The sequence below is a fragment of the Streptomyces sp. NBC_00425 genome, from assembly GCF_036030735.1.
In the GTDB taxonomy this organism is placed as follows: Bacteria; Actinomycetota; Actinomycetes; order Streptomycetales; family Streptomycetaceae; genus Streptomyces.
Genome location: NZ_CP107928.1, coordinates 285512 through 516197, shown reverse-complemented (window position 1 = coordinate 516197; position 230686 = coordinate 285512). Strand labels below are relative to the sequence as shown.

General features: G+C 69.8%; 183 protein-coding genes, 29 pseudogenes and 2 riboswitches (1 of these 214 only partly in view). Of the genes and pseudogenes, 101 read left to right on the top strand and 111 right to left on the bottom strand.

Translation table 11 applies throughout. The features are described from left to right. Positions 1-203: 203 nt before the first annotated feature. On the top strand, positions 204-326 hold the full coding sequence (locus tag OHS82_RS02260; RefSeq protein ID WP_277922364.1) for a hypothetical protein: 123 nt from the start codon (positions 204-206) through the stop codon (positions 324-326). Between the two features lie 10 nt (positions 327-336). Further along, positions 337-468, top strand: a pseudogene (locus OHS82_RS02255) (YnfA family protein); the annotation flags it as partial. A gap of 193 nt (positions 469-661) precedes the next feature. On the opposite strand, the gene OHS82_RS02250 reads toward OHS82_RS02255, so the two are convergent. Beyond that, on the bottom strand, positions 662-1954 hold the full coding sequence (locus OHS82_RS02250; protein ID WP_328433119.1) for a helix-turn-helix domain-containing protein: 1293 nt from the start codon (positions 1952-1954) through the stop codon (positions 662-664). 188 nt (positions 1955-2142) lie between these two features. Between OHS82_RS02250 and OHS82_RS02245 the strand changes: the two genes are divergently transcribed. Together OHS82_RS02245 and OHS82_RS02240 are read left to right on the top strand one after the other, a co-directional pair. After that, positions 2143-2613 (top strand): glycine-rich domain-containing protein, encoded by a 471-nt coding sequence (locus OHS82_RS02245; protein WP_057575000.1) that lies wholly within the window; start codon positions 2143-2145, stop codon positions 2611-2613. Positions 2614-2723: 110 nt separating this feature from the next. Continuing rightward, positions 2724-3425: a methyltransferase domain-containing protein gene (locus OHS82_RS02240; RefSeq protein ID WP_057575001.1), complete on the top strand. Its 702-nt coding sequence runs from the start codon at positions 2724-2726 to the stop codon at positions 3423-3425. Between the two features lie 822 nt (positions 3426-4247). Here the strand turns inward: OHS82_RS02240 and OHS82_RS02235 are convergent. Both OHS82_RS02235 and tpg read right to left on the bottom strand, forming a co-directional pair. Further along, positions 4248-4604, bottom strand: a complete 357-nt coding sequence (locus OHS82_RS02235; RefSeq protein ID WP_328433118.1) for a hypothetical protein — start codon at positions 4602-4604, stop codon at positions 4248-4250. Positions 4605-4784: 180 nt separating this feature from the next. Further along, a pseudogene (tpg, locus tag OHS82_RS02230) lies at positions 4785-6269 on the bottom strand (telomere-protecting terminal protein Tpg); the annotation flags it as partial. Between tpg and OHS82_RS02225 the strand changes: the two are divergent. Both OHS82_RS02225 and OHS82_RS02220 read left to right on the top strand, forming a co-directional pair. Then, entirely contained in the window at positions 6232-6822 is a 591-nt protein-coding gene (locus tag OHS82_RS02225; RefSeq protein ID WP_242433000.1) for a hypothetical protein, read from the top strand. The pseudogene tpg and the gene OHS82_RS02225 sit on opposite strands and share 38 nt — an antisense overlap. Before the next feature lie 32 nt (positions 6823-6854). Continuing rightward, positions 6855-7073: pseudogene (locus OHS82_RS02220) on the top strand (GNAT family N-acetyltransferase); the annotation flags it as partial. A 189-nt stretch (positions 7074-7262) separates the two neighbouring features. On the opposite strand, the gene OHS82_RS02215 reads toward OHS82_RS02220, so the two are convergent. From OHS82_RS02215 to OHS82_RS02205, 3 genes are all read right to left on the bottom strand, one after another. Then, positions 7263-7979, bottom strand: a complete 717-nt coding sequence (locus OHS82_RS02215) for a peptidoglycan recognition protein family protein (protein WP_057575002.1) — start codon at positions 7977-7979, stop codon at positions 7263-7265. A 90-nt stretch (positions 7980-8069) separates the two neighbouring features. Continuing rightward, positions 8070-8207 (bottom strand): hypothetical protein, encoded by a 138-nt coding sequence (locus OHS82_RS02210; protein ID WP_199863680.1) that lies wholly within the window; start codon positions 8205-8207, stop codon positions 8070-8072. A 528-nt stretch (positions 8208-8735) separates the two neighbouring features. After that, positions 8736-10019, bottom strand: coding sequence for an MFS transporter (locus tag OHS82_RS02205; protein ID WP_328433117.1), 1284 nt, complete (start codon positions 10017-10019; stop codon positions 8736-8738). 611 nt (positions 10020-10630) lie between these two features. Between OHS82_RS02205 and OHS82_RS02200 the strand changes: the two genes are divergently transcribed. From OHS82_RS02200 to OHS82_RS02180, 5 genes are all read left to right on the top strand, one after another. Further along, positions 10631-11977: a flavin-containing monooxygenase gene (locus tag OHS82_RS02200; RefSeq protein WP_328433116.1), complete on the top strand. Its 1347-nt coding sequence runs from the start codon at positions 10631-10633 to the stop codon at positions 11975-11977. Beyond that, on the top strand, positions 11974-12852 hold the full coding sequence (locus tag OHS82_RS02195; RefSeq protein ID WP_328433115.1) for an SDR family NAD(P)-dependent oxidoreductase: 879 nt from the start codon (positions 11974-11976) through the stop codon (positions 12850-12852). The genes OHS82_RS02200 and OHS82_RS02195 overlap by 4 nt, the downstream gene beginning before the upstream one ends. Further along, positions 12849-14276, top strand: coding sequence for an aldehyde dehydrogenase family protein (locus OHS82_RS02190; protein ID WP_328433114.1), 1428 nt, complete (start codon positions 12849-12851; stop codon positions 14274-14276). Before OHS82_RS02195 ends, OHS82_RS02190 begins: the two co-directional genes overlap by 4 nt. Positions 14277-14337: 61 nt before the next feature. After that, entirely contained in the window at positions 14338-15456 is a 1119-nt protein-coding gene (locus OHS82_RS02185) for an AraC family transcriptional regulator (protein WP_057575006.1), read from the top strand. Positions 15457-15842: 386 nt separating this feature from the next. Beyond that, positions 15843-16589 (top strand): nucleotidyltransferase domain-containing protein, encoded by a 747-nt coding sequence (locus tag OHS82_RS02180; RefSeq protein ID WP_057575007.1) that lies wholly within the window; start codon positions 15843-15845, stop codon positions 16587-16589. 37 nt (positions 16590-16626) lie between these two features. Here OHS82_RS02180 and OHS82_RS43365 read toward each other — a convergent pair. Then, positions 16627-16722 (bottom strand): annotated as a pseudogene (locus OHS82_RS43365) (IS21-like element helper ATPase IstB); the annotation flags it as partial. On the opposite strand from OHS82_RS43365, the gene OHS82_RS02175 reads away from it, so the two are divergent. After that, positions 16697-16981 (top strand): MerR family DNA-binding protein, encoded by a 285-nt coding sequence (locus OHS82_RS02175; RefSeq protein ID WP_079040999.1) that lies wholly within the window; start codon positions 16697-16699, stop codon positions 16979-16981. The pseudogene OHS82_RS43365 and the gene OHS82_RS02175 sit on opposite strands and share 26 nt — an antisense overlap. Before the next feature lie 1073 nt (positions 16982-18054). Here the strand turns inward: OHS82_RS02175 and OHS82_RS02170 are convergent. Beyond that, positions 18055-18597, bottom strand: coding sequence for a hypothetical protein (locus OHS82_RS02170; RefSeq protein WP_057575008.1), 543 nt, complete (start codon positions 18595-18597; stop codon positions 18055-18057). Between the two features lie 338 nt (positions 18598-18935). On the opposite strand from OHS82_RS02170, the gene OHS82_RS02165 reads away from it, so the two are divergent. From OHS82_RS02165 to OHS82_RS02135, 7 genes and pseudogenes are all read left to right on the top strand, one after another. Further along, on the top strand, positions 18936-19814 hold the full coding sequence (locus OHS82_RS02165) for a tyrosine-type recombinase/integrase (RefSeq protein ID WP_328433113.1): 879 nt from the start codon (positions 18936-18938) through the stop codon (positions 19812-19814). After that, positions 19811-20139, top strand: a pseudogene (locus OHS82_RS02160) (helix-turn-helix domain-containing protein). The gene OHS82_RS02165 and the pseudogene OHS82_RS02160 overlap by 4 nt, the downstream one beginning before the upstream one ends. A 277-nt stretch (positions 20140-20416) precedes the next feature. Further along, on the top strand, positions 20417-20602 hold the full coding sequence (locus OHS82_RS02155) for a hypothetical protein (protein WP_107105102.1): 186 nt from the start codon (positions 20417-20419) through the stop codon (positions 20600-20602). Positions 20603-20725: 123 nt separating this feature from the next. Further along, entirely contained in the window at positions 20726-23164 is a 2439-nt protein-coding gene (fxsT, locus tag OHS82_RS02150; RefSeq protein ID WP_328433112.1) for an FxSxx-COOH system tetratricopeptide repeat protein, read from the top strand. A gap of 287 nt (positions 23165-23451) precedes the next feature. Next, positions 23452-23745, top strand: a complete 294-nt coding sequence (locus OHS82_RS02145; RefSeq protein ID WP_242432968.1) for a recombinase family protein — start codon at positions 23452-23454, stop codon at positions 23743-23745. Positions 23746-24057: 312 nt separating this feature from the next. Then, positions 24058-24453 carry a MerR family transcriptional regulator gene (locus OHS82_RS02140; RefSeq protein ID WP_057575011.1) on the top strand — a complete coding sequence of 132 codons (396 nt, stop codon included), beginning with the start codon at positions 24058-24060 and terminating at the stop codon, positions 24451-24453. 107 nt (positions 24454-24560) lie between these two features. Beyond that, positions 24561-25484 (top strand): NADP-dependent oxidoreductase, encoded by a 924-nt coding sequence (locus OHS82_RS02135; protein ID WP_107105103.1) that lies wholly within the window; start codon positions 24561-24563, stop codon positions 25482-25484. Positions 25485-25656: 172 nt separating this feature from the next. Here OHS82_RS02135 and OHS82_RS02130 read toward each other — a convergent pair. Then, a pseudogene (locus tag OHS82_RS02130) lies at positions 25657-25784 on the bottom strand (ADP-ribosylglycohydrolase family protein); the annotation flags it as partial. A gap of 431 nt (positions 25785-26215) precedes the next feature. On the opposite strand from OHS82_RS02130, the gene OHS82_RS02125 reads away from it, so the two are divergent. Next, on the top strand, positions 26216-27331 hold the full coding sequence (locus tag OHS82_RS02125) for an ArsR/SmtB family transcription factor (RefSeq protein ID WP_057575012.1): 1116 nt from the start codon (positions 26216-26218) through the stop codon (positions 27329-27331). Between the two features lie 52 nt (positions 27332-27383). Further along, the gene (locus OHS82_RS02120; RefSeq protein ID WP_057575013.1) at positions 27384-28631 is read left to right on the top strand and encodes an MFS transporter; all 1248 of its coding nucleotides are present in this window, start codon (positions 27384-27386) and stop codon (positions 28629-28631) included. Positions 28632-28963: 332 nt separating this feature from the next. Here OHS82_RS02120 and OHS82_RS02115 read toward each other — a convergent pair whose 3' ends face one another. Next, positions 28964-29659: an SDR family NAD(P)-dependent oxidoreductase gene (locus tag OHS82_RS02115; protein WP_057575014.1), complete on the bottom strand. Its 696-nt coding sequence runs from the start codon at positions 29657-29659 to the stop codon at positions 28964-28966. A 102-nt stretch (positions 29660-29761) separates the two neighbouring features. On the opposite strand from OHS82_RS02115, the gene OHS82_RS02110 reads away from it, so the two are divergent. Beyond that, entirely contained in the window at positions 29762-30640 is an 879-nt protein-coding gene (locus tag OHS82_RS02110) for a helix-turn-helix transcriptional regulator (RefSeq protein WP_057575015.1), read from the top strand. Between the two features lie 155 nt (positions 30641-30795). On the opposite strand, the gene OHS82_RS02105 is transcribed toward OHS82_RS02110, so the two are convergent. From OHS82_RS02105 to OHS82_RS02065, 9 genes and pseudogenes are all read right to left on the bottom strand, one after another. Then, a complete protein-coding gene (locus OHS82_RS02105) occupies positions 30796-31449 on the bottom strand; it encodes a hypothetical protein (protein ID WP_242432969.1) in 654 nt (217 codons plus the stop codon). Beyond that, positions 31446-32831 (bottom strand): hypothetical protein, encoded by a 1386-nt coding sequence (locus tag OHS82_RS02100; protein WP_057575016.1) that lies wholly within the window; start codon positions 32829-32831, stop codon positions 31446-31448. The genes OHS82_RS02105 and OHS82_RS02100 overlap by 4 nt, the downstream gene beginning before the upstream one ends. Then, positions 32828-33670, bottom strand: coding sequence for an ABC transporter ATP-binding protein (locus tag OHS82_RS02095; protein WP_057575017.1), 843 nt, complete (start codon positions 33668-33670; stop codon positions 32828-32830). Before OHS82_RS02095 ends, OHS82_RS02100 begins: the two co-directional genes overlap by 4 nt. Then, the gene (locus OHS82_RS02090; RefSeq protein WP_057575018.1) at positions 33667-34491 is read right to left on the bottom strand and encodes a hypothetical protein; all 825 of its coding nucleotides are present in this window, start codon (positions 34489-34491) and stop codon (positions 33667-33669) included. Before OHS82_RS02090 ends, OHS82_RS02095 begins: the two co-directional genes overlap by 4 nt. Beyond that, positions 34488-35048 (bottom strand): RNA polymerase sigma factor, encoded by a 561-nt coding sequence (locus tag OHS82_RS02085; RefSeq protein WP_057575019.1) that lies wholly within the window; start codon positions 35046-35048, stop codon positions 34488-34490. Before OHS82_RS02085 ends, OHS82_RS02090 begins: the two co-directional genes overlap by 4 nt. A gap of 218 nt (positions 35049-35266) precedes the next feature. Continuing rightward, a pseudogene (locus OHS82_RS02080) lies at positions 35267-35407 on the bottom strand (SAM-dependent methyltransferase); the annotation flags it as partial. A 190-nt stretch (positions 35408-35597) separates the two neighbouring features. Continuing rightward, positions 35598-35840 carry a DUF6411 family protein gene (locus OHS82_RS02075; protein WP_079040977.1) on the bottom strand — a complete coding sequence of 81 codons (243 nt, stop codon included), beginning with the start codon at positions 35838-35840 and terminating at the stop codon, positions 35598-35600. A gap of 380 nt (positions 35841-36220) precedes the next feature. Next, entirely contained in the window at positions 36221-36982 is a 762-nt protein-coding gene (locus OHS82_RS02070) for an isocitrate lyase/PEP mutase family protein (RefSeq protein WP_057575020.1), read from the bottom strand. Between the two features lie 497 nt (positions 36983-37479). Beyond that, positions 37480-38658, bottom strand: a complete 1179-nt coding sequence (locus tag OHS82_RS02065; protein ID WP_057575021.1) for a cytochrome P450 family protein — start codon at positions 38656-38658, stop codon at positions 37480-37482. A gap of 539 nt (positions 38659-39197) precedes the next feature. Between OHS82_RS02065 and OHS82_RS02060 the strand changes: the two genes are divergently transcribed. Both OHS82_RS02060 and OHS82_RS02055 read left to right on the top strand, forming a co-directional pair. After that, entirely contained in the window at positions 39198-39689 is a 492-nt protein-coding gene (locus tag OHS82_RS02060) for a GNAT family N-acetyltransferase (RefSeq protein WP_079040978.1), read from the top strand. A gap of 528 nt (positions 39690-40217) precedes the next feature. Continuing rightward, complete coding sequence (locus OHS82_RS02055) at positions 40218-40787, top strand: hypothetical protein (protein ID WP_057575022.1); 570 nt, start codon at positions 40218-40220, stop codon at positions 40785-40787. 887 nt (positions 40788-41674) lie between these two features. Here OHS82_RS02055 and OHS82_RS02050 read toward each other — a convergent pair. Then, entirely contained in the window at positions 41675-42526 is an 852-nt protein-coding gene (locus OHS82_RS02050) for a hypothetical protein (protein ID WP_242432970.1), read from the bottom strand. A gap of 781 nt (positions 42527-43307) precedes the next feature. Between OHS82_RS02050 and OHS82_RS02045 the strand changes: the two genes are divergently transcribed. Beyond that, positions 43308-45773: a SpoIIE family protein phosphatase gene (locus tag OHS82_RS02045; protein WP_057575024.1), complete on the top strand. Its 2466-nt coding sequence runs from the start codon at positions 43308-43310 to the stop codon at positions 45771-45773. A 343-nt stretch (positions 45774-46116) separates the two neighbouring features. On the opposite strand, the gene OHS82_RS02040 is transcribed toward OHS82_RS02045, so the two are convergent. The 4 genes and pseudogenes from OHS82_RS02040 to OHS82_RS02025 all read right to left on the bottom strand — a co-directional run bounded on the left by OHS82_RS02040 (position 46117) and on the right by OHS82_RS02025 (position 48917). Further along, positions 46117-46503, bottom strand: coding sequence for a hypothetical protein (locus tag OHS82_RS02040; protein ID WP_057575025.1), 387 nt, complete (start codon positions 46501-46503; stop codon positions 46117-46119). Positions 46504-46973: 470 nt separating this feature from the next. Then, positions 46974-47195, bottom strand: a pseudogene (locus OHS82_RS02035) (IS982 family transposase); the annotation flags it as partial. A gap of 79 nt (positions 47196-47274) precedes the next feature. Next, positions 47275-48213 carry a helix-turn-helix domain-containing protein gene (locus OHS82_RS02030; RefSeq protein WP_057575027.1) on the bottom strand — a complete coding sequence of 313 codons (939 nt, stop codon included), beginning with the start codon at positions 48211-48213 and terminating at the stop codon, positions 47275-47277. A gap of 284 nt (positions 48214-48497) precedes the next feature. Further along, entirely contained in the window at positions 48498-48917 is a 420-nt protein-coding gene (locus OHS82_RS02025; RefSeq protein WP_328433111.1) for an ester cyclase, read from the bottom strand. 89 nt (positions 48918-49006) lie between these two features. Between OHS82_RS02025 and OHS82_RS02020 the strand changes: the two genes are divergently transcribed. Beyond that, positions 49007-49567: a PadR family transcriptional regulator gene (locus OHS82_RS02020; protein ID WP_057575029.1), complete on the top strand. Its 561-nt coding sequence runs from the start codon at positions 49007-49009 to the stop codon at positions 49565-49567. Positions 49568-49587: 20 nt separating this feature from the next. Then, a complete protein-coding gene (locus OHS82_RS02015) occupies positions 49588-50568 on the top strand; it encodes an NADPH:quinone reductase (protein ID WP_057575242.1) in 981 nt (326 codons plus the stop codon). Between the two features lie 127 nt (positions 50569-50695). Here OHS82_RS02015 and OHS82_RS02010 read toward each other — a convergent pair whose 3' ends face one another. Then, a complete protein-coding gene (locus OHS82_RS02010) occupies positions 50696-52465 on the bottom strand; it encodes a helix-turn-helix domain-containing protein (protein ID WP_328433110.1) in 1770 nt (589 codons plus the stop codon). 545 nt (positions 52466-53010) lie between these two features. Between OHS82_RS02010 and dnaK the strand changes: the two genes are divergently transcribed. The 10 genes from dnaK to uvrA all read left to right on the top strand — a co-directional run bounded on the left by dnaK (position 53011) and on the right by uvrA (position 66318). Next, the gene (dnaK, locus tag OHS82_RS02005; RefSeq protein WP_057575032.1) at positions 53011-54915 is read left to right on the top strand and encodes a molecular chaperone DnaK; all 1905 of its coding nucleotides are present in this window, start codon (positions 53011-53013) and stop codon (positions 54913-54915) included. An 8-nt stretch (positions 54916-54923) separates the two neighbouring features. Then, the gene (locus tag OHS82_RS02000) at positions 54924-55535 is read left to right on the top strand and encodes a nucleotide exchange factor GrpE (RefSeq protein ID WP_057575033.1); all 612 of its coding nucleotides are present in this window, start codon (positions 54924-54926) and stop codon (positions 55533-55535) included. Positions 55536-55541: 6 nt separating this feature from the next. Further along, the gene (locus OHS82_RS01995) at positions 55542-56507 is read left to right on the top strand and encodes a J domain-containing protein (protein WP_328433109.1); all 966 of its coding nucleotides are present in this window, start codon (positions 55542-55544) and stop codon (positions 56505-56507) included. Further along, positions 56504-56911 carry a chaperone modulator CbpM gene (locus tag OHS82_RS01990; RefSeq protein ID WP_057575035.1) on the top strand — a complete coding sequence of 136 codons (408 nt, stop codon included), beginning with the start codon at positions 56504-56506 and terminating at the stop codon, positions 56909-56911. Before OHS82_RS01995 ends, OHS82_RS01990 begins: the two co-directional genes overlap by 4 nt. Next, positions 56902-59541: an ATP-dependent chaperone ClpB gene (gene clpB, locus OHS82_RS01985; protein WP_328433108.1), complete on the top strand. Its 2640-nt coding sequence runs from the start codon at positions 56902-56904 to the stop codon at positions 59539-59541. Before OHS82_RS01990 ends, clpB begins: the two co-directional genes overlap by 10 nt. Then, positions 59538-59996: a thioredoxin gene (trxA, locus tag OHS82_RS01980; RefSeq protein WP_057575037.1), complete on the top strand. Its 459-nt coding sequence runs from the start codon at positions 59538-59540 to the stop codon at positions 59994-59996. Before clpB ends, trxA begins: the two co-directional genes overlap by 4 nt. A 118-nt stretch (positions 59997-60114) precedes the next feature. Continuing rightward, on the top strand, positions 60115-60378 hold the full coding sequence (locus OHS82_RS01975; protein WP_057575038.1) for a UBP-type zinc finger domain-containing protein: 264 nt from the start codon (positions 60115-60117) through the stop codon (positions 60376-60378). After that, on the top strand, positions 60378-62132 hold the full coding sequence (locus tag OHS82_RS01970) for an FAD-dependent oxidoreductase (protein ID WP_328433107.1): 1755 nt from the start codon (positions 60378-60380) through the stop codon (positions 62130-62132). The genes OHS82_RS01975 and OHS82_RS01970 overlap by 1 nt, the downstream gene beginning before the upstream one ends. Before the next feature lie 366 nt (positions 62133-62498). Next, positions 62499-63443, top strand: coding sequence for a hypothetical protein (locus tag OHS82_RS01965; RefSeq protein WP_328433106.1), 945 nt, complete (start codon positions 62499-62501; stop codon positions 63441-63443). Between the two features lie 406 nt (positions 63444-63849). After that, positions 63850-66318, top strand: a complete 2469-nt coding sequence (gene uvrA, locus OHS82_RS01960; protein WP_057575041.1) for an excinuclease ABC subunit UvrA — start codon at positions 63850-63852, stop codon at positions 66316-66318. A gap of 18 nt (positions 66319-66336) precedes the next feature. Here the strand turns inward: uvrA and OHS82_RS01955 are convergent. From OHS82_RS01955 to OHS82_RS01905, 11 genes and pseudogenes are all read right to left on the bottom strand, one after another. Continuing rightward, a pseudogene (locus OHS82_RS01955) lies at positions 66337-66585 on the bottom strand (ISAzo13-like element transposase-related protein); the annotation flags it as partial. Positions 66586-66922: 337 nt separating this feature from the next. Then, a complete protein-coding gene (locus OHS82_RS01950) occupies positions 66923-67993 on the bottom strand; it encodes an LLM class flavin-dependent oxidoreductase (RefSeq protein ID WP_057575043.1) in 1071 nt (356 codons plus the stop codon). A 13-nt stretch (positions 67994-68006) separates the two neighbouring features. Then, entirely contained in the window at positions 68007-69653 is a 1647-nt protein-coding gene (locus tag OHS82_RS01945; RefSeq protein ID WP_328433105.1) for an ABC transporter ATP-binding protein, read from the bottom strand. Between the two features lie 26 nt (positions 69654-69679). Continuing rightward, positions 69680-70603 (bottom strand): ABC transporter permease, encoded by a 924-nt coding sequence (locus tag OHS82_RS01940; protein ID WP_057575044.1) that lies wholly within the window; start codon positions 70601-70603, stop codon positions 69680-69682. Continuing rightward, entirely contained in the window at positions 70600-71559 is a 960-nt protein-coding gene (locus OHS82_RS01935) for an ABC transporter permease (protein WP_057575045.1), read from the bottom strand. The genes OHS82_RS01940 and OHS82_RS01935 overlap by 4 nt, the downstream gene beginning before the upstream one ends. Positions 71560-71562: 3 nt before the next feature. Further along, positions 71563-73182, bottom strand: a complete 1620-nt coding sequence (locus OHS82_RS01930; RefSeq protein ID WP_328433104.1) for an ABC transporter substrate-binding protein — start codon at positions 73180-73182, stop codon at positions 71563-71565. A gap of 301 nt (positions 73183-73483) precedes the next feature. Next, positions 73484-73600: a putative leader peptide gene (locus tag OHS82_RS01925; protein WP_328433103.1), complete on the bottom strand. Its 117-nt coding sequence runs from the start codon at positions 73598-73600 to the stop codon at positions 73484-73486. A 35-nt stretch (positions 73601-73635) separates the two neighbouring features. Next, positions 73636-73750: riboswitch (SAM riboswitch) on the bottom strand. 88 nt (positions 73751-73838) lie between these two features. Continuing rightward, entirely contained in the window at positions 73839-74663 is an 825-nt protein-coding gene (locus OHS82_RS01920; protein ID WP_057575047.1) for a DUF1684 domain-containing protein, read from the bottom strand. Positions 74664-74732: 69 nt separating this feature from the next. After that, positions 74733-75653 (bottom strand): LLM class F420-dependent oxidoreductase, encoded by a 921-nt coding sequence (locus OHS82_RS01915; protein WP_328433102.1) that lies wholly within the window; start codon positions 75651-75653, stop codon positions 74733-74735. Between the two features lie 104 nt (positions 75654-75757). Further along, positions 75758-77158, bottom strand: a complete 1401-nt coding sequence (locus OHS82_RS01910; RefSeq protein ID WP_057575048.1) for an NtaA/DmoA family FMN-dependent monooxygenase — start codon at positions 77156-77158, stop codon at positions 75758-75760. Then, entirely contained in the window at positions 77155-78267 is a 1113-nt protein-coding gene (locus OHS82_RS01905) for an LLM class flavin-dependent oxidoreductase (protein ID WP_057575049.1), read from the bottom strand. The genes OHS82_RS01910 and OHS82_RS01905 overlap by 4 nt, the downstream gene beginning before the upstream one ends. Positions 78268-79573: 1306 nt before the next feature. Between OHS82_RS01905 and OHS82_RS01900 the strand changes: the two genes are divergently transcribed. From OHS82_RS01900 to OHS82_RS43355, 16 genes and pseudogenes are all read left to right on the top strand, one after another. Next, the gene (locus OHS82_RS01900; RefSeq protein WP_057575051.1) at positions 79574-80470 is read left to right on the top strand and encodes a TauD/TfdA dioxygenase family protein; all 897 of its coding nucleotides are present in this window, start codon (positions 79574-79576) and stop codon (positions 80468-80470) included. Further along, complete coding sequence (locus OHS82_RS01895) at positions 80467-81360, top strand: ABC transporter permease (RefSeq protein ID WP_057575052.1); 894 nt, start codon at positions 80467-80469, stop codon at positions 81358-81360. The genes OHS82_RS01900 and OHS82_RS01895 overlap by 4 nt, the downstream gene beginning before the upstream one ends. Beyond that, positions 81357-82088, top strand: a complete 732-nt coding sequence (locus OHS82_RS01890) for an ABC transporter ATP-binding protein (protein WP_057575053.1) — start codon at positions 81357-81359, stop codon at positions 82086-82088. Before OHS82_RS01895 ends, OHS82_RS01890 begins: the two co-directional genes overlap by 4 nt. A gap of 48 nt (positions 82089-82136) precedes the next feature. Further along, entirely contained in the window at positions 82137-83195 is a 1059-nt protein-coding gene (locus OHS82_RS01885) for an aliphatic sulfonate ABC transporter substrate-binding protein (RefSeq protein WP_328433101.1), read from the top strand. Further along, positions 83192-84517 (top strand): LLM class flavin-dependent oxidoreductase, encoded by a 1326-nt coding sequence (locus OHS82_RS01880; protein WP_328433100.1) that lies wholly within the window; start codon positions 83192-83194, stop codon positions 84515-84517. The genes OHS82_RS01885 and OHS82_RS01880 overlap by 4 nt, the downstream gene beginning before the upstream one ends. Positions 84518-84989: 472 nt before the next feature. Continuing rightward, positions 84990-85098, top strand: a riboswitch (SAM riboswitch). A 335-nt stretch (positions 85099-85433) separates the two neighbouring features. After that, entirely contained in the window at positions 85434-86414 is a 981-nt protein-coding gene (locus tag OHS82_RS01875) for an amino acid ABC transporter permease (protein WP_328433099.1), read from the top strand. Then, positions 86411-87247 (top strand): amino acid ABC transporter ATP-binding protein, encoded by an 837-nt coding sequence (locus OHS82_RS01870; RefSeq protein ID WP_057575057.1) that lies wholly within the window; start codon positions 86411-86413, stop codon positions 87245-87247. The genes OHS82_RS01875 and OHS82_RS01870 overlap by 4 nt, the downstream gene beginning before the upstream one ends. A gap of 63 nt (positions 87248-87310) precedes the next feature. Further along, positions 87311-88336, top strand: coding sequence for a transporter substrate-binding domain-containing protein (locus OHS82_RS01865; RefSeq protein ID WP_328433098.1), 1026 nt, complete (start codon positions 87311-87313; stop codon positions 88334-88336). Between the two features lie 89 nt (positions 88337-88425). After that, positions 88426-89151 (top strand): GNAT family N-acetyltransferase, encoded by a 726-nt coding sequence (locus OHS82_RS01860; protein ID WP_328433097.1) that lies wholly within the window; start codon positions 88426-88428, stop codon positions 89149-89151. A 31-nt stretch (positions 89152-89182) separates the two neighbouring features. Continuing rightward, the gene (locus tag OHS82_RS43360) at positions 89183-89284 is read left to right on the top strand and encodes a putative leader peptide (RefSeq protein ID WP_443061764.1); all 102 of its coding nucleotides are present in this window, start codon (positions 89183-89185) and stop codon (positions 89282-89284) included. Positions 89285-89391: 107 nt separating this feature from the next. Beyond that, positions 89392-90603: an LLM class flavin-dependent oxidoreductase gene (locus OHS82_RS01855; RefSeq protein ID WP_328433096.1), complete on the top strand. Its 1212-nt coding sequence runs from the start codon at positions 89392-89394 to the stop codon at positions 90601-90603. Positions 90604-90623: 20 nt separating this feature from the next. Then, positions 90624-92000 (top strand): NtaA/DmoA family FMN-dependent monooxygenase, encoded by a 1377-nt coding sequence (locus OHS82_RS01850; protein ID WP_328433095.1) that lies wholly within the window; start codon positions 90624-90626, stop codon positions 91998-92000. Next, positions 91997-93088: an LLM class flavin-dependent oxidoreductase gene (locus OHS82_RS01845; protein ID WP_057575061.1), complete on the top strand. Its 1092-nt coding sequence runs from the start codon at positions 91997-91999 to the stop codon at positions 93086-93088. The genes OHS82_RS01850 and OHS82_RS01845 overlap by 4 nt, the downstream gene beginning before the upstream one ends. After that, complete coding sequence (locus tag OHS82_RS01840; protein WP_057575062.1) at positions 93081-94229, top strand: LLM class flavin-dependent oxidoreductase; 1149 nt, start codon at positions 93081-93083, stop codon at positions 94227-94229. Before OHS82_RS01845 ends, OHS82_RS01840 begins: the two co-directional genes overlap by 8 nt. A gap of 193 nt (positions 94230-94422) precedes the next feature. Next, positions 94423-94980 carry an NADPH-dependent FMN reductase gene (ssuE, locus tag OHS82_RS01835; RefSeq protein WP_057575063.1) on the top strand — a complete coding sequence of 186 codons (558 nt, stop codon included), beginning with the start codon at positions 94423-94425 and terminating at the stop codon, positions 94978-94980. Positions 94981-95040: 60 nt separating this feature from the next. Next, positions 95041-95662: pseudogene (locus tag OHS82_RS43355) on the top strand (hypothetical protein); the annotation flags it as partial. Between the two features lie 17 nt (positions 95663-95679). On the opposite strand, the gene OHS82_RS01825 reads toward OHS82_RS43355, so the two are convergent. Genes OHS82_RS01825 through OHS82_RS01815 form a run of 3 tightly spaced genes read right to left on the bottom strand, consistent with a single transcriptional unit; the run spans position 95680 to position 99449 of the window. Beyond that, entirely contained in the window at positions 95680-97794 is a 2115-nt protein-coding gene (locus OHS82_RS01825) for a xanthine dehydrogenase family protein molybdopterin-binding subunit (protein WP_328433094.1), read from the bottom strand. Further along, entirely contained in the window at positions 97791-98837 is a 1047-nt protein-coding gene (locus tag OHS82_RS01820; RefSeq protein WP_328433093.1) for an FAD binding domain-containing protein, read from the bottom strand. Before OHS82_RS01820 ends, OHS82_RS01825 begins: the two co-directional genes overlap by 4 nt. Positions 98838-98888: 51 nt before the next feature. Continuing rightward, complete coding sequence (locus tag OHS82_RS01815; RefSeq protein WP_057575065.1) at positions 98889-99449, bottom strand: (2Fe-2S)-binding protein; 561 nt, start codon at positions 99447-99449, stop codon at positions 98889-98891. 265 nt (positions 99450-99714) lie between these two features. Here OHS82_RS01815 and OHS82_RS01810 point away from each other — a divergent pair, with 265 nt between their 5' ends. Continuing rightward, positions 99715-99996, top strand: a complete 282-nt coding sequence (locus OHS82_RS01810; protein WP_157876274.1) for a hypothetical protein — start codon at positions 99715-99717, stop codon at positions 99994-99996. Between the two features lie 57 nt (positions 99997-100053). On the opposite strand, the gene OHS82_RS01805 is transcribed toward OHS82_RS01810, so the two are convergent. Next, on the bottom strand, positions 100054-100626 hold the full coding sequence (locus OHS82_RS01805) for a dihydrofolate reductase family protein (protein ID WP_328433092.1): 573 nt from the start codon (positions 100624-100626) through the stop codon (positions 100054-100056). A 370-nt stretch (positions 100627-100996) separates the two neighbouring features. Here OHS82_RS01805 and OHS82_RS01800 point away from each other — a divergent pair. After that, positions 100997-101392 (top strand): annotated as a pseudogene (locus OHS82_RS01800) (transposase); the annotation flags it as partial. Here the strand turns inward: OHS82_RS01800 and OHS82_RS01795 are convergent. Beyond that, positions 101389-102243, bottom strand: a complete 855-nt coding sequence (locus OHS82_RS01795) for an alpha/beta hydrolase (protein WP_328433091.1) — start codon at positions 102241-102243, stop codon at positions 101389-101391. The pseudogene OHS82_RS01800 and the gene OHS82_RS01795 overlap by 4 nt on opposite strands. A 157-nt stretch (positions 102244-102400) precedes the next feature. After that, entirely contained in the window at positions 102401-103684 is a 1284-nt protein-coding gene (locus OHS82_RS01790) for an MFS transporter (RefSeq protein WP_328433090.1), read from the bottom strand. Positions 103685-103740: 56 nt separating this feature from the next. On the opposite strand from OHS82_RS01790, the gene OHS82_RS01785 reads away from it, so the two are divergent. Then, a complete protein-coding gene (locus OHS82_RS01785; protein ID WP_328433089.1) occupies positions 103741-104838 on the top strand; it encodes an ArsR/SmtB family transcription factor in 1098 nt (365 codons plus the stop codon). 1275 nt (positions 104839-106113) lie between these two features. Here OHS82_RS01785 and OHS82_RS01780 read toward each other — a convergent pair. The 3 genes and pseudogenes from OHS82_RS01780 to OHS82_RS01770 form a co-directional block, all read right to left on the bottom strand. Continuing rightward, positions 106114-106305, bottom strand: a pseudogene (locus OHS82_RS01780) (MerR family transcriptional regulator); the annotation flags it as partial. A 476-nt stretch (positions 106306-106781) separates the two neighbouring features. Beyond that, positions 106782-107381: a tellurite resistance TerB family protein gene (locus OHS82_RS01775; RefSeq protein ID WP_328433088.1), complete on the bottom strand. Its 600-nt coding sequence runs from the start codon at positions 107379-107381 to the stop codon at positions 106782-106784. 1157 nt (positions 107382-108538) lie between these two features. Further along, positions 108539-109024 (bottom strand): MarR family winged helix-turn-helix transcriptional regulator, encoded by a 486-nt coding sequence (locus OHS82_RS01770; protein WP_328433087.1) that lies wholly within the window; start codon positions 109022-109024, stop codon positions 108539-108541. Positions 109025-109100: 76 nt separating this feature from the next. Here OHS82_RS01770 and OHS82_RS01765 point away from each other — a divergent pair, with 76 nt between their 5' ends. The 4 genes from OHS82_RS01765 to OHS82_RS01750 all read left to right on the top strand — a co-directional run bounded on the left by OHS82_RS01765 (position 109101) and on the right by OHS82_RS01750 (position 113746). Continuing rightward, a complete protein-coding gene (locus OHS82_RS01765; protein WP_328433086.1) occupies positions 109101-110294 on the top strand; it encodes an FAD-dependent oxidoreductase in 1194 nt (397 codons plus the stop codon). Beyond that, the gene (locus tag OHS82_RS01760) at positions 110294-111814 is read left to right on the top strand and encodes a multicopper oxidase family protein (RefSeq protein ID WP_328433085.1); all 1521 of its coding nucleotides are present in this window, start codon (positions 110294-110296) and stop codon (positions 111812-111814) included. The genes OHS82_RS01765 and OHS82_RS01760 overlap by 1 nt, the downstream gene beginning before the upstream one ends. 216 nt (positions 111815-112030) lie before the next feature. Continuing rightward, positions 112031-112486 (top strand): hypothetical protein, encoded by a 456-nt coding sequence (locus OHS82_RS01755; protein ID WP_328433084.1) that lies wholly within the window; start codon positions 112031-112033, stop codon positions 112484-112486. Positions 112487-112759: 273 nt separating this feature from the next. Beyond that, the gene (locus OHS82_RS01750) at positions 112760-113746 is read left to right on the top strand and encodes a trypsin-like serine peptidase (RefSeq protein WP_057575075.1); all 987 of its coding nucleotides are present in this window, start codon (positions 112760-112762) and stop codon (positions 113744-113746) included. Between the two features lie 902 nt (positions 113747-114648). Here OHS82_RS01750 and OHS82_RS01745 read toward each other — a convergent pair. The 3 genes and pseudogenes from OHS82_RS01745 to OHS82_RS01730 all read right to left on the bottom strand — a co-directional run bounded on the left by OHS82_RS01745 (position 114649) and on the right by OHS82_RS01730 (position 117972). Further along, on the bottom strand, positions 114649-115137 hold the full coding sequence (locus OHS82_RS01745; protein ID WP_328433083.1) for a GNAT family N-acetyltransferase: 489 nt from the start codon (positions 115135-115137) through the stop codon (positions 114649-114651). Between the two features lie 112 nt (positions 115138-115249). Beyond that, positions 115250-115806 (bottom strand): annotated as a pseudogene (locus OHS82_RS01735) (IS701 family transposase); the annotation flags it as partial. Between the two features lie 144 nt (positions 115807-115950). Then, positions 115951-117972 (bottom strand): flavin monoamine oxidase family protein, encoded by a 2022-nt coding sequence (locus OHS82_RS01730; protein ID WP_328433081.1) that lies wholly within the window; start codon positions 117970-117972, stop codon positions 115951-115953. A 233-nt stretch (positions 117973-118205) separates the two neighbouring features. Here OHS82_RS01730 and OHS82_RS01725 point away from each other — a divergent pair, with 233 nt between their 5' ends. The 3 genes and pseudogenes from OHS82_RS01725 to OHS82_RS01715 all read left to right on the top strand — a co-directional run bounded on the left by OHS82_RS01725 (position 118206) and on the right by OHS82_RS01715 (position 121386). Next, entirely contained in the window at positions 118206-120251 is a 2046-nt protein-coding gene (locus OHS82_RS01725; RefSeq protein ID WP_328433080.1) for a CASTOR/POLLUX-related putative ion channel, read from the top strand. A 452-nt stretch (positions 120252-120703) separates the two neighbouring features. Continuing rightward, positions 120704-121117: pseudogene (locus tag OHS82_RS01720) on the top strand (substrate-binding domain-containing protein); the annotation flags it as partial. Between the two features lie 2 nt (positions 121118-121119). Then, on the top strand, positions 121120-121386 hold the full coding sequence (locus OHS82_RS01715; protein WP_057575077.1) for a DUF6400 family protein: 267 nt from the start codon (positions 121120-121122) through the stop codon (positions 121384-121386). A gap of 87 nt (positions 121387-121473) precedes the next feature. On the opposite strand, the gene OHS82_RS01710 is transcribed toward OHS82_RS01715, so the two are convergent. The 11 genes from OHS82_RS01710 to OHS82_RS01660 form a co-directional block, all read right to left on the bottom strand. Continuing rightward, positions 121474-124572, bottom strand: a complete 3099-nt coding sequence (locus tag OHS82_RS01710; RefSeq protein WP_328433079.1) for an RICIN domain-containing protein — start codon at positions 124570-124572, stop codon at positions 121474-121476. Between the two features lie 178 nt (positions 124573-124750). Continuing rightward, positions 124751-125752: an aldo/keto reductase gene (locus OHS82_RS01705; protein WP_057575079.1), complete on the bottom strand. Its 1002-nt coding sequence runs from the start codon at positions 125750-125752 to the stop codon at positions 124751-124753. 35 nt (positions 125753-125787) lie between these two features. Continuing rightward, on the bottom strand, positions 125788-126699 hold the full coding sequence (locus OHS82_RS01700) for a PfkB family carbohydrate kinase (protein WP_328433078.1): 912 nt from the start codon (positions 126697-126699) through the stop codon (positions 125788-125790). After that, positions 126696-127457: an SDR family oxidoreductase gene (locus OHS82_RS01695; RefSeq protein ID WP_057575080.1), complete on the bottom strand. Its 762-nt coding sequence runs from the start codon at positions 127455-127457 to the stop codon at positions 126696-126698. Before OHS82_RS01695 ends, OHS82_RS01700 begins: the two co-directional genes overlap by 4 nt. Then, positions 127454-128497 carry a zinc-dependent alcohol dehydrogenase gene (locus tag OHS82_RS01690; RefSeq protein ID WP_057575081.1) on the bottom strand — a complete coding sequence of 348 codons (1044 nt, stop codon included), beginning with the start codon at positions 128495-128497 and terminating at the stop codon, positions 127454-127456. The genes OHS82_RS01695 and OHS82_RS01690 overlap by 4 nt, the downstream gene beginning before the upstream one ends. 114 nt (positions 128498-128611) lie before the next feature. Next, complete coding sequence (locus tag OHS82_RS01685) at positions 128612-129526, bottom strand: amidohydrolase family protein (RefSeq protein ID WP_057575082.1); 915 nt, start codon at positions 129524-129526, stop codon at positions 128612-128614. Positions 129527-129564: 38 nt separating this feature from the next. Then, positions 129565-129912 (bottom strand): L-rhamnose mutarotase, encoded by a 348-nt coding sequence (locus OHS82_RS01680; protein WP_328433077.1) that lies wholly within the window; start codon positions 129910-129912, stop codon positions 129565-129567. Beyond that, entirely contained in the window at positions 129909-131936 is a 2028-nt protein-coding gene (locus OHS82_RS01675) for a hypothetical protein (RefSeq protein ID WP_057575084.1), read from the bottom strand. Before OHS82_RS01675 ends, OHS82_RS01680 begins: the two co-directional genes overlap by 4 nt. A gap of 8 nt (positions 131937-131944) precedes the next feature. Further along, a complete protein-coding gene (locus tag OHS82_RS01670; RefSeq protein WP_242432974.1) occupies positions 131945-132853 on the bottom strand; it encodes a carbohydrate ABC transporter permease in 909 nt (302 codons plus the stop codon). A 55-nt stretch (positions 132854-132908) separates the two neighbouring features. Continuing rightward, positions 132909-133823: a carbohydrate ABC transporter permease gene (locus OHS82_RS01665; protein WP_328433076.1), complete on the bottom strand. Its 915-nt coding sequence runs from the start codon at positions 133821-133823 to the stop codon at positions 132909-132911. Further along, positions 133820-135184: an ABC transporter substrate-binding protein gene (locus tag OHS82_RS01660; RefSeq protein WP_328433075.1), complete on the bottom strand. Its 1365-nt coding sequence runs from the start codon at positions 135182-135184 to the stop codon at positions 133820-133822. The genes OHS82_RS01665 and OHS82_RS01660 overlap by 4 nt, the downstream gene beginning before the upstream one ends. A 301-nt stretch (positions 135185-135485) precedes the next feature. Here OHS82_RS01660 and OHS82_RS01655 point away from each other — a divergent pair, with 301 nt between their 5' ends. After that, entirely contained in the window at positions 135486-136244 is a 759-nt protein-coding gene (locus OHS82_RS01655) for a FadR/GntR family transcriptional regulator (RefSeq protein WP_057575086.1), read from the top strand. Between the two features lie 445 nt (positions 136245-136689). On the opposite strand, the gene OHS82_RS01650 is transcribed toward OHS82_RS01655, so the two are convergent. Next, positions 136690-137361, bottom strand: a complete 672-nt coding sequence (locus OHS82_RS01650; RefSeq protein WP_328433074.1) for a FadR/GntR family transcriptional regulator — start codon at positions 137359-137361, stop codon at positions 136690-136692. A 271-nt stretch (positions 137362-137632) separates the two neighbouring features. Between OHS82_RS01650 and OHS82_RS01645 the strand changes: the two genes are divergently transcribed. Together OHS82_RS01645 and OHS82_RS01640 are read left to right on the top strand one after the other, a co-directional pair. Then, the gene (locus tag OHS82_RS01645) at positions 137633-140797 is read left to right on the top strand and encodes a right-handed parallel beta-helix repeat-containing protein (RefSeq protein ID WP_328433073.1); all 3165 of its coding nucleotides are present in this window, start codon (positions 137633-137635) and stop codon (positions 140795-140797) included. A gap of 173 nt (positions 140798-140970) precedes the next feature. Next, positions 140971-141069: pseudogene (locus OHS82_RS01640) on the top strand (IS5-like element IS4811 family transposase); the annotation flags it as partial. A 32-nt stretch (positions 141070-141101) separates the two neighbouring features. Here OHS82_RS01640 and OHS82_RS01635 read toward each other — a convergent pair. Beyond that, complete coding sequence (locus OHS82_RS01635) at positions 141102-144653, bottom strand: SpoIIE family protein phosphatase (protein WP_328433072.1); 3552 nt, start codon at positions 144651-144653, stop codon at positions 141102-141104. A gap of 870 nt (positions 144654-145523) precedes the next feature. Here OHS82_RS01635 and OHS82_RS01630 point away from each other — a divergent pair. Then, positions 145524-146423 (top strand): GNAT family N-acetyltransferase, encoded by a 900-nt coding sequence (locus tag OHS82_RS01630; RefSeq protein ID WP_057575089.1) that lies wholly within the window; start codon positions 145524-145526, stop codon positions 146421-146423. Positions 146424-146617: 194 nt separating this feature from the next. Here the strand turns inward: OHS82_RS01630 and OHS82_RS01625 are convergent, their stop codons facing one another. Next, on the bottom strand, positions 146618-146833 hold the full coding sequence (locus tag OHS82_RS01625; RefSeq protein ID WP_057575090.1) for a hypothetical protein: 216 nt from the start codon (positions 146831-146833) through the stop codon (positions 146618-146620). A 29-nt stretch (positions 146834-146862) separates the two neighbouring features. Between OHS82_RS01625 and OHS82_RS01620 the strand changes: the two genes are divergently transcribed. Together OHS82_RS01620 and OHS82_RS01615 are read left to right on the top strand one after the other, a co-directional pair. Beyond that, a complete protein-coding gene (locus OHS82_RS01620; RefSeq protein ID WP_328433071.1) occupies positions 146863-147246 on the top strand; it encodes a hypothetical protein in 384 nt (127 codons plus the stop codon). A gap of 633 nt (positions 147247-147879) precedes the next feature. Continuing rightward, positions 147880-149298, top strand: a complete 1419-nt coding sequence (locus OHS82_RS01615) for a non-reducing end alpha-L-arabinofuranosidase family hydrolase (RefSeq protein WP_328433070.1) — start codon at positions 147880-147882, stop codon at positions 149296-149298. Between the two features lie 865 nt (positions 149299-150163). Here OHS82_RS01615 and OHS82_RS01610 read toward each other — a convergent pair. Next, complete coding sequence (locus OHS82_RS01610; protein WP_328433069.1) at positions 150164-150865, bottom strand: hypothetical protein; 702 nt, start codon at positions 150863-150865, stop codon at positions 150164-150166. Positions 150866-150918: 53 nt separating this feature from the next. On the opposite strand from OHS82_RS01610, the pseudogene OHS82_RS01605 reads away from it, so the two are divergent. Next, positions 150919-151017: pseudogene (locus OHS82_RS01605) on the top strand (Ku protein); the annotation flags it as partial. A 45-nt stretch (positions 151018-151062) separates the two neighbouring features. Here OHS82_RS01605 and OHS82_RS01600 read toward each other — a convergent pair. Together OHS82_RS01600 and OHS82_RS01595 are read right to left on the bottom strand one after the other, a co-directional pair. Beyond that, on the bottom strand, positions 151063-151374 hold the full coding sequence (locus OHS82_RS01600; protein WP_057575093.1) for a hypothetical protein: 312 nt from the start codon (positions 151372-151374) through the stop codon (positions 151063-151065). Between the two features lie 29 nt (positions 151375-151403). Beyond that, a pseudogene (locus OHS82_RS01595) lies at positions 151404-152055 on the bottom strand (transposase); the annotation flags it as partial. Between the two features lie 322 nt (positions 152056-152377). Between OHS82_RS01595 and OHS82_RS01590 the strand changes: the two are divergent. Continuing rightward, a complete protein-coding gene (locus OHS82_RS01590; RefSeq protein ID WP_328433068.1) occupies positions 152378-152848 on the top strand; it encodes a VOC family protein in 471 nt (156 codons plus the stop codon). 384 nt (positions 152849-153232) lie between these two features. Here the strand turns inward: OHS82_RS01590 and eutC are convergent, their stop codons facing one another. Further along, the gene (gene eutC, locus OHS82_RS01585) at positions 153233-154060 is read right to left on the bottom strand and encodes an ethanolamine ammonia-lyase subunit EutC (RefSeq protein WP_242432979.1); all 828 of its coding nucleotides are present in this window, start codon (positions 154058-154060) and stop codon (positions 153233-153235) included. After that, entirely contained in the window at positions 154057-155490 is a 1434-nt protein-coding gene (locus OHS82_RS01580) for an ethanolamine ammonia-lyase subunit EutB (protein ID WP_057575095.1), read from the bottom strand. The genes eutC and OHS82_RS01580 overlap by 4 nt, the downstream gene beginning before the upstream one ends. 149 nt (positions 155491-155639) lie before the next feature. Between OHS82_RS01580 and OHS82_RS01575 the strand changes: the two genes are divergently transcribed. Then, positions 155640-157160 (top strand): APC family permease, encoded by a 1521-nt coding sequence (locus OHS82_RS01575; protein WP_328433067.1) that lies wholly within the window; start codon positions 155640-155642, stop codon positions 157158-157160. 9 nt (positions 157161-157169) lie between these two features. On the opposite strand, the pseudogene OHS82_RS01570 reads toward OHS82_RS01575, so the two are convergent. Continuing rightward, positions 157170-157376, bottom strand: a pseudogene (locus OHS82_RS01570) (transposase); the annotation flags it as partial. A gap of 150 nt (positions 157377-157526) precedes the next feature. Between OHS82_RS01570 and OHS82_RS01565 the strand changes: the two are divergent. Further along, positions 157527-158141 (top strand): YdeI/OmpD-associated family protein, encoded by a 615-nt coding sequence (locus OHS82_RS01565; RefSeq protein ID WP_057575097.1) that lies wholly within the window; start codon positions 157527-157529, stop codon positions 158139-158141. 310 nt (positions 158142-158451) lie between these two features. After that, a pseudogene (locus OHS82_RS01560) lies at positions 158452-159158 on the top strand (IS256 family transposase); the annotation flags it as partial. A 200-nt stretch (positions 159159-159358) separates the two neighbouring features. Here OHS82_RS01560 and OHS82_RS01555 read toward each other — a convergent pair. Both OHS82_RS01555 and OHS82_RS01550 read right to left on the bottom strand, forming a co-directional pair. Further along, positions 159359-159757: a DUF4440 domain-containing protein gene (locus OHS82_RS01555; RefSeq protein ID WP_328433066.1), complete on the bottom strand. Its 399-nt coding sequence runs from the start codon at positions 159755-159757 to the stop codon at positions 159359-159361. 598 nt (positions 159758-160355) lie between these two features. Beyond that, complete coding sequence (locus OHS82_RS01550; protein WP_057575099.1) at positions 160356-160550, bottom strand: hypothetical protein; 195 nt, start codon at positions 160548-160550, stop codon at positions 160356-160358. 159 nt (positions 160551-160709) lie between these two features. Between OHS82_RS01550 and OHS82_RS01545 the strand changes: the two are divergent. Continuing rightward, positions 160710-161606, top strand: a pseudogene (locus OHS82_RS01545) (EamA family transporter); the annotation flags it as partial. A gap of 223 nt (positions 161607-161829) precedes the next feature. Here OHS82_RS01545 and OHS82_RS01540 read toward each other — a convergent pair. The 3 genes from OHS82_RS01540 to OHS82_RS01530 are packed head-to-tail and all read right to left on the bottom strand — an operon-like array spanning position 161830 to position 163835. Next, positions 161830-162702, bottom strand: coding sequence for a haloalkane dehalogenase (locus OHS82_RS01540; protein ID WP_328433065.1), 873 nt, complete (start codon positions 162700-162702; stop codon positions 161830-161832). Between the two features lie 36 nt (positions 162703-162738). Next, positions 162739-163143, bottom strand: a complete 405-nt coding sequence (locus OHS82_RS01535; RefSeq protein ID WP_057575102.1) for a pyridoxamine 5'-phosphate oxidase family protein — start codon at positions 163141-163143, stop codon at positions 162739-162741. After that, positions 163140-163835, bottom strand: coding sequence for an NAD(P)-dependent oxidoreductase (locus OHS82_RS01530; protein WP_328433064.1), 696 nt, complete (start codon positions 163833-163835; stop codon positions 163140-163142). Before OHS82_RS01530 ends, OHS82_RS01535 begins: the two co-directional genes overlap by 4 nt. A 76-nt stretch (positions 163836-163911) precedes the next feature. Between OHS82_RS01530 and OHS82_RS01525 the strand changes: the two genes are divergently transcribed. Continuing rightward, complete coding sequence (locus tag OHS82_RS01525; RefSeq protein WP_328433063.1) at positions 163912-164550, top strand: TetR family transcriptional regulator; 639 nt, start codon at positions 163912-163914, stop codon at positions 164548-164550. On the opposite strand, the gene OHS82_RS01520 is transcribed toward OHS82_RS01525, so the two are convergent. From OHS82_RS01520 to OHS82_RS01450, 14 genes are all read right to left on the bottom strand, one after another. Further along, a complete protein-coding gene (locus OHS82_RS01520; protein ID WP_328436009.1) occupies positions 164533-164682 on the bottom strand; it encodes a hypothetical protein in 150 nt (49 codons plus the stop codon). The two genes, OHS82_RS01525 and OHS82_RS01520, sit on opposite strands and share 18 nt — an antisense overlap. Positions 164683-164897: 215 nt before the next feature. Beyond that, the gene (locus tag OHS82_RS01510) at positions 164898-165329 is read right to left on the bottom strand and encodes an SUKH-4 family immunity protein (protein WP_328433062.1); all 432 of its coding nucleotides are present in this window, start codon (positions 165327-165329) and stop codon (positions 164898-164900) included. A 482-nt stretch (positions 165330-165811) separates the two neighbouring features. Next, the gene (locus OHS82_RS01505; protein WP_057575106.1) at positions 165812-166144 is read right to left on the bottom strand and encodes a MazG nucleotide pyrophosphohydrolase domain-containing protein; all 333 of its coding nucleotides are present in this window, start codon (positions 166142-166144) and stop codon (positions 165812-165814) included. Then, complete coding sequence (locus tag OHS82_RS01500; RefSeq protein WP_328433061.1) at positions 166131-167669, bottom strand: ARMT1-like domain-containing protein; 1539 nt, start codon at positions 167667-167669, stop codon at positions 166131-166133. The genes OHS82_RS01505 and OHS82_RS01500 overlap by 14 nt, the downstream gene beginning before the upstream one ends. After that, a complete protein-coding gene (locus OHS82_RS01495; RefSeq protein ID WP_057575108.1) occupies positions 167663-169690 on the bottom strand; it encodes a PEP/pyruvate-binding domain-containing protein in 2028 nt (675 codons plus the stop codon). Before OHS82_RS01495 ends, OHS82_RS01500 begins: the two co-directional genes overlap by 7 nt. 47 nt (positions 169691-169737) lie before the next feature. Then, positions 169738-170676, bottom strand: coding sequence for a hypothetical protein (locus OHS82_RS01490; RefSeq protein ID WP_057575109.1), 939 nt, complete (start codon positions 170674-170676; stop codon positions 169738-169740). A gap of 13 nt (positions 170677-170689) precedes the next feature. Then, on the bottom strand, positions 170690-171301 hold the full coding sequence (locus OHS82_RS01485) for a histidine phosphatase family protein (RefSeq protein ID WP_057575110.1): 612 nt from the start codon (positions 171299-171301) through the stop codon (positions 170690-170692). Next, complete coding sequence (locus tag OHS82_RS01480; protein ID WP_057575111.1) at positions 171292-172011, bottom strand: hypothetical protein; 720 nt, start codon at positions 172009-172011, stop codon at positions 171292-171294. Before OHS82_RS01480 ends, OHS82_RS01485 begins: the two co-directional genes overlap by 10 nt. A gap of 86 nt (positions 172012-172097) precedes the next feature. Next, entirely contained in the window at positions 172098-172889 is a 792-nt protein-coding gene (locus OHS82_RS01475; protein ID WP_057575113.1) for an ABC transporter permease, read from the bottom strand. Then, positions 172882-173637 (bottom strand): ABC transporter permease, encoded by a 756-nt coding sequence (locus tag OHS82_RS01470; RefSeq protein ID WP_057575115.1) that lies wholly within the window; start codon positions 173635-173637, stop codon positions 172882-172884. Before OHS82_RS01470 ends, OHS82_RS01475 begins: the two co-directional genes overlap by 8 nt. Further along, positions 173637-174581, bottom strand: a complete 945-nt coding sequence (locus OHS82_RS01465; RefSeq protein WP_057575118.1) for an ABC transporter ATP-binding protein — start codon at positions 174579-174581, stop codon at positions 173637-173639. Before OHS82_RS01465 ends, OHS82_RS01470 begins: the two co-directional genes overlap by 1 nt. Then, positions 174578-175720 (bottom strand): hypothetical protein, encoded by a 1143-nt coding sequence (locus OHS82_RS01460; protein ID WP_057575120.1) that lies wholly within the window; start codon positions 175718-175720, stop codon positions 174578-174580. The genes OHS82_RS01465 and OHS82_RS01460 overlap by 4 nt, the downstream gene beginning before the upstream one ends. A 17-nt stretch (positions 175721-175737) precedes the next feature. Continuing rightward, positions 175738-176574 (bottom strand): hypothetical protein, encoded by an 837-nt coding sequence (locus OHS82_RS01455; protein WP_328433060.1) that lies wholly within the window; start codon positions 176572-176574, stop codon positions 175738-175740. Continuing rightward, positions 176571-177788: a M16 family metallopeptidase gene (locus tag OHS82_RS01450; RefSeq protein WP_057575126.1), complete on the bottom strand. Its 1218-nt coding sequence runs from the start codon at positions 177786-177788 to the stop codon at positions 176571-176573. Before OHS82_RS01450 ends, OHS82_RS01455 begins: the two co-directional genes overlap by 4 nt. A 410-nt stretch (positions 177789-178198) precedes the next feature. Here OHS82_RS01450 and OHS82_RS01445 point away from each other — a divergent pair, with 410 nt between their 5' ends. Then, entirely contained in the window at positions 178199-178498 is a 300-nt protein-coding gene (locus OHS82_RS01445) for a LuxR C-terminal-related transcriptional regulator (protein WP_079041001.1), read from the top strand. A 391-nt stretch (positions 178499-178889) separates the two neighbouring features. On the opposite strand, the gene OHS82_RS01440 is transcribed toward OHS82_RS01445, so the two are convergent. The 3 genes from OHS82_RS01440 to OHS82_RS01430 all read right to left on the bottom strand — a co-directional run bounded on the left by OHS82_RS01440 (position 178890) and on the right by OHS82_RS01430 (position 183538). Then, positions 178890-179630 (bottom strand): ISAs1 family transposase, encoded by a 741-nt coding sequence (locus OHS82_RS01440; protein WP_242432997.1) that lies wholly within the window; start codon positions 179628-179630, stop codon positions 178890-178892. 516 nt (positions 179631-180146) lie between these two features. Beyond that, positions 180147-180404, bottom strand: a complete 258-nt coding sequence (locus OHS82_RS01435; protein ID WP_057575132.1) for a hypothetical protein — start codon at positions 180402-180404, stop codon at positions 180147-180149. 113 nt (positions 180405-180517) lie between these two features. Beyond that, positions 180518-183538, bottom strand: a complete 3021-nt coding sequence (locus OHS82_RS01430) for an AfsR/SARP family transcriptional regulator (RefSeq protein ID WP_328433059.1) — start codon at positions 183536-183538, stop codon at positions 180518-180520. 380 nt (positions 183539-183918) lie between these two features. Here OHS82_RS01430 and OHS82_RS01425 point away from each other — a divergent pair, with 380 nt between their 5' ends. After that, positions 183919-184416 (top strand): transposase, encoded by a 498-nt coding sequence (locus OHS82_RS01425; RefSeq protein ID WP_328433058.1) that lies wholly within the window; start codon positions 183919-183921, stop codon positions 184414-184416. Positions 184417-184543: 127 nt separating this feature from the next. Here the strand turns inward: OHS82_RS01425 and OHS82_RS01420 are convergent, their stop codons facing one another. From OHS82_RS01420 to OHS82_RS01400, 5 genes and pseudogenes are all read right to left on the bottom strand, one after another. Further along, the gene (locus OHS82_RS01420) at positions 184544-185071 is read right to left on the bottom strand and encodes a hypothetical protein (RefSeq protein WP_328433057.1); all 528 of its coding nucleotides are present in this window, start codon (positions 185069-185071) and stop codon (positions 184544-184546) included. A 183-nt stretch (positions 185072-185254) separates the two neighbouring features. Further along, positions 185255-185692 (bottom strand): glutaredoxin domain-containing protein, encoded by a 438-nt coding sequence (locus tag OHS82_RS01415; RefSeq protein WP_328433056.1) that lies wholly within the window; start codon positions 185690-185692, stop codon positions 185255-185257. Between the two features lie 52 nt (positions 185693-185744). Continuing rightward, positions 185745-186604, bottom strand: a protein-coding gene (locus OHS82_RS01410) for an IS5 family transposase (RefSeq protein ID WP_443061826.1) whose coding sequence is annotated in 2 segments (ribosomal slippage) — positions 185745-186238 and positions 186238-186604 — 861 coding nt in all. Because the reading frame shifts where the segments join, the coding sequence is not laid out codon by codon here. A gap of 44 nt (positions 186605-186648) precedes the next feature. After that, the gene (locus OHS82_RS01405; protein WP_328433054.1) at positions 186649-186981 is read right to left on the bottom strand and encodes a hypothetical protein; all 333 of its coding nucleotides are present in this window, start codon (positions 186979-186981) and stop codon (positions 186649-186651) included. A 61-nt stretch (positions 186982-187042) separates the two neighbouring features. Next, positions 187043-187432: pseudogene (locus tag OHS82_RS01400) on the bottom strand (winged helix-turn-helix domain-containing protein); the annotation flags it as partial. Positions 187433-188033: 601 nt separating this feature from the next. Between OHS82_RS01400 and OHS82_RS01395 the strand changes: the two are divergent. The 6 genes from OHS82_RS01395 to OHS82_RS01370 all read left to right on the top strand — a co-directional run bounded on the left by OHS82_RS01395 (position 188034) and on the right by OHS82_RS01370 (position 203759). Further along, entirely contained in the window at positions 188034-189317 is a 1284-nt protein-coding gene (locus OHS82_RS01395; protein WP_328433052.1) for a glycosyltransferase, read from the top strand. Positions 189318-189330: 13 nt separating this feature from the next. Continuing rightward, entirely contained in the window at positions 189331-190308 is a 978-nt protein-coding gene (locus tag OHS82_RS01390) for a UDP-glucuronic acid decarboxylase family protein (RefSeq protein WP_328433051.1), read from the top strand. A 330-nt stretch (positions 190309-190638) separates the two neighbouring features. Then, positions 190639-192372: an ABC transporter ATP-binding protein gene (locus OHS82_RS01385; RefSeq protein WP_328433050.1), complete on the top strand. Its 1734-nt coding sequence runs from the start codon at positions 190639-190641 to the stop codon at positions 192370-192372. A gap of 155 nt (positions 192373-192527) precedes the next feature. Beyond that, a complete protein-coding gene (locus tag OHS82_RS01380) occupies positions 192528-194780 on the top strand; it encodes an MMPL family transporter (RefSeq protein WP_328433049.1) in 2253 nt (750 codons plus the stop codon). 163 nt (positions 194781-194943) lie between these two features. Next, a complete protein-coding gene (locus OHS82_RS01375) occupies positions 194944-196170 on the top strand; it encodes an SDR family oxidoreductase (protein ID WP_328433048.1) in 1227 nt (408 codons plus the stop codon). 68 nt (positions 196171-196238) lie between these two features. Then, the gene (locus OHS82_RS01370) at positions 196239-203759 is read left to right on the top strand and encodes an SDR family NAD(P)-dependent oxidoreductase (RefSeq protein WP_328433047.1); all 7521 of its coding nucleotides are present in this window, start codon (positions 196239-196241) and stop codon (positions 203757-203759) included. Positions 203760-204291: 532 nt separating this feature from the next. Here OHS82_RS01370 and OHS82_RS01365 read toward each other — a convergent pair. Beyond that, positions 204292-204840 carry a transposase gene (locus OHS82_RS01365; protein ID WP_328433046.1) on the bottom strand — a complete coding sequence of 183 codons (549 nt, stop codon included), beginning with the start codon at positions 204838-204840 and terminating at the stop codon, positions 204292-204294. Between the two features lie 80 nt (positions 204841-204920). On the opposite strand from OHS82_RS01365, the gene OHS82_RS01360 reads away from it, so the two are divergent. From OHS82_RS01360 to OHS82_RS01350, 3 genes are all read left to right on the top strand, one after another. Then, positions 204921-205118: a hypothetical protein gene (locus OHS82_RS01360; protein WP_328433045.1), complete on the top strand. Its 198-nt coding sequence runs from the start codon at positions 204921-204923 to the stop codon at positions 205116-205118. Positions 205119-205207: 89 nt separating this feature from the next. After that, positions 205208-205879 (top strand): tetratricopeptide repeat protein, encoded by a 672-nt coding sequence (locus OHS82_RS01355; protein ID WP_328433044.1) that lies wholly within the window; start codon positions 205208-205210, stop codon positions 205877-205879. Between the two features lie 123 nt (positions 205880-206002). Beyond that, positions 206003-206386: a hypothetical protein gene (locus OHS82_RS01350; RefSeq protein ID WP_057575143.1), complete on the top strand. Its 384-nt coding sequence runs from the start codon at positions 206003-206005 to the stop codon at positions 206384-206386. A 27-nt stretch (positions 206387-206413) separates the two neighbouring features. Here the strand turns inward: OHS82_RS01350 and OHS82_RS01345 are convergent, their stop codons facing one another. Further along, positions 206414-206707, bottom strand: a complete 294-nt coding sequence (locus OHS82_RS01345) for a hypothetical protein (protein WP_057575145.1) — start codon at positions 206705-206707, stop codon at positions 206414-206416. Between the two features lie 54 nt (positions 206708-206761). Between OHS82_RS01345 and OHS82_RS01340 the strand changes: the two genes are divergently transcribed. The 3 genes from OHS82_RS01340 (at position 206762) to OHS82_RS01330 (ending at position 208020) form a co-directional block, all read left to right on the top strand. Continuing rightward, positions 206762-207085, top strand: a complete 324-nt coding sequence (locus OHS82_RS01340; RefSeq protein ID WP_199863684.1) for a hypothetical protein — start codon at positions 206762-206764, stop codon at positions 207083-207085. A 51-nt stretch (positions 207086-207136) separates the two neighbouring features. After that, the gene (locus OHS82_RS01335) at positions 207137-207358 is read left to right on the top strand and encodes a hypothetical protein (protein WP_199863685.1); all 222 of its coding nucleotides are present in this window, start codon (positions 207137-207139) and stop codon (positions 207356-207358) included. 92 nt (positions 207359-207450) lie between these two features. Continuing rightward, positions 207451-208020 (top strand): peptide deformylase, encoded by a 570-nt coding sequence (locus tag OHS82_RS01330; protein ID WP_328433043.1) that lies wholly within the window; start codon positions 207451-207453, stop codon positions 208018-208020. Between the two features lie 360 nt (positions 208021-208380). Here the strand turns inward: OHS82_RS01330 and OHS82_RS01325 are convergent, their stop codons facing one another. After that, positions 208381-208884 (bottom strand): hypothetical protein, encoded by a 504-nt coding sequence (locus tag OHS82_RS01325; protein ID WP_328433042.1) that lies wholly within the window; start codon positions 208882-208884, stop codon positions 208381-208383. Further along, positions 208881-209126, bottom strand: coding sequence for a helix-turn-helix transcriptional regulator (locus OHS82_RS01320; protein WP_057575148.1), 246 nt, complete (start codon positions 209124-209126; stop codon positions 208881-208883). Before OHS82_RS01320 ends, OHS82_RS01325 begins: the two co-directional genes overlap by 4 nt. 592 nt (positions 209127-209718) lie before the next feature. Here OHS82_RS01320 and OHS82_RS01315 point away from each other — a divergent pair. From OHS82_RS01315 to OHS82_RS01305, 3 genes are read left to right on the top strand one after another with little or no spacing between them, the layout of a single operon-like run. Further along, positions 209719-212667: a CHAT domain-containing protein gene (locus OHS82_RS01315; RefSeq protein ID WP_328433041.1), complete on the top strand. Its 2949-nt coding sequence runs from the start codon at positions 209719-209721 to the stop codon at positions 212665-212667. A gap of 19 nt (positions 212668-212686) precedes the next feature. Continuing rightward, a complete protein-coding gene (locus OHS82_RS01310) occupies positions 212687-213058 on the top strand; it encodes a hypothetical protein (protein WP_057575151.1) in 372 nt (123 codons plus the stop codon). A gap of 4 nt (positions 213059-213062) precedes the next feature. Further along, complete coding sequence (locus OHS82_RS01305; protein WP_328433040.1) at positions 213063-213974, top strand: hypothetical protein; 912 nt, start codon at positions 213063-213065, stop codon at positions 213972-213974. A 244-nt stretch (positions 213975-214218) separates the two neighbouring features. On the opposite strand, the gene OHS82_RS01300 is transcribed toward OHS82_RS01305, so the two are convergent. The 3 genes and pseudogenes from OHS82_RS01300 to OHS82_RS01290 form a co-directional block, all read right to left on the bottom strand. Next, positions 214219-214620, bottom strand: coding sequence for an SUKH-4 family immunity protein (locus OHS82_RS01300; RefSeq protein ID WP_328433039.1), 402 nt, complete (start codon positions 214618-214620; stop codon positions 214219-214221). Then, a pseudogene (locus tag OHS82_RS01295) lies at positions 214617-215492 on the bottom strand (Tn3 family transposase); the annotation flags it as partial. The pseudogene OHS82_RS01295 and the gene OHS82_RS01300, both read right to left, overlap by 4 nt. A gap of 751 nt (positions 215493-216243) precedes the next feature. Continuing rightward, a complete protein-coding gene (locus OHS82_RS01290; protein WP_328433038.1) occupies positions 216244-219270 on the bottom strand; it encodes an MGH1-like glycoside hydrolase domain-containing protein in 3027 nt (1008 codons plus the stop codon). Between the two features lie 580 nt (positions 219271-219850). Between OHS82_RS01290 and OHS82_RS01285 the strand changes: the two are divergent. Beyond that, positions 219851-220348, top strand: a pseudogene (locus OHS82_RS01285) (IS5 family transposase); the annotation flags it as partial. 2 nt (positions 220349-220350) lie between these two features. Here the strand turns inward: OHS82_RS01285 and OHS82_RS01280 are convergent. Both OHS82_RS01280 and OHS82_RS01275 read right to left on the bottom strand, forming a co-directional pair. Next, positions 220351-220470 (bottom strand): annotated as a pseudogene (locus tag OHS82_RS01280) (IS5/IS1182 family transposase); the annotation flags it as partial. Positions 220471-220488: 18 nt separating this feature from the next. Continuing rightward, positions 220489-220965, bottom strand: coding sequence for a hypothetical protein (locus OHS82_RS01275; protein WP_199863689.1), 477 nt, complete (start codon positions 220963-220965; stop codon positions 220489-220491). Between the two features lie 45 nt (positions 220966-221010). Between OHS82_RS01275 and OHS82_RS01270 the strand changes: the two genes are divergently transcribed. The 3 genes and pseudogenes from OHS82_RS01270 to OHS82_RS01260 form a co-directional block, all read left to right on the top strand. Then, positions 221011-221133 carry a hypothetical protein gene (locus OHS82_RS01270; protein ID WP_328433037.1) on the top strand — a complete coding sequence of 41 codons (123 nt, stop codon included), beginning with the start codon at positions 221011-221013 and terminating at the stop codon, positions 221131-221133. Further along, positions 221130-221342: a hypothetical protein gene (locus OHS82_RS01265; RefSeq protein WP_328433036.1), complete on the top strand. Its 213-nt coding sequence runs from the start codon at positions 221130-221132 to the stop codon at positions 221340-221342. Before OHS82_RS01270 ends, OHS82_RS01265 begins: the two co-directional genes overlap by 4 nt. Before the next feature lie 724 nt (positions 221343-222066). Beyond that, positions 222067-222512: pseudogene (locus OHS82_RS01260) on the top strand (transposase); the annotation flags it as partial. Positions 222513-222569: 57 nt separating this feature from the next. Here OHS82_RS01260 and OHS82_RS01255 read toward each other — a convergent pair. Continuing rightward, positions 222570-222792 (bottom strand): annotated as a pseudogene (locus OHS82_RS01255) (IS5/IS1182 family transposase); the annotation flags it as partial. Positions 222793-223387: 595 nt separating this feature from the next. Here OHS82_RS01255 and OHS82_RS01250 point away from each other — a divergent pair. Next, positions 223388-224110 (top strand): hypothetical protein, encoded by a 723-nt coding sequence (locus OHS82_RS01250; protein WP_242432987.1) that lies wholly within the window; start codon positions 223388-223390, stop codon positions 224108-224110. A 674-nt stretch (positions 224111-224784) separates the two neighbouring features. Beyond that, positions 224785-224955 (top strand): annotated as a pseudogene (locus tag OHS82_RS01245) (helix-turn-helix domain-containing protein); the annotation flags it as partial. On the opposite strand, the pseudogene OHS82_RS01240 reads toward OHS82_RS01245, so the two are convergent. The 5 genes and pseudogenes from OHS82_RS01240 to OHS82_RS01220 form a co-directional block, all read right to left on the bottom strand. Continuing rightward, positions 224920-225696, bottom strand: a pseudogene (locus tag OHS82_RS01240) (transposase family protein); the annotation flags it as partial. The pseudogenes OHS82_RS01245 and OHS82_RS01240 overlap by 36 nt on opposite strands. A 92-nt stretch (positions 225697-225788) precedes the next feature. After that, positions 225789-226101, bottom strand: a pseudogene (locus OHS82_RS01235) (transposase family protein); the annotation flags it as partial. Then, positions 225990-226664 carry an IS6 family transposase gene (locus OHS82_RS01230; RefSeq protein ID WP_443061763.1) on the bottom strand — a complete coding sequence of 225 codons (675 nt, stop codon included), beginning with the start codon at positions 226662-226664 and terminating at the stop codon, positions 225990-225992. The pseudogene OHS82_RS01235 and the gene OHS82_RS01230, both read right to left, overlap by 112 nt. A 276-nt stretch (positions 226665-226940) precedes the next feature. Continuing rightward, on the bottom strand, positions 226941-227825 hold the full coding sequence (locus OHS82_RS01225; RefSeq protein ID WP_328433035.1) for a hypothetical protein: 885 nt from the start codon (positions 227823-227825) through the stop codon (positions 226941-226943). A 148-nt stretch (positions 227826-227973) separates the two neighbouring features. Then, a complete protein-coding gene (locus OHS82_RS01220) occupies positions 227974-228717 on the bottom strand; it encodes a 2OG-Fe(II) oxygenase (RefSeq protein ID WP_328436008.1) in 744 nt (247 codons plus the stop codon). A gap of 473 nt (positions 228718-229190) precedes the next feature. On the opposite strand from OHS82_RS01220, the gene OHS82_RS01215 reads away from it, so the two are divergent. Both OHS82_RS01215 and OHS82_RS01210 read left to right on the top strand, forming a co-directional pair. Further along, the gene (locus tag OHS82_RS01215) at positions 229191-229523 is read left to right on the top strand and encodes a hypothetical protein (RefSeq protein ID WP_057575186.1); all 333 of its coding nucleotides are present in this window, start codon (positions 229191-229193) and stop codon (positions 229521-229523) included. A 413-nt stretch (positions 229524-229936) separates the two neighbouring features. Next, positions 229937-230317 carry a hypothetical protein gene (locus OHS82_RS01210; protein ID WP_328433034.1) on the top strand — a complete coding sequence of 127 codons (381 nt, stop codon included), beginning with the start codon at positions 229937-229939 and terminating at the stop codon, positions 230315-230317. A 186-nt stretch (positions 230318-230503) separates the two neighbouring features. On the opposite strand, the gene OHS82_RS01205 is transcribed toward OHS82_RS01210, so the two are convergent. Then, a protein-coding gene (locus OHS82_RS01205; RefSeq protein WP_057575190.1) for a WapI family immunity protein crosses the window boundary here: on the bottom strand, positions 230504-230686 show its 3' end. Its footprint extends 303 nt past the window's final position; 183 of the gene's 486 nt are visible here — the last part of the coding sequence; its start codon lies beyond the right edge, outside the window; the stop codon is at positions 230504-230506.

The window sequence follows — 230686 nt, the reverse complement described above, 5'->3', positions numbered from 1 at the left end:
CGTATGATCGTCGCCACTGTCTGCGCGTCCCACACCTGCTGCCCCATCCCCTTTGACGACCTCGCCGAGGAGAACCGCCATGCCGGACTCTGCCGCTGCCCCCGCCCTGGGCGCGCGCCCCGAAGACGCTCGGGAGCCTGGTTGGCGTGCTGCGCGCTGTCGGTTCTGATCACGGCGGGTGTCGTGGGGCCGGAGCTGGGGCGATGGTGGGCTGGCTGCCCGCCCTCGCCGTCGTCCTGGCCGTGCTTGCCGCCGGCCCTTGGTGGCTTGGCCGGCGCCGCCGCTCCAAGGACCTGCTGAAGATCACCGAGACGGCCGGCTTGTAGGTCACCCGATATGGCCGTCGCTCGCTGTGTTGCCCTGTTCGTTGTCGCCGCCCTGTTCGAGATCGGCGGGGCCTGGCTGGTGTGGCAGGGCATCCGCGAGGACAAAGGCGGGCTCTGGATCGTCGGCAGCACGCTGCGCCTGCTCAAAGCGAGCGCGCTGTGATTCGGGCTGTCCGTCGGCTGTGAGCCCGCGGCCGAATATGCCCGCACTGCCGCGCGGCACCAAGTGGGACCGCGCCTGCTGGAGGAAGTGGCAGCACTGCCGCAGGCAGAAGGCGCTCAAGCGCAGCGTCCCGGACCCTGTGGGGCTGGGCGCCCGTGCCGCCGCATGGGCGTCAGATGGTCCGTGTCACTGCGGCGTGCAGTTCGCGTACGCCGCTGGTCCGGGGGTGTCGCTCGGTGAGCTCGGTGACGATGCGGCGGATCGCGGGGCGGTCACGGACTTCGCCGGGGCTGGCCCGGTAGGCGTCCAGCAGTGCGCGGGCGGCCTGCTCCGGCCGCTGCCAGGCCCACCAGGCGCGCGCCATGTCGGTACCCAGGCGGGCCTTGCGCTCGGCGGTCGGGAACTGCTCGGGCCGAAGGTTCTTCCCGGCGTTCAGGGCGGCGCCGGCGTCGCCGAGTGCCCAGTGCACGCCGACCGCATACAGGTCGACAGCGGCCGGGCTGATGGCGAACAGCCGGCCGGGTGGAGCGGCCTGGGGCAGTCGGCAGGCGGCGCGGCGGGCCTCCTCGGCCATCGCCAGGGCCTCGGTGCGCTGCCCGGCCCGGGCGGCGGTGTAGGCCAGGGTGCACAGCATCTGTGCGTAGGCGGCGGCAGTGGCGTCGGTGCGCAGCCCGCTCGTCTCGAGGTCGTCGGTCACCGAGGTCATCAGGCGCTGCGCGGCGCCGTGCTGGTCCTGGTGGCGCAGCACGATGGCCAATTCCCGTGCCGCGGCCGCAGCTGCGAGCGGGGAGCCGGAGATCTCGGCCCAGGTACGGGCACGGTCCGCGGTGAGCCGGGCGCGGTCGTAGGAGCCGAGCTTGATGAGCACGGCGGAGGCGAGGCTGTACACGGCGGACAGCCGGGCCTGGTCGAGACTGCGGCGGGAGACGGCGCCTTGATGCGCGTCGGCGATGAGGGCGGGCAGTGCGGCCAGGAGCCGTGCGTGCGCGCCCCGGTCATACAGAGCGCGGGCGCCCGTCAGACGGCCGTTCAGCGGCCCTGCATCAGACGGGGCGGGGGTGTCGGCCAGAGCGTCGTCCAGGCCCATCAACAGGGCGGCGGGGCCTGCGGCCGCCGTGGCGGCGAGCAGCGTACGGCGGCGCATGGGGTCCTCCTCGGCGTCACGCTGACTGGCCGTCACTCTAGTGGCCGTCGTTGCCATAGCGGGCGGTGGCGCGAGGGATGTCATGAGGACATGTCTGGGCACGCCTACTTCCCGAGCGGCACGATGCACCAAGGCCAGGTCGGCGATCTGGGTGCGGCGCTCCAAACGGGACACGGTAGCGGGCGAGCAGCCGATCCGGTCAGCGAGCACGGCCAGCGTCCAGCAGTGGTGCTGGCGTCCGAGCCGAATGAGCGCGCCGGGGCGTCGCTGCGCGGCTAATTGCCGGGCTGTCGTGCTGTTCCAGAGCGGGTCAACGGGCACGCGTCCCTCCCACACCGCACAGACAGGGGGTCCTCCACGCTACGGGCAGCGGCCGGGCTCGTCGAGGCCGCTTGCGCAACATGCAAACACCTTGCACAGATGAAGACTTGAGTGCCGCACAGCCGCGCGGCGCGGTGTGCTGGGGTCACCGCCCCGCGCCGCGGGGCACCGTCCATCGGAGGCACACCATGGCAGACACTGCCGCTGTAGCATCCCCTCCGGCCGCCGACCCGACGACCGGTCCGGTCCGCTGCGCGCGCGATGCTGTGCCGGCCGACCTGTGGGACAAGCAGGTCGGGCTCCTCATGCGGGACTACCCCTACGACTCGGTCATGGCCGCTCGGGTCCTCGGCCAGGGCTACGCCTACCTGCTGACTGCGATGAACCACCGGGGCGAGGGGCTGGGGCTTGCGCCCAGCAAGCTCGTCGATATCGGCGTTCACGCGGTCATCCTGGACACCGTCGCGTACGCCGAGCTGTGCGAGAAGTTCAACGACGGCGAGTTCTTGCACCACGTGCCCAAGGTGGACATGAAGAACGACGGCTCCGTTGTGAAGACGGCCCACATCGTCGCCGCCGACGGCTGGGAGGTCGACCTGCCGTTGTGGACGGACGCCGCCGACTGCGGCCCGTGCCACCCCGGCAACGACTCGCACTGACCGCGCCGCAACGGCGAGCTCCTTGGGCGCCGGCCATACGGCGGGGGCCTGAGAGCACGCCCGGGTGAGATTTCAGCGAACCGGTCCGCGGCGCGGCCGCGGCCGCCAGGATGGGCTGGGTGACCACCAGCACCGCAGACCTCTGGCACCACTACGGTCGCGCCCGCGCCACCACTGACCGAGCCGTTCCCGACGCCTTCTACTGGAGTTGGGGCCAGGACGCCGGGCCCGGCCCTGAGGCCCTCGGTGACCTGACCGGCCGATGTGTGGGCGACCTCGGCGCCGGCGCAGCCCGGCACGCAGCACACCTGGCAGTTCACCATCAGCCGGCCCGGGTCGTCGCCGTCGACGCCTCGCCCGCCCAGCATGACGTGGCAACCGACCTCTACGCTCACCTCGCTCCTCGCCTGTGCATCGTGCAGTCTGGCGCGGTGCCCCACCTGGAGGGGATGACCGGCTCGTACGACGTGCTGTACAGCGTCTTCGGCGCAGTGGACTTCACCGACCCGCGCGAGCTGCTGCCCGCGGCGGCAGCCGCCCTCAGGCCGGGGGGACGACTGGTGTTCGCAACCCTCGCCCACTACTTGAGCGGGGCACCTGCCCAGCCCGATGCTGTGGCTGCCTACATCCCGGCGAAGACACCGGACGGTGAAACCACCACAATGCGCCGCTGGGTCCTTCAAGAGCACGTGTGGACCAAACTGCTCGACGAGGCCGGATTCACCAACATCACTGCCGACGTGCTGCCCGCGACCACCGGCGGGCCTCGCACCGCCGACACTCTGCTGGTGAGCGCCTACCACTCTTCCTAGAACAGGGCCCAGCTCCACCTGCGGAAGCGCGTGCGGCGAGGCGAGAGGTTCACGTCCTGAAGGCGCTGAACAGGGCGTATTCGAGCAAGTCGGTCCACTTATCCTCACCGACAGGAATCCTTGTCCGGGCTGCGCCTCCAAGTCGAATGCGCGCGGTGCGGAGGGCTGCGAGTCCTGCCACGGGACGGGCGAGGTCTTCGCAGAGACAACCCACCGGATCCGTTTTCCACCAGGACTTCGGGCCGGACAGCGGCTGCAGCTCGACGACAGCGACCTCTACGACGACGTCCGCCCGGCCCTGTCCGCTCAGCGCGTTGGCCCGGTTCAGCATAGCCCGCGCGGCGTGGTATACGAGCGGCCGAAACGGCTGACGCAACGTCCACCACAGCGCCTCGTTCCCACCCCTGGGAACGCCGGCCCGCCATGCTTCGTGCTGGTACAGCAGTAGCACCCAAACGCGTAGGGCAACGAGGGCAGTTGCTGGAAGGCTGCGGTTCCCTTGCGGATTACTCCGAGGAGTTGCTCGCCGGGTAACGGATCGCGTTGCCGACTGGTCAGCAGCTCGCTGGCCCTCGCCCCGTTCGAGACCCAGAAGGCCAGCAGTGCGCGATCCCGGTCGTGGCGCAGCGCGGCGAAGATGTCGTTGAAGCGGCCGTCGGGAATCCGCCGCGGGAGACGATGGGGGACCGAGGGCCGGTAGCGGCCGCCGGATGACTGCCGGGCCGACCGGCCGGCTGCCGTCGGCAACCGACGCCGCTCCCGCGGGGCGGAAAGCAAGACGGTCCGCCGAATAGATCGGCGGACCGTCGCGAAGGATCGATGTTAGGGGATCGGGTCCTCTGTCGTAATCGCGTCGCGCGTCACTTCGAAGGAGGATTCTGCTTCCGGGTCACGTTCCATCATGCGTTCCCAGAAATCTCCTGAGATCCATTCTTTCGGTCCAAGACTCAGGCCGGCTTGCTGGCTGATCTCGATACTCCACTGGGAAGGGATGATGTCAGATACCTGCTCGAAGTACTTTCCGCTGTATAGGCCTGCCAGGTCCTCTGGTGAGTGTTCGATCCGCAGGGAAGAAGAACCGTCGCTGCGTACGTTGAGTTCGAGTACGACGTATTCTCGCCCAACGGTGAGGTGGTATCTTCCGTCTATTGGTTTGGGGGGCGCATCTGAGGCGCCCAAATATCGCACTCTCAATTTCTCTGTCCTCCGCCGAACTTTACCTTGTAGTCGTAGTAGTAGACTTCTCCAGTCACTTCGTTCATGTAGAAGTGAATGTCGAAGGTCGTCCGTAACACCCCTGCTGCCACAACTCTCCCCGGCATCCGTTCCTGCTCTCCCGTCCCGGCGCCCCCGACCGGTCTACAGCTCGAACTCGAGGTCGACGAGATCTTTGAGTTCGACTTCGAGGCCGTGGGCGCGGCGGCCGTTGTCGCGGAAGTAGACCTCGCCCAGAACCTCGGCGGCGACCTGGAGGAGGTCGTCCTCGTCCATGCCGGCCTCGCGGGCCTCGAAAAGGCGGGCGGCGTGCCGGGGGTGCAGGGCGAGGGTGAGGTGACGCACCCGGGCCTGGTCGGTGCTGTTGCCGGCGGCGGTGTAGCCGAACCTCGCTTGTACATTGATCATGATGCCGTTCGCGGAGGCGGCGGCCTGCTTTGCCCGGGCCCTGATCTGCGGCTGCCAGCGTGCGCGGACCTCGCCCTGAAGCCGCTCGGCGAGCTCCGGCCGGGGATCACGGCTCTTGTAGCCGTCCATCGCCTCCAGGAAGTCGGCCGGGGACAGCTTCTCCGCGACGCCGAGGTCCGCCATGGCGGCGACATAGGCATCGCGCAGCCGCTTGTACCAGCCGTCCAGGAACCGGCCGCTCTCACGGCGCACCCAGGCCTCCACGGGCGCGACGTCGTAGCCGAGCTCGACGGCGTACGCCACGGTGGGCGTGGCGTACCAGGCCGCTCCCGTCGGGGGTTCGCCGGTCGGCGTGAACGGGTTGGGCATCAGCGCGGCGTCGAGGGCGCGCCACTGCTTGCCGACCTTCACCCGGGACAGGTCGACGTGGGAGAGGTCGACCAGCCAGGAGCCGGGCACCGCCGCGTCGAAGACCGGACCGGTGACGTGCACGGGCGGCGTGGCCAGGCCGACGACGGCGCCGTTGGCGGCCGCGCCGAAGGCGAGGTTCACATCCAGGCCGACCAGGTGCCGCTGCATGCACTCGGCATCGGTCAGATCCCGCGCCCAGTCGTAGGCCTCCTCGAACAGCCTCTCGCCGGGCCCGCGCACGTGGAAGCGGGGCAGGTGCGCCAGGACGGGGTGTCCGTCGGTCGCCTCGCACGGCGCGGGGTCCATCGGCTCCGTTCCCAGCGAGCCGGGCCGGTGCTCGCGGTGCCGTCTGCCGTTCTCGTCCGGTTCGCTCGCGCGGGTCGGCGGATTGAGTGTGGTCATCAGCTGCAGTCCCGTCACCGCGGTGGGGCCGACCGGCGTCATCACCCGGGCCGCGTACACCCCCAGCACCCGGGCGAGTTCTGCGGGCTCCAGCTGGGCGGCGTGTCCCCAGGCGCGATCGTCGAGGGCGCGCCAGGAGGGGATGCACAGCTGCACGCACTGCCGGCGGCCGCCTACGGCGGGGCGGTAGATCCGCGCCCACGGCCCCAGCCCCCGCTTGGTCAGCTGCCGATCCGCGCGCTCAAGCTGCCTGATGACCTTGTGCCCCTCCGGCAGCCGCCCGGCGAGGCGCTCGGACTCCGACAGTGCGGCGGGCAGGCCGTAGCGCTCGCACGCGGCTTCGGTGAGGACCAGCAGCGGGTCGGCGTCCTTGCCCGAGCCGTGCAGCTTCTCCGCCCCAACCGGCGCAAAGGGCACGATCCGGGCGCTTACCACCGCCACCGACGCGCACGTCCGTCCTGCCGCCGTCGCCGCGCTGTGGGCCCTCGACGGCGGCCTGGCCGAGCTCCTACCTCTTTTGCTCCCCCTCCTCGACGACCGCATCACCTTCCGGATCAGTGATGCGGCTGATCTGCTCGGCGAGATCGGCCCGTCCGCCTCCATCGCACTGCCGCGCCTGCGTAACCTCCTGACGCAGGAATACGAATGGGTCCGGGTGCATTGCGCGGCCGCGCTCTGGGAGGTCGGCGGCAAGGCCGAGGCGCCGGCCGTCCTGGACACCCTGCTGTTGGCCATGGCCCAGAACTCGGCGACGGCCAATCACGTCGTGGCCTGTCTGGACCGCATGGGCCCACTCGCGGCACCGGCCCTGCCCCTGCTCCGCGAGCAACTGGCCCAGCCCCGACGCGGTGGCAGGTTCCAGAGCATCGACCACGACGAGGAACTCCAGCGGGTCTGCCGTACCCTCATCGCACGGCTCGACCCTCCAGCCCCGGGAGCCCCCGCCCCGCGAACGGCCTGAGGCTGAGCCAGCCCTCCGGCGTCGACCGGTACCAGGCCACGTTCGCCTGGCTGTGCGACGTCTACATCGCTCGCGGCAGCCGGGGGAAGGGCCTGGGGCACGCTCTGGTCGCCGCCGTCTGCGAGTATCTCGCGCCCTATGGGCTGCGACGCGTGCTGCTGGCCACCGCGGACGCGCACGCGATCTACGCGAAGTCGGGCTTCGCAACCCTGGAGAAGCCCGAGAAGTGGATGACGCTCGGCGCACAGTAAAGGCCGTAACCGGTGAGCCTGGCGGGCGCCGCCCACAGCGCAGGCGGCCCGGCGGGTGGGCAGGGCGCCCAAGAGGCAGCGCTGCCTTGTCAAGCGGGCAGCACGCCTGCTCGCCGCAGACGCCGACTTCTGGTCCGGGAACTACCTGGGACAGATGGACTCGGCGGACCTTGGATTCGTCCCGGCTGGTCAGTGTCGGCGTTCGACCGGTACCGGCTCGGCATCCGGCCGGAGGGTGGGGTGTGTGTCCTTGAAGTGGTCGTACGCCGCCTGCGCCGCAGCCAGGACCTCGTCGTAGATCCGGTCCATGTACGGGCCGGCGCAGACGGTCGAGGACCAGTGGTGGTGGTAGAAGAGGTTGCTCCTGCTGGGGCGCTCGCCGATCACCTCGGCGAAAAGCCAGCCGGCGAGACGTGCCGCGTTCTTCCAGGTGACATCGTCGACCGTCCAGTTGGGCGCGAGCGTTGCGTTCGCCATTTCGATGCTGATCGAGGTCTGGTTGCCGGCCATGTTGCCGACGGCCCAGGCGTACTCGTGCACCTTGACGTACTGAGCGACGGCGCCGGCGGCGTCGACGTCGAAGTGGGCCGAAGCCGGACGTACCGTCCAGACGTCGAGCACACCCTGGTGCGAAAGCCGGCCGGCGTTGTGGTGCAGCGTGACCGACGTCTTCTTGTACGACGTGTGGGTGACGTGGCCCGTCGCGCTGAGCTGGTCGATGAAGTTCGCGACGGGGCAGTCGTAGGGGATGGTGGCGGTCGCTTGCTGGCCGGGAGCCGCGTCGTCCTCGCCGACGAAGTCGCTCTCCGGAAGGTCGTCAAGGTTGTCGGTGCCGGGTCCATCGCCGGTGTCGGTCCTCTCGATGGCCGCCTTCACGTCCTCGTCGCCGACGTTCTTCTCGGGCATGACGCCGTCCTTTCAGTTGCACAACTTCGCGTCACAGATGGTCCAGGGGCCCGACGAGGAGGAGATGCGGCGCGATGGCCACGAGTCGGGTCAGGTACGGCCCATCAGGCGTCGGCCCGCGCGCGCCGTGTCCGCGAACTGGCCCACGGGGACGACGCTGTACGAACCGTTGGCGGAGGCGTGGTCGATGAGCGTGAGGTCGGGGCGGTAGACGCCGACCTTGATCATGGAAATCGGCTAGTCCCCGCTGATGGTTCGCACACGCCCGTGCACGCGAGTCTCCTCTCGGGCGCGGCCGGAGTCGACGAACGCAAATCTGGGTGCAATGCAGATTTCTGAGAGGCCGTTCAGCGTTCAGGCCGTCTGATTCCAGGTTCGCCCCGTGTGCAAACCCTGTCAATTTCGGTCGGCGCGCGTCCGCGCTGCGCAGCGCCTCCGGCCTCACACCACCCGCTTCAGAGGGTCCGATGGCGGCCGCCCTGGCCATCTCGACCAGGTCCGGCCTGCTCGCCCCACTTGTGTGCGGCTTGACGGAGTACTGGGCCTTGCCCGCTTCGGCGGGGTGCATCGTCCGCTGAGAGCCTTCGTCGTCGGTGTTCTGCCGGGGCGTGAGGCGGTGTCCGCGGAGGGCGGCGGTCAGCTGAGCCATGGTCTTGCCGCATCAGCAGTCGCATGACGATCACGGCACCGTCGATCGACAGAACCGAGTCGGGGCGCGGAGTGTCCGGGGACGGCCGGCCGGGCGGGGAAACGCGGTCAGGGCCTACGACCTCTGTCCACGGCCACGGGGACGACGTGGGCCGAGCCCGGGCGGCGGGTTGTCCACGCATGCGGCGGCCCGGGCGCGGTCGGGCGGAAGAAGCGCGCCATGGCCACCAGGGCCACGGCGAGGGCGGCGGGTATCGCGTAGGCGATGCGGAAGTGGCCCGTAGCCCCCAGACCCCCGCTCGCACCGGCTCCGACGAGCACGCCGACGTAGTTGAAGACGTTGAGCCGGGCCAGCACCGTCTCGGGGGCACCGGGTCGCAGCCGGCCGGCCGCGGCGACGCACAACGGTGTCAGGGCGCAGACTCCGAGGCCCGCGCAGCATGCCGCGACGACCGCGTACGGCCAGCTCGGGGCCACCGCCAGACCGGCCAGGGCGACGGCCGCGAGCAGGGCCGCGGCGCGGACCACCGCCACCGGCCCGACCCGGCGCACCATCAGGTCGGCGCCCACCCTGCCGGTCACCGTGCCCGCCTGGTAGGCCGCGTACGCGAGCGGCGCAGCGGCCAGGGACGCGGCGAGCGTCTGGTGAAGGTAGGCCGTCGACCAGGCCGAGACCGTGGAGTCGACGACGTAGGCGACGAGCAGAACGACACCGAAGGGGACGAGCCGCGCCCACACCCGCGGCCCCGGGATCGTGTCGTCCGGCGCCGGGCGGTCGCTGGACGAGGAGGGCACGGGCGTGAGGGCGTGGGGCCGGGCGGTCAACGCCAGGAGGGCCACGAGTACGGCGTGCGCGGTCAGGACGTGCTGGACAGGCCAGCCCAGCCCGGAGAGGCCCGCCGTCAGCAGCGCGGCTGCCACGCCCGCGGCACTCCATGCGGCGTAGAAGGAGGAGAGGATGCTGCGCCCGTAGTGGCGTTCGACGGTGGCCGCGCGGGTGTTGACGGACACATCGATGGCGCCCAGCGCCAGCCCGAAGAGGACGTAGGCCGCCGAGGCGGCGGCTCGGCCGGGTGCCCACGCCACGGCCAACAGGGTCGCGGCCGCGGTCAGAACCGCCGCGCGCATGACGGCGACGGGACCCGAGCGGCGTACGGCGGCCAGACCCGCGAAGCTGCCGGCGCCCGCAGCCAGGGTCAGGGCGATCGTGAGGGCGGTCATCGTCAGGGACGACAGCCCCAGACGGCTCTCCACGGCGGGCACGGTGGTGGACACGGCGGCCACCGCCACGCCCTGGGCGGCGAACACGGTGGCCGCGACCCGACGGGCTCCCGCGAGCGGGCCGCCGCCCGCGGACCGGGGCGGAGCCGTCGCTCCGACGGATGCGGTCATGGGGGACCCTCTTCCTGTCACGGACCGTGGACGGGCCGGCGTGTGCGAATTGGAGCAACCGTAGAAATCCGGACCGACCCACCGGAGGACACCGTCGGCCACACGGGGGACCCTGGCGGCCGACGGCGGACGGCCCGGGGCCGAAAGCCGATGACTTCGGGGTCAAGAGCTCACGGCGGCTGGTGCCGTGGAGCCGACGGTTCGGGTGGCTGGGAGCTGATGGCTCGGGCGGCAGGAAGCCGACAGCCCAGGAGCCAGGAGCGAAGGGTCCGGACCGAGGAACCGACGGCCCGGGCGACCAGGAGCCAACAGCCCGACAGTCAAGAGCGACAGGCCCAGGGGCAGGGGCAGGGGGTGCGCGTGGCCGGAAGGGGACGGCCGGGGGCAGGGAGTCAACAGTCCGGCCGTCGGAAGACGGACGGGCTGGGGGTGTCTCGCGGGGCAGGTTCGCCGTCGGCCGGGTGGCAGGGGCATCGGTCTGTGGCACGCCGGGGCGGTCAGTGGGCTGGCCGCTGCAGTCCCCTTTGTGGCCGCACGGGCCAGTCCGCCGGTGCTTGCGCGCTGCCTAAGTTTCTCCCACGCCGACAGTGGCGACGAGAGGAGGTGGACTCGTGAAGGAGTCCGAAATCGACACATGTGTCATCGGTGCCGGTCCCGCTGGGCTGGCAGTGGCACGGGCGCTCGGTGAGCGACGGCTTCCCTACACGCACATCGAGCGGCACACCGGTCCGGGTGGCCTGTGGGACATCGACAACCCGGGCAGCCCGATGTACGAGTCGGCCCATTTCGTCTCCAGCAAGACCGTCTCGGGCTTCGGAGGCTGGCCGATGCCCGACCACTTCGCCGACTACCCGCCGCAGCGGCAGATCCTGTCGTATCTGACGTCGTTCGCCGACGCGTACGGGCTCTCGGAACGCATCGAGTTCGGCACCGCGGTGCGCGACATAGCGAAGAACGCGGACGGCACCTGGACGGTCACCCGTGCCGACGGGCGCCCCAGTCGGCACGCGCAGGTGGTGGTCTGCACCGGCTCGCAGTGGCACCCCAACATCCCCGAGATCCCGGGTGACTTCAGCGGCGAGATCCGGCACACGCTCGGCTACCGCAGCAGCGACGAACTGCGCGGCAAGCGGGTCCTGGTGGTCGGCGCGGGCAACTCGGGCTGCGACATCGGCTGCGACGCGGCCCGTGCCGCCGACCACGCGGAGATCAGCATGCGCCGCGGTTACTGGTTCATCCCCAAGCACCTGTTCGGCAGGCCCGTGGACACCCTCGAAGGTGTCGGGCCCCGGATGCCGAAGTGGCTGGAGCAGAGGCTGTTCGGCACGCTCCTGCGGATCGTCAACGGCGATCCGACCCGCCTCGGCCTGCAGAAGCCGGACCACAAGCTCTTCGAGGCCCACCCCACGGTCAACTCGATGCTCCTGCACCACCTGCAGCACGGCGACATCACCGCGCGGCCGGGCGTCCTGCGCGCCGAGGGCCGCACCGTCCACTTCACCGACGGCAGCAGGAACGACTTCGACCTGATCCTGCTGGCGACCGGCTATGTGCACAAAGTGCCCGTCGCGCAAACCTACTTCGGCGACGAGCAGCACCCCGACCTGTACCTGTCGTCGTTCTCCCGCGAGCACGAGGGGCTGTTCGGCGTCGGCTTCATCGAGACCAACTCCGGCGCCTACCAACTCTTCGACGCCCAGGCGCAGCTGATCGCCGGCTTCGTCCAGGACACCCGCCGGGGCCTGCCGAACGCCGCACGGTTCGCCCGCATGATTCGCAGCGACCGCCCGGACCTGACCGGCGGTCTGCGGTTCGTGGACTCCCCGCGCCACACCGGCTACGTCGACAGCGCCGCGTACACCAAGTACCTCACCAAGACCGCCGCCGCCATGGGCTGGCCCACCGAGGGACGACCTCCGGCCATGCGGGCCGACCGCAGCAAGGAGACGGTGGCATGAGCGGCTACGACTACACCGGCAAGGTGATGCTGGTGACCGGCGGCGCGGGTGGCATCGGCAGCGCGCTGTGCCGGCGGTTCGCGATCGGCGGCGCGGTGTGCGTCGTCGTCGACATCGCCGGTGAGCGCGCGCGGCGGGTCGCAGAATCCCTGCCCGGCGCCGGTCACCTGGGCCTCGGCTGCGACCTGCTGGACCGGGCCGGGGTCGCGGACCTCTTCGAACAGGTCGCCGCCGCCTTCGGCCGCCTCGATGTGCTGGTCAACAACGTCGGTATGACCAGCACCGAGCGGTTCGACGTGCGCACGGTGGAGAGCATCGAGAGGGAGATCGACCTCAACATGATCTCCCCGCTGGTGGCCACCCGGCTGGCCGTTCCCCTGCTGATGGCCTCCGCCGATCCCCGCGTCGTCACCACCGTGTCCCTCGCCGGCATCTTCCCCCAGGGGGAGACTCCGATCTACGCGGCGTCGAAGTTCGGGCTGCGCGGCGCGATGCTGTCCATCGCCCTCGACCTGGGCACCAAGGGCATTCGCGTCGGCTCGGTGCTGCCGTCGGCCACCGACACCCCGATGCTGCGCCGGGAGGCCGTCGACGGCGGCAACTCCCTGCAGTTCCAGGACCCGCCGCAGCAGCCGTCCGGCGTCGTCGCCGCGGTGGTGAGCCTGCTCGACCGGCCGCGGCTCGAGGCGTATCCACGCGTCGGCGAATCGGTCATGGTCCGCTTCTCCATGCTCATGCCGAACCTTCTGCCACGGCTTCTGCCGCTCTTCCGCAAACGCGGCGAGCGTGGCCTGGCCCGGTATCTGGAGGATCTGCGCCGCAGAGGACTGGCCCGGCAGGTCGACGGCCGCTGGGAACTGGTGCAGGAGGCATGACCGTGGCCACGCATACGAACGACCGCCTGCTCACCGTCATCAACCCGGCCACCGGGGAGACCCTCGACACCCTGCCCGCCGCCACCGCGGGCGAGGTGGACACGGCCGTGGACCAGGCGCAGCGCGCCTTCGACAGCGGGGTGTGGGCGGCTCGGCCGCCCCGGGAGCGGGCCGCGGTCCTGCTGCGCCTCGCCGAGCTGATGGAACGCGACGCCGAGATCCTGGCCCGCCTGGACTGCGAGGACGCGGGCAAACCCATCACGGAGTGCCGTACCGGCGATGTGCCAGGCGCGATCGAGTCGATCCGCTGGTTCGCGGAGGTGGCCGACAAGGTCTTCGGCCGCACCGCCCCCACCAGCCATGACCACCTGGGTCTGATGAGCCGGGAACCCGTCGGAGCGGTCGCCGCCGTCCTCCCCTGGAACTACCCGCTCGCCATGGCCGCCTGGAAGATCGGGCCCGCCCTCGCCGCGGGCAACAGCCTGCTGCTCAAGCCTGCCGAGGCGACCCCGCGCTCGGCCCTCCACGTGGCCCGGCTGGCGACGGAGGCGGGGCTGCCGGACGGCACCCTCGCCGTGCTGCCCGGCTACGGCGCGGAAGCCGGCCGGGCGCTCGCCCGCCACCCCGGGATCGGCGCGCTCTCGTTCACCGGCTCGACGGCGACCGGACGGCGGATCCTGGCCGACGCCGCGGAGACCAACTTCAAGCGGGTCTCCCTGGAGATGGGCGGCAAGAGCCCCCAGGTGCTCATGCCGGACGCGCTCGACTTCGACGTCGACCTCATCGACGACATGATCGAGGCCGCGTTCCTGACGATGGGACAGAACTGCACGGCCGGCTCCCGGATCCTGGTCCACGAGGACATCGCCGCCCAGGTCGTGGAACGGTTCACGGCCGCCGCCGGGGCCCTGGTCATCGGCGACCCGGCCGAGCCGGACACCCGCACGGGACCGCTGATCAGCACTGCGGCGCGAGACCGGGTCGCCGGCGCCGTGGACGAGGCGGTCGCCGCCGGAGCCGTGGCCCACACCGCCGGGTTGCCGGCGGGCCTGCACCCGCACGGGGCCTACTACCCGCCCACCGTCGTCGTCGGCGCCACCGACGGCAGCCGGGTCCTCACGGAGGAACTGTTCGGTCCCGTGGTCACCGTCCAGACCTTCGCCTCCGAGCAGGAGGCGATCCGGACGGCGAACGCCACCCCTTACGGCCTTGCCGCCTCACTGTGGACCCACGACCTCGACACCGCCTTCCGCCTCGCCCGTGGCATCCAGGCCGGAGTGGTCTCCGTCAACTCCTACAGCGAGGGCGACATCACCGCCCCCTTCGGCGGCTGGAAGCAGTCCGGATTCGGCGGGGCGGAGCGGTCCACGGACGCCTTCGCGCAGTGGACCAGGGAGAAGACCGTCTGGATCCGTACCCGCTAGCGGGGCCGAAACCGGACGCAGATGCCTAAAGTGGCCGCGAGTACGGCCCTGGAGAGAAGCCATGACCGAGGCAACCCGTCCGGAGAACGGCACCACCCGCAGCACGTCGGCGACGATCGCCCCGAACATCCTGCGCTACCTGGACCAGATCACCGAGGAGTACGGAGTCGACCTACAGCCGGAACTGGACGAGGTCGGTCTCACCGAGACCCTGATGCGCTCGGCGGCCCTGCGCGTCTCCTACCGCCAGGGCAGTGCCGTCATCCGGCGCGCTGTCGAACTCACCGGGGACGAGAACCTGGGCCTGCGGGTCGGAGCCGCACAGCACCTCACCGCCTGGGGGCTGCTGGGCTTCGCCATGCTCGCCAGTGACACCCTCAGGGTCGCCATCGAGGCGGGGGTACGCTTCCAGAACGTGTCCGGGGCCATGACGGTCTGGTCGGCGGGCCGGGAGGGCTCCGACTACGTGGTCCGAGCCGACCTCCCGGACCCCATGGTCGACCCGAACGTCGCCGTCTTCCTTGTCGAGGAGGCGTTCTCGAGCGTCGTCACCCTGGGCCGCCTCGCCGCCGACGCCGGCCTCGCACCCCAGGAGGTCCACTTCGCCTTCGCCGCCCCGCGCGACGTCCGGCCCTTCCGCGACCTCTTCCGCTGCCCCCTGCACTTCGGCGCCTCCCGCAACCGGCTGGTGGTACCGCAGGCATGGATCAACCGGCCGATGCCGGGCCGCGATCCGGTCACCTACGCCTCGACCCTCGAACTCCTCGAAGGGCAGATGGCCTCACGCCGGCGGCAGCAGGACCTGCTGGAGATCCTGGAGATCTCCGTCGCGCAGAGCCTCCCGGTCGTCCCCTCCTTCTCCGAGCAGGCCCGTAGACACGCGTCGAGCGAGCGGACGCTGCGCCGCCGCCTGGCCGACTGCGCCACCTCCTACGAGGCGATCGTCGACGGCGTCCGGCGTGAGCGCGTCGAACAGCTGCTACACCGCCCTCGCCTCACCCTCCGCGAGGTGGCCCGCCAGTCGGGCTTCTCCGACGAACGCGCCCTGCGCCGGGCTGTCCGCCGCTGGCACGGCATGGCACCGTTGCAGCTGCGCGAGGGCTTCTCTTCGCAGACGGCGGGAACAACGCCGAGTCAGGGGCGCGGGGAACTACGTGACCAGCCGCAACCGGACCCGTAGACGAATGCCGCCAGCGGGTGATGGCCATACCATTTCTTCCAGGTCGCGGTGCCGTCCTGCTTGTCTGGCTGTGTAAGCGTCAGCGGGAGGCATTTATCGCTGACTTCGGATGGCGGTTGGTGGGCTACGGACCAGTGAATGTCAGTGAGACTTGAAGTCGCTCATCCGTTCGAGGGTGTGGTACGTGATCGTCGCGTGGCTTCGCGATGGAAGCGATGGAAGCGATGGAGTGATCGATCTGCGTCGAGGCGCAGTGACGGTGGAGCTCGAAATCGGGTGGTCGGATCCGTCTTCCGTGCCTCGGATCCGTCAGGGTTTGTAGCGGTCACGCCGGTGGGTGGAAAATTCCGTCGCCTTTGATCAAAGGGTCTGGAACGCTGACCGTTATGGACGTGAACCCCGTTGACCAGGCGCGACGTGTTGCCCATGGCCGTTTCCCCGATGCGCTGAGCGTGATTCTTGCCGGGTCGACGGCCGCCGGGCGAACCACTGCCAGTAGTGACCTAGACCTTGCGATACTCATCGGGGACGGTGGCGAGACTCGCCGGGAGACGATCCGGTTCGAGGGCCGTGTCGTGGAGTTCTTCGTCCATACCCGTGCCGGTCTCGTGGACCTCTTCGCTGCGGATGTTGCTTCGCGTCGTGCGGTCCTGCAGAGCATGTATGCCACCGGTCTCGTCCTCGTCGATACAAATGGTGAGGCCGGGCGTGCCCGTGCCCTGGCCGAAGCGGACCTCCGCGAGGGTCCGCCGGCACTGGAACCGCAGACAGTCGAAACGAAGAGGTATGGGCTGACGGACGCGCTGGACGATCTCGCCGACACGAGTGACCGATTCGAGCGCCTTGCGGTGGCCGGGTTCGTTCTCAGTGCTGCGGCCGATCTGCTCTGCGACTACCACCACGCGTGGATCGGCGGAGGGAAGTGGCTACCACGGCGTCTTCTGGAGGCGGACGATCAGCGCGGGGCCGCCCTGCTTGAAGGGCACCTGCATCTGTGTGAGTCGGGAGACCCGACGCTGATGATGGACGCAGTATCGGAAATCCTCGACCTTGTCGGCGGGCCGCTTCGCGAGGGCTATCACCGGACCTGGCGGGGCGTCATTGAATCGGTTGCCGCTACTACCGGGCGTTGACAGAAGCTGAGGTCAGGACGGGGAGGGTGTCCACTGATCAGCTGGCATCGGCACGTTCGGCCTGGGCTTTGGTCTGGGCGAGGCGGTAGGAGTCGGTGCCGGTCTCGATGATGTTGCGGGTGAAGCAGATCCGGCACCTGCGCGATGCCGGTCTGTCCTCCGAGGGCATCGCGTACCTGCTGCCCTGCGCGACTGGCGAGGCCCCAGAGCTGCTCGGATGTCCCGAGTTGCTATCCGCGATGCGGTCACGGCTCCAGCCACTGGACGATCAGATGGCCACGCTCGCTCAATCCCGCGACGCCCTTGCCGACTACATTGATGCGGCCGAGCGCATGGGCAGCGAGAGCTATCCACCCTTTGACGATGCCGACCCGGAGCCCGTCCCCGCCTGAGCAGTCGGAGTGCCCGGCTTGCGGACCGTCCCGACCAGCAGCACCGCGCCAGCCTGCCAGACCACCGCCGACGCCCTGGCCTCGACACGAAGACGGCATCAGAGGAGCACGCTTCACCTTGCGAGTGACTTCTTTCCCGCGGTGGACGGAGCCCCGGACAAGCCCCGTCGTCCCAGGCCAGGAGCGCTCTCTGGTCATTTGATCTGGGTGGGTGCCTGGTCGGGGGAGTGGTCGGTTGTTCGGCAATGGTGAACTTCCGGCGTGATTCCGGTGGTCGGGCTGGAGTCTGGCCGGGTGAGCGCTGCGGATGCATCGGGTGGGGCGGGGTGGGTGGATGAGTTCAAACCGGCCCCGGCGCCTGGCCCGGGTGGGGTGCGGGTCCCGCTGTCGACGGGGAGGCGGAGAGGCTGTTCCAGGCGTGGCGGGCATCGTTGCCGCGCACGTCGTGCCGGGGTTTTCTGGTGGCGGCCAGGGAAGACGTGGCGGCGTCTTTGTGGCCGCGGGCGGGCTTGCGGATCAACGAGACGGTCCGCCTCGAGGCCGGGTGATGCGACAACGCGGCGAGGTGCCGTGCCGGGCGTCGCGAGCCGGTGCATCTTTCCGGTCGCAGCGCTAGTTTCGGCCGCCACCCGGGCCACCGCCCTCAGCCCGTCCAAGCAAGCATTCCTCCAACGCCACAACCTGACCGCACTGTTTATGCGACATCCCGTGAGTTCCCCTGACCCCTTGCTGGGGTCCAGAGTCCCTGGCCTGGGGTTTCTCCCTCGTTGGGCTGCTCGGCCAGCTTGTGACGTTACTTCGGAACTCCTGAAGAGTCCTCGTTTCGTATTCGGCCGTTGGCGGCCCCGTCCGCGCCGGAGAGGTCGGTGAGCTGGTGGATCACGTCGTTCCGAGGCTTCTGATCCGTTCGATCCCGGCCAGGGTCCGTGAAGTCCCGGTGACCTCGTGCCCAGGCGCAACCAGCATCGGGACGAGCAGACTGCCGACAGCGCCGGTGGCGCCGGCGACGAAGACACGCAATGGTGGACGGCGGGCCTCCTGCGACAAGATCTCGGAAAACCCGTCCCGTCCGTTCATTCGGTGGATTCGCGGACGGAGTGGGGAGTGAGCGTTTTCACGGTCACCTCGATGCCCGGACATCGCTGTTCCCAGCGGGCGATCAGGGGTTGCAGCCTCCCGGTGTCGATCAGGTCGTAGCGTCCGTGGTAGCCAAGCAGCTGGTCAGTGACCAAGCGCAGTTTCGCGTTGCCGAAGCTGCCACAGGACGACAACCGCCAGGTCATCCGGATCTGCCGGACTGCGGCCGGGTCGAGGTGGACGACGCGTCCGTTGACCAGGCCGAGGTGAAGTTCGTGGTCAGCGTGGTCAGCGTGGACGTCGAGGACGCGGCGCCGGTCCCAGATCCAGAGTGCGATGCCGGCCGGGACCGCCACGGCAACGCCGACGACAAGGATCCATCCCATGTCGATCAGACCACGATCCGGGTCGGCCGACGCCTTGGTCATCGGCCATCCGCAAACCCCGACCAGCACGACCCCGAACAGGGTGAGCCACCGGCGCAGCGAATAGCGCCTGCGGTCTCTGGCGGTCCACAGCACATCCCGCTCGGGGTCCATCGGACCATCGTCGCCGACAGGTTCCCGGAACGAAAGGTGCCTGCATCTGCCTGGCTGTACGACGACTGCGGCATCGATGAGGAGGGCGATCCTGCCCACGATCTCGAACCACTCGACGACTGGTGTCCGAGTAGGAACGGACCAGGAAACCGGTGTTGCTGTCAGAAGTTTTGACAGGCCGTGATCGGCCGAAGCCACCTTCGATCCGAAGGCGCCTGTGACAGCAGAACGGCGAAGGCCTTCGACGCCTCCCAGGTCGGAAGCCCGACGGCACCATCCGCGGGGACGCCGGGCACCTGGACCAGATGCGGGCCCGGTTCGGCCAGCCGCTGTGGGATATGGAGCCGGCCGATGCCGACGGGTACTTCGGGAAGGTGCTGCGGGGCTCGCCGAGCGGCACCCGGCTGGCCCGCGCGCAGGCGCTGACCACGTCCTTCCTGTTCCTGGAGCTGCGGCACAAGGTCGAGATCCACCGGATGACCGGTCGGGTCGTCGAGTGCCCGATCGACGAGATGAACCGCCCGCGGGGATCCAAGGACGCCGCCCTGCGGATCCCGCCGACCGCGCCGGAGATCAAGACACTGTTCACCGGCTGGGGCGGCGAGCTGGCAACCTGCCGCAAGTTCGCCCCCACCGCGCGGAACTACACCGCATCGAAGCTGCTGTCGCAGGTCGGACTCTGGGTGAGCGAGGCATGCGAACTCGACCTGGCCGACGTCAAGTGGGACCTGGGCCGCTTCGGCAAGCTCCATGTCCGCCACGGCAAAGGCGCCCGCGGCTCGGGCCCGCGCGAGCGGATGGTGCCGCTGATCAACGGCGCCGACCGCATGCTGCGGTGGTTCATCGAGGACGTGTGGGGCCAGTTCGACGACGACCACCCCCGCCCCGCCGCCCCTCTGCTCCCCTCCGAGCGCAAGAACACCGACAGCTCCTCGCGCCGCGTCGGCGACGACGCCTTGCGCAACGGTCTGGCCACCGCGGCGAAAGCCCATCTGCCCGGCTGGGCCGACACGCTGACTCCGCACGTCCTGCGGCACTTCTGCGCGTCCGAGCTCTACCTCGGAGGGCTTGATCTGCTCGGGATCCAAGAAGTCCTCGGACACTCATGGATCGCCACCACGATGAAGTACATCCACGTCCAGCAGACCCGGGTCGAGGACGCCTGGGTGACCGGGCAGCAGCGGGCCGCGAAGCGGCTGGAAGGACTGATGGGATGAAGTGGAACCTGCGGCTGACCGCCGCGAACAAGGGATCTGGAAGGCCTCCGAGCTCCAGCGGAGCCTGGCCGAACACGGCTTGGCGATCTCGGCCGGGAAGATGTCCGGCCTGTGGTCGGGCCAGCCGGTCTCCCTCAAGCTGGAGGACCTGGACGTGATCTGTGTCGTGCTCGGCTGCGAGATCGGCGATCTGCTGATTCCCGAGCCAGGGAAAGTCACCCGCCCAGGTCGGCAGGCTGGAGTCCAGGAGGCCACGACCGGCTCGATGGTGGCCCCGGCCGTCGTGCCCAAGCGCCGCGACGGCCGTTCCCTGCCGCCGATGTGACCTGGTCACACCATCATGGGGAAGATCATTGAGAACAAGCCGGCGGCCTGCTGCTCGGGCTGTTTCGCCTGGGGGCAGCTGCCCGGCCGGTTCTGCCGCGGCTGCTGTACGGCTGAAAGACCTTCGGTTTCCTTGAACCCACGGGGATCGAGGCCCCGGTGTCCTGTCTCTGACCCACGGTGCAAAGTAGCCGTCGGCCCTCTGCCTCTCCCCGTTGCTTCACGCCCGGCTTCTTCGTTAGGCCGAACGAGTTGTCGACGGAGGGGCGGGGACGTTCGTGCGTCAGGAGTGGTCACCCGAGGACGTGGTGGCGTGCTGGACGCCGGTAGGCCCTGACTGGGAGCTGGTCGCGAACAGGTCCGGCCCGACCCGGCTCGGGTTCGTGCTGATGCTGATCCGGCTGCTGAACCGGAACAACACCGCCGCCCGCGTCGTGACCACCCGCAACCTTCCATGGACGTGATCCAGGCGGGAGCATCCTGGTGACGGTGGACGGGGGTGGCAGACCATGGGGCGTAGCCGGGGTGCGTGGGCCGGGTCGGCGGTAGCGGGAGGGGCCGCACTGGTGGCGGCTGTGCTGGGCCCGGTGACCAACTACGCCAGTGCCGCGGTGCCTGGCTGGGCGGCGCAGGCGTGGGTGATCTGGCCGGTGTTCGCCGTGCTGGTGGTGGCCAGCATCGGGCTGTTGCTGTGGGGCCGGCATCTGGATGCCGCAGCAAGGCCCCCGGCGCGGCTGGCACCGGTGAGCCGACTGGCCCGAGGCCGGCAGGCTTCGCTACGCCCCCCGCATGTGCAGCGCGTGCGGGGGCGTGAGGGAGAACTCGCCGTGCTGGCAGGCATGCTTCGGCGGCCACAAGGCCGGTTCGCGGTGCTGTGCGCGGTCGGTGGGATGGGCAAGACAACGGTGGCCGCGCAACTGGCCACCCAGGCCGAGGCGGCGGGCTGGCGAGTGTTTTGGGTGCGCTGGCGCGACGGTGCCGAGCTGGCGCAGCAGATGGTGCAGGCGGCGCTGGCCTGCGGCCTGCCAGAGGCAGAGCTGGAGGCCGCGCGAGCGGGGCAGGCGAGCCTGCCGGATGTGGTCTGGCGACAGTTGGGCCGGGTGCGGCGGTGGCTGCTGGTCGTGGACAACGCCGACGAGCCGCACGAGATCGGCCCCGCAGGGGAGCCGGTGGCCGACTATCGCGGCTGGATCCGTCCTCACGGCCGGGGCCTGCTGGTGGTGACCAGCCGGGATGGCAGCGAGCAGACCTGGGGTCCGTGCGCACAGCTGCTGCCACTGGAGCCGCTGCCGGTGCGACCTGCGGGGCAGGTCCTGCTGGACGCTGCTCCCGTGGCCGGCACCGCCGAGCAGGCCCGGGAGCTGGCGGCGCGACTGGGCGGGCTGCCACTGGCGTTGCACGCGGCTGGCACCTATCTGGCCGGACCCACCAGCCGCTACCGCACCTTTGCCGCCTACCGCCAGGCCCTGGAACACGAACTGCGGTTCTTGTTGGGAGCGGCGCACCCGAATGCCTCCCATCCGCAGGTCGCCCGCGCCGTGGTGCGGCACACCTGGGAGGTGTCCTTGGACCAGCTCGCCGGGGAGGGCAACGCTTTGGCCCGACCCCTGTTGCGACTGCTGGCCCTGCTGGCTCAGGCCCCCGTCCCACTGTCCCTGATCACCCCGGACCTCCTATCCGTCGTCACCGGACACGACGTCACCGCGGTGGCCCTGGAGGCCGCGTTCGCCGGCCTGCACCGCTACGGTCTCCTCGGCCTGCCCCACTCTCCCGCCAGCACCGGCCCGGCGTCGGGCAGCAGTGAGGGGGCGCAGGTGGTGCTGCATCCCCTGATCCGAGAGATCAACGCTGTCGCCCTCACAGCCGAGACCTCCGAGCTCGCCGTGTGGCACCGGGCCCTTGCCGAGCGGCTGGCCACGGCCGTGCACGAGGCCGACCAGCGCGGGCGCGCTGGTTGGCCTGCAGCAGTGCTTCTCGCCCCCCACCTGCCTCTGCTGCTCGACTACGCGGACCCGCGCACCGCCACACACCACCGCACCACTCTCAACGCCCTGGCGCAGGTGCTGCGGAAGGCTGGCGCTTTCGGTGCGGCGCGCCTGCTGCATGAACGGGTCCTCGACGTCGAGACCCGCATGCTGGGCCCCGAGCACCCCGATACCTTGACCAGCCGCAACAACCTGGGCAATGCCTTGTTCGGAATGGGAGAGCCGGCCGAGGCGATACGCCTGCTGCGGCAGACCCTGGAGGGCCGCACCCGCATGCTGGGCCCCGAACACCCCGATACCTTGACCAGTCGCAATGACCTCGCATGCGCTTTGGACGGGACGGGTGAGCATGCCGAGGCGGTGGGTCTGCTGCGGCAGACCCTCAACGACCGTACCCGTGTCCTAGGCCCCGAGCATCCGCATACGCTGGCCAGCCGGGACAGCCTCGGTCTCGCCCTGGACGGGATGGGCGAGCACGCACTAGGGGTGCGCCTGCACCGGCAGACCCTGGAGGACCGCATCCGTGTCCTGGGCCCCGAGCACCACCTCACCCTGCTCAGCCGCCACAACCTCGCCAGCGCCCTGACCAGGGCAGGTGAGCAGACGGAAGCGGTACAGCTGCTGCGGCAGGCGCTCAACGACCACGCCCGCATTCTGGGCGACGAGCATCCGCATACGCTGGCCAGCCGGGACAGCCTCGGTCTCGCCCTGGACGGGATGGGCGAGCACGCACAAGCGGTGCGCCTGCACCGGCAGACCCTGGAGGACCGCACCCGCATCCTGGGCCCCGAGCACCCGGACACCCTTGCCAGTCGCCACAACCTCGCTCTCGCTTTGACCAGTGCAGGTGAGCAGGCCGAGGCGATACAGCTGCTGCGCCGAACCCTCGATGACCGCGTCCGCATCCTGGGCGACGAGCACACACATACCTTGAGCACCCGCAACGCGCTGGAGACAGTGCTTGCCATGTCCACCCAACGGCCACAGAGCCGGTGGTGGCACTGGCTGCGGCGCAGGAACGCCGCAGCCAGCGGCGGTTGAGGAGGCCCTGTATCCCCAAGCCGCCACCAAGCGTCAAGTAGCACTCTGTAATTATCGTTCCTTTGTGTGAGCGTAGCGGTGGTCGGGTCGACGGCTGCGAGGGTCGGCAAACGACCGTCTGCCGACACCGGCACCGTTGATCACGAACCCGCAGGTGGGCTGTGTCGGCAACTCGCGCCGAGAATCAACGTCGGTGAACGGTCTGACCGACAGGTTCCGGCACATGCTCATCGGCTACGCGCGGGTCTTCGACCGCCGACCAGAACCCCGATCACCAGATTGACGCCATGCTGCGGGCCGGCGTCGACCGCGACCACATCCACCTCGACACCGCGAGCGGCGCGAAGGCGTCCCGCCCGAAGCTCGACCTGGTCATGCAGCTGCTGCGTGGGGGCGACACGCTGAAGGTGACCCGGCTCGACCGGCTCTCCCGTTCCGTGCTGCACCTGGTGACCCTCGGCGCGGACCTGCGCGAGCGTGGGATCGGACTGCACGTCATCGAACAGGGCATCGACACGTCCACGATGGACCTGGTCCTGCCGCTGGTCCGTACGCCCCTACCGGCGCAACACCTGCTCTAACCCCTGCGCCCACGCCGACCACGGGTGCGAACACGAGGACCGCATTGTGCCCGCCCACATGCACATCAAGGGGCCCAGCCGACAAGCCGCTCAAGGACCCCGCGCAGTGCGGCTCGACAGTCGACCCGCGGATGGGGAGTTACGCCCACTCTCGGCCCATTCTCGCTGGCCGGGAGCGGCCCTGGGCTCTCCTGCCGCCGTCGCCGCACGAGTTCAGGAAGCCACAGGCCGATGTCCTTCGGCTCTGATGCCGCCCACCGCTGGAAAGCGGCGAAGGTGTCCGGCAGAGCACGCGAGCGTAGGCTCTCAGGAATGCGGATCGGCGAGCTGTCCACGCGCACGGGCGTGAGTCCGCGCTCATTGCGGTACTACGAAGAGCAGGGCCTGCTGACCAGCTCACGCTCCGATACCGGGCAGCGTCACTATTCCGCTGCGGCGGTCCAGCGCGTGTCGCTCATCCGGCAGCTGCTCGACGCGGGTATGTCCAGCCGGGTGATCGCGACTGTGCTGCCGTGTGTGGACGTCCCGGGCGACCTGGGCGTCGCCGAGGAGACGTTCACGGCGATGATGCGCGAGCGCGAGCGGATCGACGCCGACATCGCGCACCTGATCGAGACCAGGGCTGCGCTCGACGTGCTGATCAGGGCCAACAGCCGGCACCGGGCGGAGTTGTCCAAGTCGCCGGAGCCGACGGCACGGTTGGCCTGATGCTGTGACCTGCGTCTCAGTCGGTTGCCCCTGACATTGATGTGAGAGGTGAGGATGGCTGGCAGAGCCCGGAATCACCGGGCCGGTCACACGGGAGGCGGCAGAAGATGGGGCAGGCGTGGGGTTTCGGCAGGTATGGCGGGCCCGAGGTGCAGGAGTTCTTCGATCGTCCCGATCCCGTCCCCGGTCGCGGCGAGGTGCTGATCCGGGTCGACGTGGCCGGCGTGAATCCCCTCGACCACATGCTGCGCTCGGGTCTGGTCCCCGGGCTCGACGGCGGGCGTCCGTTTCCCCGTGTGCTTGGCATGGAGGCAGCGGGAACCGTTCTCGCCCGGGGCGAGGACGTCGACGGGCTCGAGGTGGGTGACGCGGTCTTCGGCTTCGCACTCACTGGTGGCGGCACCTACGCCGAGACGACGGTGCTGTCCGCGCCGAACACCGCGCGCATTCCAGCGGGCCTGTCCGCGACCGTGGCGGCAACGCTGCCCGTGACCGGGACGACCGCGGTGGACGTGCTCGACCAGCTCGGCCTCCCGGCCGGTGCCACGGTCCTGGTCAACGGGGTCGGGGGCGGGGTCGGCCTCGCCGTCGCCCGGCTGGCCGTCGGGCGCGAGCTGCGTGTGATCGGCACCGGGAGTACCGCCAAGCGCGAGCAGGCCGAGGCCATCGGGGTGCGGTTCGTCGACTACACCGCCGGGGACGTCGTCGACACGGCCCGCGAGCTGGTACCGGACGGCTTCGACGGGATCGTCGACCTGGTCGGAGGCGCCTCGCTGCGGACGGTCGCTCCGCTGGCCCGGGATCCCCGCAACGTCATCGCCGTGGGTGACATGTCTGTGCCCGATCTCGGTGGGCGCTTCGTCGAGCGGCGCCTGGACCGGGAGAGTTTGGAGCGGTCCGCCCGGCTGGCCCTCGACGGAGTTCTCGCACCCGTGATCACTGCGGTCCATCCGTTCTCCGACGCCCCGGCCGCCCTGGCCACCGTCGAGAACGGTCACGGTGCGGGCAAGGTTGTCATCAAGGTGGGATGAGAAGTGCTGGCCGCCCGGTGCCGTCGACCGTCTGAGCGGACTGGCGAGAGCCCGTGGTCAGCGCATCACCAACTGACCACGTTCACCTGGGCGGGGTTGAGCACGTTCAGGCGTACGCCGACATCTGCGTGTCGTCAGTTGCCTCGCCGGTGTCCCAGCCACCGCCTCCTCACATCTCGCCACCGGCACCAGGCGCGGGAACCCGCGCGGAGAACACTCCCGGTGGCCAAACTCGAAGGGGGCGCCCAGGGCCGCCGCTGCGTCGACGACCGCGCCGGCCGCTCGCTGAATCCGCTTCATTCGCGGTGGTCGTCCGCGGCGTTCTGACCGGCCGCACGGCTCTGTCGCTTCCTCGGCTCCCCGAACCCTCGGAGGTGAACGCGTCTCGTCTACGGAGGTGCACCGTATGAGACACCTTGGGTCTGAGACACCCGTACAGGTCACACAACGCCGTCCAGCGCGGTCGCGTCCGGAAGCTGCACGACCCCCGCCACGACCTCCGGAAACGAGGCCGCCGTCTCGGTGCCGCGCCTCGAGCGCGGCACCGCCTGGCCAGTGTCGACGGAGACGGGAGCCCGATGTCCGTCCCACTTCGGTTATGCGCTGTCGAGCTGTGCACGGCCTGCGATCACCGTCATGCCAATCATGGGCCGGCGGGTGCACTGCATCTGCCGAGACCTCGGCGCGTCACGGCTGCCGTCGTGGACGCCGTGCGGGAAGGATGACGGGTCATGACGATCGTGTTCCGGGTTCCGGCCGGTGGTGCGGAGCGGGTGGGGTTCGCCTACTCGCCGACGATGGAAGCCGTACTGAGTCTCCATGTGCTGGTGGAGCCCAAGCACCACCCCGTCCAGCACCGTTGGGTGCGTGCGATGCGTAAGCTGTCCCCGGCGCTGAAGCGGGAGATCGAGGCGTTCTCCTACGCGGTGCGCTCGTATTTCCCCGAGTTTCTGTTTCCGCGGCCGACCGGTGGACTGGCGGACTTCGCCGACGAACTGGCTGCCCTGCGTGGGGCGGATCCGGAGCTGGTCCGCCTGGAGTTCGCCGTCCCCCTGCTCACGCCCTGGCCGGGCGGCGGTGAGGGCAGGGATCCGCGTGTGCTGGACGAACCGGAGGTACGCGGCCTGTTGAGGGAGCGCCTCGCACGGGAAAGCGACGAAGCGATGGCCGCGATGCTCCTCGGCGACCCGCGCGCGTTGCTGGAGCGGTTCCTGAGCCTGCTGGAGCGCTACTGGCGGGAGGCGTTCGAGGAGGAATGGGCTCGGCTCGAACCCGAACTCGCCGCCGGCGTCAGCGAGGCCGGGCACCAGATCGAGCAGCGGGGCCTGTACGGGATGCTGCGCGGACTGTGGCCGGAGGTGCGCAGCGATCCGCAGGCCGAACGCTTCTGGCTGGAGCGGCCGCACGACCACGAGGTCGCCGTCGGCCAGGACGACACACTCGTGCTCGCCCCCAGCGCCTATGTGTGGCCGCACGTACGCGTCAACTGCGACGGTCCGTGGCCTCTCGGGCTCGTCTTCCCCGTCTCCTCGATCGTCCGGGAAGCCCGCCCAAGGATTCCACCCACCCAGCTCGTCGGCACACTCCGCGCACTCGCCGACGACACCCGGCTGCGCGCCCTCCGGCTGCTCGCCGAACGCCCGCGCAGCACACAGGAGTTGGCCCCGCTCGTCGGCGTCAGCGAGGCTGCCCTGTCCAAGCACCTGCGCGTGCTGGCGGACGCGGGCCTGCTGGAGCGCCGCCGCGAGGGCTACTACGTTCTGTACCGGCTCGTGTCCGGGCATGTGGCGGGCCTGACTCCCAGCTTGGAACGCTTCCTGCACGGAGACGGCGGGGGGACTGATTAGCCATCTGCCGAATAAGTGGATCAGACCCCTGACGGGGCCCGACAGTGGCGCCATGTCACTGCTGAGGGACCGCAACTTCCTGCTTCTCTTCGTCGGCCAGGGCATCTCCCGCTTCGGCGACGGCCTGTACACCGCCGCGACCGCCTGGCTGGCCTGGTCACTGACGAAGGACCCCACGGCCGTCGCCGTGGTGAGCGTCTCCGCGTTCGCGCCCGCGTTCGTGGCCACCTTCGTCGTCGCCTCGTACGCCGACCGCCGCGACCGCCGGCAACTGATGATCGCCACCGACCTGGCCCGGGTCGCCGTCGTAGCCGTGGCTCTGGTCCTGCTCTCGCTCGACCTGCTGAACCTTCCCCTGCTCGTGGCGACGACGGCGCTTCTGGCGCTGATCGGCGCCCCGTTCGCCCCGGCCCGCAACGCCATCGTCCCGCAGATCGTGCCGGACGGCCGTCTCCAGCAGGCCAACGGACTGCTGCAAGTCGCCTTCCGGGCCGCCTTCTTCGTCGGCCCGCTCATGCTCGCGCCCCTGTTGGCCTTCGGCTCGCTGCAGGCCGCGCTGGTGGTGAACGGACTGACCTTTCTCGGCTCGGCGGCCGCCGTGGCCGCCATCCGCGTGACCCGCCCCGCCCCGACCAGCGGTCAGACGGGGCTGTGGTCCGATCTCGGCGCCGGGCTCAGGGCAGTGCGGGCCGCTCCCGATGTACTCGTGGTCATCGTGACTTTCGTGCTCGCGCTCGCACTGACCAACGGCTTCCTGACCGTCGGGCTTGTCGCGGTCGTGGGACAGGGCGGTCAGTACGGCCTGCTGCTCGGCGTCGCCGGGGTCGCTGAAGTGGTGGGCGCCCTGCTCCTGGCCGGTCTGCGCATCCGCAGACTCGCACCGGCCGCGGTGCTGGCATGGGCCCTGCTCGGGGTCTTCCGGGCTCCGCTCGGAACGGTCACCTCCACGACCATGGCGGCAGTTCTTCTCACCGCTACGGGGCTGGCCTCGGCCCTCACGGACATTCCCCTGATCGCACTGGTGCAGCAGCGCATACCGAGCCATCATCTGGCGAAGGCGCTCGGCCTGTGGGAGGCCGGGGTGGCAGGAGCCCTGGCGACCTCCCCCTTTGTGGCCTCGACCGCCATCACCCTCGCCGGAGTCGAGAGCGCCTTTCTGCTCTCGGGAGCTGCTGTTGTGGTGCTGGCCGTGACCGCCACGCTCACCCTTGCATGCGTCGGCGCACGGAAGCCCGGCCAGGAGCCATTCGTCACGGCCGACGGCACGGCAAGCGTCGCGACACCGGAAGAACAGTGGTGATCACGGCCAGACCGGAGGGACTGCCCGGGCCTGCCGCGAGGGCGGCCGAGGCCGGTGCGCGGGACGGGGATGCGTTCCGGGAGGGGCGTGTGCAGATGCTGTCGTGGCGTTGGCCGGGTGTCAGCAGGATCGCGAGTGGGCGCCCGTTGCCGTACCGCTACGTCACTGGTAGCACCCTGCTGGAGCAGGGGCGCCTTCCTGTCGGACGGCCCGCCGGGCAGAAGGCCGGCGGGCCCCGCTGCCAACCGTCCTTCGCGGCTTGTGGTGACAGGAGAAGCGGTGCCCTCTGCGACGAGAGGACTACCAGTACCGGCCCCGCATCCAGGGGTGGTTCACCAGGCCATCTCACCATGACGGTCGCGGTAGGTTCCCGTCGGTCCGTCCGGCCCGATGGTGGCGAGTTCGACGATCGCGTCGGTGCCCTCGGTCACGGTCTGCGGGCCGCTGTGCCCGTTGAAATCGGTCGCTGTGTAGCCCGGGTCGGCCGCGTTCACCTTCACGTCCGGCCAGGACTTCGCGTACTGCGTGGTCAGCATGGTCACGGCAGCCTTCGACGCCGTGTAGAGCGGCGCGAGGTTCCTCGACTCGACGCGCTCTGCGTCGTGGGTGACCGCGAACGATCCCATTCCGCTGGACACATTGACGATGACCGGGCTCGCGGACTTGCGCAGCAAAGGCAGGAACGCGTGCGTCACCCGGACGATCCCGACGACATTGACCTCGAACACCTCACTGGCGTCAGCGGCCGTGATCTGGTCGGCGGGGCTGTGCGTCCCGAAGACGCCTGCGTTGTTGATCAGGACGTCGATGCCGCCCTCGCGAGCCCCGATGTCGGCGGCGGCCGCAGCCACCGACGCGTCATCCGTCACATCGATCTGGACGAAACGGGCGCCGAGTGCGTCGGCGGCCGCCCGGCCGCGCTCCGGATCACGCGCACCGACGAGGACGGTGTGGCCGGCCTCGATCAAGCGACGGGCGGTCTCATGCCCGAGGGACTTGTTGGCTCCGGTGATGAATGTTGTGGTCATGCGTCAACTCTCGGCCCGTGACGAGAGGACAACCAGTGCTCTCCGTGACGGTAGGACAGCCAGTACCAGGCACGACGAAGGTCCGGCGGACACAATGGCCGAGTGGACGAGACCCTGGGCACGGCACTGCACCGCTGGCGCGACCGCCTTTCGCCCGCCGACGTCGGACTGACCTCACGGCCCGGACGGCGCGCGGTGGGGCTGCGACGTGAGGAGCTCGCAGAACTGGCCGGGCTGTCGGTCGACTATGTGGTCCGCTTGGAACAGGGCCGTGCCAAAAGCCCATCGGCGCAGGTCGTCGCGAGCCTGACCAGGGCCCTGCAACTGCAGCCCATGGAGCGCGATCACGCCTACCGGCTGGCCGGCCTTCTGCCTCCCCAGGAAGGAACGGTATCCACGCATGTCCCGGCCGGGGTCCAACGGATGCTGGCCCGCCTCGGGGAGTTTCCCGTGGGCGTGTTCAGCGCCGACTGGACCCTGCTGTCCTGGACCCCCGCATGGGCAGTACTGATGGGCGACCCTGGCGCACGGACACACGACGAGCGCAACCTGGCACGGGCGGTCTTCGGTGCAGGGCCCAGCCGGCTCGCGTCCTGGCCCGTGCTCCATGACGACGACGTCCTGAAACCCGCCCTCGTCGCCGACCTGCGCACAGCTCTCATCGACTACCCGCGCGACCGTGGGCTGACCGACCTTGTCGAGGAACTGCGTTCCACCAGCGCGGAGTTCGCCCGTCTGTGGGGCGAGGGCACGGTCGGCCCGCACGTCTCGGCCCGCAAGACCGTCGTACACCCCGTGGTGGGCGACGTGATGTGCGACTGCGACGTGCTCACCGTCCCGGGCTGCGACATCCGCCTCGTCGTCTACACGGTGGCCGCGGGTTCCACCGACGCGGAAAAGCTGGAGTTCCTACGGGTCACCAACGGCGTCCGCGCCGACGGCCCCACAACCCCCGGGCCCGGCCTGTTCTCCACGCCGTAACGATCGGGCCGGACGGACCTCGTCCAGCAGGCTGGATATCGACCGCCTGCCACCGGTCATAGAGCTGTGTGAGCGGCTCGGTGACCGGGAGGGCGACCTCGTCGTGGGCACCCGCAGCCCGTCCGCCGTCGCCACGCTCGTCGACACCGCGCCGGTCAACTCCTACGGCGGTGATGCGCGTACCGGCCCGATCCGCGACCGCGCCGTGACACTCGCACGGCCGGCAGTGTGCGGGCTTCCGGTCCCGCGAGGGCGTAGAGCGCCGTGCCGACCACCGCGAGGCACAGTGCCGTCCAGGTCGCCGCAGGCGTGCCGGCCGGTAGCAGCATCCAGGTCGCCACCTGTAGGGGCACCGTGGTTGCCGGGGGCGGCGCGAGGAACGCGAACGCGAGCCAGGTGAAGGGGAACGCCCAGGCGTACCGCCCTCCCGCGACGGACGCACCGAGGGCGGCCAGCCCGGTCAGTCCCGCGCAGTCCCGGGCGACGAACGCGGTGGTCGCCAGGTCCTGGCCCAGCGCTTGCACGGTCAGCAGCACGGTGCCGACGATCGCGCCGCCGATCAGGACGTGCGCGGCTCTGCGGGGCGCCCAGCGGATCGCGGCACTGCGGTCCAGGTCGAGGTCCTGCCCGCCGAGTCCGGTCGAGAGGGCCATGGCGCCCGCGGTGAGGACGACCGCGGGCAGGTGGGACCCGGCCGGCGCGGTGCTGCCGTCCCGAGTGAGCGCCCACACGGCCACGGCGCTGATCAGCACCGTGGCGAGCGACGCGGGTACCTGGCGCGAGTGCGCGTACAGCATCAGCCATCTCACCGGGACGGACCGCCTTTGAGCACCTCGAACGCGTCGCCCTCGCAGGAGAGAGCGGCCGTGCGCATCGCGTTGATCCGTGCGAGCTGTTGCGCTCGTGGCAGCGCCGTGAGTTCGTCCCACACCGGGCGAACCCTGGTGACGACGGCGCGGTTGAACGCTGCCGAGCCGCTGCCGGGCAGCGGCTCGAGATCGCCCAGCACCCAGCCCACCGCGACGGTCTGCGCGAACTGGTCGCCTCCGAACGTGTTCCAGCCGACGGGACTGCAACCCGGCGCCATGCCCTGAGCGATCAGAGCCCTGGTCATCTCCTCGCCCTTCGCGGCGGCGAACATGTCGTCGGCGAAGTCGAAGAGCACGGTCGTGCGGGACCACCGCGGCGTGGCGCCGTCCGGCTGCACGGTGGTGTTCTCCCGAACCGTCACCGGTGCCCGGCCGCCCAGCGCGCCGTGCAGCAGGCGCAGGGCCTCCTTGCCGGGGCCCACCAGGCCGGCGAGTCGCGCCTGCTGCGCCCTGCTCACGCAGACGGAGCCGTCGCACACCGGCTTCGCGGCCGCCTCGTCGACGACGAACATCCGGCGCGGGTCGGCGGGCAGGACGAGCAGGGCGAGTGCCGCGCCCGCCAGGACGGGAGCCAGCGCGAGCAGTCGGGTGCGCGGGGTCGCGGTGACCAGCAGCGAGAAACCGGTCGCGGCCACGCCCAGCATCCAGATCGTCTGCCCGAGGTGCACGGAGGCGGAGAGCGTCACGAGCGCGTTCGGTACCTTTTCCACGGCCGGCGACAGCAGCACGAGCCGGTTGGGTTCCGCACCGGGGGCTCCCGGCATCGCGGTCGTCTCCGTCCGGGCCAGGACGGCCGTGAAGACGAACGCGCCCATGGCGAGCGCGGGCGGGGTGAGCACGGACGGCAGGGCCCGCGCAGCCCCCATGCCCAGCAGGGCCCCCGCGACGAGGGCGAGTGCGCCCACCAGAGAGATGGGCAGCCACCCCAGGTGGGTGTACCGGGTGTGGGCGAACACCTGGACCGCGCCCACCAGGATCAGCGACACGAACGCCGCGACCAGGGCGAACGCCGTCGTGCCGGCCGGCGCGGCCGCGCGGTGCCAGGTGGGACGCGGTGTGCTCGCCAGCAGGTCGGAGATCTTGGAACGGTGGTCGCGCAGGCCCTGCAACGCTCCCACTCCTATGGCGAGCGGCCACAGGTAGAACAGCAGGGTGCGGGTCCACAGGGCCATGGACGTCCACTGGCCCGTCCACGCCGTGGGGGTGTCGGACCACGGTTCGGAGATCAGGTACAGCAACGCCGATGCCGTCGCCAGGGCCACGACGCCGGCCCATGGGGCCAGGGAGCGCTTCAACTCGGTACGCAGGATTCGGACGTTCACCAGTTGCCCCTCGTCTGTTCGGGGTCGAGCAGCAGGGCGGAGTAGCCGCGCTCCAGCGGGCTGTCGCCCACGTGCTCGGGTCCGCCCGCCGCGGCCAGCCGGTCGGGACTGCCCTGGAAGACCAGCCGTCCTTCGGCGAAGAGCACCACGTCCGTGCAGGCGGCGGCGACGTCCTCCACCAGATGGGTGGAGACCACGACGCAGGTGTCCGTGCCCAGTTGTTGCAACAGCTCGCGGAACCGCAGCCGTTGGGCCGGGTCGAGACCGACCGTGGGCTCGTCCAGGAGAAGGATCTCCGGATCGTTGACGAGAGCCTGCGCGATGCCCACTCTGCGGACCATGCCGCCCGACAGGGCCTTCATCTTCTCGTCGGCGCGCTCCGCGAGGCCCACCCTCTCCACGGCGCGCTGTACGGCGGCGGGTATGTCCGCCTTGGGAACCTCCTTCAGCCACGCCATGTACTCGACGAACTCACGTGCGGTGAAGCGCTTGTAGTAGCCGAACTCCTGCGGCAGATAGCCGATCCGGCGGCGCAGCGCACGTTGGTCCCCCCGGCCTCGACCTCCCGCGGCGGGCTCGCCGAGCAGTTCCAGGGTGCCCCCGGTGGGGCGCAGGACTGTGGCCAGCGCGCGGATGAGGGTGGTCTTGCCGGCCCCGTTGGGTCCGAGCAGGCCGTGCACGCCGGTGCCCAGGGTGAGATCGAGCCCGTCGACGGCCATCCGTGTGCGGCCCGCCCGCACTTTCAGGCCCGAGGCCCGGACCGCCCAGGCGTGGCGTGTCGGCGCCAGGTCGGCTCCGCTCACTGCGGACATCGCGTGGTGTTCCTTCCGGTAGATCATCGATGGGCTCCCAGCACGGCGTACGCGCCCCTGCGGGCGATGACGACACCGGTGGCGAGCGTGAGGATCAGCGCCCACACGGGCATGCCGTCCCGGCCCAGGGCGACGGGGGTGCGGCTGGTGGCCAGGGCCGGGGCCAGGACCACGGCGGCCCATAGCGTGATGAGTGCGGCTGCGGCGCGGGTCACGCCGATCACGCCGCCCAGCGCCAGGGTCGTGGAGGTGAACGCCAGGCAGGGCAGCAGCCACTGCGCGGCTGTCACTCCGGTCGTCCAGCCACCCGCCAGGAGTACGGGAACGACGACGGCGAGCACGGAGGCGGTGCGCCGCAGGACCAGGGGCAGCCCGGCCCGGGGCGCGGAGGCGGTCAGTTCGTACGCCGGATCCAGGCCACGCGACCATGACGCCGCGACCCCCAGCACGGGCAGAACGGGGGCGAGCAGCAGCACGATCGGCACCGGTGCCGCGCCGGCGCCGTATCCGCCCAGGTCCAGCAGAAGGGCGAGCAGCGTCACGCTCAAGATCATGGCTAGCCAAGGTGCGGTCGTGGGCGTCGCCCACCTGGACAACCAGGCGGGCCGTCCCCGTCGGCGCGGCATCGTGGCAGTGGCGGACAGAAGGGGTTCGAGGTCGGACCGTACGGTGCGGACCAGCTCCGTGACGGCCGGCACTCCCGCGGCGACGGCGGCCGACAGCCGGTCGCGGCAGACCCGGCACGCTTCCAGGTGGGCTTCCAGGGCCCACACCTGGTCGGCGGCGATATCACCGCCGCCGCTCGCGTAGGCGTCGATGAGATGTGTCGACGCGTGTTCCACGCTCACGTCAGAGCCCTCCGCATCTCGATCCGGGCCCGGCGGGCCCGTGTTTTGACCGTGCCCTCGGGCACGCCGAGCAGGACCGAGGTCTCCCGGACCGACAGTCCGTCGAGCACCAGGGCCTGCAGTACCTGCCGGAGCTCAGGTGCGAGGCGCCGTAGCGCGTCGCCGACGTCGCCGTCGGTACTCGCCGCGAGTGCCTCCTCCTCGGCGGCCGGCGCCGCGGTCCGCGGAGCCGCCGTGAGCGGCGGGTCCGCATGGTGGGCTCTTCGCCGGAACGCGTCGACGAGGCGGCGCGCCGCAATCGTCCACAACCAGCCGACGGCCGTCCCTCCGACCGCGGCCCCGGCGAACGCACCCGCCGCCCGCCACACCGCCAGATACGTCTCCTGCATGACCTCGGCGACGATCTGCTCGTCGGCGCAGCGGCGTCGCAGGCGGACCGCCAGCCACGGCGCGGTGCGCTGGTACAACTCCTCGAAGGCCGCACGGTCGCCCTTGGCCACCAGCCGGACGAGACTCTCCTCGTCCGGCTCGTCCAGTGCTTTCCCAACTCGTCTCACACCCTCTAGACGGTCGGCGCGGTCGACAGGTTTTCCCTCCGCTGTGAGCCCCGTCACTCTGGCGTCGAAGGGTCGGGCTGAGCGCCGGCACGCCCGCGCCGATGAAGGCCCCGGTTCGACGAGACGCTGTGGTCGACCCGTCTGGCGACTGTGCCGCTGCGCGTTGTGGCCCTCGCCAGGCATGTCGTCAGGCATCCCGCAAGCCCGACGGCGCAGTTCCGGCGGACGGCTGAGATCAGTCCGCCCGGCCGCACCTCGCGCCGCGGTGGTGTCGTGATCGGGCGGCCGTAGGGGGCAGGCCGCCCGGGCAGGGTGTGGCCGTCGGCCTCCCGGCCACGCTCGACCAGCCTGCCCACCGGAAAAGTGCCCCTCCTCTTCGCGGCTGTCCGACGTGCTCCAGCGCGCAGCTGCCGCAAACGCGGGCCGCTCGGGGCAGGTGCGGGCGGACACACGTACGGCCCCGGCCGGCGAGGACGCCGGACGGGGCCGAGTTCAAGGAGTTGAGGCAGGGATCACGGTGCTCCGGGGTGCCGCACCGCCGTCGTCAGATCAGAAGGGAAGGCGGCCACGTGCCCGGCGGCCTGCGGAGCCGCTGCGACCGACGGCCCGCGAACTCGACTGGAAAGGCTTGCTCAACCAACGCCCGAGCGAGCCAGGGGCCTTGGAACCGGCACGAGAACCCCAACCCAGCGTGCGCTGGGCGCCGTTCTGGGGGTGCTTGCTCAGTCGCGGGACGACGAAAGCGAGTATCGCGAGGACAACGCAGAAGGCGATCACGCCGACGATCATCATGGAAGCTCCTGGGCCGGTCTGAAAGGGGTCAACAACCCCGTGCCATCACACGGGCTCGTCCTTTGCTACCGACCGACTGCCCGCTACAGCGCGGAACACGCCAGGCAGGCCTACGGCCGGCGCGCCAGAAGAGGCCTTCGCGGACCACTTGCGGTGGGGCGGTCACGGTGCCCAGGGACAGCTGCGAGCCACGGGCGCGGTGCGGCCACGAGTGGAGCGATCATCGGCGACCGGCCCGCGAGCGTCCTGTCGCCGATGATCGCTGCGCGAGACACGTTCCCCATCACACGCCCGTGTTCGACGATCCGTGGACGTCGCGTCCCAGCCTGACGGGAGAGCGCTTCACGGAGTCGCCCCACCGTCCGCTGTGCACCAGTTGGTCAGGGCGCCCACGGCGTGAGCATGTCCTTCATCGCGTCGGTCAAGGCGATTTGCAGCAGCGGGCCGTAGGTGATCCGGCCGACGCCGAGGCGGCGGAAGCGCTCCAGATCGTGCTTGACGGGATGCGCCGTGGAATTCACCGGAATGGCGACGGCCCCGGTCACGGCGGTCAACAGGTCGTCGTTGTCTTGAATGCCCACCGGGTAGACACTGTCGGCGCCGGCCTGCTCAAGGGCGTGCAGTCGCTCGACCGCCTCGTCGAGGACGGCGGAGGCATCCTCGGCGTGGAGGAAGAGGTCGGTGCGCCCGTTGACCCAGACCGGGATCCCGGCGTCGTCAGCCGCTGCGCGCAGGCCTGCGATGTAGTGTGCGTGTTCCTTGGTGGTGCGCACGCGTCCGCCGTCCGAGTGGACGGTGTCCTCGATGTTGAGACCGACGCCACCGGCTTCGGTGAGTCCGGCGATGAGGTCCGCGGGCTCTTGTCCGTAGCCGGCCTCCAGGTCCACGGAGACGGGGACGTCGACCGCCGCGATGATGGGCCTGACGGCCGCGAGTACCTCCTCGAAGGTCTGCCCCTCGTGGTCGTCTGCTCCACGGGAGTCGGCGAGCGGATGACTGCCGATGGTGAGCGCGGGGAATCCGGCGCCGGCTGCCGTCCGCGCGGACCAGACGTCCCAGACGGTCGGCAGTACAAGCGGCTTGTGGTCGGCATGCAGCTGCTTGAGTCGTTGAGCGCGCTCAACGGTGGTGCGAATGTCCATGCCGAGGACGCTACCGCTCCTGCGACCCTTCGACGCCGGGGACCCCAGATGCGCGCCCATCAGGCGCGGCGTCTTCTCGTCGCCGGGCGTCAGGTGCCTGCGGCGGGTCCGAACAGCCACGGCAGAGGGACCCACCCACCCTCGCCACCCCCGGGCCCGGCCCGACGTCCTGCCGCATGGCGCACGATCGTCACCCGCGAAGGTCACGCATTCGATGTGGGAACCTCCGTTCCCGTCGGAATCAACTCCACGGCCAAGGAACGCGCGACACGACACACAAGGCTCACGCCGACTCACCGGAACGCGCTTGAACGCACTTCACCGGCAACAGCTCCAACCCCTGCCGGGCTCGCCACAACTACGCGTTCACGACGCGCCGCTCGATCGCGAAGACGATCCGCGAGGCAGCAGACTTCGCCGTGGGCGCGCCTGGGGACCGCTCGGGCAGCCCCGTGCCCGCCCGACGGGAGCAGCCACGATGTGCGCGGGCCTGCCGGTCACACCAGGATGGGCAGTGAGGCCGGCCCGCGCAGGAGACGGGTGCGCTTCCACTCCAGTCGTTCCGGGGCCATGGCGAGCCGGATAGCGGGGAACCGGGTGAGGACCGCTTGCAGGGCGATCTCCGCCTCGGCCCTGGCCAGGGGCGCGCCGACGCAGCGGTGGATGCCGTGGCCGAAGCCGAGATGAGCGGCGGCGTCCCGGTCCAGGTCGAGCCGGTCCGGATGTGGGAACCGCCTCGGGTCGCGGTTGGCGGCTCCCAGCGCGACCAGTACCGGGACGCCTGCCGGGAGGTCGGTGCCGCCGAGGGTGACGGCCTGTGTGGTGAAACGGAACGTGGCGGTGCTGACGGGGGAGTCGAAGCGGAGCAGCTCGTCCAGCGCGGCCGGTACCTCGTGGGGCTCGCTGCGCAGGCGGTCGAGTGCGGCAGGGTGTCGCAGCAACGCCAGTGCGGCGTCGGCGAGGAAGTCGGTGGTGCTTTCGTGCCCTGCGACGAGCAACAGCACGGCCAGCGAGACCAGTTCGTCCTCGCTCAGCAGGCCGTCGTTCGCGTCGCGGGTGCGGATGAGCCGGTCCAGAAGACAGTCACCGGGGTCCATGCGCTTACGGGCGATGAGGTCCGTCATGTAGGCGGCGACCGCATGCGAGGCCGAGTCGATGACGTCGGGCTCTCCGGCCGCGAACAACTCTGCGGACCAGCGCCGCACGTCAGCCCGTTCGTTCTCCGGGACGCCGAGCAGCTCGCAGATCACGAGGACCGGCAAGGGCGCCGCCAGGGCGTCCACGAGGTCGAAGGGCTCGCCTACGGGCCACCGGTCCAGCAGCGTGTCGGTGGCTTGGGCGATGAACGGGCGCAGCCCCGCGACAGCCCCCCTCGTGAACGCCTTGGTCACCAGTGCGCGCAGGCGGGTGTGTTGGGGCGGGTCGCTGGCCAGCATGGTGCGCGCCACCGCGGGGTGCAGTCGTCGCCTGGATGCCTTGCCCGCGAAGAATGCGGCCGAGTCCTTCGAGAGCCGGGCGTCGGCGAGCGCCTCCTTGGCCTCCGCGTAGCCGGTGATCAGGTAACTGACCTTCCCGTCGGGCCCGGGCACGGGCTGCACCGGGCAGGTGGAACGTATGGCCGCGTAGGAGGGATAGGGGTCCTGGTGGAAGCGGGGATGGTGCATCGGGTCGGTCATGCCCTCAGCCTCCAACCGGTCACGGCCCGACGCCATCGGCGACACGCCCGACCGGGCCCGGCACGCGGCCTCGCGCACGCGGGCTTGGCCCAGGCGCTTTCCGGAGGGGGCCTGGGCCGCCCAATGCAGTTGCCTTTGCGCTGAGGAGATCGTTTCCCCGTGTCCCACCCCGTCACACGGGGGCAACGAGCCCCAGGCTCAAAGGCAATCGCAATGTCCTACGAAGGCCCCCGGCGTCCGGGGCCGGCATGACTGTCGCCCACTCCGGTCACCGGGTGCGGCCGGGCTCTTTCGGCGTACCAACGACCCAACGGCGCGGTGGGCTCCGTCCATCCGGCCATGACCCCCCAGGCCTGTGGCAGAGGGCCCTGCGCACGCCTGGCACCAGCGCGCCGCCCGGCTCCTCGACTTCGTCATGGACAGGCCCCGCGCCGGAGCGCCCAGGGTGGTTGCCCGCGGCGTCAGCCCGACGGCTCGGCAGGGAAGAGGGAGCCCTCAGTGCCCGCAGAGTGCTCATGGATCCCGTGACACCATGAGGCATGCGATCCGACGTCACGCTTCACCCTCTCGACCGTGCTCGCCTCCGGGATCTGCTGAACGCCGCGGTCGAGGACGCCGATCCGCTGGAGGTGATGCCGCCTGTGCCGGGACCTGGTGCATGGACGCCGCAGCGCCGGTCTGCGTTCGTGCGCTTCCACGAGTCGCGGTCGCTGTCGGTACACCCGGTGGAGACCACCTTCGTCATCGACGTGTCAGGGCGCGCCGTGGGAGCGGCACGGCTGTGCCCGGTGGAGGGCCAGGACGGGACGGTCGAGGCCGGGGTGTGGATCGGACGGTCTCACCGGGGCGCCGGCGTGGGCGCCGCCGTACTGGAGCTGCTGTTGGACCAAGCCCGCGCAAAGGGGTGCGACCAGGTGTACGTGAGCACGACGCCGCAGAACGGCGCGGTGCGGGCTCTGATGGACGGCATCGGGGTGGACCTCGTTCCTGACGGCGACGACCTCGTGGGGCGCGTGCGTTTCACGAGCTGACGGCCGACGGCGTGCAGGTGCTCGTCCAGGCGGGCGCATGCCCGTGCCCCGGCTGTGCCCCGGCGGAGGTCGACCGCGTCGTGCGACGGACGCCTGGCGACGGTTCAACCGGGTCCGGCAGCATGTGGGCCGCATCGTCGCACGTCGAAATACACGTCGCAGCGTGAGGCTACGCGGGCAACGGTTCTCACAGCGAGGTGAAGAGCCGTTGGGGAGAGAGCGGCCTGCCGGCTGCGGCTGCCGCAGCCAGGGAGTGCGTCAGCGACCCACCGCTGGCATGGTGCGCACGGCACCACACTGCTCAACGCGGCGGGGCGCGTCCGACAAAGCAGGGCCGTGCCCGTCGTGACCTCACCGCGCGACCTTGCAGGATTCTCGACGACATTGCGCACCTCGGGGGTTCCGGTAGGCCCGGCGCGGCGGCCTGTGAGCAGTCAGCCCAGTCGCGGTCTGGTGAGGCTTCGACGCTACCTTGCAAGCCCGTCGAATTCGCGCAAAGAATCGAAGCCTGCGTGATTCAATGCCTGCATGGTGGATGACGGTACTTCCCTGGGGCCACTGGAACGGGCCAACGGCCACTGGGTAGTTGGGAACGCGACACGAGCGAACGGCCGTTGGGTGGAATTCCGTCCGGACGGGCTCTTCCAACGCGAGCCGGACTCCGACGGACGACTGATCCCGTGGTCCAGGATCATGAGTGGCGTACGCATCACCTGGGGCAAGCACTCCTGGAACATCAACGACAAGGGCATATACACACTGAAGGGAACGGTCGCCGGGCGTAACGGCGGCTGGATGCACATGACGCTGCGTCACCCGTTTGAGGACGACCAGATGCGCTTCGACCGGCACGCGCGCCCGTATCGGGCCGTGGACGCCCTCCGGTTGGAGTACCTGCTAGGACAACTGGTCGCCGAGGGCACACCGTATCTTCTCGGCGACCCGGACTGGGTGGGCCGTGCCGTGGCGTACCTGGCCGGCGGGAAGAACCTCTGGCTCACCGCCCCTTCTCTGCGACGTGCGACAGCGGAGGCGCTCGCAGCGGCCGGCCCGGCAGCGCCTGACCGCTCTACCGCGAAGCCGCCGCCGGCTTCGTGATCGCATCCGCTATCCGCAGCGCCGTCCGCCTGGCCGGCGGCGCGGTGCGTCGGTGTCCATGAGGGTGCGGCTCGGGGGCGGTCACCAAGCAGCTGCAGTACTCGTGGGTCACGCCCTGGATACCCGAGGAATGCATGCGCTGCGGGCCGTCTTGACGCTTGCTCTGCGCTGCGGTGCCATGGCCTTGTCGAAGGAGGGGCCGTGGCACCCGAGGGGAACAGTGACGCCGGAGACCGTGCTGGTGAGGGTGTCGGTGACGGACCCGACAGCTCACCGGATCCGCACCGCCCGGTGCCTGCGGACAGTTTCTGGGTGGGGGCGCTCGTCCTGATCACGGTGGTACTCCTGTTGATCGTCCTCGTGGCCCACCTGGACTGGAGTCCCGGAGCCCCGACCAACAACATGCCGCCATACAAGTAATCCCGCTGCCGGCGTCAGCCGATCGCCCGACGGTGCCGCCGCAACTGCCGGCTGGGTAAGCGCCGCAGAGCTGGACGCGTCGTCACCCGACGGGGCGACCATCACGTGAAACCTCTGGTGGAGACGGACCTCTTGGTGACCGGGCCGTGTCGGCGTCCCGCTGGACGCGATACCGCGGATCCTCGAGTGCGCCGCCGACCAGGAGCGGACCTTGGCCTGGCTTCACCGGTTCAAGCGATTTCGGATCCGCTACGAGATTCGCGCCGGCCCCTTCTCCTATTGCTTCAACTCGCCTGCAGAATCATCTGCTTGAGACGAACCATGACCTCATCCTGAGATATCAGTGGGCACGTTTCGATGGTGTTCGAAAGGATGGCTGGTATCCAGGGGCGGTGCCTACGGTGTGTCGCAAAGAGGTCGACGGCAAGGTGCATCGGGTCGACCGAGTGGCAGGTTCTCACAGGTGTCTACGCGGCGAAGCGGTCCTTGTGCACGCCGACAGGGCTGTGCTCGTAGGTGCCATGGAACAAAGCGGTGATGGCACCCGTCAAAGGCAGACCGACGACGTCCCACAGGCCGGCGAAGAAGGCTCGCTCGCGCGACCACAAGGCGGCATCGAAAGTGTGGAAGCCATTGACCACGAGGGCGTGCCGACGGCCGTCGAGGCGAGAGGCGAGGCGGGTGTCGTATGCGTCGAAGGATCCGTCCTCGGTGGCGGGCAGCAGATCCTCCGAGACGTCCCGCTGGACCCGCTCGACCATGAACTGCACATGGGACGGCATACGACCGTCCAGGCGCGCGGACCGGCTGCCGTGGACGGCAGCACGAAACACCTCGTCTGGCGCGCGTGGTTGGCCGGCCGGCCAATGGAGCAGGTCGCCGGCCCCGGCGGTCAGCGTGGGCCCGGCCTGTGCGTCCCGAGGGGTGGCGGTGACGGTGCCGTGCAGGACCCAGGTCAGCGTGGAGTGCCGCAGTTCATGCGCGGGGCCGTCGCACTCCGTGATCCGCTCGCCGAGGACGAGTTCCGTGACGACTGGCAGGACGGGGTACCCGGCCCGCTCCCACAAGGGTGCGACCAGGGAGCGCACCTGTGCCCACAAGGCGTGGTCGAGTATGAGTGGTTGCTCCACCACGAGCAGCCGACCTCGTCCCCCCATCTGATGGTCGAGCCGCTCGCCGTACCTTTGTGCGGTGATGTCCTGCGGGCCGGGCAGCAGGTCTCCCGGTGCCCGGATCCGGCCGCCGTCGACGAGGAACCGGACGTCCGGCAGAGCCTGGAACCGGGTCCCGGCTCGGAAGGGCCGTGCGGCCTCGACCATCGCCGTGTAGGCGCGGTCGGCGTCGACGGCGCCCAGGCCGCCCGGCGCGGGTATGACCTCGGGCCTTCGCTCCCAGTGGCGAGCGGTGAAGAGATCCCACCGGGACTCGCTCAGACGCCTTGCGGCTGGCGCGGCTGCGCAAGCGGCTGGCGTAGCGGGCGAGCGGCTCCATCCTCAGGCTGCGTCGGAGTTCGTCCACCCGGTCGGGTTGCTCGATGGGACACGGCTCCAGAGCGACGGGACCGTCCCCGGTGCACCAGCGGGCCTGGTCCTCAAACCCTGGGTGGTGATGGTCCCCGGCTTCGGCGATCAGTCCGGTGTCGAAGAGGTCGAGCCGCCATGTGCAGCGTCGGCGACGGGCAACGTGGAGATCGCAGGAGGACGCCCTTCACCGGCAGGTGCGCGGGGTGGCAGCGCCCGGGGTCCGTCGCGATGCCGGTCAGATCAGGCCCATGAAACGCAGGCGCATGACCTGCAGGGCCATCGGTCCCATGCCGCTCTGCGGCAGGCTGTGTCCCACGCCCTGGACGCTGATCGCTTCGACAGGTGCGTTGGTGCCGGCGCCGCCGCTCCGGGTTCGGGTCGAAGCACTACCAGAACCTGGCCGGTGCCCACAGGGTTCGCGGAAGCCCCGGAAGCCCCGGAAGCCCCGGAAGCCCCGGAAGCCCCGGGAGCCGGTTGAGCGGGTCGTGCCGTGGCGGGATGCTGGAGGCAGCGCCCGTGCAGGGTGACCCGTCGCCCGTGCCCGGGCGACGCAGGTGGACGAGGTCGGTAGACGCCCATGTACAACGAACCCGACACCACCACAGTGGCACCCGAGGACTTCGCGGTCGTCATCGACGCCCGCGGGGTCGTCATGGTGTGGAGCGCGGGAGCCGCGAGGCTCCTCGGACACGGCCCCGAGGAGGTGGTGGGCAGGCCCGCCTACGGCCTGCTCGGCGCAACGCTGCCCTTCACGACGCGGCGCCTCCTGGCCGTCGGCGAGCAGTGGACGAGCGATCTGGTGCTGCGCAAGCGCGACGGTGACCGCGTCACCGTGCGGCTACGGGGCACTCCGCTGGTGGACGCGGACGCCGGCACGTACTGGGTCGTGACTCCGGCGTCGGTGAGCTATCCCTCCGGCCCGACGGACGTGGAGTCGGCGGAGCTGTGGGACCTCACGCTGGCGCAGCTCCCGCTGCCCGTGGCCATCTACGACAGTGAGGCGCGGTTCGTCACCTGCAACGAGGTCATGACCAAGGCCATGGGGCTGAGACCGGACGAGATGCGGGGGCGGACCCTGTGGGAGATCTACCCCGCCCCGCCCCTGGACGAGATCGATCGCCTCCAGCACCAGGTGGCGCGCACCGGCGAGATGATCTTCCGCGAGGAGCAGCCGTTCCGCGCCTCAGGCGAGGTCCGCGACCACGCGTGGTCGGTGTTCCTCTCCCCGCTGAAGGACCGCGCGGGCACGGTAATGGGTCTGTCCGCGCTGGTCATCGACATCACCGAGCAGTACTGGGCCCGGCGTCGCCTGGCCGTGCTCAACGACGCGAGCGTGCGCATCGGCAGCACCCTCGACGTCACCCGTACGGCCCAGGAACTTGCCGAGGTCGCGGTGACCGGGTTCGCCGACTTCGCCACCGTCGACCTGCTGGAATCCGTCGTCCAGGGGCATGAACCGCAACCGGTGCCGCCCGACACGCCGGTCGTGTGCCGGCGCACCGCGCAACGGTCGGTGCTCGCGGGATGCCCGGAATCCGTGGTTTCCCTGGGCGACACCGACGTCTACCCGCCCGGCGCACCCCCGGCCCTGGCCCTGATCACCGGCAGGGCGTGCCACTACAGCGCGGGCGACGCGGCGCTGCGCGCGTGGGTGACGGCCTCCCCGGCCCGAGCGGAGAGCATACGCCGTTTCAAGATCCACACGGTACTGATGGTGCCCCTGCGTGCGCGGGGGGTCACGCTAGGTGTCATGCATCTCATGCGGCACCGGACCCCGGACGCCTTCGGCCCGGACGACCTGATCCTCGCCGAGGAGATCGCCGCCAGGGCCGCCGTGAGCATCGACAACGCCCGCCGGTACACCCGTGAGCGCCGCACCGCGCTCACGCTCCAGCGCAGCCTGCTGCCCGAACGGCTGCCCGAGGTCGCGGCCGTGGACCTGGCCTACCGTTACCTGCCCGCCGGGCCCGGGGACGAGATCGGCGGAGACTGGTTCGACGTCATCGCGCTGTCGGGGGGACGGGTCGCGCTGGCCGTGGGCGACGTGGTGGGGCACGGGGTGCGAGCCTCCGCCACGATGGGGCGTCTGCGTTCGGCGGTACGGACCCTCGCCGACGCCGACTTCGCGCCCGACGAGCTGCTCACCCGCCTGGACGATCTCGTCGTCCGTCTCGACCGGGAGGAGGGCCCGGACGCGCGACGGCAGGCGGAGGAGGCCTCCGGGGAGGTCGGGGCCACCTGCCTCTACGCCGTCTACGACCCGATCGCCGGCCGGTGCGATCTGGCTCGGGCCGGACACCCGCCGCCCCTGCTGATGGACCCCGACGGCGCGGTGCGCATGCTGGACCTGCCGGCCGGGCCGCCCCTCGGCCTCGGCGGACTGCCCTTCGAGGCGGCCCGGATCGACATGGCCGAAGGCAGCGTGCTCGCCCTCTACACCGACGGTCTGATCGAGGCCCCGGGCCGTGACCTCGACGTCGGGCTGGACCTGCTGGGTGAGGCTCTGCGCCACCCAGCCGCTGGCTTGGAGGAGACGTGCGAGGAGGTGATGCGCAAGGTGCGGCCAGACCCGCCGGCCGACGACATCGTCCTGCTCCTCGCCCGGACCTCCATGCTCGGCGCTGACCAGGTACGCAGCTGGCCGCTCCCCGCCGATCCCGCCGCCGTCGCCGGCGTCCGCCGAGGGGCGAGCGAGCAGCTGGCCGCCTGGGGACTGAGCGAGCTGGAGTTCGCCACCGAGCTGATCGTCAGCGAACTGGTCACCAACGCCATCCGCTACGGCACCCCGCCCATCCAGCTACGCCTCGTCCGGGCCGACGCGCTCATCTGCGAGGTCTCCGACGGCAGCGCCACCGCCCCACATCTGCGGCGGGCCCGGACCTTCGACGAGGGCGGACGCGGACTGCTCCTCGTGGCGCAGGTGGCCGACCGCTGGGGCAGCCGCCACACATCCGCCGGCAAGACGATCTGGGCCGAGCAGTCCCTGCCGGCCGACGTGCGGGAGACCGAGCACCTCGCCGCGCCGCTCGCTCCGATCACGTAGCCGCGCCCGGTCCGGCGGTGGGCGTGTGGCGGCGGTGTCGCGGCGATCGGTGCCGCGGGCGGGGACGGTGATGCCCACTGAGCCCGTACGCCGACGGCACCAGCCGACTCCCGCCGCGTGGCGACGAGGGCCAAGACCACGACGACGAACCATCGAGGCGGGCGCATCAGCACACCGACCCCCGCGAACCCTTGAACCCCGCGCGTCAGCGGCGGATCAGCACCGCGTGCGTGACGGACGGCGAGCTGACCAGCTCGGACACCCGGTAGCCGTCGCCGCCACCAGGCCGGACTCCGCCTTGCCTCGCTGATCCTCTGGCTCCGCGAACCCGTGCCAGCAGTTCTCAGCGCCCGGGCGTCAGGACGGTGAGCACACCCGACGAGATCCCCAGCTGACCCAACCGGAACAGGAGTGCTGCTTCCTGTTCCTGCGTGACCTCAATCCACAGGGCCGTTCCCGAGTCGCTGGCGCTGAAGACCAGCCGGCCGTCCCCCCAGCCTTCGGCGTGGATTGTGTAGGGCGCCAAGTCCGACAGCACCTTGAATTGCCCGTCGTCCTGGACATCGAGGTCGATTCCCATGCCAGGATCGGAACGCCTGGACCGGGTACCGCTCACGAGCTCCTGCCGAGCCAGTGATAGCGCATGCTCATACGAGTGCAGGACTTCGGTCGGCCAGTCGTCATCGCTGTAGGCGTCGATGTGGGCTGCGTCGATGCTCGAACGCAGCACGTGAAGCGCTTCTCGATGAACACACACAACGTCCGCAGGGCGAACTCCTTCCACGAGTACGAGCTCGCGGACCCGGACGCCATCCTGACTGATCACATGCGGGACCCTCTCACGAGAAGTCGGCCGATTCCACAGAGAAGACCCGCCGCAACACGATGATCGTCAGACAGGGCCCGGCACACGAGGCGGCCGAAGCGGGAACGAAGACGAAGACGAGCCGGGGCTTGTCCGGGCCGGTACCGGGATCGCCGGGCGTGCGTCCCGGAACGCATGCATCTTCACCTCCCCGCCTGTTCGCCGACGCGCAGACAGCGCAGCGCGTGACACATCCGTACGGTCCCGCTGCGCGCACGACAGAGGCAGGGCTCCCGTTCCGTGATTCCCCCGAGCCGGGACGGGAGCCCGCCCTGGCTCTTTACCGGTCAGCCTGTCATCTGGAAGGTGGACGGTCAGGTGCGGCATGGTGGACCTCGTTCCGCGATGATCGTCTGGCCCGGGTGGCAAGCGACCACGTCCGGCGCGGTGTCGAGCATGCCGCGCAGCGTCTCGCGTTCGTCGCCTTTGGCTCCGGAGAGCGCGAACAGCACCGGCAGGCCGCCGAGCGTGCACACCATGGGCAGCCGCAGGCCCCAGACGTATCGGGAGTGCGACGCGCAGTATCCGTACTCGGCCCATCCGGCCAGGTCCGAGGGTTGGACGCCCCCGCGTGTCATGTGCGCAGGCCGCCCCGTCGACTCGTTCAGGGATTGAGGGCCGTCTCCACTGCGGTGACTATGCGTCGCGGTCATTTCGCAGGGCGGGGATGAGCCAGGGATACACCGGGATCAGGTTCGGTACTACCTGCCAGCCGTTGACGATCCACACCAGCCGCCAGTACCGGTCCACCCTGGGATCGTGTGCCTCTTCGAACTGCTGGGCCATCCAGTCCCGGAATTCCGTGTCAGGGGTGCGCGCGAACACCTCGGCGAAGCGGTGCACAAGGTCGTCGATGACGGGTACGGCCCTGTTGCCGAGAGGGTCGATGCCCGACTCCACGGCCTCGGCCACCTTCTGACGGGTGAACTTCATCAGTTCCTCGCCCGCTTCGCTCTCGATGTCGAGCGGGCGCCCGGCGGCCTGCCACATGACCATCCGGCGCATCCGGGCCCGGAAGTCTTCGTCGCCGACCAGCCCGGCAAGCTCCACCCACGCGGCGATCTGCTCGCTGGACGGATCATCGGGAAGGTCGGGAGCGGCAGCGCGAACCATGGCCACCGCAGCCGGGCCGGCATTCACTGTGTTTAAGGTGGCGTCCATGAAATCGTCGATCAAACGTCGGCGTTCCTCGCCGGACATCTGCGTGAGCCTGTGCATGAGCTTGATCTCCTCGGGATCGGATCCGCGTGCGGCCACGACTCGCAGAACACTCCGACGCAGTTGCAGCACCCGGATCTGGACGTCCATGGCGTCGGCGTGCGCCGCGGCTACTTCCGCCACCGAGAGCTCGCGGTCCAGTACCCGTTGAATCGTGGCCAGGTCCATGCCCAGCTCGCGGAGTGTGCGCAGAAGTTCCAGACGAAGCAGTGCGTCGAGGTCATAGAGCCGATATCCGGCGGGACTTCGGGTGGTCGGCGCTACCACCCCCGAATCGGAGTAGAACCGGATAGTCCTCACGGACAAGCCGGTCCGCCGGGAAAGCTCCCCGATCGAGCAGAGGGTCGTAACGTCCATGTCCCCAACTCTGCTCTCTCCAGCCGCTGGAGACTCAAGACTGTTCCCCAGATGGGCCCCGCCGAGGCGGCCTCCGATCTTCTGAGCACGCGTCACGTTGACTCCGCTGGCCGCCGGGACGACCAGCACGCCATGCACTCGCTGGGCAGCAGTGGCAGCGCCATGTGCCACCGTTCGCCGGCGGCCTACGGCTCCGAGCCCTTGGACTCATTCAACCGGCAGCTGAGGTGTACGGGGTGGGCAGCCCCCTCCTCCCGCATCGAACCATGCGCTCCTTGCCTGCTTCACGGTGCCGGTACGGCACCGATCTGCTGCATGACTCCAAGGAGGTCGGGCTGACCTCGTTCGCCGACGATCCGGCCGTCGGCCATGTAGTAGAAGTTCATGGCCTGCACCGAGACCTTGTTGCCGCTTGCGGGGATGCCGAAGAACTCACCGTCGTGCGTGCCGTGCATCGTGAACCGTGCAGCCACCGTGTCGCCTTCCCCGATCATCTCCTCCAGGGTCCACTGCACGTCCGGGAATCCACTGCGCATCATGCCGATGACCTCCATGTAGCCCTCGGGACCTCGAAGTGGCTCTGCGTGACTCGGTGCGTGGAACACCGCGTCGGGAGAGATGACCTCGCGGCCAAGATCCTCATTGGCTGTGTTGATGAACTCGACGAAGCGGTGCATCACAGACTTCACGGCTTCAAGCGGCATGTTTCTCTCCTCGCGGCGGTGATATTCCGACAAGGTAACATCGATTCGATGTATGCATCGATTCGATGTGGCTGTGGGATGGTGAGAGCATGCTGGAACTAGCGATACTGGGCTTCCTGGCCGGGGGTGCTCTGCCCGGGCACGAGCTGCGCCGGCGGGTTTCGCAGCTGACTGGGTACACGCGGCCGGTCAGCGACGGCAGTCTGTATCCGGCGATCAACCGTCTGACCAAGGCGGGCCTGCTGGAGCGGCGCGCCGACCCGGGTGCGGGCCCAGCGCGGTACGTGCTGAGCCTGACCGGCGCCGGGCGCACCGAACTGCTGAAGCGGCTGCGCGAGCCGGCCGACCATGAGATCACCGACTTCACCCGCTTCTTCACTGTTCTGGCGTTCCTCTCGCACCTGCCCGATGTGCCCGAACAGCACGCGGTGCTGCGCAGACGGCTTGAGTTCCTGGAGGAGCCGGCGAGCTTCTTCTACGACGGTGACAGGCCGTTGCGGGCCGAGGAGGTGGCCGACCCCTACCGGCGTGGCATGCTGCTCACCGCCCGTGCCATCAGCAGCGCCGAACGCGCCTGGCTGCACGCTGTTCTTGACGCTGACGAGCCCACCGAGAACACTCCGTTTCCGCTCGACGAACCCGCGAGCTGACCGGCCCTGGAGGTATGTCCATGCTTGCATCCTGGTACGACGAACAGGGCCCTGCCGCCGATGTCCTGCGCGTCGGCGAACTGCCCGACCCCACCGTCGGCCCCGGCGAGGTCCGCGTCCGCGTCACCGTTTCGGGCGTCAACCCCGGCGACACCAAGAAGCGGCGCGGCTGGCTCGGCTCCTCGATGCCCTACCCGCGGGTGATCCCGCACAGCGATGCCGCCGGAGTCATCGACGCGGTGGGCGACGGGGTCGACGCCCACCGGATGGGACAGCGGGTATGGGTGTACGGCGCCCAGTCCTACCGCCCCTTCGGCACCGCAGCCCAGTACACCGTCGTGCCTGCGGATCTGGCCGTGCCGCTCCCCGACCACCTCACCGACGAACTCGGCGCCGGCCTGGGCATCCCTGGGATCACCGCCCACCGCACCGTGTTCAGCGACGGCCCCGTCGACGGACAGCTCGTGCTCGTGCACGGGGTGCTCGGCGGCGTCGGCTCCCTGGCCGCGCAGCTCGCCCGGTGGGGCGGCGCGACGGTGATCGGGACCGTGCGCCATGGCAGCGACCTGAACCGCGTCGACCCCGCCGTCGTCTCCCACGCGGTGGCGCTCGACGAGGACGACCCCGCCGCCGCGATCCGCGCGCACGCTCCCGACGGCGTGCACCGAATCGTCGAGGTGGCCCTGTCCGATAATGCGGACCTGGACGACCTCGTCGCCGCGAACGGCGCGGTGATCGCCGCCTACGCCACCCGGGACGACCGGCCCCGACTTCCCTTTTGGCCCATGCTGTTCAACAACGTCACGCTGCGCATGCTCGGCAGCGACGACTTCGCCGAATCGGCGAAACGGCAGGCGGCCCGCGACCTCACCGCCGCAGCCGCAGTCGGCATGCTCACCGTCGCCATCGGCGACGTGTACCCGCTGGAGAAGATCGCCCAAGCCCAAGACCGTGTTGACACGGGCGGCCGAGGTCGCGTCCTGGTGACCATTCCCAACTGAACTGTGCAGGCACGAGGGCTGATCACTCGGGCCGCGGGGGTGGGGTGCCGTTCCGGCCGGCGATGTCGCTGGAAGACCAGGCACTTATGAATGGTCCGCGCCCGGCCCGGATCGTTCCAGCGGGGTGTCAGCCGGGGCCGCCGAGGACGATCTTCCACACTCGGGTCGCCACCTGGAGGTTGAGCCGGTCCTCGACGTCGGCGAGGTCGTTTCCGCTGATGTCGCGGATGCGCTGCAGCCGATAGCGCAGCGTGCTGCGGTGGATCGCGAGGGATTCGGCCGTCTCGTCGTAGTTGCCGCCGCAGTCGAAGTACCGGGACAGGGTCTCCACCATGGTCGCGTGGTGACGGGAGTCGTAGTCGATGAGCTGCCCGAGCCACTCGTCGACGAACGTCTCCAGTTCCCGGTAGTCGTTGCCGGGTCCCAGGATGCGGTAGAGGCCGAGCTCGTCGAAGAACGTCGTGCCGTAGCGCTCGCGGGAGTGGCTGCGCACGTCCAGGGCGCGCTGCGCCTCCTGGTAGCGGTGGGGGATGTCGTCCACAGACTCGGAAGGGGCGCTCACCCCTATCGTCCCCGATCGTGTCCCGGTCTCCCGGGCGAGCGCCTCGTACAGCGCGCGGGCGTGCGGCCTGTCGTCCGCGATCAGGACCACGTGGTCCGAACGTCGGGTCAACAGCGAGCGCATGCCCACCGCAGAAGCCGTCCGGCCCACGGTCTGCGCGAAGGAATCGTCCACGGTCCGGTTCGACCACCGCACCACGACGACGTAGTGAATGCGGTGCAGGTCGTGTCCGATGGCCGTGGATCGGGCGTGGGCGCTCGCCTCGTCCGTCCCTGCCAGGAGGTCGTCGACGAGCTCGCGGTTCAGCCTCAGCTCCACTTCGGCCAGGTTGCGCAGGTGTGTCAGCTCCAGGGCGAGCGACGCGGCGGCGTATTCCAGCGCGAGCACGGTGTGCTCGTCGGCCTCGTCCCGGACATCGACCAGGGCCAGCACGCCCAGGATCTCGCCGTGCCGGCGGACCAGGGTGATCAGCCGGTCCTTGATCCGCACCGGTCCGACCTCCCGGGCGACGGCGTGCAGCATCTCGTCCTGGCGCACGGGGTCCGGTTCCGGATAGGGGTCGGGGCGGCTGATGCCGGTCCAGGACCTCAACCGACCGAAGCGGTCCTCGACCAGCGCGGGGAGTCCGGTGAGTCCGTGCAGGGCCCGGGTGACGGCCTCCTCGCCGCCGCCCGAGGCAGCGACATCGGCCATGAGCGTGTGAACGCCACGCTGGTATGCCGACGCGGCCATGACGGAGATCAACTGCCGCTGGAGGGCTGTGCGTTCCTCCTTCAGGCGGCGCAGCTCCAGCGCGTCCTCCCGTCGGCGGCGGTGCGCGAAGGCGACTGACAGTGCAGCAGCGGTGTGCCGGACGAGCGTGGTGAGCAGGGATCGCTCGGCCTCGGTGGGCCGGGAGAGGGACGTCACCACGAGGTAGCCGTGGAGGCCCTCGAGTCCCCGCAGCCCCAGGGCCCGGCCCCAACGCCTGCCGGGTACGGTCACAGGGCCGTCCTTCCCGGCCAGCTCCAGCACCTTCCGGTCCACGGCCGCGGCATGGCTCTGCCCGTTCCTCGGGCTGGGAACCAGATCGCCGTTCACCTTGAGGTATCCGGCCTCAGCGCTGTACGGCCCTGCGGTGGCTATGTGATCCATGGCCAGGCCCAGGATCTGGCCTTCGTCCGGGGTGTCGAAGAGAGCGCGGGCCAGCGCGGTCAGTTCGTGGAGGGCATGGTCGGGCGCGGTCGGAACGGGTGCGCGGGACTCTCTCCGCGCGACCGTGGGGTGCCGCCCGTCGCTGCCCTGGGGAGGGCTGCCCTCCCGGTCCGAGCAGCGGTCGTACCGGCTGCCGGTCATGGGATCACTCCGTTCTCCCCGAGTCTCCAGGGAGGCGATTCGTGTTCGGGCACCCGCTCGTGAACCGGCATATCAGAGGTGTTCGGATCCTTCTCGTACCCGCGGGGCGAACGGGCCCGTGCGTTTCTGGCTCGCCAGGCGCAGGCGTGGAGCCACTCGGATTGCCACCCTGGGGGGTGTTCGAGACGCTCCGCACAGGCAGGAAGGGCTGGGTGACGGCCGAGCGGCATCGCAGGCCGGTTGCCCCGCAGGAGACGTACCGGGAAGCCGAACATGCCGGTGACCACCCCTCTGACCAAGGGTTTCCCGTGGAGAGGGTGGCGATCACCGGGCGGGACGTCTGCGGGACGTCGGCTTGCGCGAGCGGGTGATCGGCCGGATGCGCTTAGGCAGAGCCGCCCCTGCGGCGAGCGCTGCGCAGCCCGGTGTCCCGGTCGGCCGGCTGTGCGGCCTTGTGAACCGGCCCGAACCGCAGGGTCCTAACTCGAACCCGAAAAGCGTGATCCGGACAGTCGGCGGAGGCCGCCGCACGGGAAGGAGTCTTCATGGCCAAGGCAGTGGGCATCGACCTGGGCACCACCAACTCGGTTATCGCCGTGTGGGAGGGCGGCGAGCCGTCCGTCGTGCCCAACAACGAGGGCAACCGCACGACACCGTCAGTGGTGGCCTTCACCGACACCGGCGAGCGCCTGGTGGGCCAGCTGGCCCGCCGCCAGGCGATCCTCAACCCCAAGGGCACCATATATTCGGCCAAGCGGTTCATCGGCCGACACTTCGACGAGATCTCCGAGGAGGCCAGGGCGGTGGCGTACGACGTCGTCGAGGGCGACGGCGGGGCGGCCCGCTTCGAGGTGCGCGACAAGCTGTACGCGCCTGAGGAGATCAGCGCCCAGGTGCTGCGCAAACTCGCCGACGACGCCTCCAAGCAGCTGGGGGAGCGGGTCACGGAGGCCGTCATCACGGTGCCCGCCTACTTCAACGACGCCCAGCGCACCGCCACCAAGGACGCCGGGCGGATCGCGGGACTGGAGGTGCTGCGGATCATCAACGAGCCGACCGCGGCAGCCCTCGCCTACGGCATGGACAAGAAGGGACACGAGACCGTCCTCGTCTTCGACCTGGGCGGCGGCACCTTCGACGTGAGCATCCTCGACGTCGGTGACGGCGTGGTGGAGGTGCGCTCCACCGCCGGCGACAGCCACCTGGGCGGCGACGACTTCGACCGGCGTCTGGTGGACCACCTCGCGGACGACTTCCAGAAGGAGAACGGCATCGACCTGCGCAAGGACCCGCAGGCGCTGCAACGCCTTTTCGAGGCGGCGGAGAAGGCCAAGACCGAGCTCAGTTCGGTGACACAGACGCAGGTGAGCCTGCCGTTCATCACCGCCGACGCCTCGGGGCCCAAGCACCTCACCGACTCGATCATGCGGTCCACGTTCGAGCAGATCGCCGGCGACCTGGTGGAGCGGTGCCTGGGGCCGGTCCAGCAGGCCATGGCCGACGCCAAGGTCGGCGAGAGCGACATCGACGAAGTCATCCTCGTCGGCGGTTCCACCCGCATCCCAGCCGTCCAGGCTTTGGTGCGTCGGCTGACCGGCGGCAAGGAACCCAACATGAGCGTCAACCCCGACGAGGTCGTGGCACTGGGGGCCGCGATCCAGGCCGGGGTGCTCAAGGGCGAGGTCAAGGACGTCCTGCTGCTCGACGTCACGCCCCTGTCGCTGGGCGTCGAGACACGCGGTGGCGTGATGACGAAGATCATCGAGCGGAACACCACCATCCCCGTGCGACGCTCCGAGACCTTCTCCACCGCCGAGGACAACCAGCCGGCCGTCGACGTGGTGGTCCTCCAGGGCGAGCGCGAGCGGGCCGCCGACAACCGGGTGCTCGGCCGGTTCCAGCTCACCGACATCCGGTCGGCGCCGCGGGGTGAAGCGCAGATCGAGGTCACCTTCGACATCGACGCCAACGGCATTCTCAACGTCAAGGCCCGCGACCGGGACACCGGCAAGGAACAGGGCATCACCATCAGTGAGAGCTCCAACCTGGACCGCAGCGAGGTCGAACGCATGGTTCAGGAGGCCGAGCGCAACCAGGGCCAGGACCAGGCACTCCGCGAGGCCGTCGACGCCCGCAACGAGCTCGACGCCGCCGCGTACCAGGTCGAGAAGCGCCTCGCCGAACTGGGCGACGCGGCGCCCGCGCACGAGAAGGCACGCGCCGAGATGCTCGTGTCCGACGCCCGGGCGGCGGTCAAGGAAGAAGCGGGCGTGGAGCGCGTGCGGCCCCTGACCTCCGAACTCCAGCAGGTACTTGCCGGGCTGGCGGCCCAACAGGGCGCCGCCACAGGCGGTCCCGGCCAGGACGGCACCGGAGGCGGTGCGACCGGTGGCCCGAGCGGCGGTGGCGGGGACGACGACGTCATCGACGCCGAGTTCGACAAGGACTGAGGCGCGCCATGCCGAGCCGGCCCCAGGAACCCGAAACCGCCGCGGTTGATCCGGTCGAGTCGGCCGCGGAAGGCGCCGTGCGCCCTCCGCGAGAGGATCTGCCCCGACCGGACCCGCCGTCCCGACCGGAGACGGCGTACGACGAACCGGGACCCGACGCCGCCGGCCCCGCGTCCGCCGAGGACGAGTACACGGCCGCGATCCGGGAACTGGAGGACCGCTGGCGGCGCGCGCTGGCCGACCTGGACAACCTCCGCAAGCGCCACACCAGGGAGCTGGAGCGGGAGCGGACGGCGGAGCGCTCCCGTACGGCCGCCGCCTTCCTGCCCGTCCTGGACAACCTGGACCTCGCCCTGACCCATGCCGGCGCTGATCCGGGTGCGGTCGTCGAGGGCGTCCGGGCGGTCCGCGACCAGGCGGTGAACGTCCTCGAACTGCTCGGCTACCCGCGGCACGCGGAAACCGGTGTCGTCTTCGACCCGGCCCGGCACGAGGTGGTCGGCGTCGTCCAGGCCCCAGACGCCCCGCCGGGCACCGTCGTGGAGGTGCTGCGCCCCGGCTACGGGGACGGCGATCGGCAGCTCAGGCCCGCCGCCGTGACGGTCGCGAAGCGGGAGTGACCGGTCATGGCACGGGACTTCTACGAGGTGCTGGGCGTTTCCCGGACCGCGAGGCCGGACGAGATCCAGCAGGCCTATCGCAAGCTCGCCCGCAAATACCACCCCGACGTCAACAAGGACCCGGACGCGGAGGAACGCTTCAAGGACCTCAACGAGGCGTACAGCGCCCTGTCGGACCCCAAGACCCGGGCCCGTTACGACCGCTTCGGCGAGGACTTCCGCAACGTCCCCGAGGACTTCGACGAACGGGTCACGGCTGGAGCGGGCGGCGGCTTCCGCGGTCGGCGGACCGCAGGCGCGGGCGGCCCGCGTGTCCGGTACAGCACCGACTTCGGCGACGGCTTCGGCGACGGCTTCGGAGCGGAAGGCATCGACCTCGAGGACTTGTTCGGTTCCATGTTCGGAGCCGGCGCCGCCCCGGGCGGCGTCCCCGGAGCCGACCAGGAGGCCGAGCTGCCGCTCACCGTCGAGGAGGCGTACCGGGGCGGCCGTCGCACCGTCACGCTGGCCGGTCCCGCCGGGCAGCCGCGGCGGTACGAGGTCCACGTCCCGCCGGGAGTCACCGACGGACAGCGCATCCGACTGGCGGGCGAGGGCGGCCGGGGCAGCGGTGACGCCGCTGCGGGCGACCTGTACCTGCGGGTGCGCGTTCAGCCCGACCCCCGGTTCCGGCTGGACGGCCGCGACGTGTACGTCCAGGTGCCGGTCGCCCCCTGGGAGGCGGCGCTGGGCGCGACGGTGCCGGTGCCCACCCCCGGCGGCGGTACGGCCAAGGTCACGGTGCCCGCGGGCTCGTCCAGCGGTCGGCGGCTGCGGCTGCGCGGCGAGGGCATGCCGAACCCGCGCGGCGCGACCGGCGACCTGTACGCCGAACTCCGCGTCATGGTGCCGCCCACACTGGGGGACCGGGAGCGCGAACTGTTCGAGGAGCTCGCCGCCACCTCCTCGTTCGACCCCAGGAGGACGCGATGAACGACCGACCCGTGGAAGCTGCGGGCATCAGCCGAGCCGGCGTGGGCGACCGTCCGGTACGAACAGGCGCCGACGTCACCGCCTCGACGGCTGTCCGGTACGCGCTCGTGCCCGTCCCCAGGCTCTCCCTGGATGCCGTGGCCCGTCGTTCGGGCCTCCATCCCGATCTGATCCGGCGTTTCGTCGCCCTGGGCCTGGTCGACGCAGAGCGCGACGCCGCGGGGAGCCTGGTGTTCGATTTCACGGCCCCGGCGGTCCTCGCCCGCGTCCAGCGGCTGCGCTCCGGACTCTGCCTCAACTACGCATCCATCGGCCTGGTGCTCGACCTGCTCGACCGCATCAGCCTGCTCGAGGCCGCTCTGCGCGGCCGCGGCACGAGGAGTGAAACACCCCCATGGACATGAACCGTCTCACCCAGAAGTCCCAGGACGCCCTGCAGGACGCCCAGACCGCGGCCGTCCGCATGGGGCAGACCGAGGTCGACGGGGAACACCTGCTGCACGCGCTTCTCGATCAGGAGGACGGTCTGATCCCGCGCTTGGTGCAACAGGCCGGCGCCGAGCCGGAGGAACTGCGCGCGGCCGTGCGCGAGGAACTCTCCCGCCGTCCGAAGGTCACCGGCCCCGGCGCGGCACCCGGCCAGGTCTTCGTCACGCAGCGCCTCGGCCGCCTGCTCGACGCCGCCGAACGGGAGGCCAAACGCCTCAAGGACGAGTACGTGTCCGTGGAGCACCTGCTGCTCGCCCTGTCCGAGGAGGGCTCGTCCACCGCTGCCGGACGACTGCTCAACCAGGCCGGCATCACCAGGGACTCCTTCCTGGGCGCGCTCACCCAGGTCCGCGGCAACCAGCGCGTCACCTCCGCCAACCCCGAAGTGGCCTACGAGGCGCTGGAGAAGTACGGCCGCGATCTCGTCGCCGAGGCCAGGGCCGGCAGGCTCGACCCGGTCATCGGCCGGGACGCCGAGATCCGGCGGGTCACCCAGATCCTCAGCCGCAAGTCGAAGAACAACCCCGTCCTCATCGGCGACCCCGGCGTCGGCAAGACCGCCATCGTCGAGGGTCTCGCCCAGCGCATAGTCCGCGGCGACGTGCCCGAAGGACTCCGCGACAAGATCGTGTTCGCCCTCGACATGGGCTCCCTGGTCGCCGGCGCCAAGTACCGAGGTGAGTTCGAGGAACGCCTCAAGGCCGTGCTGTCCGAGGTGAAGGCCGCACAGGGGGGCATCCTGCTCTTCGTCGACGAGCTCCACACCGTGGTGGGAGCGGGTGCCGCCGAAGGGGCCATGGACGCGGGCAACATGCTCAAGCCGATGCTCGCGCGAGGCGAACTGCACATGATCGGCGCCACCACCCTTGACGAGTACCGCAAGCACATCGAGAAGGACGCCGCCCTCGAACGCCGCTTCCAGCAGGTCCTGGTCGACGAGCCGGACGTGGAGGACGCCGTCTCGATCCTGCGCGGACTGCGCGAACGCCTTGAGGTCTTCCACGGCGTGAAGATCCAGGACACCGCGCTGGTCTCCGCGGCCACCCTCAGCCACCGGTACATCACCGATCGGTTCCTGCCCGACAAGGCCATCGACCTCGTCGACGAGGCGTGCGCCCGACTGCGCACCGAGATCGACTCGATGCCCGCCGAACTCGACGAGATCACCCGCCGCGTCACCCGCCTGGAGATCGAGGAGGCGGCCCTGTCCAAGGAGGCCGACCCGGCCAGCAAGACCCGCCTGGAGGAACTGCGACGGGAACTGGCCGACCTGCGCGGCGAGGCCGACGCCAAACACGCCCAGTGGGAGGCCGAGCGGCAGGCCATCCGCCGTGTGCAGGAGCTACGCCAGGAACTGGAGCAGGTCCGCCTCGAAGCGGAGGAGGCCGAACGGGCCTACGACCTCAACCGCGCGGCCGAACTCCGCTACGGCCGCCTCCAGGAACTGGAGCGCCGACTTGCCGCGGAGGAGGACCAACTGGCAACCAAACAAGGGCAGGACCGGTTGCTGCGCGAGGTCGTCACTGAGGAGGAGATCGCCGAGATCGTCGCCGCCTGGACCGGCATCCCCGTCGCTCGCCTCCAAGAGGGCGAACGCGAGAAGCTGCTGCGCCTCGACGAGATCCTGCGCGAGCGCGTCATCGGCCAGGACGAGGCGGTCGAACTCGTCGCCGACGCCATCATCCGCGCCCGCTCCGGCATCCGCGATCCACGCCGCCCCATCGGCTCGTTCATCTTCCTCGGCCCCACCGGCGTCGGGAAGACGGAGTTGGCCAAGACTCTCGCCCGGGCTCTGTTCGACTCCGAGGAGAACATGGTGCGCCTCGACATGAGCGAGTACCAGGAGAGGCACACCGTCAGCCGGCTCATGGGCGCACCGCCCGGATACGTCGGCTACGAGGAGGGCGGCCAGCTCACCGAAGCCGTGCGCCGCAGGCCGTACTCGGTCGTGCTGTTCGACGAGATCGAGAAGGCGCACACCGACGTCTTCAACACCCTGCTGCAGATGCTCGATGACGGCCGCATCACCGATGCGCAGGGACGCACCGTCGACTTCCGCAACACCGTGATCATCATGACGTCGAACATCGGCTCCGAGCACCTTCTCGACGGCGCCACCGCCGAAGGCGAGATCAAGCCGGGCGCCCGCGCCCTGGTGATGGGCGAGCTGCGCGGACACTTCCGCCCGGAGTTCCTCAACCGCGTCGACGACATCGTGCTGTTCAAGCCGCTCGGTGAGCGCCAGATCGAACGGATTGTGGAGTTGCAGTTCGACGAACTGCGGCAGCGGCTCGCCGAACGCCGTATCGCCGTCGAACTCACCGAAGCAGCCCGGGAGTTGATCGCGCACCAAGGGTACGACCCGGTGTACGGCGCACGGCCGTTGCGCCGCTACATCTCCCACGAGGTAGAGACCACGGTCGGTCGCGCACTGCTGCGCGGCGACGTCCAGGACGGCGCGACGGTCCGCGTCGACGCCGAACACGGAGAACTGGTGGTCACCTACGACCAGCAGGAGGGGACCCGGGAAACGAGGGCAGCGTGAACACCACCCGGACGACGACGGTGTCCTGCCCGAACTGCGGGCGAGGCAACCGGATTCCGGTGGCCGCCGAGGGACGCCCCAAATGCGGCCACTGCAAGCAACCCCTGCCCTGGATCGTCGACGCGGGCGACGACGACTTCGCCGAGATCGCCGACAACGCGGCCCAGCCTGTCGTCGTCGACCTCTGGGCCACCTGGTGCGGGCCCTGCCGCATGGTCAGCCCCGCCCTCGAAGAGGTCGCCCGCGACCTCGCCGGACGGATCAAGCTCGTCAAGGTCGACGTCGACCAGAACCCGCGGCTCAGCCGACGGTTCGAGGTGCAGGCGGTGCCGACCCTGCTGGTCCTGGACCAGGGTCGGACGGTCGCCCGGCAGGCCGGCGCCGCGCCCGCGCCCGTCCTTCGCTCGTGGGTCGAGCAGGCGATGGCGGGGCGGCAGACGACAGCGGGAGGCTGAGCACGATGATCCGGCCATCGCGGGCGTTCCACGAAACGGCCTCGACGGAGTCGCGCCGCTGGGTGCGGCGACCAGCGCGGGCCGCGACTGACCGTCCCCTCACGGAAGGAGAATCCTCATGGCCACGATTCCCGACCCGCACCTGGCGATGGTGCGCCCGGTGACGCCTCGTACACCTCAAGGCTGCGAGGAGTGCCTCAGGGAGGGCTCCCCGTGGGTGCACCTGCGGCTCTGCCTCACCTGCGGGCACGTCGGCTGCTGCGACTCCTCGCCGAACAGGCACGCCAGACGGCATGCGGGCATCGACGGCCACCCCGTCGTGCGGTCATTGCAGCCGGGAGAGGACTGGCGCTGGTGCTACGTCCACGAGGCTCTGGTCTGATGACCGCGACCGAGCACGGGCGGGATGCGGTCCGCGAGACGCCGGACCGGTACGGGGCGTTCCCGCGCCTGACACCGGAGCAGCTCCAGGACCTGGCCGCGCACGGCGAGCGCCGCAGGACCACCGAGGGGGAGGTGCTGTACCGCGAGGGCGAGCCCTTCCGGGAGTTCCTCGCGATCCTCAGCGGGACGGTCGAGATCCTCCAGGACCACGGCGGGCCCGAGGAGCGCACGGTGGCGGTGCACGGACTGGGCAGGTTCCTGGGCGAACTCGCGCTGCTGGAGGGCGAGGCGGCGTTCGACACCGCCGTGGTGCGCGAGGCGGGCGAGATCCTGGCCGTACCGGTGGAGCGGCAACGCGCCCTGGTCGGCCGCGACCCCGTCCTCGGCGACCTGATCCTCCGCGCCTACCTGGGCCGCAGGTATCTGCTCATCGGCCTCGGCGCCGGCTTCCGGATTCTGGGCTCGTGTTATTCACCGGACACGCTGAGGCTGCGCGAGTTCGCCGCTCGCAACCGGCTGCCCCACCGCTGGGTGGATCTGGAGAAGGACAGGGAGGCGGAGGCACTGCTGCGTCGGTTCGCCATCCGTCCCGAGGAGACTCCGGTGGTCATCTGGAAGGGCGAGCGGGTGCTGCGCAATCCGAGCAACGCCGAACTCGCCCGGCTCATCGGGCTGCCCGCTCCCTCGCCGGAGGCCGGGCGATGCGACGTGATGGTGGTGGGCGCGGGACCCGCCGGACTCGCGGCCGCCGTGTACGGCGCCTCCGACGGCCTCGCCACGATCATCGTCGACGCCGTGGCCACCGGAGGCCAGGCCGCGACCTCGTCCCGCATCGAGAACTACCTCGGCTTCCCGTCGGGCATCTCCGGGGGCGAGCTCATCGAACGAGCGGTGCTCCAGGCCCACAAGTTCGGTGCTCGCCTCATGGTGCCGGCCCAGGTCGACGGGCTCACCCCGCAGGACGACGAGTACGTCGTCAGTTTCGTAGACGGGTCCCGGACCCGGGCGGACGCCGTGGTCCTCGCCTCGGGCGTGTGGTATCGCAGGCTCGAGGTGCCCGGCATCGACCGTCTGGAGGGCATCAGCGTCTACTACGCCGCGACCGTTCACGAGGCCAGTCTCTGCCAGGCGGATCCGGTCGCCGTGGTCGGCGGCGGGAACTCCGCGGGGCAGGCGGCGCTGTTCCTCGCGAACCACGCGTCCAGGGTCCACCTCCTCGTCCGGGGCGGTGACCTCAACGTGGACATGTCGCGCTACCTGGTGGACCAGGTGGAACGGCACCCGAAGATCGAGGTGGTGCTCCGTACCGAGGTTCGGGGCGTCCGCGGGGAGGAGAAGCTGGAGTCACTGATCGTGGAGGACAACGCGAGCGGTGAGCGCCGGGAGTTGCGGGCCTCGGCGCTGTTCGTGTTCATCGGAGCCCGGCCGCGCACGGACTGGCTCAAGGGTGTGCTGGCCCTGGACGAGAAGGGTTTCGTCCTCACCGGCGCCGACGCCCGGGCGGCGGCGGACGCGACCCGGTGGGACCCGCTCGGCCGTGGTCCGTTGCTTCTGGAGACCACCCTTCCCGGGGTCTTCGCCGTCGGTGACGTCCGGAGCGGCTCGGTCAAACGGGTGGCCTCGGCGGCCGGTGAGGGCGCCATGGCGATCCGCCTCGTGCACGAGCACCGGGACCAGTCGGGCAACCTGGTTCGCACCGCGGGTCCCGAGGGGCCTCGGCCGGTGGCGGGCAAGCCCGTGCCCGGGCGTTGACGCTTTCCCCGACCGACTCCATGGACGGCTCGATCCCCCTCACGGTCGTCCTCCCCGGCGGGCGCCGTCCAGTGCACCGCCGGGGGCCAGCGTGTCACGCGGTGCCGACGTCGCCTCCCGGGCATCCTGAGGGCACGTGCGCTCGCGGGGGCAGCCGACGAGAAGGGTCCAGTCATGCGCGTGTCGCCTCAGGGCGTTACGGTCGTAGCTCTCCTGGCGGATCCGGACGCGCCCACGGAAATCGCGCACCGCATGACCCGGACGCTTTCCACGCGGCTCGCCGACAAGTCGGGCCCGGGACGCCGGTTCGCCGTCGAGGTGGTCAGTGAGCCCTTCACCGCGGGGACGGAGGACCTGCCCACCTTGATGCGCCGGATCGTGGACCGTGCAGGAGCCGAGAACTGGGACATCGTCGTGGCTCTCACCGACCTTCCGCTGCATTTGCACGGGCAGAAGCTCGTCGTGGATCTGAGTCACGAACACGGCTTGGCCCTGCTGTCTCTTCCTACGCTGGGGTGCCTGCGGCTGCAGACGAGGGCCCGGCGGGTGGTGGAAGAAGCCGTGCTCGGCCTGGCGGCTTCGCCGGCGACCGGGGCAGAAGGAACTCCGCAGGGTCAGCCGCCGCTCCTGGGACGCTTCGTCAGCCGTCTCGCGCCGGTTCACCCGGGCCCGGTCGGTGAGGAGGACACCGCTGATCTTCGGTACGTCCTCAGCGGGCCGCGGGGATACCTGAGGGTGCTGGTCGGCATGGTCCGCGCAAACCGGCCGTGGCGCTTGGTGCCGGGCTTGTCGAAAGCCCTGGCGGCCGCACTCGCCACGGGTGCGGTCGCCACCGTGAACTCCACCGTCTGGAGCCTGGCCGAGGCCCTGAGCGCGCCGCGCCTCGTGATCGCAACGGTCGGATCCGTCGCGCTCATGATCGGCTGGCTGATCGTGGACGCGCAGCTGTGGCATCGATCGGCGGAGGTCTCGAGGGAGGCGAGGCAGAGAGCGAGGCTCTACAACGCCTCGACCGTTCTGACCGTGGGAATCGGGGTGATCGTGTGCTATGCGGGTCTGATGGTCGTCAACCTGCTCTGGGCGCTCTTCATCCTCAACGACCAGGTGTTCGCTTCCATGACACGGACTCCGCTGGACTCGACGGATTACTGGACGTTGTCCTGGTTCGTCGCTTCGGTCGCCACGGTGGGCGGCGCACTGGGATCAGGTCTGGAGAGCGACGAGGCGATCCGGGCAGCCGCCTACTCCAAGCGCGAACAGGAGCGTCGCCACATGCTCCAAGACGACGAGGACGACCGGTTGGAGGCCTGAGAGCCCGGTGGTGCGGCGCGAGGCGCAACTGCAGAAGCGGGCTCTGGAGGACCTCGCGACGGCCGTCAGCCGCACACCGCTGGAACGGGACATGGGCTCTGCTCGTGAGGAGCAGAGGGTGCGGGCGGCCATGGCGGCGGAAGGTGACGGAACAGGACCCGAGCCCCGGGGCGGGTGACGGATCAGGCCCCGTGCACCCGGGCGGGTGACGGCGCTGGCGGCGAGGGGCGTCGCGTCTCCCGGAGAGCAGCCTCGGGCCTGCCCGGCGGGGCGAGCTGCGCAGCCCGCGGCTTCGCGCACCCGGACCGCGAGGGTTTCCGCGCCGAGACGTCATCGCGCTCGTGTGAGCGGCCTCGGCGACTGCGCCTGTCGCGCGGCTCCCGGCGCGATCAGGTAATCAGGAAGGGTGAACAAGGACGCGACCGACCCCTTCGTGCATGTCCGGGGCGCCGGTGAGAACAACCTGCGGAACATCGACGTCGACGTTCCACGGGACGCGATGGTCGCCTTCACCGGCGTCTCCGGTTCGGGCAAGTCCTCGCTCGCGTTCGGCACGCTCTACGCAGAGGCCCAGCGGCGCTACTTCGAGTCCGTGGCACCGTACGCCCGAAGGCTGTTGCAACAGGTCGGCGCACCGCACGTGCAGGAAATCACCGGACTGCCACCCGCCGTGGCCCTGCAGCAGCGACGCGGGTCGCCCAGCTCGCGCTCGACGGTCGGCACCATCACCACGCTGTCCAATCTGCTGCGCATGCTGTACTCCCGTGCCGGCACCTATCCGCCCGGTGCCGCACGGCTGGAAGCCGAGTCGTTCTCACCCAACACCGCGGCCGGCGCCTGCCCGGAGTGCCACGGACTGGGCGTCGTGCACGACGTCGCCGAGGAGCTGCTCGTCCCGGACGCCTCGCTGAGCATTCGCGAGGGGGCGATCGCCGCCTGGCCGGGCGCCTGGCAGGGCGCCAACCTGCGCAGTGTCGTGAGCGGCCTGGGGATCGACATCGACCGACCGTGGCGCAGGCTCAGGAAGAAGGACCGGGACTGGCTGCTGTACACGGACGAGCAGCCCTCCGTGTACATCGAGCCGGAGGAGGACCGCGTCGACTACGGCTACCAGGGCAGGTTCTGGAGCGCCCGCAAGCACGTCAGGCACGTCCTCGCCGACTCCAAGAGCGAGAAGATGCGCGAACGGGCGCTGCGGTTCGTGAGGAGTGTGCCCTGCCCCGAGTGTCACGGCAGCGGACTGCGGCCCGAGGCGCTCGGCGTGACCTTCGCCGGACGCTCCATCGCCGAGATCAACGCGATGCCGCTCACCGCGGTCGTGGCGCTGCTGCGGCCCGTCGCGGGGCGGTCCGGGGCCGACGCCACCACGTCGACCGCCCGATCCGGGGAGACGACCGAGGTCGCGGTCCGGATCTGCGGCGATCTGGTCGCGCGGGTCGACGTACTGCTCGACCTGGGCCTCGGATATCTCAGCCTCGGGCGCCGCTCGACGACCCTGTCGCCCGGCGAGGCGCAGCGCCTGCGGATCGCCACCCAGCTGCGCTCGGGGCTGTTCGGCGTCGTCTACGTCCTCGACGAACCCTCCGCAGGCCTGCACCCGGCTGACGCGGAACCGCTGCTGGACGTGCTGGACCGCCTCAAGGCGGCGGGCAACTCGCTGTTCGTCGTGGAGCACGACATGGACGTCGTACGGCGGGCGGACTGGGTGGTCGACATCGGCCCCGGCGCTGGCGAGGGCGGCGGACGCGTGCTGTACAGCGGCCCGGTCGCCGGTCTCGAGCGGGTGGCGGAGTCGGCCACGAGCCAGTACCTGTTCGGGCGCGCTCGGCCGCTCGATCACCGCCCGCGCACACCGCACGGCTGGCTGCGCCTGCGCGGCGTCTCCCGCCACAATCTGCACGACGTGTCCGTCGACGTACCGCTATGCGTACTGACGGCGGTGACGGGCGTGTCCGGTTCCGGAAAGTCGACGCTGGTGACGCAGGTGCTCGCCGAGGTCGTCCGCGGCCACCTCGGACTCGTACCCGAGGAGCCCGACGAGGCGCAGCTGGAGGTCGACGTCCAGGACGCGTCGGGGGTCGAGTCGTTCGACCGGCTGGTCCGGGTCGACCAACGGCCCATCGGCCGAACTCCCCGGTCCAACCTGGCCACGTACACGGGGATGTTCGACGCGGTGCGCAAGCTGTACGCGGCGACGGACGAGGCCAGGGCGCGCGGCTACTCGGCCGGCCGGTTCTCCTTCAACGTGGCCGAGGGGCGGTGCGAGACCTGCCAGGGCGAAGGGTTCGTCGCGGTGGAACTGCTGTTCCTGCCCGGCACCTATGCACCGTGCCCGACCTGCGAGGGCGCCCGGTACAACGCCGAGACGCTTGAAGTCACCTACCGCGGCAAGAACATCGCGGAAGTACTGGCGCTGCCCGTCGACGTCGCCGCCGAGTTCCTGTCCGCCGTCCCGGCCGCCTCCCGCAGTCTGGAGACGTTGCGCGAGGTGGGACTGGGGTACCTGCGGCTGGGCCAGCCCGCGACGGAACTCAGCGGCGGTGAGGCGCAACGCATCAAACTGGCCACCGAACTGCAGCGAGCCCGCCGCGGGCACGCGCTCTACCTGCTCGACGAGCCGACGGCGGGGCTGCACCCCTCGGACATCGCGCTGCTGCTGCGACAGCTGCACCGGCTCGTCGACGCCGGCAACACGGTCGTTCTCGTCGAGCACGACCTGGACACGATCGCTACCGCCGACTGGGTCATCGACCTCGGGCCGGGCGGCGGCGACGCGGGCGGGCGGGTGGTCGTGGCGGGCCCGCCGGCCAAGGTGGCGAGGTCTCGCCGCAGCGCCACCGCGCCCTATCTCGCGGCGCGGCTCGCGCGCTCCTGACGACGGCGCGAGGGGCTGGGTCCTGGCGTTGCTCTGCAGGCTGAAGCCCTCCTCGCGCAGCAGGTCGCCCACCGTGTCCGCGGAGATCCTGTGGCCGTGGGGGGGGAGCTGCTCGGCGAGTCTGGGGGTGGATTCGGTGGTCCAGCGTCGCGACATGGGATCTCCGCGGACGTCGGGTTCGACCAGTGCGAGGAGCGCCTCCCGAACGGCCGGGTTGAGGTGGACGACGCGTTTGCGGCCGCCGCCGGCCTGCGGCGCAGGACGTCGTGGTGCGGGGCGGCCGACTCCGAGTGAAGAACGAGCCCACGCACGGGGAGACGTACCGGCGGACACTGGCCCGCAACGACCGCACCCACCTGGAAGCGGACGGCTCCTTCCCGCCGCCGACGGGCCCCGAGCGGCACTCCTTCCACCGGCCCGATCCACCGGGCACCGAGCTTGACGAGCTACCGGTAGGCCAATGTCGAGAGCCTCCGTGTGCGCGTGCTGTCGTCCCTCGGTCCGGCCCGGGGGCGCTCGAAGGACGACGTCCTCATCCAGCTGTCCGGGGCGGAGCGGAGCGGTCGGCAAGGGCCGATCGTGCACCTTGAGCCGGACCGCGAGCTCAGGGACAGGACTCACCGGCCCGGCTCCTGACCCTCGGGGAAGCGGGGCGCCAGCCCAACTCGGGTGCGATCAGATGCCGGACGTCGTGCAGGATCTGTTCGTACTCCTCGCGATGGAACTCGTAGGGCAGCTCCAGGCGCAGCTCCGACACCTGCGCGAGGACGGGATCGGCCGCCAACCGCTCCAGGATCTGCTCCGTGGTGCCGACGACGTCCGGGGCGAACAGGAACCGTTTCGGGCCCGGCGCCGCCAGGGTCTGCGGCTTCAGGGTGCGTTCGTGTCGAGTGGCCGCGTAGTCCCGGTAGCGGGCCCGGGTGAACGCGTCGGCGCTGTCGAGCGGCACGATCACCCGCCCGAGCGCTACGCGCGCCGCTGTCCGGTCGTCGCCCAGGTTGCGCCGGTACTCGGAGAGCAGGTTCAGCTGGGCGGTGGTGAAGTCGTCGGAGTCATCGCCGGTGACGATGTTGCCGGACAGCAGGTTGAGTCCGTTCCCGGCGGCCCAGCGGACCGAGCGCAGGCTGCCTCCGCCGTACCAGATCCGCTCCACCAGGCCGGGGTTGTGCGGCTGCAGCCGTGGCCGCTGGACGTTGCCAGGCGAGTGGATCACCGTGTCCGGGCCGCCGAGATAGTCGCCGCGCAGGTTGTCGACGAGGCGGGCGATCCGGCCGTACGACAGGTCGAAGCTGCGCCAGTCGCCGTCGTACACCAGGTCGCCGAGCAGGTCGGCGTGCGGCATGCCGGTGCTGAAGCCGACCTGGAGGCGGCCGCGGGACAGGGCATCGGCAAGCGCCAGGTCTTCGGCCAGACGGAACGGGCTCTCGTAGCCGATCGGGATGACCGCGGTGCCCAGCTCGATCCGCTCGGTGCGCTGACCGGCCGCGGCGAGGAAGACGGCAGCCGAGCCGACGCCGTGTTCGAGGTGGCGCTGGCGGATCCAGGCGCCGTCGTAGCCGAGCCGTTCGCCGTACTCGAAGAGTTGGAGTGTCTCCTCCAGGCCGGTGTACGGGTCGTCGTCGGCGAAGTTGCCCGGGGTGAGAAATGCCAGCGAGGTGATGGTGGGTGTGCTCATGCGACCGTGGTCCTCAACTCGTGATGGTCTCGGCGGCGGGGGGCGGGACGCGGCTGCCGGGAATGGCCGCAAGCAGCTGTCGGGTGTACTCGTGGCGGGGGCGGGTGAACAGTTCCTCCGGCGGGCCTGTCTCGACGACGCGGCCGGCCCGCATGACGGTGACCTGGTGCGCGATCTGACGTACGACGGCCAGGTCGTGCGAGATGAACAGGTACGCCACGCCCGTGTCGGTCTGCAACTCGGCCAGCAGGTCCAGGACTTGGGACTGTACGGACACGTCGAGCGCGGAGACCGGCTCGTCGCAGACCACCAGATCGGGGGAGAGGGCGAGGGCACGGGCGATCGCCACGCGCTGCCGCTGCCCGCCGGACAGTTCCGCCGGGCGGCGCTCCAGCGTCGCGGCCGGAAGGGCCACCCGGGCGAGCAGATCACGGGCGCGGGCGAGCCGGGAGGCGCGGTCGCCGACCTTGAAGGCGCGCAGCGGCTCGGTGATCACCTCGCCGATGGAGAATCGAGGGTCGAGCGAGGCGTAGGGGTTCTGGTAGACCAGCTGGGCGCGGCGGCGCAGCTGCCTGGCCCCGGCGCCGTTGGCGGAGGTGACGTCGGTGCCGTCGAAGAGGATCTGTCCGGCGGTCGCGTCGACGAGTCGGAGCACCAGGCGGGCGGTGGTCGACTTGCCCGACCCCGACTCTCCGACCAGGGCGAGGGTCTGGCCTCGGTGGAGGGTGAAGCTGACGTCGTCGACGGCGCGCAAGGTGCGAGGGCCGTCCCCGGCGCGGGGCAGCCTGAACTCCTTGACCAGGTTGCGCACCTCGACCAGAGGCGCCGTATCCGGCTCGGGGAGGGAGGCCGGGGTGCGGGACCGGGCGGTGGTCAGGCTCGGGGCGCTGGCCAGCAGGTGCCGGGTGTACTCGTCCTGGGGGTTGGCGAGGATGTCGGCGGTCGGGCCCGCCTCGACGACCTTGCCCTCGGACATGACCACCAGGCGCTGTGCCCGGTCGGCGGCGACCCCGAGGTCGTGGGTGACGAGCAGGACCGCGGTGCCCGACTCCTCGGTGAGGCGCTGAAGATGGTCGAGGATGACCCGCTGCACGGTCACGTCGAGCGCGCTGGTGGGCTCGTCGGCGATGATCAGCTCTGGCTTCGCGGCGATGGCGATGGCGATCAGCGCGCGTTGCCGCATTCCGCCGGAGAGTTCGTGCGGGTACTGCCGTGCACGGGTGGCCGCGTCGGGCAGCCCGGCCCGGTCCAGCACGGCGACCGCCTCGGCGTGAGCCGATCGACGGGTCGCGAGACCATGGATGCGCAGCACCTCGGCGATTTGGTCGCCGATCCGCTTGACCGGGTTGAGGGAGACGGTCGGGTCCTGGGGGACCAGCCCGATCCGCGCTCCGCGCACGGTGCGCAACTCCGCCTCCGACAGGGTGGCGAGGTCGTGCCGGCCGAAGCGGATCGTGCCCGCGTCGATATGGCCGCTCGCCGACAGGAGCCGGGTGACGGCGTGCGCGGTGGTGCTCTTGCCGGAGCCGGACTCGCCGACCACCGCCGTCACCTGTCCCGGCCACACGTCGAGGTCCACGCCTCGGACGGCGGCGACCGTGCCACCCCGGGTGCGGTACGACACCGACAGGCCGCGTATCTCCAGCAGTGGTGTGGTCATGTCCTCACCGTTCTCGTGTTCGTCCGTCATCGCTGCCGGGACCATTCGCCGTCCAGCGCCCGGGCGATGCGGTTGGTGGACAGCACGGTCGCGGCGATCGCCAGACCGGGCAGTGCGGTCAGCCACCAGGCGTTGGCGAGGTAGTTGCGGCCGTCGGAGATCAACGTGCCCCACTCCGGGGCCGGCGGGGGAGCGCCGTAGCCGAGGAAGCTCAGGGCCGACACGGCCAGGATGGAGGAGCCGAAGTCGAGGGTGGCCAGCACGATCACCGGGCCCGCCGCGTTGGGCAGCACGTGCCGGCCCAGCACCGAGTACCAGCGGGCCCCGCTCGCCCGCGACGCCTCCACGAACACCGCCTGGCGTACGCGCAGCACTTCCGCGCGCGCCACCCGGGCGAACGAGGCGACGCTGGCGATCCCGACCGCGACCGCCACCTTCACCGTGCCGTATCCCAGCGCGGTGACCAGGGCCAGGGACAGGAACAGCGCGGGGATGGACAGGAGTACGTCGACGAAGCGCATGAGCACGTCGTCCACCCATCGGCCCACGAATCCGGCGACCACCCCGAGCAGACCGCCGACCACGAGCGCCACCAGCACCGCGATCAGCGTGGCCTTCAGGGACAACTGGGCGCCGTGGACGACCCGCGAGAAGACATCGCGGCCCAGCTCGTCGGTGCCGAACCAGTGACTGCCGCTCGGACCGCGGAAGTTCTGCGACGGGACGCCCTGCAACGGGTCCTGCGAGGTGAACAGGTCGGGCCGGAACGAGGCCGGCACAATCAGCACGAGGACGACCACCGACACCAGCAGACCCGGGCGGCGCACCACGAAGCGCAGCAGTCGCCGTACGTCCACGCGGCGTCCCGGTTCCGGCACCGGCCCCGCCCCGACCGGGCGGGCCGGTCCCGGTGCCGCCTCGGCCGGGTCGTCGACAAGGCTCTGGCTCATGCGAGTGCCGCCCTTCTGCCCGAGGCCACCACGATCCGCGGATCCAGGAGTGGATAGACCAGGTCGATGACGAGGTTGGTGGTGACGAAGATCAGCGCCCCGAACACCACCACCCCCTGAACCAGCGGGATGTCCTGGGCCGTGACCGCCGCCGCGGTGACGCGGCCGAGGCCGTCGCGGGAGAACACCGTCTCGACGACCACCGAACCGGCGATCAGCTGCCCCACCAGCAGGCCGACGACCGTCAGCGCCGGCAGGGACGCGTTGCGCAGAGCGTGCCGCAGATGGACCCGCCACCTGCCCGCGCCCTTGGCCCGGGCGGTCTCCACGTACGCCTGGTCCAGTGCGGTGAGCAGGCTTTTGGCGAGCACCTGGGCGACCAGCGCGCCGGTGGGGACCGCCAGCGTGAGGGCGGGGAGCACCAACCCCTTCAGGCCGTCGTTACCGAAGGCCGGGAACCAGTGCAGCCGGAAGGAGAACGTCTCGACGAGCAGCAGCCCCACCCAGAACGTCGGCACCGACACCCCCAGTGGCGGCAGCGACAGCAGGAGCTGCCGCAGCCATCGCTGGGAGGTGTACGTCGCCACCACTGCCAGTCCGCCGCCGAGGAGCACCGCGAGGAGCAGTGCCGCCCCAGTCAGCTGCAGGGTCTGTGGCAGTGCGTCGGCCAGCGTCGAGGTGACCGGTCGGCCGGTGGCGACCGAGTCGCCGAAGTCCCCGCGCACCGCCCTGCCGAGGTACTCGGCGTACTGCACCAGCACCGGCTCGTCGAAGCCGTACTCGTGCCGCAGGGCGGCCAGTCGCTTCGGATCGACCTGTCCCGAGTCCATCCCGGCACTGGCCATCGCCGTGACCGGGTCACCCGGCAGGTAGTCCAGCACCAGGAACGAGACCGTGTAGGCCGCCCACAGCACTCCGACCGCCTGCGCCAGGCGTTTGACGACGTAGCGGCGCATGGGTCAGCCGATCCAGGTGTCGTGCAGCTGGATCCGACTGGAGGCGTCGAAGTTCAGGTCGTGCACCTTCTTCGCCACACCCAGCTGGGTCTGGAGCTCCACCACCGGCGCGTTGTAGGCGTTCTGCACGATCAACTGCTGTGCCTGAACGACCAGTTGCTTACGCTTGGCCGCGTCCGCGGTGGCCGCCTGCGCGGAGAGTGCCGTGTCCAGACTGCCCGCCGGCACGCGGTAGAAGTTGGCCAGCTTGGTGGAGAAGGAGCTGCGCAGGATGTCCGGGTCGGCACGGGTGATGTTGCTCCACGCCGCGTCGTAGTCGCCCGACTGGAGGGTCGGCGCCAGCTGGGTGAGCTGGAGCTGCTTGAGGGTCACCTGTATGCCGACGGCCTTGAGCTGCTGCTGGATCAGCTCCAGTGCGGGCTGGTTGGTGGCCGCGTTGGGGATCCAGTCGATGGTCAGGCTCAGCTTCTTGCCGTCCTTCGCACGGATGCCGTCGCTGCCGGGCTTCCAACCGGCCGAGTCCAGCAGGGACTTCGCCTTGGCCGCGTCGAAGGACAGGTCCGAGGCGAGGTCGGTGTAGTCGGGCGTGGTGTGCGCGAGCACGCTGGTCGCCGCCTGAGTGCCGGTGGGGAATACGGTGTCGGCGATCTGCTGCCGGTCGATGGCGAACAGGATCGCCTGGCGCGCCTTGGCATCCTTGAGGACCGGCCGTGAGTTGTTGAACGCGAGGCCGAACACGACGCCGGGGTTGGCCCGCCGCTGGAGGGTGACCTGACCGCCCCTGAGCGCGGCCTCGTTGGCCCTGCCGACGCTGCTGGTCGCGTCGACCTGGCCGGACTGGAGACTGCCGGCTCGCACCCCCGCTTCCGGTACGACCCTGAAGACCAGCTTGTCCAGGTACGCCTCGCCCTTCTTGGTCCACAGCGAGGAACCCCAGGCGTATCCGGCGCGCTTGGCGAGAGTGAGCGACTGGTTCTGCACGTACTGCTTCAGTACGAAGGGCCCCGACCCGATCACCCCGTCACTGCACTTCTGCTGCGGGGTCTTCTTGACGCTCGCCGACGACTCGATGCCCAGCGAGTGCGTCGAAGTCGCCTGCAGGAACTGGGCGTTGGGCTGGCCGAAGGTCACCTTGACGGTGAGCGGGTCCACCGCGGTGGTGCTCTTGACGCCGCTCAGGTAGCCCTCGGCCAGGGCCCCCAGAGCGCCGAGCTTCGGCACCGCGTCGAAGTTGTCCTTGACCACCTGAGCGGTCAGCTTCGACCCGTCGCTGAAGGTGACGCCCGAGCGTAGATGGAAGGTGAATGTCGTGGTGTCGGAGCTGATGTCCCAGCTCTTCGCCAACCACGGCACGATCTTGCCGGTCCTGGGGTCCTGGTCCGTCAGGGAGTCCACGATCTGGCGCACCGAATAGATGGTCTCGTTGCTGGCGACCTGCTGCGGATCCACGCAGCCGGCGTCCGAGCCCACCGCGAAGGTCAGGGTGCCGCCGGACCCGGGCTGCCCGGTGCCGCTGCCGGCATCGCCGCCACCGGAGCCACAGGCGGTCAGCAGAACACTGGTGGTGACAAGGGCGGCCAGCGCCGCCCACCGGGCGGATCTGACATCGGGAAGTGCATTCACGGAGGGCTTCTCCTACTCGTGTCACCCGGCACGGAAGCCGTACGAGGCATGGCCGGACGTGGGCGTGCGGCCCCGGCCGAGCGACGCCGCCGGTGCCGGGGGAGCGCTGGACAGACAGGGATCAGGGGAAACGGAGCTCAAGAACAGACGGAGCTCAAGAACAGACGGAGCTCAAGAACAGACGGAGCTCAAGAACAGACGGAGCTCACAGACAGACGGAGCTCACAGACAGACGGAGATCAGGCGCAGGCGGGTGCGACGACGGCCGGCGCCGTGCCGCGACCAGCGGCGGGAAGGCCCGTCAGGCCCGACAGAGACAGCTGGCCGAGCGCTTGAGGTCGATGTGGCGCCGACGCGAGAGCCGGGAGAACACGGTGACGCCCGCGAGGCGGGCGCTTGGGGCACCACCGTGCCGCATGTCGGTCCTCCACATGTTCCGGCCCCGGTCACGGGGCCACGCGCTTGCGGAGATCATCGGTGATCCCCGCCGGGCTTTCACCTGGAGCACCCCACCGCGCGGGAGGGTTGCCGGTCAGCGAGCCAGGGCTTGACGCTGACACTCGATGCCGTTCGTGATCGTACGGAGGGTTCTTGTCGTAGGTCAATGCCGGAAAGCGACGCCTTGCAGGGGCAGTTGGACCGGCACCTTGTCGAGCTCAGGAACCGCCGCGCTCGCGGGGGATCTTCAGGCCGGCCTCGACGGACACCGGCAGCCGGTTCTCGGCCGGAGGCAGCGGGCAGGTGGCCAGGTCCGTGTAGGCGCACGGCAGGTTCGCGGCCCGGTTGAAGTCCAGGACGACCGTGCCGTCGGTGGCGGGTGGCTCCAGGGCGAGCGACCGGTTGGCGGCGTAGGTGGTGACTCCGGAGGTCGCGTCGGTGAACAGCACCATCAGCCGGCCCGCACCATGGCCGGGGAACGCGGTCAGGGACAGCTGGCGTCCGTCCAGCTCGAACTCGATCCTGCCCGGAGCGTCGTACACATGCTCAAGACCTTCCACGGCGGCGCCCACGGTGGTCGGTCGTGGCGTGTCGAAGGGGATGTAGCGGCCCGTGACCGCCCAGCGCGGGTCGGGGGCGTAGGCGGGCGTTCCGGTGAAGGCCGTGCGCAGCGGTGCGTCCGGGTGTCGGGGGCGCACGATGTCGTTGCCGCCGCGCTTGGCGACCTCGATGACGGCGTCCCCCCAGACGGCGTCGGCGCCCCCACGCTCGGGAAGGACGCCGAAGCGGTGTTCACCGCGCACCGGCTTTCCGTCGACGACCAGTTCCTCGCCGTCGTCGAGGTCTACGACGACTCCGTCGGGGCCGGTGCGCCACGCACCGGGCGCGTCCGGGAAACGCTGGGGCCGGTCGTCGAGCCAGTGCAGGCCGGTGATCGCCAGGAACCCGTGCGGGTCGGCGAGCCGGGCCTCCTGGGCGCGGTACCACTCCAGCCAACTCTCGGTGAAGGCATGGAAGTCGGTCGCGGTGGCCTCTGTGGTCACGGGTTCTCCTTCGTCACGGGGGTGCAGGGGTGCAGGGGGCCGGTCGGGCCGTCCGCTCTACCGGTGTGCTCAGCGGGCCAGGTCGCCTAGGAGTCGCCAGGTGCGTCGGCGGTGGGCTTCGCCCGCGATCTCGGTGGCCGAGAACACGACCTCGGTGGCGCCGGCGTCGCGGTAACGGCGTACCTCGGCCTCGACGGTCTTCTCGTCCCCGATCACGGCCAGGTCGCCGGCCCGCCGGCCGCCGGAGAGCTCGATGACCCGGGCGTAGGACGGGATCTGTTCGTAGAACGCGAGGTTCTCGGTGGCCGTCGCCCGTACCGCGTCCACGTCGTCGGTGACCACGCCGGGTACCAGGGCCACGATCCTGGGCGCGGGGCGGCCGGCGGCCTCGGCCGCGGCGGTCACGGCGGGCACGATGTGCTCCGCCAGGGCGCGCGGACCCGCCAGGTAGGGCAGGATCCCGTCCGCCAGCTCACCGCTGACCCGCAGCGCCTGCGGCCCCATCGCGGCGACCAGCAAGGGGACGCCGCTCTCGGCACCCGTTACGCGCGCCGAGAGCGGGGTGGTGGCGGTGAGCAGCTCGCCGTGGAAGTCGGCCGTGCCGGTCTCGGTCAACTGCCGCAGGGCGGTGAGGAATTCACGCAGCCGGGCGATGGGGCGTTCGAAGGGCAGGCCGAAGCCCTCCGTCAGCAGTTTCGTGCCCAGGGCCAGACCGAGGTGGTACCGGCCGTGGGTCGCGGCCTGGGCGGTCTGGGCCTGGCTGGAGACCAGCAGCGGGTGGCGGCCGAAGACGGGGATCGCGGAGGTGCCGACCTGCAGTCCGGGCACTTCCCGCCCGACGATCGCCGCGAGCTGGGGTGAGTCCGCACCGAAGGTCTGCCCGAACCAGGCCGACCGCAGGCCGGCGCCGGCGGCCTCCTGGGCCAGTTGCACGGTGGCGTCGACCTGGTTCGGCGCGTCGGACGCGTTGAGCGCTACTCCAACAGTCATGTCAGTCACAACCGGCGTCGGGCGAACCGGCATTCCGGTCCGTGTGTGACAGGTTCTTGTCATTCATGTGTACTCAGTCCTGAGTCGAAGAAGCATCCCGGTGTTCAGCCCGCCTGCCGCCGGTCCCGCGCGGTCCGGTGCGTGAGGGGTCCGCGCAGGCCGAGGTTCTCGCGCAGGGTGGTGCCGGTGTACTCGGTGCGGTAGATGCCGCGTTCCTGCAGTTCCGGGACGAGCAGGTCGACGATGTCGTCGAGGCCGTCGGGGACGAGGAAGGGCGTGACGTTGAAGCCGTCGACCGCGCCGTGCCGCACGAAGTGGGCGAACTTGTCGGCCAGGCCGGACGGAGTGCCGACGTGCCCGCGCTGCGGGCCGAGTGCGATGACGGTCTCGCGCAGCGACCAGCCGTGTGTCTCCGCCTTCGCCCGCCATTCGGCCACGACCGTGCGCGGGTCGGCGATGCGCCGCGCCCCGAAGGAGCCGTCGTTCTCGGCGACGACCGGATCCTCCTCGGGCAGTGGCCCGTCGGCGTCGCGGTCGGACAGGTCGATGCCCCACAGCAGCCCGGCGATCCCCAATGCCGTTGCGGGAGTGACCTGTTGGAACCGTATCCAGCGCTTCTTCTCCTGAGCCTCCTCCTCGGTGGCGCCGATGATGATCTCGGTGCCGGGCAGGATCCTCAGGTCGTCGTCGGGTCGGCCGACGGCGCGCAGGCGGGTGCGGATGTCCTCGGCGAAGGCGAGTGCGTCGTCGAAGTCGTTGCCGTGCGCGGAGAAGATCACGTCGGCGTTGCGGGCGGCGAAGTCGCGTCCCTCACCGGAGTCACCGGCCTGGAAGATCACGGGGTGCCCCTGGGCGCTGCGCGGCAGGGTGGGGGCGAGGTCGACGTCGAACTGCGGTCCGCGGTGCCGTACTCGGTGCAGGGCACCGGGCACCGACCAATGCCGTGCACCTGCGGAGTCGGCGGTTGCTCCGTCCTCCCAGCCGTCCCACAACGCGCGGGCCACGGTGAGGAACTCCTCGGCGCGGCGGTAGCGGTCGGCGTGGTCGAGGTAGCCGCCACGGCGGAAGTTCGCGCCGGTCCAGGCGTTGTCCGTGGTCACCACGTTCCAGCCTGCGCGCCCTTCGGAGAGCAGATCGAGGCCGGAGAGACGGCGGGCGAGGTCGGCGGGCTCGTTGAAGGTGGAGTTGGAGGTGGAGACCAGGCCGATCCGGCGGGTGACCGCGGCCAGTGCCGAGAGCTGGGTGAGGGCGTCCGGCCGTCCGGCCACGTCGAGATCGTGGATCCTGCCGTCGACCTCGCGCAGCCGCAGCCCCTCACCGAGGAAGAACGCGTCGAACAGGCCCCGTTCGGCGGTCTGGGCGACCTTGCGGAAGGAGGCGGGGTCGATCTGGGAGCCGCTGTCGGGGGCGGACCAGACGGTCCAGTGGTTGACGCCTTGGAAAAACACCCCGAAGTGCAGCTGGGCGTGTGGCCGGGGGACGTCGAGGGGATCGGTGCGGGTCATCGGGCGTCCTCCTGGGCGGCCACGGCAGCGGCTGCGGCTGCGAAGCGATTGGCGGGGCGCTCCAGACCCAGGGTCGAGCGCAGGGACGTACCGGGAAGCGGGCGGGCGACGAGGCGCCGCTCGGACAGGGCCGGCAGCACGAGGCGGGAGAGGACGGACAGGTCCTCGTCCAGCACCAGCGGGTGCAGCCGTACGCCGTCGACGTGACGGCTCAACTCATGGAGGAGAGCGATCAGTCGATCGGCCGGTCCGATGTGCCGCAGTCTGCCCTGGTCGGTCCACGGCGCGTGCCGTTCCAGGTCGGCGACCCGCTCCGCGCCGGTCGCGTCCGGCGTGTCCAGCGCCACCTCGACCTCCGCGAAGACGCGCGGCGTACCGGCGGCAGCGGTGGCAGCGGCGACCGACGCGAGGTCGCGGCCTTCGACGAGAGCGACATCGAGCTGTGCGGCGGGAACCCGGCCGGGCCTGGCCAGGACGACGAGCTGCCCCTGCGGCGGGCGCGGCACGATCGCCGGACCCTTGACGGCGTACGTCTCCCCGGTGAAGTCGATGTAGTGGAGCCGTTCACGGTCGAGGTAGCGGCTCGTGGCCACGGACCGGATGACCGCGTCGTCCTCCCACGAGTCCCACAGGGCGCGGGCCACCTCCACACCGTCCCGGGACTCTCGGGCCTGTGCCTCGGCGTCGGCGACCAGGGGCCGCCCCCAGGCGCGGGCCGCCTCGGGACGCTCCTCCTCCGCCACCACCCACCCCGCGCGGCCGGCGGAGACATGGTCCAGGGACGCCAACTGGCTGGAGACATGGAACGGTTCGGCATACGTGACCGGGACGATGGGCGCGATCCCGATGGTGCTCGTGGACGCCGCGACAAAGGCCGCCCGCTCCACCGCGCCGATACGGCCCACGGGATCCGGCGAGGCTCCGGGCGGCAGCACGCCGTCGTCCAGGGTGATCAGGGTGAACCCGGCGTTCTCGGCCACGGCGGCGACCCGGGCCACGCGGCGCGGGGTGAGCAACTGGTCGGGCGAGTGGGCGGCGCGGCGCCAGGCCGCGGGGTGGGCGCCGTCGCCGTCGATCTCGACCGCGAGGTGCAGGGCGGGGCCGGTCAATGGAGTTCCTTCCGGGAAACACGAGGACTCGTGGCCGCAGGGCGAGGCCACGACGAGACGGCTGACGAGACGGCCGGCAGGGGTCAGGCGTGTACGGAAGGACAGGCGGCGGAGGAGGTACGGCAGTAGTCGACATGCCGCCGGGTGATGAGCCGCGCACCGGTGCACGCACCGCGCGGTGCCGCCCCCAGTACGTGCATCAAAGCCTCCGCCTGTCAGGAACTTTCCCCTTCAACGTACGTCGCCCGCCCCTGTGAGTGTCAAGGGCGAACACGGCGAAGGGGAACCTCGTCCGCCGGGACGCGTGGTGGACGCATCTTTTCCCGTTGTGCGTTGATCCGGGCATGGAGACCACGGGCCCGGCACTGCTGGTGTGCCTGGCCGCGGGCGCCACGACCCTGATCGACCGGGCCGTCCTGAACATCGCGGTCCCGAGCATGCGCCAGTCCATCGCGGCCACCGGGGCCGACGTCCAGTGGATCGTGGGCCGGGTACTCGCCGGCCTTCGGCCTCGCTCCCGCCCCCGGGGCGGACTCGGTGACCTGCACGGGCGCAAGCGTCTCTTCATGGCCGGGATGGCGGTCTTCCTCCTGGCTGGGGTGACGGCCGCGACCGGAGGAGGGCCGGGGACCCTGATCGGTGCCCGGCTGGTGCTGGGTGCCGCGGCCGGGCTCGTCAACTCGCAGGTCCGGGGCCAGGCGTGGGCAGCGACTGTGCGACGACGGCGAATTCTCAGGGCCGGGCAGCCGCTCGGGGCGGCGACGAACCGGGCCTCTCGGGTGGCTGACGGCAGGGGAGCGACCATGCACGTCTTTCTGGCCTGCGGATCGCCTCCGGAGAGACCGAGAAGTTCTCTGTGTCCGCAATGCAAGACCTGTCCGGGAAGCTATTGACCAACGTGGTGGACCTCTGCTGAACTCCCGTTCCATGACCCCGCGCGTGGACCTCACTCGGCGGCGCCACATCGATCTGGCGCACGTCTCCAGCGCGTTTTGTTGTCGCTGACCCGGCAGGTACTTCCCGGCAGGAGCCGGTGTGCGCCCATGGCGCGCGCCATGGCAGCGGCGGTGCGAAGCCGCCCGCGCTGCGATGCTCCCCGCGGGATCGTCGCGTCCACCTCCTGAGGGCTCCCGTGTCACCTCCTTCTCGTACTCGTACGAGCCGGGAGCCTGTTCGCGCACGCCGACGCGGTCGCTGAGAACGCGGCTGCAGCGGCTCTGCGACCACATGTTTCTTCTCTCCGGCCTGCTCAGCCGGCGTTCCGCGCGCCCCTCGGTGCGCCCATCTGTCCGGGAGTGACCCCGTCATGCCTCCGTCCATCCGTAAGCTCACCGGCCGTATCGGCGCGGTCGTCGAGGGCGTCGACCTCTCGGCGACCCCCGATCTCTCGACCGTCACGGCGCTCCGTGACGCCCTCAACGTGCACAAGGCGATCGTCTTCGACCACGTCAACCTCGACAACGCCGGCCAGGAGCGCGTGGCCCGGTGGTTCGGGGAACTCACCACCGCCCACCCCAACGTGCCGGCCGCCGACGGCACGACGAACGTGCTCGCCGTCGACAGCGAGACCTCCAAGGCCAACGAATGGCACACGGACGTCACCTTCGTGATCAATCCGCCGCAGCTCACCACTCTCCGGTCGATCGTGACCACGCCGTACGGCGGAGAGACGCTCATCGCCAACGCCGCCGCGGCCTACCGCGACCTGCCCGGACCGCTGCGCGCCCTCGCGGACACGCTGCGCGTCGTGCACACCAACCAGTACGACTACGCCCGTCCCGCGCCCACGACCGCACAACGGCAGGAGTACGACCGAGCCTTCGTGTCGACGCCGTACGAGGCGGAGCATCCCCTGGTGCGGGTGCATCCGCTGACGGGCGAACGCGGGCTGTTCATCGGTGGGTTCGCCAAGCGGATCGTGGGTCTCCCGAGCAGCGCATCGGAGGATCTGCTGCGCATCCTCCAGTCGTATGTGACGCGTCCGGAGAACATCGTGCGCTGGACCTGGTCTCCCGAGCAGCTGCTGATCTTCGACAACCGGATCACCCAGCACTACGCGGTGGACAACTACGACGACCACCCGCGCCGCCTCAACCGGGTGACGGTCGCGGGGGAGGTACCGGCCGGCGTCGACGGACGCCGCAGCGAGCAGCTCGTCGGTGACGCCTCGCACTACAGCAGTGTGCCGGCGGTGGCGGTATGACCGAGCTCAGCCTCAAAGCGCCTGCCGTCACCAAGGGCCCGGCCGCCGAGACGACGAGCGCGCGCGAGCGTGAGGTGTTCCTGCCGCGCGACACACGCCTCCGGTCGCCGCTCAGCACGCTCCGCGAGCGGCTGCGCTGGCCGCTGGGCATCTACACGACCCCGGTCGTCATCCTCGTCGTTTGGGAGATCCTCGCCCGGGCCGCAGTGGTGTCGAAGACCTACGCTCCGGCGCCGACCTCGATCGTGAAGTCCGCCGCCGACCTGTGGCGACAGGGCGTCCTCGGGCCGGACCTGGCCATCTCGCTGCAGCGGGCCGGCATCGGTCTCGCGATCGGGCTGACGGTCGGCATCGTCGCCGGGGTGCTCGGTGGGCTGCTGCGCAGCGGTGAATACCTGTTCAACGGCCTCGTGCAGGTGCTCAACACCATCCCGCTCCTCGCGGTGCTGCCGCTGATGATCGTGTGGTTCGGCATCGACGAACTGACCAAGGTGCTGCTGATCTCCTTCGGTGCCGGAGTCCCGATGTATCTCAACCTGTTCGCCGCGATCCGAGGGGTCGACCAGCGGCTGATCGAGATGGCGCGCACCACGGGCGCGGGCGCCTGGCGCCTGGTGACGCGCGTGCTGGTGCCCGGAGCCCTGCCGGGGTTCCTGGTCGGCCTGCGGTTCTCCCTCGCATACAGCGTGTTGGGCCTCGTCGCCGCCGAAACGGTCAACGCCGACAAGGGACTTGGCTTCCTCATCACGCAGGGGCAGACCTACCTCCAGACCAACCAGGTCTTCGTGGGGCTGGTGATCTACTCGCTGCTGGGTCTGCTCGCCGACCAGTTCGTCCGGGTTCTCGAGCGGGTGCTGCTGCGGTGGCGACCCAGTTATGAGGCGTCATGAGCAGCACGATCGCAACGGAGCTTCGCCGGCAGACCGGGGTCGTCGTCGAGCAGGTGGTCCGTCGGTTCGGTGACCGGGTGGTGCTCGACCACCTCGACCTCACCATCGCCGACGAGGAGTTGGTGATACTGCTCGGTCCCTCGGGCTGCGGCAAGAGCACCCTGCTGCGTCTGCTCGCCGGACTCGACCGGCCCGACGGAGGGCGTGTGGAGGTCCCGGCACGGCGTGCGATCGTCTTCCAGGCCGACCGGCTGTTGCCGTGGCAGCGGGTCCTGCACAACGTCACGCTCGGCCTGCACGGACCCGACGCGCAGCAGCGAGCCCGCGACGTGCTCGCCGAGGTCGGACTCGCGGGCCGCGAGAAGGCATGGCCCAAGGAGCTCTCCGGCGGCGAGGCCCAGCGGGTGTCGCTCGCGCGGGCCCTGGTCTCGGAGCCCGAACTCGTGCTGCTCGACGAGCCGTTCGCGGCACTCGACGCCATCACACGGCTCCGCATGCACGACCTCGTACGGGCCCTGCGGACCAGGCATCACGCGGGCATGCTGCTCGTCACCCACGACGTCGACGAGGCGATCGCCCTGGCGGACCGCATCGTCGTCATGAGCAACGGCCGCATCGGCACCTCGCACGAGGTGCACCTCTCCGCCGTGGACCGCGAAGCGGGCGTCGCACGCGAGGAACTCCGCGCCCGGCTCCTGGCAGATCTCGGCCTCGCCGGCCGGCACTGACCTCGCCGAACACACACCCTCACCCAGACAGAAAGCACATCACACCCCATGCGTAAGAGAACCAGCAGACTCATCGGCGCCGTCGGCTCGCTCGCCCTCGCGAGCACCCTCGTCGCCTGCGGTTCGTCGTCGTCGGACACCGCCGCGCCGCTGAGCAACGCCGCCGACGCGAGCGACGCCAAGCACCCCGAGTGGAGCAAGTACACCTTCACCATCGGCGACAACGGCGGTGACGGCAGCCAGGAGCTGGCGGAGATCACCGGCGTGTTCGACGACGCGCCCTACAAGGTGAAGTTCGCCCGGTTCACCTACGGCCCCCCACTCGTGCAGGCCGCCGCCTCGGGCGACATCGATCTCGGCAGCGTCGGTGACGTGCCGCCGATCACCGGCGCCGCGAAGGAGTACGGCTTCAAGGTCGTCGCCGTCAACCGCTCCCTCACTCCCGACCAGGCGGTGGAGAACATCATCGTGCCGCAGGGCTCGAAGCTGAGGACGGCCGCCGACCTCAAGGGCAAGACGATCGCTGTTCCGCAGGGCAGTTCGGCCCATGGCCTGGCCCTGAACGCCCTGAAGAGCGCCGGCATCACCCCCGAGGACGTGAAGCTGGCCTTCCTCGACCCGGCGGCCGGCGCGACGGCCTTCAACACCGGCAAGGTGGACGCATGGGCCATCTGGAACCCCCAGTCCGCGATCGCGGTCAAGAACGGCGCGCGGATCCTGGTCAAGGGTCTCCCGCCGATCGACCAGACGAGCAGCTACTACGTCGCCAGTGACGCGTCGCTGAAGGACAAGACCAAGCGTGCCGCTCTCAGGGACGTCCTGAAGAGGCTGTCACGGGAGTTCGCCTGGGGTGTCAAGAACCCCGACAAGTACGCGCAGGCGCTCTCGAAGGAGCAGGGCATCCCACTGGCCGACGCCAAGGCGTCCCTGGCCGCCTACTCGAACCGGGTGACTCCGGTGGAGCAGTCGGACATCGAGCTGGAGCAGAAGCTCGCCGACGCCTTCCTGGAGGCGGGTCAGATCACCAAGAAGGTCGACGTCAAGTCGATCACCGACAACCTCCTCCCGGCCGGTTACGACAGCTCCCAGCTGAAGGTGACCCCATGAGCGCGCCACGGCGGCTCCACCTCAACGCCTTCCTCATGGAGGCGGGCCACCACGAGGCGGCGTGGCGCCTCCAGCACAGCAATCCCCGGGCGGACTTCGACCTGCGGCACTGGATCGAGCTGGCGCAGCTGGCCGAGAGCGCCAAGTTCGACTCGCTGTTCCTCGCGGACGGCCCCGCCCTCATCGGCACCGGCGAGTTCCGGCCGCCGGGCCAGCTCGAGCCGCTGACCCTGCTGACCGCGCTGTCCCAGGCGACGAGCAGGATCGGCCTCATCGCTACCGTGTCGTCGACGTACAACGAGCCGTACAACCTCGCCCGTCGGCTCGCCTCCGTCGACCACGTCAGCGGCGGCCGGGCCGGCTGGAACATCGTCACTTCGGCAGGGGCGGACGAGGCAGCCAACTTCGGCCTCGACAACCGCCCAGGCCACGCCGAACGCTACGCCAGGGCCGACGAGTTCCTGAAGGTCGCCAAGGCGCTGTGGGACAGTTGGGAGTCCGAGGCCGTCGTCGCGGACAGGACCACCGGACGCTACGCCCACCCCGAGCGGCTGCACCGGCTCGGCCACCAGGGCAGGTACTTCAAGGTGGCAGGCCCGCTCAACGTCGAGCGCCCGCCGCAGGGTTACCCGCTGCTCGTCCAGGCCGGCTCCTCGGAGGACGGCAAGGACTTCGCGGCCCGCCACGCCGAGGCCATCTTCACCGCCCACACCACGTACGAGCGCGCGGCCGCCTTCTACGCCGACATCAAGGCACGGACCAGGGCCGCGGGCCGCGACCCGCAGGGCGTGATCGTCCTGCCCGGCATCGTCCCGTACATCGGGTCGACCGAGGAGGAGGCCCGGGCGCTTGCGCGGCAGTTCGACGAGCTGCGCGTCCCGGAGTACGGGCTGCGCCAGCTGGCTGCCGTGTTCGAGACCGAGCCCTCGGCCTTCGCGCTCGACGAGCCCCTGCCGGAGTTCATCCTCGCCAGGCCGCAGCTGGAAGGCTCGCAGAGCCGCTCCGACCTGATCATCGATCTCGCGGTGCGCGAGCAGCTGACGGTCCGGCAGATCATCTCCCGGCTCGGCGGCGGGCGCGGCCACTTCGAGTTCGTCGGCACGCCCGAGCAGATCGCGCAGACCATCATCGCCTGGTTCGAGGGTGGTGCCGCGGACGGGTTCAACATCATGGCTCCCGCCCTGCCGTCGGGCCTCGCAGCCTTCGTCGAGCACGTACTGCCGATCCTGCGCGGCAAGGGGCTGTTCCGCGAGGAGTACGAAGGCACGACACTGCGCGAGCACTACGGGCTCCCGGTCCCGGCGAACCAGTTCCATGGCTGACCCGCTCGCGACTCCCGCCGCTTTCCGGAGCGGCGGGAGTCCGCCCGCGTGGCGGGTCGAGGGCTCCGCAAAACCGACGAAGACGGCTTCACCGCGGTGGCCGGGCTCGATCTGGGGACACCGGACGGCGTTCCGGTGACCGTGCGACAGGACAGATGCCAGACCTGGTTCCAGCGCGAGGCGTACTGCCCGACGGACGCGCTGCTCATCGGCACGTCAACCCGTGCCGACTCGTCCGGCGCCACCGTCGCCGCGTCCCGACGACCGACGTCGAGTCGTGGGTCGTACTGGTCCGACTCGACACCGTGCACCGCAGCCACCCGGACGCCGCCGCCTCGTCGCCCGACCGGCCTTCGGGCGGCCGCCTCGACCTCGGCGGCATCGAACGCCGCCACCGCACTCGCCGGCCTTTCCACCTGTTGGACCGGCGTTGACAAATGTTCGGGCCGTTGTCTTAACTACCGTCCAGAAAGGTCATGAGCGTCAGCGACAAGCCCTGGCTTGCTGACCGGCAACCCTCCCACCGCGGTGGGGTGCCCCAGGTGACGACCCGGCCGATGAAGTTTCGGTAAGCGCGAGGCCCCTGGGGCCGGAACAGTGACGGTGACACCATGTACGCAGCTCCCAGGACGGCCGCACGCCGCTCCCAGGGCTGCGTGCCGTCGTACGCGAACCTGTTCGTCGCCGACCGGGCCGTCGACCTTCTCCGCGTGAGCAGCGCACTGTGTACCGCACCGGGCCGTGCCCGCTGTCGGGGCTGACACCTCCCCGCAGCCCCCGCAGCCCCCGCACTTCCTGACGAACACCGCGCCCACGGTGTGCCGTTGTCCTTCCTGCCCCCCGGTACCCCCGCCGTCGTGTGCGCCGCCGCATGCCGCCGTGCTTCCGGGATGTTCCCACCCAGCCGGAGCCCATCATGAGTGAACCCCCTGGTGCCACCGTCACCCTCGCCGAGACGACGATCACCGACGATCCGTCAAAGTCCCTCATTGCACAGCGAGTTCGTCCGCTGCGGAGGCCAGGCCGTTGGATCGTCACCTCGGTCGTCCTGGTCCTGATCGCTCAGTTCGTGCACGGACTGGTCACCAACCCCTTCTACCAGTGGGACCGCTGGGGGTACTGGTTCCTGCGGCCGACCATCCTCGACGGACTGGTCATCACGCTCGAAGTCACCGCCTACAGCGCGGTGCTGGGCCTTGTCGGCGGCATCGTGCTCGCACTGGGCCGGCTCTCGAAGAGCCCGGTGCTGCGCGCGGCCAGCTGGACCTACGTCTGGGCGCTGCGTTCCATCCCGCTCATCGTCGTGCTGATCTTCCTCTACAACTTCAGCGCCCTGTACGCGACATTGAGCGTCGGCATCCCTTTCGGCCCGGCCTTCTTCTCCTTCGACGAGTCGAGACTGGCCACCGACATGGTCGTCGCCGTCATAGGCCTCAGTCTCAACGAGGCCGCCTATGCGGCCGAGGTGGTCCGCGGCGGCATCCTCTCCGTCGACCAGGGGCAGCACGAGGCGGCCGCGGCGCTCGGCCTGCCCAAGGGCTACCAGTTCCGCAGGATCGTCTTCCCGCAGGCGCTGCGCTCGATCATCCCGAACTACGTCAACCAGCTCATCGGCCTCATCAAGGGCACCTCGCTGGTCTTCTACGTCTCCCTGCTCGACCTGTTCGGCTCCGCGCAGACCATGGGCTCCACCTACCCCGGCGACACCGTGCCGCTGCTGCTGGTCGTCACCGTCTGGTACCTGATCCTGACCAGCGTCGTCTCCGTCGTCCAGTTCTACGTCGAGCGGCACTACGCCCGCGGTGCCACCCGCAGCCTGCCGCCGACGCCGCTGCAGAAGCTCCGCACCGGTCTGACCGACCTGCGGGCCCGTATCCGCCGGGAGGCCGCCGTATGACCGCCGAAACGCTCGAAGCCCTGGCGGACGTCGAGCCCGCCACCGTCGAGGTGCACAACGTGCACAAGTGGTACGGCGCCCACCGGGTACTGGACGGCGTCGACCTGACCGTCCGCCCCGGCGAGGTCACCGTCATCCTGGGCCCTTCCGGCTCCGGCAAGTCCACCCTGCTGCGGGTCATCAACCACCTGGAGAAGCCCGAGATCGGCCACGTCAGCATCAACGGCGAGCTGATCGGCGTGAAGCGGCACGGCGACCGAAGGCAGACGGGGGTCCCCCCGGCCCAAGGCCGGGGGAGGCTGAAGGAGCTGAGCGAGCGGGCCATCCTCACCCAGCGCGGCCGGATCGGCTTCGTCTTCCAGAACTTCAACCTGTTCCCCCACCTGACCGTTCTGGACAACGTGGCCGCCGCCCCGGTCGCCACGGGGAGGCTCTCCAAGTCGGAGGCCCAGAAACTCGCCCGCGAACTCCTCGACCGGGTCGGCCTCGCCGACAGGACCGGCGCCTACCCGCGCCAGCTGTCCGGCGGCCAGCAGCAGCGCGTCGCCATCGCCCGCGCACTCGCCCTCCGTCCGGGTGTGATCCTCTTCGACGAACCCACCTCCGCCCTGGACCCCGAACTCGTCGGCGAGGTCCTCGCCGTCATCAAGGACCTGGCGACCAGCGGCACCACCCTCGTCATCGTCACCCACGAGATCGGCTTCGCCCGCGAGATCGCCGACCGGGTCGTCTTCATCGACGGCGGCAGGATCATCGAGCAGGGCCCGCCCTCCGAGGTCCTCGACACACCGCGGCACGAGCGGACCAGGGACTTCCTGAGCAAGGTCCTCTGACCCTCCGCACCCCCAGACCTCCCCCCACGCCACCGTCATCACCCTCAGCGACAAGGAACGGCCATGCCCACCCACTTCACCCGACGCAGCCTGATACGCGGCATCACCGTGGCGACCGCCGTCGCCTCCCTGGCGACCGGGCTCGCCGCCTGCGGTGGCAACAGCGACGCGGCCACCACCACCGACAGCGCCAGGTCCGGCGAGGTCGTCATCGGTCAGGTCTCCAACGGCGCCGCCACTCAGACCACCATCAAGGTCTCCGAGGTCAAGTCCATCAGCGCCGAACTGCCCGCCGCCGTCAAGGAGCGCGGCCGGTTGGAGATCGGCATCGGCGCCCTGCCCGCCGGGTTCCCGCCGCTCGCGTACATCGGCGACGACCAGAAGAGCCTCACCGGCTCCGAGCCCGACCTCGGCCGCCTGGTCGCCGCGGTGTTCGGACTCAAGGCCCAGGTCAAGAACTCCACCTGGGAGAACCTCTTCGTCGGCATCGACAGCGGCAAGGTCGACGTGGCCTTCTCGAACGTCACCGACACCGAGGAGCGCAAGAAGAAGTACGAGTTCGCCTCCTACCGGCAGGACAACCTCGCCTTCATCGTGCCGAAGAAGAGCACCTGGAACTTCGACGGCAACTACGAGAGCCTCGCCGGCAAGACGATCGCCGTCGGCTCCGGCACCAACCAGGAGAAGATCCTTCTGGAGTGGAAGGACAAGCTGGCCAAGGAGGGCAAGAAGCTCACCATCAAGTACTTCCAGGACAGCACCAGCACCTACCTGGCCCTGAACAGCGGCAAGGTCGACGCTTCCTTCGGCCCCAACCCCGGCTTCGCCTACCACAACCGTCAGGTGGCCGGCACGCCCAACGCCACCCGCACCGCGGGCACCTACTCCGGCGCGGGCGTGAGCCTGCAGGGCCTGATCGCGGCAACGGCGAAGAAGGACAGCGGACTCGCCAAGCCGCTCGCCGACGCCATCAACTACCTGATCGAGAACGGTCAGTACGCCAAGTGGCTCAAGGCGTACAACCTCTCCAACGAGGCCGTCGCCAAGTCCGAGGTCAACCCGCCGGGCCTACCGCTCGACAACTCCTGACCACGGCGCGCCGCGGACTCCACCGCCGCCCCGCGGCCGAGTCCGCGCGCGCCGAACATCCCGAGCTGCACCCCGGAGACCGTCACACCATGTCCGTCACCCCTGTCGACACCAGCTCCTCGCACATCCTGGACAACCCCGCCTGGGCCGCGCTCGCCGGCCCCCACGCCCACTTCGCCGAACGCATCGGCCACGCCGCTCGCTATCACCAGGACGTGGCTCCCTTCTACGCCGTCTGCGACGAGGACGACCCGCGCGCCTGGGGCGATCTCGCCGCGCTCGTCGGCCCCGGCGGCACCGCCTCGGTGCCGGGCGTCACCGAGGCGCCTGAGGGCTGGGAGGTCGTCGGCACCGCGCACGGCGTCCAGCTCGTGGACACCGGCCTGCGCGCGGAGCCCGACCCCGAAGCCGTACGGCTCGGCCCTCACGACGTGCCCGAGATCCTCGACCTGGTGGCCCGCACCGAACCGGGCCCCTATCTGCCCCGCACCATCGAGATGGGCACCTACCTCGGCATCCGTTACGACGGCCGCCTTGTCGCCCTGGCCGGCGAACGTCTCCATCCCCCCGGCTGGACCGAGATCAGCGCCGTGTGCACCGACCCGGCGTACCGCGGCCGGGGTTTGGCGACCCGTCTGGTCCGCGCCGTGGCGGCCGGCATCAAGGAGCGTGGCGAGCGGCCCTTCCTGCACGCCAGGGCCGACAACGCGAACGCGATCGGGCTGTACGAGTCGATCGGCTTCACCCTGCGCCGCCGTACGGTCTTCTCACTCGTACGGCAGACCGAAGCCGCCGTCCTGGAAGAAACGGCATAGCCGTGCCGTTGTCCTTGTCGAAGGCGATGATGTGGAGGTGGGCCGGGTGACACGTGTACCGCGTGCCGTGCGCCTCCACGGCCGGCCCCACATCGACCTCCAGCGCGTGGCCGGCGCCCTCTGTTGTTCCTGACCCTCCCCCAGCCTTCGGCCGGGGACCCCCATCTCCCTGCGGTCGCCCACCACCGTGCGCCCCCCGCGGGCCGGTGATCTCGTACGGACCTTCAGGAAGGCACCTTCGTGTCCTCAACGCCCCCTTCTCACCTGCACCTTGCCGTCGCCCTTGAGGGCACCGGCTGGCACCCTGCCTCCTGGCGTGAGCCGGTCGCCCGCCCCCGGGACCTGTTCACCGCCGCCTACTGGGCCGACCTGGTCGCCGAGGCCGAGCGCGGCCTGCTCGACTTCGTCACCTTCGAGGACGGACTCGGCTTGCAGTCCGCCCACTACGGCGAGTCGGACGGCCGTACCGATCAGGTCCGCGGCCGCCTGGACGCCGTACTGATCGCATCCCGCATCGCGCCGCTCACCCGGTACATCGGACTGGTGCCGACTGTGATCACCACCCACACGGAGCCGTTCCACATCTCCAAGGCGATCGCCACCCTCGACTACGTCAGCACCGGCCGGGCCGGCCTGCGCGTGCAGATCAGCGCCCGCCCGCACGAGGCCGACCACTTCGGCCGCCGTACCTTCCCGCCGATCAGCCTGGCGGAGCTCCAGAGCCCGGCCGGACAGGAGCGGCTCACCGAGCACTTCGACGAGGCCGCCGACTACGTCGAGGTCGTCCGTCGCCTCTGGGACAGCTGGGAGGACGGCGCCGAGATCCGGGACGCCGCCACCGGCCGTTTCATCGACCGGGACAAGCTCCACTACATCGACTTCGAGGGACAGCACTTCAGCGTCAAGGGCCCCTCCATCACACCGCGCCCGCCGCAGGGCCAGCCCCTCGTCACCGCCCTCGCCCACCAGACCGTCCCGTACCGGCTGGTGGCCCGCCAGGCCGATGTCGGCTATGTCACCCCGCACGACACCGACCACGCCCGAGCGATCGTCACCGAGATCCGGGCCGAGCAGGAGGCGGCCGGGCGCGCAGGTGAACTCCTGCATGTCTTCGGCGACGTGGTGGTCTTCCTGGACGACGAGCAGGCCGCCGCCGAGGACCGGCGCGCACGTCTCGACGCGCTGGCGGGGGAGCCGTACACGAGCGATGCACGCGTCTTCACGGGTACACCTACCCAACTCGCCGATCTGCTCCAGGAGTTGGCGGCTGAGGGACTGAGCGGGTTCCGGCTGCGGCCCGCCGTCGCCGGACACGACCTCCCCGCCGTCACCCGGTCCGTGGTCCCCGAACTCCAGCGCCGGGGCGTCTTCCGCACCGCCTACGAGACCGACACCCTGCGCGGTCTGCTGGGTCTCGCCCGCCCCGCCAACCGTTACGCCGCCACCGCCTGAGCGGGAAGGACAGCACCGACATGAGCAAGCCGCTGAAGCAGATCCATCTGGCCGCGCACTTCCCGGGCGTCAACAACACCACCGTGTGGAGCGACCCGAAGGCCGGCAGCCACATCGAGTTCAGCTCCTTCGCGCACTTCGCGCGGACCGCCGAACGCGCCAAGTTCGACTTCCTTTTCCTTGCCGAGGGACTGCGCGTGCGCGAACAGGGCGGAAAAATATACGACTTGGACGTCGTCGGCCGCCCTGACACCTTCACCGTCCTCGCCGCGCTCGCCGCAGTCACCGAGCGTCTCGGGCTGACCGGCACCATCAACTCCACGTTCAACGAGCCGTACGAGGTGGCCCGCCAGTTCGCCAGTCTCGACCACCTCTCCGGGGGCCGCTCCGCCTGGAACGTGGTCACCTCCTGGGACGCCTTCACCGGAGAGAACTTCCGCCGCGGCGGTTTCCTGCCGCAGGAGGAGCGCTACTCCCGCGCCAAGGAGTTCCTCGCCGCCACCCAGGAGCTCTTCGATTCCTGGCACGGCGACGAGATCCTTGCCGACCAGGCTTCGGGTGTGTTCCTGCGGGACGCGAAGGCCGGCTCCTTCGTTCACACCGGCCAACACTTCGACATCCACGGCCAGTTCAACGTCCCGCGCTCCCCGCAAGGCCGCCCGGTCGTCTTCCAGGCCGGCGACTCCGAGGAGGGCCGTGAGTTCGCAGCCTCCTCCGCCGACGCCATCTTCAGCCGGTACGCGACCCTGGAGGGCGGCCAGGCCTTCTACACGGATGTCAAGAACCGCCTGGCCAAGTACAACCGCAGGCATGACCAGTTGCTGATCCTGCCCGCCGCCTCCTTCGCCCTCGCAGACACCGACGCCGAGGCCGAGGAACTGGCGCGGATCGTCCGACGCCAACAGGTCAGCGGGGCCACCGCCCTCAAGCACCTGGAGTTCGTCTGGAACCGGGACCTGTCCTCCTACGATCCCGAGGGCCCGCTCCCCGACATCGACCCGGACGTCAGCGACGACCACATCTCCAAGGGCCGCGCCCAGGTCCGCATGTACCGCGACCCGCTGGCCACCGCCCGCGAGTGGCGCGAGCTGGCCGCGGCCAACAACTGGTCGATCCGCGACCTGGTCATCAACATCGGCAACCGGCAGAACTTCATCGGGTCCCCGTCGACCGTCGCCCGCACCATCAACGAGTACGTCCAGGCGGACGCGAGTGACGGCTTCATCCTCGTCCCGCACATCACCCCCACCGGCTTGGACGACTTCGCCGACAAGGTCGTCCCGCTCCTGCAGGAACAGGGCGTCTTCCGCACCGAGTACGACGGCCCCACTCTCCGCCACCACCTCGGCCTCGCCCACCCCGACGACGTACGGGCCGAGCCGCGGGTGGCGTCGTGAAATTCCTCGCCATCACACTCATCGTGCACCGCCAGGATCCCCTCACCGGGATACAGAAGCCGACCCACGACCGCTTCCGCGAGGTCCTCGACAACGCGCTGCTCGCCGAGGAGCTGGGTTTCGACGGCTTCGGCGTGGGGGAGCGCCACGAGCGGCCGTTCATCTCCTCCTCACCGACCGTGGTTCTCAGCCATGTGGCCGCCCTGACCAAGCGGATCAGGCTCTTCACCGCCGTGACGACCCTCAGCCTGCTCGACCCGGTCCGCGCCTACGAGGACTACGCGACCCTCGACCACCTCTCCGGCGGTCGTCTCGACCTGATCATCGGCAAGGGCAACGGCACCGCCCAGCGCGACCTGTTCCACGTCACGCCTGAGGACCAGTGGGACCGCAACGCCGAGAGTTACGAGGTCTTCCGCAAGATCTGGCGCCAGGACAAGGTCACCGCCGACACCCGCTTCCGTCCCCCGCTGACGGACGCCGAGGTGTGGCCGCGGCCGTATCAGCGGCCGGTCCGGGTCTGGCACGGCAGCGCGACCAGCAAGGAGTCGGTCGACCTGGCAGCCCGCCACGGCGACCCGCTCTTCTCGGCGAACGTCACCAATCCCATAGAGCCCTATGCCGAGTTGATCCGGTACTACCGCGAGCGCTGGGCACACTACGGCCATGATCCGGCGCAGATCGCCGTCGGCGCGGGCACGGCGGGCATCTACGTAGCGCCCACTTCCCAGGAAGCGCTGGCAGCGTACCGGCCGGTCTTCGAGTCCCATCTGACGTTCTTCAAGAAGGCCGGCCTCCCGATCGTCTTCGAGACCCTGGAGGACTTCGTCGAGCGCAGCTCGGCCCTGATCGGCAGCCCGCAGCAGGTCATCGACAAGGTGCACCGCTACCACGACAAGTTCGGCCACACGGTGGTGCACCTGCACGCGGACGCGGGTGGGCTGACGGAGTCCGAGCACCGTGCCTCCCTCGAGCTGTTCCAGTCCAAGGTTGCCCCCGTGCTGCGCCGCGAGATCCCGGACCCGCCGTTCGTATGGGGACCTGTGCTTCCGGCGCCACCACTCACCCAGGAGTCCGTCCATGTCTGATATTGCCCTCGGCGTTCTCGACCTGGTCCCGATCCCCTCCGGCTCGACACCAGCCGATGCCCTGCGCAACTCCATCGACCTCGCACAGCAGGCCGAGCGCTTCGGATATGCCCGATACTGGGTCGCCGAGCACCACCTCAATCCGGGTGTGGCCGGCACGTCCCCCGCGGTTGTCCTGGCCCTGACCGCATCCGCCACCTCCACCATCCGGCTCGGTTCCGGGGCCGTGCAGCTCGGGCACCGCACGGCACTGTCCACGGTGGAGGAGTTCGGTCTGCTCGACGCCCTGCACCCGGGCCGCTTCGATCTGGGCCTGGGACGCTCGGGCGGTCGCCCGCCGGGACAGTCGGCCGCACCGTTGCCGACGGCGACCCCGGTCGTCGACGGCCGCACGCCGAACGGCCTGTTGATCCCGCCCCGCTTCTCCTTCGAGCATCTGCTCGGGTCACCCCGCATCGCGCTGCAGCGGAGGCTGCTTCTCTTGCCGGGCGCCGAGTCGCAGGACTACGCGGAGCAGATCGACGACATCCTCGCCCTGCTCGCCGGCACCTACCGCTCCCCGGAGGGCGTCGAGGCGCACGTCGTGCCGGGGGAGGGCGCCGACGTGGAGGTGTGGATCCTGGGCAGCAGCGGTGGTGAGAGCGCCGCTGTCGCGGGCCGAGGCGGTCTGCGGTTCGCGGCGAACTACCACGTCAGCCCGGCCACAGTCCTGGATGCGGTGGAGGGATACCGGTCCTTCTTCCAGCCTTCCGAGTTCCTCGACAAGCCGTACGTCAGCGTCTCGGCGGACGTCGTCGTCGCCGAGACCGACGCCACCGCCCGCGCACTCGCCACCGGTTACGGCCCGTGGGTCCGCAGCATCCGCACCGCCGAGGGCGCCATCGAGTACCCGACGCCGGAGGAAGCGCGCGCCCACCCATGGACCGACGAGGACCGGGCCCTCGTCCAGGACCGCCTCGACACCCAGTTCGTCGGCTCACCGGGCCTGGTGGCCGACCAGTTGGAACAGCTGCAGGAGGCCACGGGCGCGGACGAGTTGCTCATCACGACGATCACCCACGACCACACGGACCGGGTCCGTTCGTACGAACTGCTCGCGGAGGAATGGTCCCGGCGGGGTCACTCCTTCCAGTCGAGCTGACGTTCGAGAGTTCCCGCAGGCCGGGGCTTCCGCACGGTTGTGATCGGCACCCCTGAGCAGATCGCCGAGCGGCTCGGCAAGCGGGTGCTTCCCCTGGCACGCGAACCGGAAGCGCGGGAAGCCGCGTCCGAGCCCGCCGCGCCCACGCCTGACCGCGGCCCGCAGACGAAACGACGAACCGAAAGGTCCTTGCATGGCTACTGTCCTGTCCGTCTCCGGAAGCCCCTCCGCCACCTCCCGCACCGCTCGGCTGCTGCGCCACCTGGACGAGCGGCTCGTCGCGCAGGGCCACGAGGTGATTGCGCTGGACGTTCGTACCCTGCCTGCCGAGGCGCTGCTCGGGGCCGACTTCGGTCACCCGGCGATCGTCCGGGCCACCGCCCTGTTCGAGCAGGCGGGCGGGGTGGTGATCGGTACCCCCGTCTACAAGGCCGCCTACTCCGGACTGCTGAAGTCGCTGCTGGACCTGCTCCCGCAGTACGCGCTGGCGGGCAAGACGGTCCTCCCGCTGGCCACCGGCGGCACCACCGCCCATGTCCTGGCCATCGACTACGCCCTGCGCCCGGTGCTCGCCTCCATGGGCCCCGCGCACATCACGCCGGGCTGGTTCACGCTCGACAAGGACATCACGGTGGGCGAGGACGGCACGCTGACCGTCGCGCCGGGATCGGCCGAGGCTCTGGCTCAGGTCACGGACGCGTTCTCGGCCGCGCTGGGCGGGCGGACGACGCTGCTGGCGGCCGCCGGATGAGCGTCGCGCACGTCATCGCGGGATGACGCCGAGGCCCTTGCCGCGGCCGCGGAGCCGGCCGCGCTGCTCGCCCACCGGATCCCGGTCCTCGAGAGCCGAGGACGACACGCCGCACGTGGCGTACGTACCGCGCGGCGCGCCCGGCCTCACGGTCGTGGACGACTGGGACGGCATGGGACAGCGCACCACCGCCGGTGAAACGGTCCGCCTCGATTCGGTGCCTGTGCCGGCCGACCGCGTCGTGCCACACCACCTCCCCCTTCCAGGGGCCCCGGACTGCCCGGCTCGGTGCCTCAGGCGCGGCCGACTGACCGTCCTGGTGTTGAAGGGAGAGGATCTGGCCGACGCCGACCAGATATCAGAGCGGACCAGTCTCGATGACGCCTGTGAAGCCCAGCTGGTCGCCGAGGCCGCCATCGGCCGCGTCCGCGACAAGTTCGGTTCGCGCGTCATCGGCCCGGCGACCGTCTTCAGCCGCGCCGCGGGACCCCACCCGGCCTCCCGCTCCTGTCTGCTGCCTGAATCGACCCGGGCCACCGGCTTCCGGCCGGCCTCAGACACGTGTCTGTCTTCTTCTGGCGGGGCAGGCAGGCAGACGACGTCGGCGAAGAGGCCGGCGAAGGCCAGGTCCTGGCCTTCGGGGCGGGTGCCCGGACGCGCGTGGCGCTGTGCCCCGGGCTGACGTCCGCTCAGCGCCGGTCAGCGGGCCGGCGCCGGGTGCTGACGGGCCTCCAGCAGGCCCGTCAGCACCCGGTCGGGAGTGAGCGGCGGTTCGCGGAAGCGGACGCCCGTGGCGTGGTGCACGGCGTTGCCGATGGCGGCCGCCGTGCCCACGATGCCGATCTCGCCGATCCCCTTGCTGCCCAGCGGGTTGAGATGCGGATCGTCCTCGTCGATCCAGTGCGCCTCGATGTCCGGCACGTCGGCGTGCGCGGGCACGTGGTAGGCGGCGAGATCCGACTCCACGAAGTCGCCGAAGGCCGGGTCCAGGGTGCTGCCCTCGGTCAGCGCCATGCCCAGGCCCATCGTCATCCCGCCGACGAACTGCGAGCGCGCCGTACGGGAGTTGAGGATGCGCCCGGCCGCGTACACCCCGAGCAGCCGGCGCACCCGCACCTCTCCGGTCACCGTATCCACGGAGACCTCCGCGAAGTGCGCGCCGAACGCGTGCCGGGCGAAGGGGCTTTCGGCGTCGGCCGTCCCCTTGGTGTCGGCGAGAGCCTCCAACCCTTCGTCGGGCAATGGCCCCTGACGTTCCGCCAGCTGGGCCGCGAGCCGGGTGCAGGCCTCGTGCACCGCCCAGCCCCAGGAGGCGGTCCCGGACGAGTCGCCCGCCAGCGGAGCCGCCGGCAGATCACTGCTGCCCACCCGGATCCGCACCCGCTCCAGGGGCACCTCCAAGGCGTCCGCCGCGACCTGCGCAAGGACCGTACGGGCGCCCGTGCCGATGTCCGCGGCGTTCACCTCGACGAGGTAGGACCCGTCCGGCAGGGCACGCGCGGCGGCCTGTGACGGATACACCTGCACCGGGTACGTGGAGGCGGCCACGCCCGTCCCGAGCAGGAGCGGCCCGGCGGCGCGCGCCCTGGGGCGGGGGTCGCGCTCGGACCACCCGAACCGGCGGGCGCCCTCCTGCAGGCACTCGACGAGATGCCGGCTGCTGAACGGCTTGCCGCTGTCCGGCTCGGTCTCCGGTTCGTTGCGGATCCGCACCTGGACCGGGTCCATCCCGAGCGCCTCGGCCAGCTCGTCCATCGCCGACTCCAGGCCGTACATGCCCGACGCGTGACCGGGCGCCCGCATCCAGGACGGCGTCGGCACGTCGAGCCGGACCACGTGATGCCGACTGCGCAGGTTCGGGCAGGCGTACATGACACGGGCCGGGATGCCCGCGGACTCGACGTACTCCTTGATGCGGGACGTGTACGTGGTCACCTCGTGCACGAGCGACGTCAGCCGGCCGTCGGAGCCCGCGCCCAGGCGCAGCCGGTGCAGCGTGGGCGCCCGATGACCGACGGAGGTGGGCAGCATGCGGCGGGGGAGGACCACGGTCACCGGACGTCCGGTGTGCCGGGTGGCCATCGCGGCGAGCACCACGTCCGGCCGGGGCGTGCCCTTGGACCCGAAGCCACCGCCGACATGCTCGGCGAGGACCGTGACCCGCTCGTTCGCCAGCCCGAACATCGTGCAGAGCACGCCACGCACGGCCGTGGTGCCCTGGCTCGATGTGTGCACAGTGAGCCGTTCGCCGTCCCAGTGCGCGGTGCTGGCGTGCGGTTCCATGGGGTGGTTGTGCAGGGGCGGCACCCGGTAGCCGACGTCGACCCACACGTCCGCGTCGGCGAACGCGCCGTCGGGGTCGCCCAGCTCCCGTGCGCCGGGATGCGTCCCGGCGACTTTCTCGGGGACGTACGCCTGCGGGTGCGTGGCGGTGAGCGTGACGTCGTGCGTCTCCTCGGCGAAGGTGACCCGTACGGCGGCGGCGCCGGCCCGGGCCGCCTCCAGGCTGTCGGCCACCACCAGGGCGACGAACCAGCCCCGGTTCGGCACCTCGGGATCCTGGAGCACGGCGAGTGTGGCGTCGTCCGCCGAGGCGAGGCGGGGAGCATTGCGGTGGGTGAGCACGGTGACGACGCCGGGCAGCGCAATCGCCGCCGAGTCGTCGACGTCCGTCACCCGGCCCCGCACGATCGCCGCCGGGACGGGTCGGGCGAACAGCCGCCCGGGAAGGGGCTGTTCGGCGGCGTAGCGGGCAGTTCCGGTGACCTTCTCCCGGCCCTCCCTGCGCTCGGCGGGAGCGCCCACGGCGGTCATGAGTCCTCCCCATGCGGTCCGGGTCCGCCGCGCCCGGGCTCGTGCGGCACGGGCCTCTGCGAGCCGGTCACCTGCGGTACGAGTCGCGTGAGGACGTCCACGGCGAGGTTGCGGGCCAGCGGCACCTTGTACGCGTTGTCGCGCAGCGGCCGGGCCTCGGACAGTTCCAGTTCGGCGGCGCGCTCGAAGGCCGCGCGGGTGGGAGCCGCGCCCAGCAGTGCCTCCTCGGCCCGCCTGGCCCGCCACGGGCGGTGGGCCAGCGCCCCGAAGGCGATCCCCACGTGTGCGACGACGCCCCCGGCGACCTCCAGGACCACGGCGACGGAGGCCAGCGCGAAGGCGTACGAGGCCCGGTCGCGCGCCTTGCGGTACGCGGACGGCAGCCCGGCCGTGGCGGCGGGCAGCAGGACGGCTGTGACGAGCTCGCCAGGTTCGATCACGGTGTCCCGTTCCGGTTGCGTCCCGGGCAGCCGGTGGAACTCGGCCGCCGCCACCCGGCGCACGCCCGCCGTGCCGTACAGCTCGACCTCGGCGTCCAGCGCCACGGCCATGTCGGACGGCTGGGTGGCGATGCAGTGCTCGGACTGCCCGAGGACCGCGTGGTCGCGGTGCACGCCGTCCCGGGCGGCGCAGCCGCTGCCCGGCTCCCGCTTGTTACACGGCTTGGAGAGGTCCTGGAAGTAGGGGCAGCGGGTGCGCTGCAGCAGGTTCCCGCCGGTCGTGGCGGCGTTGCGCAGCTGGCCCGAGGCGCCCGCGAGCACCGCCTGGGAGAGGACCGGGTAGCGGTCGCGTACGCGCGGGTGCGCCGCGAGGTCGCTGTTGCGCACCAGAGCGCCGATGCGCAGCGACCCGTCCGGCAGCTCCGTCACCTCGTCGAGCGGGAGCCGGGTGACGTCGACGAGGGCGGTCGGCCGTTCCACGCCGAGCTTCATCAGGTCGACGAGGTTGGTGCCGCCGCCCAGATAGCGTGCTCCCGGGTGGGCGGCGAAGGCTTCGGCCGCCTCCGCCAGGCTGCCGGCCCGTACATAGGCGAAGGTTTCCACGGGATCACGTCCTCTGGTTGCCCCGGTCGTGCGCTCGGGCCGCCGGCCTCGTCATGCGCTGCTCGCCCCGCTCACGTCCGCTACAGCGTCGACGATGCGCGGATACGCGCCGCAACGGCAGAGATTGCCGCTGAGCCGCTCGCGGATCTCGTCCCGGTCCAGTGCGACGGGCCGTCCGGAGGGCGCCGCGGGATCCGTGACGTGCGAGGGATGGCCCGACTGCGCCTCGGCGAGCGCGCCCACCGCCGAGCAGATCTGGCCGGGTGTGCAGTACCCGCACTGGAAGGCGTCGCGATCCAGGAAGGCCTGCTGGAGCGGATGAGGATCCTCGCCGTCGCCGGACAGGCCCTCGACGGTCGTGACGTCGCTGCCGTCCAGGGCGACGGCGAGCAGCAGACAGCTGTTGACGCGCCGCCCGTCGACGAGGACCGTGCACGCGCCGCACTGACCGTGGTCGCAGCCTTTCTTCGCTCCGGTGAGGTCGAGATCCTCGCGCAGCACGTCCAGCAGCACACGCCGGTGGTCCACGGCCAGGGTGTGCGGCTTGCCGTTGACGCGCAGCGTCGTGTCCGATCGGTGGGGCGATGACCGGGGGCCGTGTTCACTGCCCATGTTCTGGTCCCTTCCGGGGCGGTCCGGGGCGGTCCGGGGCCGTGCGGGGCCGTGCGGGGCGGTCCGGGGCGGTTTGTGGTGCTGCGGGGACCGCGTATCCAAAGTGGGGTCCGTGACACGTCCCGGAGCGAGGCAATCCGGGAACGGGGGCGGGTCGGCCGCCCGCATCCAGCTCGAGTGCGTCCGCGACACCAGCAGCTGACCGACGAGCCGCCCGTTGACGAGGGGGCTGCGCTGTCGGTGGTCACTGCCAGTGATGGCCGGCATGACGATCAACCAGGTCACACGTCACGCCGTCGCGGAAGAGCGCATCGAGCAGGCCCTCGACAACATGCCGAGTCGGGTCTTCAGCCGGTGGCACGACATGCGCTACGGCGACATGCCGCCGCGGCGCGGGCTCAGGGAGCTCGGCGAGGAACTGGCCGACCTGACGATCGAACCGGGTGTGCTCATGCCGGCCCGGGGCAGCGGGACGCTCCACCATCGGGTGGAGCACGTGCTCGCCCTCTCGACGGTGATCCTCTCCCTGCTGAGGACTTGCCCGTGACCCGGTGCGACAACGTACCTCGGCCCACCACAACCAAGAAGGTGCTGGTCGACCGGCTCAGCGAAGGACGCGGTAGCGGATGTGAGTGGCCTCCGGCGTGTCGATCACCCGGATGATCTCCAACTCGATCCGCGACGGCAGGACGTCGAACAGGCGACGGCCATCACCGAGCAGCACCGGGATCTGATGGATCTGCACCTCATCCAGCACCCCGGCCTCAAGCGCCCGTTGCGCCGTGTACGCGCCACGCACCTGCACGTCCTTGTCCCCGGCGGCGGCCTTGGCCTGTGCCATCGCGCTTTCGATCCCGTCGGTCACGTAGGTCACCAACGGATAGCCCCAACGGGCGGCGGGGCCGGGCGGGCGGTGACTGGGCACGAAGATCGGGAGACCACCGTGATCACCGCCCCAGTGATCCATGAGCTCGGCAGTGCGTCGTCCCGCGAGCACCGCACCGGCTGTGTTCCATTCGTCCTGGAAGTGCGCGGCCGGCCCGGACGGCGGGCCGGACTCGTCCTGCGGGCCGGCCCACTTGTGCAGTCGTTCGCCATCGTCGCCGCCCAGAAAATCGTTTGGATCGGCGATATATCCGTCGACTGACATCGACATGTCGAGCACTGATGCGGACACTACGGCCTCCTGTGGGTTCGATCCAGACTCGTTCAACTGTGCTGTAGACCCGGCATGGCGGCATTACTCATCGGGCATCGCAGCGGCAACAGCTCACGTGAGCTTGCTTGCCTCTTCAGTCGCCATCGTCGTCCAGGCGGGGCGAGATCCAGACGGCTGCCCGCGCGAGCGCCGTCGAACACGCGGCGACCGTCCGGCTGACTGACCTGCCTGTGCATTCCGTCACCCACGAGCCGCATTTCGTCGGTTCGCCTCGCTGGGCGACAGGACCTGCTGGTTGCGATCGAACGTCACCTGCGACGATTCGGCTGTGAGCTATGACCTTGCTGTGTGGGACGGTGAACATCCACTCGACAATCATCAAGAGCTCGCCGAGATCGTGGCCAGCATGCCCGGCATCGGCCCGCTGCTGGGTGCCGAGTTCCTCGCCGCGATCGGCAACGACCTCGCGGCCTTCGCCAGCCCAGACCGACTCGCCGCCTTCGCCGGCCTGGCTCCGGCACCGCACGATTCCGGGAAGAGGAACGGCAACCTGTACCGGCCCCGCCACTGCCACCGGGGTCTCCAGCGCGTCTTTTACATGTCCGCCTTGATGAGTGTGCGCTACGACCCCAACTCCCGGACGTATTACGACCGCAAGCGCGCCGAGGGCAAACGCCACTCCCAGGCCGTAATCTCCCTCGCCAGACGCAGAGTCAACGTCTTGTGGGCCCTGATCCGGGACGGCCGCCTGTACGAAGTCGCTGCGCCTCAGCCCACCGGTTAGTCCGGGTGATCGTCCGACCGCCACAACCAGCGCAGGGCATCGGGCAGCAGGACCCCGCCGTGGTTGGGGCTGTGGCCGCCATCGCCCAGGACAAGGCGGAAGTCGTAGCCGGCTTCTGCGAGCGCGGCCGCGACGCGCAGGTTGTTGGCGAGCCAGTTTGCCTCGGGCGCGTTCCAGCGCAGGTCACGATGGCCCGCTTGCATGAAGATGCGCAGCGGCTTGCGAGGGACGCGGGGGATGAGTTCAGGGTATGGGTTGCCGCCCGGCATCTGCGTGAAGCTGGACAAGTACCCGATCACCCGGCGGAATTTGTCCGGGCGCAGCCACGCCGCGGTAAAGGCGCAGTTCCCGCCGCTACTGCCACCACAGATGCCCCACCGGTCGGGGTCCTCGGCAATCGAGTAGTGCTTCGTGACCTCAGGGATGATCTCTGTCAGGAGAAAGCTGACGTATCGATCGTCGTAGGCGTCGTACTCGATATTGCGGTTCTTCGGGTTCTCGGCGTCGGGGAAGACACCCGGGTCGACGAACACGCCGATGGTGACCGGGATGTCACCCCGGTGCATGAGGTTGTCCAGGACGATCGCACCGCGGACCTCCCCCTCAGGGTCCAGGTACCACCATCCGTCCTGGAACACCATCAGCGACGCCGGCTCGGCGGGGTCGTACTGCGCGGGCAGATGGACCCAGAACTTCCGTGACGTTCCCGGGTAGATCGCGCTGTCGTTCCAGTCGAACTCAATCGTCACGCCGGAGGGCACGCCGGGCTGCACGCCGGAGTCGGGGCCACGGGCGTAGCGCACATCTGACTGGTGAATCGGAAGCGGCTGGTAGGGCACCTCGATCGTCACGCGGGCCAACCTAGGAGAGATCACGAACGGTCTCAACGGGGTTTATGACGGCCCACACACGGCTTGACTTATCCATTGGGAAGCCCCTGAGTGCTTGTCCCGGCCCGGTTGAACAAGGTGGTCGGCCCACGAAATGGGCGCGCCGGCGGCGCCTGGTTCACGCTTCGGTGGCGGACGTCGCTGATGCCCGGTGGGGCGGCGCCGGAGTTGCCGGCAGCTCTCGGAGTGCACGGATGGGGGAGTAGAAGACCGGGAGGAAGGCGCCGGCCAGGCACACCGCGCCTGCCCACACGACGATGCGTACGTTCGCGGCCTCACCGATGAGGCCGCCCAGAGCGGAGCCGATGGCCAGGGCCCCGGTGAGCAGGAAGCGGAAGGTGGCGTTCATACGGCCGAGCAGCGGGTCCGGGGTCAGGTGCTGGCGCAAGGTGACGCCGAGGACGTTGTCGATGCCCGTCTTGGTCATGGCGGCCAGCCACCCGGCGCCGGCCACCCACAGCAACGGACCGGCGTCGACCAGTGCAATGGCCGGCGCGGCGGGTGCGAACCACAGCCCGGCCAGGGCCAGGGTGCGGCCGTGGCCCAGGCGGGCGGCAAGAGGGTGGGCAAGGCGGGCACCGAGCAGGATGCCCAGGCCGCCGGCTGCCCAGTACAGGCCGAGTGCCCCGGCGGGCAGGTGCAGTTCACGAGTGAACAGCACCGGCAGCATGGCGTTGATCATCTGTGCGCCGAGGTTGGTGAGGGCCGCGGTGAGCGCCAGGGGCCGCAGCTCGCGGGTGCCGAGGACGTGGCGCAGCCCTTCCATGATCTCGGCCCGTAGCCGTCGCCTGGCGGTCGAGGGCTCCGTGCGAGCGGGGTGGCGGGCGATACCGGTGAGGCCGCAGGCGGAGGCGAGGTAGGCGAGGGCGCCGCCGAGAATCGCCAGGGGAGCCGTGAGGAGTTGGACCATGAAGCCGCCGGTGCCGCGGCCGGCGATGTTGGCGCCGGCCATCAGGCTGACGATGGCGGCGTTCGCCGGCACCAGGCGCTCGCGGCCGACCAGTTCGGGCAGGACGCTCTGCGAGCCGACGTCGAAGAACACGGTGGCACAGCCGGTCAGCAGCACCACTGCGTACAGCTGCGGCAGCGAGAGCACGCCCAGCCACCAGGCGAACGGAATCGAGGCGAGCAACACCGCACGAGCGGCGTCGGCGGCCACCAGCAGGCGGCGCCCGGGCAAGCGGTCCACCCACGCGCCCGCGGGCAGCCCAATGAGCAGGAAGGCGGCCGTGGACAGCGCAGCCAGCGCACCGGCCTGGCCGGGGCCGGCGTCGAGCGTGGTCACGGCGAGCAGCGGTATCGCCACATAACCGATGTTGCTTCCGAGGTGACTGAGGGCGCTTGCGGCAAAGAGCGTGCGGAAGGCGCCCATGCGCCACGGGGAATCTGGGACTTCGTTCATGAGGCGTACGGTGAGGGACGCTGCGCGGCTCCCCATAGAGATTTACGCTGAGCTAAATGATCGAGATCGAATTCGCCATGGAGGACGTGGCCCGCACCCGTTTCGCGATCTCCCCACTGTGGGAGGTGGTGGCAAGCGTCCGGGTACTCAAGGGTGCGGACTCACACGGCCTGCACCGCACCTGGGCAGACCAGGTACGCCCGCGGCTGGCGGCGGCCGGCCTCGACCTGAGCCCGCTGTTCGACCTCGTCCCGATGCCCGAGCGCTTGCCCTGGGCCGGCCGCATCCCGGCGTTCATCTGCCCGCCGCCCACGACGCCGCTGCCGTCGCTGGACATTGAACTGGCCACGGTGCGGGCCATGCCGCCGGCGCTTCTGCACACCACGGCCGAGGTGCCGGAAGCGCGGATGGCGGCTCTGCGCGGCAATCCGGCCGCCGAGCTCGCGCGGCTGACAGAGACGATCGAGGCGTACTGGGAGCTGGCGCTGGCCCCGTACTGGTCGCGCATCCTCACCCTGCTGGAGGGCGACATCCGCTACCGCGCCGGCCGCCTGGTCGCCGGCGGCGCGCAGCACCTGTTCACCGACCTCGACCCGCAGGTCCACTGGGCTCGAGGCACCCTGCACCTGGAACACCGCACCGTGCGCGGAGCGCGTCGGCTCGACGGCCGGGGCCTGCTGCTGGTGCCCTCCGCCTTCGTCTGGCCACGCGTCTTCTCCGTGCTCAACGAACCGTGGCAACCCTCCCTGCGCTATCCACCCCGCGCCGTCGGCACGCTTTGGCACACTCGGCCCGCGACCGTCCCCAACGCCCTGGCGGGGGTGCTGGGCCGCTCCCGCGCGATGATCCTGACCGAGCTGACCGCCCCCGCATCCACCACCGAACTCGCCCGCCGCACCGGCCTGACCCCCGGCGGCACCTCCCAGCACCTCACCGCCCTGCGGAACGCCGGACTGGTCAGCGCCCACCGCGCAGGCAGGCAGGTCCTGTACGCACGCACCCAAGCGGGCCAGACAGTGATGAAGGCTGCAGAGTCGGGCTCACCTCCATCCGCTGCGGCCACGCAAACCCAGCACTCACAGGCTGTGAGCGAACATGGAGGGACCAACCACGACGCTCAGCCGGGCCGACTCAAGCGCTCAGGGGCCAACTGATGCGGCACCGCAGGTGGGCCGGGGCGAGCAGGGCCTGGCGTGCGGCGCGAGTCGCCGCCACCGCGTCCCGATCTCGCGTCGTCTGGCCCTGGGTTGTCCGGACGAAGCTCACTGGCCGAACCGCTGGATTTACTCCCGCTCAGTCAGCCCGCTATGGGCTGTACCAGCCCTGGCGGCTATGGTCCGCCGCCCTCAGCTTCGGGACCGCACTGCCTGTTCGTCACCGCCATGTGGTCAACGTGGCGCTCTTCGCGTTAACACTGCGGACCGCTTACGAACTCTCGTGCCTCCTCCGTACGGGTACGTAGTCGCTCGCCGACTGGGCCTGGCTCACTTTCCCCGGCATCCACTTCCCGCACAGCGTCACCGACGCGATCGCGGTGTGCCCCTCGGACTGCTCGTACTGCGCTGTAGCCTGCGCAGCGCCCGGGCTGCCCGCGCCCGGCATGGGAGGCGCCACGAAAGCGACTTGGCAGCTCGGCCTGTCGTCTGGGGGTGGCGCCGGCCGCCGCGGTTGGCGCGCTCGCGGGCCGCTGGGTGAGTCGGTACGACCAGGCGCAAGCGGATTTCGTCTCCACGCTTCTGTACGACCGGATGGCTGCGGCGGCCGCAGGGCTGGTGTGCCTTCTGGCAACTCTGTTAGGTACGGGGCAGGGCGGGCCTCGTGCCCGGCCTTGTCGGCAGCTCGACTCACGCCTGACGACGCTGCTCGTCGCGGCGGTGCTGTGGACCATCCGCACCCATGCTGACTTCTGGTCAGGTCATGTCGCACATGAACTACTTTGCCGACCCGATCGCACAACTGGCGCTCCTGGGAGGCCTGGTGGTGCCTTCGCATGTCCTGCCGCCGGACCGGGACCCTGCACCCGCAGCCCTGATCCTCGCACCTTGTCCGGGAGCATTCGGGGCCGCCGTTCTCACAGCCGCTCTCGTCCGGACCAACTGACCAACTGCATCATGATTCACCTCTGATCGAATGGCGCGCAGCGATTGTGCACCACACCGATACCTGCACCAACCGGATCGCCGACGTGGTGAAGGCCGTTTGCGTTCTTCACCACGTCGTCAACGTGAGGTTGTTGAGCGCTCCTTGTACGCGGCATGCGCCAGGCGGTGGCGCAGGCATCCACCGTCGACCAACTGTTTGACGAGCTGTCGATTCAGGGTCGCCTCGTTGCTCATGGACGTCGCTCCAAAAGGCCGGCTGGAGCTGCGCACGTCGGCAGACCCCGGTTTCTCCCTGGTACAACACTGCCGTCGGCAGCCCGGTGGAGCTCAGCTGTAGTAGGCGATCTTCTCGTCGAGAACTTCCATGGCCCGGCAGAGAGCCGCCACCCGTTGCTGCAGGGCGGCACGGCGCTCGAGAAGGAAGGCGACCCTGTGCTGCGGAGAATGCTCAGCGCGCAGAATGGCGATGAACCCCCGCAGGTCCGCGATGCCGAGGCCGGCATCGCGGAAGCACGTGACCGTGACACATGTGAGCGTGTTGGGCAGGTCTGGTTGCGCGCTGAGCTGCGTGCCCCGGACGCTCCCGGTCTGCGCGCCGACGAGGGCTCAGGCGGAGCGGAGAGCCGACAGCTGAGGGTGTGGTGGACCGGGCCCCAGCTGCCCTGAACTCCGCTCCGTCATCGACGCGTCAAAACTCCGCCGCCACTACAGCCCCCGCTGGACCAAGGACGCACCTTCGGCGACGAGGATGCGGCCCAGGCCCGGCGGCACAACACTCCGGTGGTGTTGAGGGCCCTGCGCGACGTCGTCCGAGGCGTCGTATGGCTCGCTGGCCGGACCAACACGGCCAGTGGTCGACGCGCTCAAACCGACCCGGAAGCATCCGCATCATCCACGGCATCCCATGACCGAACCCGGGACGAGTCCGGAGAACTCCGGGGCTCTGCCGGCGGTCTGGCTATGGCTGGGCTACGGCTACAGCCGTCGGGCCGTGGTCAGAGCTGGAACTCCGCCGGCGACACGCCCAGCACACCGCAGGCCTCCCGGAGGATCGCCTGTTCCGCCTGGGAGAAGTGGCCGTCGGCGCCGGCGATGACGATGCCGGTCTGGACGACCGCGCGGGCCTCGGTGGGTTTCTTCGCGGCCTTGGCGATCTCCTGCAGGGCCTCGGCCCTGCCCTGCGGGAAGTCGCGGGTGAGCTGGTCCACATGCCGGTTGAAGCGCTGGCGCAGCTGGTCCGGCGGGAAATTCTGCAGCACGTCGTTGCTGAGGATCATCGACTCCATCTGCTGGCGCTCGGCGGTGTCCACATGCCCGTCCGCCGCCGCGACCAGGGCGCACATCGCCATGCTGGCGTCCCGGTACGCACCGCTCTTCAGCTCCGCCTTCAGGGAGCCGAGCTGTGTCTTCAGCAGGCCCACCAGCTGGCCTTTCGAACCGCCCCGCGAGCTGCCGTGCGAACCGCCGGCCGCCGCGGCACCGTGGCTCCCGTGGCTGCCGTGACCGCTCTGGCCTCCCGCCGCGCCGTGGCCGCCGCCCTGGACCTGTTGCTGCAGCTGCTTGGCCTGGTCCTTGAGCCGGTCGAACAATGCCATTGACGTCACCTCGGTATTCGTCGGGTCATGCACGCTCATTTGATCAACGTCCACCCCTGGGCAAAGGTTCCGCAAAGGCGCGGAGGATTGTGACGCGAGCGGAGGGGGTTGTCCCGGGTCACGGCCCGATCGAGGCCGACATCCGAGGGGAATGATCAACAGCCCCTCTGATCAGGGCATCAGTCAAACGTGCCTCAGTCGCGTGCACCTTCCTGTACGTGCGTCCGGTACGTGCGTCCTCCGCTGACTCGGCGTCAGCTCACCGCTGCCGTGTATCCAATCGCAGACCCGCGCGGCCACCTGGTCCGGACCGACGACGTACCGGTGGAGAGGTAATGGATCCCGGCCGCGTACACCGTGCTGCTGTCCGCGCCCAACGCTGCCGAGGCGCTGTCCCCGCCCGCCGTCGGCCGCGGCCCGCTCAGCGGCTGCCGGGGGGTTCCGCAGCTGGAGCGTGCCCGAGCTGCCGCCCACGGCGAGCGTGCGGCCGTCGGGGTTGAGGGCGAGCGCGCCGACGGCCTGCGGGGTGTCGCCGAGCCGGGCCGGGAAGGCATTGCGCTCGGCCCGTCGGCCTTGCGCTTCAGTGTGCCGTCCAGCAGCGTGATCCGGCCCGGTCCCGTCGCCCACCGCCGGCTGTGTGCGGTTCCCGCCGAAGGCGACGGTGCCGTCTGGTCGCACTTACTGCGTCGCCCGCGGGCGCTCGGACGTGATCCCCGAGACCCGGGGGGCGCCCGCCACGCCTCACAACCCGGCAGTTCGGCCGCCCCCTGGCCTGGTTCATCGCCCGCCGCCCCGGCGGCACCATCGCCGGCGCCCTGCAATACCGCCACCAGCGCATCCAGATGTTCGAGGGCTACGTCGGCGCCAGCGACTCCGGCTTCCGTGACGAAGTCGAGACCGAAGAAGCCTTCACCCGCAACCGGTTCCTCACCAACCTGGGCGCCGACCAAGACCGGCCGGCCCTGACGGGCCCGGCCGGCGCGGAGGCCGAAGCCGGGCTCGCCGAACCTGCCCGCCACACCGTCTTCGACGGCCAGGTCGGCACGGACGATGCCCGCCTGCCCGCATCCTCACCCGTCACGACACCCACCTGTACCCGGGCACCTTCATCACGGGTGCGGGGCCTTGTCGTGGGCGGGGGAGGGTCGTGGGCGTCGTCAGGCGGTCTCCCCGGTCAATGTGCCCGTGGCCCGCTGCTGGACGGCGGCCGACCGGCGGAGGAAGTCGAGGATCACGTCGAGCTGCTCGTCGGTGTAATCGGCGTAGAGCGCTTCGAGGCCGGAGACGAAGTCGGCGAACAGGACACCGAAGCTCGCCACACGGTCCCGCTCGATCTCGACGATGACCCGGCGGCCGTCGGCGTGGTCACGTGACCGGCGGACGAAGCCCTTGCGCTCCAGCCGGTCGACCAGCCCGCTCACCGACGCGGGCGCCAGACCCGTGCGCGCGACGATCTCGCCCGCGGTAAACGGCCCCTCCCGCTCCAGCAGATCGAGGGTCTTCTCCTCCGTCATGCCCAGGCCCATCCGAGCGCCGACGGCGGCGTGGAACATCACCGCCGCGTTGCTGTGCTCGCGGCCGGCCTGATGCAGCGCGGCGAGCAGTTCGCCGCGTCGATCCGCGTCGCTTGACACCCGTGCCATCCTCCTCGTAAATTTCGTTCGTGCGAACTAAATAACTGTGTGTTACTACAATACCACCCAAGGGGGCGGCGTCACAATGACGACGGCATTGATCATCGGCGGGGGGATCGGCGGCCTGACCATGGCCCTGGCGCTGCAGCGCGCGGGCATCGAGCCGCTGGTCCACGAGGCGTACGACCGACCTGACGACTACGTGGGGTCGTTCCTCAACACCGCCTCGAACGGACTCGACGCGCTACGCGCCATCGGTGTCGACCTCACCCGCCACGTGGACGGGGTCCCGATTCCCCGCATGGTCCTGTCGAGCGGCTCGGGAAAGCGGCTCGGCGAGGTCGCCAACGGCACCCGGCTGCCGGACGGTTCCGTGAGCGTATGCGTCCGACGCGGCGAGCTGCAGCGGGCGCTGCGCGCGCAGGTCCGCGCGTGCGGCATCCCCCTCGTGTTCGGCAAGCGCCTCGACACCTACCGGACCCTGCCCACCGGGGTGGTCGCACGGTTCACCGACGGCACCGAGGCATCCGGTGACCTCCTGGTCGGCGCCGACGGCATCCATTCCCGCACCCGCGCGCTCCTCGACCCCGACGCGCCGGCGCCCCGCTTCACCGGACTGCTCAGCGTCGGCGGCTACAGCGAGGGCACCGGGCTGGCCCCCACCACCGACACCCAGCACCTCGTCTTCGGCAAGCGGGCGTTCTTCGGCTATCTGGTCCGAGAGTCCGGCGAGACCTACTGGTTCGCCAACCTCCACCGCCCCGACGAACCGGACCGGCGGGACCTGGCCGCCATGACGACCGACCGGTGGCGGCGCCACCTCACCGCCCTCTTCGCCGACGACACACCCGTCATCGCACGCGTCCTCGACCACCTCGTCGGGGAGATCGGCGCCTACCCCGTGTACGACATCCCGACCAGCCCGGTCTGGCACCGGGGACCGGCCGCGCTGATCGGTGACGCCGTGCACGCCACCTCCCCGTCCGCGGGCCAGGGCGCGTCGATGGCCATCGAGGACGCCGTCGTACTCGCCCAGTGCCTGCGTGACGCGCCCGACACCACCACCGCGTACACGACCTACGAGCGCCTGCGCCGTCCGCGCGTGGAGAAGGTGGTGGCGTACTCCCGGACGCTGTCGAACAGCAAGACCGCCGGTCCGGTCGCCCGGGTCCTGCGGGACCTGATGATGCCCGTCGCGCTGCGGTACTTCGCCAACCCGGCATCGCACGCCTGGATGTACGACCACCACATCGACTGGGACCGCCCGGTGGCTGCCTGATGGGCGCGCGACGCGTCGACCGCCGGACGCTGCTGAAACTGGGCCTGCTCGGGATACCGGCGACCGTCGCCGCGGCCGGGAGCGGCCTGGCGTATGTCTGGGCGGGCGCGGACATCGACACCGCCGGAAAGGTCTCCTTCACCAACCGGCTCGCCGTCCCGCCGCTTGCGCGCGGCCGCCGCGACGGCGCGGGCCGCCGGGTCTTCGACCTGCGGATCGCCCCCGGCCGGCACCGGTTCCGGCCGGGGCGGCCGACCGCGACCTGGGGCGTCAACGGCGCCCACCTCGGACCGACACTGCGCGCCGCCCGGGGTGAGACCGTCCTGCTGCGGGTGCGCAACGGCCTGCCCGAGGCGACGAGTCTGCACTGGCACGGCATGCGTCTGCCCGCAGCCATGGATGGCGGACCGCACCAGCCGATCGAGCCTGGACACACCTGGTTGCCGACCTGGCGCATCGACCAGCCGGCCGCCACCCTCTGGTACCACCCGCACCCGCACGGACGGACGACCCGGCACCTGTATCGCGGCGTGGCCGGCCTGTTCGTCGTCGACGACCCGACGACCGGACCGGACGAACTCCCCCACCGGTACGGCGTCGACGACATCCCGGTCATCGTCCAGGACAAGAGATTCCACGCCGACAACCGACTCGACGAGTCCGGCCCGACGATGAGCGGCGCGGGCCCGGTCGGTGACACCATCAGCGTCAACGGCACGCTCACCCCCTACTTCGACGTCACGACCGAACACGTGCGTCTTCGGCTGCTCAACGCGTCGAGCACGCGGGTCTACCGCTTCGGCCTGGACGACGACCGGCCCTTCGCACTCGTCGCCACCGACGGAGGGTTGCTCGCCGAGCCATGCCGGACGAACCGGGTGCAACTGTCTCCCGGGGAACGCGCCGAGATCGTCGTGGCACCGGAACCGGGCCAACGGCTCGTACTGCGCAGCCACCCTCCCCGACTCGGCCTCGACCCGTGGAACCGGCGCTTCGCCGGCGGGGACGACACCCTCGACATCCTCCAACTCCGCGCGGCGAACCACCTCAAGCCATCCGCGCCGCTGCCCGAGCGGCTCGCCGACGTACCCCGGCCCGACACGTCGGCCGTCGCGGCGACCCGCACGTTCTCCCTCTCCGGCAACCAGATCAACGGCCGGGAGATGGACATGGCCCGCATCGACTTCGCGGTCACCAGGGACACCACCGAGATCTGGGAGATCACCGCGGACGACGGTGCGCCGCACAACTTCCACGTACACGACGCGCAGTTCCAGGTACTGACGATCGGCGGCGCGCCCCCACCGGAGTCGCTGCGTGGCTGGAAAGACACCGTTCACACCCCACCGAACACCCCCGTCCGCCTCGCCCTCCGCTTCCACGACCACACCGACTGGCGAACGCCGTACATGTACCACTGCCACCTGCTCCAGCACGAGGACCAGGGCCTGATGGGCCAGTTCGTGATCCTGGAACCGGGGGACAGGCTGGGCGGGGCCCACACGGGCCACGCGGACTGAGATGCTCCCGCCTGGAAGCTGTCACCCACCGGACGAGTCCGCGTGTCTACGGCGCCACGTGCGCGTCCTGAGCTGCGTGATGCCCCGCGAGGTCTGGACGGTCTGCAGACAGTCCGGTGCGGCCGACGACACTCAGCCACTGTTACTGGTTGAGACATGCCACCTGGCCTCGATATCCGTCACCCTGGTCAGCTCGACCGCTGCCATCATGCTCAGATGGCCCGATACATAGTGATCTTCCTCGCCCCAGACGACGAGACTGCCGCTGCGACGCGCCTGCAGGGGCCTGGTGAGGCCTTTGAGTCAGTGACCTGCCATTTCATGGAGCCGGACACGGCCATTGCCGAATGGGACATGTACTTCGAGGAGCCTTCGGCCGAGGCCCCGCCGGTTGAGCAGCTCTATGCGTGGCGGCCGTGGCCGGAGTGGGTCACCGCACCCTTGAACGATGGCGTTGAGGTATTTGCTCTGCCGCAGCGGCTGACCCGAGCACTGGCCAACGCGACCTCCGTCGAACTGGAGAACCTTGCAGGTCGCTGGACCAATCGACTCAGGTCCGAAGAGGGGGACGACATGACCGACGATGATCTGCTGGCGGTCCTGCAGGGAATCGCCCGGCTCGCAGCGTCTGCGGTCAACACAGGTGGTGGCCTCTACAGCTGGAGCTGCTGACCGCCATCCTGCGAGGGACGCTCGCTCTTGACGCCGCTGCACGCCACGAGCTCGGTCCCCGTGGCGTCGAAGTACAGGGTGAAGAACCAGGACCGGTCCGCTGCGACGATGTCGCCAGTAGCGACGTCCCCACACCAGACTGAACGCTCAACTGCCGTCCTGGAAACGGTCATCAGTGTCGATCCACTTCATCCGGCATGCATTTCGACTATCGAGTGATCGCCCTTATCGTCGGTTCATCATGTCCGGTCACCTGTGGGGGGAACACACCGAGTGAACAGACGTACCAAGGCGCTTCGCTCCCTGGCCACCGCCAGCGCGATCGCCGGGCTGATCACAACGGCCGCCGTGGTCGAGACGGCCGGCGCAGCGGCGGCCGGTCCGACCGCATCGCGCTGGACGGCTGCGGCAGCACGGCAGTTCTGGACCAACGAGCGTATGGCCGAGGCGGAGCCGTTTCCTGATGTCCCGGGGATGCCCTTGTCGCCGCGTGCTCTTCCCGGCCGCCTGACGGGCGCACACCCGACGAGCTCGCACTTCGGCGGGTTGGCGATGATCGGGCGGATGTACGTGCAACGCGGCAGCGGTTCCTACTTCTGCACCGCAAGCGTGATCAACAGCCCGCACCACAACATTGTGCTGACCGCCGGACATTGTCTGGACGCCAAGACCGGGAGCAGTTCGATGGCTTTCGTGCCGCAGTGGACCGCGGCCAACCCGCGACCGCACGGAATTTTCCCTGTCGCCACAGGCTCGGAAAACCGCAGCCGGATCTGGATCGATCAGCGCTACTACGACCGCGGGCATGTCAGGGGCGCGCCGTGGGATGTGGCGTTCGTCCAGGTAGGTGCCCGCGACGACGGCCGACAGGTACAGGACGTCGTTGGCGGCAACACCCTGGCCACCGGGCGCGGTTACGCCTTTGCCCGTGTCAGGCTGGTCGGCTATCCGGGCTCGGATCGGCAACCGCTGACCTGCACCAGCTCCACGACACGGTTCACACCCACGGACCACACCCCCGGGTCGTATCTCCGCATCGTCTGCAGCGACTACCGGTCCGGTACCAGCGGCAGCCCGTTCCTGGCGAAATTCAATGCGCGCACCGGGACGGGCGAGGTGGTGGGGAGCATAGGCGGCTGGAAGACGGGTGGGCCCACCGCCGGCGTCTCCTACAGCCCGAACTTCGGCTCCGACATCCAGCGTCTGTACGAGGCGGCGGTGGCCGGCACTCCGCCGGCCCGGCCCCGCACACTGCCGTAGGGGGCGCGACCGGGGCCGGCGCCGAAACCGGTGCCCACCGGTACGGAAGAGGGTGGAGGCGGAGGTGCAGGCCCCGCCGACGTCACTGTTCGCGACGGCGAGAGCGGTGCGGTTGGCGGTTCTCGTGAAGGTGCAGTCGCGCCGCGTGCAGGCCTGTCCGGGTCGGTGCCCTTCTGCGTCCACCACCAGGCTGTGACCGCCTCGGCGACCTCGAACGCCGGACCGGCGACGGGGGAGCGGCGCAGCAGCCTGTGGTGATCCTCCTGCGCTTGGACCACCTCCGGGCATCCGGCCAACCCGACGATACGGCCCCGCTGCCAGGCACGCTCATCAGCCAGCACCGGTGGCGTGGGCAGGCTCGCCGGTGCGCCGCCAGGCACACCCGGGCTGGTGCAACGCGACCGGTCCGCGTCGCCGCACAGCCCGGGCACGCCGGACCCCAGGCAGCAACCGTCTCCACCCCGCTGCGGAGCCGTGCCGCCGGCCGCTCCTTCGAGGGGCCCAGCGGCTCCTCCCGCGTCCAGGCCGGCAACGCGCGGCGTAAGCCCACCTGCGGCGCATGGCACGGCGCCGCGACCGGGGCCCGGGCCGCGGCGTTCAAGAACACCTCACTGTCGCCCTGGAGAGCCGCTGCGACGCCCTGCTGGCCAGCCACTTCGGTAGCCGACGACAGCAGAATCCGCACCGTCAGGCCGTACCTGTCCGCGATCCGTCCGGGGAACGACGGCGTCGCCTCACCTGCAGGGGAGCGACCCGAGAAGCACCCGAGGCCAGCAACGACTTGTTCACCCACGAGGAAGAAGCCTCCGCCGTGGCCGACAGCCTCGGAGTACGGCGCCCGGATCTGACGACACCATGACCTGGGATGCCGCGTCCGCTGAGACCCGCGAGGGTGACTGAGCCTACGTGAGTTCCTTTCGCATCAACGTGCACATCGTCTCGTAGCGGCGCAACGACCCGTCAGGGGCTTGCTCGTCCCACGAGTCCGGCTGACGGTCGTACGCGACATAACCCAGCCTTTCGTATAGCGCACGCGCCCGGGGGTTGCTTTCCTCCACACCGAGCTCGGCCTGCCGCAGACCGCGGCTCCTGATCCGCAGTTCTGCGGCTTCGACAAGGAAGGTGCCGATCCCGCACGACTGCAATGCGGGGTGGACTGCCAGCTGCCACAAAGTGCCGGCCCCCTTCTTGACCTCGTAGTCGATGCCGCCTTTCGCCACAGGGATGTCCGTTGCAGGGCAGACCGCAAGGTAGTCGACCTCGCCGGTCCGGACACGTTCCAACTGCTCGGCGACGCTGGCCAGGTGGAGGTCAGACCCTGCCCACCCGCACGACGCCAGGTCCGCATGCACCAAATCACGGGCTGACAGCCTCAACACAACATCGATCATCTTCCGTACCTCCGGCGAGCCAGCATCCATGCCGATCACACAGGGCGCAAAGCCGTTTCCTCTGCCCACACTCCTGGCTCACCGGCTATCTCGAATCCAGCTGGGATTTTCACTCGATCATGTCCAGGGCCGGCTGCCACTTCTCCACATGCCCCGCTCCTGCGGGAATGCCGCAGCGGGTGCGGTGGGCGACCTTGTCCGGGTCCGCCTCCGGAGAGGCCAGATCCCAGGAAGCGGGCAGGAACAGCCGCCAGTTCACCGCAGCCGAGGCATGATCTCAGGTGCAGCGACACTCCGACCTGGCATTCGGTGACCTTGCCCGGGGTGCCGGTGTACTGCCGCGACACACACGTCGAGGCGTCCTCCTCCTTGCAAGAAGCCGGTGTCGTCGACGATCAACGCCTCCGCCCCGATTGCCTCGTGCATCCTCCAGGCCAGCCAGGCCCGCCCATGCGCCGGATCCCACGGGCTGGAGGTGATGAAGTGCGCCAGCGCCTGACGGTTACCGTCCTCACCGAAACGGGCCGCCATCGGCTCCACCGATTTACGCCGGCCGTCCAGCAGCAGCCCACGCACATACGCCTGCCCCCACGGCCGCTGATCCGCACGGAAGACCCCGTCGAACAACTCCGCCGCGAACGCCTCCAGGTCCTCCCGGGCCCCGGCCATCTCCTCAGGTGTCACGCCATTTCAACGACGCTCGTAGAGCAGTGGACAGGCATGCACAAGTGAAGATGACCAAGCCCTACTAGGTGTGCTGTCCCGGGACGCCGGGCGCCGCCCCCTCGCACGGGGAGCGGCGCCCGGCGCGGTTCACGCCGAGTGGACCTCCAGGGCGGTGCGCACGGCGGACTCCAGCGCTCCCTCGATCCACGCCGGTTTCACGGAGGTGTGGTCGCCCGCGAAGTGCAGCGGCCCCTCGGGGGCGGGGATGGACGTGAGCAGCTCCGTGTGCTGGCCGGGCAGCAGCACGGACGCCTCGCCGTAGGCGTACGGGTCGCGCATCCAGCTCTGGGTGCGGCCCGCGCCGGTGTAGAAGACCTCGAGCCGCTGGCCGTACACCTCCTGGAGCCCGCACAGGGCGTGCGGGTAGCGGGCCTCGTCGTCCAGGGAGTCCCAGCGCAGGGCGTCGTCCGCCCAGCTGTAGGACGCAAGGACCACCCCGCCGGCGCTGCCGGGCACCGGGTGGGACGGCTGGTACATGAACCGGTTGGCGTTGTCCGAGACCGAGCCGCCACCGACGACGTCGACCGCGGCCGGCTGGTCGCGGTCGACGGCGCGGTTCGCGGCGTAGTGGGTGCGCTGGCCGGCGGTGACGTGGCCGGACGGGACGGACGGGTGGGCGCCGAGCAGGCTGCCGTCGCCCGGGGTCCGTCCGGCGCGGTAGGCGTCGTACAGCCCTGGGTCGATGCGGCCCAGCTCCCGCTTCCAGTCGCCCTCGTCGAACTCCCACCAGCGGCGGCTGAACTCCAGCAGCACCTTGGTCGCGCAGTCGTAGTGCAGCTCGGTGACCGCCCGGCGCTTGGTGTACGACATCGGCGGACTGACCTGCACATGCCGCAGGCCGGAGAAGGGCACGGTCACTACCGCCGCGTCCGCCGTGAACTGCTCGCGCACGACCGGGCCGCCCCGTCCCTCGGAGACGGTGTCCACCCACACGTGGGGTCCCCGGGCGCGTACGTGCCGGGTGTCGCTGCCGGCCCGGTCGGGGTCGTAGTACTCGATCCGGGTCACCCGCCGGTCGAACCGCACGGTGTCGCGGACCTTGGCCAGCAGGGCGTCGGGCAGGACGGCCGTGCCGCCCTCCAGCTCCCAGAACGCGGTGTCCGGGCTGATCAGGGAGGACCCGATGAAGCTGTGCACGAAGGACAGCGGCAGCCGTGAGGTGAGGTTCTCGACGGTGCCGATCAGGTCGACCGTCCGCTCGTCCAGGCCCGCGTGCTCGGTCAGGAAGCGGAACATCGACCAGTCGCCGAAGCGCTGGATCACCCTGGCCCAGCCCTGGATGCGTTCGGGCAGCGGCTTGTCGGTGCGCTTGCCGTCCGGCCCGAGCGTGCTGAACTCGTCGCGCACCGGGTCGAGGACCGAGCGCAGGATGGCCGCGGCCGGGGTGTCCCAGCGGGCGCGCGGGACGCCGAAGGAGCGGTTGATGCGCCGGGGGGAGCGGGCGTAGTCGGCGCGGCGCATCCGCACGCCGTTGACGTGGATCCAGGTGTGCGCGGCGGGCCGTCCGTGGCCGTCCACGTCGACGTAGTAGAACGGCCGCTTCTTCAGGCCCAGTTGGCTGATGAGGTCCATCACCAGCGGGTGGCTGCCGGGCAGCCGCATCGCACCGGCCTCGGCGTACTGGCGCGGGTCGGCGAAGGGCTGCGCCGCCTTCTCGTGGCCGCCGCGGCGGAACGTCTTGATGCGCCCGCCCACCCGGTTGCCGTTGGCCTCCAGGACGCTCACGTGGTGTCCGGCGCGCTGGAGCAGCCACGCCGTGACGAGGCCGGCCGGGCCCGCCCCGATGACGAGGACCTTCTTGGCCCTGGTCGTCCGGGTGCGGGGCAGGCCGTCCTTGAGCACGCGCCGGTAGCCAGGGACGAGGGGCCGGCCGTCGTCGTCGACGACGAGCAGGGCCCGGGCGACGGCGAGGCAGCGGTCGAAGTCCGCGCCGCGCGCGGCGGACGGGGCCGCCGCCGGGGCGGGATTGCGCGGGGGCGACTGTGCGGGCAGGGCCGCCGCGCTGCCGGCACTGAGGAAGGCGGTCACGGCGGTCGTGCCCGCGGCCGTCGTGAGCGTACGTCTGGTCAGGCCGCCGTGGTCGGCGTCAGCCTGGTGATGCTCGGTCATGCCGCAACTTCTACGGGCCCGCCGGACCGGTTCACTCCGGGTTGCGCTGAATTGCCACGGACGAGGGAAAGCCCCCATTTAAACCGGTGCGTGACCGGGTGCGTGGGGGCACGTGGCGGAGGGCGCCTGCCCCCGATTACGGCGAAGGGATGAATCGCGCCCGCGTGCCGCCCGGCGCGCGAGGCCGGATCAGGACACTGCCCCTACAGACCTGCACGCGGAGGGGGAACACAGTGGAACAGCGGCCCGGAGCGGGTGCCCGAGCGCGGTACTGGTTCGACACGACCCTGGCGCGCGGCACCTCGGCCCTGGTGGGCTGGCTGGTGCTGGTCTGCCTGGCCGTCGTCGTCCCCGCGAGCGCGACGCTGGTGTGGACGAGCGGGCACGCCCCCGCCACCCTCTCCGGGAAGGTGGCGGCCATCTGGCACCTGACCGGGGAGACGATGCGGCTGGGCGGCACCACGGGCAGTCCGGCCCGGGTGGCGCTTTCGGTGCTGCTGGCCCTGGTCGCCCTGGTGTACGTCTCGACCCTCGTCGGTCTCATCACGACCGGGCTCACCGAGCGGCTCATCGCCCTGCGGCGCGGCCGCTCCAAGCTCGTGGAGCGCGGTCACGTGGTGGTCCTGGGCTGGTCGGAACAGGTCTTCACGGTGGTGAGCGAACTGGTCGCGGCGGGTGCCAACCAGCGGCGGTCGGCCGTGGCGATCCTGGCCGACCTGGACAAGACGGCCATGGAGGAGTCCCTGCAGAGCAAGGTCGGCCCGACCGGCCGGACCCGGCTGATCTGCCGTAGCGGTCCGTCGGCCGACCCGGCCGTGCTGGCGCTGACCAGTCCGGCCACCGCCGACTCGGTGATCGTGCTGCCGCCCGACGCGTCCCGCAGCGACGTGGACGTCGTCAAGGCGCTGCTGGCCCTTCGGGCGACGGCGCGCGGGGGCGACGTCACCGTGCCCGTCGTGGCGGCGGTCCGCGACAGCGGCTACTTGCTCGCGGCCCGCCTGGCCGCCGGGGCCCGGGGCGTCGTCCTGGAGAGCGACACCGTCACCGCCCGGCTGATCGCGCAGGCGGCGCGCCGCCCGGGACTGTCCCTGGTCCACCGCGACCTGCTCGACTTCGCCGGGGACGAGTTCTACCCTGCCGCCCACCCGTCCCTGGCCGGCCGGGAGTTCGGCGAGGCGTTGCTCTCCTACGGCAACGCCAGCGCGGTCGGGCTGATCCGCGGCGGGGTGCCCTGGCTGAACCCACCCGCGCGGACGGTGCTCGAAGCAGACGACCAGCTCCTCGTCATCGCCGCCGACGACGACACTGCCGAGCTCGCCGACTGCGTGCCGCTGGTCGACGAGCGGTCCATGGCGGGCCCCCGGCCGTCGGACACCCGGTCGGAGCGGCTGCTGGTGCTGGGCTGGAACCGCCGCGCACCCCTCGTCCTGCGGGAGTGGGGCCGCAACGCACCCTCGGGTTCGGTGGCCGACGTGGTGGCGGACGAGGAAGAGGCCGTGGTGCGGGCCGCATGCGACGACGACAGTGACGTCGGTGACGGTGACGGCGACGGCGACGGCTCCGGCTGGACCTGTGTGGCCCTCAGGGGCGACACCACCCGCCCGGAGACCCTGGCCGGCCTGGACCTCGGCTCCTACGACAGCGTCATCGTGCTCGGCCAGGAGCCACGGGCCGGTGAGCCCCCCGAGGAGCCGGACACCCGTACGCTCGTCACTCTGCTCGTCCTGCGACATCTCGAACGGCGCACCGGCCGGGAGCTGCCGGTGGTCACCGAGCTCACCGACGACGGCAACCGGCCCCTCGCCCCGCTCGGCCCCGGAGCCGACGTGATCATCAGCGGCAAGCTCATCGGGCTGCTGATGGCGCAGATCTCCCAGAACCACCACCTGGCGGACGTGTTCGACGAACTGTTCTCGGCCGGCGGCACACAGATCCACCTGCGGTCGGCCGCCGACTACGTCGTGACCGGCCACGAGACGTCCTTCGCCACGGTCGTCGCGGCGGCACGCGCCCGGGGCGAGTGCGCCGTCGGCTACCGCAGCCACGCCGACGCCCGCCGGGCCCCCGGGTACGGGCTGCGCCTCAATCCGCCCAAGGCGGACCGCCGGCGCTGGTCCGACGGCGACGAGGTGATCGTCATCGCCGGGGAGGGACGGCGGGGTGCCGTCAGTAACGGCGGACTCCCGCTTCCTCGCCGTACTCCCCGAGGGGGGGTGCCGGGCCCTCCTGGCCGGCAGGCGGGCTGTCGGCCCAGCCAGCCTTGGGAGTGGCGCTCGTAAGGTGCGAACCAGTAGCCGCCGGCCTCGCCGGGCGGGATGGTGCCCTTGAGGGTCGTGCCGGCGCTGGTGGTCGTGCCGACCTTCCAGGTCTCCGACTGTGACCCGCTGGCGGACATGCCTCCTTCGAAGACGTCCGAGAAGCCCGCCAAGACCTCCACGCCCGTCGCCTGCTCGAAGGAGTACTCGGTGGTGTGGTCCGTCTTGAACATAAGGTCGAAGCCCAGCGGGGTGCTGCCCGCGCAGTTGTACCGGGTTGCCGAACTGATGCCGGCCCAGCTCGGTCCAGGCGTTGACCTCGTGGTACTGGCACGAGTCGGCGTTGCCGTTGTTGCAGTCCCGGATCACGTCGGGCGCGTCGTCGCCCCAGCGCGGGGTGGTGTTGGCGCTGGCCGTGCCCGTGGAGAAGGGGATCAGCACGAGGGCGAGCGCCATCGTCAGCATCGCCGTCCGACGACTGGTACGGCTCGGCCGCCTCCAGCCAGCTGCAGAACCTGCTGGCACAGCACAAGGACATCCACGGCATCTACATGCAGGCCGACGGCGTCTTCCTTCAGCCGACCCTCGCCCTGCTCAAGCAGAAGGGCCTGCTCAAGCCCGCGGGCACCGCAGGGCACATCTCGATCGTCTCCAACGACGGCATCCCGCAGGAGTTCGACGCGATCCGCAAGGGACAGATCGACGCCACCGTCTCGCAGTCGGCCGACCTCTACGCCAAGTACGCCCTGTACTACGAGAAGGCCGCTCTCGCGGGCAAGACGTTCAAGGCCGGCCCCACCAGCCACGACTCGGCCATCGCCCAGCTGCCCAACGGACTGGAGGACCAGCTGCCCGTGCCGCTGGTGACCAGGGGGCTACCTAGGTTCTGAGCATGTCCTCCCATGACCCCGCCCCTGCGACCGGTCCGGACGAGTCCGCACCGGTCGACTTCACCGTCAATCACAGCGCGCACGAGACGCTGCGGCGGACGAATGTGCTGGCCGCGCTCGGCCCGGACTGGGATCCCGGCGCGGCCCTGCGGGACGAGGAGGCGGCCCACGACCTGCTGTACTCCGATCTCAGCCCGGAACAGCAGAGGGTGTACGACGAACTGGTCGCGGCAGGAGTGCTCCGCAGGACGGGCACCGACCCGGCCTGAGACAGTTGCCCCGGAGTAGAAGGCGCCCCGCCCGGCAGCTCACTGGGGCTGCCGGGCGGGGCGCGCGCTACGTGGTGGCGTACCGGATCAGTCCACGTTCACGATCTTCCACTGCTGGCTGTCGGCGCCCGTGTCCGTCGTCTGGACGAGCTGAGTGCCTCCCGAGGACACGTCGAGCACCTTATCGCTGTTCACGTTCTTGAGCTTGTGGTAGCCGTTTCCGGTGGCGACCAGTGTCCAGTGCTGGTTCGCGGCGTTGGTGTCGGACGACTGGATGACGGTCGCGCCGTCCGCGGTGGAAGCACCGCTGACGTCCATGAGCAGGGCACTATTCCGGCTGACGATCTCGTAACTGCCGTCACCCACCGGGACGAAGCGCCAGTTCTGGTTCCCGGCTCCGGAGTCGGTCCACTGGATGATGTCGGCTCCGGCGGTCAGCGATCCGCCTGACACATCGATGGCCTTGTTGCTGCTCTTGTTGACCATCTTGTAGTTGGCGTTCTTCGCGGGGAACTGGATGGAGGCGAACGCGTCCACCGCGCAGACGGTGTTGGAGGAGGCGGTGTTCTTCGTCCCCGTGCACACCACCCTGATCGTGTGCGGGCCCGCGGCCAGGTTTGTCTTCTCGAACAGCGGCACCTGCTTCGTCACCGTCGGGGCGTAGGCGTCGATGCCCGCCTGGGTCAGGGTGCCGTCGATGTAGACGTCCACCTTGCCCATGTTCGGCTGCGTCATGCTGAGGTAGCGCACGCCCGTGCCGGTGAACGAGAACTCGGCGTAGTTGCCCGCGGTGCTCGTGACCTTCTCGGACCCGTTCATGTCCTTCGTGTCGTTCCAGTTCGACCAGGCGCCGGAGTAGGTCACGCCCGCGGCCTTGTCGTCGACGTGGTTCCAGCGCTGCCGCACAAGCGCCTTCGACGCGGGGGACGCGTTGCCCTGGGCGTCCACGACGTAGAGCCGGTAGTCACCCACCGCCTTCGGGACGCTGATGCTCGTCGAGGTGCCGCTCGCGCTGGTCATGGTGGGACCGGCGGCGAACGTCGTCGTACTGGCCGGAGCCAGCCAGAGCGTCTTCGTCGCGTCCTTGGGGCTGCGCACCGGAATGGTCATCACGCCCGTGCCGGCGAACGTGCTCGCGGGCAGGGTGTAGTCCTGGAGAGCCACTCTGCTCTGGGGGACGAGGCTCTTGTAGGCGTCCTCCAGACCCGCGTTCAGGACTATGCCGTACGCCTGCGACGGCCACACGTTGTCCCCGTACCCCCGCACGTCCGTGATCGTGCTGTTCGGGACGTTCCTGCCGGCGATCTTGTTCACGGTGCCGTAGTTGTTGGTGAGGGTCAGGTCGTGCTGCCGGCCCCAGGTGCCGGAGTTGATGGCGTAGTACACGCCCGGGTCGACGTCGAGCACGTTGTCGTGCTCGTTGATGAAGGCGGAGCCCTCATCGGGGTGCAGGCCGTACTTGTGGCCGGCAGGGACGCCCTGGATGTAGTTGTTGCTGATCTCCGTTCCCGGCTGGCTGCCCAGCGTGTAGACGGGAGCGGAGTCGTCGAGCACCTGCATCGTGTCGAGGATCTGGTTGTACTTGATGGTGTTGTTCTTCGCCGTGGTGGTCGGGTTCCCGGGATTGACGGAGTTCGTCGAGCCGTCGAAGTTCCACCATCCCCAGCCGAGCGTGATGCCCGCCCACGGGGACTTCTCGATCCGGTTGTGCTGCACGGAAAGGGAATCGACGAAGTACGCCGACACCGGGCTGGACGCCTCGAACAACACCCCGCTGTCGTAGAGGTAGTTGTCCGTGATCGATATGTCCTTGCAGAGGCCCTCGACGTTCACCGGGTACTTCTCGTGGTTGGTCGAGGTGTAGTCCCCGATGTACACGTGCTGGGGGTGTCCCACAGTGATGGCGGACCCGGCGACGTCATTCGTGACGTTGCCGGTCAACTGCGTGTCCTTCACGTCGTTGGCCAGGGTGATGCCGTCGGCACCGGTGTGCTGCACCGTGTTGCCCTGCAGGACTATCCCGTCGGCGTTCTCGATCTGGACGGCCGCGGGCGGCAGGTCGACGTTGCGGTACGTGTACGCGTGGAAGTTCTTCCTCGCGTACACGGTCGAGACGGTGTTGCCCTGCTGGCTCTGCCGGAAGACGGAGCCCGCGACATTGACCAGGTTCCAGTCGGAGTGCTCGACCGTGAGCCCGGAGAACGTGATGTTCCGCGCGTGGTCGGTGGTCGACGTGCCGGCGATCTTCAGGAGGGTGGACACGTTGTTCGGCGTGAAGACATCCGCCGTGGTCATGTCCTCGGAGCCGGACTTGTAGTAGTACAGCGTGTGATTCGTCTTGTCGAAGTAGAACTCGCGCGGCTGGTCCAGGAACTCGTACGCGTTCATGAACGTATGACTGCCGCCGGCTTTGAACGGGCCGTACGCCGATCCTTGGGCGATGGCCGCACCAGGCTGCTGGAACAGGGCCACGCGGTTGGCGCCGTCCGAGCTCGTGGTGATCTGGCGGATGCCCACGATGGCCGTGGTCCAGGTCGTCTGGGACTTGATCTCGACGTCGTCCTGGTTGGAGGAGACGGCGGGCAGGTCGGAGAGGCTGTACTTGGCTCCGTCGCACTGCGAACCCGACTCCCAGGCCCAGGGGGCCTGGCCGGCCGCGACGGAGTAGGTTCCGTAGCATCCGGCCGAGTTGATCGTCTTCGAGGCCATCTGGGCGCGCTTGCCGTTGACGTAGAGCGCGCGGAGCTTGTTGTCGCGGTTGAGGGTGGCCTTCCAGATGTTTCCGCTGTGCTGGGTCCAGCCGGTCACCTGAACGCCTCCGTCCAGGACCGGCTTCTCGCCCGGGTAGGCGGCGTACGCGATCTGGTGCCCGTTGGTGCCGGAGTCGGCCGAGGTGAAGTTGATGGTGCTGCTCACCGGGTAGGTGCCGCCGCGGAGATAGACGTTGATGTCCCCGGTCATGTTGTCGTTGACTGTGCGCACGACGTCCCGTGCGTGCTGCAGGGTCTTGAACGGTGCGGAAATCGTCCCGACGCTGGCGTCGTCACCGTTGGGGGCGACGTAGTATGTCGCCTGCGTCGCGGCCGCGGCCGGGGTCGGCGTGGCGAGGGAGCCCAGCAGCACGGCGGAGGCAGCCGCCGCGAGCACGGCTGAGACCTTGCGCGTCGGGGACATGATCGGCGTCATGGTCTGGCCCCTTCGCTTTTCCGGAGGGACGAACTGAGGGTCAAACAGGCATTCATACGGCGGCTCCGTAGGTGCGGTGTTCTCTATGCGGTGTTCTCTGTGCCGGGGCGGTCAGGCGGGGATGTGGAAGCGGGTCGCGGCGCCGGGCAAGTACGCGGCGCGGTGCGTGCGGATCGGGTCAGACACGATGCGGACTCCTCCCGGTGGGGACGTCGGGCCTGATCAGCCCCTGGTGCCGGAGGTCGTCCCACAGGGCCTGGGGGACGGCGCTGTGGTGGAGCTCCACGTTCCGCTCCACCTGTTCCGCGGTCCGCATGCCGAGGGTGACGTTGACGACGCTGGGGTGCGTGTACGGGAAGGCGATGGCGGCGGCGGGCAGGGTGGTGCCGTGCCGCTCGCAGACCTCGGCGATGGCCAGCGCCCGCGCGACGAGCTCCGGCGGGGCGTCCTGGTAGTCGTACTTCATGCCGGGGGCGGGCCGGTCGCGGGAGAGCAGGCCGGAATTGAAGACCCCCACCGCCACCACGCTCTTGCCGTGCTCCAGTGCGGCCGGGAGCACGTCGTCCAGCGCCGACTGGTCCAGGAGCGTGTAGCGGCCGGCGAGCATCACGACGTCGGCGGCGGTCTCGCGCAGGAAGCGGGCGAGCATGGCCGACTGGTTCATGCCCGCGCCGATGGCACCGATCACGCCCTGGTCGCGTAGCTTTGCCAGCGCGGGCATGGCCTCCTCGGCGGCCTGCCGCCAGTGATCGTCCGGATCATGCAGATACACGATGTCGAGGCGGTCCAGGTCGGTGCGCTCCAGTGATGCCTCGAGGGAGCGGAGCACGCCGTCGCGGCTGAAGTCCCACTGCCGGCGCAGATCGTCCCGTACGACGAAGCCCTCGCTGTCCACGCCGCGCGGATCCTCGTTGGGCACCAGCAGCCTGCCCACCTTGGAGGAGATGACGTACTCCTCGCGCGGGCGGCCCCGCAGGGCGGCGCCGAGCCGGCGTTCGGAGAGGCCGAGGCCGTAGTGGGGGGCGGTGTCGAAGTACCGTATGCCGGCCTGCCAGGCCGCGTCGACGGCGGCGGTCGCCTCGTCAACGGGGGTGACGCGGTACAGGTTGCCGATCACGGCCGCTCCGAAGCCGAGCTCGGTGATGGAGACGGACGTGTTCTGGATCTTCCGCTGGTGCAAGACGTGCTCCTGGGATACGGGGGGTGGGGCGCCGGTCAGCGTCTGACGTGGGCCGATCCGCCCGCGATGAGCGCCTCGACCTCGGCGAGCGAGGCCATGGAGACATCGCCGGGGGTGGTCATGGTGAGCGCACCGTGGGCGGTGCCGTAGGCCAGGGCTCGCTCGAGGCCGGAGCCGGTGAGCAGTCCGTGGATCAGTCCGGCGGCGAAGGCGTCGCCGGAGCCGATGCGGTCCAGGACGTGCAGGCCGGGCATCCGGGGGCCGGTGACGAAGCCGGTCTCCGCGGACCAGGCGGCCGAGGACCAGTCGTTGACCCCGGCCGAAGGCACGCCGCGCAGGGTCGCCGCCAGCACGCTCGCCCCGGGCAGCAGGTCGGCCATCGCCGCGAGCGCGTCCGCCACCTCGTCGGCCCCGACGCGCGCCTGTCCCGGGTACGTCCCGGCCAGGCCGTGGGCGCTCACCACGACGTCAGCGTGCCGGCCGAGCCGAAGGTCGACCTCGCGGGCCCGCTCGGCGCCGCCCCGGCCGGCCCACAGGCTGGGCCGGTAGTTGGGGTCGTAGGAGACGGTGACCCCGTGCCGGCGGGCCGCCGCCAGGGCCTCGTCGGCGACGTCCACCGTGGTGTCGGACAGACCGGCGAAGATGCCGCCGGTGTGGAACCAGCGCACACCCGCCGAGAAGACCTCGTCCCAGTCCACATCGCCCTTGCGCAGTTGGGAGACGGCGGTATGGGCGCGGTCGCTGACGCCGATGGTCAGGCCGCCGTGGGCCGCCATCTCCTTGACGACCCGTTCGGCGTCCGGGGTGCGGAAGGTGACCTCCGCGCACCGGGCGCCGCCCGCGGCGAGCGCATCGGCCAGCGGAGCGGCCGTGGCCGGGTCGGGCACGGTGAGCACGGGCATCAGGCGGGCGCCGTCCAGCACGCGGGCCACGGTGGCGGCGGTCACCGGCCGAGCCATCCGCCGTCGACGGGCAGGACGGTGCCGTGGATGTAGGCGGCGGCGTCCGAGGCGAGGAACACGGTGGCGCCCGCGAGGTCGTCGGCGCTGCCCCAGCGCGCGGCCGGGATGCGGTCCAGGATCGCCTTGCTGCGGGTCGGGTCGTCCTGCAGGGCCTGGGTGTTGTCGGTGGCGATGTATCCGGGCGCGAGGGCGTTGACGTTGACGCCGTGCGGGGCCCACTCGTTGGCCAGCGCTTTGGTCAGTCCGGCGATGCCGTGCTTGGCGGCGGTGTAGCCGGGGACGGTGATGCCGCCCTGGTAGCTGAGGAGGGAGGCGGTGAAGATGACCTTCCCCTGGCCGCGGGCGACCATTGACGCGCCGACCGCGCGGGTCAGCGCGAACTGGGCGTTGAGGTTGACCTGGAGGACCAGCTCCCAGTCGGCGTCGGTGTGTTCGGCGGCCGGGGCGCGGCGGATGGTGCCCGCGTTGTTGACCAGGATGTCCACCGGCCGCTCCCGGCCCGCGACGTTCGCGCCGAGGGCTCGGACGGCGTCGGGGTCGGCGAAGTCGGTGCGGATCGCCTCGAAGGTGCGGCCGGCGGCGGTGACGTCCTTCTCGACCGCGCTGCCGGTTTCCTCCAGGTTGGCGCTGACGCCGATGACGTCCGCGCCGGCCTCGGCGAGGGCGCGGGCCATGGCCCGGCCGATGCCGCGCCGGGCGCCGGTGACGACGGCGAGTCGTCCGGTGAGGTCGAAGGCGTTCATACGGCGGCCTCCTGGGCCTCGTCGGTGCAGTCCACCAGGATCTTCATCACGTCTCCGCCGCCTTCCAGCGCCTCGAAGGCGGCCGGTGCCTGGGTGAGCGGGACGACCTTGCTGATCAGCCGGTCGGCGGGGATGGTGCCGTCGGCGACCAGGGCGACCGCCTTCTCGAAGTCGGAGCGGTCGTACAACCGGGCTCCGACGAGGGTGAGTTCGCGCCAGAAAAAGCGGTGCAGGTTGACCTCGCGGGGGCGGGGGTGGATGGCGACGAGGCAGAGACGGCCGCGCACGCCGAGCACGTCGACCGCGGTGTCCACGCCGCCCGCGGCTCCTGACACCTCGAAGGCGACGTCCGCGCCCGCGTCCCCGGTCCACGCGCCGACCAGCGCCGGCACGTCGTCGTCGGCCGGATTCCAGGCGGTCAGCCCCAGCTTCTCGGCGAGCAGCCGACGGTGGGCGCTGAGCTCCACCACCCGGACCTCGGCACCGGCGGCCCGCGCGACCAGTGCGATGAGGATGCCGACGGGGCCGCCGCCGACCACGACGACCTTCTCACCCTCGCCCACGGCGGCCCGGCCGACGTCGTGCACGGCGACCGCCGTCGGCTCGACGAGAGCGGCCCGGTCCAGCGGGATCGAGTCGGGCAGCCGTACGAGAGTGGAAGCGGGCACGGACCAGCGCTGCTGCATCGCGCCGGAGGAGTCGATGCCGATGAAGTCCAGGTGCTGGCAGATGTGCCGGTGGCCGTTGCGGCAGGCGGGGCAGGTGTCGTCCCAGCGCAGCGGCATTACGGTGACCGCGTCGCCGGGCTGCCAGCCCTCGACGCCCTCTCCGACGCGCACGACACGACCGGACATCTCGTGCCCCAGGACGGCGGGCGTGTGGATTCGGGCGTCCATGTCTCCATGGAAGATGTGCAGATCGGTGCCGCAGATACCGACGTAGGCGGGGGCCAGCTCCACCTCGCCGGGGCCCGGCGGCGCACTGAGTGCGGGAGCCGTGTCCAGGGTGCGGGCGGACGTGTAGCGGACGGCGAGTGTCATCGTGTGGTCAGGGTCCCTTCAGTGCGGACACTGATAGTCAGCAGACGTGGATGAATGTCCAGCGGGGTTTGTCGGCGTACGCGATGGGTGCGCACATTCGGATGGGCGCGACGGTCAGATGGTGTGCGTGGCGCCGTCCGCGGCGACGTCGCCTTCCTCCGGCCTGGGGAGGCGGTAGAACGCGCTCGCCGTGCCGACGAGGAGCGCGTGGACGTCGCTGTCGCTCCAGCCGGAGAGCAGTTCGTCCACGGTGGCGGCCCACCGGTTCCAGCCGCCGGCGAGGTTGGCGACCGGCCAGTCGGAGCCGAACATGAGCCGCTCGGGCCCGAAGGCGCAGACCAATAGGTCCCAGGCGGGCCGGATGTCGGCGGTGGACCAGTGGGTGTGGTCGGCCTCGGTGATCAGCCCGGAGACCTTGCACACCACGTGCGGGTGCGCGGCCAGCTGTCGGATGCCACGTTCCCAGCCTTCGATGTCCTGCCGCACGAGGTCCGGCTTGCCCGCGTGGTTGAGGACCTGGGGCAGGTCGGGGAAGCGTTCCGCGAGGCGGATCGCCTGATTTAGCTGGTGGTCGCGCACCAGCACGTCGTAGCGCAGCCCGCGATCCCGCACCGCCCGCAACCCGCCTTCCACGTCGGGGAGTTGCAGCCAGTCGGGGTCGCTCTCGCCCTGGACGAGGTGGCGCAGAGAGCGCAGGTACCCGCCACCCGGCCCGGCGATCAGCTGGTCGAGCACGTCGCCGATCGCCGGGGAGGTCAGGTCTGCCCAGCCGACCACGGCCTGGATCAGGGGCTCCCGCTCGGCGAGCGCGAGCAGGTCCTCGGTCTCGGGCACGTCCGCGATGCACTGGACGACGACCGCGCCGTGCAGCCGCCGGCCCGCGATGGGGTGGGTGGCGGTGGAGCGCAGGTCCTCGGGGGTGAAGGTGCGGCGGATCGATGCCACGCCGGGGTCGTCCAGCCAGGGCTGCGGACGGTGGGAGAGGTCCCACAGATGGTGGTGGGCGTCGACGAGCACGGGTGCGTTCACAGGCTGATCCAAGTCGGGTCGGGCTGGTGCGGGCCGGGTCAGGCGGTGGCGTCGTCGTGGGGCGGGCTCAGGTGCCAGACCTCGGGGAGCTCGGTCCACTGGCGTCCCTCGCCCCGGTCCGGGAAGGGCTCCTGGCACGGGTCGGTGAGCTTCCACCAGCGCTGGGTCTCGGGGTCGGCCTTGATGGACGCCATGTCCGCCTCGAAGTCGTCGCCGATGTACTCCATGTAGGCGAAGAGCACGTCACCGTGGAGGTAGATGCTGTAGTTGCGGATGTTCGCCCGGACCAGGGCGGCTTCTACGCCGGGCCACACGGCGGAGTGGAGCCGCAGGTACTCCTCGCGGTGCTCGGGACGGAGCCTGATGGTCTGGGCGATGCGCTTCACGCCGATTCCCCTGTCGTCTCGAGGGAGTCGGCCTGCTCAGCCGCGGTGTCGAACGGGGTCCGGTAACTGGGAGGACGGGTGCGCAGCCCGAGCCGCAGGGTGAACCGGATGCGGGTGGACGCGGGCAGACGGACCGTCAGGTACGGGCCGTCGCACGGGACCTCCGCCTCGGACACCACCGGCTCGCTGTGCCCGTAGTCGTACATGTCGCCGATCCAGCCGTCGTCCTGGCAGGTGGTGTACCGGACGCCGGTGATGGTGTGCTCGGCGAAGGCGCCCGCCTGGACGATCACCGTGCGGTCCGTCTCGGGGGCCAGGTTGACCAGCTCGACGGTGGTCGCCTCGGGGTCGATGGAGGTGACCAGGGCGGCGACGTCGGCGGGCAGGCCGGCGCGGCGGGCGTCGGCGTCGTGGTAGCGCAGCCTCGCCTGCTGCAGACCGCCCTGATACAACACCTGCGGGCCGCCCCAGGTCAGCTGTACCAGGGCCTCGGTGACCACAGGGTTGCACAGCTGCCACACGTGGATGTCGGGCTCGGGCACGTCCAGGTCGCGGTAGCGGTCGATGCGCCGCAGCCGGTGGCGGACCTGGGCCTGTGCCATGGCGAGGATGCGCTCGGGGTAGTCGGGGTCGTCGCCGGCGAGGAAGGCGAACCACGCCTTCTCGTGTCCGGAGTCCTCCTTGGACCGGAACGGCCGCACGGTGCGCCAGTCGATTCCGTCGGTCTCGCGCAGCCCCTCCAGCCGGGCCCGGTCGGCCTCGGAGGACGTGTGGTGCCACAGGGCCACCGGCACGGGGGGCGTGGCCGGGTTGTAGTCGAACCAGCCGGAGTCGTTGTGGCGGAACGGCAGGTGCGGTGTGGGCGTGTGACGGTCCGGACCGAGTTCGACCGCCCACTTGGAGGGCAGGCTGGAGTCCGCCTCGGTGTGCGGCATCACCTTGCTGTGGCCTATGAGGGTGTCGAGTGAGGTCGCGACCATGGAGAGGTAGTCGTCGTCTCCGGTGACCGTGGCCGCCGCGAGCGCCGCGACGCAGGCCGCGTGGCCGAGGCTGTGCCAGCCGTGCGGCCAGGACCAGCCGTAGTGGCCGCCGTACCAGCGCCCTTCCAGCAGGCTGCCGACCTCGCCGTCCGGGCCCACGTTGTCCGGGATGAGGCCGCCCTGTTCGAGGGTGCGCTCGCGCCAGGCGCCGACGTACTCGACGATCCAGTCGCGGTAGCGCTCCTCGCCGGACAGGATCCAGGCGTTGAGGACCAGCCCGGCGGTCGCGAGGTTGACCGCGGTGTCGCCGACGCCCATCCGGTCCCGCATCTGGTCGCCCAGCCGCGGGTCCGCCGACAGGGGGAAGGGGCCGTTCGCAGCCTCGGGGATCCACTCGAGGGGGAAGCCGTAGGTCTCCGCTTCCTTGAGCAGCCAGGGGTAGACGTCGCCGTCGAACAGGCCGGTGCGGTCGGGGTCGCTGCCGTTGTGGGGGCCGGTGATGATGCGGTGTTCGGGATCGTAGTTGCCCTTGGCGGGGTCGACGTACAGCTCGGCGAAGCGCAGGGCGCGTTCACGCCAGCGGTCGGGTGCGGCCATGCAGAGGAAGTAGAGCAGGAGCAGGCTTTCGCCCTGGTGGAACCAGTCGTAACCGCGCTCGTACTCGTCGCGCAGCATGTTCAGTTCGGTGAGCTGCCTGGTGACGCCCTCCCAGTGCTTCTCGCTGGCGGGCAGGATGTCGTCGGCGCCGCCGAGGAGGTAGAGCTGGGGCCAGTTGAAGAACACTTCGTAGAAGTCGTCCACGCCGTCGCGGGTGGTCAGCGGCCCGGTGTAGTTCAGGCGCCCGTCGGGCCCGGTGAAGTCGCGGGCGAAGCGGCGCCAGGCGTGGTCGAGCAGGTCGAACAGGGCGCGCTGGGCCACGGCCCAGCCGGGGGGTTCGAGCAGCGGCACCGCGGCCTGGACGTCGGGAGCGAGAGCGGGGCGGTCGACGGCCGGGCTGTCATCGCCGGGGTCGCCGGAGATGTGGGAGTCAGGGCTGTAGGGCATGAGAGCTGTCACTCCTTGGTGGCGCCGGCGAGCATTCCGCTGACCAGGAAGCGCTGGGCGAACAGGAACACGACGAGGACCGGTGTGATGGCGACCAGCGTGGCCAGTGCCAGTTGCGGGCGTTGGATTGCGAGGCTGCCGACGGTCGGGTTGAACGACGGCACGTTGCTGAGGAGACTTCCGACGCCCACCTGGACGGGCATCTGGTCGCTGTCGGGGAGCATGACGTAGGGCAGGAAGTAGTTCGTCCAGTTGGCGACGAAGCTGAAGAACCCGACCAGCGCGATGACGGGGGTCGCCAGCGGCAGGGCCACATGACGGAAGACCCCGAACTCGGAGCAGCCGTCCATGCGTGCCGCGGCCAGGAGGTCCTTGGGGACGGCGGTGGTGAAGTAGATGTAGGTGAGGTACACGCCGAACGGGTAGAACGAGTAGGGCAGGATGATCGACCACATCGTGCCGATCAGGTGCACCGCGTTGAGCTCCAGGAACAGCGGCACCACCAGGGTGGCGTTCGGCATGAGCATCACGATCAGGGTCGCGATCAGCAGCATGCGCCGGCCGCGGAACTCGGTCATCGCCAGCGCGTACCCGGCAGGAATGGCCAGACAGAGCGTGATGACCAGTGAGATCACGGCGTAGACGGCGGAGTTGCCCAGCCACACCAGGATGGCGTCGTCCTGGAAGGCGGTGAGCGCGTGCCAGTTGGCCTTGAAGGCGTGCCAGGAGCCAAAGGTCAGGGGGTTGTCGTGGACGAGTTGCTGGTCGGTCTTGGTCGCCGCGAGCAGCAGCCACAGCACCGGCAGGACGAAGAACACCACGAAGACGGTGAGCACCGAGCCCGTCAGCAGCCGGGAGGCCACGTGCTGCGGGGACCGGCGGCGTCGCCGCGGTTCCCCGTGCCGGGTTCGGCTCATGGCGTTCGTGTCCGGTTCCGTGCGTGGGGCGGTGGCAAGGGGAGTGGGTCGGGTCTCAGTCGGCATCGAAGAACCCCGATCGTGCGACGAAGACACCGGCGACCGACACGCTGACGACCAGGAGTTCCACCGAGACCGCGGCGGCGCCGTTGATGTTGTTCATCTGGAAGGCGAAGTCGTAGGTGAGCTGGTTGAGCGAGTAGTCGCGGCCGGCCACGCCCGTGCTGGCGAGGGAGAGCAGCTGCGGCTCGACGAAGAGCTGCGCGCCGCCCGCGAAGGCCAGGATCACCATGTAGACGATCCACTTGCGGAGCATGGGGATCTGGATGTGCCAGGCGGTCTGCCAGCTGCTCGCGCCGTCGATGCGCGCGGCCTCCATGACGTCCTTGGGGATGTTGTTGAGCGCGCCGTACATGACGACGATCCAGCCGCCCGCGCCGGTCCAGAACGCGATGATCGTGAACAGCAGCGCCAGGTTTCCCGGGGCGATGACCTCACCGAAGGTGTGGAAGCCCAGCGTCTCCAGCAGGGAGCTGACCGGGCTGACCGTCGGGTCGAGCATGAACAGCCACACCAGGACGCTCGCGGCGCCGGCGAGTGCTCCGGGGATGTAGTAGAGCAAGCGCAGTGCCTGGCTGACCGGTCCCGAGGACAGCTTGTGCAGGAGCAGCGCCAGGACCACCACGAACACCACGAGTGAGACCAGCCAGAAGACCAGGTACAGGGCCACGTGGCTCAGGGAGTCGACGAAGCGGAAGTCCTGTGCCGTGGTGACGAAGTTGGAGATGCCGGTGAAGGCGCCGCCGGCGTTCGTGAACGCGAAGTAGATCGCGTAACAGGTCGGAAGGACGCCGAAGGCGATCAGCAGCAGTACGTAGCCGGCGACGAAGGCCACGCCGGCCCGGCTCTGCCGGGAGGTGCCGCGAGGGCGCCCCCGGACAGAGCCGGCCGAGGAGGGGGCGACGGTCACTGGGAGACCTTGTATCCGTCGGCCTTGGCGTACTTGACGATCGAGTCCTGCCAGGCGGGCAGCAGCGATTCGATGGTCTTGCCCTGCGTGATGCCGGGCTTGACGGTGGCGGCCCAGATCGCCTCCTGGCTGAACTGGCCCGAGCCCCAGTCCGACCACACCTGCGAGGAGGCGGCCTTGAGGGCGCTCAGGTCGCTGGCGTAGTAGCCGGAGGCGGCCTGCGCCTTCAGCCAGTTCTCGGCGGCGGGCGCGTACGCCGGGAAGCCCGGGGCCTTCTCGCCCTGGTAGGCGTTGTCGGTGGTGACCCACTTCAGGAAGTCGGTGGCCGCCTTGATGTGGCTGGAGTGCTTGGACAGCAGCCAGGTGCCGCCGCCGACGTTGCCCGTGGACGGCGAGCTGTCCCCCTGCCACTGCGGCATGGGCGCCACCGCGATCTGCTTGGCCGGGGTCTTGAGACCGTCCTTGAACACCGCGCCGCCGTACCACGCCGGGCCGGGCATCAGCAGGACCTTGTCGGCCTCGTTCTTGCCGAAGTCGGTGCTGAAGACGCCGCTGATCGACATCGACTTGTTCTTGATCAGCGTGTCCAGCAGCTTGGCCATCTTGGTGCAGGCCTCGCTGGTGGTGTTCACCGACACGGTCTTGGGGCCGGTGATGTGGTTGGCGCCGCACTTGCTCGCCCACAGATAGATCTCGGGCGTGAAGGAGTCACCCGCGTCGCCGACGAGGTAGCCGGGGTGCTCCTTGGCGACCTTCTCCCCGAGCGCCTGGTACTCCTCCCACGTCGCCGGGACCGCGTAGCCGAACTTCTTCAGCAGCGGGGCGTTGTACCAGAGCACCGCCTGGGAGAGGTCGTTGCGCAGGCAGTACAGGGTGCCGTCGACCGTGCAGACGTCGTTGGCCCCCTTGGCGAACCCGCCGAGGGTCGCGTCCGGGATCAGGCCCTTGTTCAGCGGCGCCGCGAAGCCCGCGTCCACCGCCCAGCTCGCCTCGTTGTTCTGGGAGCTGAAGACGACGTCCGGCCAGCCCTTGCCCGTGCGGTTGAACAACTGGACCTTCGTCTGAAGGTAGTTGGACCCGTTGGCGTCACCGTCGTAGCTGACGATGTCCATCTTCACGCTCGGGTGCGTCGCCTGGTACAGCTTCGCGGCGTCCATGCGCGTCGCGTCCACCCAAACGGTCAACGCCCCGTCCTTCTGCGCGGCCTGCGCGAATCCGTCCTTGGTCGTGCCGGCCGAACCGCCACCCCCGCCACAGGCGGTCACCGTGAGCAGCACGGTGGCCGCACAGCCGGCCAGCAACGCGGCACGTCTCCTGCTGGTCCCTGTCTCCCGGGCGACCGAAGGCTTGTAGACGGACATGAGCGACTCCACTCGATTTGCGTGAGGCTGACGGCTCTGCCACCGCCGCGGTAGAAATTAGCTGCCATATCGAAGGCCGAGTCAAGGGATGTATGAGTCTTTTCTTGAGATTCAGCAGGCACACCAAGGCGACTACTGTGAGTCATATATGCAGCTAAAGCAGCGCAAAAGACCCCGATCTACGCATGGATCCATCATCAAGAGTGGCAAATGAGTACGACTCATTGGAGTGTCTGCGGTGCGATGAACGCGGTTAAGGTTGATCAGTCACCGTCGTCGCAATCAACCGGAGGCAGGACACATGAACGACACGCCCGCCGTCCCAGCAGTGGTGAACGGCGCGGACGAGCGGCGCGACTACCGGCCCGGATACGAGGTCGTGGCGGAGCGGATCCTCGAGTTCATCGCCCAGTCGCGTCTGGTCCCCGGCGACCGGATGCCAACGGAGCACGACCTCGCCCAGCAGCTGGACACCAGCCGGGGTATTGTCCGGGATGCCGTGAAGATCCTCTCGGCGCTCGGCAGGGTCCGGGCGCACAAGGGGCGCGGACTGTTCGTCGCGGACGACGAAGGCATGCTGATCACCAGCCGCTGGGGCGGCTTCTTCCGGCCCGTCGACCTCGATCACGTGCTCATGCTGTTCGAGTTCCGAAGGGTCCAGGAGATGGCCGCCGCCAGGCTCGCGGCGACCCGTGCCACGCCTGCCGAACTGCGCACCATCGAGGTCGCCATGCAGCAGTGCCGGCACGGGTACGCCCAGGGTGAGGTCGGCGTCTTCAATCAGGCCGACGACGACTTCCACGCCGCGGTGGCCGCGGCTTCGCACAACACCTTCCTCGGCAGCGCGGTGCGTGAAGCTCGTCGGCTGCAGCGCCAGTCCAGCGCGATCGTCCACGACACCTTCGGCGAGGGCACCGCGGCCGCGGTCGAGGAACACGAGGCGATCTACCGCGCCATTCGCGACGGCCGACCCGACGAGGCCGCCGAGGCCACGGCCGTACACCTCGACCGGACGCTGGAAGACTACCGACGGGAGATCCAGCGGCGCCTGTTCGGCTGACCGTTGTGCCGGCACATGCCGGAGGGGCTGTCACAGGGTGACGAGTCGCCTGTCCTGATCGGCGCCGCCGGCGACCGGCCACTGGATGAGCATGGCGAGCGGGTCGAGCCGAGGCCGACCTGGAGTCAGTGTCCGCTGCTGCCGTCGTTCAAGATGAGAGTGGGGAGCGGTACGGCGCACTCCCGGCTCAGGACAGGGAGAACCTGCGGGCCGCGACGCACCCCTCTCGAAGAGGGGGCTTCGGTGGCCCACCTGCAACGATTCGGGCCCTGCGGGGACGAACCTTGAGGACGACGGGAAATTGGCACGCCGTCTTCCCCTCTGCACTAGCCACTGTGAGGTCTATGAGTGCACTAGCCACTGTGAGGTCTATGAGGCGGGCCCCTGTGGAGGAGCGCAGTGGCCCAACTGGTCGGTGCCGGCGGACGTGGGGCCGTCGGTAACGTCACGTCTGCGGGGTCGGCCGGCGGCTCGCCCACGCCCGGGCGATGTGCTCGCGCATCGCCCGGGCGGCTCCGTCGGCGTCACGATGCCGGAGCAGTTCGAGTATTGCCACGTGTTCGCCCAGGGACACGGTCAAGCCGTCCCGGGTTGCGTGACCGTGGTAGAGGCGGGACAGGCGGGCCTTGCCGTGAATGCTGCGGATGATCGCTTGTCCCAGGAGGTTCCCGGAAGCCCTCATGATGATCTCGTGGAAGGCGGCGTCTTCCTCGCCGTAGCGCGCCGGGTCGTCCAGTGCCGCCCGCAGCGCGGTGGCCCGCTCCTCGAGTTGGGCGAGTTCGAGGTCGGTGATGCGGCCGGCCGCTTCGGCGGCCATCTCGGCCTCCAGGGCGATCCGTACGGTGACGAGCTGGTCGAGGATCGTCAGCGTCTGGTCGTGACGGACCCGGGCCTCCAGGACGACAGGGTCCAGAAGATTCCACTCTTGCGGCTCGCGTACCCGTGTACCGCGTCCGGGCGCCGCCGTGACCAGCCCCTTTTCTTCGAGTACCTTCACCGACTCGCGCACGACGGTCCGGCTGACGCCGAACTCCTCGCACAGCATCGCCTCGATGGGCAGCGCGGAGTCCGGCGGATAGGTCCCGCCCACAATCCGGTCGACGAGATAGGTCACCACAGTGTCACTGAGCCTGCCAGTCTGCCGTCGGGGCACGGCTCCCAGCGACCCCTCCGAGGGCGCAGGCGCCAGTCGTTGACGACCGGCCGGGGTACTGGCCACGTGCGGCTCCTCGTGATCAGGAAATAGCACAGCATACACCTTGCAGATTATGTCATTCATATGATGAAGTTCCGTCCGCCCGGCGAAACGCCGGTGAAACATGGCCGAAGTCCGCCGGGTCGCGACCGGGATGGGACCAGGCACGGTGCGCATCACCGAAGGAGCCCTCGTGCTTTCACTCCGAAGAACCATCCCATCGCGCCGCCCCAAGCTGCGGATACGTGCCGCGACCGCGGCGACGGCGCTCGTCGGCGCCCTGCTCTCCGCAGTCGCGTCCGCCGGAACGGCGCAGGCCGCGACCATGACGACGCTCTACGCGTCGCCCTCAGGCACCGGCACCGCCTGCTCCGTGACACAGCCGTGTTCGATCACCCAGGCGCAGACCTCGGTGCGTGCGGTCAACGCCGGCATGACCGGCGACATCGTCGTGCAGTTGGCGGACGGTACCTACCGCCTCTCCGCCCCGCTCTCCTTCACCGCCGCCGACTCGGGCAACAACGGCCACACGGTGGTGTGGAAGGCCGCCCCCGGAGCGAACCCGATCATCTCGGGGGCGCAGAAGATAACCGGCTGGTCGCAGTTCGACGCGACCAAGGACATCTGGCGCGCCAACGTCGGTACCGGCTTCGACACCCGCCAGCTCTACGTCGACGGCCTGCTCGCCACCCGGGCGCGCACCCAGGTCACCCGCTCCGACCTGACTTTCACCTCGACCGGGTTCACCTTCACCAATTCCGCACTGAGCTACCTGAACTCGCTGGCCAACCAGAGCCGGGTGGAGCTCGAGACGCTCGACAGCTGGACCGACCGCTACATGCCGGTCCAGAGCATCAGCAACAACACGGCCACCATGCAGCAGCCCGCCTGGGACAACAACACCTGGGGCTGGGACACCGTCCAGTCCCCGTTCCGCAAGGGACCGGCGTACCTGGAGAACGCCTACGAATTCCTCGATGCCGCAGGGGAGTGGTATCTGAACACCGCCACCGGCTACCTCTACTACAAGCCGCTGACGGGGCAGGACCTCAGTACCGCTGACGTGGAGCTGCCGCGGCTGGAGTCGCTCATCAGCGTCGGCGGCACCTACGACGCGCCGGCCCACGATCTGTCCTTCGTCGGTGTGCAGTTCTCCCACACGAGCTGGCTGCACCCGAGCACCAACGAGGGCTGGGCCGACCAGCAGACCGGCGGGTACATCAAGGGCAACTGGAACAGGCCGGCGGATGCCTTCAACTCCTGCAAAGCGGGATGCAGCCTGTTCGAGGCGACCCGCCCCGTCTGGCTGCAGATGCCCGCGGCGGTACAGGTGTCCGCAGCGAACCACGTGACGTTCAGCGCCGACAAGTTCGTCGGCATCGGCCAGTACGGCCTCGGTATCGGCGAGGACGCCAACGCGAACACCTCGGGCGTCGGCCTGGGAGCCGGCGACATCACCGTCGTCGGCTCGCTCTTCAACCAGATCGCAGCGGGCGGCATCATCGTCGGCGGATCCCAGGAAGACGCGCATCACCCCAGTGACGCCCGGATGACGAACAAGAACATCACCATCAAGAACAACCTCATCCACGACGTCGCCATCGACTACCGTGACAACGCCGCGATTCTCGCCACGTACACCACCAACGCAGAGATCAGCCACAACGAGGCGTACAACCTCCCCTACTCCGGCATCGCCCTCGGCTTCGGGTGGGGAGTCAACGACGTGGGCGGCAGCACGGACTACGCCAACCGGGGTCTGTACAACTATCAGCCGGTGTACAACACCCCGACGACGGCCTCGGGGAACTCGGTGGTCGCCAACTACGTGCACAACTTCCTGCAGTCGATGAACGACGCCGGCTGCGTCTACACCCTGTCGGCGAGCCCCTCCAGTGTGATCGACCGGAACTACTGCACCGCCGGCGGCAACCACGGCATGTATTTCGACGAGGGATCGCGATACCTGTCCGCCACCAACAACGTCTTCAACGGGAGCGGAGACTACGTCCACGCGAACGCCCCCACTAACTCCAACACCGGTAATTTCACCCTGACCGACAACTGGACCACGAGGGACGGTGACGTCGTCAACGGGGTTCGTGGCAACGTGGTCAGCGGCACGCAGATCGTCACGGGCGGTGCCTGGCCGGCGGGCGCCCAAGCGGTCATGAACGCGGCCGGTCTGGAACCCGCGTACCAGTACCTCAAGTACCCGGTGACCGCTCCCTACTCCACCTTCGCGGTGAACTCGCCGGCCACCTTCAGTCAGGCGGGCGGCCAGTTCGCGATCACCGAAGCCGGGGCCGACGTCTGGGGTGCCGGCGGACAGCACGACGACCAGTACGGGGCCGTCTACCAGAGCCAAGCGTTCACCAACGGCACCACCGTGACCGTCAAGGTGAACCAGCTGGACAACACCAACCCCTGGGCCAAAGCGGGCATCATGGTGCGTAACAGCATCGCTGGTGCCGGCAGTTCGGCGGGGTACGCGGTCATGGCGGTGACGCCGGGCAACGGAGTCGTTCTCGGGTCCGACTCCAACGGCGACGGATACCTCGACACCAACGCGAAGACCACGGGCATCACGGCACCGGTCTGGTTGCGGCTCACGCGCACGGGCAACCAGGTCAGCGGGTACTACTCCACCAACGGGACCACCTTCACCCAGGTCGGCTCGGCGGTGAACCTGTCCGGGGCCAACGCGACCGAGGACGTGGGCGTCTTCCACTCCTCCCACGACGTCAACGTCCCGGGCACGGCCACCTTCGACAACCTGAGCATCACCACGCTCCCGCTCGCCGGATACGCGAACATCCCGGCCATCCTCGACCAGCACCAGAGCCAGATCGCGATCACCGGTACCGGGGCCGACGTCTGGGGTGGTGGGGGGCAGCACGACGACCAGTACGGGGCCGTCTACCAGAGCCAGTCGTTCAGCAGCGGCACCACCGTGACCGTCAAGGTGGACCAGTTGGACGACGCCAACTCCTGGGCGAAAGCGGGCATCATGGTGCGTAACAGCATCGCCGGTGCCGGCAGTTCGGCGGGGTACGCGGTCATGGCCGTGACGCCGGGCAACGGAGTCGTTCGCGAATACGACTCCAACGGCGACGGATACCTCGACACCGAGGCGAAGATCACGGGCATCAAGGCACCGCTCTGGCTGCGGCTCACCCGCACGGGCAACCAGGTCAGCGGGTACTACTCCACCAACGGGACCACCTTCACCCAGGTCGGCTCGGCGGTGAACCTGTCCGGGGCCAACGCGACCGAGGACGCGGGCGTCTTCCACAGCGCCCACGACACCAAGATCTCGGGTACGGCCAACTTCAGCGGCCTGAGCATCACTCCGTAGCCAGTACTCCATCAGATGAGCAGAGGGTGTTCAGATCTTGCGTCACCGCATGATCTGAACACCCTCTTGACCGTGCTGTACGTGAAATCGACGACGAACTGGGAGGGTCGCGATGGGCAGACCACCCGTGCTGACCGACTCCGAACTGGTCTATGCCGCGGCGCCCCAACGCGGCCAAGGAAGTGCTGGTCCGGCTGCGGCTGATGCACCCCGAGATCACCATCGTCTGGGCCGACTCCGCCTATGCCGGACAGCTCGTGACCTGGGCAAAGACCTTCAGTGGATCAGTAAATCCGCAGCGTCCTCAGCAATGACTACGAGCGGTAGCGGTCGCTTGTTCGGCACTTCCGTCAGCCTGCGGGTCGCCGGTTCGACACGCTGGTTCGGCGGTGGCGGCGAGGAGCGCGGTGTCGTCGTCGACCTGGTCGGGGGTGTTCAGCAGCTCCAGGGCCCCTTCGGTGATCTGCTGGGGGTCGGTGCGGGCGGCGGCGGGCAGTGCGCCGCAGGTTTGGCGCAGGGCCGCCAGGCAATCGTCCAGGGACAGCACCCGGTTCTCCACCAGGCCATCGGTGTATAGCAGCAAGCTGGTGCCGGGCGGGAACGCCACCTCGCGGTCGACTGGGGTGCTGCCCAGTCCCAGCGGCAGCGCCGGGGACAGCTCCAGGTAGGCGGTGTCGGCGGCTACCAGCAGGGGCGGCAGGTGCCCGCTGGCGGCGTAGCGCAGGTCGTGGCGGTGTGGGTTGTAGACCGCGTACAGGCAGGTGGCGAAGCGGTCGGTGGCGAGCGACTGCAGGTAGGCGTCCAGCCTGGCCAGCACCTGGGCCGGGCTGGCGCCCTCCATGGCGAGGCTGTGCAGGGCGGAGCGGAGTTGGCCCATCACGGTGGCGGCTTCCACGTCGTGGCCCATGACGTCGCCGATGGCCAGCCCCACGGCACCATCGGGCAGCGCGAGCACGTCGTACCAATCGCCGCCGACCTCGGCGCCGCGGTTGCTGGCCCGGTAGTGGGTGGCCAGGCGCACCCCGGGCACCTGGGGCAGGCGGTGGGGCAGCAGGGCGCGCTGCAGGGTCAGGGCGAGGCGGCGCTCGTTGTGGTACCGGGCGGCGTTGTCGTAGGCGAGGGCCAGGCGGTGGGCGAGGTTCTCCAGATACTTGTGCTCGACCGCGGAGTAGTCGGTGTGCCGGACCAGTACCAGGGCCCCCAGTGTCCGGTCGTGGGCTTGCAGCGGCAGGGCCAGCACGGCGGCGGGCGCCGGGTGTGGGACGGCTGGGGCTGGAGCAGTGCCGTTGATCGCGTGGGTGGCCGCGGTGGCCAGGGCCTCGCGGGCAAGAAGAGGGGTGCCTGCGATGTACGCCGGGGGCGACTGCGCCGGGGCGGGTGCCGCGGCGGTGAGGTGGATGCTGATCTGGTCGGCGAAGTCGGGCAGCAGGATCTGTCCGGCAGTCTGCAGTATCTGGTCCGGGTCGAGGGTGGCGGACAGCCGCAGACCCGCGTCGGCCAGAGTGGCCAGCACGGCCAGCTGGTTGCGGGTCTCGGTCAGGACCTGTTCACGCAGCTGGGACAGTTCCAACCCAGTGCGGACGCGCGCCAGCAGCTGGCGCGCGGAGAAGGGTTTGGCCAGATAGTCGTCGGCGCCGGCCTGTCGGCCCTGCACGGCTTCCTCCTCGCCGGCGCGGGCGGTGAGCAGGACGATGGGCAGACGGGCAGTGCGCGGGTCGGCGCGCAGCGCCCGGACCAACTCGAAGCCGTCCATGCCGGGCATCATCACGTCGCTGAGCACCAGCTCCACCGGCTGCGCCAGGGCCAAGTCCAGGGCGGCTTGGCCGTCGGCGGCGAGCAGCACGTCGTAGTCGGGCTGCAGGAGCTGGGTGAGGTAGGCGCGCATGTCGGCGTTGTCGTCGACGACCAGCAGGCGGGCCGGGTGGAGGCGGTCGGTTTCGTGCGGGCCGGGGCCGTCGGGGGCATCGTGGGTCGCGGGGGCGTGCGGGGTGCTTGCCGCGGGGGTGGCGGGGACGGGGTCGGCCGCCAGCCAGCCCAGCGCCTCGTCCACATAGGCCGCGGCGCGACCGGGCCGGCCGCCTCCGCCTTCCCTGGGGGATCCTGCGCCGGCCGCGGGCGGGGCCGGGCCGGGCCGGTGGGCGGCGGCGAAGGGGAGGTCCACGGTGACGGTGGTGCCCTGACCGGGCCGGCTGTCCACGCTGACGGTGCCGCCGTGCGCTTCCACCAAGTCCCTCACCAGCACCAGGCCGAGGCCGCTGCCCTCGTGGGAGCGGGAGCGGGCGCCGCGGACCCGGTGGAAGCGCTCGAACAGGCGCGGCAACTCGTCAGCGGGAATGCCGGTGCCGGTGTCGGTCAAGGTCAGCCGGGCCTGGTCGCCAACCGCGGCCGCCTGCACCCGGGCGCCACCGGTGAAGGTGAACTTCAGGGCGTTACTGAGCAGGTTGAGGATGATCTTCTCCCACATCTCCCGGTCCAGGGAGACCGGCTTGGGCAGCGGCGGGCAGTCCACCTCCAGCGTCAGCCCGGCCGCTTCGAAGGCGGAGCGGAACACCCCGGCCAGCTCGGCCGTGGCACCGGCGAGGTCGACCGGCTCGAAGGCCGGGTGCATCTGCCCGGCCTCGGCCCTGGCGACGTCCAGGAGGGTGTTGACCTGCTTCAGTAGGCGCAGGGCGCCGCGTTCGGCCAGCTCCAGCTGCTCGCGCCGCTCGGGCCGGTCCTCGTCGGCCAGGGCCTGCTGGAGCGGGCCCAGGAGCAGGGTGAGCGGGGTGCGCAACTCGTGGCTGACGTTGGCGAAGAAGGTGGTCTTGGCCCGGTCCAGCTCGGTCAGCGCCTCCGCTCGCCGCCGCTGCTCGTCGTGGGCGAGCGCGGCCGTCAGCGCCCCGGCCACGGCGGCGGCGAGCACCTCCAAGAAGTCCCGGTAGGCCCCGGCCGGTGGGTAGCAGGGGTTGACGCCCACCACCAGGACGCCTCCCACCCGCCCCGCACACTCCAGGGGCAGAGCCAGCGCGTGCTCGACCGGGAGCCGGGAGGCCGCGGCGTGCTGCCCGGCGGTGTTGCCGCCGGTGAGCGCGGCAGCCGGCAGCGTGGCAGGGGCGCCGTCGGCGACGACCTGCGCCAGCCGGGTCGCGATCTTTGACCCGTCGACCGCACTCAGCGAGACGGCCTCGGGCGCCGGCCGGAGCCCGGCGGAGGCCGCCGACCGCAGCATCCCCGGCCCGGAGGCTAGGTACAGGCCCAGAAACGGGATCTCCTCGGGATAGGAGCCCAGCACCTCCGCGACTACGCGGGCGACCTCGTCCGGGGTGGGCAGCCCGGCGGTGCGGGCGCCAGTCTCGCTCAACAGGCGCAGCCGGCGCTCGCCCAGCACCCGGCCGGTGGTCTCGGTGAGGATCTGCAGCACGCCACCGGCGGTGCCGTCGTTCAGCAGCACGGGCTGGAAGGAGGAGTCGAAGTAGCACTGCTCCAAAAAGCCGTGGCGCTCCATGATGAGTGGCTCATCCGGGATCAGCAAGGGCTTGCGGGTGTCGGTCACATAGTGGAAGTGGGAACTCACGGGGGCCCAGACCTCGGGGAACACCTCCTTGTAGGGTTTGCCGAGCGCCCAGGGGTGTTTGGCGCCGGGAATGGGTGCGGCGCCCAGGTTGTACAGCGTGACGAATTCGGCGCCCCAGTACAGAGCCATCCCGTGCTCAGAGGTGAGCATGAGGCGCAGGGTGTCGACCAGGGGCCCCGGCCAGGACTCGGAGGGCCCGAGCGGTGTCGCCGCCCAGTCGATCCCGGCCAGGAGTTCGCCGAACGCGCCGGCCTCGGCGAACATCCGGGCCGCCGCGGTGCGCGTGTCATCAGGCCGGGTCATCGAGAAATCTTCCTCCTGGCGCCTATCTCATCCGCGCGCGCCCTCCTGAGGTTGCCGACGGCCGCTCACCGCGGACCTTGCGGGCAGATCGGACGCCGGATCCGACGGTTCTGGCTACGCCCCTGCCAGAATTGCAAGGTTAAAATAGTTCAAAAGGTGATTTGCCAGCAGTGTACGCCTGCAGCCGTGCGCGGACGGCGGCGATCGTCGACTCGCAGTCGCTGTGGGGCGGCCGACACCGTCGGCGCCTACGGTGTCGGCCGGGACCCCCTGGATTTTTTCCCGCCCGATCCACAGCGGCGGCCCTGGTCACTGGCTCAGGATATGGTCGGCCGGACAGGTCCTCCCACTTATTTCCGGTTCGGATCATGCGCCGGAGGCTTGCCCTGGCGGCGACGAGATCGTCGTTGGTTTCGGCGAGTCTCCGTTCGAGTTCTTGCTTTTCGTGTGAGAGCTGGGTGAGCTGGCTGTTCATTTCCTGGTTTTGGGTGGTCAGTTCACCGATTCTTTTTGTGAGGTCGGTGGCTTGCAGTTGGTCCACTTGTCGGCCGAGTCGACGTTGCAGGCATCCTTGAGATCGCCGACTTGACCGCGGAGTCGTTGATTGTCGGCGCGGAGAACTTCCAGGTCGGTGCGCGTACTCTGACACCGCCCGATGACCGGGCTTCGCCGCCTCCTCCTGCGGTAAGGAAATCTGTGGACGGGCCCGCGGTAGATCACTTAGTGTGTGGCTTCACGCCCTGAGACGGCTGGAAGGAGGCGAGTGCCGTGCGGTTCACACCTTTCCAGCGCTCCCTCTTCCGCTGTCCCGGCGTGGTTCGTGAGTTCTGACCGGGAGCGCTCCAAGCAGCCTGTATCCCGGAGGAATCCATGACCGATCTGGTCATCCGCGCGCTCTCCGCGAGCGACGCTCATCTCTTCGAAGCACTCCCCGACCCCCTGGGCGCCCGTGAAGGCCATCGGCGTACCCAGTTCCGCCCCGACTGGAAGCGCGTCGCCCTGCGCGACGGCGAGGTCGTCGCACGCGGCGCCTGGTGGGGCGGCCCCGACGACTCGGAGCCCGTCAACATCAACTGGTTCGACGTGGCCGAGGGCGAGGAGGAGGCCGGGGCCGAACTCCTGCGCTCCGCTCCCGGGCAGGTCGAACTGGAGATCAACCTGCCTGGCGGCTGGCGGGAAAAGACCGACCTGCGCGCCGCCGCCGGGGCACGCTTCGCCGCCGCACGAGCCGCAGGGTACGAACTCCTGGTGGAACGCTTCCTGTACCGCTGGACTCCGGAGCGAGGTCTGCCCGAGCGGCCCGGACGCCTGCGCTTCAGCGCCGAACCCGACGACACCGTGTTCTTCGACGCGTTGCGCCGCATCCACTCCGTCACCCTGGACGCCCACGCGCTCAGGGCCATCGAGGAGGGCGGCCTCGACCAGGCCGCCCAGGAGGAACTCGACTTCTTCCACTGGTGCCCCTCCCCGCGGGAGTGGTGGCAGATCGCGCACACGCCGGAGGGCGACCTGGCCGGCATCCACATCCCGGCCCACAACCCCTCCGGCCCGACCATCGGCTTCATCGGAGTCGTCCCGGAACAGCGAGGTCGCGGCTACGCCTACGACCTCCTCGCGGAGTGCACCCACCTCCTCGTCGAGCAGGGCGCGGAGTTCGTCAGCGGAGCGACGGACCAGGGCAACTTCCCCATGGCCGCGAACTTTGCCAAGGCTGGCTTCCCCGTCATCAGTGAACGCATCAACTTCCACCCGGCGGGCCAAGCGGGCTAGCGAGGAGTAGCACGCGCTGAGGGGTCCGGGCCGAGGGCAGGTCCGGACCCCTTGTCAGCGACCTGAGGGATCTGCGCTGTGGCCAGCGGCCACCATCTCGTCGTAAGTCCACGTACCTCACGGTGATCAACGGTGGACGTACCCGTCTTCTCGGACCAGCCCCACCAGCAAGATCACGATCTACAGCCGGATTACTAGACGGTGGAGTCGGTGCTGATGGCGTCGGGGAAGACGATGCCGATTCCAATGACGTGTTCTTCGGCGTTGAGGGGAGCGCGTGTGGGTCGTTGGAGGGGAGAGGCGCTGACTTTGTCGATGGGGTAGACCGTCAGGAGGCCGGTGTGAGGGAGCTGGGTACGGCGGGCGTCTCTGATCTCCATCTCGGTGAGGTGGTGGGTGTCGCCGGCCACACCAGCTCGGTGATGTCCTCGGCGCAGCGGTGAACTGCCACGAGACCTGGCGCGTCCGACTGCGCAAGCCGGGACTGCTGTCACGGCTCACCGGCCCGCCATACCCGGACACCGAGCACCGCACGGTCGTTGTCGCCACGCCCCGGTACGTCGTCGTGGCTGTGGAGGGGAAGAGACGAGGCGTCCCTGTCCGCTCTGCGCGGCTGGGCGGTGTCAGTCTCAGCAAGTCCGAGCTCCACCGGATGGCCCGCGAGGCTGCCGCCTCGGCCGGGCGGTTCGGCAGGCTGCCTCCCGACGACTTCGGGATGAGCGTCACAGCGGCGTCGTTCTACATCGGAGTCAGCGACGACCCGGACGGCCGTGCACGCCTCGACGAGCTCCACGCGGCAGTCACCAGGGCGAAAGGCACCTGAGTGCGGGGCATGAGGCCCTGTCGACAGCCTGGAACAACCTCCGGCCTGCGCAGGACCACCGTGCGGCCAAGTTGAACTCAACGAGCTTGGACGCGTACGACAACGACACCAGAGCCTCCCGGCATTGCTTGGTTAGATTCGCATCCCCGAACTGCCGAGGGGCCCTGTCTTCATGCGCGCACAACGGGAAGTTCACCCTGGGCGGGAAACCTGTTCGACCTGCACGTTCCATGATCGGTTGAAATACGGCTTCCTACACACGTCGGCCGGACCGGCGTCAGTGAGTGCCACCGGCCCCGCCGCGGGCGCGGTCGGGTACCGAGCCCGCTCAGGTGAGCGACCTGGTCGGGGCCCGTGATGACCACCAAGTCCGCGCCCGCACCGCTACCTGCCTCACACCAAAGGCTCTTACAACCATGGGACTTGAAGCCGCCTGGTTTCAGCCTGCGAACGTTTCTGCCCGCGGATCTTGCGAGAAGTATTGACGTTATTCATGGGATGTCTAGCATTTTCCCGATCGGAACTGCGACCGCTGTTCGATATATCGAAAAGTCGGGGTTCTGCCACACCGGCATCCGGGCAGCCCTTGACGGGTCAGACCGGAGTCGCTTGCTCAAGGATGACGAGGTCCTTATGCACAGACGTAGTTTCAGCCTCAGACGCCCGTCCGCCGTGCTCGCCGCCGCGGTCGCGGCCCTGGCCGCGCTGGCGGCGCTGCTCGTCGCCGGCCCGGCTCAGGCGGCCACCACCAGCGACGTGCGCGGTGTTGATTCCGGCCGCTGTCTCGATGTGGCGGGCGTCAGCCAGACCGACGGCGCGAACGTGCATATCTGGGACTGCCACGGCGGAACGAACCAGCAGTGGACGTTGACGGACAGCGCCCAGCTGACCGTGTACGGCAACAAGTGCCTGGATGTCAGGGGCGGCGCCACCACATCCGGGACCCCGGTGCAGATCTGGACGTGCAACGGCAGTGACAACCAGCAGTGGCGGGTGAACCCCGACGGCACGATCGTCGGCGTGCGGTCCGGGCTGTGCTTGGAGGTCTCGGGCTGGGGCAAGGCCAACGGCACGGAAGTGCGGCTCTGGTCGTGTCACGGCGGTGCCAACCAGAAGTGGTCCGGTCTGTCCGGGGCGAACAACGCGTGTGCTCTTCCGTCGACCTACCGCTGGACCTCGACGGGTCCGCTGGCGCAGCCGGCGAACGGGCAGCTCGCGCTGAAGGACTTCGCCACCGTGAAGTACAACGGCAAGAACCTGGTCTACGCGACCACCGCCAACGAAAGTGGGTGGGGCTCGACGGGGTTCAGTCCCTTCGCGAACTGGTCGGACATGGGGGCGGCCACCCAGACCAAGACGAACCGGGACGCGGTGGCGCCCGAACTGTTCTACCTCTCAACCAAGAACATCTGGGTGATGGTGTATCAGTGGCCGTCGTTCGTCTACAGCACGTCCAGCGACCCCACCAACCCCAACGGCTGGTCCGCCCCGCAGCCGCTGTTCACCGGCAGCTTCCCCGCCGGCGAAGACGGCGCCCCGCTCGACGCGACCATGATCGCCGACAACCAGAACATGTACCTGTTCTTCGCCGGTGACAATGGCAAGATCTACCGGACGAGCATGCCGCTCGGGAACTTCCCCAGCAGCTTCGGCTCCTCGTACACGACGGTCATGAGCGAGACAAACAGGGACCTTCTGTTCGAGGCGCCGGAGGTCTACAAGGTCCAGGGCCGGGACCAGTACCTCATGATCGTTGAGGCGCAGGGTTCGAACCGCTACTTCCGCTCGTTCACCGCCTCCAGCCTGGACGGTCCGTGGACCGTCCAGGCCGGCAGCGAGAGCAGCCCCTTCGCGGGACAGGCCAACAGCGGTTCCACCTGGGCCCAGGGCGTCAGCCACGGTGACCTGATCCGCAACAACCCCGACCAGACCATGACCATCGATCCCTGCAACCTGCAGTTCCTCTACCAGGGCCTCCTCAAGGACATCCCGCCGAACACCGGCTACATGAGCCTGCCGTACCGGCCTGGCCTGCTCACCCTGCAGCGCTGACCCGCCTGATCCACGGTGATCGCGATGGGGTGCGGTGCGCCGCCGCGTGGACGAGCCGTCTACGGCGTGGGTAACTCCACCTGCTGACCGATACTCACCGCCTTGAGGAACCCCAGCCGCGCGTCGGCTGGGGTTCCTCTCGCCACCAACAACGTGGCACGGGCCATCGCAGTGTGCCTGCCCTCGCTCGCGTCGGCCGGCCGGAGACCGTCCGGCGGATGCTCGCCAACACGAGCGACCAGCCGCCGACCCTGCGTCGGCGCGAGCGCATCGCATAGTCCCGATGGGTGGGCCCGCTCGCAGGGGCAGCGAGGCCGTGCCCTGAGCGCTTCGGTACCCGAATCGCCAGGGCGGGCCACACGTGCAGGCGGTCCCGTCGCCCGGGGGAGCAGATGGCGTGTGAAGACAGGGCCGTCACGGCCCTGGAAGCGGTGGTCGACCGGCAGCGGATGGCCGGCCACGGCTGGGCACTGGATGTAGATCTTCGTCCGGTCAAGCAGCGCGTTTCTTCAACCTCACCAGGCCGACCGCGACACGACCCAACTCGGCGAAGGCGTTGCGGGCGATGGCCATGGCCTGATTGACAACGCGGGCCCGGGTGTAGAACTCCAGCGACAGGGCAAACCGGTCGACGCTCGCCCTGGTCCATCTGGCGCAGACACCGCCAGGCAACAGCCCGACGCAACCACTACCGACGACGAACCCCCGACGAGCCCACCGGATAGATCGCGAAACCAGACTGGAGTACTAATTGACATGGGGCAGCGGGGTGACAGTCGGTGGCCACAAGGTTTGACAGGCTCGCCGTCTGTTCCGTGATGGTGATAAATCTGCACAATGGCCCTCAAATGATCAAGCGTGGCCTTCAGGACCCGTTCGGCCCGGGTTCGAGAGCACGCTCCCGGATCATCTGTCGCAGGCTCGTGCGGGTCGCTGCCAGGTCTCGCTCAAGCTCCTGGACGTGATCGATGAGTGGCCTGAGCTGGGCCAGCTCGTGTTCGAGCTTCCTGTTGGCCTCTGTGAGTTCGGTGATCCGTTCAGTCAGTTTCCTGCTGCTGATCTGGTCGAGCTGATGTCCGAGTTGCTGCCGCATAGCGCCCCGGAACTCATCGCGTTCCGCGCGCAGTTCTTTGATCTCCTCGCGGGCCATGGCCATGGCCAGGTCGGCGTGCAGGCTGGCGGGCCCTGCCCTGCGGCCTTGGACGGCTGTGGTGACGGCAGTCTGTTCCTGTCGCTGAATGGCTGTCTGGACGTGCTCGCGGACGCCCTCTGCGTAGACGAGCCAGTTCGACTCGTTCGCGGCGCGGGCAACGGCGGCGAAGGAGATCGGTTCACCGCCGTCCAGCATGAGGCGGATGGTGTCCAGCACTCGCTGGCGTTTGAGGAGGCTGGTGTTCCGCCGGGACTCGGCGAGGACTTCGGCAGGGGTTCGGGCAGCCATCTCATTTCCTGTCTTGGAGACCTCGATTCCCGAAGGGCTGCCCACCGTCGCTCGCTCAGCATGAAAGATCACGAAAGGCCTAACGAGCCAGTCCTGCCAGCGACCTATCAGATACCCGTCAGCCACACAGACGAATGAGCCCTGACCTCACATGCCTTACGTCGAGAAACCACCTATAGATAACGGTGCCTTGTCGCGTCCAGTCCGCTACCGAGAACCACAGCATCCACTTCCACCAGTGCCACCTGGAGGACATGGGCCGGATCCGTACCCGCAAGACATCTCACGTTGCTATGCCGTCAAGCTGACCGCTCTTGATGCGGTCAGCCGGCAGCAAAGGCAGACAACAGAGTGTCGGCCCGCAGCCTGAGTTCAGTGGTCTCCGCTCCCGCGACGCGGATGGCCATCTCTTCGCCGCCGACGGCTCGGGCAAGACTCACCTCCAGCGTGGCGTTGACGCCGACCAGGGGATACGCGTACCAGAGGTTGGAATTTTCGTCGTCGGTGTCCTGGACCGCGGCTTGGATAGTGCGCCAGTCGGTGTCATCGAACTCGTATCCGGCGAAGAGCGACAACACCTCCAAGAAGGCGCGCAGGTTGCGGCCCCAGATCCACCCGTCGATCGACTCGGTCATGTCTCCCCCTTTCGTGACGAAGTCAGGATGGCAGGCCGTGAGGAGAAGGCCCACAAGTAGGCGGCCGTGGTTGAACCGGTCGTTCTTCACCGACCACCGGCGATGGCGGATTTCTTGCCAGAGGCGCGGGTGATGGGTGAGGAGCCGGCGTAGGCCTTCAGACCGCGAGCGTCGGCGAAGCGACCGCGGTCGTCCCCGATCTCGGCCAGTACGCGGGCGGTGAGCTGGATGCCGAGGCCGGGGAAGCTCAGCAGGATCTCGGCGTCCGGGTGCTGAGGGAAGGCCTCTTCGGACCGCCTCGGCGAGCTGGTCAGCGGCCGTGCAGGCCGCATCCAGCTGGATGCGGAGGGCGAGCATGTGCTTGCCGAGCGCGTCCTCGACCAGCGGCGGCTGGTGGGCGCATTCGGCCCGGAAGACCTCGCGGAGGCGTGCGGCCTCGGCTTCGATGCCGTGCTGGCGACCGGCTTGTTTGAACGCGGCCTGGATCTGGGCGCGGGTCGACCGTGCGGCCCGCGCAGGGGTCGGGGCGCTGAGGAGCTCGCGGGCTTCGGGCCGGCACAGGCCGTTGGTCCAGGCGGCGAAGGCGGCCAGGGCGACGGGGTAGTACTCGCGCAGTAGGGACCGGAGCTGGTTGGCGAGCTGCTGCCGGTTCCACAGAGAGTCCCGCTGGGCGCGAGCCAGTGAGCGGGGTCTGTGACCTCTTGGTCCCGAAGCAACTTGGGCGGGGGACCTGCCTTGGGCTGGTGTGGTTCCCACCTGCGCTGACGGTCCGCAGACGTCTGTACTCGTTCGCCGATGTTCGTCGGCGTTGTCACGCAGTCGGACACTCAGTCGCGCCAGTGCCTGATCTCCTGTCTTGGAGGTCAACTCGACGCAGTGGGTGAGGATGCCCAAGCGATGGCGTCTGCTGTTCGGAAAGCCGGCGAAGATGCATCGATGAGTTCCGCCGGCCGGGCCGGTCTATCAGTACGTACGCCTTCGAGCCACCGACTGGAGACCCACCATGACGAATCCCACGCACCCCGGCCGCTCGCTGTTCGTGAACATCCCCGTAGCGGACCTCGAGCGCAGCAAGGCGTTCTTCGCCAAGCTCGGTTTCAGCTTCAACCCGAAGTTCACCGACGAGACCGCCGCCTGCATGCTGGTCGGCGAGCACGCCTTCGTCATGCTGCTCAGCCGCGAGAAGTTCGCGGAGTTCGCGAAACTGCCGATGGCCGATCCCACCACGCACACGCTGGCGCTGTACTGCTTCAGCGTGTCGTCCCGCGATGAGGTCGACACGGTCAGCGCAGCCGCGCTCGCGGCGGGCGGCTCCGAGGCGGATGGCGCCGAGGACTACGGCTTCATGTACTCACGCAGCTTCTACGACCTCGACGGCCACGGCTGGCAGGTCATGTGGATGGACCCGGTGGCGGCGGAGCAGGGCCCCGGGGCGTTCGCGGCCTCCATGCAGGACGCCGACGCCCCGGCCTGACCCACCACCGCGTTCCGTGCGTGCGCTGTCGTCGAGTGGTACGGGCAGCAGCGAAGCCATCGGCAAGATCATCGGGTAGGTGATCGTGGTCGTAGAACTTCTCGATGACCCACGACCAACCACTCGTCGACCAGCTGAGACGAACAACGTCGAAGGGCCCCACCCCGAATGGTGGGGCCCTTCGACATCGTGCCAGGTGAGGCACCGGCGTGACCTGGGAATCCCTGCCTTGGGCAGCCTCCTCCTCGTCGGCGCCCGCGCCACGATCACCGCGCCGAGGACGTACGGCGGTTCTCGAAGCCGTGGGGGCCGGTGCCGTTCATCGTCGGTCGCCCCGCCCTCGACGGCGTGATGAGCCGTCCCCTCCCACAGAACAGCCGCCGCTCACGGCAGTCGCTCGACCACGGCCTCGTCGTCGGATTCGTCCTTCAGGGCCACCCCCGTCCGCCCCAGCTCCCGCGCCCGCGCCAGCAGCGCCGCCAGCTTCCCCGCCGCCGTCTCGTAGTCCAGACCCAGTGGCGGCCGGATGTTGGACAGGCAGTTGCGGTCGGCGTCCGTGGTGACGCCCGGCACGGGCCGGTGGGTCAGGTAAGCGCCCAGGGAGTCCGCCGCCGACATGCCGGGGCGTTCACCGACGAGGAGCACCACGGCCGTGACGCCCATGGCGTGAGCGATGTCGTCCCCGAGGGCCACCCGGGCCTGTTCGGCGAGGACGACGGGCGCCACCCGGGTGCCGGACGGCAACCGCTCGGTCGTCGCCCGGACCATCGCCGCGGCGTGTTCATGCACCGCCCGGCTGGAGAGCCCGTCGGCGACCACGAAGACGACGTCCCACTCGCCTGCGGGCAGATGAGCCCGGTCGACGGGGTTCAGCCGGCGGCCCAGGTCGGGGCGCTGGAGGTAGGTGAGACGGTCCGGGGCGGCACTGCGGACCCGGACCACCGAGGTACCGGCCAGCTGCGCCGCCACCGCGTCCGGGTCGAACGGCGAGTGCACCGCGTCCCGGGCGGCGGCGTGCGCGGCCTGGAGCTCCAGGCGGTGCCGGGTGGGCAGCGCCGAACCGGCCCGGCCCAGGCCGATGCGCGCCTGGGTGCGCAGACGCAGGGCCGCCCACAACTCGCCCTGATGGTCGGTGCACTGACTTTCGACCACCTGGTTGCCGGCGACCCGGTTGTCGGTGGCCTGGTTGTCGGTGACCTGGCTGATGGTCATGCGGCGAGCTCCCGTCCGTCGGCGCGTGCGGTGCGCCCTGCGCGCCCGGTGGTGGCGATCTCCGTCAGCGGATGGGCCGTGCCGGACAGCTCGCGGATGCCGCCGCGCGGGTCCAGCAGCCCGATCGAGTCCAGCCAGGTCTCGAACTCCGGCGCCGGGCGCAGCCCCAGCACCTCCCGCAGGTAGAGCGCGTCGTGGTAGGAGGCCGATTGGTAGTTGAGCATGATGTCGTCGCCGCCCGGCGTGCAGATCACGAACGAGGCCCCGGCCACGCCGAGCATCGTGAGCATGGTGGCGATGTCGTCGTCATCGGCGTCGGCGTGGTTGGTGTAGCAGATGTCCAGGCCCATGGGCAGGCCGAGGAGCTTGCCGCAGAAGTGGTCCTCCAGGGCGGCGCGGAGGATCTGCCGGCCGTCGTAGAGGTACTCCGGGCCGATGAAGCCGACGACCGTGTTCACCAGCAACGGGTCGTACCGTCGGGCAACCGCGTACGCCCGCGCCTCGACCGTCTGCTGGTCGACCCCGTGGTGCGCGCCGGCCGAGAGGGCGCTGCCCTGCCCGGTCTCGAAGTACATGACGTTCCGGCCGACCGTCCCCCGCTCCAGCGCCACCGCCGCCTCGTACGCCTCGTCGAGCAGGCCGAGGGTGACCCCGAAGGAGGCGTTCGCGGCCTGGGTGCCGGCGATGGACTGGAACACCAGGTCGACGGGGGCGCCCCGCTCCATCAGGTCCACGCTGGTGGTGACGTGGCACAGCACGCAGGACTGGGTGGGGATCGCGTACCGCCCGATCACCCCGTCGAGCAGTTCCAGCAGGTCCCGTACGGCCTTCGGGCTGTCGGTGGCCGGGTTGACGCCGATCACCGCGTCGCCCGAGCCCAGCAGGAGGCCGTCGAGGAGGGCGGCGGCGACGCCGGCCGGGTCATCGGTCGGGTGGTTGGGCTGGAGCCGGGTGGCCAGCCGTCCCGGCAGCCCGATGGTCGAGCGGAACGCGGTCACCACCCGCACCTTCCGCGCCACCGCCACCAGATCCGCGTTCCCCATGAGCTTGCAGACCGCGGCCGCCATCTCCGGGGTGAGACCCGGGGCGAGCGCGGCCAGTGTCACCGCGTCCGCCGCCTCCGACAGGAGCCACTCCCGCAGCTCCCCGACCGTCATCGACGCCACCGGCGCGAAGGCGCCCGGGTCGTGGGTGTCGAGGATGAGCCGGGTGACGTCGTCGTCCTCGTAGGGGACCAGAGGCCGGGTCAGGAAGTCGGTCAGCGGCGTCTCCGCCAGCGCCCAGCGCGCCGCGACCCGCTGCCGGGCGTCCCGTGCCGCGAGACCGGCCAGGCGGTCGCCGGAGCGTTCGGGGCTCGCAGTGGCGAGCAGCCGGGCGAGCGAATCGAAGCGGTACCGCTCGCCGCCGAGGGTGGAGGTGTAGGCGCTCATGGCGGCGACCGTACGAGGTGCGTGTTGCCGCCAGATTTCTAAAGGTCTGATTCACAAGTATTTAACGTCCCAACACCCTTGACCGACTCATTCGGACTGAAGAGTTCCGGTCCAGTACACCCGTGCAGGACCAGGAGAGGGGCCACCCGATGGCAGTGGACGAGGGCGTCGCCCCGGCGGCGGACACAGCGGCGGAACCGGGCGGAGAAGGCGCCGTTCACCGGCTCAAACCGAACGCCATCGGCCTGCTCGGGGTGGTCTTCATGGCCGTCGCGACGGCCGCGCCGATCACCGCGATGACCGGCAACGTGCCCTTCATGGTGTCGTCGGGCAACGGCATCGGCGCCCCGGCGAGCTACCTCGTCGCAATGGTCGTTCTGGCGATCTTTTCCGTTGGCTTCACCTCGATGGCGAAGCACATCACCTCCACGGGAGCCTTCTACGGCTTCATCTCCTACGGCCTCGGCCGCTCGGTCGGACTCGCCTCGGGGCTGCTCGCGACCTTCGCGTACGTGGTGTTCGAGCCGGCGCTGATCGGCATCTTCTCGACCTTCGCCACCACCACCCTGCACGACCAGACGGGCCTCGACATCCCCTGGTGGGCGTTCGCGGTGCTGATGCTCGCGGTCAACGCAACGGGCACCTGGTTCGGCGTCTCCGTCGCCGAGAAGCTGCTCGTCGTCCTGCTCGCCACCGAGGTGACGATCCTCGCGGCCATGGCGGTCTCGGTCGCCTTCCACGGCGGCGGCCCGGACGGCTTCAGCATCGACCCGGTCAACCCGGTCAACGCCTTCAAGGGGACCAGCGCGGGCCTCGGACTCTTCTTCGCCTTCTGGTCCTGGGTCGGCTTCGAGTCGACGGCGATGTACGGCGAGGAGTCCCGCAACCCGAAGAAGATCATCCCCAAGGCCACGATGATCTCGGTGCTGGGCGTCGGCGTCTTCTACGTCTTCGTCTCCTGGATGGCCATCACGGGCACCGGACAGTCGTCAGCCGTGAAGGTCGCCACCGACGATCCGCTCGGCCTGTTCTTCGGCCCCACCGAGCGGTACGTCGGCCACTGGGCCGTCGACGTCATGCAGTGGCTGATGATCACCGGTTCGCTGGCCTGCGGCATGGCCTTCCACAACTGCGCCGCCCGCTACATGTACGCGCTGGGCCGCGAGGGCGTACTGCCCTCCCTGAAGAACACCGTCGGCCGCACACACCACCGGCATGGCTCCCCGCACATCGCGGGCCTGGTGCAGACCGTCGTCTCGGCCGTTCTGATCGGCGCGTTCTGGGCGGCGGGCAAGGACCCGTACACCGGTACGTACGTGCTGCTCGCGATCCTCGGCACGATGGCGATCCTGGTGGTGCAGGCGGTGTGCTCCTTCGCCGTGCTGGTCTACTTCCGCTCCCAACACCCCGAGAGCCGGCACTGGTTCAGGACGTTCACCGCCCCGCTCGTCGGCGGCGTCGCCATGCTCGCCGTGGTCACGCTGCTGGTGTCCAACATGGGAGTCGCGGCGGGGCCGGAATCGGGTTCCCTGGTGCTGAAGGCGACGCCGTGGCTGGTCGCGCTGATCGCGGTGGCCGGCGTGGGCTACGCCCAGTACCTCAAGCGGCGGGACCCGTCCCGCTACCTGCTGCTGGGACGGACGGTGCTGGAGGAGACGAAGGAGCGCTAGGGTCCGTCTTCAAACGGATCTCGCCCAGAGCAAGAGTGACGCGGGACTGACCGCCGCCTCGTAGGAGGTGGCGGTCTTGTCGTATCTGGTGGCGATGCCGCGGAAGCCCTTGAGCTGGTTGAAGCAGCGTTCGACGACGTTGCGTCGGCGGTGGATCTGCCGGTCGAATGCCGGTGGCCGGCCTCCGTGGCGGCCACGGCGCGCCCGGTCCGGACGGTCCGTGCTCTACCGCCGCACCCCGCTCGGCGAGGCACTGGGCGCCGGTACGGGCTGAGGATCGAAGCCTGCCCGCCTGTCGTCAAACGATGGCGGGCTCAACGAGTCACCGCGACAGGTCGCAACACCGGGTTGCGGCACTAACCTGCGGTGGTGACCGGAACCGAGCTGGATGAGTTGATCGTTGCTGACGGCGCGGGCCTGCGCGCGTGGTTGCTGGACAACCACACCGCCTCTCCTGGCGTTTGGCTCGCCCTGACCAGGAAGGGCGGCTCCGTTACCACGCTGACCTGGCAGCAGGCAGTCGACGAGGCACTGTGCTTCGGCTGGATCGACGGGCAGGCGCGCAAGCGCGACCAGGGGAGTTCCTGGAGGCGGCTCACCCCGCGCCGGCCCCGCAGCGTCTGGTCCCAGCGCAACGTCGCCAACGTGGCCCGGTTGGAGGCGGCCGGCCTGATGCTGCCTGCCGGCCGCGCCGCGGTGGACGCCGCGAAGGCCGACGGCCGGTGGACGGCCGCTTATGCGCCGTCATCGGAAGCGGAAGTGCCGGCCGACCTGCGAGCCGCGATCGCCGCCGACCCAGCGGCGCAGGCGATGTTCGAGGTGCTCACCAAGACCAACCGCTTCGCACTCATCAGCCGGGTCAATGCCGTCAAGCGGGCCGAGACGCGCAGCCGGAAGATCGCCGAGTGCGTGGCGATGCTGGTCCGGCACGAGACGGTCCACCCGCAGCGAGCCAAGCCGGCGGACCCGCCGACGTCGTGACCGGGCGTCTGCCGGAACGAACGCCCGGCCAGCCTGGAACCCAGCCCTCTGTGCCTGGGTCGGCCGGAACGCAGCATTGATACCTCCGAGACGTCCTCGGTGCCACCCGGCACGAGACGACTGCGCAGCCGGGCGGTTGAGACTGGCACCGCCGCGAGGGCCTCGGCGAGCATGTCGATGGCATCGGCCGCGTCCTCGACCGCGCCCGCGCTTCAACTCCCCGGCGTCAGCGCGTCTGTCAGCTGGCACACAGCATCGGCCACCGCCGGCTCCTCGACGCCCGGCCCGGCCGCTTCCAGTTCCATGTCCCCGCGCTCGCCTGGAGGAGGCGAAAGCCGCGGTCTCGGTGCTGATGGGCATGCGCGCTGACGGCACGAAGGAACTGATCGCGATGACAGACGGCTACCGCGAGTCGTCCGAGGAGTGGGCGGCCCTGCTGCGGGACTGTGCCTGCCGGGGCATGCGGGCCCCGGTCCTGGCCGTCGGCGACGGTGCGCTCGGCTTCTGGAACGCGCTGAACGAGGTGTTTCCCGACACCCGTCACCAGCGGTGCTGGGTTCACAAAACCGGAAATGTGCTCGACGCGCTGCCCCGCCCAGGCCTGCGGCCAAGCGCGCGATCCAGGAGATATACAACGCCGAGGACGAGGAGCACGCGGCCAAGGCCGTCCGCGACTTCGAGCGGGCCTACGGGGCGGAGTACCCCAAGGTCGTCAAGCGGATCACGGACGACGAGGGCGAGTTGCTGGCGTTCGTCGACCTCCCTGCCGAGCACTGGATCCATCTGCGGACCACGAACCCGATCGAGTCGACCTTCGCCAGCCTGCGGCTGCGGACGAAGGTCACCAAGGGCGCCGGCTCCCGCGCCGCCACCCTGGCGATGGTCTTGCAGCTGGTCGAGTCCGCCCAGGCCCGCCGGCGGGCCGTGAACGCACCCCACCTCGTCACCCTCGTCCGCGCCGGAGCCCGCTTCGAACGCGGCCACCTAGTCGAACGCTCCGAGAGCCTCGCGGCATGAGCGGCCTCATAAGATCCGAAAGGCACCTGGCCATCAGGGAACCCTGCGCCGTGTGCGCAGATGGCTCTAGAGCCGGAAGAAGGCGGCGCTACGGGCAGAACTCTGTCGGAGCCCTACCCGCTCTTCGGCACCCTCGGAGCGACGCCAGGTCGTCCGCCTGCTGCAGAAGTTATGCCTGTCCAGCCCGTGCTCGACAGGCTTCAGGGCTGGTCGTACCAGGCGAACGCTGCGATCCTCCAGCCGTCTGAGGTGCGGACGAACTGGATGGTCTTGGTCCCGCCACCCTCGAACAGCTCACCGTCCAAGATCCCAGACTTGCGGTACTCGCCGAATCGCGACGCGATATCGCCCGCGATCTCGGTACGTTCGGAGACCTCCCACTCGGAGAACTCGACCAGCCGACCGTCCGTCAGCAGGCGCTGGCGGGGCTCGATGAACTCGTCCACGGTGTAGACCGTGAACTCCGGGCCGGTCTTGACGATCACACCGCTTGGAAGAACCAGCTGGCGGATCCGGGCCACATCGGCAGCCTTGCCACCGCGGTTGTCGAAGGTGCCGAAGAACTCGGCGGTCACCGCGTCGATCTCGGTCTTGGACATGGCGCGACGGTAACACCGGAGGGGCGTACACATTACGCCGTCGCCGATACCGCCGCAGGCTGTGGCCCGCGGCGGCTCCGTGAGTTGGCCCGCTCCGAGGAGATCCGAAATCTAGCCCCGGGCCGCCGGCAGCCTGACGCCGGGTGTGCAACGGGGGGCAGGGTCGACAGCAGTCTCGCCCGCTGGAGCTGCGCGCTGAAGTTCCCATATGCGTTTCATGATCTTGCCGCCGCCCGTCCGCTAGCGGGCGGCACAAAGACCAGCTTCGACCCCGGCCACACGGTTGCCGGGGGATGGGTGCCGTCCGCACACCGCGCGGACCCCTTCCGGCCATCCATGATGGAGACGCACCGCATGACCACGCATGCCGTGACGCCGCTTCGGCGCGGCTTACTCTTCGTTTCAGCCGCAGCGATCGCCAGGGGAGCCGGGGGCGCGGCAGCAGAGGAACTCTTCCGCACCAGTGGCCTCGGCCCCATAGCCGTGTCGTTCTGGCGCTTCGCCATCGCGGCTACCTCCTGGCCGTACGGCACCTCCAACATTCCGCTCCGGCCAGGCCCTCCCCGACTGGAGCACCTCCGTCGTCACCGGAATCGCCCTAGCGGCCTACCAGACTGCCTACTTCGGTGCCGTGCAGGACGCAGGACTTGCACTGGGCGCGCTGTTCACATTCGGTGCGAGCCCGATCCTGGTCAGTGCCGGCGCACACGTCCTGCTCGACGAACGACTCAGCAAGCGCGGTGCCGTCGCGATCGGGATCGCTCTCACGGGCCTGTTGCTTCTGGTAGCGCATCCAGGTTCCGGGCCCCGTCCCCTTACGTCGGCTACAGCGCCGTCATCCTGTGGGCCCGCAAGGCAGGCACCACGAGCGCGGGCGCGACCACCTGGGGAGCGGGAGCACTATGCCTCCTGACTCAAGGAGTGGCCCCGGAGTGGGCACACCACCGAGTCCACCGTCTGGCTGATCTTCCTAGGCGTCGTGCCGACCCTGCTGGCCTACCGCTGGTACTTCGCCGGGCTGACCACGGTCCCCAGCACCACCGCCGCCGTCCTCGTGCTCCTCGAACCGGCCACGGCCGCGCTCCTTGCCATTCTGCTCGGCGAGCAGATCAGCTCGGCCCTCATACTCGGACCGACCCTGCTACTGACGGCTATCGCCGTCCTGGCGACCAAGCATGAGCTCGTTGCCCTCGCCAGCGCCCAGCACGCCCTGGCCGGCCTCGCCGACGACGCCCCCGACGACAACCTGCGTCAGACGTGCGTCGCCGTCCTGCGCGCCTACCTCAGCCTGCCCTTCTCCCCTGACCCCGGTGACCAGCCGAGCGACACCGCCACCGAAGAACAACGCAAGGCTTACCAGGACAAGCGGGACCGGTACCTCGCGCTACGAGAGGTCCGGCACACCATCCTGCGCCTCATCGGAGACCACTACCGCGTTCCTCGTGGCGCTCACCGCTCGTTGCAGGGATGCAATCTTGATCTCCCCGGGATCACCATCGACGGTGATATGGACTCCGGCGACGCGACGTTCTCCGGCGGCACGGTGTCCTTCGGCAGCGCGACGTTCTTCAGCGACCAGGTGTCCTTCGACCGAGCGACGTTCTCCGGCGGCGGCGTGGTGTCCTTCGGCGACGCGAGGTTCTCTGGCGGCGTGGTGTTCTTCTACCGCCGACGCTGTCCGACGGCCGGATGTCCTGCGACCGTGCGACGGGCGCGGTTCCTACTATCTCTTGATTCAGGGGAGGCGCAATCGGTCGTCTTCGCCCCCTCGCATCACGAATGGATGATCCAATCGATCCGCACGGGAAATCCGAGATCAATTGTCAGCTTTCGGAGTCGGCTGCGCTGATGTCCGAAGCCGCCGGCCCAAGCATGTGAGTTGATTGGGCGGTCGTGTCGGCAAGGTGTCGATGTCGTCCCGGTCGCAGGGCCTCCAGAAGGTGGCCGGGAGGCGACATCCGAGGGTTCCCGTTCTCGGTGGCGTTCGATGGTGATGGCGATCGCGGCGCATACACCGGTCGGTGACAGCTCAGCCGCCCCCCGGGGGCGGTCGGCACCGTCGTCGAGGACACCTACTGGCGTGCCAGCCCGTGGCGGTCGGCCCAGGTGTTGATCGACGCGGCCAGCTCCTCGGGGCGGTCCTCCGGGGAGTGGTGACCGGCCGGGCCGTGGCGGGTGACTTCCAGGCCCGCGATGTGCTTCTCGCACCAGGCCACGGCACCTTCGTCGGTCATCGCACCCGGACCCGGCTCGAACGCCGCGAGCAGCTTGGGGATTTCGGGGCTGGCGGCCAGCCAGGCGTCGTAGTGCTCGACGCGGGCCACAACGTCGGCGGGCTCGGCGTCCAGTGGCATCATGCGCGTCCACGCCAGCACCGGGCGGCGGCTGCGCGGGGTGGGGAAGGGACGACGGTAGACCTCCAGGTCGGCAGGGTCGAGCGGGGTGGCGAGCGTGTCCGGGAGTCCTTCGATGAACAGCGACTTCTCCAAGATCATCTCCTCGCCCACTCCGGGGGTGCGCAGGAGGGTGAACAACTTCCGCCCTGCGGCCGGAAACTCGTCGCCGACCAGAGGCTTGGTGATCGTCTCGGTGAAGGCGAGACCGCGGACCCGGCCCGGGAGACGGGCGGCTCTGTCGAAGGCGAGCGCGCCGCCCCAGTCGTGGCCGACGAGGACGGCCTCGGTAAGGCCCAGGGCGTCGAACCAGGCGTCGAGGTAGCGGGCGTGGTCGTCGAAGGAGTAGGCGATGTCGGGCTTGCCCGAGTCGCCCATGCCGATGAGGTCGGGGGCCAGAAGGCGGCGGCCGGGTGCAGCCACGACCGGCAGAACGTTCCGCCACAGGTGGGAGGAGGTGGGGTTGCCGTGGAGGAAGACGAACGGCAGCCCGTCGGGATCGCCGGACTCGCGGTAGTGGAGGGTGGAGTCGAGGACCGGGAGCGTGGGCATCGCAGGGTCACTTCGCTTTCAGTTGCGGGGGATTCATCAGAGATTGAGGCTCAGGACGTGGTCGACGGCGATCTCGATGACGACCAGGTCCAGCGGGGCGGGCGGGGCCGCCCGGTAGCGGTCGGTGTAGCGGCGGACGGCCTCGGCCAGGCGCGCGGGATCGTCGGTGACGGCGGCCCGGCCTTCGAGGGTGACCCAGCGGAAGCCGTCTGCCTGGCAGAGCGCGATACGGGCTGCCGGGTCGCCTGCCATCACGTTCCGGGCCTTGCGGGCTCCCGCCCGGGTGGTCACCCGGACCAGGCCGGTGTCCGCGTCGAGGGTGAAGCGGACCGGGGTGACGTGCGGGGTGCCGTCGGGGCGGAGGGTGGTGAAGGCTGCTGTGTGGGGGCTCGTGAGGAATGCCCGTGTGGCTGCCGGAAGTTCGACGGTCGCCCGGCTCACTTCTTCTTCACGCCCTCGTGCCAGATCAGCTTGGCGATGTTCGGCTTCACAGCCGTCGTGATGACGCCCATGGCTGTACGGACGTACCGCCGTTCCTCCAGCTCGCGCAGCATGCTCGCGGCGAGGTCGGCACGGGCGGTGAAGACGCCATCAGCGCTGGTCTCGGCGGTGTGGTAGTCCGTGACGACGGGGTGCTCGAAGAGGCCCGAGGGCCGGACGAGGGTCCAATCGAGGTCCGTCTGACGGATCACGGCCTCCATGCGGCGCATGTCCTCGTGGAGGGTGCGGCCGAGGCGTCGGTTCACCAACGGGTCGAGTACGTGATTGAAGAAGTGCGCGCCGGTGGGGCGCCAGTTCGGGTCGGCGATGCTGGAGCTGATGGTGAGGAGCCGCTTGATGCCGTGGCGGGTCATGGCCCCGGTGATGGCCATGGCGCTCGCCGAGTACGTGGTGATGGTCTCCTTGCTGAAGCGCGCGCCCAGCGCGGACAGGACGGCGTCCGTCCCGGCGATCGCGGCATCGACGGCCGCCGGATCGGTGGCGTCGGCGACGGCCACGGCGAGGCCGGGCCGCTCGGAGGGGAGGGAGCCGGGGCGGCGCGTCACGGCGACGACCTCGTGGCCGGCGGCGAGGGCCTGGTCGGTGAGGTGGCGGCCGGTCGGTCCGTTGGCGCCGAAGACTGCGATACGCATGGTGTCGGGGCATCCCTTCGTGTGGTTTCCGGAACGCCCTTGACTGTGCCGATCACGAAACGCAGGCTCAACGTTGATGAATAACGCCGCCCCTGCCCCCGCCCGCACGCGAGGCCGCCCCCGCGGCAACCCGCCGACCCGCGAGTCGATCGTCTCGGCGGCCCGTGCCCTGTTCCTGGAGCGCGGATACCGGCGCACCACGGTGCGCGCGGTGGCCGCGGTCGCCGGCGTCGACCCGGCGCTGATCGCCTACCACTTCGGCTCGAAGAAGGGCCTGTTCGCGGACGTGATGCAGTTCCAGTGCGCCAATGCGCTGGCGGTGGACGACGTCCTCGGCGGCGACCCGGCCACCCTCCCCGACCGCCTGATCGACGCGGTGACGGGCCTGTGGGAGGACGCCGACTTCCTCCAGCTCACCGCCCAGGGCGACGAGGCCGCCGAGGTGATCCGCGAATACCTGGAACGCGAGCTGCTGGCCCGGCTTGTTGAATTTCTCGGCGGCCGGGACGCGACCGCCCGCGCCACAGCCGTGGTGACGATCCTCGGCGGTCTCATCTACACCCGCTACCTCAACCCCCTCCCCACGCCAGCCGCCCTCACCCCGTCCGAGACCCGCCTCATCCTCACCCCAGCGCTGCGCGCAGCTCTGGCCCCGAGGCCGCGCAACGCGGCGACCACCAAAGCAGGCCGTCAAGGCTCACCGACCTCTGGTTGAGGCGCCCGTGTGCCCTTGACTACTCAGCGCCTCCGGTGCGGCTGCCCCTGTAGGAAACTCGTGCAGGTTGCGGCCGAGCCGGTCGAGGGTGTACACGACGATGGTGCCGCCGGGGCGAGCGTAGGCGAGCAGGTCGGCCAGGCCGGGCCGGTCGACGGTTCCACCAGTTCAAACAGCTCCGCATCCGCTACGACGTACGCGCCGACATCCACCTCGGCCTGGTCCAACTCGCCTGCAGCATCATCTGCTTGAGACGTCTCCGAACCTCATTCTGAAACGATCAGTAAGCAGAGCCTGGAGCGCCGACTCGACGCACTGGGTGCGGCAGGCATCCTCGAGAGTCGGATCTAGGCAGACAAGAAGAGCGGCACCAACCCGTTGTGGGCGAGTGCGGTGTCGTCAAGGGTGGTGACGCGCTCGCGCAGCTCGTCCGCCGCCGCTTGGAATCTCTCCTCCTCGCCTGCCTCGTAGAACGGGAAGCGGGCGATCGCCGCCGCGACGCACTCGTGGAAGACTCGAAGGTCCCGGTTCACGTGGTTGGCCTTTGCACACTCGGACGTGGGGATGTGCACCACGCGACGCGCCGCGGCGTCGATGCCGAACCGTCCGAACAAGCCGCTGGTCCCGAAGACGACCAACCCGCTCTCACCGATCCCGTCCAAGAGCGCCGCCTCCCGCAACCGTTGGTACTCGTAACCGATCAGCCCTGTCGGGATGCCCGTCCGGCGCAGGTCGCTGGCGATCTCGTCGGACACGTCTGCTGCGCAGTCGATGCGCACGACGGCGTATTGAGGGAACGGCAATGGCGGTAGATCCCGGATCACGCGAACATCATCCTCGTACTCCGGCCGCCCCGGAAAGCCAAGAGCCGGGCCGCCTGGCGCCGCCAAGCGGCAAGGCCCGACATCTGGCATTCACGTTCAGTGGCCGTCGGCGGAATCCACAAGAGCATTCAGGTGGCGGTTCCGGGTTCCAAGGTGCGTCGCCGGCGGAGGTTGGCTTCCATGGCGTGTGGGGGAGTGACGGTGCAGTCGTACGGCACGGTCCGGATGGCCACTGCCACGCCGCTGGTGATCTGGCAGCGTCGGCCGATACGCACCGCGAACAATTCGACCGCCGCCCCGGCCGCGTCCAGCAGTGGTGCGGCGGCGCAGCGCCGGGGATCTGCTGAGTCCGAAGGATGCCCTGTGACCGCCGGCCTGCCAGTCGTACGAAGGACCCTGACTGCGTATGCGAAGGATGGCGGGGGATGTGGGCGGCGTCAGCTCACCCACCCCTCCCGGCGATACGACGCCAGTTTCTCCGAGGTGAGTCTTCGGAGGTCGTCGACACAGTGGTAGTGCAGGGCGATGGTCACCGCGCAGCGCACCACGTCGAGAATCTCCTCGGCGAGGTCGCCGACGTCCGGTTCGCCGTGACGCTCGCGCTTGATGCCCATGCCCTCCAAGTGGTTGATCTGCTGGGCGACTTCACCTGTCTCCTCGGCCAGGCGGGAGACGAGGTGGAAGATGTCGTTGTGGCGGGGGAAGCGCTCGATCGCTCCCGCGGCGATCAGTCTCACTTCGTTCAGCCAGTCGTCCTCAGGCTCTGGCACTTGACCTCCAAGGATCGGGGGAGGAGAGCGTGACGTATGAGGAGACGTCAGCCGAAGGGAACGGTACGGGTGCTGCCCCTGTGAGCCGGTGCAGCCTCCGGCTCACCCGTTGCATCTCGCTCTCCAGTGCGGCACGCGTCCTGGGCGCGATCCGTCCGGCGAGCGAGCCGAGCCGTCTCAACTCGTCGCGGAGCACGGCCGGTTCCTCGCACCGCTCGCGGCGTTCCCGGTCCATCAGGGTGCTCCAGCACAACCGGACCTCCCGGCTGGCGTAGCATGCCGTGCGGTGGCGGCGCCCCTCGAAGCCCCAGTTCGTGTACTCGCCCGGTCCTGAGCGGACCAGGAACAGGGGCGCCGTGCTCGCGTCCACCCCTATCGCACTCTCGTTGAACTCGCTGACCAGTACGAATCCGGTGTACATCACCTTGTTGACGCCGCCCTGGAACATCTCATGGACGTTGGTGCCCTTCACGAACACGCACTGCGCGTCGTCCAGGGCCCGTGCCAGCTCCGGGGACACTTTGCAGAGATTGGCCGTGGCCATGCTGGGTCCGGCGGTGCAGACGTCCGTGGCCCGCAACCGGTCGACGCCGAGCGCCCGCAGGCGCGGCGAGTCGAGCAGGCGCAGCACCAGTGTGGCGTCGGCGTCCGTGTAACAGGGCAGGGATTTGGGCACCAGGGTGAGCTGGAGCCGAGGGTTCGCCGCCAGGAGACGGTCCAGCAGCAGGAGGTCGATCACCGTCTCGGCGCAGTCGTCGAAGAACCACACCAACCGGAATGGTCCGTCGAGTGCTTCGGTACGGAATGTGTCCCAGTGGTCCACGTGCAGCGGGCGTTCGGCCAGCTCCTGGTACTTCGGCCACAGCATTCGGGCCAGCGCCGCGGGATCACCCGAGGAGCCCACGGGCAGGGCGATCCCGGGACCGGGAGCGCGCAGCTTCTGCCCGGCGCCGATGAGTCCGGCGGCGAGGCTGTAGCGCAGCAGGGCGGCCAGGTCCTGTCCGCAGCTGTCGACGACCAACGAGGCCAGTTCCAGGGCCACCTCGACGGATCGGTGCGCGTACGTCCGGTGCGTGACGACCGGCGCCCGTACGTCACCGAACACGCAGTGCGCGATGACGCGGTCCGCCACCGACGGCATCTCCTGGTTGGCCAGCGTCTGCGCCACCGTCGTCCCCGCGACGGAGTGCTCGAGCAGCCGCAGGGTCTGTTCGTGGCAGAAAGCGGCGACGGCGGGTACCGCGTCCCCGCCGCCGGCTGGCGGCGCCACCCGCCGCAGCTTCCCCGAGATCACACCGGAGAGCCATGGCCCGAACTCGCTCTCCGCAGAGCCCAGCAGCACCTCGCCGTTCATCCGCTCGGCCACCGTGAAGCCGTCGGGCACGAAGTTCGGGCGTGACAGCAGCCGCCGCCACGCGCCACTGCCCCGGGAGTCGTCGCACAGCAGCCGCTCCACAAGACGTGCGTCGCCTAGGTCCAGCGCGTTCAACGCACCGGCGTACGAGGGGAATCGGGGTGCTAGCATGCCTGCTCCCGGTGGTCGACTACCGCCACCCCGGCGGGTGAGATCTCCACCCTCATTCCGTCGCGGAGTCCTGTGGCGCCGGGTGACACGATCGCCGGGACTCCTCGTTCCCGCAGCACGATGGCGGTGTGGCACAGGAGGTTGCCGCGCTGGAAGACGAAGCCGGCAGCGAGGTCCACCAGCGGGATGAGGCCCGCCGACGGGTACTCGGCCACCACGATGACGTCCGTGGCGCGGCTGACCGCGGCGACGGCGGCGGTGATCCGGGCGTCCGCCATGACCGTGGCGTTGTCCATGCCCGAGCCGACGACGCTGACCTCCACCGCGCGGGCCGCCTCGTCGAGGTCCCCGAGGTCCGGCAGGTGCAGAACGGTACCCGAGGCGACTCCGCCGGAGATCAGCTGCCCGCCGGGGGCCGCCGGGGCGGCGAGGCGGCCGCCTTCGAGGCTGACGTCACGGATCATGGCGCGGCCGTCACCGGTGTACCACTCGACGCGCGCCTCCCCGAGGGACGTGCACAGAGCCCGGGTGACGCGGGCGATGTCCAGGACTTCCGCGTCGGACCGGTCGAAGTCGTACGGGGGTGTCTCCTCCGGACGCCACCACCAGCCCTCGCCGGGCTCGATGCGGCACCGATGCTCGAATACGGCGATGTGCTCGCGTGCCACCTGCCCCGCGGGCGAGACCGTGAACACCGACGGGACGAGCCCGCCCTCCTTGATGCCCGGGAGCCCGGCGGGGAACGCCTCGACGACGACGGTTCCGTCACTGAGGACGGCGGAGAAGCCGGAGGCCTCGGCGGGCACGATCTCGCCGACGTGCGCCGCGCAGAACGCGGGGTCCGCCAGCGGATTGCGGTCGTGTCCGCGCTCGAGGTGGAGTGCGAGCTCCGCGAGCGGTGCGACGGCGCCGGTGCCGCGTGCAGCCCAGTTGATCTGGACGTAGTCGGTGCGCAGATGTCCGGTGAGCTCGTCGGCCAGGCGCCGCGCGTCCTGCGGACGGTAGACGACGTACGCCTCGCGGTACGTCGGCACGTCGAGAGCCGCACACTGCCGGCGCAGCCAGATGTGCTTCATCAGGGCGCCTTCGAAGCGCTGTCGGCACAGGCCGAGGTCGACGTCGTGCAGTGCGCCGACGTCGGAGTCGGGCCACCAGGCGGCCGCGGGGGCGCGGGGCGCGGTGGTGTGCGTGATCGGCCGGGCCTGGAGCGTGTGCAGCCGGCCGTCGCTCCACACCCACTCGATGTCGAGCGGTCGGCCGAAGAGCTGTTCGCTGCGCTCGGCAAGGGAGTTGAGGGAATCACGCAGGGCACGCGGCAGTGTGACGCCGCAGTCGTCGTCGCCGGCCGCCAGAGCGACGCGTCCGCCGTGGGCGCGCCCCGACGTGGTGTCGGTCGCGCTGCCCCAGGCGACGTCGGTGATCGGCCCTTCGACGTGGGTGACCGGATCCCGGGTGAACAGCACGCCGTGCGCGTCGGGCCGTACCCAGGTCTGGAGGAATGCGGCGTACTCGTGGGGGAATCGGCCATGTGTGTACGCCGCGACACGGGCCGTGTACAGCGCTGCCCAGCAGCGGGCAAGTGCGGCGAGTACCTCCCGCACCGACTCCAGCGGGCCTTCGGACTCGAAGACCCCGGCGAAGGACAGCCCGGCGCCGTCCTCCACCGGAACGGACGAGCGCACCATCACCGGCCCCGCCGCGAGCAGCCGCTCTGCGGCCTCGCTCACCTCCGCCACCAGGTCGCCGGGCCACGGTGTGCGCGTCAGGGCACGGCGGATGAGTTCGAGCGAGCGGCCCGTGCCGGTGGGGACTGCGCCGAGGTCGCGCAGACGGTGCTCGACCGCCCGGCCGATGTCCGTGCGCGACGCCACCTCGGCGAACCAGCGTGAGGTGACACAGACGCCGTCCGGGACCTCGAGGCCCACCCCGTGCAGGCGGGCCAAGGCCCCTGCCTTCGCGCCGGTCAGCAGCGTCGGGAACTCGTCGGCCTGATACAGCGGTACGAGTCTGTCCTGCTTCACCTTGACTCCCGTCCTCGTGTGTCCTGCGTCCCGGCCCGTGCCGGACGTCAGCTGGCGCTCCGCAGATCGACGCGGAGCGGCGCGCCGGACTCGCCGGTCGCCTCGTAGACCTTGAACTCGTACATGTCGATGACCCGGACGCTGCCGTCGGGGTAGATGCCGTACTGGTGGTGCGTGCGGGTCTCCGCGGTCGGCTTGAACCGCTTGCCGTCCCGGCCTTTGATGCTCAGAGCGTTCACGACCGGACTGTCTCCGGCGTACGAGCCCAGGTCGTAGATGTCCTTCGCCGACACGCGCCGCGGATCGGCCAGCGCCTTCTCCGACTCGTCGGGGCGCAGCCCGGCCAGCTCCATCGCCCGGGCCAGGAACCGGAGCGCCTCTTCGCGCCGGTCCGCGGTGGATTTGAGGTTGATGCGGAACCGCAGACCCGTGGGGTCCTCCATGCGGGTCGAGCCCAGGTCCCACAGCGGCGCGAGCGTGGCGATGTCCTCGGCGATGCTGTGCAGATAGCGCTCGCTGCCCCAGCCCGCGTCACAGGGCGTGACGGTCAGTTTGACCTGCGAGACGACCTCGGGGGCCGCGGCGATCTCGCGCAGCGCGGTCCGCGCGAACCGCTTGTTCTCGCTGCCGTTGGTCACCAAATACAGCCCCTGACCCAGGAATTCGCGCCAGACGCGGGCCACGTCGAACGTGGTCCGGGTGGTCGCGCCGTCCCTGACGTGGTAGTCGAGCGGGTCACTGATCCGCCAGGAGGCAATGCTGCGCCGCGGGGTGATCCCGCGGTCCGTGAACGCCTCGCCGATGTCGTGTGCGAGCCGCGTCAGGGTCGTGAAGGGGGTCATCTCGACGGGGCGTGTGTCGCCGAAGGCGGGGCAGTGCGTGCAGTTGCGGCGGCAGCGGTCGTTAGCGTGGAGGAAGCCGAGTCCCTCCAGAACCTCGTCGAGTACGCCTTCCTCGATCAGCGGGGACAGCGAAGCGTAGGCCATGGCGGTGCACCTTTCACCTGGTACCGGGGAAATGGGGAAGAGGACGGACCCGGCCCGGCGGTGCGGACAGGTCGAGGAGGAGGAACTGGCCGGGGGACAGGTGCGCCCGGTGTGAGCGCCAGGTCTCGGCGAGGTCCCAGCCGTTGGCCTGTGCCGTCAGGACGGTGAGGGTGACCGCGTGGGACACGACGATCGCCGGTCGTCCGTCGTCGCTGATCAGCTGCAGTACCCGGGCCACCCGGACGGCGACGTCGGCGAGCCCCTCCCCGCCGGGCAGGGGGCGCATCGGATCCTGCTGCCAGCCGGCGTACGCGGACTCGCCTGCGGGGCCCGTGGAGGTGGACCGTCCGCGCAACTCGCCCCAGTCGACTTCGCGCAGCTCCGTTCGCGGTGTGACGCACAGGTCCGGGGCGATCAAGTCCCGCAGCAGGGAGGCGGTCTGGAGGGCCCGCCGGGCGTCACTGCTGTAGATGACCTCGGGGCGGAAGCCAGAGGCGGCGATGCGTGACCCGGTGAGCGTGACCTGGTCGCGGCCGGTCGCGTCCAGCGGTATGGCGGAGGAGAGCGGGAAGCGTGCCTGCGCGTTGGCAGTCGTCCGCCCGTGCCGGACCAGGATCAGACGCACGGCTTGCCTCCCTGCCGCGCCGGACCCGCACCGGTGGCGCCCGTCGCCCGGGCTGGGCGCAGCGTTCCGCCGCCGGTCAGGTGACCGCGGATCTCCCGGGCGACCCGATCGGCGGGAGCTCCCGCGTCGAAGTCGGCCACGCGAGCCCCGGCGCGCGCGATCTCGGCCAGGGCGGGGAGGGTCTGCTCGACGTAGACGTCCGCCTTGCGTTTCATCCGTGTGAGGTCCCGCGCGCTCGGCCGGCTCCTGTCCGTGCGCGCCGCCCGGGAGAGCTGGCGGCGCAGGGAGAAGCCGAGGGGGTCGTCGCCCGGAGTCCGTAGGTGAAACACCGCCAGCCTCTTCACGGGCAGTCCGCTGGTGAGCAGGAGGCGGGCCTGCTCCGGTCCGCGCGGCACGCTGTCGAGCACGATCGGTTCACTGCCGGCCACCCTCTCGGTGAGCTCCATGAGTACGCGGTCGAGTTCCGTGGGCATCAGCTCGCCCCGGTGAGCCCGCGCGTGCGCGGCCTCGCGAACCTGGGCGACGCGCGTCCGCTCCCGCGAGGTGAGGCGGGCGTGGACGGCGGGGTCTCCGAGCAGCAGCGCGGGCACCGATACGCACAGGGCCGGGGTGCCCCAGACTTCGCTCAAGGCGGTGACGAGCCGCGCTGCCTGCGTGGTCTTCCCGGACCCGGGCGGGCCGACCAGGCTGTAGGCGATCGCAGTGCTCATAGGCTCATCTCTCTGCTGGAAGCGGTGGGGGAACGTCGCAACGGGAGCGAACCTCGGCGGAGGGAGGCCTCGGCGGACGGAGGTCCTCAGCGGAGGGTGAGGGCGCCGGCCCGGACCTGATAGCGGAGCGACGCGGTGAGCGCCAGCCAGCTGACGGCCCCCCAGAGGAACAGCACCCCGCACTCTGCGAGAACGGCGGGGAGCGGAACTCCGTCGCCGGCCACGGCGGAACGCACCGCCCGCAACCCGTGCGTCGCGGGAAGCACCGAGGCGACGGCGCCGCCGAGACCCCCGTGCGGGGGTTCCGAGTTGACCCCGGCGAACGTCATCAGCAGGATCGTCGTCCCGGCCGTCAGATACATGCGGCACTCCGGCCACCGCAGGCTCACTCCGGCGAGTGCGAGGGCGAGGCTGTAGCTGCTGAGGGTGATCAGCGACTGGAGCAGGAAGCAGACGGGCAGGACCAGGGGGCTGATCTCGACCCCCGCCAGCCAGCGCAGCATGACGAGGGCGAAGCACGAGGTGACGATGCCGTCGGCGGCCCAGTACAACCCCCGCGACATCAGCACGAGGAGCGGTCCGTTGCGGCTGAGCAGCAGGAACTGGAGGGTTCCGCCCCGGCGTTCGCCCACGCTGGAGGACACGACGCCGAGCGCGCCGAGCGGTCCCAGGACGATGGCGTTGCCGAGCGCCATATAGCGCTGTGCGCCGTCCGAACCGATCGCGTGGCCCACCATCGAGAAGAACAGGACCTGGCACAGCAGTCGCGCCATCCAGCCGAACAGCCACGAACGCCAGGTGTAGAGGGCGCGGTAGTCCTGGTAACTGCTCAGCAGTCCGTAACCGACCTGGTGGAGCAGGGCCTTGGCGTCACGCATGGAGCCTGGCCTCCCCTCGGCGGGACCGCGACAGCGCTCGGCGCAGCAGAACCACGCCCACGGCCAGTTGGAGGGCCGACAGGACGATCAGAGCCGAGAAATGTGACCAGCGGCCCTGTCCGGATCCGGTCATCGCGTCACGGAGCAGCTGCGCCCCGTGGGAGAGGAAGAACAGCCGTGCGACCCACTCGAACGGGGCCGGCAGGGAGGTGACCGGGAGAACGAGACCGCCGAGGATGTAGAAGGGGTAGGTCAGGGCGTTCTGAAGGAGACGCCCCACGGGTACGAAGATCATGAGCGCGCAGACCAGAAGAGCCGATCCCGCAGTGCCGACGACGAGCAGCAGCGTGGCCGCGAGCGCGGTGAGAGGCTCGTGCACGGGCAGCGGCAAGCCGAATCCGACCCGGCCGATCGCGATGACCTCCGCCAGGACGGGCACGCTCAGTGCGGTGATGGTGCAGACCCGCGTCACCAAGGAGCGCACATAGGCGTCCGGGGTGAGGAGCGAGGGCTCCAGGGCGCCGTCCCAGCGGTCGTTGTCGACGACGTCCGCCGCGACGAACATCGCCTGCGACCACATGCTCATCGAGAACGCGGTGAGGGCCACGGTGGTGGCCAGTTCCGGCGCCCCGTACGAGCGCACGGTGGTGAAGAAGACGACCGCGTACAGCGGGACGACGATCAGCGTGGCCAGCAGACGCGGTGAACGGGTCAGAAGCAGCCACTGCAGTTGCACGAAGGCGGCCATCAGAGGGCGAACTCCCGGTCCTCGATGATGGACCGGTAGACCTCGGCCAGCGTGGGCCGGGCCAGCGACAGCTCACGCACCCCCGCGGCGGTCAGTACCCGGAGCACCTCGTACAGTGCGTCGTCCTCAGTGATCCGGAGCGTCACGAACCCCTCCGGCGTCGGCCCGTCCACGGTGACGCCCGGGACGCGCGCGACGATCTCGACGGCGTCGGCCGACACCCCGTCCGCGGTCAGGGTCCGCGGCGTGTCAAGGCCGGCGAGCAGTTCCTTCGGTGCGCCTTCCCGCAGGATACGGCCGTGATCGATGAGTGCGACGCGCGAGCACAGCGCCTGCGCCTCCTGCATGTCGTGGGTGGCGAGGAGCACCGTGGAGCCGCCGTCCCGCAGCTTCTCCACGAGCCCGCGGAAGCCCTGCGCGGCATGAGGGTCCATGCCGCTGGTGGGCTCGTCCATGATGAGCACGCGCGGATCGCAGAGCAGCGCGCGGGCCAGGTGGACCCGCTGCACCATGCCACGCGAGTACGTCTCCACCCGGTCGTCGGCACGTTCGGCGAGACCGAGGAGCTCCAGCAGTTCGTCCGCCCGGTTGCGGCAACGGCTGCCGGAGAGGCCCTGCATAGCGCCCCAGTAGCGGAGGTTCTGGCGGGCCGTCAGACGTCCGTAGAGCCCGCGTTCACCGCCGAGTACGAGGCCGATGCGCTTTCGGACCTCGGGCGCGTCACGCACCACGTCGAGACCGTCCACACGAGCCGAGCCGCTCGTGGGCAGCAGCAGCGTCGTGAGGATCCGCGACAGAGTGGTCTTGCCCGCGCCGTTGGGCCCGAGGAGTCCCACGACCTCGCCTTCCTCGGCGCGCAGGCTCACCCCGTCCAGCGCGGTGACCTCGACGCCCTTGCGGCCGCGGAACCGTCGGGTGAGATCCTGGACGTCGATGGCGCTCATGGCCGTGCCCCGTCCAGGGCGCGCAGCCGCCGGAGTTCGGCCAACGCCGACTCATGGGCGGCAGGGCTCACGAGCTCGGTCTCCACCATCAGGAAAACGCCCACCGGGCACAGCAGCAGAACGCCGTCGGCGAATGCGTGGAAGCGCACCCCGGATTCCGGGCCGGGCGTCGGCTCGCTGGGCAGCCGCAGGCCGTGCAGCGGACGGCCGCTGTTCAGACAAGGCTCCCGCGTCCAGGCGCCTTCGGGCTCCCCGGACCCGGTCTCGCCGGCGCGCCGTGCCTCCGTCTCGCGCCCTGCGGGGTCACGCAGCAGCTCCCGGAGTCGGTCGTTGGCAGCGCTCGGCAGCGCGCGGCAGCCGTGCAGCATCTCGCTTAGCCGCAGCAGTTCCGGCGCGAGGCGGTAGCGGTCGGCGGCCTCGGCGAGCGCCTTCGGGGGCGGACAGCCGGGGCTGTCCAGAGTGAGGGCCAGGTCGAGGACGTCCTTGACGCTGAACGGCCGTTGGAACGCCTCCTCCGCGATGGCCAGCAGGTCGCAGACGACCTGGTCCCGCGGCGGCTCGGCGCGCACCGGCACCACGCCCGGCTCACCGGGGTAGGCGAAGGTCACCAACTCGACCCGGTGATCGGCGTCGAGGATCGGGTCCTGCGCGGGCCAGCGCAGCACCACGACCCAGTGCACGTGCGCCCCGCTGCCCAGCACCGTCACATCGACGTCGCCAACCGGCCGGTTACGCAGCACCGTCGTCACAGCCCCCCAGAGCGCGGCCTCGTTCGGTACGTACGCGTCCAGGTCGCCGCTGGGGCGCAGCACGTCCTCGGGGTAACGCTGCTCCAGCGACGGGCCCTTGAGGACACGCACCCCGGGGACGTCGGCCGCCAGGAGCGCAGCGAGCTCGCGGTAGTCCTCGACCCTGACCTGCATACGGCGCAGTTCGTCCGCGGAGCCGCTGCCGACGACGACGCCCTGACGGGCGGCGACGGACAGGACCAGGGGCGCCAGGTGGCCCCTCAGCGAGCGGGCGGCGCGGACGAGATCCCGCAGCGGCTCCTGCGGATCCACGCCCAGCGCGGCGAAGAAGAGGTCCAGCGTCGGCGGGGAGGCAACAGCCGGCGGTGAGCCGGCGGACGAGTCGGTCATGTCTGTCCCTTCGTGGGTCACCACGCGCGCTCCCAGAAGGCGTGGTCGATCGACCAGCCGGTGCGCAGCAGCGTCTGGAGCACCTTGGCCGCATGACGGGCGGGCTCCGGCTCATGGGGGTGCACCACGTGCCCGCACAGACGCCGTCCGGCAGTGGCCTGCACGGCGGCGGCGACCAGCGCCGAGGTCGCTTCCCGCCGGTACTCCGCGTCGTCGACGAGAATGTCCACCAGCTCGGCGAACGCCTCGCCGGTGACCTCGTCCCGCTCGCCGGTCAGGACCGTTCCGTGCCCGATGGGCGCGCCCGCGACGTGGGCGATGAACGAGAGACGGCCCGGATCCGTCAGCACCGCCCTGATGAGGTCGTGCTGGGAGTCCACTTCGTGGCCGGGGTAGGCGTTGCGGTACGCCTGCACCAGCCAGGCGTGGACGCGCGCGTCGTCGTCGGGGACGGCGGGACGCACGCTCACCGTGGAGCTGGAGCTGGAGCTGGAGCTGGAGCTGGAGCTGGAGCTGGAGCTGGAGCTGGAGCTGGAGCGTGGCGTGGTGACGTCCGTGGAGCGGTCGTGGCGGATGTAGGTGAGACGGGGACGCCAGGGCTCCGGCAGCGGAACGCCGTCCGACACGCGCAGCAGAACCGCCTCGGCAGCCGTGTGGCGCTTCCGTACGAGGTCGCAGAGCTCACCGAGCGCCTCGGCATCCTCGGCCAGCCCCGGGTCGGAGTACTCGACCAGGACCTGAGGGCGTGCGGTGAACGGGTCGTCGTACTGATCGGCCACGTACCGGTGCCCGCGGACCTCGTCCAGCAGACCGGCACGTCGGGCTCGCTCCAGGTAGTGGTCCGTCGTGTTCACAGGGCCACCGGACTGCCCACGACCCGCAGGCCGTCCCGGACTTGCACGGCGGCGCTGCGCAGATCGTCCGCCGTCACCGCGTCGATGGACGCGACCTCCTGGGCGGGCGACCAGGAACCGAGTCCGCCGGCGCGCAGGGCGAGGAAGCGGGCGCAGTCCAGCGGGGTGTCCATGGAGGTGAGGATCCGCATCCGGGTCTGGCGGCGTGCGGAGGCCACATCGTCGGGTGCCGGGCCCTTCGTCGCGACCTCGTCGAGCGTTGCGCGGATCACATCCAGAGCCGCGTCGCCGTTGCCCGGCTCCACACCGGCCAGGACCCGCCACACGCCGGTGTCGGCATAGCCGCGGTTCCATGCGTGGAAGGTGTAGGCGAGTCCCGCTTCGCCGCGCAGCCGGCGGTACAGAAGCGATGACGGGCTCGAACCGAGCAGTTGGGCGAGGACGTCGAAGCGATGCCTGTGCGGATCGCCTTCGGGCACCGAGCGCGCGCCCACGCACAGCCACGTGAACTCCGTGGACCAGCGCACCGGTTGAAACGGCAGCGGCGCCGGCGAGGGCGGCACGGTCGCCGGCGCCGTGCCGATCGCCGCCAGGACGCGCTGGTCGATGCCGGCCACCACGGGGTCGACCGACTTGGGCACTCTGGGACCCACCACGATCACCGACAGTGCGGCGGTCAGCATCCGCTCCTCGTGGGCGGCGGCGACCGACGCCGTGTCACACCGCTCGACATCGGCCTTCGTCCCCGCGACCGGACGCCCCATGGGATGTCCGGGGAAGAACCGCGCGAGGAACGCGTCCTGCGCGACGTCGCTGTGATCGGCCGCGGCCATGGCCAGTTCCTGGAAGACGGACCGTTTCTCCTGTTCGAGGACGTCCTCGCTCCACCGCGGTTGCAGAACCGCCTGATGGAGCAGGCCGGCGATCTCCTCGGCGTCGTCGGGATCCGTCTGCGCGTAGAAGAGCATGCGGTCAAGGCCGGTCTCCGCGTTGGCGTGACCGCCGAGCCGCTCGACGTACTCGCTCAGCGACGGGACGGCCCCGACGGGCGCCGACATCAGCACGTGCTCCAGCACATGGGCGAGCCCGCACTGACCCTCGAGGTCGAGTCGCGAACCGTACTTCGACGCCAGGCAGATGGTGGTCGTACTCAGCCGCTCGTCGACCATGCTGATGACGGGTACGGGGCCGTCCACCGTCGTGAACTGATGCACAACAGCCCTCCATTCGGAAATTCACTTGCGTCAAGCGGCTATGCCGCCACCCGAAGGTGGCGGCATACACTAATTCACCGCTGTTCAGTTGTCCTTCGGCTTGACCTTGTCGAGACGCGGACGCAGGGCTGCGGCGTGCTTTGCCATGATCTTCCTCCTTGATCGAACTGATCGGGACGGCCGTAACGTTAGGCATTGCCCGGCGGCGGCAGCAAGACCACTTTCTGTATTCCGCAAATCAAGGCGAAGGCGGTCGCGGCGCTTTCGGGATACGGAATGCCGGCGTGCGGGCTGCGGCGCGCGTCCATGGAACATAGATCGAGGCTGCGCAGTCAGTGATCAGACGGTGATCGGGCTCTGAGAGTGTTGTCGAGTGAACGGCTGCACCAGGAAGAGGTGATGTGACGGCCATGGACGATCGACCGCGCCGGTTGCCCCCTACGATGCCCCGACCGGCTTCCTCACAGCGCCTTGTGCTCGATGAGCACCAACTCAGACTCATCTCGCTTCTGTTGGCGGGTCACACCGACGTGAGTGCCGCGCATCGGCTCGGGGTCAGCCCCCGTACCGTGACCAATATGCTGCGCTCCCTGATGAACCGGCTCGGTGTGGACAACCGCTTCCAATTGGGCGCCGCGCTCGGGACCCGAATGTGGTGCGAGAACGCGCCGATACGATCCGACCGCCGCGACCGCGATGCGTTCGCATGAATTGAAGGGGTGATTCGATGTCCCGCCGAAGCCAGCTGGAGCGAATCCGGGCAAGGGAACCGGAACCGACAGTCGGATAAGCCGGAGGCGTCGATGCGGAGAACGCGGTCCCGGAATGCGGAGCTACTTCGAGCTGCCGGCGGTCCGGACGGCCGGCTGTTGTGACTCTCACCGCTTTCCCTCTGGTGAAGAACACCCGGTCGATCCTGTGACTGCGCCGGTTCTGTGTCCCCGCGGCGGTCTCGCGCTCACCGTCGGCCGTGGCGCACAGGGCTTGATCAAGTTCCGTGAGTGTCTGGGTTGTTGGTGATGCCCAGGGTGGCGAGTGCCCGTTCGGGTTCGTGGCGAATGGCGCGGGTGGTCTTGGCGATGTTGTCGGCTCCGAGGATCTTCAGGGTGCCGATGGCGAGGTTCGGATGGTGGCCATGGCGCGGGGTGCAGTGCCGGTGTGAATGGTCGAGGCGTCCTCAGCGAACGTGACATCTCGGATGTAGTGGGAAGAATTTTCGATTCCCCAATGCCCGCGAATGGCGGCGGCGAGGTCGATGGGGCGGGTTTGATGGGCGGCGAGGCTGGTGACCGCGTAGACGTTCTCGCGGGGTTCGGGCCGGCCGGTGGGCTTGCGGCGGCGGTGGACCCGGATGGCGAGGTGGGCGTGGGGGAAGGCGATGCCGCCGAGGTTGTCGGCGATAGCGCAGGTTTTGATCGAGCGGGACTCGCGGCGGCCGTGGGCAGTGGCGGAGGCGGTGTGCTGGACCCCTTGATCGAGGTCGAGGGCAGGGCGGCGAGTTGGGCGCAGGCGGTGGGCTGGTTGGTCTTGATGACGGCGATGTAGTGGGCCTTCTTCGTCTCGGCCAGCCAGGTGATGTTGGCCTTCACCGAGTGGAGGGCATCGAAGGTGACGACGGTGTCGGCGAGGTCGAGCGGTGCCAGCAGGGGTTTGAAGTGGCGCACTTCGTTGGTCTTCGCACCGACTTCGACCTGGGCAATCGGTGGCGACGCGGTCGTGGGTGACCGCCGAGAGCAGGTGACGGCGTACCCCGAGGGATGCCAGCAGCGAGTTCGTGGCCCGCTCGCCGAACTCGGCGAGTTCATCGATGCTCTTCGCACCGCAGACGGCGCGCAAGCACACATCAGCAAGATCGCCGTCAGCGAGTACCACCGGCCCCGGCGTGAGCGCGGATCCGGAACCGATTCGAGGTAGGGGCCCAGGTCAGCGATCCGGTCCGCATCCAGCGGCCCCAGCTTCTCCAGCAAGGCAGGGATAGGGGAAGCTGCAACAGCAGCCACGGGACGTCCTCGTGATCATCTGGCTTCGACACCATAATGATCACGAATCCCCGTGCCTGCTCTGCCATCCGCCCCTACCGGCCTGATCGTCAACCCTCCACGCAAGCACGGAACTTGACGGAGCCTGCGTGGCGCAGACGTCCTGCAGGACGCGGTGCGGACCACTGTCGGCACGGCGTCCTGCGCGGGTCTCCCTCCGGCAGCGAGACCGGAAGGAGGACGCGCGGACCCTGCAGCCGGCCGGACCACGCCTCGCACCCTGCTCGTCCGGGAACGAGGCGCGCGAGAGGCGGAGGCCCGGACGCCGCGCGCCGAGCTGTGCTGCTGACTCGCAACAGGGAGCTGCACTCACGACCCGTCACGACCCGGTGCTGTTCCATCTCTCGCGGTTGTCCCCGAAGTGGTTGTCCCCGGACAGGTTGTCCCCGAGCGCGTTGCCCCCCGGCTGGGTGTCCTCGGACTGGTTGCCCTCGGCCTGGGACGCCGGACACGCAGACATGCCACGAGGGCTGCCCTGCGCCACCCCGACCAGTCCCAGCACCGCCACAAGTCCGAGGCCGGCCGCGGCCAGACCCAGCCCGCGGTGATCGATGCGTCCGCGCATGTACTTGCTCATCAGTCGTTCCCCTTCGCACAGCACAGGCACGTGCGGCCTGCCGTCGATCCGATGGTGGCTAGCGGCGATCAACAACCGATCACCACGTGAGCACCGCGAGAGAAGTGCGGCTCTCATCCGCCCTGCGTCCCGTGGCGATCGCGGGCCGGGCGGACGCCCCCTGCAGAGCGTCGCAGGCGGTCGTCATGCCCTTGCCCCTTCAGCGGGCGACGGCGAGCCCCGGCTGCCGGGGCCGCCAGCTCGTCGATCAGCGACGCGACCGTGTCGGCGTCAGGCAGTCCCAGCCTCAGGTAGAGGTCCCGTGCCCCTTCCAGGACGGCACGGGCGTCGCCCGACCGGCCCTGATCCATGTACACCCGACCGGCCACGACCAGCGCGTTGGCCTGATCGCGTTGGTCACCGAACTCCTCGCACCCCAGCAGGGCCCGCTGCGCCTGCTCCGCCGCCTGCACGGGACGACCGAGCAGTCGCAGGGCGTCGGCGAGCCGGAACCGCGCCTGGGCCTCACGTCGGCGCAGGCCGATGGCGACACAGAGATCCAGGCAGGCGGTCAGATCGGCGGCCGCCGCCTCATACCGTTCCAGCTCGTGGTGCGCGAGGCCGAGAACATAGCGGGCGAATGCCTCCCCCGCCTCGTCACGGAAGGTCGTCAGCAGGGCAAGGACGTCCTGGCAGATCCGCACCGCTTCGTCCGCCTGGCCGGAGCGGATGCGCGCGAGGGCGACATTGACCGTGCTGACGACCTCTCCCGAACGGTGCCCGAGCTCCCGGGCGATGGCTATGGCCTCTTCGTAGTACTCGATGCTCTCCTCGTGGCGGAGCGCCAGCGCACAGGCCAGGCCCAGGTCGTTGAGCGCCTGGCGCAGGATGAAGGCATCGCCCGTCTCACGGCAGGCCTGCACCGCCAGCAGAGCTTCGCCCCTTGCCTCCACGAGTCGGGACTGGCTCAACGCAATGTGGCCGCAGAGGAACCGGGCCCGGCCCTCCACCTTGCGGTCTCCTGCCCTGGCGGCCGCCTCCGCCAGGGCTCGCACTGTGTTCACGGACAGCTTCATCCGGATGTCCGCGGTGAACGGGCTCAGCGCGATGAGCAGGTCGACGACCTGGCCGACGACGGGCGCCCCGTTCGTGCAATGGCTCTCCTGCGGCCCGTCGTCCGCAACGACCCGGGTGATCCGCTCCGCCAACGCATAGACGTTCTCGCCCTCGCTCGCCGCCCAGGCACGTGACTCGGCCGCGCTGCTCAGGGACAGACCGCAGGACTGGGCGGACCGCAGGGCACCGCGCATGGGGTCTCCGGGAACCGCCTGTTGAAACGCGGAGCAAGCTGTGGCCAGGAGATGGTCCAGGAGACGATCGACGGCCTCTGCCGTGGCGAGCGGATCAGCCTCGGCCTTGCGCCGGGCGAAGACGCGCAGCAGATCGTGGTGGCCGTAGCGGCCCGCGCCGGGTGATTCCAGCATGGCCACGTCGACCAGGGACTCCAGCATGTCCTCCGCCTCGAAGACGGGCACGCCCAGCAGAGCGGCGGCCCATGCCAGGGGCACCGCCGGGCCGTCGACGGCGGCGATCAGCCGGAAAGCGTGGGCTTGTTCCGGGGTGAGCTGCTTGTAGCCCAGCTCGAAAGTCGCCTCGACGGCGAGGTCGCCGACGCGCAGCTCATCGATGCGCCGTTGCTCGTCGGCCAGACGGTCGCTCAGGCTTCGGATGGTCCATCTGGGCCGGGCTGCCAGCCGGGAGGCGACGATCCGCACCGCCAGTGGCAGGAATCCACAGGCGTCGGCCAGAGCGAGGGCCTCGTCCCGCTCGGCGGCCACCCGGTCCTCACCGATCACCCGGCCGAGAAGTTCGATGGCCTCGGAGGGGCGGAAGCCCTCCAGGTCGGACTGCAACGCGGCGGGCAACCCGGGTAACCGGCGCCGGGCGGTCACCAGGACGACGCAGCCCGCCGAGCCTGGCAGCAGCGGGCGCACCTGGGCAGCGTCCTTCGCGTCGTCGAGCACGATGAGCAACCGGCGTCCGTCGACAGCCGACCGGAACAGCGCGCCCCGGGCCTCCATGTCGTCGGGCAGGCTTTGGGGGGCGATGCCCAAGGCGGTGAGGAAGCCGGCCAGCACCGTCCCCGGGTCTGCCGGCATGCTGTCACTGCCTCGCAGGTCGGCGAAGAGCTGTCCGTCCGGGAAGGAGGCTCGCGCTCGGTGTGCGACGTGGAGTGCCAACGTCGTCTTTCCCACGCCGCCCATGCCGACGACGCTCACCATCGCGAGAGCCTGACGGCGGGGATCCGTCAGAGCCGAGCACAGGTCCGCAGCAAGGGATGTCCTCCCGGTGAAATCGACCGCGTCGGGCGGGAGTTGTGCCGGCTGGGGCAGCGCCGGAGCGGCTGACTGCTGTTCCCGGGCGCGGCTCGGGGCCGGGGCGGGCTGCGCGACCCCGGGCGGTTCGAGGGCGGCGGCACTCGGCACGAGGGTGGGATCGCCGTCGAGGACGCGTCGGTGCAGATCCTGCAGTTCGGCGGTGGGCTCGACGCCGAGTTCGTTGATCAACGTCTGCCGCGCGGATCGGAACACGGCCAGCGCTTTCGCCTGTCTCCCTGTTTGGTACAAGGCGCGCATCAACAGGCCGTAGGAGCGCTCCCGGAAAGGGTCCTGTGCAGTGATGCTCGTGAGCTCCGGCACGCAGCGAGCCGCCTTGCCGAGTTCCAGGTCGAGGGATATGCGCTCCTCGAGCAGGATCAGTCGCAGTTCGCTGAACCGCTGACGGTGATACTCCGCGCACGGGCCGGGCACACCGGCCAGCGGGTCCCCCTCCCAGAGCGCCAGCGCGTCGTTCAGCAGGTCGCGTGCTTCCTCCGACCGGCCCGCCACGCCGGCCTGTTCAGCCTGCGCTGCCAGCTTCTCGGCCCGGAGCGCGTCCACCGAGTCCGCCGGCAGGATCAGACGGTAGCCGTCGCCGTGGGAGACCAGAACGCTGGGCGCGGCCCGGTCGCTCTCCAGTGCTTTGCGCAAGCGCCAGGCGAACGTGCGCAGCGTGCTCAGGGCCGTGGTGGGCGCCTTGGCCCCCCAGATGCCGTGGATGAGGTCCGCGGCCCCGACCGGCCGACCCGGACGCATGAGCAGGAGAACGGCGAGCATGGCCTGCTGCCTCGGTCCGCCCAAGGGGAGATCGCTCGATCCCAGGCGCCCTCGCATCGGCCCGAGCACTACGAATTGCAGATCAGTCAAGTGGCTTTCCTGTCTTGGCCTGACATGCAGGGAAAGGCGGCAGCTTCGACGTCCCCCGGGCTGCTCACGGCTCACCAGTCAGCTTGGTTTTTCAACACGCCACCGACCCTTGCGGGGCCGATCCGGTGTGCCTTCAGTGTGTTGTTGAGGTGTGGCAGTGCGGCAGTGCACCGAACGGCATTTTAGATGCCGCATCGCCGAGCGTGACCGACCGGACTGCCCCTTACGCCGGGTGGGCCGCCCTCGCCCCCGTTCGGGGCCGAAGCCCCTGACCTTCGTGGTGCGTCACAGTGGATCAAGCCCGGGGCCAGTTCGTCCCCTCCCGTCCAGTCCCGGGCGTCCGGTCCGTACCTCCTGCTGCCTTCTTCCGCCGCTGGCGCGAGCACGGGCTGATCACCGAGTTCCATGACCGGCTGCGCGGTCGGGTGCGTGAGCGCGAGGGCCGTGATGCCGGGCCCACGGCCGGAATCATCGACGCGCAGTCGGTACGGGCCGCCGCGACCGTGCCGGCCGCCTCACGCGGCTATGACGGCGGGAAGAAGGTGCCGGGCCGAAAGAGGCACATCGTGACCGGCTGCCTCGGTCTGCTCCTGGTCGTCGCGGTCACCGCCGCGAACATCGGCGACCGGGACGCCGCCGTGGGCCTGCTGACCCGGCTGCGCCGCCTGCACCGCGACATCACCCTCGTCTGGGCCGACGGCGGCTACACCGGCGACCTTGTCGACTGGTGCCGGCAGAAACTCGCCTTCACCCTGCAGATCGTCAAGCGCACCGACGACATCAAGTGATTCGTGGTGCTGCCCAGGCGCTGGGTGGCAGAGCGCACATTCGCATGGCTGATGAACTCCCGCCGCCTGGCGAGGGATTACGAAACTCTGCCCGCTACCAGCGAAGCGATGAGCCGATGGTCGATGATCACGCGGATGGGCCGGCGTCTGGCAAGGCCACGGACCGCCGGACAGCGCTGAATGTCCCTGACGACTCCTGCACCAGCCCCCCGCGCTCCGCCAGACGCCTGGCCTTCGAGCGCAGCCCCTCGACCTTCGCCGGCGTTGTCTCCAAGCCCAGCTTTACCGCGATCTCCCTGGCCTTCAGCGGCCCTCTGCCCGCTGATCGCCCCTCCTCCAGCACACCCAGAAGCCGCTGATAGTCCGGCGCCAGCACCGTCACCGGCAACCCGTCCCGCCAGGACGGCACCGTCGAGCCCGGCACGGGAGAGGACACGTGTTCCCGCTCCGCCCCGGCCCCGGTCACGGCAGTGGACTCAGCCGCAGAGACAGCCAGGGCCTCGACCAGCTCCTCCCACGCGATCACCCGCCAGTCCAGCTCGATCTCCGCGGCCTCCAACACCTCAGTCAGCCGCGCGACTTCCTCCCGCAGCCCTTCCACCCGGACCCGGGCAGCCGCCTCCCGCTCCTCCAACATTCCCAGCACCGACGCCACCGCGCACCCTCGACCATCAAGCGGACACAAGACGTCGCATGCTTCCCTCACTCCGAGCGAAACCATGCCTGACCAGCAGGAATCACACGATCCAGTTCGGTTGAGATACGGCTTCTGAGCTTGTCTTTTAACCTCTGTCCGCTTGTGTCTGCGGGTGCCTCTCCCGTAGGGCGCGGTTTCTGATCACGCGGAAGGGGAGAGCTGTTCGCGCACCCACTCGGGATCGGGGTTGGTGTGTGGCTGGCCCGCCACCACGACGGTCGGCACGGTCTCGTTGCCGTCGTTGGCTGCCCTCACCGTTGCGGCTCCTGCCGGGTCGCGCCAGATGTTGACCCAGTGCAACTGGCGGGCTCTGCGGCCAAGCCGGACGCGCAGTCGTATGCAGTACTTGCAGCCCGGTCGCCAGAAGACGACCGGTCGGCCGTCGACCGCGCTGCGGCGTTGTGCCTCCAGCGCGCCGATCGACCTTGGGAAGATCAGGGGCGAGTTGACGCCGGCGAGCGCGAGGAACGCCAGCAGGAGTGCTGCGGCTGTGCCGGGGCTCCCCTTGAAGATCTGCCCAGTCGCGACGACTGAGCCGCTGAGCACAAGCAGCATCGGCAGGATCCAAGCGCGCATCATGGTGATGCAGGCTATCGATGAGTCGAGCCGCACCTCGAACTAGGGTCCGTCTTCAAACGGATCTTGCCCAGAGCAGGAATGACGCGGGACTGACCGCTGCCTCGTAGGAGGTGGCGGTCTTGTCGTATCTGGTGGCGATGCCGCGGAAGCCTTTGAGCCGGTTGAAGCAGCGTTCGATGATGTTGCGTCGGCGGTCGATCTGCCGGTCGAACGCCGGTGGCCGGCCGCCGTGGCGGCCGCGGCTGTGGCGGTGTCGCTGCTGGTCGCTCTTCTCCGGGATGGTGCACGCGATACCGCGTCGTCGCAGGTACGTGCGGAAGCCGCGGGAGCTGTAGGCCTTGTCCGCGACGACCTGGTCGGGTCTGCTGCGGGGTCGTCCAAGGCCGGTGCGAGGGACCCGGATGCATTCCAGGAGGGGACGTGCGCAGATGCTGTCGTGGCGTTGGCCGGGTGTCAGCAAAAGCGCGAGCGGGCGTCCCTTGCCGTCGCAGGCGAGATGGATTTTGGTGGTCAAGCCTCTTCGGGATCGGCCGAGGGCGTGATCGTCCGGTTCGTCCGGCCGGTGGATCCCCCATTTCGGCCGGTGGCGGCGGCGTGCTGGTGGGCGCGGACGATGGTGGAGCCGATCTGGACGAGCCAGTCGATGTCGCCGGCCGCGTCCGCGCGGGCCTGCATCTGCTCGAGAGCTCGGGTGAACACGCCGTCCAGGGCGTAGCGGCGGAAGCGGGTGCAGACGGTCCGCCAGGGGCCGTAGCGTTCCGGCAGGTCACGCCAGGAGATCCCGGTCCGGATCTTGTAGGCCATCCCGTTGACGACCTGCCGGTCTTCCACCCGCGGCCGGCCCGTCGCGGCCCGCGGTATCAGCGGAGCGAGCAACTCCCACTCCTGATCGGTGAGTTCATGACGACGTATCACCCCGCCATGATCCATCATCCGATGATCTTTGAAGACGGACCCTAGTCACCCATGAACCACAAGTAGCTGCCCGGCGTCGCCACACAGGCGTCGAGAAGCTCGGCAAGGTCGAGCAGAGCCGCTGTCTGCTGGTCGTCAGTACACCTCTGTGTCAGGGCGGTGACTTCCTGGCGGGCGACTTGGGCTTCCTGTTCGTTGAACAGCGTGTCGCCGTACGGATCCACCCAGCCGAGCTTGCCCGAGTCATGCCGGTCGAGCGCGTTCAGCACTCTCGCCAACGCTTCACCGTGCTCGTAAGAGCTCCGCAGCAAGGTGTCCCGGGACAACCCCTTTCGCGTCGGTCGCCCAGAGTGCAGTTCCAGCTCAATCCCCATGACCCCTCCTACGGCCTCGGACACCGAAGCTTCGCAGAGATCATTTGTCAGACACGACCTAGCCGTGGCGGTGCAGGAGCCGCCACACTCCCGCGATCGAGCAACTGACCTTGAACTGGCGGCCGATCAGCGTTCTGACGCGTTCCAGTGTCCACCGCTGGTCTTCCCAGCCATGCGCGGCCGGCCCTTTGGCCAGCTCCTCTTCCAGCAGGGCGAACCGTTCGGCCGACAGCTTCGGCAGTTTCGCGCGTCCTTTCGACTTCAGACCCTCCATGCCGCCTTCACGCCAGGCCCGGCGCCATTGCTCCACCGGACGCTCGCTCACCCGCAGGTCCGCGGCGATGACCGAAGTCCTGTCACCTCGTGCGAACCTCTGCCCGGCCTCCAGCCGGATCCCTTCACGCGCAGCCCGCCGCTCAGCGGTCAGGCCCCCACCATCCGCGTACTGCATAACACCGGCATACCGCAGGGATCACCCAACGTCACCACCCGAAGGCAAGCCGAAAAGGTCGGTAACTCACCGACACGGCACGGGAGTTGATCGCCGACCAGGGCTACGACCCGGTGTACGGGGTCCGGTTCCCGCGAGGTCGGTGGCGACCTTTTCCAGCGCGGGTCGCGAACCCATACGCGTCATTCGGCCGGTTGACCGTCTTGACGGTGAGGTTCAGGTACTTCTTCCCTCAGCTCAACAGCTGTCCGCCGTAGGCGGAGTCCGCCCAGGCGATGGTGGTCTCCGGGTGCATCGGCCGCAGCCTGAACGGCACTTCCGTCGCCGCATCGCGGTCGGTGATGCTCGCCCGGGGGCCTTGACGAACAGCGGCAGGCCCTTGGTCTCCACGACCAGGTGCCGCTTTCTGCCGTCATCTTCTTCGCCGCGTCGTAGCCGCAGCTGTCGTGCTTTCACTCGGTCCAGTGAATTCGACCTTCGCTTTTCCTCCCGCCCTATCCGTTGGGGCCGCGAGCGGTGCTCGAAGGTCGCGGGCCAGGCCGTAGCCTGAAACGGGCCGTGTTGTCCGGGCAGAGTCTGCCGGTTCAGAGAAAGCGAATTGATGTCGAAAAAAATTACCATCGTTTCGGTAGGGCTTCGCGGAGACATTCAGCCGCTTGCGGCGCTAGGTGTGGCCCTGAAAGGCCGAGGTTTCGACGTGCAGATGATCGGAGCCGCCCGTTATGCGGATACGGTCCTCGGCACCGGAGTCGAATACAGCGCTGTGCAACCGGACCCCGAGTCGCTGCTCGTCACGCCTGACGGGCAGCGACTGCTGGAATGCGGGGACAACCCCGTGGCGTTCGCTCGCTGGATGCGGCACATCGGCGGGCCCGCTGCGGACCAGCTGTTCCAGGAAATCTCCACGGTCGCGCGACCGAGTGACTGCGTCATCTACTCACCCTTTGCGGTGCCTGCGGAAAGCCTCGCGGAGTGTTGGGGTGCCAGCTCTTTCATGGCCTCGTTCGTGCCGGTCCGCCCCACCCGCTTCTTCTCTCCGAGCGGCCTCGGCCGTTCCCTGGGACCGGTGGGGAATGTGTGGGGTGCCAGGCTCGCCGAGCAGGCGATCTGGCAGGTGTTCCGCAAACGCGTCAACGCGTGGCGTACGGAAACCCTGCACCTCCCCCCGTGGCCCTTGCGAGGTCCGTTCGGTCAATGGCGCCGGCAACTGCGGCCCACGCTGTACTGCTATAGCCCTTCGGTGCTGCCGGCGCCCCCTGACTGGCCGCAGAGCGAACACGTCACGGGGTACTGGTTGTTCGACACGCCTTCTGGCTGGGAGCCTCCTCAGGACCTGGCGGCGTTCCTTGAAGTCCAGGGCCCACCAGTCGTCTACGTCGGATTCGGCAGCATGATCACCGACGACCTCCGGCGTCGCCACCAGCTGGTGCGTAGTGCCCTTCGCGCGGCGGGTGTGCGGGGTGTCCTGCTCGGGAACCCCGACGTGACACCCTCCGACGACCTCGTCCACGTTGTCCCCGGCGTTCCGCACGCCTGGCTCTTTCCCCGGATGGCCGCGGTCGTTCACCACGGAGGAGCCAGCACCGTCGGCGCCGGCCTGACCGCAGGGATTCCCACAGTCACATGCCCCCACTTCTTCGACCAGCCGTTCTGGGGGTCCCTCGTCCACACCCTGAGCGTGGGACCTCGCCCGGTCCCGGCTCCTGACCTGACCGCCCAGAACCTGGCGGAAGCCATCAACCACGCTGTGAACGACCAGGACATGCGCCGCCGGGCCGAACAGCTCGGTCACCGCCTGCGAGCCGAGTCCGGTATCGAGTCGGCCTGCGACATCGTGGAACGCTCCCTCGACCGGGCCCCGAGCCCGGTCTCGCTGACCAGCTGACGAGGACGAACCAGTGAACAATTCCGGAACCGTCGTCGTGGCCGGCGGGGCGGGCTTCCTCGGCTCCCACCTGTGCCGCCGCCTCCTCGCCGACGGGCACGGGGTCGTGTGCGTGGACAACATGAGCACCGGCAGACTGAGCAACGTCGAGGACCTGACTGCAAGCCGCGATTTCCGGTTGATCCATGGGGACGTGGTCGAACCCATCGACCTTCACGGCGATGTCGAAGCGGTGTGCCATCTGGCGTCCCCCGCCTCCCCGCAGGCGTACCTCGCCCATCCCGTGGAAACGCTTCTTGCGGGATCGGCCGGCACGCGTCATTCGCTCGAACTCGCTCGGAAGAAACAGGCGTGTTACCTCCTGGCCTCGACGAGCGAGGTGTACGGCGACCCGCAGATCCACCCGCAGCCGGAACACTACTGGGGACACGTGAACCCGATCGGGCCACGCAGTGTGTACGACGAGGCCAAGCGCTTCGCGGAAGCCCTCACCACCGCCTACCTTCACACCCATGGCGTGGACACGAAAATCGCACGCATCTTCAACACCTACGGTCCGGGCATGAGGGCCGACGACGGCCGGATCGTCTCCACGTTCATTCGGCAGGCCATGGAAGGTGAACCCATCACCGTCCACGGAGACGGCCGTCAGACCCGGTCCCTGTGCTACGTGGAGGACACCGTGGAGGGATTGGTCCGCCTGCTCCGCTCCCCCCACCACGGTCCGGTGAACATCGGGAACCCACGGGAACTGAGCGTGCGGCGCATCGCCGAGATGATCCGGGAGGTGACCGGGTCCCGATCCTCGATCGTCTCGCTGCCCAGGATGGTCGACGACCCCCAAGTCCGGTGCCCCGACATCGGACTCGCCTTCGACATCCTCGGCTGGGCGCCTTCCACCACACTGGAGCAGGGACTGAGAATCACTGCTGACCACCTGGCCAGGGAACCCGCACCGCAGTTGGCGGCCGCCGCGACGTCTCAGTCGTAAGACCCCACGCATGTGCGCAAACCGCGCGGGTCGCGGCGCTCACCCGAACAGGTGGCGTATTGAGCCGTCCGAGTGAACGGCGTCGGAACGCGTCGGTCGGCTGCTGAAGACTTCCGGTGATCTTCTTCTTCCCTTCGGGCACGATCCCTGAGAAACCCGGTCCTCCCGAGCCACCGCTCCAATGCTGGACGCCTACGCGCAGTCCGTCAGGTACACGCCCGAACACGTCGACCAGCCGCTGTAGCCGAGGAGGAGGGCACCGCCCGTGACGATCGCCTACCGGTTCGCCCGAGACCGACCGGGGCGGGGAAGCGCCGGCCGGTTCCGTCGATGAGTGCTCGTAGCACGCCGAGCAGCCTGCGCGAAGCCACGCGGATCCTGAGCCCGGTAGGCCTCGCGCGAGGCAGCCGCGCCTCGCTGGCCCTCGCCGCCGCGCTCGCCTGGTGCTCGACCGGGATCTTCCTGGCCCTGCCCTGGGCGCTCAGCGGCACGGGGGCTGCGCTCGTCCGCAGTGAACCGGTCGTCGGCCCCGTTGCCGCACTAACCGCGCTGACACTGGCCGCGTACGCCGCCCAGACCGGCTGCGGCCGACTGCTGGCCCGGGCCGGGGAACGCGTCGTACTGGACCTGCGCGGGCGGCTCACCCACCACATGCTGCGCCTGCCGCTCCACAACGTCCGCACGAGGGGGGCAGGCGCCCTCAGCGCACAGGTCATTTACGACACGGCACAGGTGCGTGCGGCAATGGAGTCCGGTCTGGTCCACCTTCCAGCGGCGGCGTTCGGGGTCCTCGCCATCCTCACGGCCATGACGCGCCTGGACCCGCAGCTCGCTCTCGTGACCGTCGGCTCGTTCACCCTGGTCGGCGGACCACTGGCTGGTGTGCTGGTCCGCACCCGGCGCGTGGCAGCCGCCCAGTTCCAAGCGCTGGGCCGTCTGAACCAGCGCCTCCTCAATTGTCTGCAGACGCTGGTGACCATCAAAACCTACGGTTACGAGACCGCGTCCGCGGCAACCCTGGAGCGCGCCGCAGCGGACTACGGCGCCATGTCGACCTCGGCCACTCGGTTGCAGGCGGTCGTGGGCCCACTCGTCGGGCTGGCCCAGCATCTGGCGCTGACGCTGGTCACGGTGACCGCTGCGCACCGAGTCGGCACCGGAACCCTCTCCCTGGAGGCATCCAGCACGTTCTTCTTCCTCCTGCTCTGCCTCACCTCTCCCGTGACCGTCATCGCACTGGGCGCGGGGCAGTTGCGTACCGGGCAGGCCGCCCGCCTCCGGCTTGCGGCCTTGCTCGCCTCCCCAGTCGAGGCAGACGCGCCGTCTCCACCCGGACCCGCGCGCCGGCCTCCCGCCCCGACCGGCGGGGCGGTGACCTTCCACGACGTCACCTTCGCCCATCCCGACTCCGCTCCGGTACTCAGGAACCTGTCCTTCACCGTCCCGGCCACCGGTTTGACGCTCCTCGTCGGCCCGTCGGGTGCGGGCAAATCCACAGCGCTCGAATTGATCACCCGCCTACTGCACACCGAGCACGGGAAGATCCACGTCCTAGGGCAGGAGGTCGGCTCATGGCGACTCTCACAGCTACGCCGTCACGTCACCTACGTCGAGCAGAATGCCCCTGTGTGCGAGGGCACCATCAGGGACAACCTGCACATCGGATGCGGCCCGCATACAGACGATGACGTGCTGTGGAGCACGCTCGACGCGGTCGGGCTGGCCGAGACCGTCGAACGACTCCCGGAAGGACTCGGCACTGTGCTGGGCGGCGGCCGTGCGCTGTCCGGTGGGCAGTGCCAACGGCTGTCGCTGGCACGCGCCCTGCTCACCGACGCCGATCTTCTCGTGCTGGACGAGCCGACCTCGCAGGTGGACATCGCCGGCGAACAGCACGTGTTCCAGATCCTGAGCCGCTTGGCCGCCACGCGGCCGGTACTTATGGCCACCCACCGTCCTCACTCGGTGCCGGGAGCGACCCACGTCATCACCATCGCGCCTCCAGCACCCGTCCAGGCCAATCGACGCCGCTCCGCACAATCACGTGAGCCGACCTCGTCGTGACCTTGAACAGCCGGCCGCTGCTTCTCGCCGGTGGAGTGGGACCGGGCACCGTACTCAAGGGCCGTATCCCTTACGTCGGTCAGGCGTTGGAAAGGGTCGGAGCCGTCGACCGTGTGCCGACAACCCCCTGGCCTGCAAGAGGAGTGGTTCAGTCAATGGCCGACAAAAGAACCGAGAAGGGAACGGATGCGCTCGACGCAGTCGCACGGTGGTCGTTCCGGCACTGCCGACTGGTACTCGGCTCGGCGGCCTGCCTGTTCGTGCTCTGCGCCCTCGTGGCGAGCATGGACACCCAGTGGTCCAATGGCGGCGTCATCGCCGACGGCACGGCCGCGCAACGAGCCGAGGGGGCTACTAAGCGTTTCGGGGCGGGCACGCCGGATCTGGTCCTATACGCCCGCTCCGGCCGGCCCGTCGACTCACGCGAGGTGGCGGAGCAGGGCCGCCTGCTGACTGAGCTGGCCGCCCGGTCTCCGGGGGTCGCGTCCGCATTGTCGTACTGGAACACCGGGGCGGATCCACTCCGTTCCACAGACGGCCGGGGCGCGCTGCTGCGTATCGATCTCAAGGGGGGCGAGTCCGAGACTGCCCGAACCGCGCGAACCCTGGTACCGGTCCTGCGGGCCGCCGCTCCCGGACTCGAACTGTCGGTGAGTGGTCCCGCCTGGATCAACGTGTCCGCTACCGACCAGGCGGAGCGCGATCTGTTGCATTCGGAACTGTTCACCCTGCCGGCAGCATTCCTTGTCCTGGCGCTGGCTTTCGGTTCGCTGAGCGCGACGCTCGTACCTCTGGGGATTGGTCTGATCGCGGCATCGGGGGCGCTGGCTCTGCTGGCGGTGGTGACCCGCCTGATGCCGGTCTCGGTCTTCGCCGTCAACCTCAGCTGCGCTCTCGGCTTCGGCCTGGCCGTCGACTACGCGCTGTTCACCCTCTCCCGGTACCGGGAGGAACGTGCCCGGGGTCTGGACTCGGAGGCAGCCATCGGGCAGTCGATGTCCACCACCGGTCGTGCCGTGACCTTCTGTGCCCTGACGATGGCATGGTGCATGGCGTCGCTCCTCGTCTTCCCACTGGGGTTGATCCGCTCGCTGGCGATCGCCTCGCTCGTCGTCGTGGGGTTCTGCACGATGGGCACACTGCTCCTGGTTCCCGCCCTGGTGGCAGCCCTGAGCGGCCGACTCGACGGCACAAAACTGTCCTTCCGTCTGCCCTGGCGCCCCCGTGCCACCCATCTGTCCGGCAGTCCCTTCTGGCGGCACGTCGCGGTCGCAGTGACCAGGCGGCCCTTGCTGTGGGCGCTGGCCGGGTCCGGTGTGCTGCTGGGGCTGGTGCTGCCCGTTATCGGACTGCGGCCCGCCCTGATGGATGAGTCCATCCTGCCTCCTCACGCCGAAGCCCGGACCGCTGCGGAAGCCATCCGCATGGACTTCGCCCACTCGCCCGACCGGCAGTTGACGGTGGTGCTGCCACGGACGAACCCAGTGACCGAGGCGACCCAGCTGGACTCCTACGCCCGGCACCTGGCGGCGTTGCCCGGCGCGGCTCGGGTGAGCACGGAGGCTGGTGACTATGCCGATGGGCGGCTCACCGCTACACGGCACATCGACACGGGCGGGGGCGGGCGGCGCGCGACACTGGTCGTGGTGTTCGCGGAGGACCCCGCCCAGTCGCCGCGCACCGCTGCTCTGGTCGAGGCGGTGCGTGCCACCGCCCCACCAGGACCGGCGCAGGTCGCCGGTGCCGCCGTGCATCTCGCCGACACGAGGCAGGCTGTGACGGGAGCCCTCGGCTGGTGGTCGGCGCTGATGCTCAGCGGTGTGTTCGTCATGCTCTTGATCTTCACCCGAAGCCTGCTGGTCGCGGTGAAAGCCGCGGTCCTGGGCGGCCTCAGCATCGGGGCGGCGGTGGGGCTGATGGTGCTGCTGTTCCAGCGGATGCATGTCCTGGGGCCCCCGGCCGGCGGAGGCGAGAGCACGCTGGAGATCACTATGCCGTTGCTGGCAGCCGCCCTGGCATTCGGTCTCTGCGTGGACTACGAAGTCTTCCTCGTCTCGCGCATGGCAGAGGAGTGGCGACGTACACGGCAGAACACCGGCTCCATCGTGTTCGGTATCGAGCACACCGGCCGGTTGTTCACCGCCGCTGCCCTGGTGGTCGCCGTGAGTATGGGTGCACTGATGCTGGCTCAGATCAGTCTCCTGGTCGTCTTGGGTGCGACGATCGCCGCGATCGTCCTCCTCGACGCCAGCATCGTGCGAGGCTTGCTCGTCCCAGCAGTGATGCAGTTGGCGGGCCAGGCGAATTGGTGGGCACCGGCCTTGCGTCGGCGAACGGCGCCCGCACATCGTCCCGTCATGACCGAAACCGGAGGACAACCAAGCGCTGGCGACTCGAAGACGATGTAGGCCCCGAGCGCCGCCGCGGCGTTCGCGTGGACGTCTCGTACGTGCGTGGTGCGCGTCTGCGGACAGACCTTCGGCGGCTCATCGGGAAAAGCATTCACCCATACGTGTTCGACTGATTACGCTGCGTTTTGGTTTTGTGGGACAGGTGGGTCATTGTGGCGGCGTGACTGTTCTGATCACTGGTGCATCAGGGTTTGTGGGTTCTCGTCTTGCGTACGCGCTTCTCGTGGAACGGGGGGAGCGGGTGGTGTGTCTGGTGCGGGGGAGTCTGGCTTCCGCGTATCGGCGCGTGAGGGAGACAGTCGGCGCGCACGGCGACCTCTCGCCGCAGGAACGCCGCCGGCTGCTGTGTGTGAGCGGTGATGTGACCCGGAAGTGGCTGGGCATGTCGGCGGCGGAGCACACCCGTCTGGCCGGCGAGGTCACCGCGGTGTGGCACTGCGCGGGTGACATCGCGCTGGCGGGGGAGCGGGAGCGGCTGTTCCGGGTGAATACGCACGGCACGGCGAATGTGCTGCAGTTCGCGGAGCTGACCTCTCCGCACTGCCGGGTGGTGCACGTCAGCACGATGGCCGTCGCCGGCGGCCGGCGCGACGGCATCGTGCTGGAGGATGACCTGAGTGACGCCTACGGCTTCGAGACGCATTACGACGCCTCGAAGTATGAGGCCGAACAGCTGGTGCGGGGCTGGGCGCAGCGCATGCGACGGCCGGTCGTGGTGCTGCGGCCCAGCATCGTCGCCAGCGACGCCTTAGCCCCGGGGGTTGCGGCGGGTCATCCGGTGGCGGTGTTTGGGCAGATGATCGACGTGGTGGCGCGCGATGGCGCAACGGGCATCCCCGCTCCGGCGCAACGGACGCATTCCCTCCAGCTGCGGCTGCGAGTGTCACCGGAGGCGACGTTCAACATCGTCCCTGACCAGTACGCCACCCAGGCCATGCTCCGCATCGGCCAGGACGCCCTCCTAGAGGGTCCAGGCGCGCGTACCTTCCACGTCGTGCATGGGAAGCCCACGCCGATCAGAGACATCATCGGCGTCATCGAGGCGCAACATCCACTCCTGCGCGTGGAGTGCGTCGACGACCTGCTCGATCCGACGCCAGCGGAGTCCTTCATCGCTGAGCACCTGACCGGGTTCTTCGCCTACTGCTGGCACCGGCGTACCTACGACCGCACCCACGCTCTGGCCGCCACCCCGGGACTGCCCGAGCCCGTTCCCGTCGATGTCCCGTACCTGCGGCGTGCGCTGGGCTTCCAGGACGCAACTTTGGCCACCACCTCCTGCGACGCCGGTGCCTGGGCAGCCCCTTGCGCGCCCGAGAATTCCCAGGCTGCCAGCCCTGAGTCGAGCGCAGGGTGCCGCCCCCTGCTCTCGAAGAGCCCTAGGTAGGGCTCTTTCGCTCGCACCCGCTCATCTCCTCCCTGTCCGCCTGATCACACATGCCCGGAGCGCTCTCTATGTCCTTCCGTGAGTCCCTGCTGCCCGATGACGCGATCGCCGTGGTCGGCACTGCCTGCCGTCTGCCCGGCGGCATCAACGATCTGGACGATCTGTGGGCGGTTCTCACAGCCGGGCGCGACATGGTCACCGAGGTGCCCGCCGACCGGTTCGCTGCCGCTGACTTCGTCGACCCCGACCGGCGCCGGCCAGGCCACTCCTACACCGCAGCCGGTGGCTTCCTGGACGATGTGGCGGGCTTCGACGGGTCCTTCTTCACCGGTATCTCTGCGCGGGAGGCGTCGCGGATGGACCCGCAGCAGCGGTTGCTGCTGGAGATGGCGGTGGAGATGCTCGATGACGCCGGCGTGGACGCGGCCGGCCTGGAGGGGTCGGACACAGCCGTGTTCGTCGGCTGCTCCAGCCGCGACTACGGCGAGCTGCAGGCCGCCGGGGCGGACACAAGTAACCCCTACACCATGTCGGGGATGGCCGGGGCGATCGTCGCCAACCGGCTCTCGCACTACTTCGACTGGCACGGCCAGAGCGTTGCGGTCGACACCGCCTGCTCCTCGGCGCTGACGGCCCTGCACCAGGCGTGCGAGCACCTGCGGGCGGGCCGGTCGCGCGCGGTGGTGGCCGGAGGTGTCAATGTGCTCCTCAGCCCGCAGCTGTTCGCCGGGTTCTCCAGTGCGTCGATGCTCTCGCCCACCGGACGGTGCCGGCCGTTCTCGGCCCAAGCCGACGGTTTCGTACGGGCCGAGGGCGGCGGACTGGTCCTGCTCAAGCGTCTGGCCGACGCACGCGGGGACGGCGACCGCATCCACGGGGTGATCGTAGCCAGCGGCGCGAACAACGACGGCCGCACCCCTGGCCTCGCCCTGCCGAGCAGTACCGCCCAGCAGGCCCTGCTACGCGACGTCTACGAGAGGGCTGGGCTTGTTCCCGACGACGTCGCCTATCTGGAGGCCCATGGCACAGGCACACAGGCCGGGGATCCGCTGGAGGCACAGGCCATCGGCCGTGCGCTGGGCCGGGGGCGCAACCGGGGCGCGCTGCCGATCGGGTCGATCAAGAGCAACCTGGGCCACATGGAGGCCGCCTCCGGCATGGGCGGGCTGTTCAAGGCAATGCTGGTGCTGCGCCACCGGCAGGTGCCGGCGACCCTGCACGCGGAGGACCTCAGCCAGCAAATCGACTTCGACGAGCTTAACGTGCGGCCCGTCACCTGCCTGGAGCCCCTCGAGCACCCCGGGGTGGCGTTGGCGGGGGTGAACTCCTTCGGGTTCGGCGGCGCCAACGCCCACCTGGTGTTGGCCGACCCCGAACCTGTCGGTGCCCCCCGCAACCGCGGTGACGTCTCCCGGGGTTCCCGGGACCGCACCTGTGAGCCCCACAGCGATTCCTACGCTGGCCGGTTGCCGGTCGTGGTCTCCGCCCGAACCCCTCAGGCGCTCACCGCGAGCGCCGAACGTATGGCTCAGCACCTGCAGTTCACCGCCGATGACGACTTCTACGATGTCGCCTACACCTCCACCGTGCGCCGGGGTCGTCACGAGCATGCCGCGGCTGTGCTGGCCGCCGACCCACAGGAGGCAGCCGACGCTCTGCTGGCCCTGGCCGAAGGACTGGTCGACGGCCCCGGCGTAAAGGTCACCGTTCCAGAGCGCCCCGGAGGCCTGGCGTTCGTGTTCAGCGGGAACGGCTCGCAGTGGGCCGGCATGGGCGCCGATCTCCTGCGCCACGAGCCGCTCTTCGCCGCAGCAGTGAGCGCCGTGGACGCCGAACTTCACCCTGCTCTGGGCTGGTCGGTGACCCGAGCGCTTCAGGAGGGATCCACCGGCCTGGAACGCACTGAGGTGGCCCAGCCGCTGCTGTTCGCCGTGCAGGTCGGCCTCGTGGCCCTTCTGCGCCAACACGGCGTGGAACCCGATGCTGTCGTCGGGCACAGCGTGGGGGAGATCGCGGCCGGGTATGCGGCCGGCTGCCTTGATCTGGCCCAGGCCTGCCACGTGGTGGCCGTCCGCAGCCGCGCACAGGGCGCCACGGCCGGCAGCGGCCGGATGGCCGCGGTCGGGCTGGGGGCCAAAGAGGCCCAGAAGGAGCTGGCCGCATTCGGCGGGCTCCTGGAGCTGGCCGGCACCAACACTACCCGCGACGTCACCATCGCCGGCGACGCGGCCGCACTGTCAGAGCTGGGCCGTCAGATGGAGCTGCGCGGGGTGTTCTTCCGCGAACTGGACCTCGACTACGCCTTCCACTCCCGGCACATGGACTCCGTCCAGCAGCAGATCCTCCACCCGTTGCGCTCCCTGCGCCCCCGCCCGGGCAGGTTGCCCCTGGCGTCCACGGTCACCGGGAGCGTCATGGGCGGCGAACAGCTGGATGCCGAGTACTGGTGGCGCAACGTGCGCGAACCGGTCGCCTTCGCCGACGCCGTCACCGCGCTCACCGATAACGGCTGCACCCAGTTCCTCGAAGTCGGCCCCCACCCGGTGCTCTCCACCTACCTGCGCCGCCTCCTGCCAACCCTGTCGGCTCACGCCACCCTGCGCCGTGACAGCGACGGGCCGCTCTCCGTGCGGCGCGCCGCAGCCTCTCTCATCGCCGTCGGCGTCCGTCCCGGCAACCGCTGCCTCCCCCACCCGGGCCGGGTGGTGTCCCTGCCCGCCTACCCCTGGGAGCGGGAGCGGCAGTGGAACGGCTCGCCCGACTGGTGGGCGCACATCCCCCAGGACAAAACCCTCATCCATCCGCTGCTGGGCCGGCGGGCGGCGGTGGCCGAACCGGCCTGGCACCAGCAGCTCAGCACGGCCAGGCTGCCATGGCTGGCCGACCACCAGGTGGACGGAACCATGGTGATGCCCGCCACCGCGTACCTGGAGATGGCCCTGGCCGCAGGCCGCCAGGCTCTGGCCGCACCGTGCGAAGTGAGCGGCCTGGACATCGTCCGTCCCCTGGCGCTGCCCCGCAGCGACAACCCCTCGCTCCTGGTCCTGCAGACGTCAGTGTCGGCCGAGGACGGCATCGTCCTGATCGCCTCCCGCACCGACGCCGCCGGCGAGTGGACCCTGCACGCCCGGGCCTGCGTGCGCCGCCTGATCCACCCGGCCCCCCAGACGCACAGCCCCGCAGCCGCCCGCCCCACCGGCAACAACCCAGGCCTCGACCCGGACGGTGCGCTCCGCATCGACGCCGCGGTGCACTACACCCACACAGCCCGGGCCGGCCTGGAATACGGTCCGGCCTTCCAGGTCCTGACCGACCTCAGCGTCAACCCGACGTCCGTCCGCGCCCGCTACCAGCTCCCCGAGGCCGCCGCTCGCCACTGGCAGGACTTCCAGGCCCACCCCGTGATCATGGACGGAGCTCTGCAGGCAGCCGCCCCGCTGCTGGCCCAGGCCGCCGCAGGGGGCATGTTCCTCCCCACGGCAGTGGAGAGCCTGCGCGTGTGGCAGCAACCGACCGCCCAGGGTGAGATCCTCGTGTCCCTGCAGCACGTGGTGGGTGCCGACGCCGTCGTCGACGTCACCGTGCTCAACCAGGACGGCACCACGGCCGCAACCATGACCGGCTGCCGCCTGCACGCTGTCGCCCCCAGCCGCCCCCTGCAGGAACTCACCCCCACCCTGCGCGCCGCACCACAGGTTGCCACCCTTACGGAAACCGACGGCGCCGTGCCGCTCCCCAGCCCCGCCAGCACTGTCACGGCCACAGCCGCAGCCCGGGCAGCGATCGAAGCAGAACTGGCCGACGACTACCGGCACTTCGCCCCTCGGGCGAAGAACGCCGCCGCGCACTGGGGCGCCGCCGCCTTCCGCCGCCTCCTGCCCGACGCCACCGACTTCGGCCTGGACGAACTGCTGCACGCCGGCCTGCGCCCCCATTACGCCCCCTACGTGGCGTTGATGGCAGACCTCGCCGCCAAGGCGGGGCTCCTGCACCCCGACACCTCCCAGGCAGACGGTCCGCGCTGGCAGTTCACCGGCTCTCCCGCCGACCCCTTCACCCACATGCGGCAGTTCGCCCAGCAACACCCGAACTGGATCACCGCGATCGCCGTCTTCAACCGCTGCGGCGCGCACCTGGCCGACATTCTCACCGGCCGCACCGACCCCCGCCAACTGCTCTTCGGCGAAGCCGACCGCCACCTGGTCGAAGCGTTCTACTCCGACACCCCCCAACTGCGTATCCATACCCAGTTCGCCCGCATCCTGCTCCAGCACGCCCTGCAGGACTGGCCGACCCACCGGCCACTGCGCATTCTGGAAGTAGGGGCCGGAACCGGCAGTTTGACCGCGGCCCTGCTGCCCGCCCTGCCGCACCAGCTCACCCGCTACACCTACACCGACCTCACGGCCGCGTTCTTCCCGCGCGCCCAAGCCCGCTTCATCCGGCACGACAACCTCGACTACCGAAGCCTCGACCTCAACCAGGACCCCACAGACCAGGGCTTCGCCCCGGGCAGCTTCGACCTGGTCGTCGCCGCGAACGTCCTGCACGCCACCGCCGACCTGAACGCCACCCTCACCCGCCTGTCCGGCCTCCTCGCCGACGGCGGGCAGCTGCTGGCGGTGGAGAGCCACGACGAGGACATCCTCGGCCCCTGCTTCGGACTGCTGCCCGAATACTGGTCCAACACCGACACTCACCTGCGCTCCAGCCCCCTGCTGCCCCGCGAGAAGTGGGCGCCGCTGCTCGCCGGGTGCGGCTTCGACCAGATCACCATCACCGGCAGCACCGACGAAGAAGCGGCTGGCGACTACTCCGTCCTTCTCGCCCGCCGCTCACCCGCCCACCCCAACAGCCCCGAAACCCGCCCGGCCGGTCACGCCCAGCCGGCCGCGACCGGCACCGCGGACAGCACCAGTTCCTGGCTGGTCATCGCCCCCACCGGTGACCGGGACCTGGCCGCCGCCCTCACCCGTACGCTCCCCGCAGCCGACCTGCTCCTCGTGGAGCCCGACGTGGACACCTGGTCCCTGTCCCTGGACGCGGCAGCCGCCAGCCGCATCGTCGTCCTGTCCACCACCACCGACACCGGCCGCTCGGCCGCACAGACAGTGACCCGCATGGCGGGCCTGCTGAAAACCGCGGCCTCCGCCGCCACTGCCTCCGGGCACAGCGAACCGCACCTGTGGCTGGTCACCGCCCCCACCGGCCTGCACGGCACCCCAGAAGGGCCCGCCGACCCGCACGCGGCCGCACTGTGGGGCATCGGGCGGGTCATGGCGAACGAACACCCCACCCTGACCGTGCGCCGCCTCAGCCTGCACACCTCATCCGACACCGCCTCCGATGCCGCCCGCATCGCCGCCGAAGTGCTGCATCCCAGCACCGAGGACGAAATCGCCCTGAACCGTCACGGACGCTTCACCCCGCGCCTGCACCCCCTCAACCCGCCCACCCACCCAGCCTCCGACGGCGAGGGCTACCGCATCGAACTGCGCCGCCCCGGCCGCGCACACCAGCTCGCCTGGATCGCCGACGACCCCGGACGGCCCGGACGCGGCGAGGTCCTGGTCCAGGTGCGGGCCGCGGCGCTGAACTACCGCGACGTCATGCTCGCCGAGGGCATGCTGCCGCCCGGTGCCGAACCGGCCACCGAAACCGGCCCCCGCCTCGGCCTGGAATGCGCCGGCACCATCACCGCCATCGGCCCCGGCGTCACCACCCTGGCGGTAGGCGACCGTGTCTTCGCCTTCGGCCATGGCACCCTCGCCTCCCACGTCCGAGTCCGTACCGAACAGGCCGGACACATCCCCCCCGGCATGACCTACGAGCAGGCCGCCACCCTGCCCGCCGTCTACCTCACCGTCCAGCACAGCCTCGAGACCCTCGCCCACCTCCAAGAGGGCGACACCCTCCTGGTCCACGGCGGCGCCGGCGGCATCGGCCTGGCCGCCCTGAACTACGCCCGGCACGTCGGCGCCCGCGTGATCGCCACCGCAGGCAGCCCCGCCAAACGCGACCTGCTGCGCACCCTCGGAGCCACTCACGTACTCAACTCCCGCGACCTGTCCTTCGCCGCACAGGTACGAGAAGCAACCGGCGGCCGCGGCGTCGACGTCGTCCTCAATTCCCTGGCCGGCGAAGCCATCGCCCGCAGCCTGGACTGCCTCACGCCCGGCGGGAGGTTCATCGAACTCGGCAAGCGCGACATCTACGCCAACGCGCCCCTGCTGCTGCGCCCCTTCCGCAACAACCTCGCCTACTTCGGCGTCGACATCACCCGCCTGATCGCCGACACCCCCGAACAGGCAGCAGACGCCTTCCGCACCGTCACCTCGCGCGTCAAGGACGGCACCTACCGACCGCTGTTCCACCAGAGCTACCCCGCCCCCCGCATCACCGACGCCGTCACCGCCCTGCGGCACTCCCGCCACCTCGGCAAGGTCGTCATTACGTTCAACCCCAGCATGCCCGTCGCCGTCGAAGAACCCGACAACCCGCCCGTCCTCGACGCCCAGGCCACCTACCTGATCACCGGAGGGCTCAGCGGGCTGGGCGCCGCCACCGCCCGCCACCTCGCCGCCCGCGGCGCCCGCCACCTCGCGCTCGTCTCACGCCGCGGCGCGACCGCCCCCGAAGCAGCCAGCCTCCTCGCGGATCTGCACCGCCTCGGCGTCGACGCCCACGCCCACGCCCTGGACATCACCAACGCCGCAGCCGTGGAAGAGCTCCTGGAGAAGGCCGACCGTCAGGGGCACCCGGTGCGCGGCGTCGTCCACGCCGCGATGCACCTGGACGACGCCCCCCTACAGGACCTCGACGCCGAACGGTTCACCGCAGTCCTTGAACCCAAAATGCGCGGCGCGGAAATCCTCGATCGGCTCACCCGCGACGGGCAGACGGACTTCTTCATCGTCTACTCCTCCGTCGCCGCGCTGATCGGCAACATGTACCAAGCCCCCTACGCGGCCGCCAACCTCCATCTGGAAGCACTGATGCGCGCCCGCCGCGACCACGGCCACCCCGGAATGGCTCTGGCATGGGGCGGCATCTCCGAGACCGGCTACGTCATGCGCCACCGGCTCGCCGACACCATCGCCCGCTCCGGCATCGGCCTCATCACCCCCGCCACCGCCCTCGACGCGCTCGACCGCCACCTGCACCGCACCACCTGCCAGACCGTCATCGGCGTAATGGACTGGGAGCGCCTCACCCACCTCCTACCCGCAGTGACCGCCCCCCGCTTCACCGCGCAGATGACCGGCAGCAGCGACCGCTCCAGCCGCGTCCGCGCTCAAGACCTGCGCCAGCAGCTGAAGGCGGCGGACAACGACGAGGCCCGACTGAATCTGATCATCTCCACCCTGACCGAGGTGGCAGCCCACGTCCTACAGACCAGCCCCGACCGCATCAACCCCAGCGCCAACCTCACCGACCTCGGCCTGGACTCCCTCATGGGGGCCGAGCTGAAAGTCCTCATGGAGCAGACCTTCGCCTGCGAGCTACCCCTGATGGAACTGATGGCAGCCGGCACTATCAACGGCCTAGCCCAGCGGCTCCACCTCATCCTCAGCCCCGCCCCCCACTGAACCCACGCGCTCAGGGGCCCTCACACGAAGTCCCGCCCGAAGGCCCCTGACCGCCAGAACACGTGCGCACCAAGGACCTCAAGGGCGGCGTGCGGTTAATCGGCACCGCCCTCAACTACGCCACGGGCCAGGCGCAGACCCTGCTGGCCCCGGCCCTGGCCGCCCACCCGTCCCTGCGGATCGCGACGAAGGCCGGCTACTTCACCGCGGCCACCGGCGCCGACGCGCTGAACGCCGGTGTCCTCACCGAGGACCAGGCCATGGTCGGGCACAGCCTCACCCCGGACTATGTGCGCTGGCAGATGGGCCGCAACCGCGAGCAGCTCGGGCGCGAGCGGCTGGACCCGCTCTCGGTGGTGGCGGAATCGTCGGCTTCGTATCGAGCGGCGGGACCGGCGGCGCCTCGACCGGCGCAATGTGTGTCGGCCGGGACCTGGCGTTCTATCAAGGCGGCGCGGGAGGCAATGCGGCCAGCGGCGACCCGGGATCCGACGGCAGCGGATACGTGGGCGGGGACGGAGGCGCCGGAGGGTCAGGCGAGAGCACGGCCGTGGGCTCGGCCGGGGCCGGAGGCGCCGGCGGAAACGGCGGCACCGGGGGAAGAGGCGGATACCACGGACCCGTCGGGCTTTCCAGCGCCGCCGCGCCCAGCTTGTCGTCCCCCTGGCCCGAGCGCGTCCTGGAGGGCCTCGGACACCCCCCGGGCGCCGATACCGTGCCGCGGCTCCTCGTCCAGGCCCTCGCCGGGCGGGGACACCGTCACCTTGGTCACCAGCTCCACCTCCCGTCGGGGAGCCCGCTGAGCGCGCCCCGCAGCCACTGACCCCCACCAGGGGGCTGGCCAACCAGGGTCCGTCTTCAAACGGATCTTGCCCAGAGGACGGCGGAAGCGGGTGTAGACCGTCTGCCAGGGGCCGTAGCGTTCCGGCAGGTCACGCCAGGAGATCCCGGTCCGGATCTTGTAGACCATCCCGTTGACGACCTGCCGGTCCTCCACCCGCGGCCGGCCCGTCGCGGCCCGCGGTATCAGCGGAGCGAGCAACTCCCACTCCTGATCGGTGAGTTCATGACGACGTATCACCCCGCCATGATCCACCATCCGATGATCTTCGAAGACGGACCCTGGAAGGCGACGACTTCAAGGACACGTACACCGAGGCCATGGCGAAGATCATTGAATCGAAGCGTGAGGACAAGCCCCTCCCGGAGGCACCGGAGCCCGACAAACCGGGCAAGGTCCTCGACCTGATGGCGGCCCTGACCGAGTCCGTGCAGAAGGCCAAGGCCTCCCGCGGCGAGGGGGACCGGCCCCGCCCGCGGCCACAGGCTACAGCGACGTCGGCACGACCTCGGTGCTGAAGTCTCGCCACGGACCCGCGACGTCGCTGGCCGCAGGCGGATAGAGAAGGCCGTAGTCGCGGTTGAAGCGATTGGCTTCCGCCGCCGAGATGCGAGAGGAGGTTGGGGACAAGGAAGAGGCGGAACGTCTCCTGCGGCAGGCCGCCGACGGCGGCAGCATCAGCGCCCTGCAACGGCTGGCCTTCATGCGAATGAGTGCCGGGGACCGGGAGGGCGCCGATACTCTGGCCCTGGAAGCCGTTGGCCACGGCAGCACCGGTGCCCTATTTCTCCTGGTCTTGGCACGGAACGAGGCTGGGCAGCAAGAACGGGCGGAACGCCTCCTTCGGCAGCTCGCCGACGACGGCAACGTCTCAGCTCTGCTCCACTTGGTGATGCTGCGGGAGTCGGCCGGGGATAGGGAAGGCGCTGAGGCTCTGGCTCAGAAGGCCGCTGTCCAAGGCAACGCCAACGGCCTGTATAACCTGGCCGTGAGGCGGGAAGAGGCCGGGGATCGGGAAGGTGCGGAGAACCTCGCCCTGGAAGCCGCCGACCATGGGGATACGGAAGCTCCCTACCGCCTGGTCATGAGGCGGGAGGAGGCCGGCGACCGCGAAGGGGCGGGGCGCCTCCTCCAGCAGGCCGTCGACCACGGCTGTACCGACGACATACTCGAAACACTGTGGCCGCACGGCTTGGACCCGGATGGCACGCCGACACCCCCATGGCAACCGTCGGAATACGCCCCGCCCGAACAACACGTACCGCCCGGCACGCGGTAGGCCGAATAGGGCGGCAACACGGCGGCCCCAGCTCGGTGCATGCCGCTCCAGGCTGCCCACTGGCCCGAGAGCCCGTGCCCGGTAGGGCGTTACGCCCTCAGAGCGATCTTCGTTGGACTCGGTGTGACTGACTTCGACGAGTTGATGGCCGACCCGACGGACTATGCGAACTGGCTGCTGTGCCGCGGTCCGGAGATGCCGGAGGAACACAGGGCGGAATTCCGGGTCGGCGTTGTGGCTGCGCTCGCTGCCTATCCACGCTCGGAATGGGACGATCGGTTCCGCGAGTTCGTGCTCACCAACTGCATGGAGCCGTACGTGCGGCCACTGTTCGAAGCGTGGCTGATGGCGTCCCTCGGAGGCTGGCTCGCGACCAAGGACGCGGGGCCGGCTGAGTTGTCGGAGCGGCTGCATGAACGGTTCGGTCCGCAGACCGCACGGCACCTGCGGGATGCGATTGCGTGGGGGCAAAGCCAGTGCGCCACGCCGAGCCAGGTGCAGCTGTAGATCCGGCGATGGTGTCACCAGGCGACCTCAGAGGCGGGAGTTACAGTAGACGGTGTCCGCCCTGGTCACGAAGAGGGCGCGGATCTCCTGGAGCACCGCATACAGCCGTTCGACGGCTGCTCTGCCAGAGGCGCCGAGGTCCTCGCGGGCTGCGTCCAGCAGGATGGCGAGGTGCTGACCACGGATCCGTCGGGTGACCGTGCGTCGGGCCTGGCCGATGGCGGCGTGGAGATGTTGGCGGTAGGCGCCGGGCTGGATCTGGGCGAGCCGGCCGCGCCGCAGGTCGATCCGGGCGGCCGTGCCGTACAGGTTGGAGCGCAACCCAGCCGGGAAGCACGAGTCGGCCGCGCCCGCCAGACCACCACGGTGGCCGCCGTGCCCGCGTCACCAAGGCCCGAGCAGCCCTACGCCACTGGGTCGGCGATCGTGGTCGAGCACGACGCCGCCCGGCTCGACTACGACGGCCGCGCCTACCGGCTCACCATGCGCCGCCTGCTGCGCAACACCGGCACCGCCCCGATCACCCGCTACCTGATCCGCATCTCGGTCGACCGCTACCCGGGCGATCCGGAACGCTCCAACGCCCACTACCGGCAATACCCGCTGACCTGGGACGAGCTTGCCCTCACCGCGACCTGTCGCGGGGAGACGATGTGCTGGGAGGCCAAGCATGACCGGGACGCGTTCAAGGAGGTGTGACTGCTGTTCGACAACGACCAGGGGCGTTTCCCGCTCTACCCCGGCGATGCGGTGTGGATCGAGTACGCCTACACCGTCAGCGACACCAAGTGGGGACGCTGGTTCCAGCGCGCCGTACGGCTGCCCACCGAGCACCTGGAGGTCACGCTCGCTTTCCCCTCCGCGCTCGATCCGGTGGTGTGGGGAACCGAGACCTCGATGACCGCCGAGGCGTCACCACTGCCCAGCGCGCCCGCACGGCGCGAGGAGAACGCGATGCGTCTCTTCACCTGATCGACCGCCCGCCCGGCCCTGCACGCTCGCTATCGTCTCGAATGGCGGTTCCGGGCCCGGCCCGAACAGGACGTGAATCAAGGGGAGTTCAAGTGACCGTGGTGCAGCCCAGCGAGCAGATGCGCAACCTCGGCGTCGTCCAGCAGGGTGCCCCCATCCTTGCCGAGGTGACGCGCCGCTTCGATCTGCCCGCCGAACGGGAAGCCGCCGAGCAGGCCGTGGACGCGCTGTTCGCCTCCATGGAGCGCATTTCGCGCGTCCACACCTTCGCCAAGGGCATGGGCATCGCCGCCTCGCAGATCGGCATCGGCCGCGCGGCCGCCGTCGTCCAGCCCGCCGAGCAAGGTGCCGGTGCCGTCGTACTGCTCAACCCCCGCATCACCGACGTCTCCGACGACATAGACGAGCAGTACGAAGGGTGCCTGTCGTTCTTCGACGTCCGCGGCATGGTCCCCCGCCCCCTACGCATCACGGTCGAGACGACGACACTCGACGGCGCCACCGTCATCACGGTGTACGAAAGGGGGCTTGCCCGGCTCATCGCCCACGAGGTCGACCATCTCGAGGGGCGTCTGTACGTGAGCCGCATGCGACCCGGCGTCGAGCCCATCCCCGTTCAGGAGTACCGGCAGACCGGCCGGAGCTGGGCATACGAGCGGTAGGCGGTTCCGATGGCCGCCCGGCGCTTCATCGCAGAAGCGGGAGCGCGCCGCTGATCATCACGTGCGGCGCTCCGACCGCGGTCGGCCGCCCAAGCGAGCTGGAGCAGCATGCCTCCTGCAGGCATCCGTCCAGCAGCTGCGGAACCTGACCAATCTGCCGCTGACGGACACGTGGCCAGAACCGCTGCCACCCCGCTTGGAAACGGCACCGGCTGCGCGGGACACTCCCCACACGCGGGGGATGGTCCCCGCTCGAAGGCAAAACGAAGCTCGTCTCCGAGGCCAACATCCTCACTGCGGTCCAGCGGTACGCGGGCAGCCATCATCCGTCAGTCGCGCGGCCACCACCCGTGAGGCGGCTCAGTCCTCGGCGGGGTCGTCCTGGATCCGCAGGCCAGCCACCCAGAGCGGCATCAGCAAGTGCACGGTGAGGGCGGCGAACAGCACCGGTGCGGCCAGGCCTTCGACCCGCACATCCCCGAACCATCCGGCCGCGCCCACGCCGACTGCCCCCAGGAGCAGGAGCGCCCCGGTGATCCGGTGGGCGCCGGCATGGACGCGGTCCCGCTCGGCGAGCTGACGCTCGTCCAGCATCCGGGTGCGTAGCTCGAGCAGCCCGCGGGTGGCTCCGTTGATGACGCCGGTGGCCACCGTCCAAAGCGGCAGCACGGCCAGCATGGCGAACAGCGGCCAGCGCGCATCGCTGAAGATCGTGGTGGCCCATGCGGTGAAGCCGGCTACGGTGAGCAGTAGATGGGCGCCGATGACGGCCCGCCTGCGCGTGGCCGTTGCGTACATCGGGGCCGCCGCCCGGTCGTTCATGATGGCGTATATCCGCCGGTCGTACTTCGTCGCGGTCGTCACTGCTTCCTCCCATAGACCTCGTCGGTGAGCGGCCGGAACGGCTCGAGGGAGAACAGGGCCTCCACCGGTAGTTCGAAGAACCTGGCAATCTTCAGTGCCAGGTCGAGACTGGGGTTGTACTGCGCCCGCTCGATGTAGCCGATGGTTTGGTAGTGGACCCCCACCGTCTCGGCGAGGGCCTGCCGTGACACCTTGCGCTCAGCCCTCACCACCGCCAGCCTGTTGTGCACCTGCTCACTCATGTATAAGAAGTACTACATTGATGAGCAGTCGCACAATACAAATCACGCAACTGCCGGCGCACGGCGTTCCTCTGGGCCGTGAACTTCCCCCAGGCGGCCGCGATGCGGTCAGCCAGTGCGGCAGCGGACCTGCGCTGCCGTCGCCGACCAACCTCGACCGCTGGCAGACGATCTACGCCACATACTGCCGCTCACGACCAGCACCGACACCCGGGACAAGCAGCACACCACCACCCTGACTGCGGCCAGGCTCTCGGCTGCGCCCTTTACGCCTGGCACCGCCTCACCAGCGAACTGCCCAGACGGCCGCCGTCCAGCGACTACTTCGGCCGCGAATGCACGTCCGACAGGCCACGCCGAAGTTCGCGACGCCTCACCGCCTACCACGCACGAGCTCGTTAGTCGCCTTCTTTTGGCGATTGCCTCTCCTGCCGCCCCACCCGCTCACTACCGTGGCCGTCTCCGCGGCAGCGAGCGCGGTGGGGAATCGGGAGCGGCAATGACGGATGCCGAGGGTGCCGAAGGGGCCTTGCCGTGGGCACCTGCGTCGCGTGACGACGTGCTGGCTGGCGGGACGCACTACAGCGTCGCCATGGCGCTCCACGAGGTGCGCGACCGGCTGACGCCGGAAGCGGTGGGCCCGACTGGAAGCGACGCGTTCAACAAGGTCTGCCTGGCCGCCTACTACTACCTGGCCCGGTGCAGCAACCTTCCCGAGGACACCTACGGCCGCGAGTGGAACGTCCACGCCAGCTGGTTCCTCTTCGCTCTCGTGTACGCGGTGGATCCCCGGCTCGTGCCGGAGGCGATGCGCGAGGCGTTCGACCGGCACACGCCGACCGTGTTCCCCGCGTACGAGACCGTGCACGCCGTCGGCAGCGCCCTGCTGTCGAGCAGCAGGGAGGACGGTTGCGAGGAAGGCATCGTCGCGAGCGCAGTCCTCATCGCCTGGGCGCGCAAGGAGGCCCGGGGCACACCCTCCGAGCCCTCCATCGCCTTCAACCTGGGCTCCGCCCTGGCATCCATGGCCTGCGGCGAGGACGCCCCGCCCGGGACGAGGGAAAAGGGCATCGGCCAGATGCGCGAGGCGATCGCCGCCCTCCCCGCCGGCGATCCCGTCCGCGAGGTCATGCTGGCCGAGCTCCGGCGGACGCTGGCCTGGCAGCCGCCGGCCACCCATCCCGACGGCAGCCCCGAAGCCGAGATCACCGCATACATACGGGAGGGTGGACCGGAGCGGCTGGACAGGGCCGTCGACCTGTTGCGGGCAATGGCCGACGCGCCCGCGGCCGAGGAGCAGGAGCGCGCGCGACGCCGTGCCGAACTGGGTCAGGCGCTGCGGATCCGCTTCGAGCTGACGGGTGAGCTGGCCGACATCGACGCGTCGATCGCCGAGCTGGAGGCCGTTGTGGCGGCGGGAATCCCCGATCCGGAGTTACGTGCCTCCGATTTCTCCCTCCTGGGCGTCGCCCACCTCGCCCGGTATGTCCAATTGCAGCAACCGCTCGATCTGGAGGCGGCCACCCGGGCCGCACGGGCCGCGTGCGACGACCCGGCGACCGACGCCTCGCCCGCCCACCCCCAGCGGCTCACCGACCGGGCCTCCGTCCTCACCATGCGGTACCGAGTTGGCGGTGACCTCGCCGACATCGACCAGGCCATCGAGGACCTGACGTTCGCGGCGCACGCCACGCCGCCGTCCCAGCACGACCACCCCGTGATGCTGATCAAGCTGGCCGTCGCCCTGAAGGAGCGGGGCGTGCGCACGGAGGACATCAAGAGCCTCGATGCGGCCGAGAAACTCCTGCGGCCTTTGGCTGGCACCCCCTCGGACACTGGCCCCAACGAGCTGCTGGCCCGGATGGGACTGGGCGACGTCCTGTTCGCACGGGCCCGGCTGACGGGCGACGCCACCGGACTCGTCGGCGCGATCGATCAGTACGCGGCCGCCGCGCGAGCTTCCACCGAGGCCGTCCGCAGTCGGCTGATCTGCGCCCGTCGGTGGGGCATGGCAGCCGTCGAACTCGGCGCCCTGGGTGTCGCCCGCACCGCCTTCGGTGTCGCGCTGGCCGAGCTCCTGCCTAAGCTGGCCGGGCGGGCCCTCGGCCGGGAGTCGCAGGAGGCGCGCCTGCGCGAGCTGCCCCCGCTGGCCACCACGGCCGCGGCGGTCTCGCTCATGGCGGGCGAGGCGCAGGAGGCACTCGTCCGCCTGGAACAGGGCCGGGGCGTCCTGCTGGCCCAGGCACTGCAGCTGCGCGGCCGGCAGGACGAGCTCAGGGGCGCGTCCCGCCCGCTCGCCGAGCGCTTCGAGCAGCTCTGCGCCGACCTGGTCGCCCCGCACCGTAGCCCCGAGCAGCGTCGGCAGGCTGCTTCCGACTTCGACGCGCTGGTGGAGAAGATCCGCACCCTGCCGCGCATGGGTGACTTCCAACGGCCCTGGGCTTGGGAAAAGTTGAGGGAAGCGGCGGCACACGGGCCGGTCGCCTTGGTCAATGTGTCCCCGCTGGGCTGCTTCGCCCTGCTGCTGGCCCCGGCCACCGACGGCAAGGGCGACGAGGGCACGCTCGACTATCTGTCACTGGAAGTCACGGCAGCCGACATCACCACCCGCTCCGAGACCTTCCGAGCCGCCGTCGCCGCCCTCGCCGACCCGGCCACCCCCGGCCCGGAGCGATACTGGCAGGACCGCGCCATGAAGGAGACCCTGCGCTGGCTCGGCGAGTACATCGCCGGCCCTGTCCTCGCGCGCCTCGGCCTCGCACAGGCGCCGCGCCCCGGCGAGCCGCTGCCGCGGCTGTGGTGGTGCCCGACCGGCGTGCTGTCGCTGCTGCCGCTGCACGGAGCTGTGATCGACAAGGGCGGTACGTACGTCCAGGACCGGGTCGTCTCCTCGTACGTACCGTCCCTCGGCTCCCTGCTGTACGCCCGCTCCCGGCCGGCGCCCCGGCCCGGGCGGGCCTCGCTCGTCACCGTTGCCGTGGACGCCGCCGGCCCGGCGTACCCGCACCTGGCGGCCCTGGGCGAGGAGCTGGCGGCGGCCGGCGAAATGCCGGGCCCGCGAGAAGAGTTGAGGGACGCGGCGGCCACGCCCCAAGCCGTGCTCGCCGCCCTGCGTGCGCACACCCACGCCCACCTCGCCTGTCACGGCGTACGGAACCCGGCCGACCCCTCCCGCAGCCGGCTCCTGCTGCACGGCGGTGAGCTGACCCTGCGCGAACTGGCCGCCGAGCGGCTGCCGGACGCGGAGTTCGCGTATCTGTCGGCCTGCCACAGCGCCGCGCCCGGCGAGGAGCTTGCCGACGAGGTCGTCTCCGTAGCTTCCGCCTTCCAGCTGTGCGGCTACCGGCACGTGATCGGCAGCATGTGGACGGTGAAGGACGCCGTGGGCCCACTGCTGGCCCGCGAGGTCTACCGCAACCTGGCCGCACCAGACACACCCGGCCCGGCACACGCCCTGCACCGGGCGGTCGCCGCACTGCGTGCCCACGACGACTACAAGGACCCGCTGTTCTGGGCGTCCGTCGTCCACAGCGGACCGTGAGAGGGAGGAAGCGAGCGACATGGAAGAGGAACGCGCGCTGCGCCCCGAATTCTGCGCGGCGATGTCCTGGCTGGAGGACGTCATGGCGGCCGACGGCCGGGGCGGCGAGCTCCACGCCGCCGTGGAGGCTCTCCGCGCGGGGACGGTAACCGTACGGCAGGTCCTCACCCGCCTGGGCATCCCACCGCACGTACTGACCGGTGAGACGGGCCCGACCCGCGGGGAGGGCGACGGCGGCATTCCCGTGCCCGTGCCGCAAGCCATCGGCGAGGTGTACGTCTGCCCCGACGGCTGGTGCGGCCTGAAGGAGCCCCGGCCCCCGGGCGGCGCGATACCGGCCGGGGGGCGCTGCTGGCTCACGAACCGGCCGCTGCGCGTCCTGGAGGCGTGAGCCGGTGGCTCCCGTCCTCGACGGCCTCGGCGAAAAGCTGGCCGAGAAGTGGGTGTCCGCCCTGGCGGTGCCCGGGCTGCTGTTCACGGGGGCGGTCGCTGCCGCCGCCGTGCTCGGCCACGGGCACGCCCTCGACGGCGGGCTCCTGCGCGAGCGGGCCGGGCAGTGGGCGGCTACCGCCGGGCATTGGCCGGTCGTGGGGCAGGTCGCGGCGGTGGCGGTCGCCGTCCTCGCCTCCGTGGCGGTGGGGACGCTCGTCCAGACGTGCGCCGAGGAAGTGGCCGTCAGCGTCTGGGCGGGGGAGTGGCCGCGGTGGGCCGACCGGTTGGCCGCCTGGTCGACCGAGCGGCGCGTGCGGCGATGGCAAGACATCCAGGACGAGATCGACCGAGCCCGCGGTGCCGTCCCGGCTCACGCCCGCCGCGACTCCGACCACCAGCAGATCGACGAACTAGCCGCCCGTCGTGACCGGATGGTCCCGGCCATGCCCACCCGGCCCACGTACACCGGCGACCGGTTCGCCGCGACGGACAGCCGGCTGCGCGGCCAGTACGGCATCGACCTTGCCACTTGCTGGCAGCCCCTGTGGCTGGTGCTGCCGGAGGAGACCAGGGCGGAGCTGCGTGCCTCGCGGGCCCGCTTCGACGCCGCCGTGGCCGGATCCGTGTGGGCCAGCTGCTACGCCGTGCTCGGCTGCCTGTGGTGGCCGGCCGCAGTGACGGCCGTCGTCACCGGGCTGGTGGCCTGGCGGCGCGGCCGGAGGGCGGCAGCGGTCCACGCCGGCCTGGTGGAGGCCGCCGTCGACGTCCACCTGCGCACGCTCGCCGGGGAGGTGGGTGCCGCCGTGCCGCCCGGCACCCCGTGGGAGCCCCGGTTGGGCCCCGTCCTCAACCGGCTGTTCCGCAAGGGTGCCTAGTTAGGACGCCGTTGTCTGTCTTGATCTTGGCGTGGTTCTGCTGGGCAGGGGCTGGTGGCAGGTGGTGCAGACGCCTGCCCAGCCTTCAGCAGGTCCTGGAGGACGTCCGAAGCCGAGAGCACCCCTCGCCGTCCTCGGCCTCGGGACTGGTGGGCTCGCATGTTGCGGTGTCGCGTATTCGCGAGCCGCTCGACGTGTCGGACACGGTGAGTGATCGCTTGGGGATCGTGGCGGCCGCGGGCGACTACCAGAGCCAGCGGTCGAGGAACTCGGCCCAGATGGACGCGTTGTAGCCGTCGAAGGCAGGTGGATCGATCTTCTTGAGTTCGTCAGCGAGCATGCTGGGCTCGACCAGGGCTTCGTCCTCGCGGTCATCCGGATCGCTGAGGATCTCGGACTCGCTGACGTGCAGGCCGTAGTGGTGAAGGGTCCGCAGCCACAGGTCGATGGAGGAGTTGGCGAACCATGCCTCGCCTTGCGGAAGGACGTAGTGGACCGCGCCTGTCCCGGGTTCGACGCCGAACGACCATTCCAGGCCGGGCACGAGGTCGCCATGGTGATTCTGGGCGAGGCGGTAGAGCGACCTACCATCTGACGTCTGGAGTGCTGGAGCCGCCTCCACCTGGAACGATACGTACTCGATCAACTGATCGACGATGGGGATACCGTCATCTCGCTGTCTTCCGAGGCACCGTCGCTGTATGGATCACGCAAGGGTCGTAGATCGCCTCCCACGGGGGTGGAGGCCCGGAAGCTGTAGCGGCCCAGGCAGTTGAGGTTGGCGTGCTTGAGTGGGGAGAGCCGGCTCACGTCTTCGTCCAGGACGTCGTGTTCGCGCTGGTCGGCGGGCAGCGCCCGCAGGGCGGTGACGGCGGCGTCCAGGTAGCGGGTCGTCCACACGGCGGCGTTGAGGACCAGACCGAGCGCGCCGAGCTGGTCTTCCTGGCCCTCGCGGTACACCTGCATGACATGCCCGCGCTTGCCGTGGCGGATGTCCCGGGCCAGCTTGTGACGGGACTCCTGGACGGTGAGCTGCCGGTTCATCTGCCGGCGGTAGGTGTCGTCGACCGGGTCGACCATGCGCAGCAGGTGCAGCGTCTTGGCGATCCGCCCGTACTCGGCGAACGCCTGCCCCAGCGGAGTGGGGCACCCCTCGCGGCCGAACATCCGCAGCAGGTCGTACGCCATCACCTGCCCGGTCACCAGGGAGCCTGCCACCCGCAGCATGTCCGGCCAGTGCGTGGTCACCTTGGTCAGGTTCACCCGGTTACGCGCGAGGGCTTCCAGCGGCCCGTAGCCGCCAGTCGCGACGCCGGGCATCTCCGCGCGCCAGAACCGCTGGTCGGCCAGGTCACGGAAGCGCGGGGGGAAATTGTAGCCGAGCAGGGAGAACAGGCCGAACACGATGTCGGAGTAGGAGGCGTTGTCGGTGGCGACCATCTCCGGCTTCACCCCGGCGTCCAGGTTCAGCAGGGTGTCCAGGATGTGCAGGGAGTCGCGCGGGATGGCGGGCACCACCCGCAGGCCCTCGTCGATGTGTCGAGGTGTCATGCCGAGTTCGGCCCCGTACTCGCGCATGCGGTCGAGTCGGCCGGCGGGGAACATCCGCTGGACGTTCCTGCACACCGGACGTGACCTGGAAGAACTCACCGGCGAAGACATGCCCAGGAGGATTTCGCTGCGCCGTGACTCTTCGCAGCGTGGGTCGCCCTCGGTCAGGGCGCCGACCCACTCCTTGCCGCGGTCGGCGTCGGCGGCCAGCCAGCGTGCCTGCCAGCCCTCCCCGGGGTGGGGCAACAGCCAGTCGAGGATCTTGGCCGCCCCGGCAAGACGCCGGGTCCCGGGAGCAACTCCGCGGCTGTACGTTCTCTGCGGCCAGGCCGGCAGGGTGGGCAGCAGGGCGAGGACCTCGTCCCGGCTGAGCCGGTCGTGCGGGCCGATGCGGTCTTCGTCAGCCTTCAGGTCGTGCTCGACGAACAGCGCTCGTGGTGGCGTCGGGCCGGTTCCGGCCCGACGGACGGAGTTGGCGCCGGCGGGGTGCCTGGCGGGTCATGCCGCACCCCCGCCCGGGCCCACGCGTTCCGGCCGGTAATCAGCCGGCGGGGTCAGGCGGAAGGTGGCGAGGACGCGTCGCGGTGAGCCCGGGGCACGGGGATGTCGGCGGGTTCCCGGCGGACATCCCCGGTACCTGGGCCGATGCCCCGGAATGTGCCCCGGGGCCGCGGCAGCGTCGGATGACGCCGCCGCGGCCCCGGGGTGGGACGGTCGGTCAGGAGTTGAACGGTGTGGATCCGTCGGCCGCGGCGAGGCGCCACAGGTGGTCGGCGGTGCCGTTGTCGTTCCACTGCAGGACCGTGGCCCCGGATGCGGTGGACATGTTCTGGACGCCCAGGGCCATGCCGCTGTTCTTGTTGACGATCTTGCAGTAGCCGCCGCCCGCGTCCACCACCGACCACAGGTGGTCGGCGGTGAGGGTGTCGCCCCACTGCAATGCGATGGCGCCGGCCGTCTTGGAAGCGCCCTGGACGCCGAGGACCTGGCCGCTGTTGATGTTGAAGATCTTGTAGTAGCCGTCCTCGGCGGGGACGATCTTCCACTGGTGGTTGGCGGTGCTGTCAGCCGTCTGCTGCTGGGCCGCGCCACCGGCGTTGATCGAGGAGCCGGAGACGCCGAGCTCCAGGTTGCTGTTCTTGTTGACGATCTTCACGGCCGGGGTCTCCGGGTACCAGGACTCCAGCTCGGTGACGCCGACGAACTTGCCGGCCTGCGGAGTGAAGAGGACCCGGAACTGGGACGTCGTGATCGTTGGGAACGTCACCTCGTTGGCGTTGTTGGCGACCGGCGCGGCCGGGCTCTTCGTCTGGTTCGGGACGTTCACCCACGAGCCGTTGTCGAGGTACTGGACGGTGTAGCTCGCCGGGACGCGGATGTTCGCGCCGTCGTCGTAGGTGTAGAACTTCACCTCGTTGATCTTGCGTGGCGCGCCGAAGTCGACGCCGAGGTGATCGGTGGCGTTCGGCGAGCCAGAGTTGGTCCACCGGTCGTCGGGGGTCTTGTCGTAACGGATCCAGCCGTCGGTGGCCCGCAGCGGGGCGTCGAAGGTGGTGGGCTTGCAGGTCTGCCCGCTGTGGCAGTGCGGACCGTTGGAGACGGTGTTGGTGTAGGAGGCGAAGGCCTTCGGGAAGGGCTGCGTGATGGCGCGGCCCAGCCAGTCCTGCTCGGCGGTCAGCGGGTTGGCCGCCACGTTCATCATCTGCGGGGGCTGCACCGGGGTGACCGGGGCGGCCACGTTCACGGTGGTGGTGGTGCCGAGGGTCGCGGTCTGGAGGATGCGCACGCCGTCCTGGAAGACCTGCAGGCCGCTGCCCTTGCCGTAGTGGGTGCCGTCCTTGTCCCAGCGGATCGAGTAGGTGTGCCCGTGGTAGGGCAGGCTCTCCACCGCGTAGTAGTCCCAGCCCGCCGGGATCAGCGGCTTCAGGACCATCGTGTTGTCCGCCTGCGGCTTGATGCCCAGCAGGCCGGTGAGGACGAGGTCGTTGAAGCTGGAGTGGTTGTAGTTCTCGCTGAAGTTGGTTCCGTCGTAGATCCAGTCGCCGGTGTCACCGTTGGCGGCCTCGGCGATGTAGGGCTTGCCGTCCTTGTGCTGGAGGTCGGCGAACTGGGCGAGCATGGTCGCGTAGTCCTGCTTGGTGACGTAGCTCTGTGCCGGATAGTCCTGGAGCAGGTTCGCCATGCCGGTGAGGACCTGGCTCGTCTGGAAGGGCCAGCTCGGGCCGTTCCAGTGGCAGCAGTTGGCGTCGTCGTGCTTCTGCGTGGCGGGGATCGCCTGGTAGTTGAAGTACGGGTTCGCCGTGATCCGGTCGAGCTCGGCGAAGCTCGTGCCCTTGGCGAACTTCAGCGTGTTGGCGCCGGCCTTCATCGGGACCTGCACGGTGACGGCCTGCGACTCCGAGAACTTCTGCCAGGTGCCGGTGGGGGAGTAGCTGACGGTGATCGGGTTGGCGGTGTCGTCGTTGACGACGAGCTGGTGCGTGGACGTGCCACTGGTGCCGTTGGCGTAGTACACGGTCACCGGGAACGTCCCGGCGGCGGGCGCGTCCACGGTGAACGTGACATAGCTGTCGGCGAAGTCGATCTGCCCGATGTACTGGCCGTTCGAAGCCGTCGACGAGTTGAACAGGTTGGCGTGGTTACGGGTGGCCTGCTCGGCTTCGAAGTCGTGCACCCGCTCCAGGGTCGTGGGCCCGAACGGCGCCTTGAACCTCTTGGCGTCGTTCAGGAACTTCCAGGCCGACGAATACTGCGCGTCCGGCAGCTCGAACGCCCAGGGGGCGTAGCCCATCAGCTCCCGCCAGGTCGTTTTGGTCTGTTTCAGGGTGCCGTTGGTGGCGTCCGTGTTGTAGACCTGCATGAAGAACTGGCGCTGCGGGTCCCAGAGCGAGTTCTGCACGGCGTCCTTGAGCTGCGCGGCCTTCGCGTCGTAGTCGTTCGCGGTCGCCGTGTCCCCGGTCATCGTGGCGATCTTGCTGATCGCCTGGGCGGCGGCGTACATGTACGCGTTGATCGTGGGCCGGTAGCCACGGCCGCCGCTGAACCAATTGCTGCTGTGCATCGACGTCTCGGTGTACTCGGTGGCGTCGGACAACGGGCTCTGATGGTAGAGGTCGCTGGTCGACTGGGCGCCGTTCACCGTGATGTCGGCGTTGAAGTCGGCGTCCCACCGCTTGTACAGGGCGATGAGGTGGGGGAGAGCCGACTTGATCTGCGCTGCGTCACCGGTCGCGAGATAGCGCTGGTAGGCGGCGCTCGTGATCCACTCGCTGAAGCTCCGCGCGCCCGGGTTGCCTGCCCCGCGCAACCAGAAGTCCAGGTAGTCACCCGCGTAGTCGCGATTGTGCAGCCAGCGTCCGTCCAGCACGTGGTAGCCCGCCGCGTCCGGGAGGGCGGTGTACGGGTTGCCGGCGTAGCCGATCGGCACGTCGTACTCGGTCGACACGAACCCCGTGCCCGGCACGGTGTAGCGCAGCGCCCGCTTGTAGGAGCTCCACCGGTAGTAGTAGACGTCGTCGATGTCGTTGTCGGGGGTGTCGACGAACGGGATGTTGTCCTTGTACCACTGCCGCTCGTCGAGCCCGCTGGCGGCGAGGATCGCGTCCCTGTCGAGCGCCACCGCGTTGGGGTCGTCGGCCGCCTGGGCAGCGGGCGCGCCCGGGCCGGAGGTCAGGAGGCTGATGGACAGCACGGAGGTGCAGAGCGCGGCCAGTGCGCGGCGCCTGGGTCTGAGGGGATGACGCATCGAGGTGTCCTTCATTGGGCACATATCGGAGTCGGGATCTCGAACGTTGTTCCCAATCCCGAGCCGTCGCGACGACCGAATCGGGGGCAGGGAGAGGCTGAGGGGTGCCGGCACCACCTATGGAGGCCGGCGCCCGGGCGGGTCAACTGGTGAGGCAGAAGGCAGCGTCGCTGCGGGCCAGTGTCGTGGGGGGTGGCGGAGCGGGAGCTCTGTGGGTTTCCTGTGGGTAAATTGTTCGAGAAATCGAACGGCGTTCGTGAGGTCGGGCAGACGCTAAGGGTGGGAGGCGGTATGCGTCAATCCCTTCGCCATGGTCGGATTGGGGGTCCGACAAGGCGGTTACCGTCGTCCGACGCACCCTGACGCGGGCATCGCCTCGGCGGATCTGCCCATGCCCGCATCCGCGGCCCACCGGCGCACTACGTGAGGTGACGACCCGCCGGGAGGACAAACCCGATGGCACGCAGCCCGACCACGCGTGCCGTGGCGGTCCTCATCTCGCGCCGGACCATCCTGGCGGCCAGCAGCTTGCCCGCCCTGGGCTGGCCCAGGCCGTACACGGCGCGCGGGTCGTCCCGGGGTGACGCCCGCCAGGACGAATCGCGAGTGGTCGCTTGTGGAGCCGCATCTGCCGCTTTCCGGCAGGCGGGGGAGGCCGGTGGAACGATCACCGCACCGTGCTCAATGGGATCCTGTTCCGGATCCGCACGGGCATCCCGTGGCGTGACCTGCCGGGACGCTACGGCACCTGGAAAACCGTCTATGAACGGCATCGCCGCTGGTCAGCGGACGGCACCTGGGACCGGATCCTGCAGGCGGTCCAGGCCTACGCCGACCTGGCCGGCCGGATCGACTGGGGCATGGTCGGTGTCGACTCGACCTCCTGCAGCGCCCACCAGCACGCGGCCGGAGCCCGCAAGGCCACACCGCGGGTTCCGAAAAAAGGACGACGCCCCGGCTCCACCGCCCCGATAAAGGGCTCGGACGGTCTCGGGGCGGGCTGACCTGCAAGATCCACGTTGCCGGGGAAGGCGGCTGCTGCCCGACGGCTCTCCTGATCACTCCGGGCCAGTGGGGCGGGTGGTGGACGCCATCGCCTTTGAGACGGCAGTCGCGGAGGATCTTCCAGGTCTTCATGCGGGCGAAGACGTGCTCGACGCGGGCCCGGACTTGCTTGTGGGACTTGTTGTGCGCCTGCTTCCGCCTCGTGGCACTCCGTCATATCTGGCGGTGGGCATGGGCTGGATCGTTGCAGATGCAACCAGTCGAGGGGATCGCCGGATCTCGTGAGTAACCGTGGCACTCGCACAGGAGGCACGGGAAGAAATGGAGCGACAGGTCTTCGCCGGCCTGTGTCAAACGCGTTGCCGCTGTCTCCTGGAGGACCTGCAGCCGCTCGTTTAGCTCCACATAATCGGCCCTGTTCTGCTCATATGCCTGCTTTACGGCATCGGAGACTTCTCCTTGAAGGCTCATCATCCCTCCAGCGAAGATCGGACGATGCTTCCAGTCTCCCTCCGTGCCCGGCGACACGCAGGACGAGGGACCGGCGAGGACTACGCTTTCGCGCTCGAAGCGCAGCGCGATGACCTGCAGGAAAACCCGCTGCTGATCGCTCTCGGCAACGCCCGCGCCGCGCGCGAGGCCGCCGACCGCGAGATCCGCCACCTCCTCGCCTACGGCCGCGAGTTCCACGGCCGCCGCCCCTAAGGACTCGATGACCTCGCCGAGGCCAGCGGAATGTCGATCTCCGGCGTACGCACCGCCTACACCGGCCGCGAGATCGACGCCGTCGCCCGCGAGATCGGCCGCGCACCCGACAGCCGCCGCGCCCGTCCTCCGGCCGCACCGGAGCCCTCATGACCAGCCACCCCGCCCCCGCTCCACCGGCCTGCGCCTGCCGGCACGCATGGCCCACCCTGACCGCCGTGATCGAGGGCGTCATCCACCCGGTCGTGCCCGCGCCCGCCCACACCCCCACCTCCGCCCTCTACCTCGCCCACTGCACCGGATGCGGCGCCGCCTACACCGGCCCGTGGAAACGGCTCACCCCCTCATCCCGCGTCGCCTGAGGACACCGCGCGTCGCAGGGGCGCACAACCGGCCTGCGGCCGCGCCCTGTCGGGACGACCCGGTACCGCCCTACCGTCTGAGCACACAGTGACCGGTCCGGGCGAGGAGAGAGCGGAGGCGGCCAGTGAAGCGCAGGGCAGTGCTGAGCGCGGGAGTCGGGGCGTGCGCCGCCGTGGCCGTGTCGGGAGGTAGGGCCTGGGCCGGTGAAACACCCGCACTGCGCGCCGAGGACGTCGCCGCCGCACGCCGGATGTTCACCCATGGCCGCTACGACCAACCGCAGCAGCGAATGCCCGCGCTGCTGATCGCCGCGCACGGCAGCGCGATGACCGGCTCGACGGCTGCGGGGCGTGAGGGCCAGTTGCTGGTGCTCGCCTCCCAACTGGCCGTGAAGCAGGGACGGATCGACGCGGCCGCCACCCACGCGGACACCGCCGTCGCCACGGCTCGGCGATCGGGCCGGCCCGCGTTGCTGGTAGCCGCCGCGCGAGCGGCCGCAACCCCGCTGCGACGCACCGGCCGCACCGACCAGGCTCTGCGGTTGCTCGACGAGGCCCGCACCCACCCGCACCCACCTGACCGACGCGCGCCCCACCGCGCCGCTGCTGGACGCGGCCGGAATGCTCGCCCTGGCCGCCGCCTACACCGCCGCCCAAGGACGACGTTGCGGGCCTTGAAGAGCCAGTTCGTCCCCCGACGCCGCCCCCATTTGCGGGCGCCGGAGGCGTGCTGGTGCGCACCCGGGACCACACCATCGCCGAGCAGTCGAGAACTACCGGCACTCCACCAACCACCAGGTCAGCATCGACGCCGACACCCGGCTCGTCGTCGCGGTCGGCCGACCACTGCCCGGTAACCGCAACGACTGCAAGGCATGGGAGCTGTCCGGAGCGAAAGACGCCGTCGGCAAGGCCACGGTGATCGCGGACGGCGGCTACCGAGGCACCGGCCTGGTCATCCCCCACCGCCGCGAACCCGGCCAGAGCGAACTCCCGGGCTGGAAAGAGGAACACAACCGCTCGCACCGCAAGGTCCGAGCCCGCGTCGAGCACGCCTGCGCCCACATGAAGACCTGGAAGATCCTCCGCGACTGCCGCCTGAAAGGCGACGGAGTCCATCACGCCATGCTCGGCATCGCTCGCCTCCACAACCTCACGCTCGCTGGTTGACCAGGGAAATGCCACTGGAGCCGATAGAGCCTGTCGGTGCGTGACCCGGAGCAACTGGTCAAGCCCAGGGCTACAACCTCGGTCGCCATCGTCGACTTGGTGCGGCTGAGTCCAGATGAGGATGGCGGCGAGGTAGGGAGCGGCCTGGTCCACGATGGCGAGCTTGTCCGTTCCCATGGCAAGGCCGGGTTGATGTATCGCTCGACGGTGTCGTGCTGCTTGTACGCCTCAGGGGCGAAGCTTGGCGGGCGGCTCCGGTTTGACTTCGCCGCAGGCGATGTGTTCGGCGGTGCGGTCAATGCTCCTGTGGATGAGGGGCACAGGGGCACGCTGCCGGACGTCGGTGCTTGCAGCAGAACACACCGCAGGCCGGAGCGGGTGCAGGTGGTCGCGAGGCTGTCGGCGATGGCTGCGCAGAACCGAGAACCTTTCCTCCCATACGCAGTTCGAGTGAATGAGCCGGTTGGTCGGTTCGGGGCAGGTGGAGAGTCTTCTACGGTCTCTGAATGATCTGAGGGCTACACATATCGCTTTCGGGCGGGGACCGATGGAAGGCGAACCACATGTCGAGGCTGGGGAAGTCGCCGGACGTGCTCAAGGCCTGGGCGGGCCACTGCCATCGGCCCGGGGTGTGGGCAGCATGGGCCGCGGCGGGCGTGGCATGTCTCGTGGGCACAGCGCTTGTCCTCAGCAGACCGTGGGCGGCCGGGAACGCGACGGCGAGGATAGTGGCTCTCGGGCCGTCCGCCGGTTGCTGGGGGTTGACGGCCTCCCTGGCGCTTCGTGCGTGGCGGACGAGCGGGCGCGTGCGGACGCGTTTGCTTCTGTTGGGGGGGTCGGCGGTAGCCGGTGGTGTGTACCGGGGAGCGGTCAACGTGCTGTCGGCTCACCCTGCGGGTTCGGGACGGGACGAGCGATCGCTGTTCGGTTCGGTGGTAGTCACCGGAGTAACGCTCGCGGTTGGACTGGGGATGGCCGGTCTGGTGGTTGCGGCCGATGCCGGCAAAGGCCGCCGCGTGTTGCTGCGGCGCGTGCTTGACGGGATAGCCACATCGGGGGCCGTGCTCATGACGGGATGGGTACTGCTGCGGGAGGCCAGTGACGGCCGGCGGCTGGGGACGGGGATGGTCGGTGTCCTGTGGACCGCGGAGGTCGTGTTCCTCAGCTTTCTGTTTGCCCTGCGCCGTCTCGTACGGAGCGACCGGAGAGTCACCTTGTGGGCTGGGATCGTCGGGCTGGCCCTCATGCTGGTCGGCGACACCCTGCGACTGTGGGTGGTCGGCCCGCGCAGCCTTGAAGGGATGTCCGGTCAGCTGGTCAACACCTGCATCACCGTCGGCCTGCTGGTCGTGGCCGTCGGCCCTTGGTTGCCCGGCGGGGCGAGCGTCCTGGGCACCGCTCAGCCGACGTTGCGATGGGGGATGGAGGGTGCAGCGGCGTTCATTCCCCTGACAGTCTGCACTGTTACGGCGTTGGGATATGCGTTGGCTCCTCTGGCCCGTGACCCGGTGCCCCTGTTGGTCGGCGGAATGGCACTGCTGAGCCTATGGGTACGCCAGACGTTCCTGCCGAGCGAGAACACCACGAATGATCGCTGAGTCCTCGTTCGGCTGGCCGCCCTGCTGCGGCCGCTGAACGCCAGGTTCGGGCACGGAGCTGCCGAGCGCGTACCAAAGCGTGCCGTAGGCAAGATCGCCCGTCGCCGTCCCCGCCGGATACGGCGACGGTCCTGCGCTGGGGTCGACGCCGGTGACGCCCGTGCACGGCGGCCTACTGCTGGAAGTACCGCCTTACCGCATGGCTCTATCCGCTCCTACGCCGGCTGGCACCCCAGTACTCGACGACGACCGAGTGCCTGGGACGGGCCGTGATCGCCGTTGTGGGACTCAATGGCCGAAGCCCCCATGTGCTCCACATCCCGGAGATCAACCGCCTCGGCAAGCTCATCGCCACGGGCGCAGCCCCTTGGGAAGTCACGTTTCTGGTGTTCTCCGACGACCTCAGATACACGGCGCCGCCACACTTGCCAACCCGTGCTCTGCCGCCCGGGATCGTGCGCGCCATATCAACTCGACTGCCATTTCCTAGGCGGACAGGTCTGCGGCCAGAGCAGGTGAAACGACACGTGCAGGGGCGCGAGCCGGTCCCCGGCCACAGCGGCTCCGGGCTCTCGGCGTCGCTCGAATCCTGACCCTCTGACGGCGGATCAAAAGTGACCCACTTGGTGATCTTCGCCTGAACCTGATCTTGATCTGTGGTAAGGAGGGAGAGGGTGATCTGCGTGGAGGACTGGGCAGAGATTCGCAGGCTGCACCGGGCTGAGCAGATGCCGATCCGGGCGATCGCGAGGCATCTGGGCATCTCGAAGAACACGGTCAAGCGGGCACTGGCCAGCGACCGGCCGCCGAAGTACGAGCGTGTGGCCAAGGGCTCGGTGGTGGACGGAGGAGCGTGCTCTGCGCATGATGCGCCAGGATTTGAGCTGGGCGAAGGCGCGTTCGCCGGGGGCTCGGAGTCGGGCGTGGTCGCGGTTGAACTGCTGGTAGTGCTCGGGTTGTTCGCTGTAGTGGTAGTACGGGGTGCGGAAGGTGGCGCCGGCGCCCTGGTAGGCGCGGTCCGCGGGCACGAGGATCTGCCGGGTCAGGCAGGCCTGGACGATGCCGTGGGCGCGGGCCGAGGTCAGGTCATGTGTGCGGCCGGGTGTCGCGCGGGAGAACCACAGTGGTGTGGCGTCAGTGCGGGCGATGACCTGCACGTTCATGCCGTGCTTCTTGCGTTTCTGCGAGTAGTGCGGCTGATCGGCGCGGACGCGGACGGTGGGGATCAGCGTGCCGTCAACGATGACGTGGTCGCCCTCACCGAGGCCGGTGAGGGCTTCATGGAGGCCTGGGGCCCAGGAGGCCAGCACCTCCAGGGCCTCGTCCACGTAGCGCCAGGCGGTGGCCTGCGATATCGCGAACCCGGCGCCGAGCTGGGCGAACGTCTCGTTCTTGCGCAGGTGGACAAGCGTGAGCAGTGCCTGGTCGAAGCAGCCGAGCTTCCGCCAGCGGGTGTTACGCGCGCGGCGGTGCTCGTACAGCAGCCAGGCAACGTGCTCAACGAGCTCATGCGGGACGTCGAGCGTGGCAGGATACGGAACCAACAGGGCCCCTTCGGTCGCCGGTGTGCTGAGTGGAATCACCACGCCAACGACGAGGGGCCCTGCCTCGTCACCACACCCACTGACCAGCCCTTTTCACCCGCCAGCACAGGATGAAAGAGGTTCACTGAGCTTCTTCAGCGTTGCCGCTCCAGGGTGAGGACAGCTGCGGAGATTGACGACATTCGGTTCGGGCTGCACCGGGCCCTGCGGAAGATCCGCCAGGACTTCAGTCGTGCGACGCCTCGCTCGACCGGTGCCCGCGCCGCGGACAGCGCGCGGCTGACGGCTCGCTGGGTGTGTGAAGTCGCGGCCCAGCGGCCGTCTGAGGGGTGTCGTCACCCACGGGCCGGCTCCCATGTAGGCGCGGTCGGCGAGGATGGGGACGCCCTGGCGCTCGCAGATCCGGGGGGTGAGATGCCGCTGAACGAGGACAGGAACCGCTGGGCTGTGCCGGTGCCGCGGAAGCCTTTCATCGCCCGTTCGCGCTGCCTGGTGGGCTGGTGGCTGTTCTCCGCGCGGTTGTTCAGGTGCTTCGACTGCCGGTGCTCGACGGAGGGCATGACCTCGCGGCGGGCGGCGCCGTAGGAGCGGAGCTTGTCAGTGACGATCACCCGCGGCACCGTGCGGGTCTTCTTCATCAGCCTGCGCAAGGAGCGCCTGGCCGCAGCGGTGTCCCGGCGGTTCTGTACCAAGATGTCCTGGACGTTGCCGTCCTGGTCGACCGCCTGCCACAGATACTTCTGTTCCCCGTTGATCTTGATGAAGACCTCGTCCAAGTGCCACTTGTCACCAGGCCGGGGCCGGCGGCGGCGCAGCGAATCGGCGTACCGCTGCCCGAACTTGGCGCACCAGCGGCGCACCGTCTCGTAGGAGAGGACGATCCCGCGCTCGAGCATCGGTTCCTCGACCTCGCGGAAGCTGAGGGGGAAGCGGTGGTACAGCCATACGCAGTGGGAGATGACCTCGACCGGGTATCGGTGCCCCTTGTACGACGGAGCCACGGCCCCCACGGAAACAGCCCCCTCCAACACGATCAACCAGAAGATCATCCCATCCGCTCAGCCAACGTGACAGCGCCCTCGATTCCCCTGCGGGCGATGTGGTGGCGGATGCCGCGCTGGCGCAACCTCGCGGGCGCACCTTCTGGTGCTGCCGTACTTCCTCGCCCGGGCCGCGTCCGGCAGTCAGGCCGGAGGCGGACCGGGCCGCGGCCGGTACTCGGCGCCTCGGTGCAGGGTGACTGCCGACGGCCCGCCACGGTGGTCATGGACGGAGCGCGGGCCCGGTCAGAACACGTCGGTGGTCCACAGGAGGTGCATATCCCATGCGATGTCCAGGGATTCCTTCGCTCCCTGATACCACGCACGTTGCGCGGTGTCGTCCGGCACGGTGTGAAGGGCCGCGAGTACATCGGCCGGCATCCATGCTCCACCCCAGTGGCCCAGCCAGGTCCCGGGCGTCTCGGCGGGTTCCGGGGTTCGCGGTATGGCGTAGCCCTCGCTCCGGAGAATCTCCAGAGCGGTATCCCGTTGATTCCTCATCAGATGCTGCGGGGAGAAGATCCCGTAGGCATCCAGACTGATTCTTTTCCCGTTCAGGTAGGTCTCCCATGCCGCCTCCGTTGTGGGCTGATCGCGCCAATCGACCACGGGGATCTCCAGGGAGGGCCGCGCCGCCCACGGGCCGCCGGTACTCGCGCGCACCTCCTGCGGTGCGGATCCCACCACGACGAATGCGAGCTCGTGGCACGGGACAGGGAGCTCGATGCTCTGTCCCGTCCCGGTGTCCCAGCTGGTCGTCATTCCCGCCGCGATCCGGACGATGTACTCGCCATCGTCAAGCCCCTCATGCGCGTCGAACAGAGCGACCTCGCGTATCTCGGCCGGCACGCCGTCCCCGTTGAAGAACCTCCGGATCGGAGGGCCTCCCGTCGCAGAAACGATCTCGAAGTCGTATTTGCCCGGGCTGCCCAGGTCGCGGCCGAGTGCGTAGGACGAAACCCGACAGGCAATACCGTCTTTCACTACGTGCATCTTCCGGGCCAGACCGCAGGTGATGAACTTGCGACCCTCAGACGTAGGAACTCTCACCTCCAAGCGCGTCTGCATCAGGTGCAGGCCGTCCTGAGACACCGTCTCCACCCAGTCGGTGTGGATCCTCCCGTTGGTCATGCTGCTCTCCCTGCCGTTCGGTGCGAGTGGATTCGATGCCCGGCCGCGGGCAGGGCCCGATGCCGCCCGGCCCGGAGATGGGCGATCACGGCGTGCCGGACGCCGGTCTCCGGGGTGAGGGACAACGCGACGGTGGCCTTTCCGCTGCTCAAGGCACATCTACGGGCTCGTAGAGCACGTCGGTTCTGAGTATTGTTTTCGTACCCTCAAGAAGCGGGGCCGAGTCGTGAAGCGTCCGATGCCAGAAGAGGAGCGCATCGCCCGGTTCGGGGCGGTGGGCACTCAATATTTCCTCAGGCTTCGCGAGCCGCGGCCAGTCAGAGAAGTCACGTTGCGCAAAGGGAAGATCGTTCTGCTTATCGGCGATGAACCGCGTTTCTCCGCCCACGGCCTCATACGACAGGTAGACGACGACCGTCAGGAGAGTGCGCCTTCCGTCGGGGGCGAAATAGGGAGAATCGTAGTGCGGGACCATGAATCCGCCGTGTTCGTACGTGATGAAGCGCATACGCGGATTGACGGCCGCCGGCCTCCAGGGCCTTCCGTCCGAATCCGTCGGATCGTCCGATCCCACTTCAAGCGATAGAAGCGTCCGCAGCCTGCGGTAGAATTCTGCCGCCAGGGATTTGGATTCGGCCGTGGCGCGGAGATGAGTGACCGGATCTCCCTCTGCATAGTTGGCGGCAACGCCGTCTCGGCCCACCGAGGCAAAGCACTGGGCGGCCAGTTCGGTCGCGAATGCCTCCACTTCGGCCGGAGTGAGGAAATGGCGAATCACCTTGGCGTTGGCCTTTGGGATCTCCGATTCGATCGGGGTCCATGAGTCATCGGCAGATATTCGGCTCAGCGCTTCTTCGGAGAGCTCAAAGGGATTTACCGGCATTTCGAACATGATCACTTCTCCGTGCTGAGGCCGTCGTCGATCCCAACGTGGCCGTGGGCCCCACAGCCCGGAACGGCCGCGGGCAGCGTATTGAGGTGGACGGCGGGACCGCGGGCCACGTACTTGTGCGCTTCGAGTCCGTGGAGGGACTCGAAGCCCCTGGAGTCAATGCCTGCAGGGAGCGGGGACCACTGGGCAGTTATCGTCATGATGACGATATTAGGTCGGGGTGAGCCCACAAAGCAAGCAGGACGTACCCAACGCGGAGAAGAGGGCCGGGAGACGGGGCGGGGACCGGGCTCAGGGGACTACCGAGGCGACGTAGTCCCACGCGGCACTGGGCTGCTCCGTACCGCAGCGGCTGACGCCATCGAGGGCGTCGACCTTGCCGGGCACCGACCAGGTGCGAGTTCCCTCCGCGGGCGCCCTTCGCTCGCTAGGGTCGTAATGCCCGCAGGGTCACGGGAGTTGAAAGAGGCGGCATGCTGGACGAGTTGGTATCGGCGGCAGCGGCGGCGGGCGGAACTGCAGTGGTCCAGGCAGCGGGGACTGACCTGTGGAACGGTTTTCGGGGCCGGGTCGCCGAGTGGTTCGGGCGTGGGCACGAGGTGCGGGAGAGCCGTGAGCTGGAGCGGCTGGACCGCAGGGCGTCCGAACTGTCGATGGCCGGCCAGGACGAGGTGGAGCGGCTCCGGGTGCGGCACGAGGCCGTCTGGCAGAGCCGGATCGAGACCCTGCTGGAGGACCTGGACGGGGTCGAGCGCGACCGGGCGGTGGCGGAGCTCAGCAAACTCATGGCCCAGGCCCGCCCATAGCCCGGCCCCGCGGACGCCGGCCCCGCCGAAGTGTCCGGCAACACGTGCAACGGCCCCGCCGCCTTCCAGATCGGCGGCGAGCAGCACGTCCACTTCACTCCCGGCTCCCTGCAACCGGGTCACCACGAAGCTTCGGCAAGCGTTCGGCCGAGCCGGGCACCGTCCCAGTCGCCACAATCTCTGCTGAAGCCCTACAGAGCCATTCCCCGCGCAGAGCGAGGGACCCCGCCTGATCCGCCGACCCTCGCAGTGTGACCCCCTACTGCCCGCCGCTGACATGGCCCAACGCGCCGACACCGTCGGCACCGGCGAGGCCTCCACCGCCTGCCTGCTGCACCGTCGCACGGCGCAGGCGCTCTTCACGACTCGGCTGCCACCGCAACGGGCTATTGCCTGCTACCTCAAGTCATCCTTTGGCGCCGCCGCAGTCGGTTGCTGCGCGGCTCTCGCGCTGGGAGGAGGCTCTCGATGCGCTGGTGCCACCCAACAATGGGACGAGCCTGCGGATCGCGACCTGGAACCTACGAGCCTTCTCTGGCCTGACCAAGGCCTGGACAACCCCTGACGGTGCCTCGCCGAAGCGGAACTTCACCGATGTGCACCTGATCGCCGCGGTGGTGCGCCGGTTCGACGTGGTCGCGGTGCAGGAGGTGCGCGGGAACCTGCGGGCCCTGCGGCACTTGGTGAAGGTGCTGGGGGAGGACTGGGCGTTCATCCTCACCGACGTCGTCGACCTGGACGGTTCCGAGATAGGGGAAGCGCTGCTGGCGGCTTCGTCTTGCGGCGAGTCGTAAGTGACACCGCTCGGCCGCCCACGTGCCCGAGCGTCGACGCGGCCGAGGCGCGTTCATCGGCGAGCGGATCCGGCACGGGATCGTAGAAGCCGGCCCCGGCCGCTGCGAGTGGGAATCGGTTGCACTGGGAGTGTCAGGTGGCTGCCGCAGAAGACCGCGAGCCGGGTGGTCACAAATGAACGATGATCAACGGGATGGGAAGGAGGCCAGAGAGAGATCCCACTGGTCAGCCGCGTGAAGCAATGCCGCTGCGTCCATCCTGACTTCCACGACGTACTGATAGATGTCAGTCCCGTCGGCCCCCTGTTGCCACGGGGGTGCCGCCTCCAAGGACAGATGAACGCGAATGACCGAGGCCCCACCCGCGCT

Bases quoted from the DNA above. Each gene is read 5' to 3' on its own strand.
- OHS82_RS01995 (WP_328433109.1), top strand. From the start codon at position 55,542: ATGGCACGGGACTTCTACGAGGTGCTGGGCGTTTCCCGGACCGCGAGG.
- OHS82_RS02020 (WP_057575029.1), top strand. From the start codon at position 49,007: ATGCTGGAACTAGCGATACTGGGCTTCCTGGCCGGGGGTGCTCTGCCC.
- OHS82_RS01915 (WP_328433102.1), bottom strand. From the start codon at position 75,653: ATGACTGTTGGAGTAGCGCTCAACGCGTCCGACGCGCCGAACCAGGTC.
- OHS82_RS01550 (WP_057575099.1), bottom strand. From the start codon at position 160,550: ATGCGCTACCAGAAGCAACAGGCCCGTGAGAGCGATCCCGATCGCGAC.
- OHS82_RS01990 (WP_057575035.1), top strand. From the start codon at position 56,504: ATGAACGACCGACCCGTGGAAGCTGCGGGCATCAGCCGAGCCGGCGTG.
- eutC (WP_242432979.1), bottom strand. From the start codon at position 154,060: ATGACCATCAGCCAGGTCACCGACAACCAGGCCACCGACAACCGGGTC.
- OHS82_RS01395 (WP_328433052.1), top strand. From the start codon at position 188,034: ATGTCGAAAAAAATTACCATCGTTTCGGTAGGGCTTCGCGGAGACATT.
- OHS82_RS01460 (WP_057575120.1), bottom strand. From the start codon at position 175,720: ATGACCGACTCGTCCGCCGGCTCACCGCCGGCTGTTGCCTCCCCGCCG.
- OHS82_RS02170 (WP_057575008.1), bottom strand. From the start codon at position 18,597: ATGGACCCCGAGCGGGATGTGCTGTGGACCGCCAGAGACCGCAGGCGC.
- OHS82_RS01530 (WP_328433064.1), bottom strand. From the start codon at position 163,835: ATGCGTATCGCAGTCTTCGGCGCCAACGGACCGACCGGCCGCCACCTC.
- OHS82_RS01690 (WP_057575081.1), bottom strand. From the start codon at position 128,497: ATGACACTCGCCGTCCGCTACACGTCCGCCCGCACCCTGGACACGGCT.
- ssuE (WP_057575063.1), top strand. From the start codon at position 94,423: ATGGCTACTGTCCTGTCCGTCTCCGGAAGCCCCTCCGCCACCTCCCGC.
- OHS82_RS01215 (WP_057575186.1), top strand. From the start codon at position 229,191: ATGCTGGACGAGTTGGTATCGGCGGCAGCGGCGGCGGGCGGAACTGCA.
- OHS82_RS01675 (WP_057575084.1), bottom strand. From the start codon at position 131,936: ATGCCCTACAGCCCTGACTCCCACATCTCCGGCGACCCCGGCGATGAC.
- OHS82_RS01635 (WP_328433072.1), bottom strand. From the start codon at position 144,653: ATGACCCGGCCTGATGACACGCGCACCGCGGCGGCCCGGATGTTCGCC.
- OHS82_RS02000 (WP_057575033.1), top strand. From the start codon at position 54,924: ATGCCGAGCCGGCCCCAGGAACCCGAAACCGCCGCGGTTGATCCGGTC.
- OHS82_RS01600 (WP_057575093.1), bottom strand. From the start codon at position 151,374: ATGACCGAGTCGATCGACGGGTGGATCTGGGGCCGCAACCTGCGCGCC.
- OHS82_RS01965 (WP_328433106.1), top strand. From the start codon at position 62,499: ATGCGCCGGATCGTGGACCGTGCAGGAGCCGAGAACTGGGACATCGTC.
- OHS82_RS01760 (WP_328433085.1), top strand. From the start codon at position 110,294: ATGGGCGCGCGACGCGTCGACCGCCGGACGCTGCTGAAACTGGGCCTG.
- OHS82_RS01320 (WP_057575148.1), bottom strand. From the start codon at position 209,126: ATGAGTGAGCAGGTGCACAACAGGCTGGCGGTGGTGAGGGCTGAGCGC.
- OHS82_RS01775 (WP_328433088.1), bottom strand. From the start codon at position 107,381: ATGGCATTGTTCGACCGGCTCAAGGACCAGGCCAAGCAGCTGCAGCAA.
- OHS82_RS01810 (WP_157876274.1), top strand. From the start codon at position 99,715: ATGACGATCAACCAGGTCACACGTCACGCCGTCGCGGAAGAGCGCATC.
- OHS82_RS01900 (WP_057575051.1), top strand. From the start codon at position 79,574: ATGCCTCCGTCCATCCGTAAGCTCACCGGCCGTATCGGCGCGGTCGTC.
- OHS82_RS01555 (WP_328433066.1), bottom strand. From the start codon at position 159,757: ATGTCCAAGACCGAGATCGACGCGGTGACCGCCGAGTTCTTCGGCACC.
- OHS82_RS01630 (WP_057575089.1), top strand. From the start codon at position 145,524: ATGACCGATCTGGTCATCCGCGCGCTCTCCGCGAGCGACGCTCATCTC.
- OHS82_RS02045 (WP_057575024.1), top strand. From the start codon at position 43,308: ATGTACAACGAACCCGACACCACCACAGTGGCACCCGAGGACTTCGCG.
- OHS82_RS02065 (WP_057575021.1), bottom strand. From the start codon at position 38,658: ATGACCGACCCGATGCACCATCCCCGCTTCCACCAGGACCCCTATCCC.
- OHS82_RS01715 (WP_057575077.1), top strand. From the start codon at position 121,120: ATGTCCTCCCATGACCCCGCCCCTGCGACCGGTCCGGACGAGTCCGCA.
- OHS82_RS01815 (WP_057575065.1), bottom strand. From the start codon at position 99,449: ATGGGCAGTGAACACGGCCCCCGGTCATCGCCCCACCGATCGGACACG.
- OHS82_RS02145 (WP_242432968.1), top strand. From the start codon at position 23,452: ATGCTGCGGGCCGGCGTCGACCGCGACCACATCCACCTCGACACCGCG.
- OHS82_RS01355 (WP_328433044.1), top strand. From the start codon at position 205,208: ATGCGAGAGGAGGTTGGGGACAAGGAAGAGGCGGAACGTCTCCTGCGG.
- OHS82_RS01975 (WP_057575038.1), top strand. From the start codon at position 60,115: ATGGCCACGATTCCCGACCCGCACCTGGCGATGGTGCGCCCGGTGACG.
- OHS82_RS02260 (WP_277922364.1), top strand. From the start codon at position 204: ATGGTGGGCTGGCTGCCCGCCCTCGCCGTCGTCCTGGCCGTGCTTGCC.
- OHS82_RS02215 (WP_057575002.1), bottom strand. From the start codon at position 7,979: ATGCCCGAGAAGAACGTCGGCGACGAGGACGTGAAGGCGGCCATCGAG.
- OHS82_RS01480 (WP_057575111.1), bottom strand. From the start codon at position 172,011: ATGAGCACTGCGATCGCCTACAGCCTGGTCGGCCCGCCCGGGTCCGGG.
- OHS82_RS01445 (WP_079041001.1), top strand. From the start codon at position 178,199: ATGGACGATCGACCGCGCCGGTTGCCCCCTACGATGCCCCGACCGGCT.
- OHS82_RS02050 (WP_242432970.1), bottom strand. From the start codon at position 42,526: ATGGTCGAGGCCGCACGGCCCTTCCGAGCCGGGACCCGGTTCCAGGCT.
- OHS82_RS02125 (WP_057575012.1), top strand. From the start codon at position 26,216: ATGACGATCGTGTTCCGGGTTCCGGCCGGTGGTGCGGAGCGGGTGGGG.
- OHS82_RS01710 (WP_328433079.1), bottom strand. From the start codon at position 124,572: ATGACGCCGATCATGTCCCCGACGCGCAAGGTCTCAGCCGTGCTCGCG.
- OHS82_RS02195 (WP_328433115.1), top strand. From the start codon at position 11,974: ATGAGCGGCTACGACTACACCGGCAAGGTGATGCTGGTGACCGGCGGC.
- OHS82_RS02095 (WP_057575017.1), bottom strand. From the start codon at position 33,670: ATGATCTACCGGAAGGAACACCACGCGATGTCCGCAGTGAGCGGAGCC.
- OHS82_RS02075 (WP_079040977.1), bottom strand. From the start codon at position 35,840: ATGATGATCGTCGGCGTGATCGCCTTCTGCGTTGTCCTCGCGATACTC.
- OHS82_RS02180 (WP_057575007.1), top strand. From the start codon at position 15,843: ATGGACGTGAACCCCGTTGACCAGGCGCGACGTGTTGCCCATGGCCGT.
- OHS82_RS01865 (WP_328433098.1), top strand. From the start codon at position 87,311: ATGCCCACCCACTTCACCCGACGCAGCCTGATACGCGGCATCACCGTG.
- OHS82_RS01385 (WP_328433050.1), top strand. From the start codon at position 190,639: ATGAGTGCTCGTAGCACGCCGAGCAGCCTGCGCGAAGCCACGCGGATC.
- OHS82_RS02120 (WP_057575013.1), top strand. From the start codon at position 27,384: ATGTCACTGCTGAGGGACCGCAACTTCCTGCTTCTCTTCGTCGGCCAG.
- dnaK (WP_057575032.1), top strand. From the start codon at position 53,011: ATGGCCAAGGCAGTGGGCATCGACCTGGGCACCACCAACTCGGTTATC.
- OHS82_RS01315 (WP_328433041.1), top strand. From the start codon at position 209,719: ATGGCGCTCCACGAGGTGCGCGACCGGCTGACGCCGGAAGCGGTGGGC.
- OHS82_RS01890 (WP_057575053.1), top strand. From the start codon at position 81,357: ATGAGCAGCACGATCGCAACGGAGCTTCGCCGGCAGACCGGGGTCGTC.
- OHS82_RS01745 (WP_328433083.1), bottom strand. From the start codon at position 115,137: ATGATCGATGTTGTGTTGAGGCTGTCAGCCCGTGATTTGGTGCATGCG.
- OHS82_RS01490 (WP_057575109.1), bottom strand. From the start codon at position 170,676: ATGGCCTACGCTTCGCTGTCCCCGCTGATCGAGGAAGGCGTACTCGAC.
- OHS82_RS01380 (WP_328433049.1), top strand. From the start codon at position 192,528: ATGGCCGACAAAAGAACCGAGAAGGGAACGGATGCGCTCGACGCAGTC.
- OHS82_RS02025 (WP_328433111.1), bottom strand. From the start codon at position 48,917: ATGCCGCTTGAAGCCGTGAAGTCTGTGATGCACCGCTTCGTCGAGTTC.
- OHS82_RS01525 (WP_328433063.1), top strand. From the start codon at position 163,912: ATGAATAACGCCGCCCCTGCCCCCGCCCGCACGCGAGGCCGCCCCCGC.
- OHS82_RS01465 (WP_057575118.1), bottom strand. From the start codon at position 174,581: ATGAGCGCCATCGACGTCCAGGATCTCACCCGACGGTTCCGCGGCCGC.
- OHS82_RS01220 (WP_328436008.1), bottom strand. From the start codon at position 228,717: ATGTTCGAAATGCCGGTAAATCCCTTTGAGCTCTCCGAAGAAGCGCTG.
- OHS82_RS02240 (WP_057575001.1), top strand. From the start codon at position 2,724: ATGGGCTGGGTGACCACCAGCACCGCAGACCTCTGGCACCACTACGGT.
- OHS82_RS02175 (WP_079040999.1), top strand. From the start codon at position 16,697: ATGATGTTGCGGGTGAAGCAGATCCGGCACCTGCGCGATGCCGGTCTG.
- OHS82_RS01945 (WP_328433105.1), bottom strand. From the start codon at position 69,653: ATGACCACACCACTGCTGGAGATACGCGGCCTGTCGGTGTCGTACCGC.
- OHS82_RS01940 (WP_057575044.1), bottom strand. From the start codon at position 70,603: ATGAGCCAGAGCCTTGTCGACGACCCGGCCGAGGCGGCACCGGGACCG.
- OHS82_RS01370 (WP_328433047.1), top strand. From the start codon at position 196,239: ATGTCCTTCCGTGAGTCCCTGCTGCCCGATGACGCGATCGCCGTGGTC.
- OHS82_RS01670 (WP_242432974.1), bottom strand. From the start codon at position 132,853: ATGAGCCGAACCCGGCACGGGGAACCGCGGCGACGCCGCCGGTCCCCG.
- OHS82_RS01910 (WP_057575048.1), bottom strand. From the start codon at position 77,158: ATGACCCGCACCGATCCCCTCGACGTCCCCCGGCCACACGCCCAGCTG.
- OHS82_RS01925 (WP_328433103.1), bottom strand. From the start codon at position 73,600: ATGCGGCACGGTGGTGCCCCAAGCGCCCGCCTCGCGGGCGTCACCGTG.
- OHS82_RS01880 (WP_328433100.1), top strand. From the start codon at position 83,192: ATGAGCGCGCCACGGCGGCTCCACCTCAACGCCTTCCTCATGGAGGCG.
- OHS82_RS01500 (WP_328433061.1), bottom strand. From the start codon at position 167,669: ATGCTAGCACCCCGATTCCCCTCGTACGCCGGTGCGTTGAACGCGCTG.
- OHS82_RS02070 (WP_057575020.1), bottom strand. From the start codon at position 36,982: ATGGACATTCGCACCACCGTTGAGCGCGCTCAACGACTCAAGCAGCTG.
- OHS82_RS02135 (WP_107105103.1), top strand. From the start codon at position 24,561: ATGGGGCAGGCGTGGGGTTTCGGCAGGTATGGCGGGCCCGAGGTGCAG.
- OHS82_RS02015 (WP_057575242.1), top strand. From the start codon at position 49,588: ATGCTTGCATCCTGGTACGACGAACAGGGCCCTGCCGCCGATGTCCTG.
- OHS82_RS01870 (WP_057575057.1), top strand. From the start codon at position 86,411: ATGACCGCCGAAACGCTCGAAGCCCTGGCGGACGTCGAGCCCGCCACC.
- OHS82_RS01970 (WP_328433107.1), top strand. From the start codon at position 60,378: ATGACCGCGACCGAGCACGGGCGGGATGCGGTCCGCGAGACGCCGGAC.
- OHS82_RS01225 (WP_328433035.1), bottom strand. From the start codon at position 227,825: ATGACCAACGGGAGGATCCACACCGACTGGGTGGAGACGGTGTCTCAG.
- OHS82_RS02115 (WP_057575014.1), bottom strand. From the start codon at position 29,659: ATGACCACAACATTCATCACCGGAGCCAACAAGTCCCTCGGGCATGAG.
- OHS82_RS02205 (WP_328433117.1), bottom strand. From the start codon at position 10,019: ATGACCGCATCCGTCGGAGCGACGGCTCCGCCCCGGTCCGCGGGCGGC.
- OHS82_RS02190 (WP_328433114.1), top strand. From the start codon at position 12,849: ATGACCGTGGCCACGCATACGAACGACCGCCTGCTCACCGTCATCAAC.
- OHS82_RS01655 (WP_057575086.1), top strand. From the start codon at position 135,486: ATGAACGACACGCCCGCCGTCCCAGCAGTGGTGAACGGCGCGGACGAG.
- OHS82_RS01575 (WP_328433067.1), top strand. From the start codon at position 155,640: ATGGCAGTGGACGAGGGCGTCGCCCCGGCGGCGGACACAGCGGCGGAA.
- OHS82_RS02210 (WP_199863680.1), bottom strand. From the start codon at position 8,207: ATGATCAAGGTCGGCGTCTACCGCCCCGACCTCACGCTCATCGACCAC.
- OHS82_RS01765 (WP_328433086.1), top strand. From the start codon at position 109,101: ATGACGACGGCATTGATCATCGGCGGGGGGATCGGCGGCCTGACCATG.
- OHS82_RS01935 (WP_057575045.1), bottom strand. From the start codon at position 71,559: ATGCGCCGCTACGTCGTCAAACGCCTGGCGCAGGCGGTCGGAGTGCTG.
- OHS82_RS01310 (WP_057575151.1), top strand. From the start codon at position 212,687: ATGGAAGAGGAACGCGCGCTGCGCCCCGAATTCTGCGCGGCGATGTCC.
- OHS82_RS02185 (WP_057575006.1), top strand. From the start codon at position 14,338: ATGACCGAGGCAACCCGTCCGGAGAACGGCACCACCCGCAGCACGTCG.
- OHS82_RS02245 (WP_057575000.1), top strand. From the start codon at position 2,143: ATGGCAGACACTGCCGCTGTAGCATCCCCTCCGGCCGCCGACCCGACG.
- OHS82_RS01895 (WP_057575052.1), top strand. From the start codon at position 80,467: ATGACCGAGCTCAGCCTCAAAGCGCCTGCCGTCACCAAGGGCCCGGCC.
- OHS82_RS02055 (WP_057575022.1), top strand. From the start codon at position 40,218: ATGGTGGATGACGGTACTTCCCTGGGGCCACTGGAACGGGCCAACGGC.
- OHS82_RS02165 (WP_328433113.1), top strand. From the start codon at position 18,936: ATGGAGCCGGCCGATGCCGACGGGTACTTCGGGAAGGTGCTGCGGGGC.
- OHS82_RS01290 (WP_328433038.1), bottom strand. From the start codon at position 219,270: ATGCGTCATCCCCTCAGACCCAGGCGCCGCGCACTGGCCGCGCTCTGC.
- OHS82_RS01875 (WP_328433099.1), top strand. From the start codon at position 85,434: ATGAGTGAACCCCCTGGTGCCACCGTCACCCTCGCCGAGACGACGATC.
- OHS82_RS01360 (WP_328433045.1), top strand. From the start codon at position 204,921: ATGGCGAAGATCATTGAATCGAAGCGTGAGGACAAGCCCCTCCCGGAG.
- OHS82_RS01770 (WP_328433087.1), bottom strand. From the start codon at position 109,024: ATGGCACGGGTGTCAAGCGACGCGGATCGACGCGGCGAACTGCTCGCC.
- OHS82_RS01470 (WP_057575115.1), bottom strand. From the start codon at position 173,637: ATGGCCGCCTTCGTGCAACTGCAGTGGCTGCTTCTGACCCGTTCACCG.
- OHS82_RS01840 (WP_057575062.1), top strand. From the start codon at position 93,081: ATGTCTGATATTGCCCTCGGCGTTCTCGACCTGGTCCCGATCCCCTCC.
- OHS82_RS01755 (WP_328433084.1), top strand. From the start codon at position 112,031: ATGGCCCGATACATAGTGATCTTCCTCGCCCCAGACGACGAGACTGCC.
- OHS82_RS01415 (WP_328433056.1), bottom strand. From the start codon at position 185,692: ATGATGCGCGCTTGGATCCTGCCGATGCTGCTTGTGCTCAGCGGCTCA.
- OHS82_RS01860 (WP_328433097.1), top strand. From the start codon at position 88,426: ATGTCCGTCACCCCTGTCGACACCAGCTCCTCGCACATCCTGGACAAC.
- OHS82_RS01825 (WP_328433094.1), bottom strand. From the start codon at position 97,794: ATGACCGCCGTGGGCGCTCCCGCCGAGCGCAGGGAGGGCCGGGAGAAG.
- OHS82_RS02030 (WP_057575027.1), bottom strand. From the start codon at position 48,213: ATGGACGTTACGACCCTCTGCTCGATCGGGGAGCTTTCCCGGCGGACC.
- OHS82_RS01885 (WP_328433101.1), top strand. From the start codon at position 82,137: ATGCGTAAGAGAACCAGCAGACTCATCGGCGCCGTCGGCTCGCTCGCC.
- OHS82_RS01270 (WP_328433037.1), top strand. From the start codon at position 221,011: ATGTCGATCTCCGGCGTACGCACCGCCTACACCGGCCGCGAGATCGAC.
- OHS82_RS01540 (WP_328433065.1), bottom strand. From the start codon at position 162,702: ATGCCCACGCTCCCGGTCCTCGACTCCACCCTCCACTACCGCGAGTCC.
- OHS82_RS01730 (WP_328433081.1), bottom strand. From the start codon at position 117,972: ATGACCGAGCATCACCAGGCTGACGCCGACCACGGCGGCCTGACCAGA.
- OHS82_RS01790 (WP_328433090.1), bottom strand. From the start codon at position 103,684: ATGAACGAAGTCCCAGATTCCCCGTGGCGCATGGGCGCCTTCCGCACG.
- OHS82_RS01430 (WP_328433059.1), bottom strand. From the start codon at position 183,538: ATGCTCGCCGTTCTCCTGCTCATGCGTCCGGGTCGGCCGGTCGGGGCC.
- clpB (WP_328433108.1), top strand. From the start codon at position 56,902: ATGGACATGAACCGTCTCACCCAGAAGTCCCAGGACGCCCTGCAGGAC.
- OHS82_RS01405 (WP_328433054.1), bottom strand. From the start codon at position 186,981: ATGGGGATTGAGCTGGAACTGCACTCTGGGCGACCGACGCGAAAGGGG.
- OHS82_RS01475 (WP_057575113.1), bottom strand. From the start codon at position 172,889: ATGCGTGACGCCAAGGCCCTGCTCCACCAGGTCGGTTACGGACTGCTG.
- OHS82_RS02060 (WP_079040978.1), top strand. From the start codon at position 39,198: ATGCGATCCGACGTCACGCTTCACCCTCTCGACCGTGCTCGCCTCCGG.
- OHS82_RS02010 (WP_328433110.1), bottom strand. From the start codon at position 52,465: ATGACCGGCAGCCGGTACGACCGCTGCTCGGACCGGGAGGGCAGCCCT.
- OHS82_RS01695 (WP_057575080.1), bottom strand. From the start codon at position 127,457: ATGAACGCCTTCGACCTCACCGGACGACTCGCCGTCGTCACCGGCGCC.
- OHS82_RS01660 (WP_328433075.1), bottom strand. From the start codon at position 135,184: ATGTCCGTCTACAAGCCTTCGGTCGCCCGGGAGACAGGGACCAGCAGG.
- OHS82_RS01850 (WP_328433095.1), top strand. From the start codon at position 90,624: ATGAGCAAGCCGCTGAAGCAGATCCATCTGGCCGCGCACTTCCCGGGC.
- OHS82_RS01265 (WP_328433036.1), top strand. From the start codon at position 221,130: ATGACCAGCCACCCCGCCCCCGCTCCACCGGCCTGCGCCTGCCGGCAC.
- OHS82_RS01785 (WP_328433089.1), top strand. From the start codon at position 103,741: ATGATCGAGATCGAATTCGCCATGGAGGACGTGGCCCGCACCCGTTTC.
- OHS82_RS01435 (WP_057575132.1), bottom strand. From the start codon at position 180,404: ATGAGCAAGTACATGCGCGGACGCATCGATCACCGCGGGCTGGGTCTG.
- OHS82_RS02140 (WP_057575011.1), top strand. From the start codon at position 24,058: ATGCGGATCGGCGAGCTGTCCACGCGCACGGGCGTGAGTCCGCGCTCA.
- OHS82_RS01615 (WP_328433070.1), top strand. From the start codon at position 147,880: ATGCACAGACGTAGTTTCAGCCTCAGACGCCCGTCCGCCGTGCTCGCC.
- OHS82_RS01580 (WP_057575095.1), bottom strand. From the start codon at position 155,490: ATGAGCGCCTACACCTCCACCCTCGGCGGCGAGCGGTACCGCTTCGAT.
- OHS82_RS01590 (WP_328433068.1), top strand. From the start codon at position 152,378: ATGACGAATCCCACGCACCCCGGCCGCTCGCTGTTCGTGAACATCCCC.
- OHS82_RS01950 (WP_057575043.1), bottom strand. From the start codon at position 67,993: ATGAGCACACCCACCATCACCTCGCTGGCATTTCTCACCCCGGGCAAC.